This is a genomic window from Alteromonas sp. ABH4_453, assembly GCF_056160665.1.
In genome coordinates, this window is the sequence record NZ_JBSWXP010000003.1 from 1 (window position 1) to 230,686 (window position 230,686).

A 230,686-nucleotide genomic window follows, 5' to 3' on the forward strand; every position below is an offset into this window, starting at 1 on the left:
TTCAGTCCCCTTCGTCTAGAGGCCTAGGACACCGCCCTTTCACGGCGGTAACAGGGGTTCGAATCCCCTAGGGGACGCCATTTTATCGCGTCACAGTCGATTGAAACTGTGAAATAGGCTGGAGTTGATTAATCAACTTCTGACTGAAAGTTTCGGTAGGGTAAGGTCGCTCAGTTCGCTGACTCACTTTTCCTAACTGAAATCTCGAAAGCGGTGCTTTCGAAAGAAAATTTTCAGTCCCCTTCGTCTAGAGGCCTAGGACACCGCCCTTTCACGGCGGTAACAGGGGTTCGAATCCCCTAGGGGACGCCATATCGAAAAAACCAGCCATTCGGCTGGTTTTTTTGTTTCTGGCTTAAAACACTGTGGACAGACACTCTTCTATTCCTCTTAAAACCATCTACTTAGACATACACCGTTCATATTCATCGGAATTTGCAATTCTTATCAAAGACGCGTCAATGCCTTCCCGCTAGTACTTTTCAAAGGTTCAATGCGTAAAGAACTCATGTCACAACCGTTTAAGAAACTTTTGTGTGATAGATACGCGAGCTTGCTGAAACTGTTATGATCTAAAAAATACAAAAGAGGTGTTATATGCAGAATTATCCAATTGGAACTCCTGGTGAGCCGTGGGACGAAGAAGAAAAAGCCCAATGGAAAGCACAGCAGACTGTGAAAAGAAGTTATCAGGAAGAAGTACTTAATAAACTTTTCAATATTATCCCTGAAGGTTTTGAGTTAAAGCAGTATGGGGCACTTCCTTACGATACAGCGCGTTACCCACTATATGTTGTCATTCCTAAGAGTTTTGATGCTGAAAAGCCGTCTGCACTTGTTACAGGCGGTGTACACGGCTACGAAACCAGTGGTGTGCAAGGTGCGCTACAATTTATTGAAACAAAGCTGTCTGAATATGCTAACCACGTAAATATTGTTGTTGTGCCATGCGTAAGTCCCTGGGGCTACGAAACTATAAATCGATGGAATCCGCTGGCATTAGATCCAAATCGCTCGTTTTTCAGTGATTCTCCTGCACCAGAGTCCGCTCAGCTTATGCAATTAGTATCTGATTTAGCGTTATCTCTTACGCTTCATATTGATTTGCATGAAACGACAGACACGGACAATAGTGAGTTTAGGCCAGCACTGGCTGCACGGGATGGGGTGACCCATGATAACTGGAACATTCCAGATGGTTTCTATACGGTTGCTAACACTCCAAGTCCTCAAATAGAGTTTCAAAAAGCAGTTATCGAGGCTGTGAAAAAAGTAACGCATATCGCACCGGCCGATGAAAACGGAAAGATTATAGGTGCGGATGTGGTGAGCGAAGGTGTAATTTGCTATGACAAGAAGTCGTTGTATCTTTGTGGAGGTATGACAGATGCTAAGTACGTCACAACCACAGAAGTCTATCCCGATAGCGATAATGCGACACCCGAGAATTGCAATGATGCTCAGGTGGCCGCAATTTGCGCTGCACTCGATTATTTAAATTAGACGCTTGAACGTTTAGACGTCTAGATGTATATTTTAGCCTCTTTTTTAGGAGGCTCTTTGTGTTTACTTATTCTGCAGTTATTTACGACGGTAAAAAGCAAAATTTAGTGAGGTATGAATGTGGGACAGACACTGAGTTTTCCTCATATCTTGAATCGCGCTTTGGTTGTCATGTTTGTTTGTGGTCCAATAAAGAACTATCTGAGACTACAATGGCGACTATCGCAGCTTCGCGAGTACAGAGTAAAAAAGACGGTCTGGATAAAACAGAAGCTTTATGAACTTAATTTCCCCATGTGTAGCCTTGTGCAAATTAACCGAAGAAGACATTTGCATTGGGTGTAAACGTACGATTGAAGAAATCATTAACTGGCGGACATACACCGATAATCAAAAGAAGGCCGTATTCACTCGCCTTGAAAATTTAGAAAAGGAAGCCGCTACCCAGTCACAGCCTTGTAAATAGGCTAAGTACGGACTTCTATCATGAATTTTCTACGTATGGACAGACACACAAGCTTTTCTATTCGTATAAAATTAGAAGCCAGCATCACTCCCACATGAAGTAAAGTGTCTAGCGGACAGACACTTACTAAGTTTAAACAACTGCAATTCAACACCACCTTAAACTCACCTTAAATAGACAGTCACAGAAGTTGAAAAACTAAGCATCAAAGCCTGGCTGATATAAGTGCTTTTTGCTAAACTCCCGCGCCGATTTTATGTTCTATTAAACTGAGATTTTTGCAATGAAAGTAATGCTTGCCCCTATGGAGGGCGTTGTTGACCACTTAATGAGAGATATGCTTACTCGCGTGGGTGGTTTCGATCAGTGCGTTACTGAATTTGTAAGAGTTGTCGATCAAAAATTACCAAAGAAAACGTTTTATAGACTTTGTCCTGAGCTTCATAATGATGGCAAAACTCCGGCAGGTGTGCCTGTCCGAGTTCAATTATTAGGACAACATCCACAGTGGCTTGCAGAGAATGCACAAACAGCAATAGAGCTGGGCTCCCCTGGTGTTGACCTAAATTTTGGTTGCCCTGCCAAAACAGTTAATAAAAGTAAGGGCGGGGCGGTTTTGTTGAAAGAAACCCAAACCCTTTATGACATTGTGAAAGCTGTAAGGGATGCTGTTCCTGCAGAAATCCCAGTTTCTGCCAAAATCAGACTAGGTTTTGAAGACAAATCTTTAGCTATCGAGAATGCTATAGCTATCACTGAAGCGGGCGCTTCTGAGCTCGTTGTTCATGCGCGGACCAAAACGGAGGGGTATAAACCACCGGCGTATTGGGACTGGATAGCGAAGATAAAACAACATACCGATATTCCACTTGTCGCAAATGGTGAAATTTGGAACGCTGAAGACGCTCAGCGTTGTCAGAGCCAATCAGGGTGTACCAACCTGATGATTGGACGAGGTGCATTGGCAATGCCTAATTTGGCGCTGAGTATTAAAGAGGGTGTAGCACCTATGCCATGGTCTGAACTGGCCGCTTTGCTGATTCAGTACTCTGGCTACGAAATTTTTGGTGATAAAGGCAAATATTACCCCAACCGAATTAAGCAATGGTGCGGCTATCTGAAAAGACAATACCCTGAAGCTGAAGTTCTATTCAACGACATAAGGCGCCTAACAAAATCTCAGGACATTGTTGATGTGCTTGCACGCCAAGCAGACATTTAGCCAAGCATTTATGCAATAGTGTTAGAGGTTCACGAAAGATACTTTTGGGCATTCGTGACGTTTGGGCGACATGCTCTTTTGCAGCATCTGGCGAAATTCTCCATGTTTTCAGGGCAACCGACAGGCCCAGTAAAAAGTGTTTCAAAATTATTAGTTACTAGCTGCCAGTTCTCTTTTGTCATTCCAAGCTTACTTAACAAGCGGTTAGGAAGCTTTGGGACTTTGCAGGTATCGTTATTACTTTCCGCATTCATCGTATCAGTGATAAGCTGCAAATAATCGGTAAATGCGAAGGGCAACGGCACGGTGTTCTTGTGGTGACTATCGCTAAAAGGCATCAAAAACTTAGGCGTTTTATTCGAGCGTTTGGCATTCAAGCGATATTGGATACTAGTATGGTGAGAGTTGCTTAGCGTCGTCGCTATTTTTGCTCGAATGGGATTTAAATCGACGTAAGCCATTACACTGGCCAGTGCTTTCTCATCGAGTATAGCTTGTGACCTAAACCTTCTTTCCCAGAAATAGCCCCTACATTCATCTTCTTTGTTAGCTCTTCGAGCAATATATTCATTGAGCATACGCATAAACCAGCTGATGCTTTGAAGTCGCTCTCGATATATAACAGATAGTGATTTTAATTCTGCTAGCTCATCTAACGTTACGGAATCAAAATTTTCTAAATATCGCTGCACTACGGGCGGGCATTTATAAAACATCCTCCACCGAAGCAAGACCTCATCCATCGTCCAACCATCAGCTCTACCCTTCGCTATATGGAGTACAACATGAATATGGTTATGCATGACAGCGTAAGCGCATAAATCAATGGCAAATGCTTGCGATAGCTTGTGAAGCCTATCTTGAATCCACTTTCTTCTATGCTCATAGTTTATGCCAGTGCGGGCATCGCGACCACAAAGGTAAGATTGCCTTACGCAGCGAGAAATGCAGTGGTAATAAGGTGTAACATCAGTATTTATTTGCTTGTAACGAGGTAGAGGCATATCCGTATCCCATAGCTATTTATTAGCATTATGAGATTTACGGCGTCAATGTTAAGTGGTCTTTAGGACAGTTTTAGGGTCGGTTGCTTCAAATGAGAGCTCTTCAATTAAGTCTCATAATGAATATTAGTAGAAGTTGAATAACTAAGATTGAAAATCGTGGACAGACACTCGAGCCTCACAACGAATAAAAATCCATCGTTGCGTCAAATAGGCTAAAAGGAAAAAGGACAGACACTCTTATCTAGTAAGTGTCTGTCCTTTCTAATTCCATTATTTTGCACATACACGTCCACTTGCTAGGAAACTAGACAAAAATCTGAACGAGTGTCTGTCCCTAACAACTTTCTTTCAATAGAAAATTACACAAACACATCAACTCTAGAACCCACACGCCCATCGTTAGTGCTTGAGGTCTGCTGTGTGCTCTGAGGCTGAGTCTCGCGACTTTCTTGCACATTACGGGGCTCAACCTGTTGAGTAGGTCGCTGTGGCGATTCTAAGACAGTGGAAACAGGAGACGAATTAACAGAAGAAACGTCCATAAACAAACCTCGCATTTAAAAAATCACTTAATAAGATTAGCACAATTATTGAGCGCTAAGAATTAAACTTCTTAAGTGTCTGTCCATAAAATTAGCGATCAAAGGCTGTGCCTCAGCATTTGGATGAATACCATCGTTTTGCATTAAGTCCTTATTTAGCGCTATGTCTTCAAGAAAAAAGGGAATCTTTTGAACATCCTGAGCTTCCGCTACTTTATTGAAGTTTTGAGTAAACATTTGCGTGTAGCGTTTGCCGTAATTAGAAGGAATTTGCATTTCTTGTAGAAATACTACGGCATTACTATCCTTTGCAACACTTACCAGCAAATCTAAATTATCTCTAATTTTACCGATATTGTGGCCCTGAAGGCCGTCATTACCGCCCAGTTCAATCAATACATGGGTAGGGTTGTGTTGCTCTAATAAGCGGGGAAATCGCGCTAAACCACCGTCAGTGGTCTCTCCGCTTACCGCAGCATTTACAATATCAATCGGAATGTTGTCGTCTTGCCACATCTTTTGTAACAAACTGACCCATCCCTCATGTTGCTGTAATCCATAAGCCGCGGATAAACTGTCACCTAAGATAAGTAAAACCGCATTTTCGCTTGTGTCGCTCTGCTCGGCTTGATCTGATAGCGATTGAAAGGGTATTAAAAGAATAAGTAAAAAAGCAAACAAATAACGAAATTTAACAAACACGAATTGATGACCTCTTATGATAAAAGCTAATGCTGTAACCAAAGTAGTGGATACGAGTGAAGGTTCACTGCAGATCCTTCGTCCTATTTCTTTTGAAGTCAAGTCTGGTGAGTCCGTTGCCATTATTGGCGCGTCGGGCTCGGGTAAGTCAACCCTTTTGGGCTTGTTAGCTGGGCTTGACCAAGTTACAGAAGGGGAAATTTTCTTAGATGGTGAAGCACTTCACAGCATGAATGAAGAAGAGCGCGCAATTTTAAGAGGAAATAAAGTAGGCTTCATTTTCCAAAGCTTTATGTTAGTTCAAAGCTTAACAGCCTTGGAAAACGTGATGCTACCGGCAGAAATTGCAGGGCTTGATAACCCAAAGGCACTAGCTTTGGATATTCTAGAGCAAGTCGGATTGAAACTTCGCGCACATCACTTCCCTAATCAGTTGTCGGGGGGGGAGCAACAGCGCGTTGCCATAGCGCGAGCATTTATTACCTCTCCCAAAATACTTTTCGCCGATGAGCCTACCGGCAACCTAGACGCCAAAAATAGTGAAAAAATCGAAGCGCTGTTGTTCGAGATGAATAGAGAAAAAGGTACAACTCTCGTACTCGTAACTCATGATAACGAGCTTGCGGAACATTGTGACAGGCAACTCACTATGAATGCTGGCGAATTAGTTGAAACAACTGGCGCGAACACAATGAATAAGAAAGAGGCGGTTTAGATGTCTACGTCTTTTAATTTAGCTTGGCGGCTTTTCAAGCATGAGGCTAGACGTGGTGAATTGACCATCATATTGCTGGCCATTGTGCTATCTGTGGCTGCCGTATTGTCGCTGTCACTTTTCAGTGAGCGTTTACAGGGCGCACTAAAGTCTCGCTCTGCAGCATTCATTGCAGCAGATGCGCAACTTCGTTCAGATGACCTTATAAATGAAGATTGGATAGCTAGAGCCCAAGAAGAGGGCCTTTCGACGGCAAAGCAGGTGGCAACACGTTCAATGGTATTTAAAGGCGACGAGATGTCGCTTGTTGATTTACGAGCCGTGAATGACGCTTATCCACTGAAAGGGACAGTCAATATTACCGACCAGCCTTTTGGAGAAAAACGCAATACTGCAGAGTTACCTCAGTCTGGGGAAGCATGGGTACAGTCTCGGCTTTTTCAGAGCTTGGGGCTTTCTATTGGCGATAGTATCGAAATTGGTGATGGAACTTTTACCGTCACCCATGTGTTGGTAGATATTCCCGATGCTGGCTTTAGTGTGTTTAATACTGACCCTATTGCGCTAATTAACTTAAACGACTTGGAAAAAACTGCGATAACCGGGCCAGGGAGTCGCGCTCGTTATGTGGGCTTTTTTGCCGGTGATGCTAGTGACATAGAAAACTTCAATACCTGGTTATTGCCCCAATTAAATGACGACTTACACTCGTGGCGTACAGTCGAAGATGACGAGTCAGCGATAGGGCGTTCTGTCGCAAGTGCTGAGCGCTATTTTCTGTTAGCGAGTTTGTTAGCAATAGTATTAGCGGCCGTTTCCATTGCCGTTGCTGCTCAGCGTTATGCTCAACGTCACTTTGATCCCGTAGCAATAATGAAGACCTTGGGGGCAACAAGCAGTACCATTCGAAAAGTCTATTTGTTCCAAATTTTATTTATCACTGGGCTTGGTATTTTTATTGGGCTCGTTATAGGTTTTATCGGTCAGCAAGTGGTGGTTTCACTTGTAGCGGACAGAGTGGATGTATCTCTTGACGTGTGGCATTGGCGGCCACTTTTAATCGCCGTTGCTACAGGTGCAACGTGTGCATTGCTTTTTTCCTTATATCCGCTTTTACAGCTATTTTCAGTTCCTCCGCTTCGCGTATTAAGAAAGGACATTTCAGCGAATTTACGTTCCAGAAGCATTCAGTTCGTGGCTTCCGGTGGTGCGATATTTTTATTGATGTGGATGTACAGCCGCGATTTAAAAATTAGCGCTATTCTTTTTGTGTCTGGCGCTGCCCTGGTGCTCGGACTGCTTGGCGCTACGTACATCTTAATTGCTGTGGGACGCAAGTTGGGCAGTGGAAGAATGGGGGCGTGGCAGTTGGCATGGGCACGTATTAAGCGACGTGCAATGGACAACAGTGTGCAGCTTATTAGCTTCTCAGTCACGATAATGCTGCTTCTAGTAGTGCTTGTAATGCGAAATGACATGGTTTCGCAATGGCGTTCGCAACTACCCGAAGGTACACCAAACTACTTCTTAATAAATATCACACCGGACATACAGCCAGAGTTGGACAGACACTTCGCTGACAATGGCATAAGTATCGAAGAGTTTTATCCTGTTATCCGAGGGCGATTCGTTTCGGTAAATGGGGAAGGAGTAAACACTGAAGTCTCTAAAGAAGACGAGCCAAATCGTGAAGGTCGAAGAGGCCTAGGCAGAGAAGCGAACCTAACTTGGAGTAACGCGTTACAAAAAGAAAACGAGATTATTGAAGGGAATTGGCATGGAAATGTGGAAACACAATACAGCGAAGGATGGTTCCCCGTTTCTGTTGAAGAAGGTGTTGCTGAAAGATTAAATATTGAAATGGGCGATAGGCTTACTTTTAATGTGGGAAGCGAAATTGTTGAAACGAAAGTAACGAGTATTCGTACCGTTAACTGGCAGACAATGCAGCCTAATTTCTTTTTTGTTATTCATCCAGATGCGATGGCTGCGTTCAGCCCAACGTATATTACTAGTTTTTATCTGCCTACCGATAGGAAGGCAGAGCTAACGAACCTTTTAAAGCCGTTTGCTTCAATCACAATGTTTGATGTAGATGCTCGAATAAACCAGCTTCGAGAGATTGTGGACCAGGTTTCTGTCGCGGTTGAGTTTATTTTGGTACTGGTTTTAATGGCGGGAAGTCTAGTATTGATTGCTCAGGTACAGGCGAGTATGGATGAACGCAGACAGGAAATAGCAATACTTCGGACGCTCGGTGCAAAGGGGGCGTTGATAAGAAAAAGTGTGATTTTTGAGTTTGTTATCATTGGTGTAGTAGCAGGCTTTATGGCAGCAATGGCCAATGAGTTGAGCCTTTATTTACTTCAAACCTCTGTATTCCAAATGGAAGCAAGCTTACACCCAGAATACTGGGCAATAGCGCCAAGCGTTGGCGCTGTCGTTGTAGGCATATTAGGTGCGTTTGGATGCTGGCGTTTGCTTACACTTAATACCAGTCAGATGCTGAGGAATATGGTATAGGTATTGTTGCGTTAGTTTAAAATGCGCTTTAATACAAAACGGACAGACACTCGATTAAATGCCGTTTAGATTAAGGGCAGTGGACAGTCACTCAATTCAAATGAGTGTCTGTCCACTGTGCATTTCACAGCAAAGTTCACTAATTACAAAAGAATGGTTTTCGCGAAGAGTTTGAGAAGTGCTCAGCTTTGATAGTAAATAGAAGTTTTTGAGGCTTGTGACTAAGCAGCATGCCTCGCGATAATGTTGTGCAATAAATGTGGACACACACTTGCTTGGCAATTTAAGTGACTGTCCACAAGGCACATAACGAATTTCAGTAATTCAACTATGCGCGATATATTTCTCTTAGCGCCTTGTCGATAGAGGGGAATTCAAAACTGAAACCGGCGGTAGTAAGCTTTTGAGGAATGACTCTTTGCCCCTCAAGTATCATCGTCGACGATTCGCCCATGGCGACTTTCATAACAAAGCCCGGGACATTGAACAGGCAAGGTCGGTTAAGTGATTTTGCGAGCGCTTTAGAGAATTCCTTGTTCGTGACAGGCTCCGGTGCCGTTAAATTAAATGCACCAGAACATGCGCTATTTTCGAGCAAGAATGAAATAGCTCGCACCATATCTTGTAAGTGGATCCAGGCCAAATACTGACTACCACTCCCAAGTGTACCTCCAGCCCCCAATTTAAACGGTAGTGCCATTTTCCCTAACGCTCCGCCTTTTTCGGTGAGAACTACACCAGTTCGAAGCGTTACTACACGCGTCTTAGCTTGGGCTACACTTTGGGCGATGGCCTCCCATTTAGCACACAGTTCATAGGTGAACTCGTTATGAGGAGGAGTTTCTTCAGTTACAAGCTTGTCTCCTTGATTGCCGTAGTACCCAATCGCAGAGCCCGACAGGAAAACGGACGGAGGCGCATCACAACTATTTATTTTTGAGACTAGCTCAGAAGTGATGTCCCAGCGACTATCGCAAATTTTTTTCTTTTGAGTGTCTGTCCAGCGCTTATCGGCGATAGGCTCACCAGCTAAATTAATTACTGCGTCGAAATTCTCAAAATTTTCTATCGAAGAAACGTTCTCGACGATTTTGACGTTATCCCCCAATTTGCTCTTTGCCTTTGCAAAGCCGCGAGAAATCACCGTGAATTCATGTTCTCGAGAATATTGACGAATAAATTCGCTTCCTATCAGCCCTGTTCCACCGGTCAAAAGAATGTTCACAATTAGCTCCTCGAGGTATGACCTTATCCCGTCTTATTGCAAGATAGTGTCAGGGACACGGAATCAGAAAATCTAAGGGCGTGTGGCTTATCGACCTCAACCTCAGCGTAGCGCACCGAAGAATGTTCCGCTGCAATGCTTAACACATCGGCGGTAAGTTTTTCCAGAAGAGAAAAGCGGTTGTCTTCTACAAGCTTGATGATTGCCTTTGTAATCGTTTTGTAATTAAGCGCATCACTCATATCGTCGGTGTTTGTGGCTTTTTCAGCGTCGTAATCAATTTTCACGTTAACAACAACATCCTGCTTGTTTTTTATTTCATCTTCATTAATGCCAATGTATGTGCGTAGTCTTAGGTTTTTAATTTTAATAGTGGCAAGATTAAAGTTCATTGAAGTCTCTTGTTTGTAGTTGTTTATAAGTCGTTGTAAAGTGTTGTCGTTTCAGTCAGGAATGTAGCACACAATGTCAATGGAACTACGCTCGCCAACAGCAAAGATTCTTATCGTTTTAGCGTGTTTAGTGGTAGTGATGGCCGGAATTAAAGCCGCCAGCACAATCATGGTACCGTTTTTTCTCTCTATTTTTATAGCAATCGCGTGTAGTCCAATTATACGCTGGACCTCTAAATTCGGCGTGCCTAAATGGCTCTCTATAACTTTTGTTATACTGCTTATCGTTGTTTTTGGTTTTCTTTTGGCTGGCTTAGTTGGCCAGTCTATGACCGAGTTTCGAGAAAATCTGCCAGAATACAGAAGTAAGCTTGATACCGAGTTTGCCTGGGTTGTGTCCAAATTGGCTGAATTTAATATTCACATCAATAGAGAGTTAATTGCTTCGCACCTTGACCCCGCAACGGCTATGTCTGTAGCAACAAATTTCATCAGCGGGATGGGCGGCGTACTTTCAAATCTCTTCCTTATTCTTCTTACTGTCATTTTCATGCTTTTTGAAGCTGACAGTATCCCACGCCGGTTGCATATTGCCCTTGCAGATCCTGGAATGAAACTAAAGCATATCGACAGATTTATTCGTTCTGTGAACAGTTACTTAGCGATAAAAACTGTGGTCAGTTTAGGGACAGGTTTAATTATTGGCATTTGGTTGTATGTGATGGGAGTAGATCATTTCATGCTTTGGGCTGTGTTGGCGTTCATGCTCAACTTTATTCCTAACATTGGATCTATCATTGCAGCTGTGCCAGCTGTACTCATCGCATTTGTTCAGCTTGGTCCAGCCTCAGCAGGTTTCGCAGCACTTGGCTTTGTGCTTGTTAACACCATCATGGGAAATATGGTGGAACCGAGATTGATGGGTAAAGGCATGGGGCTCTCTACACTTGTGGTATTCCTTTCGCTAATATTTTGGGGGTGGCTGCTAGGCACCGTTGGAATGTTGCTATCAGTTCCGTTAACCATGGTGGTAAAAATAGCTCTAGAGTCTCGCGAGGAGAGCAAGTGGCTTGCGGTGCTGTTATCGAGTGAAGGTGAGAAGTCTGCGTCGTAACTTTGTGTAAGTAGAAAGTGGACAGACATTTGTTTGAAAGTCGATAGTGGACAGACACTCAATCGATTTAAAAAAATCTCTTATTGGTCTCTAGCTAATCAGTCAATTGAGAATGTGTCTGTCTGCCCCAAACTTTTGCGCAAGAATAAGTGTGTGTCCACTTTCCATACTCACCAAATTTTTGTAGGAACTCGAGTGTCTGTACACTTTCATACTTGAGCAACTGAAAGTTCAAGGATTTAACGGTCATGCACAAACTTCGTTGTACTTTTTAAAACACTATTCGTGATTGGGAAATTGAATAACGATACGAGCACCGCCAAGCGAACTGTCCTCGATGAGCATTCTACCTTCGTAGATTGAAACTAAATCGGCCGCCAACGCCATGCCTATTCCGTGACCCTCTGTATAGGTATCAAGTCGAGTTCCTCGCTCTAACAAAAGCACCTTTTTGTCGTCAGGAATACCAGGGCCGTCGTCTTCTACTTTAATTGTTAGCCAACCAGCACGCTTCGACGCTGATACGATAATTCTATTGGTTGCTGCTTTGCATGCATTGTCTAAAAGGTTGCCACAAAGCTCCATGAAGTCGGTCTCGTCCCCTTTAAACTGAGTGTCCTCATCCATTTCTAGCTCAATGGTAAGGGCTTTATCTCGGTAAACCTTGTCCATCGCATCGGCAAGCTTGTGCAAAATGGGTAATATATAGATAGCTTGTTGCCAGCCAGATTTTCCAGCACTCGCTCTTTTCAGCTGGCGTTTAATGATTCGGTCAATTTGCTGTAATGCTTCGTTTACCTCAGTAGGTAAATCGCTAGTGCCCGATGCTACTGCCAAAGGCGTTTTCAAACTATGTGCTAAGTCTCCTAAACTGTTTTTATATCTCGCCCTTTGGGCGGCCTCAGTTTGAAGCAAACCATTAATGGATTGTTTTAAGGAATCGAATTCAACTGGATAGCGTGATTCTAACTGGCGTTTATGTCCACTTGAGGCTTGTGAAATTTCGTCAATTAACTTCCTAACAGGAAGAAGTACTAGGCTAATCCCGATAATGATAAAAATTAGGAGTGCTATACAGAGCGTGAAAATCCACTGCCACGTCGTGTCTAAGAACGTATTCCGCTCTGCTTCAAAAAGTGCTTTATTGTTAAATATATAAAACCGAACAGGCTCGAAGTCTCTACTTGAAGCAAATTCTGCAGTGAAGGCATATACAAAAAACTGGGAATCTTCTTCAAACTTAGGTGTATGAGAATCCAAAAATAACTCGTTACCCACTGCAACGTCTAGCTCAGGTGGTGCAAAGGTATATTCAAGAGCTGAGGCTGACTGCCAAATTACTTCGTCTCGAAACACAATGACGCCAAGATAACCTGACCCCGGAAGGTTTAACTGCTCTTCGTATAAAATTTCAGGCATATAGGGCAGATCGCCATCTAACTCGAAAGCCGATAGCAGACCTAAGTTCATTAACCTAAGTTCACTCATCTTGGCTTGCGTGAGGCTATCAGTATACGCTTCGTCTAAAATGACAACAGTAAAAGGCGCAAATAACGCTAGAAGCACAATCGCTAAAAAGATACTCCGAAGACGAAGCGACAACTGCCTCATAAACTTCTATTTATCCTATAGCCTCTACCTCGAAGGGTTTCGATTGGCTTTAATTCACCTGTAGGATCTAGCTTTTTCCGGAGTCTACCTACGAAAACTTCTATGACATTACTATCTAAATCGAAATCTTGGTCATAAATGTGCTCAGTTAGCTCTGTTTTTGAGATAACCTTTTGCGGGTTAAGCATAAGGTACTCCATGACTTTGTATTCGTAAGCTGTTAAATCAAGAGCTTGACCGTTTAACGATAGTTCTTCACTAACGGTATCCAGCGAGATAGGGCCGAACTGAATGGTCGGGTTCGCTTGCCCTGAAGCTCGACGAATTAGTGCTTTTGTTCGAGCAAGTAACTCTTCGTTATGAAAAGGTTTGGTGAGGTAGTCATCGGCTCCGGCATCAAGGCCTTCCACTTTCTCTTGCCACCTATCTCTAGCAGTTAAAATGAGTATAGGGCAGGAAATATCAGCTTGACGGGCTTTTCGTATAACCTCAAATCCGTCTAGCTTTGGCATGCCGATGTCGACGATAGCTAAGTCATAGTTATATTCTTTAATGAGAAAAAGCGCGTGCTCACCATTATCGGCTAGGTCTACGCTATAGCCATTTTGCTGAAGAAGCGCATCAAGCTGGGTTAATAATCTGCTATCGTCTTCGGCTACAAGGATACGCATATTAGTCCTTATCTTTATTTGTTTTTACCTTGCCTGAGCGTTTGTCTACATCTACTGATACTACTCGCCCTGACTTTTTAAGTACTTTTACCCGATAGTTTTTTGAGGTCTGTTCAACTTTTAAGACGCGCCCATTTACAGCAACGCGAGCGCGCTCAGCAGCTTCGCTTTTTGATATATCGCCGCCAGAGCCTTGAAACGCCAAAGCTGGCGTAGTGTTAGACAAAGCTAACACTAAACAAACTACTGCAACACGAAGCGATAATTTCATACAACCTCACAATTATTATCCCACTCAGGCCAAACTACAGATAAGTATAACTTGGTTAACTGAACCCATTCTGAACTAGGTTTAGTCTACATTGCGGAGCAAAAGCTGTATATAAGCCTTAAGTAAATGGCATTTACGAAAGAGCAAATATTGTGGACAGACACTTGATTGCTAAGAGGCCGGAAGTCAAAATGAGAGTGTCTGTCCACAAGTCTAAGTCTCCACAACTCTATTTCTAAGCTTTAAAGTGACGCATTTATTTAAGTGCTCTGGTTAGTAAGTCATATTGAGTAATCTTTACTCTTATTTTGAAAAAGTGTCTGTCCACTTTGTTGATTTGTTATTAAGGGAGATCAATGTTTATTGTGCAAGCGAGTGACTGCCTACGGTTTCCGTTACATAGTTCATATAGGCCATGGGAATATATGAGTGTCTGTCCAAACCTGTACCTGCCTCGCGTTGGGTGAAAAAGCTGGTGTTTCTCAATAACTCTTTTGGCAGCTGAACGGGGGTATATTGACTTTTTTGGCATGCCACGTGCGAGGAATAAGCTTCAGATGAATCAATAAAAAGAAAATAAGGTGTTCAGTTCAACTGCTCAATTCAAGAGTAACGTCGGACAGACACTTATTTTCAACAAGGAGGAGCTATGTCTAGCGATATTAAGAAAACAATGTGGAAAGCACTGTCAGATAGTCCAAAAGTAATGGTAAGTCTGGTCGGTGAGGATATGCATGCTGAGCCAATGTATGCTCAACTTGATAAAGACGCTAATGGCGAGTTTTGGTTTTACACTAGTCGAGACAACCGCATTGCTAAAGGTGGAAAAGCCATGGTTCATTTTGCATCCAAAGGTCATGATGTATTTGCTTGTATACGAGGCAACCTCACTGTTGAATCACGTAAAGAGGTGATTGATAAATACTGGACTAATCCAGTAGAAGCGTGGTTCGAGAAAGGCAAAGATGATCCTTCTTTGTTAATGCTTCGCTTTGAACTAATAGATGCAGAAGTGTGGGATGCAGACCCTTCACTCAAAGGCATGTTTAAAATGCTTACTGGTAAAACGGTAAAGCCAGAAGAGATGGGTGAACACGAAAAGGTCGATCTTTAAACGCAGCATTATGGGCCAATTGTATGACTAAGCTTTGAGGGGAGGGACACTTACTCAGAGGAGCGAGTGTCTGTCCACAAGGAATTCTTTATTGCGATTATTGGCTGATAATTAAGTGACTGTCCATTATCAACTAAATGAAGCGTGGTGAACAATTACGAGTGTGTGTCCTCATTAGTCTAGCAAATGAGTGACTGTCCACATTAGTTTAATAAATAAGTGTTAGCTTCATTACTGTTAAAGCAACAAAAAAGCCCCTTAAAACCGGAGCTATTCGGTCTTAAGGGGCTTTTGTTATTTATAGCTGTTTACTATGTAGCGTTTAGCTAAAAATTAAGGCAAAACCTTTTTGTAGGGTTTAACTACAACACTTTCGTAAACACCTGCTTCGATGTACGGGTCGGCTTCTGCCCATGCTTGAGCAGCTTCTAGTGAATCAAACTCTGCTACTACTAGCGAACCAGTAAATCCGGCTGGGCCAGGATCTGGGCTATCTACAGCAGGGAAGGGGCCTGCCATAACTAAACGGCCCGCATCTTTTAATGCATTCAAACGTTCAAGGTGAGCAGGTCGCGCCGCTAGGCGTTTTTCTAAACTGTCCGCAACATCGGTTGCACAAATCATATATAGCATACGTTTATCCTTTTGCCGTGGCTGCTTTCATGCTTTCAACAAAGCTGCCGAGCTCGCTTAGCATTTTGTGACTGTCCGATAAATTAGCTGCGATAATATTCACCGTCGCCGAGCCTGAAATTGCGCCAGCGGCACCTGCGTCAATAGCAGATTTAACCTGTTCAGGTGTGGAAATGCCAAAACCTAACAATGCTGGTGCTGCTTTGTGTTTATTCAAGCGCTCAATAAGCTCTGAAGCAGGCACGTTTGCCGCAGTTTCTGCGCCAGTAACGCCCGCACGACCTAGCAGGTAGGTGTAGCCTTTTGAGTATTCCCCTATTTTTTCCATGGTTTCGTCAGTAGCATTGGGCGGTGCAATCAAAATCTGAGAAATGCCTGTTGCTTCTGCAGCTTTTTGGAAAGGTGCTGCTTCGCGAATAGGAACGTCAGCGACCAAAATTGAGTCAACGCCTGCCTCTTGCGCTTTATTGTAAAAATTTTCGATGCCTTGGGCCATTACTAAGTTGCTGTACAGAAGCAAGCCGATAGGCACGTCTGGATATTTTGCGCGAACACGTGAAATAACACCCAAGCAATCTGCTACCGTCACCTTGTTACTTAATGCGCGAATGGCAGAAGCTTGAATAGTCGGGCCATCAGCGATGGGGTCAGAGTAAGGTATACCTAACTCAAGTGCGTCAGCACCGCTTTCTACTAGCTGGCAAATAATGGCTTCAGATTGCGCTAAATCGGGGTCACCAACCATTACGAAAGGTACGAAAGCGCCTTGGTTCTTTTTATCAAGCTCGGCAAACATTTGTGCATATCTATCCATTATAAATCGTCCCCTAAAATGTTGATAACGTGCGCTAAATCTTTGTCGCCACGACCAGATAAGTTAACTACGATGATGGTTTCTTCTTCCGCTTCATCTGCCATATTAAGCGCGTGTGCAAGGGCATGTGACGACTCAAGGGCAGGAATAATGCCTTCTTTCCTGGCAAGCAATTGGAATGCATTCAGCGCTTCTTCGTCGGTAGCGGCAACGTATTCCGCTCGGCCAATGTCGTGAAGATAAGCATGCTGAGGGCCAACAGCAGGGTAGTCGAGACCAGCAGATACTGAGTAGCTTTCTTCAATCTGGCCTTCTTTGTCTTGCATAATGAAGGTGTAAGCGCCGTGAAGAATACCTTTTGTACCCGTCACGATAGTTGCGCCGTGCTCTTTGGTGTGCACACCTTTACCCGCAGGCTCAACGCCCACTAGGCGTACAGATGGCTCATCAATAAAGTCTGCAAACATACCGATAGCATTTGAGCCTCCGCCCACACATGCTACTACGGCGTCAGGTAAGCGACCTTCTTTTTCCATAATTTGTGCACGAGTTTCTTCACCAATCATACGGTGATATTCACGAACAATAGTCGGGAACGGGTGTGGGCCCGCGGCTGTGCCTAACAGATAGTGCGCTTTATCATAGTTCGCTGACCAGTCGCGCATTGCTTCGTTTACGGCATCTTTAAGCGTACCAGAACCGGCATTCACAGGAATAACCTCTGCGCCCATTAGCTTCATACGAAACACGTTTGGCGCTTGACGCTCAACGTCTTTCGCACCCATATAAATACGTGCTTTTAGCCCCAACAATGCACATGCTAACGCGGTTGCAACACCGTGTTGGCCTGCGCCAGTTTCGGCGATAACTTCTTTTTTACCCATGCGCTTAGTCAGCAGCGCTTGGCCCAACACCTGGTTAGTTTTGTGTGCACCACCGTGTAGTAAGTCTTCACGCTTAAGGTATAACTTTACCTTTGGGTTACTTACCAGATTGCGAGTTAACGTCATTGACGTTGGGCGACCGGCGTAGTCTTTTAACAGAGATAAAAACTCTTCGTTAAATGTCGGGTCGTCCTTGGCATCCAAAAATGCCTTTTCCAGTTGGTCTAGCGCTGGAATAAGTAATTCGGGCACGTACATGCCACCAAATTCACCAAATTTTGTATCTAACTGGTTCATTACGTTGTCCTGTATTTAAATTAGTAACGGCGGCAAATGGCAAAAAGCGCGTCGAGTTTTTCTTCGCTTTTCACGCCGGGTGCGGTTTCTACACCTGAATTAACATCAATAGCACCACTGCCGGTTGCAATAGCATCTGCAACGTTCTGGGCGTTAATACCGCCAGCAAGCACTAACTTATGCTTTGCTTCGATATCGTTTAATAACTGCCAGTTGAAGGCTTCGCCTGTACCGCCTTTTGCATCGCCTACTTGGCAATCCAGAAGAACGCGGCTTACAAGGCTATTTTTTAAGTGTCTGTCCACTGTTTCAGGTAGAGCCTCAGAAGAAGTTGCTTTAACACCTTCGACTTTCCAAATTTCACAACTTTCTGGAAGCTTGGCCGCAAGCGCTGAAATGTAAGCGTCATCTTCGCTACCGTGTAGCTGAACGGCAAACAAATTGAGTGAAGCAGCAAGAGAAGCAACGTCATCAATGTCGTGATTAACGAACACACCAACAAAAGCACCGTCAACGCCTTGCGTTATGGTCAAAGCCTGTGCTTCGCTCACACAGCGTGGCGATTTTTCGGCGAAGATAAGCCCGCCAAAGCCTGCGCCTTTATCAAACGCCATTTGTGCTTGTTCGGGGCTGGTAAGCCCGCACACTTTAACTGCGCCATTCACTAACGTTTTCACAGCGCGCGGTAGGTCAGCCTCGGCCATTAAAGCACTGCCCACCAAAAAGCCTTGGGATACAGGCGCTAAACGAAGCACATCTTGGTGTGTGTAAATGCCCGACTCTGAAATAACCACGTAGTCGTGCGTGGCTTTTTCAAGCATGGGCACAAGGCGTTCGGTGGTCGCTAAATCGGTAGAAAGGTCGCGTAAGTTGCGATTATTGATACCAATGATGTTGGCTTCAAGGGCAATAGCGCGCTCCATCTCTTCTTCATTGCTTACTTCGGTAAGAATGTCTAATGACAGAGCATTGGCAACGCTTGCCAACTCGCGATATTCGTCATCATTTAGCACACTAAGCATTAATAGCACTGCGTCGGCATTATAGTGACGGGCTAGATACACTTGATAGGTATCAACGAAGAAATCTTTGTTAAGCACAGGCTGAGCAACCCGCTCAGTAACATAAGCTAAGTACTCAAATTTACCTTGGAAGTACTTCTCGTCTGTCAGCACAGAAATACCGGCAGCATAAGGCGTGTAAGCCGCTAAGATCTCGTCTAAATCGAAATGCTCTCGAATAAGGCCTTTTGAAGGCGATGCTTTTTTGCATTCGAAGATAAAGCCTGCGTTTGGTTCACTAAGTGCGGCAAATAAACTCTTTTCGGAAGGAACTAGATTCGCCTTGAAGCTTTCTAGCGGCAGTGCTTCTTTGCGTGCGGCCACTTCTTCTCGTTTGTCTGCAACAATTTTCTCAAGCACATTAGCCATTCGTGCTTACCTCCTGAGTAATTTTGGCAACCTTCGTTAATAACTGCATGGGTAACTCTTCGGCCATAGCGTTCATCGCCATTTCAGCCCCTTCTTTGAAAGTTGATGCTTTGCCGGTTACTTTCAACAGTGCCCCGCAGTTCATGGCGATAGCGGCACGGTGCGCCTCTTTGCCTTCGCCGTTTAGCGCTGCTTCAACAAATTGTCTGTTTTCTTCAGGTTCACCGCCCTCAATCGCAGAAAGAGGATAATGAGGTAAACCGAAGTCTTTAGCGGTAACGGTAAGCTTGCGAATATCGCCATGCTCAAGGTCGTAAATCATTGATTCGCCGTGAAGCGCCAGTTCATCCAAGCCATCGCCATGCACTATCATTGCGCGGTGTTGGCCAAGCAGCATAAGGGTTTTTGCGTAAGGTTCAAGCAGTTCAGGAGAGTATACGCCGAAAACGCCATGAGTTGGACCCGCCGGGTTTGCCAGCGGCCCCAGTATATTAAATAAGGTTCTGGTCTTCATCGCAGCGCGCACGGGGGCTGCGTGGCGCATACCGGCGTGATAAACCGGTGCAAAAAGAAATGTGAAATTTGCTTCATCTAAGCACTTGCGGGATGTTTCTGGGCTTATTTCTAAATTAAGACCAAACTGGCGAAATAAATCAGCAGAGCCAGACTTACTCGATACACTGCGATTACCGTGTTTCGCCACCTTCACGCCACAAGATGCGGCAACTACACCGGCTGCACTGGAAATATTAATGGTGTTGTGGCCATCTCCGCCTGTACCAACGATATCTGCAAACTCATAAGACGGTGTGGGAAAGGGCAGTGCATTGGCAACCATGGCACTCGCCGCACCCGCAATTTCGCTGGGAGATTCTTTTTTCATTTTCAGCGCAGTCAGCACTGAAGCAATCATCACCTCGCTTTGCTCACCGTGCATGATGCTGTTAAACAAGCTGTATGCCTCGGTTTGCGACAGTGATTCTCGCAACATAATTTGTTCTAGTAGAGGGCCTGCGTTAAGCATGGTTCGCTCCCTGTAACGTTAAATAGTCAATACTTTGCTTTAACAGCAAACTGCCGTGGGCTGTTAAAATAGATTCTGGGTGAAATTGGAAACCCAACATGCGATCTTCGCTATTGTAAACTGCCATTACGGCCTCACTGCCGTCATCGTTTATTGTAGATGCGCAAACAGTAAGGTTTTCAGGCAATGAATGTGCCACTAAAGAGTGGTAGCGTGCTACATGTAAGGGCTGCTGTAAGCCTTTGAACATAGCGTCTTCAGAATGAGTAATAGCAGAAGACTTGCCGTGCATAACTTGGCTGGCGCGACCTACGGTGCCGCCGTAATGCTCAACAATAGCTTGATGGCCTAAACAAATACCAATTACGGGGAACACACCGTGTACTTTTTTAAGTAGCTCAGGCATACAGCCAGCTTCACTTGGTGCGCCTGGGCCTGGCGACAGCATAAGAAGCACTGGGCCTTTCGTTGCTTGCTCCTGCATTCTTTCAAACAAAGCATCTGCTGAAACCGTGTTGCGATAGACCTTAATGTCTAGGTTTAAGGTGCGCAGTTCGTCCACAAGGTTGTAGGTAAATGAGTCTACATTGTCGAGCAAAAATAGGGTGGTCACTTGCTGATTCATGCGTTGCCTCCTACATTTAATGCAACGTTGATACTTTCAGCTTCTTCTTGTAGCGCTGCTTTTACTGCACCAATTACCGCTTGTGCCTTAGCGCGGGTTTCATCAGCTTCAGCTTGTGGAACCGAGTCATATACTACACCTGCACCCGCTTGAATATAAGCCGTGCCGTTTTTCACAAACGCTGAGCGAATGACTATACAAGTGTCCATATCGCCTTGACCATTCAAGTAGCCAACCGCGCCGCCATAACTGCCGCGGCGTTTTTTCTCTACTTCGCGAATTAACGTCGCTGCGCTTACTTTTGGTGCGCCAACCAGGGTGCCCATGTTCATGCAGGCTTGATAAGCGTGCAGTGGATCTAAGTCGTCACGTAGCTGGCCAACTACGCGCGACACCAAGTGCATCACGTGAGAGTAACGGTCAACTTTTAGCAAGTCTTTCACATAGCGCGTACCTGGGCGACTCACCTTTGCAACATCGTTTCGAGCAAGGTCAACCAGCATAATATGCTCAGACTTTTCTTTGGTGTCTTCGCGAAGGTTAAGCTCAATACGGCTGTCTAAATCTCTGTCGATACTGCCATCAGGGCGCTTGCCACGTGGACGGGTACCGGCAATCGGGTAGATCTCTACCTGATTACTTTCTCTTTCGTATTTCAGCGCTGATTCAGGAGAGGCACCAAATATGCTGAAAGCGGCATCTTGCATGTAAAACATGTAAGGGCTTGGGTTTGATTCTTTAAGTTTAGCGTAAGCAAGTAGTGGCGACGGGCAGGGGAGAGAGAATGTGCGCGAGGGCACAACCTGAAAAATGTCGCCAGCTAAAATGTGCTGTTTTAAGTCCAACACATGGTTGCAAAACTGTTCATCCCTTAAATCAACACTCACTTCAACGCTTGGGTCAAAAGAAGAAAGTGACTGTCCGTTTTCGGTTTCGTTTGAATTTTCTGAGTCGGAAACGAGTGACTGTCCGCTTTGTGCTTCACTTTCTACATCAGCAATCTTTGCTGTATTTGCACCTACTAGCACTGGCTCAGCGGGCATATCGTGAAGCTGCTGATGAATTGCTTCTAAGCGCTGAGCAATGGCAAAGTATTGCTGGGCAACGTCTTGTCCACTAAAAACACTGCCAATTAAATGTGTCTCGCGGGTTTGGTGGTCAACGGTAATTAAGGTCTCTGCCAAGTAAAACACAAAGTCTGGGCAGTCATTTTCACCTTCTGCAACATCGGGTAATTTTTCAAAGCCTGCAAGCATGTCGTAGGCAAATACACCGCCTAAGAAAACCGCGTGGGGATGTTGGCGGATTGGCGTTATCTTATTGATAACAATGCGAAGCGCGTCCATTACGCTTGCGGCCTTCAAGCGGCTGTCTTCGTCAAGTTCACCGTCGGCTTCATCACACACCAACGTAATTGAAGTGTCTGTCCTTTCTTTGATGTGTAGGCCGTCAGGGGCGTGGTCAACAAACAAAGGTAACACTGAAGCGCCGTTGCCTGTCAGTGCTTTCACTTCAACGCGGTTGCCCCGGCATTTCATGCGCAGTGCTGCGTCAACCATTAACAAGCTTTGTAAATCGTCTTTAGAATCAATTTCTGCCGACTCTAAAAGCAGTGCGTTATTTTTATTGCCACAAAGGTGGGCAAACGCGGCAAGTGGATCATCGACATAGTGTCCCACCTGCTCAATTGTCTCTACCTTACCTGGGGAAATCCCCAGTTCCGCTAAACTCATTTTTGCTACTCTCCAACTGCAAAAAGACAAAAAAAAGGCCCGTATAAACGGGCCTTTATGTGTATTCATTCACGCACTACAGTGCACACCGCCCGTTAAGTTAGGGAGTGCCACCACCAAGCTGCAACTGTCATTGCTGTTGAAATATTGTATGAATGCATGAATTACTCGTTGTTTTTCCAAACTTCAATAGGATTTGAAGCGGTTAGTACGTATACTTTGTGTGTATAGAAGAAAACAAATTGCCGTTTGTGTCAACCTAAAATTTGCATAAGACATTGAAAATAGATCTACACAGTCATACAAAATTCTCCGATGGCCACCTAACGCCAGAAGAATTAATCCTTCGCGCGCACACCATGCAGGTGGATGCGCTTGCCGTTACCGACCACGATACCGTAGCCGGTTTGGAAGAAGCACATGCTACCCAATCGAAGCAAAAACGTGCATTAACTATTATTGATGGTGTTGAAATTTCCACCACTTGGCATAGTTTCGATATCCATATCGTTGGTTTAAATGTGGACAGACACTGCCCAACGTTTCTTGAGCGGTTACAAGGTCAAGCACAAACCCGTGAAGCTCGGGCTGAAAAAATTGCCAATAAGCTTGAAAAGTGCGGGTTTGAAGGTGTTTTAGAGCGTGCGAAAGCGCTAGCTGGCGTTGGCCAGGTAACACGAGCCCACTTTGCACGAGTATTGGTAAACAATTACGGTGTACCGAGTATGGACGCCGCGTTTAAAAAGTATTTAGGGAAAGGTAAACGCGCGGCAGTTAAAGCTGAGTGGCCAAGCATTGAAACAGCTATCGAGTGGATCCACGATGCAGGTGGTCAAGCCGTACTGGCTCATCCTGCTCATTATGACATGACAGCAAAATGGCTACGGCGTTTGGTGGCCTTGTTCGAACAAGCCGGTGGCGACGCCATTGAAACTGCATTTCCAGGTATCAATAAAACCAAACAAGAGCTTATTAATGAGCTTGCACAAACTCATCAGCTGTTAGCATCGGCGGGCTCTGATTTTCACTTTCCGTCTCGTTGGACTGAGCTGGGTAAGAACTTAGGCATTAGCAGTAAGCTCACACCCGTATGGCATAATTGGAAACAATTTGAAGGGCAGATGGCTGAGGGCTAGGAAAATCTAATTTGCAACGCTCTCGGTATAAATGGGCAAGTTAAGGCAGATGGTTCACGTACGGTTGATGAGCGCAATAGCTAATTAAAATGCCGAGAGTTGGTTGGTAAAAAGCCCAAAAGCTAATTTAACCAGCGAGTTTTACCAACGAGCTTAACCAGCAAGCTTAATAAGTGGACAGACACTTATCCCGTAGGCAAAGTAGTATCGTTCTGCGCGTTTAAGAAAAGGAAGTAATTATGAGTCAATTTTTCTATGTGCACCCCGACAACCCGCAAAAACGCCTAATTAGTCAGGCTTGTGAGTTAATTCGAGAGGGTGCAGTGGTGGTGTATCCGACAGACTCAGGCTACGCCATAGGTTGCCAAATGGAAGACAAAAAGGCGCTTGAGCAGTTGTGTCGTATTCGTCAAATCGATAAAGATCACAACTTTACCTTAATGTGTCGAGACATGTCTGAGCTATCAATTTACGCAAAGGTAGACAACACGGCGTTCAGACAAATTAAGAACAACACGCCAGGGCGTTACACATTCGTGTTGAAAGCGACCCGCGAAGTACCAAAGCGCTTGCAAAACCCTAAACGTAAAACCATAGGTATTCGCGTGCCCGATAACGCCATTGCACTTGCATTATTGGAAGAGCTGGGCGAGCCGTTGATGTCTACGTCTTTGATTTTGCCAGGCAACACCATGGCTGAATCAGACCCAGATGTCATTCGCGACAACTTAGAAAAGCAAGTAGGGCTTATTATTCACGGTGGTTACATTGGTGAGCAGCCCACTACCGTGGTTGATTTGTCGGAAGACACACCAGTAATTGTGCGACATGGCACGGGCGATCCGTCTCCCTTTGAGTAACTTTCGTTAGGCTGACTTTTTGAAAAGACTGTTTTAAATAGGTTATTTTAAATAGTTTCTTTTGCTTGTTGCAGGTGAAAGTTATAGCAGGAAACCGTAAGCTATGTTGCGAGGGCCTGTAGCGCTTCGATGTACAGCGAAGCACTACAGGCCCTCGCGTGAACGCGTAAATAATAATATCAATAATCGCCGCTTTGTTAGCGCGTAAAAACGGTTGTGGAACTGTGTCAGAGTTTGTTGAAGACAATAATAACGATAATGATGCCTCTGTTGAGAAGGGGCTTGCGACACCTGTTCAGCAGCCGTTGCCACTTGCGTTTATTAATGGTGAAGCGCTCATTGAAAAGCCTGAAGATCTTTTCATTCCCCCCGATGCGCTAGAGGTCATATTAGAAACCTTCGAAGGGCCGCTCGACTTACTGCTTTATCTGATTAGAAAACAAAAGTTTGATATCACTACACTGCCCATCGCTGATGTTACCAAGCAGTATATGGAATATGTGGATGCCATGATGTCGCTAAAATTAGAGTTGGCGGCAGAGTACTTGCTGATGGCAGCCATATTGGCAGAAATTAAGTCCAGGCTTCTATTGCCTAAACGCAGTGACGATTCCGACGAAGAAGAAGACCCTCGAGCAGAGCTTATTCGCCGATTAAAAGAATACGAGCTAGTAAAGCAAGCGGCAGAAGATTTAGATATTCAGCCTAGACTTGAACGGGATATTTTCATCACTCACGTTGAACTAAGTGAGAATGTGGCGCCAATTCGCATTGAGCCCGAAGTGTCTTTAGCTGAAATTGTATTGGCGTTCAGTGCGGCCATGAAACGCGCCGAAGCGTTTGAACACCATACCATTGCAAGGGAAGCACTGAGCACGCGAGAGCGTATGTCGCTCATCTTGTCGTTACTCACAACAACAGAATATACGCCACTTGAACGCCTATTTACGGTTGAAGAAGGTAAGGCTGGCGTAGTGGTTTGCTTCTTAGCAATATTAGAATTAGTAAAAGAACAGCTAATTTTATGCATTCAGGCAGGTCCTTATGCAAAAATTCATGTAAAATTAGGTGCCCATGAAGAAAATTAACACGGCTCAGCTTAAACAATTGGTAGAGGCAGCAATATTTGTTGCTGATAAACCTATTTCAAAGCAGCATTTAAAAGAAACGGTACTCAATGAGTTTACCGTCGCTGATAGAACCTTGAGTAAGGTGATTAACGAACTAAAGTTAGACTATCAGCCAAGAGGCATTCAACTGGTGGAAGTAGCAAGTGGCTATCGCTTTCAATCGTTAGATGCGTTAAGCCCGTGGTTAAGCAAATTGTGGCAGGAAAATGCGCCAAAGTATTCTAGAGCAATGCTCGAAACCTTGGCACTCATTGCCTATCGTCAACCTATAACCCGCGGAGAAATAGAGCAGGTCAGGGGCGTGGCGGTAAGCAGTAATATTATAAAGACACTCACAGAACGAGACTGGGTAAAGGTAGTAGGCCACAAAGAAGTGCCTGGGCGACCAGCGCTTTATGCAACTACCAAAGCCTTCTTAGACTATTTTTCGATGACGTCGTTGAGCGATTTGCCCAATGCTGATGCTTTCGAAAACATGGCTGAAAGCGTTGCGTCAGACTCGCCGCTTAAGGTGTTAAATGAGGCACCGTCCGAATAGACCGTGCGACCGTAAACAAGCAATTAAAGAGTGAAAACCCATGACTGAAAAGTTGCAAAAAGTACTGGCTAACCAAGGGCTAGGCTCGCGACGAGAAATGGAACGTTGGATTGAAGAAGGCCGAGTATCGGTCGATGGCACCAAAGCAACATTAGGAGATAGAGTCGATCACACCGCACAAATTCGTGTTGATGGTCATTTGCTATCTCGTCAAACAGAACAGCCAATTTGCCGTGTGTTGATGTACAACAAACCCGAAGGTGAATTGTGTAGCCGTCACGACCCTGAAGGTCGCGATACGGTATTTGACCGCCTTCCCGCCATTCGATTAGGGCGCTGGATCACTGTTGGTCGTCTAGACATGAACACCAGTGGCCTACTTTTATTCACCAACGATGGTGAATTGGCAAACCGCCTAATGCACCCAAAATGTGAAGTAGAACGCGAGTACGCAGTGCGTGTATTCGGTGAGGTAACGGGCAAAACGCTACATACCCTTCAAAAAGGTGTAGAGCTGGAAGACGGCGAAGCAAAGTTCCTGACAATTTCAGGAGCGCCTACGCCTCAGCATGCTGAAGATGAAAGCATGAACCGTTGGTACAATGTGACGTTGAAAGAAGGGCGTAACCGCGAAGTGCGTCGTCTTTGGGAGTCGCAAGGCGTGCAGGTTAGCCGCTTAATCCGCGTTAAGTACGGCCCAATTGAACTGCAAAAGCGTCTACCGCAAGGTGCGTGGGTAGAACTAGGATTAGAAGACGTGAACGCGCTTCGTAGTCATGTTCAGCTACCGGATGAAACACAAACGATGGTCAACGTGCGTCAAGGTAAACTTGATCACGCTCGCTTAAGTCGTATGCGCCGTTCGGTTAAAAAGCATAAGGTGCGTAAGCAGCAAGGCTTGAACAAACGAGCTGGACGTCCAGGCAAACGTAAATAGTATCTAACGATATCTAAGTGAATACTCAAGGCCGCGAGCAAACGCTTGCGGCTTTTTTTATACCAGTGTTAAACACAAGTTCAATAACAACCAGAGTTGTTTAATTAACCCTATTAATCATTAAGCGCGTTTCGATCTTCTTTTCAAACAGTGGCGTAGGAAATTACGAATCAGCTACGTCAAAGTAGTTAAAGGCACACGGAATAGGAGATTGTTATGAAAGACATGCCTCAACTAGGAATAGGAACGTTTCGTTTAAAAGGTGACGAGGCCCGTGAATCAGTAAGTAAGGCCCTAAAAGTAGGGTTTAGGCATATTGATACCGCACAAATCTATGATAACGAAGCTGAAGTTGGCGATGCTATAAAAACCAGCGGGCTAGATAGGAGCGAGCTATTTATTACCACCAAAGTGTGGCACGAATCCTTGGGCGACGATCACTTTATCCCAAGTGTTCACGAAAGCTTAGAAAAGCTGAAGCTAGAGTATGTAGATTTACTTCTTATTCATTGGCCGTATCCAGGAAATGATATTTCGCTAGAAAGTTACTTAGATAATCTTGCTAAGGCAAAAGAGCTAGGACTCACGCGTCATATAGGGGTATCTAATTTCACTATCGATTTGCTAAAAAAAGCTGAAGAAATTTTAGGTGAAGGCGAAATTTACACCAATCAAATTGAAATTCATCCTTTCATGCAAAACAAAAAAGTTGTGGAAGCTGGCAAGGAAAAAGGTATTAGAGCTACCGCGTATATGCCGTTTGCTGTTGGAAAAGTAATGAAAGACGAAACGCTGTTAAACATTGCTCAAAACCATAACGCTACGCCGGCGCAAGTGGTATTGGCGTGGATGGAGAAACGTCACATTTACGCGATTCCTTCATCAACCAGTGAAGTACACCTAGCGGAGAATTTAGCTTATGGTGGTGTTAAGCTTAGTGAAGAAGAGCTTGTTCTTATTGACGACCTTGATAATGGCGAACGTATTGTTAACCCCGATTTTGCGCCCAGCTGGGATTAAGGCTTAACAAAGCTAGTATTTTGTTAGGGTGTATATAATACGGTGAATAAGGCTAGCGTAAGTTAAGTTTACTAGCCTTGTCTTTTCACGCTGTATCCAACATTTGTTTATGGCCGCTTTATTGGTTACATCCGCGGCCTTTTAACACTTCTTATTTCAACAAATACAATCGATTCAGTGATTAGGGGAGATAGAGAGTTCGTTGAAAAAGGCCTTTTTCATAAAAGCTTTGTTCAAAAAAATGCCGTCTACATAAGCTTAATTTACAAAGCTATCATTTATACAAGCTTCCATTCATAAAGGCACCGGCTAAATCGTTAAACACTTTGAGCGACGGGTTCAATCTCTTTGATTACTTTGGCTGGGTTACCGCCTATGACTAGGTTATCCCCGAAAGATTTGGTTACCACCGTGCCAGAAGCCACAACCACATTATCACCCAATGTCACACCAGGATTTATCACCGCCATTCCACCAATCCAGCAGTTATTACCAAGTGTAATAGGCTTAGCGAACTCTATACCTGTTGCTCTTTGCGCGGGGTCTATGGGGTGGGTGGCTGTGTAAAGCCCTACTTGAGGCGCAATCATACAGTTGTCACCAATGGTTACCTTTGCCGCATCCAAAATGACACAATTGAAATTGGCATAAAAGTTTTCGCCAACGTGGATATTTTCGCCGTAATCGCATTTAAACGAAGACTCGATGTACAGCCTTTTACCTGTGCTGCCAAACAACTGTTTTAGCAATCGAGTACGCTTTTTGTGGTCACTTTGACAAGTTGCATTAAGCTCGTCTAATTGAATACGGCACTGCTTACGCAATGCCGTTAAGGTTTTGTCTGACGGGTAATATAAATCGCCAGCAAGCATTTTTTCATGTTCAGTCATGTATTTACGAAACATTAAGCTTTGTTGTTAAAGCGGCTACGTTACTTTGCACCGCCGTAGCTTACAACGACTTTTTGCTTTAACTCGTCACTTTCAATGTCTAGATTGACAGGGCGGTGCAATATAATGCTACCGTCTACAGTCACTGAAGCACTAATCGACAGGGTAGGTTTGTTGTCTGATTTCTTGCCCCAAGAGCTTTCACTTTCCTTATATACGATATTGCCTAAAACGTGAGAAGAGCCAGACAAAGTAATATCGCCGTTGAGTGTTTTGATGTGTTTTTCAATGGTTGTATCAACGGCTGTTATGTCTCCATTCACTGTTTCAACGCTACCGCCAATTGTACTTTGCGTAGGAAGCGTAACATTTCCATTCACGGTCTCTACACCCTTAAGCACATTGAGGTGTGAAGCTGCACTTACATCGCCATTTACAATGTCGATATTTCGGACAGACACATGGCTACCCATTTCAAGATTGCCGTTAACGATACTGACTTCATCCGCGCCACCATGATCGCTAATTTCCACATTGCCATTAACAGAAGAAATATCGCCAGCGTGCTTCCCTTCAGCTATGTCAATATTGCCTAGAATGGAACTGAAATCGCTGCCTTCTAATGCGCTAGCGTCGCCAACATGGATAACGCAGCCAGTAAGCAAAGAGGCTGAAAGCAACATAGCTGCACTAGCAATAATAGACTTTTTCATATTCTTGTATCCTTGATTGTTTCATAAATACTTAATAACACGCTTTAACGGTTTTGATATCAAACACAAATTTTGTTGTGCATTTATGAAATACATATCACGTATCATGCCACTCTTAAAAAGTATTTAAAATCAGAAGGTTAGTTTAATACGCTAAAGGAAGAGACTGGCTCAATGGTGTAATAACTAATTTTATAGTTTCATCTGCCACCGGATGGCGAATTTGACCATTCTGTACCACATGGCCCTAAGCTCAGAAGGGGACAGACACTCAATGTGAATACATCTTTTTGGTTACAAACTGCTTTTTTGAGTGTGTGTCCAAGAAGTACAGGTAGCTATTTGAGTGTGTGTCCAACGAGTACAGGCAAGGTTTTAGCCTTTGCGAGTGTCTGTCCTCGAATTGTATTTGGTTACAAGCTGCTTTTTTGAGTGTGTGTCCAACGAGTACAGGCGAGGTTTTAGCCTATGCGAGTGTCTGTCCTCGAATTTTAATAGTATGTTGGTATATATGGTTTTTACTTTTTAGTGAGGTTAGGTGGCGATGATAAAGATTTATCACAACCCAGAGTGCGGCACGTCTAGGAATGTACTGGCGGTGATCAAGGCCGCAGGGTATGAGGTGCAGGTTGTTGAGTATTTACGTGTTGGGTGGGAACGTGAACAACTAACTTATTTATTGAATGCAGCTAACCTTAACCCTCGACAAGCGCTTCGCACAACAAAGTCGCCTGCTGCTGAATTAGGGTTACTTGATGAAACAGTGAGTAACGAAATCATCTTTGAATTGATGCTGGAACATCCCGTTTTAGTGAATAGGCCTATTGTTTGCATTCCCAAAGGTGAACACGAAAAAGCAGTTTCTTTACCTCTTGGGATAGTTGAAGGTAATTCCTATTCTGATAACGCGAAAGAAACAGTGAAGTTATGCCGTCCAAGTGAAGCTGTACTGGATATTTTGCCTGTATGGCCACAAGGCCCTTTTGCTAAAGAAGACGGAACACCACTTATAGACCAAGATGGTAAACGAGTAATTTAAACGGAGTAGTTTATGCAGGACAAGTACACGCAATTGAATAAGGCTAAAAGGCTTGCATTGGCCTGTTTGATTTTTGCCGCAAGTGTATTTGTTTTAACAGTTTTACTTCCTAAGTTTTATCCAAACTTGCAAGGAGCATGGTGGTTGGGGCTTATTAAGATGGCTAGTGAGGCGGCGCTCATCGGTGGTCTAGCTGACTGGTTTGCAGTGACGGCATTATTTAAGCCAATTCCAGCGAAGTACCCCATTCCGCACACCAATATCGTGGCTAGTAACAAGTCTGTTATTGCTAATAACCTGTCATTGTTCGTTAAGGAAAAGTTCTTTCATCCTGAAGCAATAGAGAAGCTAATTCGGGACAGCGACCCTGCAAAGGGCGCGGGAAGGTGGTTGTCACAAGATAGAAACGCTACCCGTTTAAGTCGCTTTCTATGCGATGCTTTTGCAGGCGTTCTTCGCGTGCTCGATGACAAGCCTGTGAAAGCGTTTATCGCTAAAACCGCACAGAAGGGAATTAACCAACTTGATCTTAGACAATTGATGGCAACCTCGTTAAGCGCCGTTACGAAAGAGCGCCAGCATCAGGTAGTGCTTGATAGGGTGTTAGGGAAATTGGCCTCACTGCTTGCAGAGCCAGAAACCCAAATCTACATAGCAGATACGTTAGTAGTCTGGCTAAAAACCGAATACAGTCGTATTGAAAAGCTATTGCCGTCTAGTTGGCTAAGCGAGCAGGGGGCACTCATTGCTGTTAAAGCGGTTTCAAGTATTTTGGAAGATGTATACGAAGATGAGCATCACCCCATTCGCCATGCGTTCGATGAGCAAGTACACGAATTTCTTTACGAACTACAGCACAGTCCGTTAATGGAGAAAAAGGTAAACAGCTATCGGGAAAAGATCATCAATGATCCAGCGTTAAACGCGTACGTTCAGCAATCATGGGCAAAGTTTCATCAATGGCTTTTAAGGTCTCTTGAAGAGCAAAATGGTAAAGCAGAAACAAATGCGTCAGGTCTTCTAAAAGATTTGGGCACCACGTTGACGCAAGATAGTGAATTAGCAAAGGCTTTCAATAAGCATATCGGGGAAGCGGCTAAATACATGGCGCCTGAGTTGGCTGAATTTCTAACCCGTCACATACGCGACACCATCAATAGTTGGGATGAACGTGAAATGGCTGAGCAGGTAGAACTAAATATTGGTCGCGACCTTCAAAAAGTTCGCATAAACGGCACGATCGTAGGCGGGTTGATAGGTGCAATATTGTTTGGCATAGAGGCACTGCTTGGCCTCTAGCCATTCATTTAAGCAGCAGGTGTGGGTATGAATAGCTTAAGTGTCTCTGGTAATCAGCGCTAAAACGCAAACAATAAAGCAACCATTTAAACGCTTCGTATTGGCAACGTCTTAAAAAGTCTACTTCGCAGTTAGCGCAAATACCAAATTATCAGCGTCTACTTTGCCTTTCAAACCGCCTTCAAGCAACGAGCGCTCTAACCTTTGAATGTTGTAGTCCGCTGAATAAAGAGCGTCGACGGTTTTTTCGTTTACGCTAAAGGGAGGGCCGGCCATTTCATTCTGGTCATACTCGAAAGAAATGATTAGCTGGGGGGCGCATTGAGTAATGGCCGTTAAATGCGCAGCATATTGCTCGCGAAGCGGGCTAGGCAGCGCGACTAAAGCGGCTCTATCGTAAATGCCCGTAACGTCACCTAAGTCGCTTGATGTAAGTTTAAAGATATCACCTACGTAAATGGTTAAACCGTCTTTAGCGTAAATTTTACCGTTGGAAGTAGTGGTAACGGTAGGCTCTACACCTAGCTCTTCAAACAGCTGTATAATAGCCACTTCGCTCAGTTCAGCACCAACTACTTCACACCCCTTAGAGAGTAACCAACCAATATCACGGGTCTTTCCACATAGTGGCACAAAAATGCGCTTTAAAGATGTGCTAGGGCTATCCTCGCCAACCAGAAAAGACGCATACTTTACTAAAAGTGCATTCCCTTCAGGTTCGTGAAATCCAATCTCGTTCTTTTGCCATTTACTGTGCCAAAAACTATGTTCCATATAAACCTCGAGTAGGTAAGCGATATATCTTTAATAAACAGACGTTTTTATGAAGGGTATTAGAAACAAAAAAGGTAGCGAGAAACGCTACCTTTTAAACAAAATTAGTTATCAAGCGGTGTATTGAAGTCTTCAGATAACTCGAAGTCACCTTCAACCGTTGTCACTTTGTTGTCTACAAAGTTAATCACCATTTGCTTTTGAAAATCTTCACCACGCTTTTTCATACCGCGCTTCATATCGTAAACGTAGTACCAAGTGTCATCGTCGAATGAGTCTTGAACAACAGGGTTACCTAGTACATAAATAACTTGTTCTTTTGTCATTCCAACGCGCAGCTTTTCCACATCTCTTTGATCAAGGAAGTTTCCTTGAGGAACGTCGATTCGATAAATCCAGTTCGAGCAAGCGGTTGATGTTAGTGTGATACCAAGAATTACTAATAGGTGTTGCAACTTCATGCGTTAATTTGTCCAGTATTGCCTTTGTTAGTGTCAATGAACTTCGCTAAAGCGAATTTCGAGACTGTTTTATTGCAAGCGCGAAGGCATGCTACATTGACAACTATGACCAATCAACTGCATTTTAGTTCGATGCTGCGCTTTTAAGCAGTTCTTTTGCATTCGCTAGCGCCGATTTGGTTACTTTATCACCGGCTAACAGTCTTGCAAGCTCATCGATCCTGTCTTGCTTAGTCAGCGCCAACATCTGGGTTTCAGTACTTTCCCCGTCGGTAAGCTTGGTAACAAACAATTGATTATGTGCCTGTGCCGCTACTTGAGGTAGATGGGTAACACACATTACTTGCGATTGTTTACCTAATTTACGTAAAAGCCCGCCAACGATTGATGCTGTTGGGCCGCTAATGCCCGTATCGACTTCATCGAAAATCATAGTAGGGGTAGCGTGATGGCCGCTCGCGATAACCTGAATAGCCAGTCCTATACGAGAAAGTTCACCACCTGATACGACTTTTTCTAATTTGTCTGCATCTTGACCAGGGTTGGTAGACACTTTAAATTCTACGGTATCTAGACCTGTGCTCACCGGCTTCTTAAGTTCGTCGTATTGAATCTGAATATCCACTTTTGCGTGGGGCATATTCATTTGGCGAATTTGCACTTCAATATCTTCGCTTAGCTTACCAGCAGCACGTTGCCTGCTCTCAGAAAGCCCTTTGGTCGCGGTTAAATACGTTGCTCGTGCTTCTTCTACTTCGCCTTCAAGCGTACCTAACAGTGTTTCCTGTTCCGATAAAGCATTGAATTCGGCGGCTAGCTCTTGGTGATGCTGATAAAGTCCTTCTGGCATCACAGTATGTTTACGGGCAAGTTCCATCGCCTTCGCATAGCGCGCCTCAACTTGCTGTAAGCGAAGTGGGTCAATCTCTAAGTGATCGCAGTAGCTACGTAGTTCTCCTGCCGCTTCTTCTACTTGAATTGCTGCATCATTAAGCATTGTAATGATTGGCGTTAAACTAGCGTCGTGCGCCTCTAATTCGCCTAAACGTTCAATACTGCTTTGTATAACTGACAGTGCGTTGCCTTCATCGCTTTCATATAAGTTGTATACGCTGGTCTGTGCTTGCTCTAAAAGGCTTTGCCCGTTACTAAGGCGTTTGTGCTCTATTTCTAACTCCTCAAATTCACCCTCTTCAATGGCGAATTCATCAAGTTCTTGAACCTGATAAGTTAACAGCTGAATTCTGTCTTCGCGCTGCTGGGCTTGTTCTTGAAGCGCCTTTAACGTGCGTTGCTTATCACGCCAAAGAGAGTAGGTTTCTCTAACTTGCACTAATATGTCGTTGTGCTTAGCGTAACCATCAACTAATTCTCTTTGATGGTCTTCTTTCAGCAGCTGTAGGTGAGTATTTTGACCGTGAATGGCCAACAAAAACTGGCCTAAACCTTTTAACTGCTGAAGTGAGGCGGGAATACCGTTGATAAAAGCTTTTGAACGACCTTCTTTAGAAATAACTCTGCGAATAAAGCAGCTATTCTCATCTTCATCTGAGGTGAGCTCATGTTCATCGAGGAAGGCTTTAGCTAATACATTGCCGTTTAAAGAAAAGTGAGCAATGATTTCCGCTTTTGCACTACCTTTTCGCACCGCATTTGCGTCGGCACGCTCGCCTAAGCACAAGCTTAAAGCATCAATAGCAATTGATTTACCTGCACCGGTTTCACCGGTTATAGCAGTTAAGCCGTTTTCCAGTTGAACTGATAATTGTTTTACAACAGCAAAATTAGAAATAGAAAGATGCGCTAACATAACCACACTCGAATAAGTTGAACATGATGATATATACAGTAACTGATAATATATACAGTATTTTTGCTGTGTAAAGTTAAGTCGAGAAAAAATTACGCTAAAATGAAAGAGAATGCTAATAAAGATATTTAAATCAATATCATAAGAGATTCGACTTATGTGGGGTTATGAGTAACCTGCAGAAACGAAACTAATGAGAATGCATGCTTCAAAGAAATTTATACAGTACTAATCTACGTGAAATTTGATAGCTAAAAGCCTGTCTATAAGATGGTGAGTAGTCCAATACGTTGACTGCACTAAAGCTTTTAATAAACCAAGCAGCAAAAAGGAGAGCCTAAGCTCTCCTTTTGAATTCCAACTTTGATTGAATTATAAAGAGCCAAGTGACTATCTAAAATTCAACGATTAAAGCTTATTGCTGTAGCTCACCGCTGCCAGACTCAATGTGTGCGCGTACAAACCACTGAAACTGTTCTAAATCCGCAAGTTGGCCGGTAATCATGTCTTCCGATACTGGGTCAATCTCACCTAAAATTTCTAGTGCTTTTCTATGGTCACCGTTTACACCATCATACACTGCATCCAGCGCTTTAAGGTGGTCAAGTACTAAGCCTTTACCTAATTCATAATCTTTCCAGCTTCGACCTTCAACAATGGCTTTCGGTGTACCTTTAGGTACGCCACCTAACGTGGCAATTCGCTCTGCAATTGTGTCGGTCATGTCGCGTACCGCATCTACCTGCGGATCCAACATCTCATGCACACCGATAAAATTTGGTCCTACTACATTCCAATGAATGTGCTTCAACGTTAATTGTAAATCTAATAGTGCAACCAATCGCTGATCCAATACCTTGATTGTTTTGGCAGCAGCATCGTTATCCATTCCAGGGGCTGTAAATTTGATATTGGTGTTACTCATGATATCTCCTATTGAATGCAAATAAGTCAGCGGGATGCGAAACATCATTTAGGCCAAATAACAAAGACCTTGTGCTGACGACTTGTTGTAATAGGTGCAACAGGTATGCCGAAAACTTATATTTCTATAAGTCTTGGTTTTCGTTAAGGAAATTAGAGAAGATTAAAAAATCTTTATTTTTCAAGCCTGTAGCGATCAAGAAAATGCTACAGGCTTATGTAATAAATGCACATGGGATTAACTAAATGGAACTGGCGCTTTAGTAAAGCTTACTACCCCAACCTAACTTTTTACGAAGTACATTGAAGTAGCTGTAGCCTTTAGGGTGAACAAGATGAAGTTTGTCTACGCTTTTGTTTATTCGAATTTCATCGCCAGGTAGCACCGGCAGAACAATATGGCTATCGCAACTCACTTGTAGCGAGTCACTATTAACCTTTGATACTTTCATCGATACCTGACTGTCAGCATCAACAACGATTGGACGGCTACTTAGTGTGTGTGGAAACATGGGGACTAAAGTTAGCGCATCTAGCTTAGGCATAATAATTGGGCCGCCTGCTGATAAAGAATAAGCCGTTGAACCTGTTGGTGTGGCTACTATTAATCCGTCGCTGCGCTGACTGAATACAAATTGCTCATCGATGTAAATTTCAAATTCCATCATATGGGCAACTTTTCCGTGGTGAAGCACCACTTCGTTTACAGCAGAGTTGTTACTTTTAAGCTTTTCATGTCGATAAACTTCTACTTCAAGTAAGAAGCGCTCTTCAACCACGCACTCACCGTTAAAGATAAGGTCAAGTTGTTGAACAATATCATCGGGGTGGATATCAGTTAAAAAGCCGAGGTTTCCGCGGTTTACACCGACAACGTGAATGTCAAAGCGAGCAAGCACACGTGCTGCACCAAGCATGCTGCCGTCACCGCCTACCACAACGGCAAGGTCAGCCTCTTTGCCAATAGTGACAAGATTACAGCTTTTGAAGTTTTCGGTTTCAAGCTCTTCAGCAATACTTTCCTCAACCAATAATTTACAGCCTTTTGCCAATAAATATTCGGCAAGAATGTTCAGGCTGTCGTGGGTTGCAGCGTGCTGAGGTTTTCCAATTAAAGCAACGGTTTGATAGGGCATGGAATGCTAATGTCCTTTCATTTCCAATGGTTGGACATTAGCACAGGTTTTTTGCAAAAGAAAAGCGTAAAACGGCACACAGCGCAAGGTTTAGCGATCTTCTAACCGATTATAGTCGAGAAGACCGCCTTCAATAGTATAGTGCTCGCTAGACCATTGCATTAATTTATCACTAAACGCCCAAAAGTTAGGGTTGGTTCGGCGCATGCCAACATCGTCGAGCAGGGCTTTGTAATCGGCTTCGCTTTTAATGGATTTAAGCTTCTCAATCGAAGACGTTATCTCTGAGGCATTGATATACCAGAATGCGTCAGGGTAACTGCCCAACAAACCATGAACTAGCGTGATTGAATCTTTAGAAGGCTCCCGGTTTTCCTCTTCTTCAAATAGGCTATTTACATTGTAATGCGCGCTATTTCTAAGGGCAGTGAATACATCAATGTTGTCTGGTTTTTTGTCGTCTTGAATCACAATCATTGTAGTTTCAGGCATCAAGGTCGCTTGTTGAGCAGGAAGTGAATCTAAGCGCTCTAATGCTTCGAACTGTTCAGCTGATAGCAAACGTTTATTGTAGGTTGAGGCGTTCGGTTGAACCTTAGCCAAGTATTGCGATAACAATTGATAAAGTTCTTGTTGAGGATTATCTGTTTCGAACGCTATGCCAGAAGGTTGTTCGAAACTGTTGATATCACCTTCCAAATAATCGGTAAGTTCAGGGCTTGCGTTTTGATACCAATCGTCGAGAAGGTCATGGCGGGTAGTTGGAGGAAGTAGATTAAGGAAGTTCGATTCACCTTCCATGCGCAAGAAATCCATGTACAAACGGGTCAATAACTGATGGCCATAATTGCCGTAAACATCAAAGCCAGCCACAAGCAAATAGTGAATGCGCTCTAACAAGGCATAGTCAATCACCCATGCTGTTTTAGTGGGCTGGCCAATCATCCCTTTAACAACTGTGGCATTATCGAAATGACGAAATACGGTCAAGCTGGCATTCGTGTTGTTGCCGTCGCCATCCCAAATACTCGGAATGTTTAGGTGTTCACCGTCTTCGAACTCACTATTTAAAAAGGTGGTTCTTGCACGCATATATTCGCCTTGGCGCTTTGCGTATTTTACCCAATTTACCGCAAGGGCTGAGCTATCTTTTTCAGCGGGAAGGTGAAGGTTTTCTTTTTGAGAAGCGTAAAAAGCATTCACTTTTTTGGATGCTGCAATGTCTGGGTCGACAAAGAACACCCAGAATCGATCGTTAATGACGTTAAGCGCGACTTGTCCTCTGCACACGGGTCCTTTGATATAACCCATGATAGTGTTTTGCGCGCGCTCAAGCATAAATCGATAACGACTTTTTACTGGCAATAAGGTAAAGGCCGTTAATGGGTTGGCCGCCACCTGGGGTTTGTATGATGGCAATGTTTCTACAGAAAAATCTGCGTCGACAAACCACGATTGCCATTTATTCATCAGTGTTTTATTAATGGCGTAAGCTTGATGTGTTTTACTCACGATAGTTGAGTGCACTGGCTGCAGACGATAGTAAACGCGCTCGACCTCTGGATCGTCGAAGGGTCTGCGAGTAGCGATAATATCTAACGTTTGTCCGGGTGGTGTACGCGAGCGCACTAGATTAAAAAACTGAGGCGTTTTACCTTTTTCTGAAATATTTTCGAAATAGAGGTGAGACGTAAACAAGTGTTCGTAAATATAACGTGCGGAAAGCTGCATCTTGTTGCTATCGCCATTTAGCCATGCTTCTAAGTCAGATACTTTCTCATTCAGTTCTTGTGAGAGCTTTTTGGGCGAAGGTAACGGCGCACCATGGTTTAACCACTGAACAAGCGTAGTATGTTCAGAATCCGATAGCGCTGGCAGGGCGTATGGCATGCCTCCCAAGGGCTGGTCAGCTATATATTCGCCCATTTCATCTATCGTAGGGCATTGGTTTTGTCGGTTTAAGCTTATATCGAAACCATCACCTAAATGAGCGGTATTGGGTAAAGGGTGCTGTTTTTTTAGCAAAAGCATTTGCGCTAGCACCGAAGATTGGGTCGGCGAAGCGTTAGGTTTTTCTTTCGATTCGAGCACGTCGAAAAAGCCACGCTCTCGCCATGCGTCTACGTTGTGGGCGTCGAGAAACATTCTATTGGGTTGGGCAGCGGTGAGTCGTGTCCCTTCATAGATTTTTTCTTTGTTAGCACCTCTGGCTATACCTTCTGGAGATGACATCTTTAGTTGGCATGGCGCATCGTAACAGGCGTGGCAGACAACACAGCGTTGCGTTAGTACTGGGTTTACTTGTGTGTCAAAGAAATTGTCGGGCAAATTCTCCATGGCGGGCATGACGTTGTTTGATGAAAGTAAAGGAGCGTCAGGTTTCGGCCATTGCCATATCGCTATAGCGATAATTGCTATAAGCAACGAAATCATACCGAGTTTCTTCATAATCGTAGTCCACAGAAAAGTTCTAATCAGTTTACCACTGATTTCACGTACGGTGATGTTAATAATTAACCATTAACTCTTGGCAATGGAAACAACCACGCATTTGTATGTATTTGGAGGAAAGCTGGAGAGGTAGTGGGGTGGTAACATTATTTTTACATTGTCATTGCTTTAGGCGTTGCACTAGGTATGCTGATGAAAAGAATTCGCAGCGAGGGAAACATGTCTCATCAAATTATTCTGCCAAGAGTGATGCACATAGGGAAAGGGGCGAGTCAGCGGGTTGCTGAAACGCTAAAAGGACTCAACTGCCATAAACCTTTACTGGTTACCGATAAAGTTATGGTTGAGTTGGGATATAGTGCTGCCATAGTGCAAGTGCTGGAAGAAGCAGGAATAAGCGCCAATGTGTTTTCAGATACGGTGCCAGAGCCCACGGTGAGGTCTATTTATCGCGGTGTGGATGCGTTCAAAACCCACGCTTATGACAGCATCATTGCTTTAGGTGGTGGAAGCCCCATCGATAGCGCAAAAGCCATCGCTATTTTGGGTAAGTACGGCGGCGAAATGCGAGACTACAAATTCCCCCGGGTTGTAGATGAAGCGGGGCTGCCGATCATTGCTATTCCCACAACAGCGGGAACGGGCTCAGAAGCAACGCGATTTACCATTATCACCGATGAAGATACCACGGAAAAAATGTTGTGTGTTGGTTTAGGGTTTATGCCAACTGCAGCCTTGGTCGATTATTCATTAACGCAAAGTTTGCCTGCCCGCGTGACAGCCGATACAGGCATTGATGCGCTTACTCACGCTATTGAAGCGTTTGTTAGCCGCAAAGCCAATCTTTACAGTGATGCACAGGCGTTATCAGCCATGGCGTTAATTGCGCCTAATCTACGCACTGTATTTGCAGACCCAACAAATGAAACGGCGAGAGAATCAATGATGCTGGGCTCAACGCTCGCGGGCATTGCTTTTTCAAACGCCTCAGTGGCTCTTGTTCATGGAATGAGTCGACCCATTGGCGCTGCTTTTCATGTGCCTCACGGCTTGTCTAACGCCATGTTGTTGCCCGCGGTTACCGCCTTTTCTATTCCAAGTGCGTCAGTGCGTTATGCACAATGTGCTCGCGCTATGGGTGTTGCTACGCAAGGTGACTCAGATGAAGTAGCGAATCAAAAGCTTATCAATGAGTTAAAAGCACTTAATGCCGATTTACAGGTGCCTACGCCTGCCGACTTCGGTATTGATAAAGAGACATTTTTTACAGCGACGTCAACAATGGCAGAACAAGCTTTGGCGTCAGGTTCTCCCGGTAATAATCCACGCATCCCTACCATTGAAGAAATGGTTGCCATTTATGTATCTCTTTGGGAATAACGCTTTTGCGAAAACATTAAACGAAAAAAGACTGCTTATTGCAGTCTTTTTTATGTGAATAGAAATATTGTGTATAAAGCTAAGCGTTAAATAGTTTGCGGTTTATCGTGCCGTCCAGCCCCCATCAAGTATCATAGTTTGCCCTGTTATATTGCGAGCACTGGGCGACATTAAGAAGCTTGCGGTATCTGCAAGTTCTTCAACACTAACAAATTGCTTTTTAGGCATGGGTTCTAACATTATTTTTGTTATTACCTCTTCCTCGGTAAGGTTATTTTCTTTTGCCTGTGCTGCAATTTGTTTCTCCACCAATGGTGTTTTTACATAGGCGGGGCAAAGGGTATTGATAGTTACATCGCAGTCCCCCGTTTCAAGCGCGATAGTTTTTGCGAACCCTAACAGCCCATGCTTCGCCGCTACATAAGCAGACTTATAGGGCGAGGCTACCAACGAGTGAATAGATCCTACATTGATAATGCGCCCGTAATTTTGCTTACGCATGGCAGGTAAAAACGCTTGGGTTAAAAGAGCAGGGCCAACAAGCATGATATTTATGAGCTGCTGCCACTTATCTGCAGGGAAGTCCTCGATGCGTGAAACGTGCTGAATACCAGCATTGTTTATAAGCACATCAACGGTATGTTTCCCTAGTACCTCAGGTAGCGCTGCGACTTGTTCTGCATTGCATACGTCTACCGCTACTGCGCTGGCCGATCCGTCTAAATGCGCAAGCCTGGTTACAGCCTCTTTTGCTGCCTGTTCGTTTATGTCGGCGATGATCACATGGTGCCCTTGTTTCATCATTGACTCAGCAATGCCAAAGCCAATGCCGCTTGCTCCACCCGTGATAAATATTGTGCGCTTAGTCATTGTTACTTCCGTTGGATTTATTTAGTGAAGGTGCACTATTTAATGAAAACAGCAGCTGTTTTACTGCGTTTATTTGTGCGCCGTTCCTGTTGGCGTAATCGCCAGAGGCATAGCCCCACCAATCCCAACAGCCTTGTGGATTTAACGGCATGAATAACGACTTCTTAGTTTGCGGATAAAGCACAACAATATTGTTGTCATCAGCCCATTCATTAAGCCCTGTTTGGGTAGTGTAGGCATCGCCAACGGCATCGGCATACTGGTTACAGCCGTGGAAACTAAGATGGGCTCTGCATGGCTCGCCTTGTGCACAGCTTTCAGGCACATACACAAAGCCTTCACTTGCTAATGTTTTTGCATCGCCACCCGCTATTTTTTGCTGATCAATTGAATGAATTTGCCCTGACAGTGACTCGTCGGGTGTCGAAACATCTTCAACGAGATGAGAGAGCATGGCACCTGCTGCATCGTAATCACAGTTTCCAATGAAGGGGCTCTCTGATTTCATGCAGTTAACCCCATTGTTTTTGGTGGGAAAGAGGTGTGCCATGGGTTTGTCATTGATATAGGCAATATTTTGTGTGTCTGTCCACAATTTGTATTGCTCAAATAATAAATCGCTCACTGGTGCAATCACTCTGGTGTCTTGCGTACCGTGAAAAAGCCAGACTTTTGCGTCTTTCATATTGGAAAGCGACGCAATTTTTCCTTCAGTTTCATACTGTTTGGCTTTTTCATTCAGCGCTTCAAGGTTAATTTCTCCCTCTACCTTGTTCACGCACTGTGCCAGGGCAGTGGTTATATCACCTTGTGCACAGAAATACGGGCCACCAGCAATAACGCCAACGCCTTTTACCCAGTCGCTGTGTGCTAATTGAAATTGTGTTGCCATGTAACCGCCTGACGATAAGCCAGATACGGTAACGTTCTTTAAATCAATGGTGAGTGAAGGGAGCGCGTCTTGCGCAGATGACTCGTTACCGAATACCGGTACGCTAACGGCAAGTGCGCTTAATACAGACAGACAAAGCGCGTGGCGTAAAAAGGAGGTAGATTTTATCATTGCATTGCAGCCTTATCATTTTCTAAAAATTGGCGAATAGCCTGAGCTTGAGCGGATACATTGGTCACGCCTTCTAAGTGACCTAATTTGCCATTTAGCGTAACCAATGTGCTGTCGTTATTCATTGCAGTTAAACCTTGGTGTGCACTTTGCGATAAGTAGGGCATAAGTAGCAAATCAGTTTGGGCTGGAATAAACAGCGTTTTCGCCTTTATCGACGCCAGCCCTTGCTCAAGATTACCTTGATGCCCAGCAACGAAGAGCTGGCAAGCTCGAACCAAGTATAAAAGGTGGTTTGCGTCCATGGATTTTGCCCGGGTCTTTGCTCGCTCACGCAGCCAGTTCACAATACTGTGTGATTGACGTATGTCATTAAGCGGCGCCGACTCAACATTTTTATACCCTAACGTGTTGCCGGTTTGGTTAAAGAAGGAAGGGGTAAGGGCATTTTGTGTAATTAACATGAGCGAGGCAGCTAAGCCATTAAGGGGCGCTTGCTCTTTGGAATAAGCGCCGTTGTTCCAGTTTTTATCTAGAGTGATTGGCGTTGCCCAGTGTTCCAATGCCGCGGTAGTCCATGCATCGCTTTGACCTGCGCCGATAACTGAAATCATACGTTCAACCCAGTCTGGGTAAGCGCTCGCCCAATCGATAGCCTGCATAGAGCCCATAGAAGGCCCAATAACCGCATACAGTTTGCTAATACCTAAACTTTCAAGAAGTGCTTTTTGAACATTAACAAAGTCACGTATTGTCACGACGGGAAAGTCTAAGCCATAGGGTTTGCCTGTATCTGGATTTATTGACGCAGGACCGGTTGTAATAACGTGCGGGTCGTAAGCATTTAGATTGGCCAGCGTATCAACACTTATTACATAAAAGCGGTCTGTATCAATCGCTTTTCCAGGGCCGATTATACTATCCCAATACCCTGGCGCTGAATCGTTATCATCGTACTTTCCAGCTGCGTGGGAAGATCCAGAAAAATAGTGGGTAATCAGTATAACGTTACTCTTAGCATCATTTAGTGTTCCGTACGCCTCCCAGCCAACTTTTACGTTTTTAATTTGTTTACCACCAAAGGTTGTGAAATGAGGCATTTCAAAAACGCGTTTTTTTACCATCAGCGAAGCGCTTGGCAAGGAAGCAACGGGCTCAGAAGTAGGTGCTTTTGAAGAACTGAGCAATGGCGATGTATCGTCGGATTCGCCAGCAATGCCCTGGCAATGTACCGTCAACATTAGCGTGGCAAATAATCCTACCAATGAGCGCTGTTTTTTAACTAAAAACACCTCAACCAAATTTGCTAATGCTAACGGTTTCTGCACTCGTTGGGAGCCCGGCTGTTTCAATAGCTTATTGGTGCCTTTGCTCTTACTCCACACTAACGTGGAAGTAAGCGTCTTTTTCCAATTCATACTTTCTTGTCCTTTTCTCAGACCGCATTTTTAAATGGCAATGTTTTGCTTGAGTGACTTATATATCGTGCGGCCTTAGGCCATATCGTTGGCTTTGACTAATGCTACATAATGCTAAACAGGCCAATGGCCATGGTAAGGCCAATAACTGGCACCACAACAGTTAGCGCACCAACCGCCCAGTAGGCAGCCTGATGGGTTTCGTTACAAATGGCGCGTATGGTAGTAACCACATAGCCATTGTGAGGTAACGAATCTAATGCGCCTGATGATATAGACACAATTCTATGTAGCTGTTCTGGCTCTACGCCTTGGTCAAGGTAATGCGGAGCCACCAAGGGTAAGGCAATGGCTTGTCCGCCAGATGCACTTCCTGTTAACCCTGCAATCACGCTTACGGCAATGGCGGCACCAATAAGCTCGTTACCAGGAATTTGGGTCATAAGCGCTACAGTTGTTTGAAATGCTTCGGTGTTTTTTGCTATAGAGCCAAAACCTACAACAGCGGCGGTGTTACCTATGGCGATCAATGCGCCGGTGGTACCCGCATTTATGGCAACAGGTAAACTGTGAAAATGTTTGTAGTTAATAGCCAGCAAACACAGTACGCCGCCGCCTAACGCCAGAATAAGCGCAAGCTGAGCGAGTTCTTCATGGAATAGAAACGAAATGACTAACACCACAACTAACGGCACAATTCCGGTAAGCGGGTGGGGTAGCGCTCTGTCTCGTACTTCAGGGTCACTTGCTCTGGCTTCGAAGACCTCGCCATTATTAACGGCTTTTCTGATCATCTTAGCCAGCCACCAGTAACCGAAGCATGCCATGAATATGGCGACGACAAGGCTGACTTCCCATGCTGCAAAAGGTGAGGTGCCTAAATACTTTATAGGGATCCAGTTTTGGATTTCTGGCGAGCCTGCCGAGGTCATCGTAAATGTTACTGACCCAAATGCCATGGCTGCAGGTATGAAGCGACGGGGTAAATTGGCATCCTTAAACAAACTTACCGCCATAGGATAAACAGAAAACGCTACCACAAACACGCTTACACCACCGTAGGTCAAAATAGCGCAAGCTAGCACAACAGCTAATACGGCACGCTTGTAACCAATTTTGGTGATAATCCAGCGAGAAACAGCATCTGCTGCGCCTGTGTCTTCCATGAATTTACCGAATAACGCACCAAGTAAAAACATGAAAAACCAAGAGGCGATAAACCCAGAGAAACCACTCATATAGGTTTGAACGAAATTCACATCGCCAGTGAAGACACCGATATTATTGGTAATGGCAACTACAAGCGCACACAAAGGTGCAGCAATAAAGAGGTTCATTCCGCGTATTGTCAAAACAATAAGCAACAACAGACCGCCCACTAAGCCAATCATACTTAACATAGTTATTATTCCTTAAATAATCTGTGACCGCAGATGATCCGAAACAGTTAAGTCGATTAAAGATTTACTTACACTCAAAACCACAAAGTGTATACAAATCAGATAAAAAGCGTTCATAACAGATATAAAGTTTGACGTTACTTTTATTAAAATCCCATAGTACGATGGTACTACATACTATTTACAATTAATTAACTAAAGTGATTTTGACCGTAGGCAATACATCCGACAGTGACGTGAGCCTGCTGATCTTTGAAGTACAGCATTTGAGGTACAGCAAAGCTCAACAGGCCCTATAATTTAGAACAACAAGGACTCACTATGTCTCAATCAATACACACAAATGGCTTGGTTTTACCCTACCAATCACATTCAGCCCCTGCTAGCACAGTAGAGCGCGAAAGTGCTTCAGTTAAACACCCCATGCGCAGCCTTTGTGCCCTAGCGGTGGCTAGCGTTTTAAGCACAGCGCCAGTATTTGCTCAGGATAGTCAAGCTGATGCCGATGCCGAAGCGCAAAAAGGAAAATTAGAACGCATTGAGGTGACAGCGCGAAAAACTGTAGAGTCGTTACAGGAAACGCCGGTAGCTATCACGTCTATTGGTGCGGTTGAACTTGGCGAAAAAGGGATTAGCGTGCTGACTGAAGTGCAGCAGTTTTCGCCCAACACTACGCTACAAACCAGTCGCGGTACCAATTCCACCTTGACGGCATTTATTCGCGGATTGGGTCAGCAAGACCCGCTTTGGGGCTATGAACCAGGCGTGGGTATTTATGTTGACGATGTTTATATTGCTCGCCCACAAGGAGCCGTACTTGATTTGTTAGACGTACAGCGTATTGAGGTTTTACGTGGCCCGCAGGGGACGCTTTACGGAAAGAATACGATTGGTGGCGCGGTTAAATACGTTACGAAAGAAATGACCGGCGATACTCAGATGAACGTTGAAGCTACGGTAGGTAGTTACAGTCAGCGTGATATCAAAGTGACAGGTCAAATACCGTTGATTGAAGACACGGTGTATCTAGGCGTGGGTTATGCCAACTTAAACCGCGACGGCTTCGGCGAATATCTGGTAAGCGCGTTGCCCAATCAAGATAAAGAGAATTATAACAAAGATCTCTGGGCTGCCCGTGTAACGCTTGAAGTTCACCCGAGTGAAGGTTTGTTTTTCCGTATTGGATGGGATAAGACCGAAGACACATCAAATGCGAAAGGCGGCTACCGTTTAATCCCAAGTATGTTAACTGATGCGCCCGTGCCTGATTCGGTTTTCGATTCTTATACCAGCTTACCTACATGGAATAAAGTCGAGTTAGAAGGCTATAACTGGCTGGCACGATACCAAGTGAATGATGATTTAGAGCTTAAATATATTGGTTCGCATAGAGAGAGCTATTCACCTACCAACATTGATTTTGACAATACGCCCCTGCCTATTTTTGATGTGCCGGCAGAGTATGACGACAGTAATGATACTCACGAGATTCAAGCGAATTATATTGGGAACGCGTTTAGCTTAGTGTCAGGGCTCTATTTTTACGATGGTGAGAGTTGCGGTAATTTTGATGCCATTTTAGGTGTGTTAGGTCAATCGCTTGGTGCCTCAGGGTTGACGCGGGAAGTGACGGGTTGTAATAACTCAGAAAGCTGGGCTGCCTATGCGCAGATGAACTATGACGTAACCGATAAGCTATCGCTTTCGCTTGGTGCCCGATACACCGATGAAGAAAAGTCCGCGTTTGTAAACAATGGTCTGGTATTCGCCAATGTTTATCCTTATACCGACTGGATTGATGGGTACGTGCGTCCCGACGGACAATTAGTGCCTCAAGTACTTGGGACAGACACCGATGGCGATGAAGTGTTAGACGCGCCAGCGGTAGAGAGTTGGTCGCGCTTTACCCCGCGAGTGGGCGTGGAGTATCAAATGGACCGCGATACCATGTTCTTCGCGAGCTATTCACAAGGCTTCAAATCGGGCACGTTTAACCCTCGTGCTCAGACTAACGAGCCTGGTGTTGAACCAGAAGTCGTTGACAGCTTCGAAGTGGGTGTGAAGAGTGACTTAACCGACGCACTTCGTATGAATATCACATTGTTCTCTTACGACCACAAAGATCGTCAGTATATTGGTGTAGAAGGGGATTTGTCTGATCCAACAGCCCTCGACCAGCGACTGCGCAATGCTGCAGAAACGGCCGCAAAAGGCGCCGAGTGGGAGATGACGTGGGTAGCCACGGATAACCTTCAGTTTGACGTTGCTTATGGTTATATTGACTTTGAAATTAAGAAAAATAACGCAATCCCTCCGTTGATTGGTCTAGCAAGTACGCCAGAGAATACCTTTAATCTTAATGCCAACTACCTACTAGAAACGAGTTTTGGTGATATTACTTTCAACGCCAACTACTACTATCGCGATGATTATCTTATCTTTGAAACCAGCGATCTTATTCAACAAGATGCCTATGGTATGGTGAACTTAAGCGCGCGCTGGGAAAGTGTTGAAGGCGACTGGTATGCTGGACTACACGTCAAAAACCTGACCGATGAAGAGTATCTGGTTGGTGGTTATGACTTTGTCACGCAAGACGATGAAGGTAACTTTGGTCCGGGCCTTGGTGGCGATACTACACTTATTGGTTATTACGGTGACCCACGTACAGTTCACCTTACGGTAGGTTATCGATTCTAAACGGTATGTTCTGAAGATGACCAGCAATACGTTTCACGCCTAGGCCATTGCGCTTAGGCGTGCTCACTTTTGTTCGACCTCTTTCGATTGTGTTGGCCGGCGGATATGTCGAGCAGTGAAGGGCGTGGTACGGAGCCTTGCTCAATAACAGATGCGCCAATAGCAGATACGCCAATAAGATTAACCTTTTCTTACCGGCGTGGTAGCATGTTGATTAACAAGGTAGTTACAAGTTGATAGCATTATGTCTGTGAAAATCTTGATTGCTGACGATCATCCTCTGTTCAGGGCTGCGATGTGCCATGCATTGGCTAGCGTGAAGCATATCGAACTTGTAGAAGCCTCCACGTTTCCCGATACGCTCATTAGTCTGGAAGAAAATGACGACATCGATCTGCTTTTCTTAGATCTCACTATGCCAGGCAATGAAGGGTTAAATGGCCTTGCTGAGGTACATGCGCTCTATCCTGATGTACTTGTTGTTGTTATTACCGCACAAGAAGAGCCTGATGTTATGGCAAAATCGTTTGCGTTAGGCGCAAGCGGTTTTATACCCAAATCAGCTTCGGTCGATTGCATTATTGACGCGGTAAATACGGTGTTAGACGGTGAAACTTGGGTCCCGCCTACTGTTCACATAGCTTCGGCCACAATGCTAAATGCCACTGCATCGAATGCGAATGGCCACTCTGGCCAAGATGATTTCACGAACCGACTAAAGCAACTTACCCCTCACCAACTTAAAGTGTTACGAATGGTATCAGACGGCTTGCTCAACAAGCAGATTGCATACGAACTGGCCATTTCTGAGTCCACCGTTAAACAACATGTATCAGCAGTATTGAGAAAACTTGGCGTTATCAACAGGACTAAGGCTGGCATTGCGTTCAAAAATGCTATGCATTTAAGCTAATGTTAAAATCTAGAAACGGTGTGGCTACGCGCTACGGCAAGCTTTATATTGATTTACCCCAATAGCTTGATACATCTCACTGACTGCTCAATAAAAGCAAATGAATAAACACCTGAATATTTTATTTCAAAGCCAGTTTTTTAGCCCAGCAAGAAAAAGCTCAGCTTTCAGAATCAAAAGCACTTTTACAGTCTTAGTGTATACGGTTAAGCGACTGCTTAAGCAGTCGCTTCAGTGCCGCGGGCTTTAGCGGCTTAGGTAAGTAGGTAAATTGATGTGCCGATGCTTCTTCTCTTATTTCATTGCTTCTATTTGCAGTGTTCAAAACCTTCAAAGTAAAGCGCACTCCTGCGCCAGATAATGATAGCGCGACATCAAGACCGGTTTCTCCAGCGTTTAAATGATAATCTGCAATAAGCGCATCAAAGTGTTGCTTTGGAAGACTCCGCGCTTCTTTACTGCTAGTAATAAGCGTTGTTTTGGCTCCCCAATCCTTAAGAAGTGCGCACATGGCATTGGCCACTTGTGCATCATTTTCAACAAGAAGAAAGTGGGCGTTAGTTAAAAATAACTCGGAACCTTTTTTCAGTATATTTGAAGAGCGTTGCTGAACAAAGCGCGGGGTATCAAGGGGCGGGTGTTTGTTACTATTAGCAGAAACGTTACGAGCACTAGGTGTCAGCACGTAATCCAAAGATGAGCGCTTCTGGGATTGATGCATTCTAGGCACGGTAACGCTAAAACAACTGCCTTTATTTGGCGAAGATAAAAGCGCCACTTTATGTTCTAGTAATCTACATATCTTATCGACAATGGTAAGACCCAACCCAATCCCTTCACCTTTATTATTGCTATCGAGTTGGTGAAACTCACTGAAAATCTCTTTCTGATGATGATCAGCGATCCCTAAACCTGTATCGTAAACGCAAAGCTTTATTGCACGTTCTGTACATTCAAAGCCACAGCGCCTGACCCCAACTAAAATACAGCCTTTCGTCGTGTACCTTACAGCATTAGACAGCAAGTTTTGCATTATTCGACGCAGTAAGGTTTTATCTGAGTATACAAACACGTCGCTTTTAACATACCTAAGCGCAACACCTTTTTGACTAGCAATAACGCTAAACTCTTGGACTAACGAAGACAGCATGTCGTCGATAGGGAATATGGACTTTTGCGGTTTTAATACGCCAGCATCTAACTTGGTAATATCAAGCAGCATCGAAAGCAAACTTTGTGCATTATCCAATGAGTTAACGACGCCCTCTGATAGCACTGCCAACTCGCTGCCCTGTGTTTTTTTATTTAGCATACTGGCAAACAGTGTTGCGGCATTGAAGGGCTGCATGAGGTCGTGCCCGGCAGCTGCCAAAAATTTGGTTTTACTCTCATTAGCTTTATCAGCTTGGCGTTTTGCGTCTTCTAATTCGGCAGTGCGTAGCGCGACCCTTTCTTCTAAGTCTTCTTTTGCGCTTTCTAGTTCTTTTTGTATTGCCATGTACTCAGTAATATCGCTATAAGTGGTTACATAGCCGCCGCCAGGGAGCGGGGCACCATTTAGCTCTATAACTTTTCCGTCAGGCTGCTTGCGAATATGCTTGTGGCGGGTACCCTCACGCATATAGCTCACTCGCTTATCAATTGATGAGGGGCTAAATAAGCCTCGTTTGGCGTTGAAATTGAGTATTTCGGTAATAGACATGCCTGCTTTCAAAAAGCCTTTGGGGTAGGCGAAAAGTTCCACATAGCGCTCGTTCCATGCCAATAGCTGCAGTTTGTCATCAAGTACACTAATACCCTGTTCGATATTTTGTACCGATGACTGAAGTACTTCGTGGTTGAATTGAAATGATTGGGACGCTTCTTCTACCCAATCAACCAATTCGGGCAAGCTATCACTGCCGGTATCTGCAATGGCGCCCAATAAAATTCGCGCACTCGGTGCTCCTACTTGGGCGGCAAGCAGCTTATTCACTCTGTCAATAAGAGCCTGACTGGCATATCCGCTACTAGAGGCGCGGTTAACATCCACAGAAAGCTGCTGTACAAGTTGACTGTGAGTACCGGTATCAAGAACACGCTCGGTAAGCGCTATTAAATCACGAACTTTTACGAGTAGATGAGGAGCACCGTCATGTGGTGTCTCGATATTATTTTGTTTAGCGCCACGATTTGATGTGATCAGCGCTACTGCAATAAAGGTTATGCAGTTGGCCACTAATGAATAAGCAAAACCCAGACCTAAAGCTTGGTCAGTAGGTACTGGGTCAAAATAGTAGCTAGACATTAAACTGGGGTAGAGCAGAAATACAGCCCAACAAATAAAGCCTACCAGCAATGCGCAAATAGCTGCAGCTTTCGTACTCCATTGCCAGTAAATAGCAAACATAAGTGCAGGCATACATTGCCCCAATAAAGCAATGGCAATAACGCCGCTTTTCACCAAAGGCGCGGCTTGGCTAATATTTAAGTGATACCACAGTGCAATGCTAAGTACGATTAAAACGGTAAGCCGCCGGATTGAAAGAATGTTACTCGGCTCCATTGAGCGATTTGGTGATGTTTTCAGGCGCGCTTTTAGCCAGAGAGGCGTAACAACATTGTTTGAAATCATGATCCCAAGGGCTAAGGTAGCTACAATTACCATGCTGGTGGTAGCCGATAAGCCCCCAATAAAAGCAAAGCCGGAAAGAGCAATGTTATCGGTCGATAAGGGTAGGGCAAGTACGTAGGCATCTGAACTTGTTGTTGACGGAAGCAGTATTTTGCCGGCAAGGGCGATGGGGATAACGAACAGCGTCATACCCAGTAGATAGAGTGGAAACAACCACCTTGCAGTACGAAGTTCACTTTCACCGTTTTGCTCGACAAAATTCATATGAAACTGTCTTGGTAGTACGAACATGGAACAAACACCAAGAACTACGTGTGATGCATAAACCCAAGGAGCACTATCTGCGTAGATGACGTCCCTAGCACTGTAATTTGACGAGGCGTTAGAAATTAAATCTAAAACGCCATCGAACAAATAGAAGCAGACAAAAATGCCTACTGCCAAAAGTGCGACAAGCTTTATCACCGACTCGAAAGCAATGGTTAGAAGTAACCCAGGATGTTTATCCGTCAGGTTTAGCGTGCGCGTGCCAAAGGTTATGGCAAATATGGCCAGTAAACCTGCCACGTAAATACTTAACCAAGGTGTGCTTGACTGTGGCTCGGCGGTAAGCAAATTTATCGATTTTGTAATAGCGTCTAACTGCAAGGCTATATAGGGCACGACGCCAAAAAAGCATAGTAACGTGATAAGGGCGGCGATTAAATGAGAGTTTTGGTACTTAAGAGAGACGAGGTCAGCTAGCGAACTAATATTGTGCTGTTGGCATAATCGACTTATATGAAGCACCACAGGAAAGGCAAATGCCATGGTGAGCATAATGCCTAAATAGGTGGGGATAACTGCCCAGCCATATTGGGCAGCCTGCGACGTGGTGCCAAAAAAAGCCCAAGATGTGCAGTGTACGCCGAGTCCAAGGCTATAAAGTACAGGGTGCTGCCGATTATCGCGTAAATGCCTGTCGCCCCAAAATGCCAAGGCAAAAAGCGAAAGAAGGTAGAAACCGACGATAGCGCCAACCGTCCATATACTTAGCATAAGTAGTCCGTGTAGTAGATAGTTCGTGCAGTTGAAGGCACAAATTAGTGCTCTCGAAAACTTATTTTCTTCCTCTTTTTACGTTAACATAATTTTCACATGTGGCACATCTCCTATGATGGACATTTGGATTAGCAACAGTTTCAAAATTTGTATATCCTGCAGATATGTGTTATCAGTATTGTAATGCAAAAAGATTTGTCTTCATTGAGCGGTAGGACATAAGCCAAAAACGTTTTTGGCCAATGCGTTGAAACGATAAAAAGGAATTTCGATGAATAAACGCTCAGTACACATATACTTCTTTCGTATTACACTTCTAATCACCTTTATTTTGTCTGCATCGGCGGGAGCCATACCAAATCAACCCGAGTGCGTAGACGAAGATTGCTCTCTTGCTAAATTGAATACGCTTCGCGCGTTAGCATCCAGAGGTCATGAGCAAACCAGCTTCTCTCTTGGCCATATCTTTATGAACCCAGAATCTGGCGTTAAGACAGATTTAGAGAATGCTTTCTATTACTTCAGTAAATCTGCCAAACAAGGCTTTCTGCCGGCATATCGACAAACTGCCGGTATGTTAGCGCAAGGTATCGGGACAGAAAGGGATTTGGGAGAAGCTAAGCGGATGATGAAAAAGGCTGCCGATGAGGGCGTAAACAGAACGGCAGAAGAATACGCTGTATTGGTTTTTTCTGATAAAACATCCACGCAAAAAGAAAAAGAGACCGCAATCACATTCTTAGAAGCGGAAGTTAAAGAGGGAATGAGTTACCTTGCCAACTACTTACTAGCGATCCTTCACATCAATGGAGAGTTTGTAGAAAAGGATATGGTAAAAGCGAAAACGTTATTAGCATTCCCAGCGTCAGGTAAATACGCCAATTCTGTAGAGCTACTACAACAGTTAAATGGACAAGCCTTCGTTGAACAAATTAGTGATAATTCACAGCAAAGCTCTGGCCTTGATAGCGATATTGAAACCATCACGGTTACTGGGATTAGTACCAATATGGTTGATATTCATGCTTTGATGTTGGCAGAACTAAGACGAAACCACGGACAAACGGGAAGCCGGATAAAAGGCAACGGTTGCAAAGCTGGCGAACCTAGCTGCGTGATAATGGACAGTGGCTCTATCCGAAGCAAAACGTTTTGGTCAATAGGTACTAGGTAAGCCAGTTTAACTATTTAATGTAGTCAGCAGTGCCGTCAATCCAATCCTGACGTGCAGGCACGAAAAAATCGATATCTATTGCGTCTTCTGTAAAGTGAAATTCATGAGGTACGTTTGCTGGAAAGACCATGATATCACCCGCTTTCATCATGTATTTTTTTCCATCGGAAAATACCGTCGCTTTTCCTTGCAAAAGCCAGGTGACTTGTTCGTTAGGATGTTTGTGAAGCGGAACTTTAGCGCCTTTTTTGGCATCCCAGCGAACAAATGTAGATTCGTTACCGTGAAAATACTGACGGGTTAATTTGTCGGTCACACTTTCTTTAGGTTGCTCTGCTAAATTGAATAAAACTGCTTGAGATACCAAGTGGCTATTTACATCATTTATCACACCTTTGCCGGGCGCTGCCGATATTTGCTTATCCTCTGTTGTTAATGGTTTTTCGATTACTGCGGTGGCAGAAAGAGAGACTAGCAAGCTAAGAGGTAAAAGGGTTACAAGACCAAACGCTCTTTTCATTATTTCCTCACATAAATTCAGTTATTAGTAAAAGTGAGGGGCTGATTGCCCCCCCTCTGAGATGATTAGGTGTGATTAGGGATAAATAGGGAGAATAGGTTTTATTCTCTATCTATATTTATTGCTCAAAGCGGAAGCGATAAAGCACATAGGGTGGCTTGGCATTACCTAGCCCTTGGCTGAAAGCTGGGTGCTGATGCAGTTGGTCTTGAGTGACGTAAACATAACCGTTGCTTGTTGCAAGGCTATCGGGCCAAGACAGGCGCTTATCTTGAATAAGCGTTTGATACTTTCCTTTAGTTGTTAACCCAACCGCGTTATTTTCTAAATCGGTGGCTAACACACCACCTCCTGGCGCTAGTGCAATACCGTCACTCGGGTTTTTGGGGCCAAATACCTGGATAGATTCCTCTAGTTCATTGTCTGATAGTGACGTGTCGCCAATAACGGATGTTGATATTTGATAAATTTTGGTGCCAGTGAACGCGCCAAAGTAAAGCGTGTCAGAGGCTGGGTCTAACGCTATTGGATTTAAACCAAATTTAAGCGGGTTTGGCTTACCATCATCGGTTTTAGAGGCAAGTAGCGATGCTTCAATAACAAGTTCTCTATCTTCAGGCATAAGATAAGAAGCGCTTTCTAATACGCGCTTAGATTCGCCCGTCTCGGTGTCTACGACAATAATTGCCGGCTTTGTTGCACCAGCAAAGTTGCCAAATGTCATGTCTGCGATATAAATTTTGTTATGCTTTTCATCAATAACAAAGTCTTGAACAAACGAATTTGCTTTAAGTGCTTTGCTATCAAGTTCGATGGTTTTAACCAGAGCATTTTCATTGCTATCCCACGCAACGAGTTTGGCTGGTGAGGTTTCACTTCCCATATCAAGCATCCATACAATGCCTTGACTATCGCTGTGTATTCCAATAACGGCACTAAAGCCCACATCACCGGTTTGTGGGCCATCAGCCCAATCTAAATTAGGGAAGGGTTGTTTAGACCCATTAGCCATTACTTCAACAATCTTTAGCTTGGGATTATCAAGCGGATGCATGCTAATGAGTAATCGGCCAGACGGAGTAATAGTAATACCTGCGCCTCTGGCGTCTTCAAATGTGGTGACAGGCTCTAATGGGCCTACTTCAGTAGCAGCGAAGGCCACGCCGTTTAACATGCTTAGCCCAACAGTAGTAGCGATAACAAGTTGCTTTAATTTGATCATCTCTCTTCTCCAATTTTTGGTACGTGGTAAAAAAGTCGGTACAGCTCAATTGCGACTGGCAGGAGAAGTGTAGAGATATAATTTGCAAACAGTAACAGGCTTGTTTTTGAATCTTTGTCAAAAAATATTTGATAATGAAGGTGGGAAGCGAGAATTCAGGACGCTTCGTTTTAAACACATCACTTAGAGTCCGAAGTAGTTTTTATATTAAAACTAAAATTTTTCAGTATTTTTTAAAATCGTCCACAAAATTATTGTGGATACCCTTGATCACCTTAAAACTAGCCCCATAACTAAGCGCAACGAAGTTATTCCCAGTAATTTTAGTGTTATTGGGCATCGCCTAATTAAGAAAAACGTTTGGAGGTAGGCATGAGCGATAATCGCGACGTGCAGGCAGAACAAGAAAATACAGTAGATGAGACTGTAATTAATGCTGATGAAGCGCAGGTAGAAGCATCAGAAGCTGAAGGTGTAGAGCTAGACGAAAATGCGCAGCGCATTTACGAACTAGAAACCGCACTTTCTGAGGCGCAAGCAACCATTAAAGAGCAGCAGGATGGTGTACTTCGAGCGCGCGCAGATGCTGATAACGCACGTCGTCGCGCTGAAGGCGAAGTAGAAAAAGCTCGTAAATTTGCGCTTGAACGTTTTGCTGGCGAATTGCTTCCGGTTATCGACAATTTAGAGCGCGCTATCGAAATGACCGATGGTGACAATGAAGCTGTGAAGCCGCTTTTAGAAGGTGTGGAAATGACCCACAAAACTTTCTTAAGCACCATTGAGAAATTTGGATTAAGCCTTATTGATCCGCAGGGTGAAACCTTTAACCCTGATTTGCATCAAGCTATGTCGATGCAAGAAAGTGCAGACCACGAGCCAAATACAGTAATGGCTGTGATGCAGAAAGGTTATCAAATTAATGGTCGCTTGCTTCGTCCTGCCATGGTTATGGTATCGCGTGCACCAAGCGACGGTGTGGATACGCAGGCCTAAGACGCTTTTTGCGACGAACACACAAAAATGTCAGTTTTTTTACTGGCATCTATTGAAAAGACGGGGAATAACCCCACTAAAAGTACAGTATTAAGAAAATCATTCGGAGACACGAAATGGGTAGAATCATTGGTATCGACTTAGGTACAACGAATTCATGTGTCGCAGTTCTAGACGGCGACAAACCTCGCGTAATTGAAAACGCGGAAGGCGATCGTACAACACCTTCAATCATCGCATACACAAACGATGGTGAAACACTTGTAGGTCAATCAGCGAAGCGTCAGGCGGTAACTAACCCTGAAAACACGCTATTCGCTATCAAGCGTCTAATTGGTCGCCGTTTTCAAGATAAAGAAGTACAGCGCGACATCGACATCATGCCTTTCAAAATTGTAGGTGCTGATAACGGTGATGCGTGGGTAGAAGCAAAAGGCGAAAAAATGGCGCCTCCTCAGGTTTCTGCTGAAGTACTTAAGAAAATGAAGAAGACCGCTGAAGACTACCTTGGCGAAGAAGTAACTGGCGCAGTAATTACTGTTCCTGCTTACTTTAACGATTCTCAGCGTCAAGCAACTAAAGATGCGGGCCGCATCGCAGGTCTTGAAGTTAAGCGTATCATCAACGAGCCGACAGCTGCTGCTCTTGCCTACGGCATGGATAAGAAGCAAGGCGACAACGTTGTTGCAGTTTACGACTTAGGTGGTGGTACCTTCGATATCTCTATCATCGAAATCGATGAAGTAGACGGCGAGCACACGTTTGAAGTACTAGCGACTAACGGTGACACACACCTTGGTGGTGAAGACTTCGATAACCGTGTTATTAACTACCTAGTTGAAGAGTTTAAGAAAGATCAAGGCATCGACCTACGTAAAGACCCGCTTGCAATGCAGCGTCTTAAAGAAGCCGGTGAAAAAGCGAAAATCGAACTTTCTTCTTCACAACAGACTGAAGTTAACCTGCCTTACATCACGGCTGATGCAACAGGTCCTAAGCACTTAGCGATTAAGCTAACTCGTGCGAAACTTGAGTCTTTGGTTGAAGACCTAGTGAAAAACTCGCTTAATCCACTTAAGCAAGCACTAGCTGACTCGGATCTATCTGTAGGCGACATCAACGATATCATCCTTGTTGGTGGTCAAACGCGTATGCCGCTAGTACAGAAGTATGTAACTGAGTTCTTCGGTAAAGAGCCACGTAAAGACGTTAACCCTGATGAAGCAGTAGCGGTAGGTGCGGCAATTCAAGGTGGTGTACTTTCTGGTGACGTTAAAGACGTACTACTTCTAGACGTAACACCTTTGTCTCTAGGTATCGAGACAATGGGTGGTGTAATGACTGCGCTTATCGAGAAGAACACGACTATCCCTACTAAGAAGTCGCAAACGTTCTCTACAGCGGAAGACAACCAGTCTGCGGTAACAGTGCACGTACTACAAGGTGAGCGTAAGCAATCAAGCGGCAACAAGTCTCTTGGTCAGTTCAACCTTGAAGGCATTCGTCCAGCAGCGCGCGGTGTACCGCAAATTGAAGTAACTTTCGACCTAGATGCTGACGGTATCCTACACGTGTCTGCGAAAGATAAAGACACAGGTAAAGAGCAGAAGATCACTATAAAAGCTTCTTCAGGCCTAAGCGATGAAGAAGTGGAAAAAATGGTAGCAGACGCAGAAGCGAACAAAGAAGCGGATGCGAAGTTTGAAGAGCTAATTCAAGCGCGCAACCAAGCTGATGGCATGGTCCACGCTACACGTAAGCAGCTTGAAGAAGTTGGCGATGCACTAAGTGCAGAAGACAAAGCGCCAATTGAAGAAGCCCTTACTGCGCTAGAAACAGCGTCTAAAGGCGAAGACAAAGCGGAAATCGAAGCGAAAACGCAAGAACTTATTCAGGCGTCTAGCAAGCTGATGGAAGCGGCGCAAGCTCAACAAGCAGCAGCTGGTGGCGCAGAAGGCGCTGAGCAGCAAGCTTCTTCTGGTCAAGCAAACGATGACGTTGTTGACGCAGAATTTGAAGAAGTGAAAGAAGACGATAAAAAGTAAACTGTTGTGATTAGCCCGGCGCGCCGGGCTGTGTAAGCAGTTCAGGCGCAACAGGATATTCTTGTTGCGCCTTTGTTGTGTAAATAACTTGGTGCAAATAGCTTGGTTTAAATGACCTAGCGTTATTAAAAACCTAGTCAGGTTATTTTCACAACAGTCAGATGTAGATTCGACGAGCATTACATGCTTGTCGACAAAAAAGTAGGATATGTAAACGATATGTCGAAACGAGACTACTACGAAGTACTCGGGGTAGATAAAAGCGCGGGCGAACGTGAAATTAAAAAAGCGTACAAAAAGCTTGCGATGAAGTATCACCCTGACCGTACGCAAGGCGATAAAGCCCTGGAAGATAAATTTAAAGAAATCCAGGAAGCCTACGAAATTCTGTCAGATTCGCAGAAGCGTGCTGCATACGACCAATACGGCCACGCGGGTGTTGACCCTAACCGCGGTGGCGGCGGCTTCGGTGGTGGTGCCGACTTCGGCGATATTTTTGGCGATGTTTTTGGTGATATTTTTGGCGGCGGTGGTCGCGGTGGACGTCAGTCGCGTGCTCGTCAAGGTTCAGACCTTCGTTACAACCTAGAGCTTAGTTTAGAAGAAGCAGTTCGCGGTAAGAGCGTAGACATTCGCGTACCTACGCTGGTCGAATGTGACGTGTGCGACGGCTCAGGTGCGAAGAAAGGCTCTTCACCTACAACCTGTCCAACCTGTCATGGCAACGGGCAAGTTCAAATGCGCCAAGGTTTTTTTGCCGTACAGCAAACCTGTCCAACGTGTTCGGGCAAAGGCAAGATTATTGAAGATCCTTGTAACAGCTGTCATGGACATGGTCGTAAAGAAAAGACTAAGACCCTTAACGTTAAAATACCAGCAGGCGTTGACACAGGCGATCGTATTCGTCTTTCTGGCGAAGGCGAAGCGGGCGAGAATGGTGCACCAGCGGGTGACCTGTACGTACAAGTACACGTTCGTGAACACGACATCTTCCAACGCGACGGCAACAACTTGTATTGCGAAGTACCGCTAAGCTTTACTACTGCAGCCCTTGGTGGCGAACTTGAAGTTCCAACTTTGGACGGTAAGGTTAAGCTAAAAATTAGCGCCGAAACGCAGACTGGCCGCATGTTCCGTTTACGCGGCAAAGGCGTTAAGTCTGTTCGAAGTGGCGCCATGGGCGACTTGATGTGTAAGGTTGTGGTCGAAACACCAGTTAACTTGTCATCACGCCAAAAAGAGCTACTTCAGGAACTTGAAGAGTCCATGGGTAAAGCGTCAAGTAAGCATAGCCCGAAAGCGCAAGGCTTCTTCGATGGTGTGAAGAAATTCTTTGACGACTTAACTAACTAGTTTTTGTGCTCCTATCTAGTTTCGAAAGCCCTTATTTATGAGGGCTTTTTTGTACCTAAGAACCTCTTCTCCCGAACCTGCAGTTTGGGGGGGAATCTGTAAACGAGATAATATTGAGTGTCTGTCCGAATCTGTACTTTGTGAAAGTAGGGTAAGTGACTGTCCGAACCTGTACTTTGTAAAGGTAGAGTAAGTGGGTGTTCCTTTGCCATCTCTCTTTGTCATTCGAATATTTGTTAAAGACATGACTTCGCGCGGCTAATCCCTTGAAAGCGATTGTTCACCGTTAAGTTTCTTGCGCTAAAACCAACTATTCGTCACGATAGGCGTATAAGTAGAAGGTAAAATATCTGCAAACGAAAAAGTAGATAACCAGTAATTAAAAAGGGAACAGGCATGAAACTATTTAATAAAGCGATGATCGTAGCAGCAACCGTTGGAGCAGTGATTTCAGGCTCAGCGACAGCTGAAGTTATGGAAGCTTCATCTGAAAAACACGCTAAAGCAGCAACTCAATATCGCCAAGCAGTTTTTCAATTGGTGCGCAGTAATATGGGGCCGTTGGGTGGTATGGCGAAAGGTGCGCTACCTTTTGACGAAAGCGTAATGCAGACTAACGCTGTGCGCCTTGAGCAACTTGCCGATATGATGGGTGACTATCTCGCTGTCGACACGCGTAAGTTTGACGTAGAGACCGGTGCGAAGGATGAAATTTGGGAAAACTTCTCAGATGTAGAAAAGAAAGTGATGGCACTTAAAACGGCCGCACAAGGTCTACAGGCTGCAGTGGATGCAGGTGACGAGAGCGCGTATCGTGGTGCTATAGGTAAAATTGGTGCAAGCTGTAAGTCTTGCCACGATGACTACAAAAAAGACTAAATTTTAGGTGCTGTTGACGTCAGTGTTCTATCACTGCTCAACAGCACTTGTTCTCTCAGCATCTATTCTGTTAACACCTACTTTTTCAACCTCTCACCTTTCGATAAGCGTGCTGAGGCTTGATAATATTCTAATAATTGTTTCATAAATCTTCGACAAGTAGCAGACGTTAACTTTTTCACTCTTTATTTCGCCTCTTTGGCTTAATCTTTTCACCTCCCCATAGCTACAAAATGCTGGAAATTTGTACAATTTTTGTCTATATTTGCGAATGAAAAACCAACATATTAATAACTCATATTCACGATAAATATCTTACCTACAAATGTATTAAAACAGCATTTACTAATAAGGTAACGTGTCACTGTTGGAAAATAACGAAGCGCAAAAGCGCAAAAGCGCAAACAACACTCTACCCATCTGGTTAAATCAATGGGGGAGGTGCTTTTGTATGCGAGTATTATTGTTCTCGAGGACCTAGTTAGATGGATTTACGCAGTGAGCGCATGCTTTCCACAATGCGCACAACGCAGAATAGTATTTCTGCGTTATTGACTGAAAGTAGGGATAAAATAGAGTCACCTTGTATATTATTGGTTTCGATAAACCCAAATAGTGGCCGCGCCACCGTTATTGCAAGCGATAATGAGCACTCAGAAATCGAGTCACATCACATCGTTTTCCCGCCCCATACACTACTCATGTTGCCTTTAACGCTAATGAGCGCAACATTACCGGCAAGAGAATTCACCTTACCCCAATCACTTGAGCATTTTCGTGAACAATATGTCGTCGTGGCATCGGTGAGAGATATGCAAAATGTCGTGTTGGGGGTTGTGCTTACATTTGTGAGAAACAGCAAACTAATTGGGCATCAACATACCTACATAGATATTCTGCGCCAGAAGGTCGAATTAAACTACCTCTATGAACTTGCTAGGCATCCTTATTCAGATAAGTTGTCAGAGCAATTGTCACTCCTTGAAGAGGTAAGCGCTATTTCAAAAGTAGGGGCGTGGCAAATAGACAGGTTCACTGGCGCGTTTTCTTCAACTCAAATCATGAAAAGCCTGCTGGGACTGCTACATTCAAAAAGCGTTAACCTACAAGATGTGCTCGAAGTTATTTCATTTGAAGACAGAGATAACCTTAAACAACGAATTCTCAAAGCGATTAAGAAACAAAGGCACTTTGCAAAGCATCTCACTATTTCCGATAAACAAGGGCGAACTAAAAATATAAAGCTAACCGTATTTTTACAGGTTGAGCGTCAGACTAATTTGGGCTTAAAACTTACTCGCTTATATGGTGTCGTGCAGGATGAAACAGAAACTCAGAGACTGTCTGATTCACAACACAATTATACAGACTATCTAACAAGTATTTTAAATGGTGTTGATAGCGTGGTTCTCAGCATCGATAAGAACGGCACAATACTGTCGGCAAACGAACAGGTTGTTTCTGTATTGGGGTTCCAACCGGAAGAGTTATTAGGTCAAGATGTTAAGCTTCTAGCGACAAAGGTTCAAAATAGTGATGAGCCTTCCTACTTGTTAAATTTAGAAGAAGGCGTTGCACGTTGCTTTGCGGTTGAGACCATAAACGAGTGCATACGTCACAAAAACGGTAAGAGAATAGCGTGCGATGTAAGCTTAAAAGCATGCAATGTACATAATCAAGACTTGGTCATTATAAGCATTCGCAGCGTTTCAAACCTGCATTTTGAAGTAGAACGCTTTAGACAGTTAGCGTTAACAGACCCTTTGACGGGACTTTCTAACCTTTATCATTTAGAGCAATACCTTTTAGATAAAGCTGCATTAGCATCGTCTGAGAAGGCACTATCTGTGTTTATTCGGGTTAGCATTGTCAATGTTAAAGAGTATGAAGACGCGTTTGGAGAACCCACAGTTGACTACATCCTGCGTATATTAGCTAGTCGCTTTGTGCGTGCTTTTGACGTCAATAGGCAGCTTAACGTGAGAGTATTTAAATACGATCGCGGCAACTTTGTTCTTCACTTGGAAAATTATTTTGAGGACGACCATACGGCGAAAAATGCGGCTCAGCAATGTGCTTACTACCTCAGAGATAACGTGTTGGCCCCTATCACTTTACACAATAGTTCACTGGCCATTGAAACCAAGTCAGTTAGTTGTGCTATCCCACCAAAGTATTTTTCGTTCAAAAAAATAAAAGAGTTATTGTCTAGAAAGGCCTTCAATGAAGATCTTGTTTATTTAGACTCTGAGAGAGAGCACACCTATTTGCATATCGACGGTAGCGATATAGACCGCTATAACTATATAAAGCATTCCTTAAATAGAGCTATTGCCAACAATGAGTTATTCGTAGAGCTTCAGCCTCAATATTGTAGTAGTGGAAACTTAGTAAGCTCTGAAGTGTTGCTTAGATGGAACCATCCTCACCTTGGCGTTGTTACGCCAGCAGAGTTTATACCTATTGCTGAGCAGAACGATTTTATTGCCGACATTGGATTATGGGTTTGTAATGAAGCTTGTAAATTATTAAGCGAATGCTACGAGAAGAGTATAAACACTAAGCTATCAATTAATATAAGTGCGAAGCATTTAGCGCGGGCTGACTTTGTCAGCAAATTTGTAGCAATAGTGAATAGATGGCGGGTGCCTCATAAGTGTCTAAAACTTGAATTGACAGAAGGCGCTTTGATAAAAGGTGTCAACATAATACAGCGCCGAGTTAGAGATTTAGCTCAGCAAGGTTTTAGTTTATCTATTGATGATTTTGGTATAGGTGACTCAAATCTTAGATCTCTTCAAGCGCTTCCGATTAATGAGCTCAAAGTTGATAAAGTTTTTATTGAAGCAATAGAAGATTCGAAAGAGAAAAACGTGCTCGTTACAAATATTTGCAACATGGCAAGAGCGTTAAAACTCGATACTGTGGCAGAAGGTATAGAAACCACGGGACAATTAAACGAAGCAAAGGCGTGTGGATGTAGCGCTTTTCAGGGTTATTACTTAGATAAGCCGATGAGCATAGGTGATTGGCGCAATAAATTTGTCGACGCTCGGAACTAGTTGCCTGTAGGAAAAACATTAAATACGTTTAAATCAATACTTGTTTGGTAATTCACTCGAAACTTTACGCTATTTGAAAGTGTTTGTTTAAGTTTAAATTAATGTAAATCAAATTGTTATGCAGTATGCGCCATAAGTCTTATAAGCAGGCCTGATTAAACTGAAGTAGGGTATTTATAAACCCTACTCAGGACATGGTTATGACTTATAAAAAAGAATATATTGCTTCTACTCACCACCCCGACGAGTTTTGGTTAGAGCAAGCACGCAAGATAGCGTGGTTCACGCCTCCCAAAAAGGGATGTCAGAGAACGAATAATGGTTACTTTGAATGGTTTAAAGGTGGACAGCTTAATACCAGTTATCTGGCACTAGATCATCACGTCAACAATGGCCGTGGTGATAAAACCGCACTTATCTACGACTCACCTGTCACGCAAACTACCCAGCATTTTACTTACAAAGAACTACTTACTGATGTTGCAAAGTTTGCAGGAGGTTTGTCTCGCCTAGGTGTTAAAAAAGGCGATCGCGTAATTATTTATATGCCAATGATCCCTCAAGCAGCGATAGCAATGCTTGCTTGTGCTCGTCTAGGTGCTGTGCATTCTGTTGTCTTTGGCGGCTTTGCTGCAAATGAACTCGCTGTACGAATAGACGACGCGAAGCCAGTTGCTATCGTGACTGCATCATGCGGTATTGAAGGGAGTAAAGTACTACCTTATAAGCCGCTTGTTGTAGAAGCGATTGATTTAGCGAAACACAAACCGCTGGCGTGCGTGTTGTTTCAAAGGGAACAACTCACCGCTGAATTAAATGAAAATATGGATTACGATTGGAACGCCCTAGTTAATGCAAGCAAGCCAGCTTCTCCTGTTAGTGTTGACGCTACAGACCCTTTATATGTTCTTTACACATCGGGTACCACAGGCAAGCCCAAAGGTGTGGTTCGAGATAACGGAGGCCATGCCGTTGCGCTGCACTACTCAATGGAGGCCGTTTACGGGATAGACGAGGACGATGTCTTTTGGGCAGCCTCCGATGTGGGTTGGGTAGTGGGTCATTCATATATTGTCTATGCGCCCCTTATCAAAGGCGCTACAACCGTACTGTACGAAGGTAAACCGATTGGCACCCCTGATGCGGGCGCATTTTGGAGGATGATAGAATCGCACAAGGTAAATGTACTTTTCGCCGCACCAACAGCGTTCCGGGCAATTCGAAAAGCGGATCCGGACGCAGCGTTTCTATCTAAATATGACACGTCGAGTTTACGTACTTTATTTATGGCAGGTGAGCGACTTGACCCTCCAACTTATTACTGGGCTTACGAGAAAGTAGGTGTACCCGTTATTGATCACTGGTGGCAAACCGAAACTGGCTGGCCCATTTGCTCAAATCCTATGGGGCTTGAACCCATGGAGACAAAGCCTGGTTCATCCAGTGTGCCAACACCAGGCTTTAACGTTAAGGTATTAAAAGGACCCAATACACAGCAAGCAACAGGTGAAAAAGGCGCTATTGCTATCAAGCTACCCCTCCCCCCGGGGTGCTTAACAACGATTTGGCAGGATCATCAGCGGTTTGTCGATGGCTACTTGCGAGAGTTCGACGGGTACTACAGCACGGGAGATAACGGATACGTAGATGAAGCGGGTTATGTCTATATTATGGGCCGTACCGACGATGTCATAAATGTTGCAGGCCATCGCTTGTCTACGGGTGAGATGGAAGAGGTACTTGCAGCGCACCCGGCCATTGCTGAATGCAGTGTCATAGGCGTAAACGATGCACTGAAAGGGCAATTACCCGTTGGTCTTGTGCTACTCAAAGACGGCGTTAATCTTGATGAAAAATCGCTTGAACAAGATCTCGTTCAGCGTGTTCGCGACAAAATTGGGCCAGTAGCCTGTTTTAAAAGAGCGATTGTGGTTAATCGTTTGCCTAAAACCCGTTCAGGGAAAATACTTCGAAAACTATTGCGTCAAATTGCAGCCAATGAGTCTGTTGCTATTCCTTCGACGATTGACGATCCATCAAGCGTAAGAGAAATAGAGTCGATAATGCGAGAAAAAGGCTTAGTCAATGAGACAAGTGCAGTTTGATGTAAAAATCTAACGACAGTTATGAAAGGTAGTGACTCTATCCTTTACAAGACTAGGGGCGATTGCCCCTAGTCTTGTAAAGAGGTAAGCGTCAAACTACACCTCTCATTGAGCTGTGTTGAGCGAATTGGAAATAACGTACTTTTTTACTTAATAGTAATATTCATCTACCTGTGGAGTTGGCGGGTATACTTCAATAGCTGCGTAAACGACAGCTGCAGAGATAAGCGCAACAACCAGCGCGCGCAACAGCCGAGAGTCAGCAATGCCAGCAGTTGTTGACATTTTTTTGCCGTGCACCATGGCGGGAACCAATCTTTGCTTTTTATATACGCTGTAAAAAATAACTGCGCCTATGTGCAATGCGATAACATAAAGAAGCACGTCAAAAGCGAGATGATGAAGGCTGTTCATTAGCGCTAATGTATCTTCATTGGCTAACTGGCGATAGGGGCCGTCTAAGAAAATATCGTCAGTCATGAACAACCCTGATATGGCTTGTATGGCCATGAGCACAAGCATAACAATGACAAACCAGCCACCTAATGGATTGTGCCCAACAGCAGGATCAGAATGTTTGTTAAATAGTGTATTCACATAGTTCAAAACGGCTTTAGGGCCGGTTACGAAGCTACTGAATCTTGCGTGCTGTGTGCCAACCATTCCCCAAAGAAGACGAAAAACAATGAGAAACAAGGTGAAATACCCTATATAGAAGTGCCACTGGACTTTGTTTTCAAGCCATTCAACCGTGGCGTATTGAGCTAATAGGCTCGCGACAATAAGCCAATGGAATAGGCGAGTGGGGAGGTCCCATACTAGAGTTTTCTGCATAGTCAATCTATTCACAATTTGTGGGTTAATCACACTCTGTTTTACATCAAGATGAGTCAGAGGTTAATTAAAAGGCCCTATTCATAAGTTCTGAGCAATAGCGTCGCTTAATACACTTATGAAAACAAGTAAGCTTAGCTATATAAAACTTTGTTTTGTCTAAAAGCGAAAGGAATCCATACGATTAAATACCGCACTTACAAAATGGGGCTTAAATACGGCGCCATATCATGCAGACAATATGTGGCGGTGCTCATATACCTAAATTAAAGGTTTTAATCAGATTTATTCAACAAATGCATGAATATCAAAAAGGCATAAACCCTTCTCTTGGTTTCTAATTATGCATATTTAATATGAATCTCGCATTGCAATAGCGTCGGCATTTGGCAAAATGCCCGATAGTTGAAGGTTAATAAAAGTGTAAAGCTAAAAATGAAAGTAGGATTATTTGGCGCCAACGGGCGTATGGGACGGGTTTTAGTTGAAGCGCTGGATTTAAGTGAAGATGCACAACTTAGCGTAGCGACGGTACGCGATGATTCACCTTGGGTTGGACTAAATGTAGGCGAACTTGCGGGTATTGGCAAAAAAGACGTTGATTGTACTGCGCTATCAGATTTAAGTGGTAATGATGCAGATGTAATGATCGACTTCACCCTGCCTTCGGTTATTGAAAGTAATCTTATGTGGTGCGTTAAAAATAAAATGCCGGTCGTTATTGGAACTACTGGATTGAACGATACACAGTTAGCAGCGTTAGATGCAGCCGCAAAGCATATACCTATCGTATTTGCGGCTAATTACAGTGTGGGCGTAAATTTAATGCTTTCCCTAGTTCGACAAGCGGCTAGTGTGCTGGGTGAAACGGCTGACATCGAAATAACAGAAGCACATCACAGATTTAAACAAGACGCGCCTTCTGGTACAGCCATGGCCATTGGTGAAGCCATTGCCGACGAATTAGGCCGTGATTTAAAAAACTGCGCTGTATACGGAAGGGAAGGAAAAGAGCCAGAACGGGATCAAGGTACCATTGGGTTTGCAACAGTTCGCGCCGGGGACATTGTTGGTGAACATACCGCACTGTTTGCAGATATTGGTGAGCGTTTAGAGATCACGCATAAAGCGTCGAGTCGCCTTACATTCGCAAAAGGTGCTGTGCATGCGGCAAAGTGGTTGTATGGAAAAGAACCTGGTCTATACTCCATGGTTGATGTACTTGATTTAAAGCTGTAGGCGTTTTTGGATGTTAGCGTGCCATGGCTTAAAAGCATGCAAACTCCAAGGCGTTATTAAAGTGTTAAACTAAAGTTGCACTTTAAATGAGCAATAAGCCGTACTTTCGGTGGTTCTGCGCAAAAATGGTGGTATAAGCGTTATTTTAGTAAATTATTACAAATAAATTTGCCATTTTCGGTCAGTGATGTATACTCGCCGGAATTTGCCAGAATTTCGTATTCTGAAGCCAATAAAATGGCTGAAGAGTGCGGTTTTATTAGCTGCAAAGATCGTAAAACGGGATGTATTGTTTTCAATAACTCCCGTTTTTTGTGGGGTTTGTGCAGAAAACTGCACAAACACATAGTTATCCTTAATCTGGAGGTTGACTTGGCTAATTCTGCCCTTTTGGTGTTAGAGGATGGTTCTGTTTTTAAAGGTACGGCGATAGGCGCTACAGGCTCCGCCGTTGGGGAAGTTGTTTTTAATACTTCCATGACCGGCTATCAAGAAATTCTCACCGACCCATCCTACGCTGAACAACTCATCACCCTTACTTATCCACACATTGGCAACACCGGCACTAACGAAGAAGACGTCGAAGCAGATAAAATCTGGTCGAAAGGTCTAATAATCCGTGACCTACCTCTTGTTGCTAGTAACTTTCGTCAACAGCAAACTTTGTCTGAATACCTTAAAGCGAAAGGCGTTGTGGGTATTGCCGACATTGATACACGTCGCTTAACGCGTATCTTGCGAGACAAAGGTGCACAAAATGGCTGCATTATTTGCTCTGATGAATTAGACGAGTCTAGCGCACTAGCGCAAGCAAAAGCTTTCCCTGGCCTTAAAGGCATGGATTTGGCAAAAGTAGTAAGTATTACTGAGCCAAAAACATGGACAGAAGGCAGTTGGGAACTTGGTAAAGGTTATGTAACACCAAGCGAGTTCAAATATCACGTTGTTGCTTTTGACTACGGTGTTAAAAACAACATTCTTCGCATGCTAGCTGACCGCGGTTGTAAAGTAACCCTGGTACCCGCGCAAACCCCTGCTGAAGATGTGCTTGCCATGAATCCTGACGGTGTATTTTTGTCAAATGGCCCGGGCGACCCAGAGCCATGTGACTACGCAGTAACCGCAATCAAAACTATCGTCGAAACCGGTACGCCTGTATTTGGTATTTGTCTTGGTCACCAGCTACTTGCTATCGCAAGTGGTGCGAAGACAGTGAAGATGAAGTTTGGTCACCACGGTGCAAACCACCCGGTTAAAGACCTTAAGCGCAATGTAGTTATGATCACTAGCCAAAACCACGGTTTTGCTGTTGATGAGTCTAGCTTGCCAGATAACCTAGAAGTAACTCACATTTCGTTGTTCGACAAGTCGTTGCAAGGTATTCACCGCACCGACAAGCCTGCGTTCAGCTTCCAGGGCCATCCTGAAGCTAGCCCAGGTCCTCATGAAGCGGCGCCGTTATTCGACCACTTCATCGAACTTATTGAACAACACAAGCAGTAGGAATTAGCCAACTATGCCAAAACGTACCGACATAAAAAGTATTCTTATCATTGGTGCTGGCCCTATTGTTATTGGCCAGGCTTGTGAATTTGACTATTCAGGCGCGCAAGCGTGTAAAGCCCTTCGCGAAGAAGGCTACCGTGTTATTTTGGTTAACTCTAACCCAGCAACCATCATGACCGACCCAGAAATGGCAGATGCAACTTACATCGAGCCTATCCACTGGGAAGTGGTTCGCAAGATTATCGAAAAAGAACGTCCAGATGCCATCTTACCTACAATGGGTGGTCAAACTGCACTTAACTGTGCGCTGGAGCTAGATAAGCATGGCGTACTAGAAGAGTTCGGCTGTGAGCTTATCGGTGCTACGGCAGATGCTATCGATAAAGCAGAAAACCGCGAACGCTTTGATAAAGCGATGAAGAACATCGGTCTAGAATGCCCACGTGCGGAAATTGCGCACACCATGGATGAAGCGCACGATGTGTTAAGCCGTATCGGCTTCCCTTGTATTATTCGCCCGTCATTCACCATGGGGGGAACTGGCGGCGGTATCGCGTACAACATTGATGAATTTAACGAAATTTGTCATCGCGGCCTTGACCTTTCTCCTACCAACGAGCTTCTTATCGATGAGTCGCTGCTAGGTTGGAAAGAGTACGAAATGGAAGTAGTACGCGATAAAGCAGATAACTGCATTATTGTATGTACTATAGAAAACTTCGACCCAATGGGCGTGCATACCGGCGACTCAATCACAGTTGCTCCAGCACAAACCCTGACTGACAAAGAATTCCAGCTAATGCGTAATGCAGCAATGGCTGTACTGCGTGAGATTGGTGTTGAAACCGGAGGTTCAAACGTACAGTTCGGTGTAGACCCGAAAACAGGTCGTGTAGTAATCATCGAAATGAATCCTCGCGTATCGCGTTCATCAGCACTTGCGTCTAAAGCAACGGGCTTCCCGATTGCGAAAGTGGCTGCAAAGCTTGCGGTAGGTTACACGCTAGACGAATTAGCAAATGATATTACAGGTGGCTTAACGCCAGCCTCTTTCGAGCCGTCAATCGACTACGTAGTCACTAAGATCCCACGATTTAACTTTGAGAAGTTTGCCGGTGCCAACGATCGTCTAACTACCCAAATGAAGTCGGTGGGTGAGGTGATGGCTATTGGCCGTAACCAGCAGGAATCACTGCAAAAAGCCCTTCGTGGTCTTGAAGTAGGTGCGACAGGCCTGAACCCTATGGTTGACCTTGAAGACCCTGAATCACGCAATAAAGTGGTTTACGAACTTCGTCAACCTGGCGCAGAGCGAATTTGGTACATCGGTGATGCATTCCGTATGGGGATGACGGTTGAAGAAGTATTCAACCTTACTAATATCGACCGTTGGTACCTTGTTCAACTTGAAGATCTTATCCTACTAGAAGCTAAAGTGGCTGAGCTTGGCTTACCGGGTATTGATGCTGACTTTATGCGCGCTCTTAAGCGTAAAGGCTTCTCTGATGCGCGTCTTGCTGAACTGACCAAAGTGGCAGAAAGCGATATTCGTGAGACACGTCGCGGTTTTGGAGTTTCTCCTGTCTACAAACGTGTAGATACTTGTGCAGCCGAATTCTCTACCAGCACAGCTTACATGTACTCAACGTATGACGAAGAGTGCGAAGCAGCGCCAACTGACAAAGACAAGATTATGGTATTGGGCGGCGGTCCAAACCGCATTGGTCAAGGTATCGAGTTCGACTACTGCTGTGTGCACGCGGCGCTTTCAATGCGTGAAGATGGTTACGAGACCATTATGGTTAACTGTAACCCTGAAACGGTTTCAACGGACTACGACACGTCAGATCGTTTGTACTTCGAGCCAGTAACATTGGAAGATGTACTTGAAATCGTTGCTAAAGAGCAGCCGAAAGGCGTTATCGTGCAGTATGGTGGCCAAACGCCGCTTAAACTTGCGCGTGCACTAGAGGCAGCTGGTGTTCCGGTAATCGGTACCTCACCAGAAGCGATTGACCGTGCTGAAGACCGTGAGCGCTTCCAGCAAATGGTGAACAAGCTTAACCTTAAGCAGCCTGCAAATGCCACGGTAACGAATGTTGAGCAAGCGCTAACTATGGCTGAAGAGATTGGCTTCCCGCTGGTTGTTCGTCCAAGCTACGTTCTAGGCGGTCGTGCAATGGAAATCGTGTATGACATCAAAGACCTTAAGCGTTACCTAAACGAAGCGGTTAAAGTGTCTAACGATGCGCCAGTATTGCTGGACCGTTTCCTAGACGATGCTATTGAAGTTGATATCGACGCTATCTGCGATGGCAAAGACGTAGTCATTGGCGGCATCATGGAACACATCGAGCAAGCGGGTGTTCACTCTGGTGACTCTGCATGTTCATTGCCTCCACACTCGCTTTCAAAAGAGATTCAGGATGTCATGCGCGAGCAAGTTAAAGCCATGGCGCTTGAGCTTGGCGTAGTCGGTCTAATGAATACACAGTTCGCGATTAAAGACGGTGAAGTATACCTCATCGAGGTCAATCCTCGCGCTGCGCGTACCGTGCCGTTTGTATCTAAAGCAACGGGCGTACCTCTTGCAAAAGTTGCAGCGCGTGCCATGGCTGGTGTGAGCTTAGCCGAGCAGGGCGTAACAGAAGAAGTTATTCCTCCGTTCTACTCTGTGAAAGAAGTGGTGCTTCCTTTTGCTAAGTTCCAAGGTGTTGACCCACTACTAGGCCCAGAAATGCGATCTACGGGTGAAGTAATGGGCGTTGGTGATACCTTTGAAGAAGCGTATGCGAAGGCTAACTTAGGTGCGGGTGCGCCACTACCTAAGCAAGGTAAAGCGCTTATTTCAGTACGTGATACCGACAAGCCTCGTATGATTGCTCTGGCAAAAGCGTTGGTTGAAGCGGGTTTTAGCATTGAAGCTACCCGCGGTACGGCTACCGAACTTTACGATGCAGGCATCATGAGCACAGTGGTGAACAAGATGTCTGAGGGCCGCCCTAATATTGTTGATGCTATCAAGAACGGCGAATACGCATATTTGATTAACACAACAGAAGGTCGTCAAGCCATCACCGACTCAGTGTACATTCGTCGTGAAGCCTTGGTAAACAAGGTAACCTACACCACAACAATGAACGCTGCATTCGCAACTATCCGTGCTAAGTCTGCCGATGACCGCAATAAAGTGGCGTCAGTTCAAGAACTACACGCTAGACTTAAACACTAATGACATACGCTAGGATACGAGGTATCCTAGCAATATTACATTTGTGTGAACCAATAAAAAGTGCGCCTTCGCGGCGCACTTTTCTGTTTAAATTACTAGCTAAGTGAGACGGTATTCATGAGTCAGTATCCAATGACAGCGCGCGGCGCTCAAATGCTGCGTGACGAATTAAATGAGCTAAAAACAAAAACACGCCCACGTATTATCGAGTCTATTGCCGAAGCACGTGAGCACGGTGATTTGAAAGAAAACGCTGAATATCACGCTGCCCGTGAACAGCAAAGCTTCTGTGAAGGTCGCATTCAAGATATTGAAGGTAAGCTTTCAAACGCACAGATTATCGATGTTACTAAAATGGAAAATACCGGTAAGGTTATCTTCGGTACTACCGTGACCATTCTTAACGTTGATACCGATGAAGAAACCACTTATCGCATCGTTGGGGACGACGAAGCTGATATTAAAAATAACTTAATTTCAGTTAACTCTCCTATTGCTCGTGGCCTAATCGGTAAAGAGCTTGATGATATGGTAACGATTCAAACGCCGGCCGGCGCTGTTGAAGTTGAGATAATCGAAGTCGAATATATTTAATCGATGACAATATAAAAACGCCGAGCAAATTGCTCGGCGTTTTTGTTTGTGATTAAAAAGCCATTTTGCGGTTATTCCATTGTTTTCTATACTAAGATGAGCTGGCTAATTATTGGACAGTAATGGGGGTGTATCTTTCCTCACTTTTTCTATCGAGCAGTACGGTTTACATGGAGCTCTATCGGTGCGCTTATTTCAACGACTTTCGATACTACAACTGTCTGTGTTGGGGGCGGGAATTCTCTTATTAAGTGTTTTATACCTATCTTTCAAAGATATTAAACGGTCATTAGATGTTACCAATGCGGCCGCAACTGATATCGATATTATAACGCTTATTGCTGCTGTAGAATCAGTGGCCCATCATCATGCGGTAGAGCGCGGCTTGACTGCAGGTTACTTAGGTAACCCAACGTCACAAGGGCAAGAAAAAGTGTATACGCAGCGTCAACATGCAGATGACGCAGCCTCAAAGATGATATCGTTACTTCAAAATACTGATATGTACAGCGAACGAGTAGTTAAAATCGTTAATCCACTCATCAGTTACTTACGTGAAAAAGACGCCTTAAGGAGAGAAGTAGATAGTCAAAAAGGTGCTCGGGCCTTCGCATTCTACAGTTCACTTAACGCATCTGCGTTGAACGCTGCAACTTCATTAACAATATACGTCAATAACTTAGCCTCAAAAGAGCAGTTGTCTAATGCTATTCTTGTAGCCCAATTAAAAGAGCGGTTAGGGCAACTGCGAGGGAAAGTTAATGGTGCGATAGCGAAACGTGAAGCCAGTGACATTGTAATAAGTGAACTAACGGGTTATCAACAAGAGGCGCAATACCTTGCAGGAAAGCTAGAAAATAGTTTGCCTCATGAGAGCAATGTTGAGTTCACAAAAGCTATGACATCAAATAATGCAAAAATGATTGAGCGCACTTTACAAACGCTTAGTTCGCAGGCAATTGACTTTAACTCGCTTCCAACAAGCAGCGACTGGTTTAGCGCTGCAACGTCACAAATTAAAGACGTAAAAGCGATACTTGATAATATCTGGGAAAAAGTAAACGAGAATGCGGAACGAATGCACAGGAACGCCATGTTAAACCTAGTGCTAACGCTCATCATTATTTTTGTTGGTATTGTGGTCATTGCAATTATCTACCGTTCGCTGCTGTACATTCTCAATACTCAACTAACGCGCCTTACTCAAAATCTTGCGAAAATTGCCGAAAATGGGGATTTAACAATTGATGTAGAGATGCCGATGCAAAATGAGTTGGGAAGGGTTTCCGTAGCAATTAATACTACGATATTGGCATTAAAAGATGTAATCAAAGGGTTAGAGCAATCAATTGAAGCCAGCTCGCGTCTATCAGCGGAATTAGAAACATCCTGCACTGAAATGGTACACGATGCGGGTAAAACGCAACAACGCTCTCTTAATATCGCGTCAGCGCTAGAAGAAATATCGGTAACTAGTACCGATATTGCGAAGTCAGCCTTTGACACATTAGCTGCGAGCAAATCGTTAGATGAATTGGCAATAGAGGCTTTTAATATTAATGAATCAATTAGAGCGGCGATGAAGCTCTTAGAAGACGATATGACACACGTTGAGGTTAATGCTGCGGCTATGGAAAAGCAAGTGACTGACATAAGTAGCATACTCGAAACTATCAACACTCTCTCAGATCAGACGAACCTATTGGCTCTGAATGCTGCAATAGAAGCGGCCCGTGCTGGAGAACATGGTAGAGGATTTGCGGTTGTTGCCGATGAGGTTCGCAAACTAGCACAGAATAGTCGAGACGCATCAGCCCAAATAGCTACACTGCTCGCGTCGCTTCAACAAGCAAGTTTGGTGGTTGTCCAAGACATTAACAAAAGCGCTTCGGCAGTGAAGAAATCGGTTGAAATTACTGGAAGGGGGCGAGAGACAGCTGAGAAAGTAAAGGATGCCGCATCAAACGTTGAGCTTATGGCTAACAATATGTCTGCGGCGGCAGAGCAGCAGTCAGTCACAACACAAGAAGTAGCAAAAGATATTGTTGATGTTGAAGCTGCAGCAAAGCATGAAGTGGAGTTGTCTCAAGCGTTATCAAAATTATCTAGTTCAATGAAAGAGAATAATCTTTTACTTAGTCGAACAATTGCTAATTTCACAATTGACTGAGTACTGCTCATCGCCCACTATGTTTATTGAGTGACGTTATTAACATACTTGCGTTTATTAATAAGGATGACGATGGCAGATATTGAAACGCTTGATTCAAAAGTGGTTTATGAAAACAAATGGCTTCGCGTAAGAGAAGACAAAATTCGTCGCTGTAGTGGAAACGAAGGTATTTACGGCGTGGTTGAAAAGCCAGACTTTGCCATTATTTTGCCGATTGAAGGCGATACCGTGTATATGGTTGAGCAGTACCGCTATACCATCAAAGAACGACAGCTAGAACTTCCTCAGGGAGCATGGGAAAACAATCCCGGCGCAGACCCGGTTGAGCTTGCAAAAGGCGAGCTTAAAGAAGAGACCGGCTTAACCGCTGAGTCGATGGAGTATGTTGGGTTCCAATATCTTGCATACGGCTTTTGTAATCAGGGATACCATATTTATGTGGCAAAGGGCCTGACTCAAGGTACACAAAAGCTAGATGCTGAAGAAGAAGATCTACGCGTAGTCTCACTTTCTTTAAACACATTGAAAGAGAAAATTAAAACTGGCGAAATTAAGGACGCGAGTACCTGTAATGCTTTGGGTTTAGCCATGCTTAAGGGATTTATTTAAACGCACTGTTACAACTCTTAGGCTGTCTTTTTTTGCACAAGAGGTTAGTATTGGAAAACTTACTACGACGTTAATATAAAAGGGATAGTGATGACAATCGAGGGAAGTTTCTCCATTATCCAATGGGATGAAGACACACTCAGTGAAAAAGCTGAAGGAATAAAGTTGTCACACGCCAGCATTAAGCAGATGTACACCGGTGACATGAGCGGTGAGTCAAGTGTTGAGTTCTTGATGTCTTATCAATCGCAAATGTCCGCCAAATTTACGGGTTTTGAAACCTTTACCGGTGTGATCAAAGGCTTGCGTGGTACCGTTATTTTTCAGCACAACGGTAAGTTTGAAAGCGGTATTGCTAGCAGCGATTTCAAATCTATCAAAGGTTCTGCAACGGGAGAACTCGCGGGTAAAACCTTTCGAGGACACTTTCAGTCAGGAGAGTCGGGTAAAGCTAATTACACCCTTGAGGTAGATGATGTCTAAATAGTTAGTGATTAAGTAGCGAACGCTTAGCATGCAAGCGTTTTTAACTTCACTTTTGCGTTTAAAGGCAAAAAAACGGCGCCGTAAGGCGCCGCTAAAAGTTGGGAAACAAACCAAGAAACTATTTATTAACTCTCAATTAAACGAGAGCCAATTTCTATTTGGCGAGGCTTCTTGGCTTCAGGTATGACTCGCTCCATATCGATGTGTAATAGACCATTTTCCATATCTGCAGCCAACACTTTCACATGGTCGCCTAGCTGGAATTTACGCTCAAAGTTACGCTCTGAGATGCCTTTATGTAAGAACTTACGTTCGTTACCTTCTTTGTTTTCCGCTTCCGCTTTCTTGGTTCCAGTAATGGTTAATGTATTCTCTTCAACCTGAATTGATACATCGTCTTTGCTAAAACCAGCAATCGCCATGGTTACTCTGTACTTGTCATCACCGAGCAGTTCGATGTTATACGGCGGATAGGTGCTCTGTTTTTCTGCACGAGAGGCTGCATCAATAAGCGATGCTAGGTGATCAGAACCAATGAATGAACGGTAAAGTGGAGATAGATCGATAGTACGCATAGTCATATCCTCAAAATTAAGCAATATGTTTAAAATTTAAATGCCCCGACTCTGCGGCGGCGGTTTTGTCGACCTGACCTTTCAGCGCCGACAAATCATATATAGGAATGGCCTAAATACTTTTCAAGAAAGAAAGGTGAATTTTTTAAAAAATAATCGCAAATTTCATCTAAGTTATTGAAATTATAAAGTTATTTTTGATAAAAATTCTTCGAATATAGATGGGTTGCCGTAAATTAACGAAAGTTTGCTATAAAAAACTATAGAAAATAAGTGCATGCGACAATTTTTATAAAACATTTAGCAATTGTTTAACCAATCCGGTTGTTTAGAAATGCTACAATTCAATCACTTGAATTGTCTTAACACTTTTATTTGTAAATTAAAAAAATGAAGAAAGAAGTTATAGTTCTAAACTGCGGTAGTTCCTCAGTAAAGTTCGCAATAATTGATGCTGAAACTGGAGAGGCTGGCCTGTCTGGTATTGCTGAGGCTCTTGGTAATAGCGATGCAAGCTTATCTTACAAGTTAAACGGCAAAAAAGAAAAGCACGCATTGCCACCACAAGCAGGGCATACAGAAGCGTTAAATGCTATCTCTGAAATTATTGCACGCACAGGTGTACAGCCTATCGCCATTGGTCACCGTGTTGTACACGGTGGAGAAAAGTTTAAAGGTGCTGCCCTTGTAGATAATAGCGTACTTGAAGCAATCGAAGAGTATGCGAGCATGGCACCGCTTCATAATATGGCTAATCTAAAAGGCATTGTGACCGCTCAAGCTGCGTATCCAGATTTGCCACATGTTGTGGTATTCGATACTTCATTTTTTCAAACACTTCCGCAAAAAGCCTTTATTTATGCACTACCTATGTCGCTTTATCGCGAGCACGGTATTAGACGCTACGGTTTTCACGGAACCAGCCATAAGTTCATACTTGATAGCATGGCGAAAATTCTTGAAAAGCCAGTTTCAGACACCAGCATAATCAGTGCGCATTTAGGCAACGGCTGCAGCGTGTCAGCCATTGAAAAGGGGCAGGCGGTCGATACTAGCCTTGGTTTCATTCCTTTAGAAGGGCTAGTAATGGGTACGCGCTGTGGTGACTTAGATCCTAGCTTGCCCGGTACGCTACAGAAAAAACTTGGTAAAACCGCAGATGAAATTGGCGACTTGTTAAACAAGCAATCAGGTTTGCTAGGCATTTCAGAGCTTAGCAACGACTGCAGAACCCTCGAAGATGCTGCACTTGAAGGTCACGAAGGCGCACTGTTGGCAATTGAAATTTTCTGCTATCGCTTGGCTAAATACATAGCGGGCTACATGGTAGCTGTGCCAACGTTAGATGCAATTGTCTTTACGGGTGGTATCGGAGAAAACTCGTCGCTCATTCGAGAAACAACCATGGGCTATTTCGCACATTTTGGTATCAGCCTTGATGAGAAGAGAAATACCGACGCACGTTTTGGTCAAGGTGGAAAAATAACCACAGATTCAGCGTCAACCGCCGTTTATGTTGTACCAACTAATGAAGAATGGGTAATAGCGGCTGAAGCTGCAACCTTCGCGTAAATTCAATTAGCAATGCCAACGCGTAAGTGTTGGCAATAGCAGGAGTAACTATGTCTCGCAAAATTATGTTGATCCCCGTAGGTACCAGTGTGGGCCTCACTACGGTCAGCATGGGCCTTGTTCGTGCCATCGAGGAACAAGGTATAAAGCTCAATTTCTTTAAGCCCGTGGCTCAACCGCGCAAAGGTGACAACGGGGAAGAGCGATCTACAGCTATTATTGCGCATCATGCCAGCGTATCGCCAATCGAACCGTTCGGACTTGAATACGTAGAGCGAATGATCAGCAGTGATAATACTGATGAGCTTTTAGAAGAAATTATTGAGCGATTTGAAGAAAAGAGCGTTCAAGATGCAGTAACCGTTATAGAAGGGCTGGTGACAACCCGTCATCATCCCTATGCGGAGCGTTTGAATTTAGAAATTAGCCGTGCTCTAGATGCCGATATTGTTTTTGTGGCGGTGCCTGGCAACGAGTCGACAACAGATATTAATCACCGCCTTGAAATAGTTGTTGATACCTATGGCGGTCATAAAAGTCAAAAAGTGGTTGGTTGTATCTTCAACAAGGTTAACGCGCCTTTTGATGAACACGGTCGGCTTCGTGCCGATATCGGTGCAATAGAAGCGCCAGAGCACGATGAAGAGCGTACGCAGGCACTGCGTGATCTGCCTATTTTCAAAAGAGGGTTAAGTCTTCTTGGTACTATTGATTGGAGTGCTGACCTCGTTTCGCCACGTGCAACGGACGTTGCGAAGCACCTAAATGCCACCTTACTTAACGAGGGTGAACTAGCAGAGCGTCGACTAAGCAGCGTTACGTTTTGCGCCCGAGAAATTCACAATATGACACACACCCTCAAGCCAGGTGCGTTACTAGTGATGTCAGGCGACCGCGGTGATGTGTTTGTGTCGTGCTGTTTGGCTGCGTTAAACGGTACTAAGCTAGGCGCGCTCTTGCTTACCGGTGGCTACCAGCCCGATGAAAATATTATGGCATTATGTAGTCAAGCCATGGAAACGGGCCTACCAGTAATGTTGGTAAATTCAAATACATGGCAAACAGCGCAGGCACTTCACGCTTTTAACCAAGAAGTGCCGGTTGATGACAGCCAACGTATCGAAAAGGTGATGGTGCATACGGCAGAAAGCTTAGATGCAAGCTGGGTGAATTCACTAACCCAAAAAGTATCTCGCCAGAAAAAGCTTTCGCCATCAGCATTCCGTTTCTATCTTACCAACCGTGCAAGGCAGGTAAACAAACGCATTGTGCTACCTGAAGGTAACGAGCCAAGAACCGTTGTTGCGGCTTCTATCTGTGCTAAGCGTGGTTTAGCGCGCCCGGTACTTATTGGTGATGAAACAGAGATTCGCCGTGTAGCAGAGCAGCAAGGTGTAGTACTGAGCGACGGCGTAGAAATACTTTCTCCTAGTGAGATAAAAGATGACTATGTCGAAGGTTTAGTGGCACTGCGCGGTCATAAAGGCGTTACTGAAGTAGTTGCTAAAGAGTTACTAGAAGACAACGTGACTTTAGGCACAATGATGCTTCAGCAAGACGATGTGGATGGCCTAGTCTCTGGCGCGGTAAACACTACTGCGAACACTATTCGCCCAGCGCTTCAGTTAATTAAAACAGCTGAAAACACCTCTTTAGTATCGTCAGTATTTTTCATGCTGTTGCCTGATCAAGTTTTGGTTTACGGCGACTGTGCTATTAACCCTGACCCCAACGCACAGCAGCTAGCCGACATAGCAATTCAGTCTGCTGAATCGGCGCAGATGTTTGGTATTGAACCACGAGTAGCTATGATCAGCTACAGTACAGGCTCGTCAGGTGCTGGTAGCGATGTAGAGAAAGTGCGTGAGGCTACTAAAATTGCGCAAGAGCTACGCCCCGATTTACTTATCGACGGCCCGCTTCAATACGATGCTGCAGCCATTGAAAGTGTAGGTAAGAGCAAGGCACCAAACAGCCCGGTTGCCGGTAAAGCAAACGTGTTTGTTTTCCCAGACCTAAACACAGGTAACACCACTTATAAAGCGGTGCAGCGTAGCTTCGACTTGGTGTGTATTGGCCCAATGCTGCAGGGCATGAGAAAGCCAGTTAACGATTTAAGTCGCGGTGCGTTGGTTGATGACATTGTATTTACCATTGCCCTTACCGCTATTCAGGCGGCGGGCAATTAACGAAACTTCTGAATTTATTCCTTATCTTAAAAATGAGTGCGGCGCCAAATGTGAGGCGCCGTTTTTTTTGACAGCAATATAACCACTACAAATGCTTATTCAACCGTTGGTACGAGTTAGGCAAATTTATGTCGTATTCCAATATATGGAGCTTGAATTGATGTTTGTTGCGTTAACCACGTTGCAACGATTGCAAGTTCTTATTGAACAAAATAGCTAATTTGGCTATTTTTGTCTTATCAAATCTAAAGTGGGGAATCAGGTCTATGAAAGTCATTTCAGCAACTGAAGCTAAAAATTCATTCGGGGAGCTCCTGATGAGTGCGCAATCTGAGCCTGTCTCAATTACCAGAAACGGCAAAGAGCAAGGCGTATTATTGTCCAGTAGAGAATACGCAGCGCTAAAGCGTCAAGCGCTAGTATCGGCTGTCCAAGAAGGTAGGAAAAGCGGTAGCGCAGGGGCTTTAGACATCGAGGTGATAAAAAATGAGGCCAAGCAACGAGCTGATTATTGATGCAAATTACGATATCAAATCTTGCAAAAGAGGATTTAATCGATATCTGGCTTTATGGTCATAAAGTGTGGGGCGAGTCATTAGCCGATAGATACCTAGATGACCTATACGGTGCAATTTCTTCACTTTCCTCAAGTCCTTTCCGTTATCCAGAATATAAAAATAAAAATGTTGCTCCGTTTAGACTTATGCCGATAAAAAATCACTTGGTAGCTTATGAAGTGAGTGGTTCAAATATCTTCATTGTGCGCATATTACACGAAAGTATGGATACGGTTTCCAGATTGTCGGTGAGTCCTCAGTCATCAAAGTGACTAGAAATAAGTCATTGTTTAACCATATCGCACTTTATTAGCGGACACGTCTGTTCACTAAATAATAATTCTCCAACTCAGAGCAGCAAATGTTTTAGCTCATATGTTTTCAGTTTTCCGTAACCCCTTTATATCATGCTGTATCGCTCTAGTTTCGGTTTATATATGACCTCTTAAGTATTATCGCAGAAGCTAAAAGAAGTAACGTCAATAACCAAACACCTAACTCCTGTAAATGGTAATAGGGAGTAAAACCGCGAGTTGCAACAACTGGCGCTGAAATATTACCTGCTATGAATTGCGGCAGACGAGCTGTTACTTCACCTTTATGGTTGATAAAAGCAGTTATGCCATTGTTTGTAGCTCTAACAACAGGGCGCCCCAACTCAAGAGCTCGCATTTGCGCTATTTGCAAATGCTGAGCTGGGCCGTGGGAGTGCCCAAACCACGCGTCGTTACTTACGGTGATTATCATGTCCGTATCTTCATACACATTTGCCATTACTTGGTGAGGAAACGCAATTTCAAAACAGATAGCGGGCGCTAAGTGAATGCCATTAGCTTCAAGATTAGCCTGCTGATAGTCACCACGAGAAAATGACGACATTGGTAAGTCGAACAGGGGAGCGAGCGGGCGTAGCCAGTCTTCAAAAGGTACAAATTCACCTACGGGTAAGAGGTGATGTTTCGAAAAGCGGTTATTGTGGAAATATTGGTAATCAGGGTATGTAGCATCTGGCGTGCGTTTACCAAGCACGATAAGGTTATTCCACGCTTCGTCTGTTTCCCAATTATAATTTACAATACCAGTTATAAGTGCCGTGTCTTCTTGAAAGGCTCTTTCATTAACTTTAGCAAGGTAAGGCTGGGCCAATGGCTCAAGCTTGGGAACGGCCGCTTCTGGCCATATAATTAAGTCGTTATCCCATAAGCTTTCGGTTAGTTTCCAATAGGTGTCCATAGTAGGGCCATCTTGCTCTGGCACCCATCGCAAACTTTGCGCAATATTACCTTGAGCCATACCTACCGAGTAGGTCTTTTTTGGCTCAACCCAACTATGCTGTTTAAGCAGGTAACCACTGGTAAACAAACACAGCGCCACCAATGTGGCATTAGCGAAAGTTCGCTTATTATGTATTAAAGCAAATAGGGTAGCGCTAACAACGATCAGCGCGCTTATTCCCGTTTCGCCAATAATAGGTGCAAAGCCAGACAGCGGGCTTTCTAACTGGCTGTAGCCTAACGATAGCCATGGAAAACCACTTAACATCCAGCTTCTAAGCCATTCAGCTACAATCCAGAAAAAGGGAAGTGCCATAGGCCAAAGCTGTGGCGAAAAATAATTTGCAGTAAACTTCGTCGCAAGAGCTGGGTATAGCGCTAAATAACCGCATAGCAATGCCATGAGTGCGACAGAGGCAATTAGAGGAAGCCCACCAAAGTCGGCAATACTCACATGTACCCAGCTTATGCCCGCTCCAAACCATCCCGCACCAAATAACCATCCGGCTAGAAAAGGGCGATGCTTAAGCTTTATGACCTGACGAATAGCTAGGGCAAGGGCAGGAATAGTTAAAAGCCACATATTAAATGGGGCAAAAGCCAGCGTTAAACTAGCGCCGCTTAGCAGAAGAAGAAAGTGGGGGGTAAACCGTTTCAGCATAGAGGTCATCTGATGGTGATTGATAGGTTTTGTATTCACAGGGTAAGCGCTTAAAAATTCGCGCTACCCTATGCTGAAATAAACGTTATTGTGACGATGTCTCTATTCCAATGAAGGCACTGAAACCTTTAGTTGAATAAGTCTGCGTTTATCAGAGTTTGTCACTTTAAACTGAATGTCGCCAATGGTGATTTCGTCATTGGTTTCTGGCATATGACCAAATGCTTTCAGCACAATACCGCCAATTGTGTCGGCTTCCTCTTCGCTAAACTTGGTCTCAAAGAACTCATTAAAATCATCAACTGGGGTTAAGGCTTTAACCGAGTATGTCGACTTATTTAATGGGCGAATATCGTCGGTACCATCTTCTTCGGTATCGTACTCATCTTCAATTTCACCCACGATGATCTCAAGAATATCTTCAATAGTGACCAGGCCGGACACGCCGCCGTATTCGTCTACAACAATAGCCATGTGATAGCGCTGTTGGCGGAATTCCTTAAGCAGAACGTCCACGCGTTTGCTCTCTGGAACAATAACCGCAGGGCGTAGGATATCTTTTAAATTGAATTCTTTTTCTGCGTTAAAAGCAAATGCAAGAAGGTCTTTTGCAAGCAAAATACCTTCGATATGGTCTTTATCTTCACTAATAACGGGGAAACGGGAGTGAGCAGATTCAAGCATTAAAGGTAGAAATTCTTCTACTTTCTTCTCTACATCGATAGTGGTCATTTGAGCGCGAGGGATCATAATATCTCTCACTCGCATTTCATTTACCCCAATAACCCCTTCAATCATTTCTCGGGTTTGTGGGTCAATAATTTCGTTTTGTTCAGCATCAGTAATAACCGATACTAACTCTTCTTTACTTTTCGGCTCGCCAGAAATCGAATTTTTTAGTTTATCTAACCAACTCTTGCCTGAGGAGCCGTTGGTAGAGTGAGGATTATCGTCGCTCATAATGTCCGTTTAATTGTTAGGTCAACGCCAACGTTAAAATGGTTCGTGCTGGTCGTCAATGTTTTATTGTCATTAAGTGTTAAAATGCTTTTATAACAACAGTTTATGATTGTTTGTTAGTCACTAATTTCGTAGGGGTTGATAATGCCAAGACTTGCAAGAATATCAATCTCTTTACTTTCCATTTCCTCGGCGTCTGCATCGTCAATATGGTCATAACCCATTAAATGCAATAGCCCGTGAACCGTCATGTGGGCATAGTGATCGCTCACTTGTTTTCGTTGCTCTTCAGCTTCGCGGCTTATAACCGGGGCACAGATAACGAGGTCGCCTAATAAGTTGATTTCAATCCCGGGGGGCGCTTCGAAAGGAAAAGACAGCACATTGGTTGGCTTATCTTTCCCTCTGTACTCGTGGTTAAGGCTTTGACTTTCGGCATCGTCAGTAAAGCGGATAGTCACTTCTTGATCACTTAAGCCTTCATACTTGAGCACAGCATTAGCCCAACGCTCAAGCTCTGAAGGTGAGGGAATGGCCGACAAAATAGCTTCGTCACCTTCAAATGCTTGCTGTACATCAATAATGGCGGTCACGATGCGTTGTCGTCTTTCGTTTGTGTCGCGCTATCGTTTTGAGAAGCCTGTTCACGTTGAAGTCGCAACGCTTCTTCTTTACGTTCTTTGCGAAGGCGTTCTTGTTCAGCGTCGTGCACTTCATAGGCTCTGACAATACGCGCAACCACAGGGTGGCGAACCACGTCTTCAGCGTTAAAGAAGTTGAAAGAAATGTCATCCACTTCGCTCAACACTTCAATAGCGTGGCGTAGACCTGATTTTGCACCGCGAGGTAAGTCTACCTGCGTGATGTCACCCGTTATCACCGCTTTCGAATTAAAGCCAATACGGGTTAAGAACATTTTCATTTGTTCTACCGTCGTGTTTTGGCTCTCATCTAAAATGATAAAGGCGTCGTTCAGTGTTCTACCACGCATATAGGCAAGCGGCGCAACCTCTATCACGTTGCGCTCCATAAGCTTTTCTACTTTTTCAAAGCCCAACATTTCAAACAGGGCGTCGTAAAGCGGTCGCAAGTATGGATCAACTTTTTGTGAAAGGTCACCGGGCAAGAAACCGAGTTTTTCACCAGCTTCTACCGCTGGGCGGGTAAGCAAGATACGGCGAATTTCTTGTCGCTCTAGTGCATCGACAGCAGCAGCGACGGCGAGGTAGGTTTTACCCGTACCGGCAGGTCCAATACCAAAGGTAATATCGTGGTTTACAATGTTCGCCACATATTGCGCTTGGTTAGGGTTACGCGGCTTAATAACACCGCGCTTGGTTTTAATATTCACTTCTTTGCCATAGCCGCCAGTTGCGTCTTTTTCAATAACGCGGGCTTCTTGAATGGCGAGATGCACTTGTTCTGCTTCTAGCTCGGGAATACGGCCCTTAATAGGCTGTGTTTCTATGTAAAGAAGCTTAAGTAATTCGCTGGCACTTTTTATTTGCTGCGGTTCACCCAACACCTTGAATGCGTTATTTCGGTAGGTAATCTCTACGCCTAACCTGCGCTCAATTTGTTTAATGTTGTCATCAAAGGGGCCACATAAACTCGACAAACGTTTGCTATCTGCCGGTTCTAATTCAAATTCATTACTAACCAATGTACTCAAGCTACTTTTTTCCTCGCTATAAATGTATTTAGGCTGGGTTAAATTGACCCACGCCAAGCTCATTAGGCAAATCTGCCTGATGCTTTGCCAAGATAGATTGGGGCGAAACGGCAACACGCAAGCCCATTTCACTTTCTCTGCGCACAACTTCGCCACGTAGTGAGTTGGTAAATACGTCTGTGATGTTTACATCAACGAATTCGCCAATCATGTCTGGTGTACCTTCAAAGTTTACTACACGGTTGTTTTCAGTACGTCCAGAAAGCTCCATTGGGTTTTTCTTCGACGGGCCTTCAACCAAAATCCGTTGCTCAGTGCCAACCATGTGACGCGCAATACGAAGGGCTTGCTGAGTAATACGCTGCTGTAGTAGGTGAAGACGTTGCTTCTTAGTTTCTTCACTTACATCATCCACTGCATCGGCAGCAGGTGTACCTGGGCGAGCACTGTAAATAAAGCTGAAGCTAAGGTCGTAATCCACAGCCTGAATCAAATCCATGGTAGCTTCAAAATCGGCATCGGTCTCGCCAGGGAAGCCAATAATAAAGTCGCTCGACAAACTAATGTTCGGGCGAATCTTCTTCAGCTTGCGCATTTTCGATTTGTATTCGATTGCCGTATGGCCACGCTTCATCAGGTTCAAAATACGGTCAGAACCGCTTTGAACAGGCAAGTGCAGGTGGTCAACTAACTCAGGAATAGACGCGTATGCATCTATGATATCGTCAGTAAACTCAACCGGATGAGATGTGGTGTAACGAATACGGTCGATGCCATCGATAGCAGCCACTAACTCTAGTAACTCAGAGAAACGACAAATTGTGCCGTCGTAATTGTCACCGCGATACGCGTTAACGTTTTGACCTAGAAGGTTTACTTCACGTACGCCTTGACCTGCTAGCTGTGCAATTTCAAGCAGCACATCGTCAACAGGGCGGCTTACTTCTTCACCACGGGTGTAGGGTACTACGCAGAACGTACAGTATTTTGAACAGCCTTCCATAATAGAAACGAACGCCGTTGGTCCTTCAGCGCGAGGCTCAGGCAAGCGGTCGAATTTTTCAATTTCCGGGAAGCTTACATCAATCACTGACTTTGCGCCGCCCTGAAGCTGATTGATCATTTCAGGCAAGCGGTGCAGTGTTTGTGGACCGAATACTAAGTCTACGAACGGCGCCCGCTGACGAATGGTATCGCCTTCTTGAGAGGCTACACAGCCGCCTACACCGATAATAAGTTCAGGTTTATCTTGCTTAAGTGTTTTCCAACGTCCCAGCTGGTGGAACACCTTTTCCTGTGCTTTTTCACGAATAGAGCAGGTGTTAAGCAAGATAACATCGGCTTCTTCAGCACTTTCAGCAGCACTGTAGCCATGCGTTGAGTCTAGTAAGTCTGCCATTTTTTCCGAGTCGTACTCGTTCATTTGGCAGCCCCAGGTTTTGATATACAGCTTTTTAGTCATAACAACTATTCGATAACCTGTTAGTGTTCCTGTAAGTGAAAGCAGTTTCACCCTTGTTTAGCAAAGGTCGCTGCCAGAATGTTGTCTTACGTGCGGCGCTTAAATCGCTACGCAAAAAACAGTGATAGTGTCAGTTACAGGAAGATGTTCAAAATAGCCGCATATTTTACCTGTTATGTAAGCATATTCCCAGTATCTTGAGACGATTCGTGAAGAATTGATCTAGGGCAAGCCTGTTCTACGTTTTACTTCACAGCGCTTTATGTTTTAAGACATAATGCAAGTGCGTGTTTTAAGGAGAGTAAATGGTCGATTTTTGTATAAATGGCGGTGGTATGGTCGGCGCTGCGCTCGCGTTGGGACTTGCTAAGCAGCAGTTTAAGGTAGCAGTGATAGAGCCGTATCTACCGGCACCTTTTAACCCCGAGGATGGGCCAGACTTAAGGGTTTCAGCTATCAGCGAAGCATCGGTGACTCTACTAAAAGCCCTTGGCGCTTGGGAGCACATAGTTGCTATGCGCGTAAAACCATACACTGGTCTTAGCGTATGGGACGACCCAGCCCATCGAACAGACTTTACCGCGCAAAGTATCGACATGCCTCAATTGGGCTTTTTTGTGGAAAACCGTTTGTTGCAGCTTGGGTGTCACGCAGCATTAAAGCAGTTTGACAATGTTGAGCTAATCACGGGCGAAGCGGTGCAAGATATTCAATTAGCAAATACTGCTACCGTTATGCTTTCTAGCGGCAGAACGATAGATGCTAAGTGGCTTATTGGCGCAGATGGCGCAAACTCTCAGGTAAGAAAAGCGGCCGGTATTGGCACCACAGGTTGGCAGTACGCGCAACAGGCAATGGGCATCACTATCAAAATGGACAAACCCGTTGAGCCCATTACCTGGCAACAATTTACCTCAAGTGGCCCAAAAGCCTTTTTGCCTATGTTCGACAACTATGCCTCGCTCGTGTGGTACGACTCGCCCGACGAACTAAAACGGATTAAAAGTTTAAAAGCGAGCCAACTAGAAAGTGAAATTCTTGAAACCTTTCCTGATGAACTCATTAAAAATGACAACAGCTTTTCTGTTGTAGACAAAGCGGTTTTTCCGCTTACCCGTTCCCATGCTAATCACTATGTTAAAGGCTGTTGCGTGTTAATTGGCGATGCAGCGCACACCATTAATCCATTGGCTGGGCAGGGCGTTAATTTGGGTTTTAAAGACGTAGAGACGTTTCTTTCTGTGAGTTCAGAGTTTAAACCTAATGGGTACGACTGCCCATTATCGATAATCGGTGATGCATTTTCGCAAAGGCTTATCAGTAACTATGAAAGACCACGTAAACGAGATAACTTGGTAATGATGACGGCAATGGATGGGTTTTATACCTTGTTTAGTAATGATATTGCCCCCATAAAATGGGTAAGAAACCAGCTGCTTTCTGTGGCGCAGCGCATAGAGCCTGCAAAACAAGAAGTGCTCAAATATGCAATAGGGTTACGATAATGGAAGTATTAATTTTACTGGCAGTATTGTTCGGTGCATTGGCATTAATTATACCGCTAATTGAGCGCTCTAAGATGCGTATCAGTAATGAAGATGCGGCCAAATGGGCGAAGTGGATTTGGCCTTTGATGGGAATATTGCTTGTTGCGCAATTATTGCGTTTGTTCTTCTCCTAAAAGCTTTTGCTTAGGTTTGTAAAGTCACAAAATCTTGCCATTTACTTAAGCTAACTCGATTCCTCACTAAAAAGGTTCAAAGGAATGACCGTACAATTCTCGCAAGGGTTCTCTAATCAATGTCCGTTAGTGAGTTTAAAAGGCTACAGCCTTTACTATATTTGGCAAGGACATCCAACAGAAGAAGGCGAAAAACACTTTTATCAGTTGAAGAATAAACCTGATCCCGAAAAAATTGAGGTGATGTCTGCCTGTTGGGACGGCTATACAGGACATTACGAGCTAAGTGTTGAAGGAAGGCTTATTCTCTCTCAGTTTTATTATTTTCTTCCCGACGGTTTAGGGGAGTCGGATGCCTTACTTGAGGAGCTGCAAGGCGACTTTTACTTAGAGTTTAGAACCCACTTTGAAGGTGACCAGTTATACGTCCCCTTTGTTGATGGTAAAGTAATTGATGACCAAGAACACTGGGTTGACATAAAGCGAACTTATGCTAGTTCGAAAACTAGCAAGAATAACTTTTTCGCTTGGATAAAGAGCGTTATTCTGGGGCGTTTGTCTAATTAAGCCATATTCTATGCAACTGCTTCCAAAGCACTCATTGTCAAAATACGCTGTTTCAGCCCCTTTATCTGTCATTCACATTAATGCGTTTTTTGAGGCCATTGGCCTTTTAAATCGATCATTACCTTGTCGATCATCTGAATAGTTGCTTCGTTTTCATCCTGCATAAGTGCAAACGCTCGTAAACCCACGAACTGATTTTGGAGCCACTCTGCAGCCTGTTTCGTTGGCGTATGTTCGGGCAATTCAGCGTTTTCTATACAGGCTTCAACAATATTTCTAAAGCCAGATTTAAGCGTTTGCATACTTTCAAGCACCGCTTTTTTGGCAACATCACCAATGAGTTCTAATTCTGCAATAGACTTAACCAGTAAGCACTGGCGCATATAGCGTTGCTCATCCGGGCCAGTTAATGCTGTTTCAAAAAAGTGGTAAAGCGCATTTAGAGGCGATTCGGCCTTTGCTACTTGGCTTAATCTTGCTGCGCTATTCTGCGCATACTGTTCAATAACAAGCTTGAATAAACCTTCTTTACTTTGAAAGCGAGCGTAGATGCTGCCGGGGCGCATGTCTAACGCTTGTTGAATATCGCGCATACCCGCAGCATGAAAGCCTCGCTGCCAAAAAAGCATAGTGGCTTTTTCAATAATGTCATCGTGATCATATTTCATAGCTGCATACCTTATGCGTGAATATTTTGAACATGTGTTCAATTATCGCTTGAACGATCGTTCAAGTAAACATATTATTACTCTCACATTAAAGAGGTAAGGGTAATCAAAAGGGTTACTTTAGCTTCTAGTCACATCAATAGGAGAGTGATATGAGCGATTTTAAATTACATACTAAAGACACAGCGCCAGAAGCGGCAAAACCACTAATTGATAATTCGGTTAGCGCATTCGGCATGCTGCCTAACCTTCACGCAGTAATGGCTGAGGCGCCGACCTTGCTGGAAGGCTATCAAGTGCTACACAAGTTAGCGCAGGAAACATCGTTTAATGCAGAAGAGTTGACGGTTGTTTGGCAGGCAGTAAATGTAGAGCATGCCTGTCATTACTGCGTACCAGCGCATACCGGCATTGCGAAAAGCATGAAAGTCAGTGATGACTTAATTGAAGAGCTACGCAAAGATGAAACACTGTCTGACAGCAAATTGAATACGCTTAAAGAAACTGTGTTAGCTGTAACTCGCGGACGCGGCAATGTTGACAGTGCGCAGCTAGATGCATTCTACAGTGCTGGCTACCAACATCAGCAACTACTTGAAATTATTCTTATTCTGGCGCAAAAAGTGATGAGTAACTATACCAACCACTTGGCCGAGACTCCGGTAGATGAGCCATTTAAAAAATTCGAGTGGTCACCTAATTAAGAGTTTTTATCGGGGAAATAAAAGCTCAGCTTTTGTTTCCCTCATCTATTTACCGACAAACGGCTTTTTGTATAAATACAGGCATTGTAGAACCGCCAGTAGTCCCGCACTAAAAAATATATAAATTAGAATCGCAGACAGCATTACTTTTCCTCAACTTTATTTTTACTAGCTTTACTGCGCTAACTGAATGGTTTCCAATAGCCAACGTTTAGCGGCCGCTTTGTTGTTAAACACTTCAATTTTATCTCCAGCTCGTTGATAGATACTGCCGAAATGCTGCGTGGCGAAACTGGGCGAATTTGATTTTTCTACAAGCAATGCGGTACCGACTCTGCCATTCTCTATATCTTTTTTTACAAGCTGAATGAGGTGCGTTTCTGCGTCAGGTACGTGAATCGGCTCGCCATAAATGGTTACCATTACTCCCCAAGGTGCGCCTCTTAGCTCTTCTAGTATCGACTTAGCCTGGTCGGTTGAATGTTGAAGCGCTTCTACATTCCAAGGTCCGTGTCCTTCAAGAATAAGTATGCGCTCTTCCCGGTGAACATACACTTCGCCATGGGGTATGAAACGGGTCATTTTAACCAGCTGATTTATGAGGCGATTGGTAGCTGAGGCTCAAGCTCTTCAGCAGTATTGAGCGCAACAATTTCTTCATAACCTTTTTGCTGCAGCAGAATTTTTAAATCATTTCGTGATTCACATTTTGTGCGCTTGGCAAGCGCTATAGCTTCAATGAAACAAGATAGGTGGGTTGTTGATTGTGCCTGTGTCATATACTTCTCATTTTGTTGCGTTGACGGGACAACTTTGTCGAATATTGAAGTCACTCATGTGACGTTTATGTGACTTTTTTATGAAAAAAATCAATAAAAGTTCAATATTAACCTTGAAATGTATATACATTGAATATACGTTTGTAGTTCGATTTGGTGCTTCTTACTCATAAAAGCGGTCGAGATGTCTGAAAAAAGCAATAAAAAGAAGAAAAAGAATAGTCAGATGATTATTCGTATTAATGACGAAGAAAGAGCGCAGTTTATCGCGCTTTGCGATTCTTTGGATACGTCTGCGGCTCGCGAAGTAAGACGCTTCATTCGTGAATTCATTGAACAACACAATGAAGAATAAATGCTGTTAACCAGCGATACACTACAAAAGAAACTAAGGATATAAAAATGGCTAAGAAAAAAGAAATCAAAAAAGAGATGAAAGTAGCTAAGGCAAAAATAGCTAAGCAAGAAAGCAAACTAAAAAAGCTAAAGAAAAAGCTTAAAAAAGCATAACGCTATGTAATGCTTGAGAAGGTGGCTACGGCCACCTTTTTTCATTGCAAAAGCAGAAAAACTTTGTTCAATATTTTGTCCCTTAAATCCCACCTGTCATCGATATTTCTAAATTATTACAACTTTAGTATTGTGCGGTGGAATATTTTTGTGATTTACTCACCCCACAGCATATTTGCTTACCACTTCTAATAATTATAAGTCTAGTCAGACAATTCGGCGTTTAGCAGTACCCCAACAACAGAAAAAGAAAATGTATCTGTAGGTCTTTTTTTCTACTCGGTAGAGTAAGAAGCACAGTTTTCAATGCATTAAACACATAAAATTCAGGAACATCACAATGCAACAGGCAAAATTTAACGCTTCTGTTTTTAAGCTTTCCTTAATCACTTCTGCAATAGCAGGCATGCAATTTTCTACTTCATCACTAGCACAAGAACAAACTGCAGTTGATGAGCAAGATGTTGAGCAAATTCAAATTGTAGGTTCTCGCCGGGTTGGCCGAACTGTTAATGACTCTCCCGTTCCAATCGATATCATTGATGCGTCCTCGATAGAAGCAACGGGCCTAACTGAAACCAACATGATTTTAAATCAGTTACTGCCTAGCTTTAACTTTCCTCAACCGTCTATTACCGACGGCACAGACCACGTACGCCCAGCTCAGCTTCGAGGCTTGGCGCCAGATCACACGCTGGTTTTGGTAAACGGTAAGCGTCGTCATACTTCCGCGCTGCTTAACCTTAACGGTTCGGTTGGCCGTGGTTCTTCTGCGGTAGATTTGAATGCTATTCCTGCTAACGCTATCAAGCGAATTGAAGTCTTGCGCGACGGTGCTGCGGCACAATACGGTTCAGACGCTATCGCCGGTGTTATCAATATTGTATTAAAAGACGCCGCTGAAGGCGGCGAAGTATCGGCAACGTATGGTGCTAACGTTACAACGATGGACGGCGTACCAAACCTTGAAGGGGTAAGTATCGGTGCTGACGGTAATTTAGCATTTAATGAGGGCAGTGACCGAGAGGTAACCGACGGTCAAACCTTTACTCTTCGCGGTAACATGGGCTTTGAGTGGGGCGATGATGGTTTTGTTAATGTTTCAGCAGAGTATCGTGACCGCGGCCAAGCAAATCGTGCTGACTACGATCAGCGAGAAAACTATGCCCGCGATGCAGAGGGTAATCTAGACCCACGTGACCTCACCGTAAACCGCTACAACCATGTTTACGGCAACGGCGAGGTAGAAGACTACGCGCTGTTTATTAACGCAGGTAAAGCGCTAACTGACAGCGTTGAGTTTTATACTACTGCTGGCTATAGCACGCGAGACTCTCTTGGTAGTGGTTTTTACCGTCGTGCACAAGACTCACGCAATATCGTTGAGATTTATGAAGATGGCTTCTTACCTTCTATTCAAACCGATATTACCGATATGTCGCTTATCGCTGGAATTAAAGGCTATGGGGATGTCTGGAATTACGACCTATCGTTAACTCACGGTGGTAACGAGCTAGAATACGGTGTAGTTAACACACTTAATACGTCACTTGGCCCAACAAGCCAGACCGAATTCGACGCGGGTACCCTTGAATATGATACGACTATAATCAACGCTGACGCGTCTCGTCTTGTCGATACAGGGCTGTTTTACAGCGAAATGAACTTTGCGATGGGCGCAGAATACCGTCATGAAAGCTACGAAATAACTGCTGGTGAAGAAAACTCTTACATTCAAGGTACCTTTGGGCCAGGTGGAGCTGTGACAGACCCGGTTGATGGGCCATTTGGCGCCGCTGGCTCTCAGGTATTCCCTGGCTTTACCCCAGAGTCTGCAGGTGACAATAGCCGTCACAACTACAGCTTTTATGTTGATTTAGAAGCTGATGTGGTTGAGAACTGGAATGTAGCGGTGGCCGGTCGCTATGAAGATTATTCTGACTTTGGCAGCACGTTTAACTGGAAAATGTCGCACCGTGTAACGCTAAGCGATGCTTTTGCCCTTCGTGCGTCGGTATCAACAGGCTTTAGAGCACCGTCTCTTCAGCAGCAGTTCTTTACCTCTATTGCCACCGTATTTGTTGATGGCGAGCCAACTGAGACGGGCACTTTTGCTCCATCAAGTGAAGTTGCGCAAGCGCTCGGTAGTCCAGGGTTAGATGCGGAAGAGTCGACTAACTACAGTGCCGGTTTTACTTACTCGCCCACAGCTGACTTCAACTTAACGGTAGATTTTTACCGTATTGACATCGACGATCGTATAGTGCTGTCTAACAACCTTTCGGGTGACGCGATTGAGGCCTTGCTAGAGGGGACTGGAGCAAACCGTGCACGCTTTTTCCTAAACGCTATCAACTCGCGCACTGAAGGCGTGGACATTGTGTCTACTTACACCTTAAACACATCTGATTACGGTACGTTTAATTTTAATGCTGGCGCTAACTTTAATGACAACGAAGTGACAGACATTCTAGATGCTCCTGACGTGCTGCAAAACGCTGGGTTCGACCAAGATAACCTGTTCAGCGATGTGGAGCTTCGTCGTTTTGAAACAGCTTCACCCGACAGCAAACTGAACTTAGGTGTTACGTGGAATTACGACCGTTACACAACAACATTACGTACCACGCGTTACGGTGAAGTGGAGGACCCGTCGTCCATTGAAGCACGCAACGAAATTATTCCTTCAGAATGGATCACAGATCTTGACGTTCGCATTGCGCTAACAGAAGGGCTTACTGTTTCTGTAGGTGCTAACAATATCTTTGATGTATACCCAGAACCAACGCGAGATTTGGTGGATGATGTAACTACATTCTCTCGCTTATTCTCATATTCTGGCTTCTCGCCTTACGGTTTTACTGGCCGTTTTGTTTACGGAAAAGTCTCGTATAGATTTTAATTAGCATCGGTTCTCAAAAGCAGAAGGCCAGTTGATTAATACTCAACTGGCTTTTTTATAACTATTACTTATTCATTTTTCTCAAAAGTAACTGCACAGCGATGTTCATTTAAAAGGGCAAAGTCTTCTTTAGGAATGAAAGCGTCGTAGTCGCGTTGTAGCTTAACTTGCGCTTCCTTGCGAATTTTACTGCGGCGGATAGCCGTTACGAAGTTGCGCATTTCATGGTGGTTTGTGAGTTCTAATTCAGGCACAGAGACCGGTGTGCCGGTGTCATCTTTTGCCACCATTGTAAAAAAGCTATTGTTGGTGTGCTTAACTTCGTTTGTTTTAATGTTTTCCGTGGTGACTTTTATTCCCACAACTAGCGACGTGTTCCCTACATAATGTACAGTAGCATCAAGGTGAAGCAGGTCACCAACCTCCACGGGTTGTAAAAATTCAACGCCATCCACAGTTACCGTAACGCAATACGCACCTGCATGCTTGCTCGCGCAGGCATAGGCGACCTTATCCATTAAAGATAAGATAACGCCACCATGTACTTTTCCGCCAAAATTAGCGAATGACGGTACCATTAACTCAGTGAGTCTTGTTCTTGAAAAAGCGACACTACGTGCAGTCATAAACAACCTTTAATCTTAAGCCCTTGAAAAACGCCGTGAAAGCGTTCATATCAATAGTAGTTTTACCCTACCACACATTTTAAGGAATGGTTTTGTCACAAACGCATTTTTATCAACCAAAAGAAGGTCATGGTCTGGCTCACGACCCGTTTAACGCCATTATTGCGCCTCGACCAATTGGATGGATATCTACTCAGTCGAAAGCGGGCGTGCTAAACCTTGCCCCTTATAGCTTCTTTAACGCCTTGAACTATACGCCGCCTATTATTGGGTTCTCTGTTGTAGGCAGTAAAAAAGATTCTTTGATAAACGTGCAAGAGACAGGCGAGTTTTGTTGGAACTTGGTATCGGAAGATTTGGTTGATGCAATGAATACAACAAGCAAACCTTTAGCACCAGAAGAAAGCGAGTTCGACCATGCAGGGCTGCAAACTATCGACAGTGAAATTGTGCAGGTTCCTCGCGTAAAAGCGAGCAAGGTGAGCATGGAGTGTAGGCTAACCGATGTAGTACAGCTTAAGTCGGCCTCAGGCGATGAAGTGAATAGTTGGTTCATTATGGGCGAAGTGGTGGGCGTACACATTGATAAGTCGCTGATTGAAAACGGTGTTTATAGCACGCTAAAAAGTGCGCCAGTTTCACGTGGCGGAGGACGTGGTGATTACTACACTATATCCCAAGAGAATTTTTTCGAAATGCTAAGACCTGAGTAAAGGTCTTTAATAGAGTATCGGCAAAACTTAATCCTCATTGGTGACCTAGATGTTAAATATGAACTTTGATGAACGCTTGGCAATAAACACGCAGTTGCAAGAGTGGCAAGCATCACCATCGTCTACGGTATGGCGAAAGCCATTAGAGCGTGAAGCGAAAGAGTCGGGCCATACAACTAGCGTAGTGAAGTACGAGCCTGGCGCTAGCTTTAAGCAGCATAGTCATCCGTATGGTGAAGAAATTTTGGTGCTTGAAGGCGTGTTTTCCGACGAGCATGGAGACTACCCTGCAGGCACTTACCTGCGCAATCCACCGGGCAGTAAACACAGCCCGTTTAGTAAAGAAGGCTGTGTGATATTGGTTAAACTGAATCAATTCGATAAGCGCGACTTGGCTGAGGTTAGGGTGAATACAAATACCTCAGAATGGCTGCAAGGGCAGGGCGGCTTGCAAGTGATGCCGCTTCATAATTTCGAGCATGAGCACGTTGCCTTAGTTAAGTGGCCAGTGGGTGAGGTATTTAAGCCTCACAAACATTTTGGTGGCGAAGAGATTTTCGTGCTGTCGGGTACGTTCAAAGATGAGCATGATGATTACCCCAAAGGTACCTGGATTAGAAGCCCACATATGAGTCAGCATCATCCGTACGTTGATGAAGAGACAATAATTTGGGTTAAGACAGGGCATTTGCCAGTGGCGTTGTAAATACAATGATAAAATAGGACTTGAAAAGAGGGGGATTACTGTTTAACTTTTCGCGTTGATTATCAGCAGAAAATTCGAGCATTCTTACCGTTTAAAAACATGGATAGTTTTAGTTGTCGCGTTTTGGATAAAGTTAAGTAAGTTTACCTCTCTAAAGCATTGCCTCTTCTATTTTTTCCGATGTTCTTATAAAGCATGCTCATAATTACGAGTGTAATATGAACAGCATAGTTAACCTTATCAAACATAGTGCGGCTGCCGTCGTCACTTTATCGGTATTATCAGCATGCGGAGGGGGAGGCGGAGGTTCCTCATCCCCTTCACCTACCCCTGTAACACCTACTACACCTGCGCCTGCCCCAAGCGGACTTTTTAGCAAGTATGAGGGGCTTAAAAATGAAGCTGTCGTAGACAGCACATCTGCCTATGATATTGCTTATTATGTAACATCTGCGCTGGATACATCGGTAATGTTAGTGCATTCAGATGAATTCCCTTACGCGCGTTTCGACCGTGTGTTAACCAATCACGAACAACCTTCTGGATTAGACTGTGAGTCTGGGCAATTAATTGTTGGTGAGCTAAAGAATGATACCTCTGAGGTTGAATACATAAATTGTGCTTTGGGGCCCTATACTTTTGATGGAAAAGGTACGTTGTCTGTATCGTCCGTGTCTTCTAATGGCGAGTCGTTTGAAGGGACTCTTTCGTTTGATAGCCTAACCATCGACAATTCACGAATGGTTGCAAACTTCGAGGGTACGATTGAAGCATCTGTTGGTGAACAATACACAGAGTCAGCCATAGTAAAGGGACTGCTTACCTACGCGTCATCAGGTGTTACGGTGTTTATTGATGACGTAGACATAGACACCACGATTTCCGAAAATAACCCTGTGTTAGTGCCTGAAGGAAGAATCTACATTTCTCCTTATGGTTATGTTGATATTACAACTATGCGGCCAGGCTCATTCACCTCACCGTCTCTAGCCCTAGCTATCGCGGGTTCAAGCACACTTATAATCAAAGAAAAAGAAGAAGGGCTTGTCTCTGTTGGCCTTTTCAGCGATATCAATAATGCTGAAGAGCCTGTGCTAGTTATTCCTTTTTCTTTTATCGGTAATCAAAACTATTTAGATACTGAAAATACGGCGCCGCTTGTGAGTATGGCTTCTACGTCACTTGAAGCTGACCGCAACGAGTTTGTGTTATTAGATGCAAGCGAAAGTAGTGATGCTGATAACGACCTTCTTACTTTCCAGTGGAGCGTTCTATCGGCCCCTGAAGGTGCTAACGTTACATTTCAAAATAACGGCTTTAACAATACTCGCGTAAGCTTTACTCAGTCTGGCCAATATCAGCTTCAAGTTATCGCTTTTGATGGAAAGGTTGAATCAGACCCTGTAACGGTGTCGGTTTATGCTAAACAAAGCCAGCCACAAATAGAGCTTGCAAGTTTATCGTCTAATCTTCAGGTGGGAGAAGTATATTCAAATAATATTGAGATATTAAATCCAGAGGGTAACGGACCTTTTGAATTTAGGTTAGTTACCTCGCCTTTAGATATGCAAATAACCAATGACGGTAGCATTGAATGGAACGCCTTTGTGCCTAATTTTGGCTATCCGTTAGATGTTAATTTTGAAATAGAAGTGAGCAATCGCGATTATGCAACAAGGCTCAAACACACCCTTACAGTGGCTACTAACAGCACAGCTGACCCAGTAGTAGAAAATTTAACTTCAGACGCAGACTATTACGAGGTGTTGGGAAACATTGCTGCCACAAGTGACGGCTATGCGGTGGGGAGTTTGAAAGGGGTATTTAGTTTAAATGAAGATAGAAGTTCCTCATTTACTGAAAAAGCGGCTGCTGAACTAGAGCCTACCTTTATTTCTTTGTCGACCACATCTCTTGATACTTACGGTTGGGAAATATTTGACTCTACGTTAGTGAGAAAGGGTTTTAATAGTAATGCAGTGTCAGAATATGTAATTGGTGTAAATGGCGGTCCTCCAGAATTTAAGTTTGTTAACGTGGCTGGTGTTGACTATATCCTTGTAAAGATGAGCCGAGAGCTGTTCATTGTTGAACAAGACAGCATGCAGGAAGAGGCACAAATAACCTTATGGGGCCTTGAGGGGAGCGGACCAGTCCGCGGGCTGAGTAGTTATACTTGGCAAGGAAAACACTATATTGCAATTATTGTCGACGATCATCTCGTTATTTTACAAAAGACACCTGAAGGCTTTGAAGTCTTTAGAAAAGTTAAATACCCAACGGATGAAGAGTTGTATCTTGTGGAAGACGAGCCCGCTATTGTGAACACGACGTTTGATGATACTCCGTTTATATCTATCATGGTTAGGGAAAGAATTAACGTTAACAGTACCAACCCACAAGCGCTTCTTTTTAATCATATTTATAATGTTGTCGATGATAGCTTCGTTTCTGTTTACTCTGATTCAAGCATTGAGACCTCTAGAATTACATCAGCACTTCGCCTTGACTACTGTAGCGAGTTCTCCGATACAAAAGCCCACGGGGTGACATATGTCATTACCCCAGAGTTTAACTTAACGGATGATTTGCAATATGATTCTAGGCAAGCTAAATCAAAAGTATACGCACTAGATATGCGTTCAGGCGAACTTATATGGGAGTCTGACTTTTTAATGGCAGACTCAGAATTAGAAGCTAGTTTGAATAATAATATTTACTGTGACGAAGATAGCGAAGGAAATGTCAGGTTAACCTTTGCTACCGGCAAGGTACTTTATCAAACCCATTAAAATTGCTATATAGAAACAAGAAGGGGCATCAATGATGCCCCTTTTTTTTAACTTAAAATGTTGGGTTAATCCCAAATACCATTTTCTGACTTACCCTGTATTTCACAGTCGCCCGCTTTGTACTCCATGTTTGCGCCACTGTCTTTTTTCTTAAAGTAGTCTTTGCTGATAGACACAATAGTTGGCGTCATCCATACAATAGCGATAATGTTAATAACCGTCATCAAGCCTAGTGCCATATCGGCCATGGCCCATACCTGAGGTAGCGCTGCCTGTGCTCCCCAGTAAATCATGCCTAAATAACCAATAGTGTAGACTGCACGGCCTATTTTATTATCCAGTTTAAACATGTGAAGGTTACTTTCGCCATAGGCGTAGTTTGCCACTACAGACGTAAAAGCAAATAAGCTGATGGCGGCTGCCACAAAGTCGGTACCACCTTCGCCTAAGTGACTGCTCATGGCGTCTTGGGTTAGGCGTATGCCTTCCATTTGATCAGAGCTTGAACCGCCAGCAAGTAAAATGATAAACGCCGTCGATGTACACAGTATTAGTGTATCTAAGAAAACACCGAGCATCTGAATGTAGCCTTGAGATACCGGGTGATTAGGATTTGGAACAGCACTTGCCGCTGCGTGCGGTACAGAGCCGCTGCCCGCTTCGTTTGAATACAGTCCGCGCTGAATACCATTTTTAATGGCAGCGCCTAGTGCACCAGCCCCCGCTTCTTGTAAACCAAACGCCGACTTCACGATATCAAGCAGCATGGCTGGCAGTTCGGAAATATTAATGAAGGTAATGGCAAGCGCCACTAGCACGTAGCCAATCCCCATGAAGGGAACGACAAACTCGGCAAAGCGGGCGATGCTTTTAAGTCCACCCACAACAATTAACGCTGCTAAGGCAATAATGGCTAGGCCAACATATTCAGTAGGGAAGGAGTACGCATTGTTTAACGCATCGGTAATGGTATTAGCTTGAACGGCACTGAAAACGAAACCGTAGCCAAAGAACAAACACAGCGAGAAAGCAACGGCTAGCCAAGTTTTGTTCAAACCTTGCTTTATGTAGTACGCAGGTCCGCCACGGAACTCGCCGTTTTCGTCACGTACTTTATATAGCTGACCTAATACACTTTCAGCAAAGCCGGTGGCCATACCGAGAAGGGCAATCATCCACATCCAAAATATAGCGCCCGCACCGCCTAGCGATATAGCTACCGCAACGCCAGCTAAGTTACCGGTACCCACGCGGGCAGATAAACTGGTACATAAGGCTTGGAATGAACTTATGCCGTCTTTAGTCGAGGTGTTACTGCCTTTAAGCAGGCTAAACATATGGCCGAAGTGTCTAAGCTGTACACCGCCTAGTTTTACGGTAAACCAAATACCACATGCCAATAGCATGATAATAAGTACCTGGCCGTCTCCCCACAGAATATTGTTAACTAATGAAACGAATTCGTTTATCACGCACTTTCCTTCGTTATTGTTTTAATAGCTGCTCGGCGTGTAAAGATGAACTGAACATGACAGGTGCGTTGTCAGAACAAACGCTTCAGTTTAAGCAAACATATATTTGCTAAACCTTAGGATAAGCCGAGCTATATCGATAAAGAACCAATACTAGCACGACAGTTAAATGATTGGACAATGAAAACGTACTGAAACTATGACGTTTTATGCTCGCATATAGCAAATTTATTCATTTATGGGGGAGAAGAACACATTTGCTGAACAAAACGAGAGTACAAACAAAAAAGCCGCTCAAAAGAGCGGCTTTTTCAAAAATATGGCTGGGGTAACAGGACTCGAACCTATGAATGGCGGGATCAAAACCCGCTGCCTTACCAACTTGGCTATACCCCAATATTGGTGCGGAAGGAGAGACTTGAACTCTCACGCCGTGAAGCACTGGAACCTAAATCCAGCGTGTCTACCAATTCCACCACTTCCGCAATGTAGACTTCCAATTAAGGAATAAGTAAAAGTTGGTGGCTACGGCGAGATTCGAACTTGCGACCCCATCATTATGAGTGATGTGCTCTAACCAACTGAGCTACGTAGCCTAAACTTTTATCTTCAATAAAAAGCCGCTCGATGAGCGGCTTCTCAAGAATTTGGCTGGGGTAACAGGACTCGAACCTATGAATGGCGGGATCAAAACCCGCTGCCTTACCAACTTGGCTATACCCCAAATGGTGCGGAAGGAGAGACTTGAACTCTCACGCCGTGAAGCACTGGAACCTAAATCCAGCGTGTCTACCAATTCCACCACTTCCGCGTAGACGCTAGCTATAATAGTCATTCAAAAAAGAATGGCTGGGGTAACAGGACTCGAACCTATGAATGGCGGGATCAAAACCCGCTGCCTTACCAACTTGGCTATACCCCAGTCGTGGTGCGGAAGGAGAGACTTGAACTCTCACGCCGTGAAGCACTGGAACCTAAATCCAGCGTGTCTACCAATTCCACCACTTCCGCGCAGCTAGACTTTCCTAAAAGAGATAAGTGAGAATTGGTGGCTACGGCGAGATTCGAACTTGCGACCCCATCATTATGAGTGATGTGCTCTAACCAACTGAGCTACGTAGCCTTGCTATTCTCTTCCCTCTCAGGAAGTGGCGCGTATTATGCGTATATGACTGGCAACCGTCAACCCCTTTTTTACTAACTTTTTTTAAATGCTCATTAAGTGTGCGCATTAGGGCGAAATACGCACAAAAAGCCGTGAATTTGAACAACTTGCAAGGGTTAAAGTACGCATTTACCAAGCTTTGTCACTAGCTTTTGTTTGGTAATAACACACGTCAATAGCGCGCGGGCCGTAGGTATTGTCATGAAAAAACGGGTTATCTAGGTTTCTTCCCGTATTAGCCCGCTTTTTGTATTCTTCATGATGTGGCGTTTGTAAAAAGAAAGGCGTTGAGTTGCCATTATGTACAAAAGCCTGCTTTATTTTACTCTCTTGGGTTATGTTATCTAGTACACCGCCTGTGTCCTTGTTGCCTCTAGGCAATTTTTGAAGTAGCTCCATACCTTTCACAACGCGGCCAACTACCGACATATTTCTGTCTAAGTGTCGTGGTGCTTGGCCAATCACAATATAAAACTCCGTACTGGCCGTATCTTTCTCGCTATTGCGAGCAAAAGCCACCACACCTGGACAGTGAAGCCCCCACATTTCTTTGCGGCTTTTATCAATGCCCACGGGAAAGCCATCTAAAAAGCCGGTGTTTGGCGCAAAAATACCTTTGGTTTCTACTAGGTTTACGTTGCTGTTGAGCGGTTGGGTAAATTCAGCGTTGATTGGTTTAAGCAGTGTCGGCGGAAATTTTGAGGCATCGTGAGTATCGTTACTGCCTGCCTGTGCCACAAATCCGTCTACCACTCGATAAAAGGCCTGTTCGTTATAAAAGCCTTCGTCTATTAAACTTTTAAACCTGGCCACATGTTTTGGTGCAAGAGTAGGGTGAAGCGCAATGACCACATCACCATAGGCTGTCTTAAAGGTCACAGTATTACTCTGAGGCACTTGATACCAACTGGCGGTGTTACTCGCTATAGCTGGCGACCTTTCAATAGCATCGCTGCTGACTTGTACATTCACTGGGTTGGCTCGAGGTTCACTTGCAAAAGAAAAATTAGCAAGGCTTAACAAGCACAACGCTTTAATTGAGGTTCTTAATACTGAAAATCGTTTCGCGTGCTGTGATTTGTTGCAAGATAAAGTTAAAGGGTGTGAAGCGGTAAGCTGATTAAACGTCATTGCAAAGGCCGTTAGTTTTTTACTAGTTATATCAGCCCTATGTACGCTTCACAATTGTTTACCGCAAACAAAAAAGCCACCTTGCGGTGGCTTTAGTAAACAGTGCTAATTTCTGAATTAGAAATTATACGTTAAAGCGGAAGTGGATAACGTCGCCATCTTTAACAATATAGTCTTTACCTTCTAAACGCCATTTACCTGCATCTTTAGCACCTTGTTCGCCATTAAATTCGACAAAGTGATCGTAGCTCACTATTTCGGCGCGAATAAAGCCTTTTTCGAAGTCGGTGTGAATTTTACCTGCTGCTTGCGGTGCCGTTGAGCCTTCTGGGAAGGTCCACGCACGTACTTCTTTTACGCCTGCAGTAAAGTAAGTTTGAAGCGTAAGTAGGCTGTAACCCGCACGAATTACGCGGTTAAGACCTGGTTCTTCTAACCCCATGTCTTGCATAAACTCTTCACGCTCGTCGTCTTCAAGCTCTGCAATATCAGACTCGATAGCCGCGCATACTGCAACTACAGTAGCATTTTCGCCTGCTGCAATTTCTTTTACTTGGTCAAGGTACGGGTTGTTTTCAAAGCCGTCTTCATTCACGTTAGCAATGTACATGGTTGGCTTAAGAGTAAGCATGTTCATGTAGCTGATTGCGGCAAGCTCTTCTTTCGTTAGTTCAAGTGAACGAAGTAATAAGCCTTCATCTAGGTGCGGCTTAATCTTCTCAAGCACTTTCATTTCGTACTTAGCATCAGCGTCGCCGCCTTTAGCGCGTTTTGCTACACGGTGTAGTGCTTTTTCTGTGGTTTCTAAATCAGATAGCGCAAGCTCGGTATTAATAACGTCGATGTCATCTTTAGGGCTAACGCGACCTGCAACGTGAACAATGTTTTCATCGTCGAAGCAGCGAACCACGTGACCGATAGCGTCGGTTTCACGGATGTTAGCTAGGAATTTGTTTCCTAAACCTTCACCTTTAGAGGCACCTTCTACCAAGCCAGCAATGTCTACGAACTCCATGGTAGTAGGAATAACGCGTTGTGGATTTACAATTTCAGCCAACTTGTCCAAACGAAGATCTGGCACAGGTACTACGCCTGTGTTTGGCTCGATGGTACAGAAAGGGAAGTTTGCCGCTTCGATACCTGCTTTTGTTAATGCATTGAAAAGTGTTGATTTACCTACGTTTGGTAGGCCAACAATACCGCATTTAAAACCCATGGTATGGATCCTTAGTTTGGAAAAGTGAAAACTGGCTAGGTTTACCCTTTGTGAGAGTGCAACCTGTTCTGTGCTTGCTTAAGGTCTTCTTTCAGCAAAATTTCGGTACAGCGTACCGCTTCATCAACGGCGCTTTCAATAGCTGCCTTTTCATCTGCTGGTGGCTTACCAAGAACATGGCCGGTTACTCGGCTTTTATGACCTGGATGACCAATACCTATGCGCAAACGCAAAAAATTCTTGTTGTTACCCATTTTAGCCACAATGTCACGTACGCCGTTTTGACTAGAGCTGCCGCCAATTTTGTATTTTGCAATACCTGGGGGCAAATCTAATTCGTCAAACGCTACTAATATTTGTTCTGGTTCTATGCGATAAAAATTAGCCAGTGCTGCTACAGCTTGTCCACTTTTATTCATAAAGGTAGTGGGATAGAGCAAACGGACATCTTTGCCTGCAATAGTAATGCGAGCAGTTTTACCGAAGAATTTGGTTTCTGGTTTTAGCGGGGCGTTGTAGGTGTCGGCAAGTTGGTTTAGAAACCATTCACCGGCATTGTGTCGGGTATTTTCGTATTCGGGGCCTGGATTACCCAGACCCACGATAAGGCGTATATCAGCCAAGAGGATTATTCCTCAGAAGCTGCTTCTTCGCCGTCTTCTTCTGCTTCAGCCGCTTTAGGAGCAGGCTTAACAGTTACAACCGCTAGGTCGTGAGCTTCGTCGTTCTTCGCAAGTTCTACTGAAGCAACGCCAGCTGGAAGAGTTAGGTCAGAAAGGTGTAGCGTTTGACCCATTTCAACACCAGCCATGTCTACTTCGATGAACTCAGGAAGGTTCTTAGGTAGACAAGTAACTTCAATTTCAGTTACGTGGTGCTCAGCAATACCGCCAGCTTTAACAGCAGCAGAAGCTTCTTCGTTTACGAAGTGAAGTGGTACGTTAGTGTGAACGTCTTCGCCAGCGATAACACGTTGGAAGTCAATGTGCATGATCTTCGGCTTGTACGGGTGACGCTGCATATCTTTAACTAGAACTTCAACAACTTTACCGTCTAGGTTTAGTTCAAGAACGTGAGAGTAAAACGCTTCAAAGTCAGCAGAGTTGTTTACTTTGTTGTGATCTAGAGTGATAGAAACTGGTGCTTCTTCACCACCGTAGATGATACCAGGAAGCTTATCTTCGCGACGTAGGCGGCGGCTCGCACCTTTCCCTAGGTCTGTGCGAACAGAAGCGTCTAGTTTGAAATTTGCTTCAGACATTGTCTGTCTCCAAAAATATAAGTCTAATGATGTGGATTTTTGCGACCAAAACCCACGGTAATATGATGTAAATTACGTTTAAAAATAATTTTCTATGCGCAATAAAACACCAGCCCAAAATTCAAGGGCGGCGAATTCTAACACCACCTACCAAAACATACAATTATAAAGGCAGATAAAATATCTAGCTAAACAAATGTAAGCATTCGTGTTGTTTGCACTAAAAGCGCACAATATAAGCGAACCTTAATAAGCGGACCTTAGCGCGCTTATATTGTGTTTGTATTAAGCTGTTGTTGTGGAAGGCTAACTTGAGCGCCAAATTGTCATCTTTCCAAGGCTCGATAAGATCAGCCGGCTCTTGGTGCATGGCGCCATTTTTTACAGGCCTTTACTTCGTAAGCACCACTCTGTAATGGGCTTTACCTTCTCGTAATCGCGCAATTGCTTCATTTACGTTATCAAACTTGAACGTTTCGGTCACAGGTTCAATATTGTGGTGTGCAGCGAAATCTAGCATGGTCTTAATGGTTGCGGGGCTTCCCACTGGCGATCCTGACACACTTTTTTGACCACCAATTAAGTTAAACGCACCAATATCCAGAGGTTCAAGCGTGGCGCCTACAAAGTGAAGTCGGCCTTTCGGTGCCAATGTAGATAGGTACAAGTTCCAGTCTAGCTTTACATTTACGGTTGAAATAATTAAATCAAACCGACCGCGCGCTTTTTTAATTTCATCTTCATCACGACTGTTAATTGTATCTGACGCACCTAGCTCTAGCGCTTCCTTCTTTTTAGATTCGCTTGAAGTGAAAGCAACCACTTTACATCCCCATGCATTTAAAAACTGTAGGGCGAGATGTCCTAGGCCGCCAATGCCGACCACACCCACTTCACTGGTTGGATTAATACCAAACTGGACAAGCGGGTTGAAGACGGTAATACCGCCGCAAAACAGAGGACCGGCTTTTGTGCTGTCGATTGCATCGGGAAGGGGAATAACGGCACGTGCCTGGGCGCGCACTTTATCTGCAAACCCACCGTGGCGACCACCAATGGTCATGGTCGCATCGCCACACAGGTTATGATCGCCTTCTTCGCAGGTTCTACAACTATTACAGTAGCCTGAATGCCAGCCTAAACCGACACGCTGTCCTACTTTAAGTGACGTTACATGTTCGCCTATTTGGCTAATTGTGCCGACAACTTCGTGGCCCGGAACAAAAGGGTACTCTGTCATGCCCCATTCATTATCGAGCATGCTTAGGTCGCTGTGGCAGATACCACAGCTTTCAACGTCTATTTCAACATCATGTGAACCGAGCTTACCAGGGTCGTATTGAAACTTTTCCAGTTTTCCACCCGCTTCTTTAGCGGCATATGCATTTATCATTAATAACCGTCCTTTTAAGTGCTGCTACGCAACATTCCCGCGAAAGCAATAATTCTATAATTGCGAAATCGCTTGATTAACTATCTTTATCAGTAATTTACTACACGCATAGCTACATTCACGATCATGCTACATTCACGATCATTGTGTTTGTAAATTATCAATGACTTTACTGGTATCGAGTACTTTTACGCTTGATACTTGAAGCACCGTACCAAATTGCGTAAAGGTCATCATGTCAGGTTTAGGCGTACCTTTAACTTCTACAATAAGGCCATTCTTTTGATAGGTCTCGTCTAGGTCATGCAGCGTGTAGCGGTCGCCGTTTTCAGCAATAAAAGCGTAAAAACCGCCTTCTAGGTCTTTATATATAATGCTGCCTTTCATGGTCACTTCGCCTTTGGCATTATCTTCAACGGCTTCAGCCTGTGTAACAGGCTCTGCAACCAATTCTTTAGGCATAGATTCCGTTTTGGTTTCCATTTGCATTTCTTTATCTACCATTGTGACGTCCTTAGTCTCTTCTTCTGAAGAGCAAGCGATAAGTGTAAGTGCAGAAGTGAATATGAGTGCGAGTTTTGTTCGATTGTTTTTCATTCTTATGTTCCTCTATTAAACAAGAGCAGTGTTTTATGGTTAGCGCTCACTTGAGCCAAGTGTGCAGCAGTGCATAATTTTTGGCTTCTACCGATTAAAGCTTTGCTTAACAGTCTTCCATGGTGTTTAAGTAATTTCTACAAAAAACGCAGAAACCTATACATATTTTTTACATCATTAAACAAATACTTGCAGTCTGTCTATGGGAACAATGTATTTGCTTTTCAAAAACGAGAGGAATTTTTGGAGAAAAGTTTAGGCTTTATTTAGTCTATTAAAACCTACCAGCGAAAAGTTTATTAAGTGAACCTAAGCCGCCGTTTAATAGGTATCTGATAATGCTCGCCTTAGGATTTAGCATTGTTGATAGAGTCTCGCGTTTTCTTTACCACTAAGAGTGAAATAGATTTCATAATAGTTTCACACATTTGGCTATAAAGACGTTTCAAGTCAGTTGGCACAGACCCTGCTTCATAACTACTGACTTATGTAATAACAGCGAACGGGTTTTATTCATCTAACCCACAATCGATGTATTACACAGCGAGGGTAACCTCCATAACTTTATTTGGGGATTATCAAAAGCAACGTTTTTAAGGAGAGAAAATGAAGCACTTAACTAAAATTTTTGCAGTATCTAGCTTGGCATTAGCGGCAAGTGCATGCGATGTAAATAAGACCGATGATGGTGAAATGCCTGATGTCGACGTGGAATCTGGCGAACTACCTGAATATGAAGTAAAGAAAACCGATGACGGCAAAATGCCAGATGTTGACGTTGAGGGCGGAGAGTTGCCTGAGTATGACGTCGATACGGTAGATGTTGATGTGAGAACAGAGACTAAGGAAGTTGAAGTACCTGTTGTAGACGTAGACATGCCCGAAGACGAAGAAGACGAAATTGATAATTAATCAATACTTCGTATAAAAGAAGCGAGTGAAACAATGCTATTGAAATACATTGTCTCACTCGCTTTTTAGTGTGAGCTAGTACTCAAACATTGCTGAAATAGACTCTTCGTTGCTGATGCGACGAATAGTTTCAGCAAGCATCTCAGATAAAGTAAGCTGTTTTACTTTTCCAATTTGCTTCATCTCTGCACTTAATGGGATAGAGTCGGTAACGATGATTTCGTCGATAACAGACTCTTTAAGGTTGTTTGCAGCGTTACCTGAAAAGATTGCGTGAGTTGCGTAAGCATAAACACGACGAGCACCGTGTGCTTTAAGCGCTTCTGCTGCTTTTGCAAGCGTACCGCCTGTATCAATCATGTCATCAACGATGATGCAGTCTCTATCTTTAACGTCACCAATAATGTTCATTACCTGAGCCACATTCGCTTTAGGGCGACGTTTATCGATAATGGCAAGGTCAGTGTCGTTAAGTAGTTTCGCAGTAGCACGTGCACGAACAACACCGCCAATGTCAGGAGAAACGACAACAGGGTCGGCAAAGTCACGTCTTACCATGTCAGCAAGAAGGATAGGGGTACCGAATGCGTTATCCACCGGAACATCAAAGAAACCTTGAATCTGTTCGGCGTGTAGGTCGATAGTAAGTACGCGGTCAACACCAACGTTAGACAGGAAGTCAGCCACTACTTTCGCAGTAATTGGCACCCTAGCTGAACGAACACGACGGTCTTGGCGTGCATAACCAAAGTAAGGAATTACTGCTGTAATACGACCAGCTGATGCGCGACGTAGTGCGTCGATCATCACAATAAGTTCCATAAGGTTATCGTTAGTAGGTGCACACGTAGACTGGATAATAAAAACGTCCGAGCCACGGACGTTTTCATGAATTTCTACGCTGATTTCACCGTCACTGAAACGGCCAACTTTGGCATTTCCAAGTTTGGTGTAGAGGCGATCGGCAACTTTCTGGGCAAGTTCTGGTACGGCATTACCTGCAAAGAGCTTCATATCTGGCACAAGTGGTTCCTCAGTGCGTTGATAAAAGAGGTTTGGCTGGGGTAGCAGGACTCGAACCTACGAATGGCGGGATCAAAACCCGCTGCCTTACCAACTTGGCTATACCCCAATTTTTAAGTTCTTGTCCGATGTGGCGTACACGCTATCTTTGTTGTTCTAATTTGTCTAATAGTGGTGAGCGATTCACACCTTTTGCGACAAAACTCTGCCAAGCTTCAGGCATTTGAGCCCTAACTTGTTCGGCTAAAGTGTAGTCAGAAAAAGTGGCAAATACGCAAGCACCTGTGCCCGTCATTCGCGACGGTGCGTAGTGTACCAACCACTGTAATAATTTTGCAACTTCAGGATAGCGATTAGCGACTAATTGCTGACAATCATTCCAAGTTTTTTCAAATTTATAGTCTTTCCAACGTATCGCTGGTGTATTTCTGGGCAAATCGGGCGAGGTGAACACTTCGGCTGTGCTGACATGAACATTTGGGTTCGCTACAAGAAAATACTGTTCTTTTTGGGGAGCCGGCGTTATGTCTTCTCCAACGCCTCCTGCAAATGCCGTTAGACCTCGCACAAAAATAGGTACATCAGCGCCTAAAGCTAGCCCGAGTTCAGCCAGTTCATCTTCACTTAGCCCCGTGTTCCATAAATGATTAAGCGCAACTAGGGTTGTTGCTGCATTAGATGAGCCTCCACCAATGCCTCCACCCAAAGGAAGGCGCTTGTCTAGCGAAATAACGGCACCTTTATTACATTCTGTTTTTGTTGCCAACAGTCGTGCTGCTTTTACAATTAAATTGTCATCGTCTGGTACGCCATCCAGTGGTGTTTCCATGCGAATACTTGTATCGCCTGTGCTTATGTCAAAGGCGAGCGCATCGCCATAATCCAGCATTTGAAAAAGGCTTTGAAGCTGGTGATAGCCGTTGTCGTAGCGGCCAAGAATATGTAAGAAAAGATTTAGTTTGGCGGGAGAAGGCCACCAATCTTTTTGTTTAGAAACAGATGCGTTCACTACAGAGTCCACTGATAAATTTTAATTTTAAGCTGAGTTTGAGGCATTTCCGGCGTTTCGTTTTGAGTAAGCGTTATGCTGTGAGGCAACCATACAGATGTACCATCATCTAGCTCAACACTACCGTAGTTGCCATAAGCGACTTGCCAATTGCGGCAACCTTGGCAATAGCTCTCTAGGGTATTAACTAACCCTTTTTCAGTTAGGGTGAATTTGTCACCGTCCAGCGGTAAGCCTTTTACCCAAGACAACAGTGGTTTAACCGGAATTACCATTCCCGTAATCTGATAAATAAGTGGTTCCGGTAGGGCATCAACGTATGTTTCGCCATCCGCTTCTAATACTGACTGCCGCTGGGTAGCATTAAGGTTAACCAGACTTACCCCTAAAAAATTGGTTAATCGAAAATCAAAATCACCGGAATCGTTTTTCCAGACTAAATTAAGGCTGGCCGCTTCCTTTCCTTGGCGAAAGGCAATTTTTCCGCGCATTTGCCATTGATGTACTTCTGCGACTTTTTCGAGTTGCGCCGTGAGGTTTACCGCGTTTTTTGGGCCTTTGGGAGCAGTTGTACACGCACTCAATATAAAGCAAAAGGTCAACAGTAGGGAAATTAAGCGAATCATCAAAGCGCGTTACCTGTTTAAAAATAAAACACATTTAGTTGTTACATTATGGGAACACAGTTTCACCAACACTTTCAATCATTTTGGGTTTTTCGTACAATGCCGCTCCGACGTTGCCAGCACAGATTTTAATGACTTTACTCGCCCTCGGTATTAACCACAAAACAGCACCAGTAGCACTTCGTGAAAAAGTGGCCTTTACACCAGACTCGCTGGTGGAAGCGCTTACGAGTTTAAAAAAGCTGGAAGGCGTAGATGAGTCTGTGATTGTATCGACGTGTAACCGCACTGAACTTTACGTAAATACTCAAGACGATACGGGCCAAAAGCTTCTACAATGGTTAAGTGACTTCCATCATTTAGATGTAGAAGAGATTGCCAGTAACAGCTATGTGCTCGCGCAAGATGAAGCGGTAAAGCATATAATGCGCGTAGCCAGCGGGCTTGATTCACTGATTTTAGGTGAGCCTCAAATCTTGGGTCAGGTGAAGCAGGCGTTTGGTGATGCAAAACACTCAGGTATGGTGAGCAGCGAGTTTGATAAGCTGTTCCAACATACGTTTTCAGTGGCGAAGCGAGTTCGCAGTGAAACAGATATAGGTGCAAACGCGGTAAGCGTGGCTTATGCAGCCGTTCAGCTGGCAAAACATATATTTGCTGAACTACCAAAACGTTCAGTGTTACTAGTGGGAGCTGGCGAAACCATTGAGCTAGTTGCTCAACATTTGAAAGAGCAGGGCGTGAGCTGTTTGGCGGTGGCGAATAGAACCGTAGCCCGCGCAAAGGCTTTAGCCGAAACATTGGATGCCAGTGTATTCACTCTGTCGCAAGTGCCCGAGCACTTAAAAGACTTTGATATCGTGATAAGCTCTACCGCGAGTCAGCTACCTTTAATTGGTAAGGGCATGGTTGAGAAAGCCCTTAAGCAGCGTAAAAACATGCCAATGTTTTTGGTCGATTTGGCGGTGCCGCGTGATATAGAGTCAGAGGTTAACGAGTTAGGTGATGCCTATCTTTATACTGTCGATGATTTACAGCATATTGTTCAAAAGAATTTAGAAAACCGCGAGCAAGCAGCTAAAGAAGCTGAAAAGCTTATCGACAAGCAAGCTGGCGACTACATGATATGGAAACAGTCGCAGCAATCCATAGATTTAGTAAGACAGTATCGCCAAAAAGGCATGGCACAGCGTGACGATATTGTGGAAAAAGCCAAAGCGCAATTAGCGGAAGGTAAAAATGCCGAAACGGTATTAGAAGAAATGGCGTATAAGCTAACTAATACGTTGTTGCACTCAACGACCCTAGCGTTACGCGAGGCTGCCATGCACGATGACCCGGCGTTAAGCCGTTGGATGGGGCAAGCATTAGATTTATCTGACTTTTCGTCAGACAATAATAAATAAGGTAATAAGAAGCATATGAAAGAGTCGGTAGTTAGGAAACTCGAACACTTAGTCGAGCGTTTCGAAGAAGTTCAGGCGTTACTCGGTGACCCTGAAGTTATCGGCGATCAGGATAAGTTTCGCAACTTGTCAAAAGAGTTCAGCCAACTAGAAGATGTAGTCGCTGGGTTTAATGCCTATCAGCAAGCACAAGAAAACTTAAGTTCAGCACAAGAAATGCTGAACGAAGACGATGCTGAAATGCGTGAAATGGCACAAGAAGAAATGAAAGAAGCGAAGGCAGAAATTGAGCGCCTTGAAACTGAGCTCCAGGTTTTACTTCTGCCTAAAGATCCTAACGATGATAACAACTGCTTCTTAGAAATTCGCGCAGGAGCGGGCGGCGACGAAGCGGCGATATTCGCAGGTGATTTGTTCCGCATGTACAGCCGTTATGCCGAAAGTCGTGGCTGGCGTGTAGAGTTGGTTAACGCCAACGAAAGTGAACACGGTGGCTATAAAGAGGTGGTTGCTAACGTTAGTGGTGACGGCGTTTATGGTGTGCTCAAGTTCGAGTCGGGTGGTCACCGCGTACAGCGTGTACCAGAAACCGAATCACAAGGCCGTATCCATACCTCGGCATGTACCGTGGCGGTATTACCAGAAATTCCAGAGTCGCAGGCAATTGAAATTAATCCTGCAGAGCTTCGCATCGATACCTTCCGTGCATCGGGTGCGGGTGGTCAGCACGTTAACAAAACCGACTCGGCTATTCGTATTACTCACTTGCCAACAGGCTTGGTAGTGGAATGTCAGGACGAGCGTTCACAGCACAAAAACCGTGCGAAAGCGATGTCTGTACTTCAAGCGCGCTTAAATCAGATTGAGGAAGAAAAGCGTGCAGCTGAAGAGGCGTCTACCCGTAAGAGCCTAGTTGGTAGTGGCGACCGCTCTGAGCGAATTCGTACTTATAACTTCCCGCAGGGACGTGTAACCGACCACCGTATCAACCTGACTATTTATCGTTTAGACGAAGTTGTGGAAGGTGATCTTAAGCAGCTTATCGACCCAATTTTGCAAGAACATCAGGCTGACTTGTTAGCCTCGCTTTCTGACGAATAACGCTGTCTTGTCAAATAAACTGTTATAGAAAAACAATGCGCATAGACAACGCCTTAGCATGGGCTGCTGAGCAACTAGAGGGTGGGGAGTCACCCTCTGTTGATGCAAAGGTCATGTTGGCGAACATTCTAGGTAAGTCTCAAACCTATTTGTTCACATGGCCAGATAAAACCCTGGATGACACAGAGCAGACCCAGTTTGCAGCTGCAGTGGCAAAAAGAAGGCGGGGTGAGCCTGTTGCTTATATTATCGGCAAGCGCGATTTCTGGACCCTGTCACTATTTACCTCACCTGATACTTTAATACCGCGCCCCGATACAGAAGTGTTAGTTGAGCAGGTGCTTAACTGGGCCAGTGACCACCTATCTCACCCTTCATCAATTTGCGACTTAGGAACGGGCACTGGCGCTATAGCTTTGGCATTAGCTAGCGAATTACCTGAAGCGTCAGTTACTGGTGTGGACTTCCACCATGGAGCGGTAAAACTTGCAACTCGTAACGCACAAGCTAACGACTTAACCAATGCCCGCTTTGTGCAAAGTGATTGGTTTAGTGCGCTGGCAGGTCAAACCTTCGACATTATTGTTTCAAACCCACCTTATATAGAAGAATCCAGTCCATACCTTAATGAGGGCGATGTGCGTTTTGAACCTAAAACAGCATTAACCTCGGGCACTGACGGCCTAGACGACATAAAACACATCATTAATAGCGCGCCGCAATATCTCAATAAAGGAGCCTTACTTGCATTCGAACACGGCTTTGACCAAGGGGCTGCGGTTAACGCTTTGCTCGCTGATGCGGGATTTGTAGACGTCAAAACGATTAAAGACTACGGAGACAATGACCGTGTAACGCTAGGACAGTGGCAGTAGTTTTCAACCTCCAAAGAAGTTATCTTTCCTGTAGTTATCAAAATTTAATTGCAAACTTGCTAATATTTTGTTTTACATTAGTATCTGTTGAGTGGTTACAAGACCTAAAAAAGCGCTAGATTAAACAATCTCTTACACTACAGGATGTACCAGATGAATGATGACTTTCTTTTCGCAGAAGACGACGATGAAAATGAAGTAGATGATCTGGGTAGCTGGAAAGTACTCATTGTTGATGATGAACCCGAAGTACACGCTGTTACCAAGCTGGCGTTAAATGACTTTAGTTTAAATGGTAAAACCCTTGAGTTTGTTAGTGCCTATAGCGGCGAAGAAGCGAAGGCCATTTTTAAAACCCATGATGATATCGCCGTTGTGTTACTTGACGTTGTTATGGAAACCGACGACGCCGGTCTTAAAGTGGCCGACTATGTCCGTAACGAATTAGACAATCATTTCACACGTATTATCTTGCGTACCGGACAACCAGGCCAAGCCCCAGAAAAAGATGTCATCATTAATTACGACATCAATGACTACAAGTCGAAAACCGAACTGACCGCGCAAAAACTTTTTACTGTTATCATCGCTGCGCTTCGTTCATATCGAGATATTATCGTTATTGAAGAAAATAGACGCGGCCTCGAAAAAATCATAGACGCGTCTGTAGATTTATTTTCTTCACGTTCCCTCGAAAAATTCATGCAGGGCATTATTCAACAGCTTGCATCTATTTTGGGCTGTTCAAAGGACGCTGCTTATATTACTACTGCGGTAGCAACGACATCGCGCACTATTAATACCAACAACAACACGCTGGGTGACGACGAATTATATGTTTTTGCTGGTAATGGCGAATATGCCAGTAAAGAAGGTGTACCGTTAAAAGATGCTATTAGTGCACAAGAATATGCACTTTGTTCGCAAGCGATGCGCGAAAAGCAGATCGTTTATGCAGAAGATCACGTTGTGGCTTATTGTAATAGTAAAAGTCACAATGGTGCACTCTTGTATTTGTCTGGATTACCAAGGCGAATAGGGGACAATGATCGTCATCTGGTAAAGCGCTTTTCAGACAGCGTTCAGCTGGCTTTTGACAATGTTCTTAAAACCGTTGATGTTGAAGCGACGCAAAAGGAAATTATTGAGCGCTTAGGCCGCGCATTAGAGCATGAGTCAAATGCGTCAAATAACCTCACAAGAATGGTTGAAATGGCGCAACTGTTGGCGAAGAAAGTCGGGCTAGTCGAGCAAGATACTCACGCACTGCGTCTTGCCGTGCCACTCCATGATATTGGTACGTCTATAGTGCCAAAGTCTATTTTGCACAAAACGACACCGTTAACTGAAGAAGAAGTGTTCAAAATACGTCAGCACGCTGAATTTGGATATCAAATTTTGCGAGATTCAAGCCGGCCCACAATCCAGCTTGCAGCAATGTTAGCGAAGCAACACCACGAGCGCTGGGATGGAAAAGGGTATCCCGATGGGCTTAAAGGCCAAGAAATTGATATAAAAAGCCGTATCGCGACCTTGGTTGATGTATTTGATGCGCTACTAAACGAACGGCCCTACAAGCCAGCATGGACAGTTGACAAGGTTGAAACGGTACTAAAAGAGGAAAGTGGTAAGCACTTCGATCCGTATTTAGTCCAATGTTTGCTAAACGACCTTCCAGCCTTTTTAGCAATTCAAGCTCAATTCCCTGACGCAAAGTAATAACGCGTTGCCCAGTTATTTACGATGAGTTATGCGTTACAATAAGTGCCTAGGCGCAAGAAAAATTGAAAGAAAACAGGTGCTAAAAGGCACCTGTTTTTTTTGAATTCAAAGCAAGTATATTTAGGTTATTGAAATTCATTTTGCTAAAGCACAGCTAAAAAGGCGTTGAGTTGTGAAGCTTGCTAGTTAGCTCATGTGTTAAAGTAACGAGAAGCAGCCTTATTATCTAATAAGAATAGGAAAACACTATGTACATGATGGCAAAACACCTACATTTAACGGCGGTAGGCTTAAGCATTTTATTTTTTGTCTTTCGTTTTATATGGAGTCAATTCGACGCTACAGCACTCAGCAAAAAATGGGTTAAAATTCTCCCTCACATCATCGATACTGTGCTGTTAGCCAGTGCAATTTGGTTATGCTTCATTTTATCTCAATATCCTTTTGTTAATGCCTGGCTTACATTCAAAGTTATCGGTGTAGTGTTGTACATCGTGTTTGGATTATTTGCATTGAAAAAAGCCAAAACAACGTTAAGCAAATGGAGTTTTTTCGCAGCAGCACTCGTTGTGCTTATGGCGACGGCAATGGTTGCTGTAACCAAACAACCTCTTTTTTAAGATTTAATTGGAAATAAATAATGTCTGAATCTCAACAGATTATTAATGTAGGTAACGTCGAGGTTGCCAATCACTTGCCTTTCGTTCTGTTCGGTGGAATGAACGTACTTGAGTCTCGTGACCTTGCGATGCGTATTGCTGAACACTATGTTGAAGTAACGCAAAAGCTCAATATTCCGTACGTTTTTAAAGCCTCGTTTGATAAAGCGAACCGTTCATCGGTGACTTCTTACCGTGGGCCTGGCATGGAAGAAGGGCTGCGTATTTTTGAAGAAATTAAGTCGACCTTTAACGTTCCACTTATCACCGATGTGCACGAACCGCATCAAGCGGCGCCTGTGGCAGAAGTCGTTGATGTGATTCAGTTGCCTGCCTTTTTAGCGCGACAAACCGACCTTGTTGTTGCAATGGCTAAAACGGGTGCCGTAATTAACGTAAAGAAACCTCAGTTCTTAGCACCACATGAAATGCGTCATATTATCGGAAAGCTAGGTGAAGCGGGTAACGACAACGTCATTCTCTGCGAGCGCGGCAGTTGCTTTGGCTACAACAACCTAGTAGTAGATATGCTGGGTATGGACGCAATGAAAGAATATGCGCCGGTCATATTTGATGCGACTCACGCACTACAGATGCCCGGTGGTCGTGCTACCTCTGCTGATGGCCGACGAGCGCAAGCGGCTCAATTAGCAAGAAGCGGTATGGCGTTGGGCTTAGCGGGCTTGTTCATTGAGGCACACCCTAACCCTGATGAAGCTTTGTGTGACGGACCTTGTGCGCTGCCGCTAGCGAAATTAGAGCCATATTTGCAGCAAATGAAAGCGTTAGACGAGCTAGTGAAAGGTTTTGACGCGTTAGATACAAGTAATACCTAAGCTGATATTGATGGCGTATGCCGGTGCAAGCACCGGCATGCGTATCAGGTGTGTGAGTTGCTTATTCCGCTTCAGAAACGTTTACGCGCTCTTCACCTTTTGCCATTGCTAATAAGTTTTTATGTAGCTGAACTTGGATCTCTTCAGCTAAAATCGCTTTTGATTGCTTTTTAACAACAATGTGAGCATCGTTTTCTGGCAATACTTCAGCCATTTTTACGCTTGTCATTGCCGTGTTGATTAACGATTGTAGATTGATCTTTTCTGGTTGTGCGTTAGCATTTGCAGCAGCGCTTGCGAAAGCCATTACAGAAACGCTAGCTAAAAGTAATTTTTTCATTTTCACACCTAATAAAAATAATTAAAAAATTGTTGATGAATGTTAAAATGTTTAACATTTGGTCATCATAATATACTGAAATTAAATGCACTTTCTTAATTTCGGGTAAATTATAATCAGCGGGTGGTGAAAAATAAAACGAGTAAAAGTATGGGTTGTCATTAGAAAAACTAATGAATTTGTCATGCTTCGGTCACACTGGATTTAAAACTAACTATGCACCGACGTTTACCCCCTCTTAATGCCCTTAAATCGTTTGAAGCGGCAGCACGCCATTTGAGCTTTACAAAGGCTGCTGATGAACTTTTTGTGACCCAAGCAGCGGTGAGTCATCAAATAAAAGCGCTTGAAGATTTCTTATCCATGAAGTTATTTCTTCGTAGAAATAGAACTCTGCTTCTTACCGAAGAAGGGCAGGCGTATTTCTTGGAGTTAAAAGATATCTTCAAAAACTTACAAGACGCGACAGAAAGGCTACTTGCGAAGGGCAGTAAAGGTGCTATCACGGTAGCTATGCCACCGAGTTTCGCTAGCCAATGGCTGGTGCCCCGTATTCATAAATTTAGCTTGGCCCATCCAGACATTGATGTACGCATAAAAGCCGTAGATTTCGACGAAGGCTTTTTAGAGGACGATGTAGACGTTGCCATATATTACGGCAAAGGCCGCTGGGCAGGCCTACAGGCCGACCAGTTACATCGAGAGTTTCTAACACCGCTTTGCTCTCCAATGCTTTTTCAAGGCCCTAAACCGTTATCCAGCCTGTCTGACTTACGACACCATGTGTTGCTTCACGACTTAAGCCGTACTGCGTGGAAAAATTGGTTGAAGCACGTGGGTGTAATTGGCGTAAACGTTAACCAAGGCCCGGTGTTCAGTCACTCCATGCTAGTTTTACAGGCAGCGGCACTCGGTCAAGGCATTGCCTTGGGTAACACAGTACTTGCTAGGCCAGAAATTGAAGCGGGAAGGCTAGTTATGCCGTTTGAAGAACGGGTAGAGAGTCGCGATGCGTTTTATCTAGTATGTGAAGAGTCACAGGCTGAATTAGGAAAGATTGCAGCATTTAGAGACTGGATCTTAGCGCTGGTTGAAGCTGAGCAAGAGGATTTGTTGTAGTATGGCTAAATTAAAAGAAAGTAATACGCAAACCAATACACAAACGTGTGCAAATGACGTTGTTTTCGATATGGAAGTGCACGCTGCCAAATCACCCGTTGCATGCTTAATACTTGGGCACGGCGCTGGTGCCGGTAAAGAGCATGAATTCATGCAAGACATGGCAAACGAACTTGTTGCTCAAAACATATCTACGGTGCTCTTCAATTTCCCTTACATGCAAACCATAAAAGCTATCGGTAAGCGCAGGCCTCCCGATAAAGCGGATAAACTTATGTCACATTTTACGTCGGTGATTGAAACCTGCAGCAAAGATAATAAGGCTCTTCACAATTTGCCCGTGTTCATCGGCGGAAAGTCCATGGGTGGGCGTATGGCCACCATGGTGTATGAACGTATAAGCAACGTAAAAGGCGCGATAGCGCTGGGTTACCCGTTCCACCCACCGGGAAAGCCAGAAAAAACGCGTACCGAACATCTGCAAACGGCGTCAAAGCCTTTGCTTATTATTCAGGGTGAACGAGATACCTTTGGTACGAAAAGCGAAGTAGAAGATTACATAAAGCGCAGCGTATTTTCTTCCAACATTGAATGCGCCTACTTAGAAGACGGCGATCATAGTTTTAAGCCTCGAAAAGCAAGTGGTAAAACACAGCAAGAACATATTTTAAAAGCTGCCTCGCTTACGGCGTCTTTTATTGAAACCGTTTTAAATAACTAATGGTTAGTCAGAAATCAGAGCGAACGATTAATTTAATGAAAACTGAAAAACTTGGGTTAGCTACTGTTGCTAAACCTTATCTTATTGCAGGCGCTTTGCTAGCGGGCCTTTCTGTGGTGCTAGGTGCGTTTGGTGCTCACGGTTTAAAAAGCGTGTTAACAGCACAGCAGCTCAATACTTTTGAAATTGGTGTGCGTTATCAAATGTATCACGCATTAGCCTTACTGCTTTTGCCTGCGCTGTCAGGCGTTGTCTCATCAGCATGGGCTAATCGGGTAGCATTTTGTTTTGTTACCGGAACTGTGTTGTTTAGTGGAAGTTTATATGCGCTAGGAATGAGCGGTATAAAGTGGTTTGGACCTATAACGCCGTTAGGGGGCATGTTCTTTATTATCGGCTGGGTGTTGTTAGTGATTGGATTGGTAAAAGGCCATAATTTAACCAAGCATCACCAAGACGAACAGAACAAAAGTCACCATACGCCGGAGGCAGGTAATGTCTAACACTAGCATTTTAGGTTATTGCCGACCTGGTTATGAAAACGATACGGCCAACGAACTTACATCGCGTTACGGTGAAGCCCAATGTTATGGCTACCCAGTGTCAAAGAAGAACAGTGGCTTTGTACTTTATCACTTATATGATGCCGCGCAGCTAGAGCAAACCATTACCCAGTTTGCTGTTCACGACAGTATTTTTCCTCGTCAGCTGGTGGCTGTTTTCGCCACTCTTACTGAGATAGAAAAAGAAGATAGAGTGGGGCAAGTACTCGAAGCACTAGAAGAAGTAGAAAAGCCGTTCTCTATATTTGGTGCCATCGACGTGGAGTACCCTGATACCGAGGATGGGAAGACCCTCGCTAAGTTTTGCCGTAAATTTACCGTACCCCTTCGCCAAGCGTTAAGGAAGGCAGGATGGCTCACTGCAAAAGAAAATTTAGGTAAACCTAAGTTACATATTTTCTTTGAGTCATTTGAAATTTGTCATATTGGCTATACATTACCTAGCCACGCCAGTCGTGATCACTTGGGTATCTGCCGATTGAAATTTCCTAGTGATGCGCCTAGCCGGTCTACGCTTAAACTCGAAGATGCACTTGTAAACATGCTGAGCGACACTCAGCAAACGAAAGTACTTCGAACCGGTGGTCGTGCGGTTGACTTAGGCGCGTGCCCTGGTGGTTGGACCTATCAACTGGTGAAACGCGGCATGTATGTAGAAGCTATCGATAATGGACTTGTAGCCGATAGTTTAATGAGTACCGGGTTGGTTGAACATCACGCAGCAGACGGGTTTACTTATCGACCACAATTTGGTCGCGTCGATCTGCTTGTCTGTGATATGATAGAGCAACCCGATAGAGTAGCGAAATTGATGGGTGATTGGCTGGTTAAGCACTGGGCAACTCACGCCATTTTTAACTTAAAGCTACCTATGAAACAACGCTATGAAACTGTAGTCGAAGCCATGGCGTTGCTAAATAGCCGTTTAAATGCCTTAGATGATGCATTCGCGGTTAAGGTTAGGCATCTCTACCACGACAGAGATGAAGTTACAGTAACAATTGTTCGCACTTCAGCTGATGAGGTGTGATTTTGTTATTTTTCAAAAAAGTGTCATAACATATTAAGTTGTTGATACTTATAGAAAAGAATTGATGCTGGCGCGGATTTTGATAAGCGAATTTGAGGTTTATGCTAAAAAAGGTGTAAATCTGGTATAGAAATCCTTTATAATCCAGCCGTTTTTTTACTCTGAACCAATGAAAGTGAACTAATGTCAGACTTATCTTTATACAGAAACATTGGTATTTTCGCCCACGTAGACGCGGGTAAAACTACCACAACAGAACGTATCTTGAAGCTTACTGGTAAAATCCATAAAACTGGTGAGGTTCACGATGGTGAATCAACAACTGACTTCATGGAGCAGGAAGCTGAGCGTGGTATTACCATCCAGTCAGCGGCAACAACCTGTTTCTGGAAAGATCATCGCATGAACATCATCGATACTCCGGGACACGTTGACTTTACAGTTGAAGTATATCGTTCACTTAAAGTACTAGACGGCGGTATCGGTGTATTCTGTGGTTCTGGCGGTGTTGAGCCTCAGTCAGAAACTAACTGGCGTTATGCTAACGAATCTGGCGTTGCACGCTGTATTTTCGTTAACAAGCTAGACCGTATGGGTGCAGACTTCTACCGTGTTGTTGGCCAAGTTAAGAAAGTACTTGCTGCTAACCCACTAGTAATGACACTTCCAATCGGTATCGAAGACGAGTTTACAGGTGTTGTAAACCTTCTAGACATGAAAGCGTACATCTGGGATGACACAGGTCTTCCTGAAAACTACGAAGTAGTAGATATCCCAGAAGATATGGTTGAGAAAGCTAACGAATACCGTGAGCAACTAATCGAAACTGCTGTTGAGCAAGACGACGACCTAATGATGGCTTACATGGATGGCGAAGAGCCGTCTCTAGAAGACATCAAACGTTGTATCCGTAAAGGTACTCGTGACCTAGCGTTCTTCCCAACATACTGTGGTTCTGCATTCAAGAACAAAGGTATTCAGCTAGTTCTTGACGCGGTTATCGATTTCCTACCTTCTCCAACAGAAGTAGACCCACAGCCTCTTACAGACGAAGAGACTGGTGAACCTACTGGTGAAGTAGCAACAGTATCTGTTGACGAGCCTTTCCGTGCGCTTGCGTTCAAAATCATGGACGACCGCTTCGGTGCCCTTACGTTTATCCGTATCTACTCTGGTGTACTTAACAAGGGTGACACTATCCTTAACAGTGCTACTGGTAAGACTGAGCGTATCGGCCGTATGGTTGAGATGCACGCTGATGAGCGTACTGAGCTTACTTCAGCACAAGCAGGTGACATCCTAGCTGTTGTAGGTATGAAGAACGTTCAAACTGGTCACACGCTTTGTGATCCTAAGAACGCTTGTACATTAGAGCCAATGATCTTCCCTGAGCCAGTAATCTCGATTGCTGTTAAGCCAAAAGACAAAGGCGCTAACGAAAAGATGTCTATCGCTATCGGTAAACTAGTAGCAGAAGATCCATCTTTCCAAGTTGAAACTGACGAAGATTCAGGCGAAACCATCCTTAAAGGTATGGGTGAACTTCACCTTGACATCAAAGTAGACATCTTGAAGCGTACTTACGGCGTTGAGCTAGAAGTTGGTCAGCCGCAGGTTGCATACCGTGAAACTATCACGCTACCTGTTGAAGACAGCTACACGCACAAGAAGCAGTCTGGTGGTTCTGGTCAGTTCGGTAAGATTGATTACCGCATCAAGCCAGGCGAAACTAACTCTGGCTTCAAGTTCACATCTACTGTTGTGGGCGGTAACGTACCTAAAGAATTCTTCCCTGCAATCGAAAAAGGTTTCGCAGGTATGATGGAAGTAGGTCCTCTAGCTGGTTACCCAGTACTAGACGTTGAAGTTGAGCTATACGACGGTGGTTTCCACGCAGTTGACTCATCAGCAATCGCGTTCGAAATTGCAGCTAAAGGTGCATTCCGTCAGTCAATGCCAAAAGCAGGTCCTCAAATTCTTGAGCCTGTGATGAAAGTTGACGTATTCAGCCCAGAAGACAACGTTGGTGACGTAATCGGTGACCTTAACCGTCGTCGTGGTATGATTAAAGACCAAGAAGCTGGCGCTACTGGCGTTCGCATCAAGGCTGACGTACCTCTATCTGAGATGTTTGGTTACATTGGTCACCTACGTACTATTACATCTGGTCGTGGTCAGTTCTCTATGGAATTCAGCCACTACTCAGCATGTCCTCAGAACGTAGCTGACAAAGTAATTGAAGAAGCGAAAGCACGTAAAGACGCTAAGTAATTAGCCTTTGCCAACGTTAGCTAGCTTGTGTTAGCTAACGCTTCAAAAAATACATAAAAGCCGGTCATTCGACCGGCTTTTTTATGTCTAAAGCACAGTGCTTTAGTACATGGCTTTAGTACATCTTATACGGCAGAAACTTCCCTGACATAACTACGCTAACGCGGTCGCCTTTAGGATCGTTCTCACGCTGTAAATCCATAGAGAAATCGATAGCGCTCATAATACCGTCGCCAAACTCTTCATGAATAAGTTCTTTTAAGGTAGTGCCATACACATTTACCAGTTCATACCAGCGATAAATAAGTGGGTCGGTAGGCACTTCTGTAGGTAACGAGCCTTTATAAGGTACTATCTGAAGCCAAGCAATGGCTTCATCTGAAAGTTCAAGTAATTCGCCTACTGCTTCTGCTTGCTGTTTTGTCATGGCCATTTGACCTAAGCAGGCGGCAGTACTCCATTCTTTTGACTGGCCAACAACTTCGGCAATTTGACTCCACTTTATGCCTTTTAGAATTTTGGCTGATTGGATCATGTCGGTAACTTGTGTTCTTGATGTGATCATTAGTATTTCCTCAACGGGTTAATTAAACAAAATGAGCGTTACTAGATTGGTTAAAATAAGGCAGAGTATTAATACCTTATATACAAAAAGGGGATGGCGTTTTATTAAAGGCTCATAAGCCTGGTGCTGTGAAGGATTCGGGTAGCGAAGTGAATAAGTAAACTCAGATAGTGTTGAGAAGCGCTTGTCAGGGTTTACATGTAAAGCCCGTTTAAGGGCGCTATCAACCCAGGATGGTATTGGCCTTTTAGGATCTAACGCGGTTTCGTATTTTAATTTCTTCTGTTCGGCGTAAGTTCGGCAGTGGGCAAGCTTAGTACGATAGGGATATCGCCCACACAAAAGGTAATAGGTAAGCACGGCCAAGGAAAACAAATCCGAGCGCTCGGTGCCTATATTTCCTAAAAAATATTCCGGTGCCGCGAACAGTGCTGCGCCAGGAATAGTTGCGTCGCTGTACAGGCTAGGCGCATCGACTAAGGCTGCAGAACCCAAGTCTATAATAGTACAGTATCCCTGTTCGCTAATGATAATATTGTCGGGGCGTATATCTCTGTGAAGAATGCCCTGACGGTGCATTGCTTGTAAGCCTTTTCCAACCTGCTCGATGATATCCCTAATTTGCTCCAGTGACGGCGTAGGATTATCAACTGACCATTGCGCTAGCGTTTGCCCTTTTACATAGTCACTTATGCTGTAAAACGCCGTAGGCGCATGTGGCAGTCCTAAGTCTGCAAGCGTAATACTTTTAACAATATGCGCTGAGTTAATGCGTCTTAAAAACCAACTCTCGATAAGGAAAGCGTTAAGCATTTCTGATGTCTGAGTAAAATCGGTGGCAGGGGTTTTAACTACTATTGGACTATTTACATCAATTCCTGCTGAAGCTGGACACGAAGCGACGAAAACGTGGCTACGCGCAGAGCAGTAGAATTGTCGTTCTAGTGCGATGCCGTCAATCATATCGCCGGTCTTAAGTTCAGCTAGAGTAGGCTTTGCAGCGAATAATTCGGTGTCGCTCAATTGATCCTGTCGTTCACATTCATGACTTACACTTCTATGACTTATTTGAAACTTAGCAAGCATTAGGGTGAGGTTATCATCGCTTCCGTTATTGAACGCCTCGTGAGTCACCAAAGCGGCTTGGTTTTCTGGTAGCGTGTGGGTGTTATTTATTTTATTGAGTATGGCTGGCAGTTCAACGAACTCATACACGCCGTCAGAACTTATCGCAATAGTGCTCGATGTACTCAAGGTTAATGAAGTATGGTCAATGTCGATACTCGCTTTTACGCCTAATGCGTTGGAAAGGTAGGTTTGTGACGGGGCACTATCAGACACGTGACGATGAGGCTGAGTAAGCAAAACGGGCTTTTGGGCACCCTTAGAAACAAGCTGGACTTGGCAATCTCCCACATGAAATACGTCTAGGTGAGTACCCGTTAAAATAGCAACTGAAAGCGTACAAACGTACCCTTTCTCTGGGGTGTAGCAAAAAGGGCTTCTCTGCGTTCGGGTATAAAGCCGTGCATTCAGTTCTTTAATAATGGTTTCGGCACGTGTTTTAACGGGCCATTGTTCAGGCGCTATATTAAAAAGTTTAACAAACTCACTGGTAGCAAAATCACTAGCAACCTGACTTACCGTGCTACTGCTCACGCCATCAGCAATAACAAAGATATGACTTGGGTTTAGTTCGTTGGAAGCAATATGATAGGCATAAGCATCTTGGTTTATTTCTTTAACACCGCGGGTGGAAAAAGCACTGACACTTAATTTGCTAGTTAGTGGATAGGTTGGTGTATTAAGCGCAGCGTGCTGATTCATGTTTCGTAGCTTCTCACCTAATTATGTGACATCGACTTAAACATTCACTTTCATGCGAAGGGAAGGAAAGTGCCACCACAACGTACCTCTACGGTTTGCGTCGTGATGGCACTAAAATCAAAGCTCTGATTAAATGGGGAGCGTTTGAGATGCCGCTGCTTTATCAACAGGGATTGTACGCTTTGGCAATGTCTTCACGTGGGTGGTGTATAACGTAAGGCCAGTAAAGGCTAAACCGCCTACTAGGTTACCCAGCGCAGTTGGAATTTCATTCCAGATGAAATAATCCATAACTGAGAAATCACCGCCCATAATAAGACCAAATGGGAAAAGGAACATGTTAACCACTGAGTGTTCAAAGCCCATAAAGAAGAACAGCATGATAGGCATCCACATAGCCAGCACTTTTCCGCTTACATGAGTTGAGATCATTGCGCCCACTACGCCTAATGACACCATCCAGTTACACAGCATGCCGCGAATGAATATAGTGATCCAGCCTGCTACACCGTGTTCTGCATAGCCCAAAGTACGTGCTTCGCCGATGCTGGCGACTTTAGTTGCAATTGCACCACCGTCAACGTTATATCCCATGGTAAAGATAAACGACATCATAAACGCAACGGTTAGTGCACCGCCAAAGTTACCTAAGAAGACTAGCCCCCAGTTGCGTAAAATTTGTTTAGGTGTAACGCCAGGACGCTGGGCAAGCCACGCTAGCGGTGTAAGCACAAATACACCGGTCAATAGATCGAAGCCCATAAGATAGAGCATACAAAAACCCACTGGGAATAACACTGCGCCAAGCAAGAACACACCCGTTTGTACTGCGATGGTTATTGCAAAAACCGCAGCCAAAGCCAAGATGGCACCTGCCATATAAGCGCGGATTAGAGTATCTCGTGTAGACATATAAATCTTTGCTTCGCCTGCATCTACCATTTTGGTCGCAAACTCAGCGGGGAGAAGATAAGCCATGGTTTCACCTCACGTTGTCGTTATTAGTAATAATTGCCAGTGTTAGATCGGGAGTTAGCTATTTACGTGTGCTCTGATAGATCAAAAAAAGGCGTCCGCAGCGCTCTCGTTAGAAAGAACTGGGGACGCCTTTGTCCGAAACTCATGTATTGTTAATCGCTAACAGGTTACCTCTGATAGCCCGTACGTCTTTGTACACTAAAGTCGGTAGATACTGTGTTTTAACGCCTGTGCTCCGAACTTTAACTATCGTTCTGTACGAAGCCAAAACAGTGCCAACGGCTTATGAATATTGGGAATTTTTTGAAATGGCTTTATAAAACAGTGTGTTGAAGCGTTCTTTTTGGCTGAGAATAAAGCACACATAAAACAGACGTTTCAAAAACTTGCACTATAACGGTGGGGGAATGAATGTTTAAGGTGCAACTCAAAATACCCGTTTCATTGCTGGGCGTTTGTTTTTTAAATGTTGTTCATTGCAGCGCTTGCTTAAGGTTTTTGAGCTGGCTTTTCATTATACCCGCCTTACTGAGATTGAGCTGTTGACCATAGGTCTCGCGCTCAAATTGTCTACACAATTGTTCAAATGCCTTTGCCGCATGGGGATTTAATACTGCGCTTACTTCTTCAAAATAGGTGGATAAGGTTTTATTGTCTCTCTTTATTCCTGTTTTCGCTTCAACTTGCGCAATAGCTCTCAGCAAAATGCGATGAGAGGGAGAATGGCGCACTTTGTCTCTTTTAGGAAAAAAATAGATTGCCAATAAAAGCGCAATAAGCCCGATGGCAGATAAAAATACAATGCGCATCTTCTGCGGTGTAAGCGAACCTAATAGCTCTTCAAGCATGTTGGTTTGCGCCGCATTATCAAACCCCAGCACCCATTTGCTCCAAGAATAGTCGAGCTGTTGAAACCAGCCTCGCAGGGTAGCAAAGAAAGCCGAGTTACCAATTTCGCGCAAAATAGTGGTTTGACGTGATTCCCCTAGCTCTTCTAGTGCGCGTTCAAGACCAAAAGTTAGACGAGATGGCGCCACTATACTTGTAGGGTCGAAACGTACCCACACACCATCAACTAAGGCTTCTACCCATGCGTGGGCATCGTATTGTCTTACTTGAAGTACGTTATCATTCAGCTCACTCCCACCTTGATAGCCAGTTATCATTCTTGCAGGTACACCGGCTGCGCGTAGCACGTAAACCATGGCACCAGCATAATGCGCGCAAAACCCAGCCCGTTGTTCAAATAAAAAACTATCAATTGGATCTACAGGCATAGCGTTTGGGGACAACGTGTAGCGGAACCCACCTTTACTGAATTCACGCATTATCGCACTTATCATTGCTTGAACGTTGTCATGTCGCTTTGCTAGTGTTTGCCCCCAAGCCCTAGCCTTGGGGTTGCCATTTGTTGAAACTTGCAAATTAAGTTGCGCTTCAAAGTTTCCTATTCCGTTAATGATTGGTGCGTTTGGAAAGTAGCGTAAATAAAAGGCTTTTTTGCTCGATATTGGCGTGTCGGCACGCAAGGTGTAATCAAATAGCGTGCTGACAGTAATACTGTTCTTAAGGTTATTAGGCAATGACGGCTCTAGTGCAAACAGCCACCTTTGTTGAGTAGGCTCTACAATTAATTCATAGTCAGTCACAACAGTCGACTCTTTTTCTGCCAAGATGGGTAGAGGCGTTGATCTTCCCATGACAGCTAACTGTTGCTCGGCTTGTTTACGTTTGTCACTTATAGACCAGGTTTTTCCATCAAAATGCTCGAGTGTCATTGCACGCCAGTATCTAAACGGCGCAGCGGGAACCTCCTCTTCGCTATTGAAGGTCGCACTGAATGCGAGTTCTGATGAACTTGCAAGTGATGCTATATCCCCAGGCGTCACTGTATCGGAAAGCCCGGTCTCAGTGGATTTTGATGTGGGCATTTGCCAAAGGGGCGGAAGCTGAGGCAACAGCAGAAATAAAAGTAGTGCAATGGGAAAAGCTTGAACAATAAGTACGCTGACGAACTTAAAGCTTTTCGGTATTGAAACACCTGCGCCATGATAAATAGCCGTTGCGATAAGCAGTAGTGCTAATATTCCCGTATAGCCTATCCATGTAAATACGCTTAGTGATGAAATAAAGCCGCAGCCTATTAAGAATAAACAGGTACATATTAGTAGGTGAAAATCTCGCTTCTTTTCAACGAGCATAATTTTTAGGGCGCACGCAATTGTCAGCAAATTGATCATGCTATCAAGTAGGCCTACAGAGAACCCGAACCAAGACAAAGCAAATACGGCAAGTACAGCAAGCAAATTCACCGTACGTGAAGTAGGTAAACTATGCAGTGTGCTAAGGCCTGCAACTCTCACAACCACAGCACACCCGCTAAGCATCAATACCCATACCATTAAAGGTGAGGTAAGCGTAGAAAGTATTAGGGAGAAAGTTGTGCAAAGCAGAAGAACAGCCACAGACTGGGAATGGTTGAATACGTTTTTTAAAACTGCCAACTGCGAAAGCTGGCTAGAATTAGGGGTATTCATGTTAGAGGCCTTACCGTTTTCTTCCGTTTGGAAGCTAAAGAAATGGGGCTGTTTGTGGTTGAAGTGACCGACGAAGCATTGTTGTTTGCATTACTCGCCGGCGCTAAACAAGCAAGTGCGCTAAGGCATTCATGCACATGATTTGTTCCATAGTTAGGCGCAATATTAAGCCCTTTGTACTGTACACCGAACACGCGTTCCGCACTTGCCCAAGATAGAATGGCGTGAGTCAGTGCTGAAACAGCAGTTTCTAAATCCGTATTCGACGGCATCGAAAGTAAATAGCTGTCGCTTTGCAGTGACGTAAAAGATTTAGAAACCCAATTCCCATTTTTGGCCACATTCTTCCAGGATACACGGTTAAGTGGCTGTCCAACTTCGTAATCCTTCAATGAGTAAAAGTCTTCGTTACTGGTTGGGTCACTTAATTCACTACCACTTTCTGACTCATCTGTATTTGCAATCTTCTCGATAGTTATAGGACCTTCTTCAGGCTTAGCATACACAATAACTTGCTGGTCAAAATCAAGATGAGTCCAGCATTTATAAAGCCCAAGAGGAAAATCGCAGGCAATGGTCAATCGCCCCAAAGTAAACTGCCCACGTTTTGGTATTTGTAAAGGGACCCTGAGCTCTTGTCGTTGGTCTGTATTCGCACCTGAAGGTTTATTTAAGGCAAAACTAAATACTCGCTCTAAAAATGCTGATTTGTCGATATCACTTGTTGTTTGAGTGTTTGAATCTGCTGCGCGCACTACATTTAGCCATTTTACCGACAGTACGCCATTGCAGGCTCTCAACGGTGTGTTTTTATGGGCGATGATCTGAAGGTGAATTTCACCTTCTAGGTTGCAGTGGAACGATTTTGGAGGGATAGCTTTAAGTGCTAAACGCGCAAAGTTTTGGTGAGTGTAAAATAACGTTAGCAGCATAATGCTTAAGCACAAGTAACTAAGCAGTAACATTAAGTTGTTTTGATAGTTGGTCCCAAGTAAAAATAGGCACAGTGACAAAATAATAAACGACCAGCCAAACCCACTTGGCAGTATAAAAATGCTGTTCAAGCCTAGATGATGCTCTTGAGAAGCCGGAACACGCTTATCTAGCCACTTCAGTAGTCGATGTTTGAGGTAGTTTGATAAAGAAGTAGGCACTTTACGCACGTGTAATACTCCAGCGACCCTTCATAACTAAGCTGCTAATGGATCGATACTATTAAGTAATTTTTGGCTGAGTGTCACCCCATCACCTGTTTGGTTATGTTGCCCCCGAGCACCTTGGTGGGAAGATAAACTTAATCGGTGTGCGGTAATTGCTACAAATACTGCCTGCACATCTTCAGGCGTCACGTATTCTCTACCACATACATACGCCCATGCTTTGGCACCTTGAAGTAACGCTCTGCTGGCTCTCGGTGAAAGCGCGTTAGGATAGTCACCGCTCTCGCGGCTTTCTCTTACTAGTCGCAAAATATAATGCAGAATGGCATCGCTCGTATGAATAGCAGACACATCACTTTGCATTTGGTGTAAGTTTGCTTCATTTAGAATTTGGCTGAGAGGCGCTGAAGCGTCTTGCTGCATAAGCATAGCCTTTTCGGCTTCCCATGCAGGGTAGCCCAGTGATATGCGCATAAAGAAACGGTCTAGCTGCGACTCCGGTAGAGGGTAAGTGCCAGACTGATAGCTAGGGTTTTGCGTTGCGATAACAAAAAACGGCGTAGGCAGCGCATGAGTGACACCATCGATACTTACCTGACGTTCCTCCATGGCCTCTAGCAGCGCGCTCTGTGTTTTAGGACTTGCTCTATTTAATTCGTCAGCTAATACGACTTGGCTAAAAATCGGGCCGTGCCTAAACGTAAAGCGCTTTTTTTCGTCGCGCTCGTGAGTATGGAAAATATTAACGCCAAGCATGTCGGAGGGAAGCAAGTCTGACGTGAACTGAATGCGCGAATACTGAAGGCCAAAAACTTGTGAAAGCGCATGGGAAAGGGTGGTTTTACCCATGCCTGGTAAATCTTCAATCAATAAGTGACCGTTGGCCAGCAAACAGGTAATGGCAAGTTTCAGCTGGTGCTCTTTACCAATGATTTTTTTGCTTAGGGCTTGCTGAACTCGATGAATATCTTGGCGCATAGTTTTGTCACTTTTATTTAAAAATACTCTGTCACACTAATGACGATAGTTTTAATCATAGTAGCAACGATAGCGTATCGCTTTCTATTCTTATGCCTCTTAAAATTTATACCTTGGTATGTAACAGGTTAGTTCATTACTTAATATTCACGAATCCTTAAAACATCTGTTATTAAGTGCTGCGTAGTTTAACTGTGTTGTCTATAATGGTGCCTCTTAAAAAGGAAGTAGTTATGAAAAGCATTGAAATAGATGACGATTTATATGCCTTCATCGCCAGCCAGACTAAGCATATTGGCGAGAGTGCATCACAAATTTTAAGACGTTTACTTTTACCTGAAGACGGTGCTGTGTCTCAAGGTATTGAGCCTATTGCCAGCTCATCAACGCCTGCAAAAACAAGTGAACTAAAAAGTGCAGACGTTACCGAAGTTGCAAGCAAGCCTGTGACTTCGGTAAATACTGAAGCGGCATCAAAGACAGCGGCAAAGGCGCCCGTATCACGTACGGCAACTAAAACGACTAGCGCCTCTGTTAAAACCGCAACGAAGAAAACGCCGGCCAGAGCGCCTGCTAAAAGTGCAGCGAGTGCAACCAGTAACGCGAAAACAACGAAAAAAGCATCGGTAGACACGGACACACAACTAGCTAGTGAAGTCCACACCAAACGAGACATTCTGGATGCCGTGTCAAAAGATGCATTAAGCACCTTTACTAAACGGGTTGATCAATTCTTGTTTGTTTTAAGTGCAGCGCACAAGCTTAATGCAGAAAACTTTGCCAGTGTTGAAAGCATAAAAGGTAAGAACCGTACGTACTTTGCGACAAGCAAAGCAGCATTGCTTGAGAACGGCAGCAGTACCAACCCGAAAGCTATTCCAGACAGCCCGTTCTGGGTGGTAACAAACAACAACACTGCCAAGAAAACGAACATGCTGGAACAAGTTTTGCGTAACCTAGGTTATCAACCTGATGTAATTGAAACCGTCGTCGCGCGTTTCTCTTCAGAAGGTAAATAGCTAGCCAAGTAACAGTATAACGAAACTTCTAAATAAGGATTTTTTCATGGCATTACATCCGCAGGCTGGAGAGCATGCAGCAAAAGAGCAACTCATTAACGTACCCCAGTTAGTGAGCCAGTATTACAGCTACAAACCGGATATGAATGACCCGGGCCAAGCGGTTTCTTTTGGTACTTCTGGTCACCGAGGTACTGCGTCGAACGCCACCTTTACTGACACTCACATCAGTGCAATTTGCCAAGCTTTGGTAGAATACCGCAAGCAGGAAGGTATTGACGGCCCCTTATATGTTGGAAAAGATACCCACGCGTTATCTGAACCGGCCATGATCACTGCCATAGAAGTTTTATGTGCCAACGGCGTCGATGTTGTAGTGCAGCGCGCAGACAACGAAAGCATGGGCTATACGCCGACACCTGTTATTTCACGTACTATTATTCGCTACAATCGTGCAGGTAACACCGACAAGGCAGATGGTATCGTCATTACGCCTTCTCATAACCCTCCTTCAGACGGTGGATTTAAGTACAACCCGCCGCACGGTGGGCCTGCCGATAGTGATGTAACCAAACAAATTCAAGAACGCGCCAATGAATTAATTGCAGATGGCAATAAAAATGTTAAGCGCATTGATATTCGTCAAGCTACCGCGCGCAAATTGGTTCGTGAAGAAGACTTCATGGAACCTTACATTGAAGACCTTGCAAGCGTTATCGACATGGAAGCGATTGCAAAAGCTAACTTGAAGTTGGGTACTGATCCATTAGGTGGTGCAGGTATAGGCTATTGGTCGCGAATTGCAGATAAATATGGCTTGGACATTACCGTTGTTAACGACGGGGTTGACCCACAGTTTGGTTTTATGCGCCGCGACAAAGACGGTAAGCTTCGCATGGATTGTTCGTCTGCCTATGCGATGGCAGGGCTTATCGAGTTGAAAGATAACTTTGACTTAGCTTGGGGCAACGATCCTGACTTCGATCGTCACGGTATTGTATGCAAAAGTGCGGGCCTAATGAACCCAAACCATTATTTGGCCGTGGCTATTAACTATCTTTATACTCACCGTCCAGAATGGCCTAGCGATTTAAATATCGGTAAAACACTGGTGTCTAGCAGTATGATTGATCGCGTAGCCAACAGCTTAGGTAAACCTTTAGCTGAAATGCCGGTAGGCTTTAAATGGTTTGTTGATGGTTTATCAAACAGTACCATTGGTTTTGCGGGTGAAGAAAGTGCTGGTGGGATTTTCCTTGAACGCAATGGAAGCACGTGGGCGACAGACAAAGACGGCTTTATTCTTTGTTTGCTGGCAGCTGAAATCCTAGCCATCACAGGCAAAGATCCTGGCGAGCACTACAAAGCGCTAACGGAAAAATTTGCAGCGCCGGTTTACAGCCGTGTTGACGTAGCAGCAACCCTTGAACAAAAGCAAAAGCTTTCGGCGATGGATGCATCTGTAGTCACTAGCGATACGTTGGCGGGCGAGCCTATCACTGCCGTTCAAACCCATGCACCAGGTAATAACGCGGCAATAGGGGGCGTTAAAGTATCGACAGAAAATGGCTGGTTTGCAGCGCGTCCTTCTGGCACCGAACAAATTTATAAAATCTATGCGGAAAGCTTTAACGGTGAAAGCCACTTACAGGATCTAATTGCTGAAGCCGAAGCCTTAGTCGGAAAAATAATTAAATAAGTACAAAAATAAATCACTTTAAATTTCTTTTTGTAAGTTTATTGTTAAAAATCGCATGAATGCATACGAATTCATGCGAATTTTTGTTATTTTAACAAAATTATCACAACATAATCGTTTAAGCGCTGCTATATTGCTGTCATATTCTGAAGTTATTCTGTAATTAAATTACGTTTTCGGTGTGTAAACACCGCTTCTACTTAAGAGTGAGACGCAAAATGAACGCAAAAGCGACCAAGACGCAACCCTCTCCAGTGATTGATAAGGCTGCATTCAAAGCAGCGGTTATTAAACACTTACACTGCACGCTAGGCACCGACGAAAACAAAGCAAACAATCACGCTTGGTGGAAAGCAACGTGCGCTGCAATTCAAGAACAAGTACTTGAAGGGTTGCGCAAAACCCAGAAAAGTCATTACCTGAACGACACGCGCGCCGTTCATTATTTCTCTGCTGAATTCCTAATGGGCCGTTTGCTTTCAAACAACCTGCAAAACTTTGGCCTATTCGATGTAGCTAGTGGCGCGTTGAAAGAGCTAGGTGTTGAAATTTCAGACATTCTTGAAGAAGAGCCTGATATGGCGCTAGGTAATGGTGGCCTTGGCCGACTAGCGGCTTGCTTCATCGACTCACTGGCGACAATGGAATTACCTGCAATAGGTTATGGTATTCATTACGAGCACGGTTTATTCCGCCAAGAGATTAAAAGCGGTGCACAAATCGAGCGACCAGACAGCTGGCGTGACTACGGCAATCCATGGGAAATTTGCCGTCCAGAATCTATTCAAGAAGTATCGCTTTACGGCTATGTAGAGACTAAATACGGCGACAACGGACGAGTGCTGAAAGAATGGCACCCTGGCTCAATTGTAAAAGGTGTGCCGTGGGACATTCCGGTTGTAGGCTACGAAGGTAAAACCGTAAACGTATTGCGGTTGTGGCAGTCAGAAGCGTCTGACTACTTCAATTGGGACGTATTCAATGCTGGCGGTTATGTTGATGCACAGCGTGAAAATGTATCAGCTGAAACCATTTCAAAAGTACTTTATCCAAACGATGAGACCGAAGCGGGTAAAGAGCTTCGCCTTATTCAGCAGTACTTCTTCTGCTCGTGCTCGCTTAAAGACATTATCCGTCGTTACAAGCGTGCTCATGGTGACGATTGGAGCCGTTTCGCCGATCAGGTTGTTATTCAGCTAAACGACACACACCCAGCTATTTCGATACCAGAGCTAATGCGCATTCTTGTTGACCGCGCAGAGCTTGGCTGGGATGAAGCGTGGGGGATTTGTACAAAAGTATTTGCCTATACCAACCACACCTTGCTACCAGAGGCGCTTGAAAAGTGGCCTGCGCGCATGATAGAGAAGATCCTCCCTCGTCATTTAGAAATCATTTATGAAATTAACCACCGCTTTATGGCAGAGGTTGATAAGAAGTGGCCTGGCGACAATGCCATGAAAGCTAAGCTTTCAATCATTGAAGAAGGTAACGAGAAGATGGTTCGTATGGGCCACCTGTCGGTAATCGGTTCATTTGCCGTTAACGGTGTGGCAGAAATGCACTCTCGCCTTGTTAAGTCGTCTCTGTTCCCAGAGTTCGATGAACTATATCCAGGTAAGCTAACTAACGTAACCAACGGTATTACACCACGCCGCTGGTTGAAAGCGTGTAACCCAGCGCTGTCTAAGCTAATCGATAAAAAGATTGGTGAAGACTGGCCGCGCGACTTAGACAAACTGCAAGGGTTAGCTAAATTTGCGAGCAATAAAACGTTCCAGAAACAGTTCATGAAAGTGAAGCTTGAGAACAAAGAGTTGCTAGCAGAGGAAATTCGCAAGTCACTTGATATAGAAGTAGACGTTAACGCCATTTTCGATGTGCAGATTAAGCGTTTGCACGAGTACAAGCGTCAACACTTAGCGCTTCTGAATATTATGGCGTTATACCGTCGTATTCTAGAAAACCCTGATTACGATATGCACCCGCGTGTATTTGTGTTTGGTGCAAAAGCGGCACCGGGCTACAAGCTTGCGAAAGATATTATCTTCGCTATTAACAAGGTAGCGGATAAAATCAACAACGATCCGCGCGTAAATAACAAGATTAAAGTAGCATTCTTACCAAACTACCGTGTGTCACTCGCTGAAAAAATGATTCCAGCGGCAGACGTATCTGAGCAAATCAGTACGGCAGGTAAAGAGGCATCAGGAACCGGTAATATGAAGCTTGCGCTGAACGGTGCGGTAACTATTGGTACACTTGATGGTGCAAACGTTGAAATTGCTGAAGAAGTGGGCGATGACAACATCTTTATCTTCGGACTTACAGTAGAAGAAGTGAATGAGCTTAAAGCGAATGGCTATAACCCACATGACTACTACTATAAAGATCCAGAAATTAAAGCTGTGCTGGATTGGTTAGAAACGGATTACTTTACGCCAGGTAAACCAGGTGCATTAGTGTCAATTAAGCAAAGCTTACTTGATAACGGTGACCCGTACATGGTGCTTGCAGATTTCCGTGCTTATTCTGATGCACAAATTGCAGTTGATGCTGCATACCGCGACAAAGAGCGTTGGGCAGAAATGGCCATCATTAATACAGCGAAGATGGGTAAATTTACCTCAGATCGTTCAATTCGTGACTACGTAGAACGCGTTTGGAAACTTTCACCGTGTAAGATTGAAAGCTAATCGCAGAACCGTAAAGAAATAGCCCGGCAGTGGTACACTCGCCGGGTTTTTTATTACCCTCTAAATACTTCTTCATTGTGTCGTATTGGGTTCAAAATACGGCATAGTTTGTTCTTAACGTCACCAGAAATAAGTACTACAGCCATGCTTTTTGTCCAATATTAAGCTAATGTTGTACAAAAGTATAAGACGGTATACAAAATAATACGTTACTGTCGTTGCGCCTTTCGTAGCGCCATGGTTTTATATAACTAGTTGTTTTTAGTACCTAGAAGCGTAAAGCTCAAGGAAAACATCATGAGCCAACACACATCACTGGCAACCATTCCCAATCGCTATGCGTTTATCGATAGCATTTCGAAGCAAGCGTATCGCAGTGCTTCTATTTCATTGATGCTGGTCGATGTAGTGCGTTTTTCTGATGTGACAACCAGTCTGGGCATTCATGTAGGCGATCGCTTTTTACTTGAAATAGCCAACCGCATCCAACTCCTATTTGGAACTGCGGTATCGATTGGCCGTATCAGTGGTGATGTTTTTGGCATCGTTTTTCCTAACGAAAGTAATGAAGTCGTGATGCGACGGATGTTCGAACGTTTAGTAGAGCATTTCAAAACGCCTATGCATTACGATGGTACCGCTTTTATTGCAGACTTTAACGTAGGTGTGGTGTGCAGTATTAAAAATGACTTTGATATCACTTCTTTTGTTTCGCGCGCGGAAACGGCCTTAAAACAAGCGAAAGAAAATAAGTACGAAAATTACTTTGCCCTGACTAAGTCAGACAAAACTGATACGGGCAGAAGTTTAGCACTAAAAGCTGATTTAAAGCGTGCTTTAGCCCACAACGAGCTTGAACTCTATTACCAGCCCAAAGTCGACCTTAATACGCTCGAGATCGTTGGCGCTGAATGTTTATTGCGCTGGAATCATCCACTTGATGGCGTATTGTTTCCTGGCCCGTTAATTGAAGCGGCAGAGTCCTATAACATGATGAATGAACTAGGATACTGGACGTTGGAGCAAGCGTTTAGCGCGCTAGCTGAACTGGATGGGCTAAGAATGCCCATAGTATTATCAGTAAATATTTCACCTACCCAGTTATATGATAACCAGCTAGTACCTACACTTACTAAGCTAAGTAACGCCTACGCGCTGCCGCTTTCACTTTTAGAACTTGAGCTTACTGAAGATGTTGCGCTGTCTAATTCATTGATGGTGAAAAAGCAGTTAGATGAGCTACGTAGTTTAGGCGTTTCAATATCTGTAGATGACTTCGGTAAGGGGTATTCAAACCTAGCCTATATTCGCGACCTAGACCTTGACGCGCTTAAAATAGATAAGTCGTTTGTGATGGAGTTAGAAGCGCATCCAGTTAACAGAGCGATCATTGAGGCGGCTAAGGTTATTGGCCACGCAAAAGGTTGCTGTGTGGTCGCAGAAGGTATTGAAACCGTCGAACAGCTTCATATATTGCGAGAGGTGGGCGTTAGTCAAGGACAGGGCTACCTGTTTTCTCGCGCTATTCCTTTCCCCGATTTTGTTAGGCTTACTCAACAAGAGATCATTATTGGCAACTCGCCAAGGAGGGCTCAAGCTTAGCGACTTTAACCCCATGTTAGCGTTGTTATTCTCATCACGTTCGCCGTCGTTTTATCAGTTCTTTTGCGCTATCAAGTGAAATAGTAACTGTTCCCTTACTTTCATCATCTATTGACCTTAGGTATTGAGCCTGTTGTTTAATACTTACAGGCGAGCATAATTAAACACGCAGATTAGGTGATTTTGACCGCCTCTGTCGGTACACTTGGGCTATTCTAAATTAGATAAAGTTAACAAAACTTACACCTATGCAAGAACTAATCGAAAACGGCCAATTTTTAACAATTTCTCGCCGTAACCCTGCATCGTTTGAACGCACCCATCAATTTACGTTAGCCAATGGCACGCATGTAGATATTAGTGCACCTGGCATTATTAGTTTCACAGTACAGCCAACCTCTAAACCTAATAAACGTATCGTTTTGTCCTGTGGTGTTCACGGTAATGAAACTGCGCCTATCGAAATCTGTGATGAATTGGTTAAGGGGATCCTTACAGGGAACATAAGGCTTGCACATGATGTTTTATTCTTATTTGGCAACCTGCCAGCGATGGATATTGCAGAGCGTTTCGTTGAAGAGAACATGAACCGCTTGTTTAGTGGTGCACACTCAAAAGGCGAAGGTTTAGTGAACGCAGAGCGCGTTCGTGCTAAACAGCTCGAAGATGCCGTGGCATCTTTCTTCGAAGCCGGCGAAGGCACCCGATATCACTACGACTTACATACAGCGATTCGCGCCTCTAAAAATGAAAAGTTCGCGGTATACCCGTATCTTCATGACAGAATACACAGCAAAGGGCAGCTGGCATTTCTTGCCGCTTGTGGTGTGAAAACCATACTGCTGTCGGAAAGCTCGACAACCACCTTTAGCTATTTTTCGTCATATCAATACAGCGCCCACGCTTTTACGGTTGAACTTGGCAAAGTGCGTCCATTTGGGCAAAACGATATGCGTCGATTTGAGGATGCCAAACAAGCGATAAATCAGCTGATTACTGAAACCGACTTCGCGCCAACCGTTGATATGGATGACCTTGATATTTATCGCGTGAACCAAGTTATAAACCGAAACGAAGAACAGTTTACGCTTCATTTCGATGACGATACGCCCAACTTCACTGACTACCCTAAAGGCACGGTATTGGCTTCTGAACCGGGTAAAGAGTACATAGCAGAGCAGGACGGCGAAGCCATTGTTTTTCCAAATGCAAAAGTGGCCATTGGGCAACGCGCCTTGTTAACGGTTGTGCCTACTACGTTGGATAAGCTAGATGTTTAAACTTGATAGCCGTTTACACAATGATACATTTTTTGTCTGTGATCTTTCGCTGTGTCGTGTACTGTTAATGAACGATAGTCAGTTTCCGTGGCTTATTTTAGTGCCGATGAAAAATGATATAGCGGAAATTATCGACTTGTCAGAAGAAGACCAGATTACTTTACTCAAAGAGTCTGCATTGGCATCAAAAGCCATGCAGGCCTTGTTTTCACCACTTAAACTTAATGTGGCAGCACTAGGCAATGTGGTAAGGCAGCTTCATGTTCATCACGTCGCACGTTTTGAAAATGATTATGCGTGGCCAAAACCCGTGTGGGGCAATCAGCCAGCAGTGGCATATAACACAAACGATGCTCAGGCACTTGTTAAGTCCGTTAAGCAGTGGTTTGAAGGCAACAGCTAGAGGGCGCACGCCCTTAATAGCGACAAATAAACAGTTCAAATTAAAAGGAGTTACGCATGATTGTTTCAACTACCCCAACGCTTGAAGGGCATAAAATTGAAGCTTATTACGGTATTGTTGTGGGCGAGGCCGTAATGGGCGCAAACGTATTTAAAGATCTTTTCGCTTCTATTCGCGACATCGTGGGTGGTCGTTCAGGTTCGTATGAAGAAGAGTTGACCACCGCGCGGAAGCTCGCCTTTACTGAGCTAGAGCACGAAGCCAGAAGTATGGGGGCAAATGCTGTAGTTGGCATCGACTTAGACTATCAAGTCATTGGCGATAAAGGCAGTATGCTTATGGTGAGCATTAGCGGTACTGCGGTGAAAACAACCCCTTTATAAGATTATGAAGGGCGTATGCTTTGGTGAATTAACGTTTATCAATTAAGTGCCGATCAAAATAGCGATAAGTAAAAAGCGACACAATCCAATCAAAAAAAGGGCAGCCTAAGCGTTTCAAAAAGCTTTGCTGCCCTTTTCTATCTGTAAGACTAGGCTTTATTTGGCCGTATTTTCTATTGCCTGCTCTTCAACAGCATCAGCATCAATGGCAATTGTATCTACGATCACTGCGCATGCAGCATCACCCGTAATATTTAGCGCAGTGCGGATCATGTCGAAAATCCTGTCCAAGGCAAATAGAAGGGGTAAACCTTCAATGGGAATGCCGGCAGCAAGCAACACCGCAACGACCAAGAATGATGGCCCAGGAACGCCCGCTTGACCAACCGCGCCAAGGGTAGACGTTAGGATGATGGCAACATATGCACCCATTGATAAATCTATATTGAAAAGCTGCGCAAAAAACACCGCTACCAAGCCATAATAAATGGCATTTCCGCTCATGTTTATGGTGGCGCCTAACGGCAGTACAAAAGATGCCGTTGCGTTTCTTACACCTAGCTCATTCTCTACTGTATCCATAGTAACCGGCAGTGTCGCCATGGACGACGCGGTTGAAAGAGCAACCGCCTGAGGCTTTTTCATGGCGACGAGAAATGACTTAGCCGACGTTTTTGTAAATAGCTGTACCAAAAGCGGGTAAACCACAAAACCAAATACTAAAATTGCCGCAGTAAATACCAAGAAGAGTTTGAATACCACCATGAGCGCTGCAAAACCAAATGTTCCTACTGCCTCTGCCATTAAACCAAATACGCCAATAGGCGCGATTTTCATCACACAGTTGATCATCCAAACCATGGCATCAACGATAGTGTTCACGCCATTTAAAATAGGCTCGCGGCTCTTTTTAGGTTGTTTAGAAAGGGCGAGGCCAAAGAACAAGCAAAACACCAGAATTTGAAGAATGTTCGCGTTGGTTAACGAGGCAAATACGTTAGTGGGGATCATACCCGTAACGGTAGCCCAAAACGAAGGTAGCTCACCTTTAGAAGCGTAATCACCAGAGAACATACCTTCTACCGCTGAAACGTCGATACCCATTCCTGGCTTAAACACTTCACCCATAATGAGCGCCAGTGTTACGGCAAGTGCTGACGTTAACGCAAAATAAGCAAGGGTAGATAGCCCCACTTTTCCTGCATTAGTGCTGTTGCCAAGCCCCGCAGCGCCAGAGATAAGCGCCACTGCCACCAGTGGAATAACCAGCATTTTTATTAGGTTGATAAAAATGGCACCTAGTGGAGCGAACATCGCTGAGCTTTCACCCATAAAGGCGCCAACAGCGGTGCCAATAATCATGGCAATGACAACTTGTACGCCGATATTGCCCAGTAAGGATTGTTTTTTAGACACGTCTAGAACCTCTTAGAGTGTGTTTAAATGTGAAAAGTGATTTGTGAATGAATAATTGAGAGCCCTAATACTGAAGTGCCTGCGTCGGCATAAACAATGGGTAAAAGCTTCTCATTATAAAAGCCTCTAATTATAAAAGCTTTACTTAGGCTTCGATTAAAATGCCGCGACAGACTCTATCAGAATAGGGTTATTTCAGTGGGGGGTTGCTGTTTTTATCTTGGTCCTTAACGGATGTATTCGCGCTTTCATTGTCCTTGTTTGAATCGTCGTCACTATCATCATAAGGTTTAGAAGGTGTCGGAAATTTAAATCTAGCACTGTATTTAAGCAGCGTGATATTCCCAATCACAACGCCCAATACTAAAACAATAATGATGATGACCCAGGTAGTACTCATAAAAATTCCGTTGGCTACAGCCCTTTGTTCAATACATAGCGATTATACAAGCTAGGTAGCTGTGGCAAAATACATGTTTTGCCTTCTATATCGCTTTGTTCGATGGCTTTTGTAAAGCCATCTAAGTGCCTGGCATTTTCGAAAACACACGCTGTGTTTCGAAAGCTTAAATGCCATGGCTCTACTGCGACGCCACCCGTATTAACCGAAAAAGGACGATAAAAGCCAAACTGTTCCATATTGTTAGCCAGCCAACAGGACAGAGCGTGGCACGGTCCGCCAGAAAGGTATTCGCTTTCGACAAGATTAAACTTGCCCCCCCAGTTATGCACAGCAGCTCTGTCGTACACGTCGATGTCAGTGCCCCAATGGTGGCGACTGCCGCCGGGAAGTGCTGACCATGTCAAAATAGCGTGAAGCTTTTCGTTGTCACTTAGCGTCTCGAAAGGCAACTCATCACCGTTGGTATCAAGAAGCTGCGCTTGCCCCGTCCACTTGCGGTTAAAAATAGCAGTTTGCCTGTCGAAATCACGAAAGCTACTGACCAACTGTATGTCTATACCGTCTTTTTGCGCAGCATCTTGCATGGCAAGGAACGGCGATATCACGTCGCGATGCAGTCTATGGCCGTTGCCAGCATCAACTAGATAGTCGTTGTGCTGGCCTAACCACGCTTTTTCTGGCACTTGATTCATAACCATCAATAGCGGCTATTTAGCCAGCAAGCGTTCTAAGATACCGAAATACATATCAGCAAGCTGTTCAAGGTCAGACATTTTCACGCACTCGTCAATTTTGTGAATAGTGGCGTTAACCGGGCCTAGCTCTATAACTTGTGCGCCTGTTGGCGCGATAAAGCGACCATCAGATGTACCGCCAGCAGTAGAGAGTACTGTAGGTGTACCTTTAACTGCAGCAATCGCACCTTGGGTTGCTTCTAATAGCGCGCCTGTATCGGTCAAAAATGGTTGTCCATTAAAGGTCCAGTTTATTTCGTACTCAAAATCGTGGGCGTCTAAAATAGCGGTGACACGTTCAATAAGAAGTTGGTCGGTCACTTCTGTTGAAAAGCGGAAGTTGAAGCAAACGTGCAGTTCGCCCGGGATCACATTGCCCGCACCCGTACCCGCGTGAATGTTTGATATCTGGAAGCTGGTGGGTGGGAAAAAGTCGTTGCCGTTATCCCAATGAGATTTAGCTAGCTCGTCAAGGGCCGCCATTGCACTGTGAACAGGGTTTTTAGCTAAATGAGGGTAGGCGACATGGCCTTGGATACCTTTTACGATTAAATCACCCGTTAATGAACCTCTACGGCCATTCTTAACTATATCGCCTACTTCATCGGTTGAAGAGGGTTCGCCAACAATACACCAATCAATTTTTTCATTGCGGGCCTCAAGGGTATCAATAACGCGAGTGGTACCGTTTATAAACGGGCCTTCTTCGTCGCTTGTGATAAGGTAGGCAATACTTCCCTTGTGATCAGGGTATTTGTTCACAAACTCGCGGGTTGCTACTAGCATAGCGGCAAGGCTGCCCTTCATGTCAGCTGCGCCGCGCCCATGCAAATAGCCGTCAACTTCTGTCGCGGTAAATGGTGGTGTTTTCCATGCTGACTCTGGGCCACTAGGTACTACATCAGTGTGGCCTGCGAAACAAAATACCGGGCCTTCTTTACCTCGGCGAGACCAAAGGTTCGTCGTGTCCTCAAATACCATGGTTTCATTATTAAACCCTAATTCACCTAAAAACTCGCCCATGGCTTCTTGGCAACCCGCATCTTCTGGCGTTACAGAGCGACGGTTAATTAACTGCTTGGCAATTTCAATAACAGAGTCGTTTAACAAAATATTTCCTCATACTGCGGTGCTTTAAAACCAATATGAAACGCGTCGTTGTGAAGCAGAATAGGGCGTTTAACCATGGCTGGGTGAAGCTCTAGCAAGGCAAGGGCTTTGTCTTTATCTAGATTCGCTTTCTCTTGCTCTTCTAGCTGGCGAAAGGTTGTGCCGCGTTTGTTAAGCATTGCTTCCCAGCCAAGTTCAGACTCGGCGCGGACAAGGAAGTCGTTATCTATCCCGTCTTTGCGGTAATCGTGAAATGTGAAAGCGATATCGTTGTCTGCTAACCATTTTTTTGCTTTTTTAATGGTGTCACAGTTTGGGATCCCATAAAGGATTGTGCTCATGGTGATTTATTCCGTACTACTTTGTTGTTTGTAAACGAAAGACGCTGGTTAGAACAGTGCCATTATGTGGCGCTGTTTCGAAAAGCTAGAGAAAATAGAAAACTGCAATAGCCCGAAAACAGTGCGCCTGTACATTTTTGTTTTTCAATGTGCTACATCATACAAGCTGTTGATACGTTGATAAACTCACTTGCGATGATTTTTAATAGCAAATCGTTTAGGGCTGAAAGCCTGTCTTATGGTTAGGTCAACAGGCCCTAGAGGTAAAGTGTTAATAATGAATCTTCGCCCGCTTCGACAAACTTTTGATGCGTAGGCAACACGCCGATAAGCGCGTGTGCATTAAGCAACGTCATTGAACAAGTATTGCTAACACCGCGCTGCTTTAGCCATGCAGCATTTACGGTAAAGAGTACTTGTTTAGGCTTAATATCATCGCCTCGTTTTAGCGAACAGACGAATTGTGCGCCATGCAGATGACTAGTATCGCCACCATATTTAACTTTGCATTTAAGGCCCGCGCTAGACTGTATGTCGACAGCGTAATCTAGCGGGGAAACGCTTAATACTTTTCCAGCGAAAGGCGATACGACAGTATTTGACGTTGATCTTATTGCTGCACCAGGCCCCATAAGGCCACTTTTATAATAGGGATCGTCAATGTGTGAGAGTGAAACCACTTGCCCTGAAAACGGACTCAAAGTTACAAACTGCTTGGTAAAATTGTCTGGAGCGTATTGTAGTTGCTTGGCGTTCACGGTATCAGACGTCCTCACTTACCGAGTAGCCAGCTTTCTTAAGCGCACTAATAGCATCGTTAAGTTTGTTGTCTTTTACTAAAAAGAAGTCAGTGTCAAAGGTTGATACCACGAATATTGCTACTTTAGCTGATGCCAATACTTGGCCAATTTGAGCCATGATCCCTACCATGGACAAGTGCAAAGGCCCTAACAGTTCAAGAGCACGCCAACCATCATCACTATCTAGTGACGGTACGTCTACCGAATCAGGCACAACAATAGATAGTTCATCTTCTGTTTTACCTAAGAAAAAAAGAGGGCTATTAAGTACAGATGCGGGGATATTGGTTTCAGGATCCAAGCTGTGAATTGTAAATAAAGATTCTCTGACTAAAAGTGTTTGTTTGGGCATGAGAAACCGAAAAAAAGATAACTTCGAAGATATTCACATTAAACCACTAACTGTGATTAAGTGCTACGTGTTATCCACTTAATCTGTGGATAAGTTTGTTGAGTAGTTTGGGGCTTTGTTGTAACTTACTGTATTTAAACAGATAAATAAACTGTACAAACAATGTTCAGTGGATAACATTCTCTATTTTACAAGCATTTTCCACAGGCTATGTCTACAACTAAAATAAAAAATGTTTAGTGATTTTGCAATTTCTTAGCTTGACAATAGATGCCTTTTGCAGAAATTCATTATCAACGAATCACTTAATTGCGCAAGATCGTGCGTATGAAAATTTGGAGTTTTTGAGTCACAAGTAAATTACTAGTTAACAAAGCTTTATTAAGGTGGCAGAGTCGGTAATGCAACGGTTATTAAACGCCTTGACCTTTGTTGACGAAGATCAATAGCCCTTTAATACGACAAAAAATAAGGAAAGACTATGTCAGATTCTTCATGGTGCGATATTACGGTAGAAAATGCAGACGAACTTGTCAGCTTTTATGAAGTTGTGATGAAGTGGAAGAAAGAACCCATTGATATGGGCGGCTACAATGATTATGTCATGATGAAACCCGACGGCACACCAGTAGGCGGTATTTGTCATAAGAAGGGCGTTAATGCGCAGTACCCAGGCGGGTGGATTAACTATTTCACGGTGGAAAACCTCGAGTCAGCTTTAAAAGCGGCTATTGAAAAGGGTGGAAGGCAGGTGGGTGACATACGCCACCATGGCAAAGACAGCTTCTGTGTGATTATTGATCCCAGTGGTGCTGCGTGCGCGCTCTACGAAAAAGGCCTGAGTTAAGCAAAATCTTTTAGTAATAAAAAAGCAGCAAGTAATGATACTTGCTGCCTTCGAATTTTATTAGCTATCTGACTACTTGTTAAGCACGCCGCGGTTAACTTGGTCTCGTTCTATAGATTCAAACAGGGCTTTAAAGTTACCTTCTCCAAAACCTTCATCCTGCTTGCGCTGAATAAACTCAAAGAATACCGGGCCGAAAACGGTTTCAGAAAATATCTGAAGCAATAGACGAGGCTCGCCATTTTCTGTAGTGCCGTCTAATAGAATGCCACGTTTTTGTAACTCATCTACGTTTTCGCCGTGCCCAGGAAGACGCTCTTCAAGCATGTCGTAGTAGGTGTTTGGTGGAGGCGTCATAAACTTCATGCCTTTCGCTTTAAGCTTATCTAAACACGCTACTAAGTCGTCACAAGCGAAGGCGATATGCTGAATACCTTCACCGTTGTACTTCATTAAGAACTCTTCGATTTGGCCACCACCGCCAACCGCTTCTTCATTTAGCGGAATACGTATTTTACCGTCTGGCGCCGTCATGGCTTTCGATAGTAGGCCGGTATATTCACCTTTAATATCGAAGTAGCGGATTTCTCTGAAGTTGAATAGCTTTTCGTAGAATCCGGCCCAGAAATTCATACGTCCACGATATACGTTATGGGTAAGGTGATCGAGGGTATGGAAACCACAGCCTTCAGGATGGCGATCAACGCCTTCAATCCAGTTGAAGTCGATGTCGTAAATGGTGTTCTCGCCTTCATAACGGTCTATAAGGTAAAGCATTGCACCGCCAATACCTTTAATGGCAGGGAGCTTTAGCTCCATTGGACCGGTGTGGGTGTCCATAGGCTGTGCACCGCGGGCAAGCACTTCCTTGTAAGCATGCTGTGAATCTTTAACGCGAAACGCCATGCCGCATGCTGATGGACCGTGTTCTTCGGCGTAGTAGGCTGCGTGACAATTCTTTTCGTAGTTGCTCAATAGGTTGATGTCGCCCTGACGCCATAACTCAACGTCTTTTGATTTGTGGCGAGCAACAAGAGTAAAGCCCATAGCTTCAAAAATGGGTTCTAACATGCCTTTTTTCGGCGCAGTGAACTCTAAAAATTCAAACCCGTCTAAACCAATAGGGTTTTCAAATAAATCAGCCATAGCGGTACATCCTCAACGTAAATCACATTTTATAATTGTTACTTGATTGTAAGGGCGCAGTGAAAAAGCAAGCAATAGGTGTCGAGTTCAAGGATTTTGGGTATGGAAAGCAAAGCCGTAACGTTTTGTTTTCACCTGGAATGAGAAAGTGAGTTAGGGAAAATTAATATCCCCTAACCTATTGAAAGTAAACGCTATTAAGTAAATATGATGCCTGTCAGTAGTGTTCAAAAATCAGTACAAGTGCTCGTTTGTGTTTCAGTGCGTGTAGTACTACTAATCGCAGAGCGCTTATTTTTCACCATCATAGTACTTTTTAAGACCTTTCCAGCATGCCAGATAGTCTCGTTGACGAATATCGCTGTTTAAAGCGAACTCAGTTGGCGCAATGGCATAGCGAGACTCAAACATAAACGCCAGCGTATTTTCATAACGCTGCGGCGAAAGCTCAGCGTTTGATGCTTTTTCAAATACTTCAGCTTCTGGGCCATGGGGAGTCATACAGTTGTGAAGGCTCATTCCGCCCGGCACAAACCCGTGCTCTTTGGCGTCGTACATTCCCTCAATTAGCCCCATAAACTCGCTCATAATATTTCTGTGGTAATACGGCGGGCGAAAGGTATTTTCAGCAACCATCCACCTTGGAGGGAAGATAACGAAGTCAACATTCGCCGTACCTTCCAGCTCAGATGGCGAGGTGAGCACGGTAAATATCGATGGATCTGGGTGGTCAAAACTTACGGTGTTCATAACGTTGAAACGGGACAAATCATATTTATAAGGGGCAGAGTTACCTACCCAAGCCACCACATCAAAGGGAGAGTGATCGAGTTTTGCTTCGAACAAATTCCCACAGAACTTGTTTACTAAAGTGTGAGGTGTGTCGTTATCTTCAAACCAAGCCGTGGGGTAGCAGAAGTCACGTTGGTTCGCATAGCCGTTAGCGCCCACCGGGCCGCGCTCTGGCAGCACAAAAGGATGACCGTAGTTTTCGCATATATAACCGCGAATTGGCCCGTTAGTAGGATTAACCGCAAAACGAACACCACGAGGAATAACAGCTATTTCACCTACAGAAAGGTTGAGCCTGCCAAACTCGGTGGTGATCAGCATGTCACCCAACTGAGGAACAATCAGCATTTCTCCGTCTGATGAGTAAAAACTACGATTTTGCATATTGGCATTAGCACTGTAGCAGTGAATGCCCATACCTAATTGGGCTTTAGCGTCACCGTTAGTGGCAATGGTGACTAACGAGTCTACAAAATCAACGTCGTTTTCTGGTAAGGGTACAGGGTCCCATCTAAGTACATTCGGGGGGCAATGAACATCAGACTCAGGCGCTGTTCTTACGAGGCCATTATCAATTTTTTCAAAGTCGCCCATAGCAATAGAAGGACGTAAACGATAGGTCCAGCTGCGGCGGTTTTCTGCTCGTGGGGCAGTAAATGCAGTACTGCTAAACTGTTCAGCGTAAAGCTTATAATTTACTTTTTGTGGGCTGAACTGGCCTTTAGGAAGGGCACCAGGCAACGCTTCTGTCTCGTGCTCGTTATTGAACCCCGTTAAATACAACAAATTATCCATAAACCCTCCCATGGGCGACCATCGATGTGCTGTACACATGAATGCTAAATAAAGTAGTTACAAATGAAACTATTAGGTTTAGGCTAGAGATAAATGAAATGTAAATCAATGACCGCGGACGAGTAGAGGAGATAGAGCCAAACACATTTGGTACGCTAGCTTTACACCTTTTATGTGAGGGTCACTACAAGGTTAGACGTATTGCGTGTTTTTAATGCACGATATTAGCTGTGAAAGTTACGAGGGCTACGTTGAACCGGCTTGAACGTTCGCACAAGTGGTAGCGACATTGAGGGTATAAGTAACGCCTAAGGTAAATAAAAACAACCATGGCTTTTAAGGCGGTCACAGAAGTAAAAATAGCAAGAGTAATACAGTGATAAGGGCTTAAAACATGCAGCTAGAAAAGATGCTTGCCTACAAGGTAGCCATGCTTGCGAGCGATTTGAGTGAATCGCTTTCAAAGGAATATGCAGAATATAAACTTACTAAACCAGAGTGGCGAATTTTAGCCACTTTAGGCGGCCGAAACGAAAACTCGCCAGCATCAGTACTAACTGCCAAAGACATCGCTATTGCAACACGACTGGATAAAGTGCAGGTTTCACGAGCGTTAGAGCGATTGGTTAAGCGAGATGCTATTGTTAAGCGCGTGAGCAACCAAGACAAAAGGGCTACGTTAATTTCATTGTCAGTGGAAGGCGAGCGAATCTATAGGGCGCTGTTGCCTAAAATTGTGGGTTGGCAAAATAAGCGTTTGGAAAATATCACTGAAGATGAGTATCGAATATTTGTAAAAGTGATAGATGCACTAACGCCTTAAGATTCGGGTGAAGTCGTTGAAAAGTCTGGTCTGAACAGATGTGAGGTAATTGCGATAAAGGTTACTTTCGCGTCTTTAACTGTTAAATTCCTTCGAACTAATCAAATGGGGAAGTTATTGAATTTATTGCTCATGGCTTGTTATCCCCTAAATATTAAACAAGCGCTTTTATACTGAGTTTCGGTTTGGCGCACAGCGAGGACATTAAGTGGCCCCCCTAGACATTTACGCGGGCAAAAAAGCACGTGAATCTATAATGAAAAACGGGTTTACGCCCGAGTTATTCAGTTATTTTCTGGGCGCATCTGGCGGCCCAAAATGGTTTTCGCTAGCAGGCCTTGACCGCGTACTATTTCCTGAGTGGTTCGCCAACGTTGAGCATCAAATACATGTAATTGGTTCATCAGCGGGCGCGTTTCGTACCATTTGCGCTGTTCAAAATGATCCCCTAGCAGCCATAAATCGTCTAGCCTCTTCTTATTCAACAACGACCTATAGCAGTGATAAGCCTACGCCTAGAGAAATTACTGAGAAAGCCGAAGACTTGCTCAAAGAAATGGTAAACGAAGCAGGCAAGCAAGAGGTGCTGTCTAATTCCCGATTCAAAGCCCACCTTATAGTTGCTAAGTGTTTGGGTGCTACCCGCTTTGAGAGTAAATTCAGACAGCTTTCGGGCTTAGCTATGAGCGCAGCGGCTAATACTGTAAATCGCAAAAATTTGTCGCGCCTATACACACGTTATGTCTTTTCTACTCCGAATACTGATTTTGCAATCCTCGACCCCTACCAGCTTCCTACCAAGTACCATGAGCTGACGCAAGGTAATATACACGCAGCATTACTTGCATCGGGTTCTATTCCCATTGTGATTGAAGGCGTACCGGAAATTGAAGGTGCGCCAGTAGGTATGTATCGCGATGGCGGTATTATCGACTACCACTTTGACCTGTCGTTTGGACCAGATGACGGTTTAGTGCTGTATCCGCACTTTTACAATAAACCTATCCCAGGATGGTTCGATAAAGGCTTAAAGGGTAGGGTGCCTCACAGTTCAAGCTACGATAATGTGGTGATGTTAGTCCCTTCATCTTCTTTTGTAGCAAATCTACCTTATAGCAAAATTCCAGACAGGAAAGATTTTGAAGTGCTAGATGCTGACACGCGCATTAAATACTGGCAAACGGTATTACAAGAAACCGACAGGCTCGGTGAATACTTTATGCGTGCTGTAAATGACGGAACCTTAGTGGACGCTATTAAGCCACTACCCTTTAATATGATATGAAAAGGGATGGTTAATCGTTAGGTAAACGGCTAATTGCTGTCAAATTAGTCACTTGAACCTTCTTTTAATAAGTTTTTCTTGCAGGTGGCGTCTATGCTAAGTATTATACGCGCCGTTGTCCGGCATTCGCCCACCTCACAGGTGCAACACAGTTCTATATGCGTCTATAGCTCAGTTGGTTAGAGCGCTACCTTGACATGGTAGAGGTCCCCTGTTCGAATCAGGGTAGACGCACCATCTATTTTTCATCAAAAAGATTTCAACCTTTGTCGAATCCTATTTGTGCTATTGGCACGGTATGGTGTATTGGCAATTACAGTATTCATTTATTCGTCTGTGTTCAATATTACGTCTTATAAGATCATCTAATTACTGCTTTTAGACTACACTGAAGTAGTGCTGATAATTTTTTCAAACGCTGAGTACTTAAAAAGTAGTTAAGGGAGTACGATGAGCTTGCAGAGATATGAAGAGCCCTTGTTGTTTGGACAACATGGTGCTGCCGAGAGGCGGTTCCTTGAGCTTATTAGTGCCTTACCAAAAGTGTCTGTACAAGGGTACGACAAACAACGAAGGGTGATTTACTGGAATAAATCAAGCGAAGATATTTACGGCTACAGCGAGGAAGAAGCGCTGGGTAAGAAGCTTGAAGACCTTATTATTCCGAACTTTATGCGAAATGATGTTATCAAGCTTCATCAGCGATGGGTCGAATTCGATGAGCCTATTCCCTCCGATGAATTGGTGTTAAAGAAGAAGGGGGGGCAGCCCATTCACGTTTTTTCTTCTCACGTAATGTTAAAGCAAGGGACTGATTCGCCAGAGATGTATTGTGTCGATATTGACTTAACTGAACAGCACGAGATACGTCAAGAGTTGGAGCTAATGGCGTCAACTGACTTACTCACTAACTTGCCCAACAGGCGCGCGCTAGAGCTGTGTTTAACCTCTGTTATTGAAGATGAAAAGTCGTCTAACACAGGTTTTGCGTTGTTCTTTATCGACCTAGATATGTTTAAAGAGGTTAACGATACCTTAGGGCATTCTTGGGGTGATGAATTGCTAAAGTCAGTGGCCAAACGCTTGTCAGGCTGCATTGACAACGCTAATGGCGTACTAGCTCGGTTTGGCGGAGACGAGTTCGTTTACTTGGCTATCGACGTAACCTGCGAAATTAAGTGTGAGGAAATCGCGAAAACCCTGTCCGCGTGTTTTAAAGAGAGCTTCGCGCTAAGTACTGAAAACGTCCATATTACCTCTAGCATTGGCATCAGCCTGTACCCCCGTGATGGCGATGTTATCGACGACCTCCTTAAGCATGCCGATGCAGCTATGTACCAGGCGAAGGCTGAGGGCCGCAACAGATATCACTTTTTCACCAACGCTTTAAGTCAGCGGCTTCGCGAGCAGAGAAACATAGCCGTTAATTTAAGAAAATCGCTGCGCAATGATGAATTCGAACTTTTATTTCAACCCCAAGTCGATGTTAAAACCGGTGGGTTTACTTCATGTGAAGCACTGCTTAGATGGTGTCCTGTAGATAAAACCAAAGCTGTACCTCCTGATGTTTTTATACCTATCGCCGAGCGCAGTGAATTAATTGGAGATATAGGAAACTGGGTGCTTAGAAAAGCGTGTGAACAGGCGCACGCATGGAAGCAAAAAGGCATTAAAATTCGTATTGATATTAACGTTTCAGGCAAAGAGCTAGAAAAAAGCTCGTATTTTAAATGCCTTACTGCTTGTCGCGACGAATACAATTTGCAGCCTAAAGATATCGGTTTAGAGCTTACTGAAAACGTACTAATTAAATCAGACAGTAACATTTTAGAAGATCTTCGAGCACAGCGGGATTTAGGCGTAGAAATCTCAATTGACGATTTCGGGACTGGCTATTCTTCACTAAGTTATTTGAAGCATTTTCCGGTTACACATCTTAAAATTGACCGCTCTTTTCTAGAGGGCGCTCCGGAAAATGAGTACGACAGTGCATTAATGGCAGCCATTGTTAATGTAGGCCATAAGCTAAACTTGAAGATTGTTGTGGAAGGAGTGGAAACAGAAAGCCAATCTGACTATTGTAAATCCCTAAATGTAGAATTTGTACAAGGCTATCTGTATTCAAGGCCAATAAGCGCTGACGCCATAGAGAGCTTATATAAGGAGCAAAGTCGTTAGGTTTAAAAAGTCGTTTGCGGCGCTAAGTATTTTTCACACATCCGTGCCGTCTTCACACATTCGTTCACGGTAAACGCCTATCAAGTATCATCAAAAAGCGCTGTATTAATACACATTCCACAGTGATGGCTTTGCAAAATAGTAGCCCTGCTGATGATCAACCCCTAGCTTATTCAACGCCACCGATTCCGCCTCGTTTTCTACCATTTCGGATATTACCTTTATGTTCAAGCCTTTGGCTATGCTAACAAGGCTTGAAACAAATAGCTGGTTGTCTTTATTTGTGTGAATGCCTTGCGTTAGCCTGCCAGAGAGCTTTACAAACTGTGGCTGTATCGCCCGAAGGCCAGATAGTGAAGCAAAATTATCACCAAAACGCTCAATGGTAATGCCACACCCTATGTTGATTAACTGCCGGCATAGTGATTCTGTCACTTCTCTGTACTGAATCAATGCAGCATCCTCGACTTCGAAAAACAGTCTGTGGCTTAAGGCTTTGCGATTAGCGATTTCTTTTATCAACCAATTCCTGAATTCAGTATTAGCGATTGATGCTATGCTTAAATTCACAGCAACCTGTTGCGAGGTTACCTCTAACTTCTTAAGTACGATTGTGGTGACAAGCTTGTCTACCTGCGGAATTAAGTCTAGTCGCTCCGACGCTGGGATCAGCTGTGCCATCGGGATCACGTCATTCGTATCTTTATCCTTGAAGCGCCCTGACGCTTCGTAATAAGCGGGGACGTTTTGGTCTGTATTCATTACAGGCTGAATCATAATATCTGCGTATTGCTGAGACACAATGTAGTTCAGTCGCTCACGCCACTGAGTATTACTGTGCACTTTTGATATTTCTGATGCTAACTGCCAGCCGTTTTGGGTTTTCATGGCGGCAATAAGGGCGCTATCCACACTTTCCATGATTTGCGGCATTGACATAGTACCGACAAAACGCGTTATACCCATGTAGGTTGCTTTTGTTCCATCTCGAAGTGGAGAGACACTTGCACATTGTTTTGCAAGATTAGTAAGCATGAGTTCTCGGGCTGCGCCTTCCATAGCCTCGCTAATGAGTGCGAAATCACCGCCCGACAATCGAAATACAAAGCGGATATTGTGGTTGTTTTTGGTTTCTTCTACCAAAATGTTTGCCACCGCTTTAATGTAATTATCGCCCGGTACCATACCCAATTTTGTATTTATACTGCCTAGGTGAGCTAGTCTGACAATAATAAGCTCTTTTTCTTGCCCAGAAGCATTTTCATTTAATAGAGCACGCATATGGCGTTCGAAAGCGCCTCTATTCGCAAGCATTGTGAGCGAATCTTTGCTGGCTTCTTTTTTGAATAGTTCTGATTGTCGCTTAAGCTCGTCAAACTTAGAAGATAACGTGTTCGCGAGGGAGTTAGCAGCTTCGGCTAACGGCTTAAATTCTTCACTCGACGCCGTTAGTTCAGGCGATGTGAAGTTGTGGCTGCCCATTTCATTAAGCTTTTTAACGGTCTTATAAAGTGGTCGTTTTATCCGTCCGTTAACGAGTACCACGAAAAGTGAAAGAAGCACTGCAAGGGCGACAAAAGCAGCGGTATTTTTAATCAGTACAGCGATAAACTTATTGGCAATCGTACTTTCACTTGCCGTCAGTACAAGGTTATTCTCACTATTATATAAAGGTGCACGCTTCGTGTAACTGGGGCTTGGGTCAACAAGAGAATACCACGATGGCAAAGTGTCTTCGCTTAGGGCCTTTGCGCTCAACACTTCTTTTCCGTCAGCGTCAATCACCAATGCGGCAGATATATAGGGCTGTGCTACGGCACTCTCCGTCAATGTTTTAAGTGCTAGACGCTCATTTTGGGGAGAAAGAGAAACCTGTTGAGCAACGGCACTCCTGTAAATTAACGCACTTTTTTCAGCCTGCAGCGTTACCGCCTCAGACGCGTTAATTTGTAACTCACGTAATTCAGCAACAGACAATGCAGTAAATGCTAAAAACAAAAGGGTTACAATACCCAAATTAGTTTGGCTAGATAGCTTCATTACTAGCAGTTATCTCCTTTAACTGAGAAATTAATTTTCGCTAAAAACAGTCGTGTGGCATTGCCGTGTAAGAATTCACGAGCCGCTCAGTACAATATTTACTCAAAGTGCAAGACACTTACACTTAAAGCGTAAAGCGTAATTGTAGCTTACACAAGGGGTGAGTGCGAATCATACAATGTAATCACAAATGTACATTAAAACAAAATGTTAAGCGAGTAGTAATAATGCTTTTAGCTTGTCTATACGTTTTACTTGCTATCTAGCCACCACACTTTATTAGGGGCTTCACCAGCACGCTTTACAGGTACTATTTCGCCAAAAATAGGAATGCTGGTGGGAACACCCTTCGCATAGGCAAGATCTGTAATTTTCATCAAAGGTTCATTCCAGTTATGTAGCGCTAAATCAAAGGTACTGTTGTGCACGGGCATCATGACACTAGCTTGAATATCAATATGCGCTTGCAGACTCTGTTCAGGCAGCATGTGTATGTCTGACCACAGTTCGTTGTATGCGCCGGTTTCGATCATTGATAAGTCGAACGGACCGTACTTGTCGCCTATTGCTTTGAAGCCTTCAAAATAGCCCGAGTCACCGCTGTAAAAGATGTTGGTATTTGCAGATTTGATAACCCAACTTGCCCAAAGAGTTTCGTCTCTATCAAATAAACCTCGCCCGGAAAAATGCTGGGAGGGGGTCGCTATGATTTCAATATCTCTAACCCCTGTGTTTTGCCACCAATCCAACTCAACGATTTTGTTTGCATCTACGCCCCAGTCACGCAAATGATTGCCTACTCGCAACGGTGTAATAAACACGTCGACTTTGTTTTTTAGTACTTCAATGCTGCCCTTATCTAAATGGTCGTAATGATCGTGACTGATAATTACGGCATCTAAATTCGGTAAATCTTCAAGCGATATAGGGGATTGGTGGAAACGCTTGGGTCCCATCCATTGGACGGGAGAAGCACGCTCACTAAAGACCGGGTCGATCAATATATAACGCTCGGCAAGTTTCAATAGGGTAGTAGAGTGGCCCAGCTTTATCACGCTGTCTTCTGCAACTGCGTCAAGCATTTGTGGTGTAAGTACCGACACGGGTATGTCAAACGTTGGCGTTGCAGCATCTCTATTGTCACGAAAATACGCTTTGGTGACTTTCCACATGTCTCGCCACGTCGTTTTATATTCAATATGAGTATTAGTGAATTTTTCAGGTTGCGACGCGCTTGCAGCAAGGGTGTTTGAAGAACCACAAAAAGATGTCATAAATAAAACTCCAACAAGAAAGCGTGTGCGATTAAAAGCGGGCATGCTCTCACCTTAAATTAAAAGTATACTGCACAGTGTAGTTTACTCATGGTAAACGAATCTAGCTAAAAGTAAACTGTTGAGTGTATTTTTTGTTGCCTTGTCCGACGTTTGGGTTGTACTGACAGACTTAACTATGGAGCACAATTAAACTGTAATACGGGATGCTAATCTGGGATGAGTCGAGCGAATGCTTTTGCAGAACTAGGTGAATTAAAGCAACCTGTTAACACATAGCCAATGGTATTGAACTTATTGTCGAGCAGCCTTGCACTAACCCCTTTTTTACTTTGCTCTTCAATTATCCAACGACTGCGGCCACTAGAAGTATGAGTGGGGAGCACCATGTTTATAGGATGACAGCTGGTTTTCACAACAATGGGCATAATGGGGTAGGACAAATACTCGGGTTGCTTCCCGTTCATTTTCTCGTTGGCCAAGTTTGACGCCAGTAACTTAACTTGATTCAGTAATGGCGCGACGTAGGGCAGAACTACGCCAACTCGCACGGTATTATCATCAGCAATTACATGAGCGCCTGCATCGCCATGCTGTGTTGAGACTTGCGCACAGTCTCCCACGGCAAACACATCTGGCGCCGATGTTTCTAGGTTACTATTAGTTAAAATGCCACGCTGACAAGAAATGTCAGCGCGTAACGCCAACTCAATATTGGGCTTTACACCAATTGCTGACAGCACAAGGTCGCTTTTAAATCGCTTTCCGTTAGCAAGTAACACTTCTACGCCCTGCCCATCATTTTCAACACGCGATACTGTAGTGTCAAAATGAAATGCTGCACCTGCACCTGCCTCTGCTAATGCATGAGTGAGTGAAGTAGAAGCTTCTTTGGGCAGCAGCGCGTTGAGCGCACTGGGTTGAGGGTCGACAATACTCACATGAACATCCGCCCGCAGAAGGTTATCAGCAAATTCACAGCCAATTAAGCCAGCCCCCATGATTGTAATGTGGCGGGCATGCGCGGCGTCGGTAATGAACTGTCCATAATCAGTAAGGTTATTTACAACGCGAATTTTGTGACTTGCGTTACCCTCAATAGCTGGCGTCACTGCCGATGAACCTGTCGCTAGAACTAACTTGTCGTAAGGTTGCTCTCCACCGCCTTGAAGTAACACGCATTTAGCGTGCGTGTCGATATGTTCTACCAACGTATGAGTAAACAGTCTAACGCGATATTGGCGTGAAAAATCCGAGGCCGAACTTTGCGTAAGCGTAGCTACACTTTTTTGTTGCGCATAAGCATTAGATAGCTGAGGCTTGCTGTAAACCGCGCCATCATCTGAGCAGATAACAACAATGGGCGTATGTTTGTCGTGTTGACGGTACGATTTTACAAAGTTAACGCCCGCCATGCCCGAACCCACAACCACGATGGGTGCATCGCTTGCATCGTCGTGCTGAGTTCCTTGGCTGGCTAGCGGCTTTGGGCTTGCAGGGCCTTCACTGTGAAAGGGTTGGAGCGATGCTTTTTGCGTGTTCATATGCTCAACATTTCTCACTTCAGTCACTTGTTTCATTTGAAAATCGCGCTTACTAATGCCACAGTCAGGGCAACACCAATCGTCGGGAATGTCTTCCCATTTGGTACCTGGACGTAAGCCTTCTTCGGGGCAGCCTTGCTCCTCATCATATAGCCAACCACAAGCCTGACATTCCCATATTCTATATTGCGACATAGCTTCTACCTCACCAAGCCTTTTGTTTTATAGCCACTAAAGACAATTTTTTATGAAAAACAGTCGTTAAGCTGAAAGAAGTGCATCAAGCTCTTCATTAAACGCGTGTAAAGCCCACTCGTTCTTACCATATTGAATGTAGGGCAGGGCGCCGCTTTCTAACGATGATTGGATAGACTCACCCAAAGCCCAATCCTCGTTGAGCGTGGTATTGGTGATGTCGTGGTTTTTCTGCCAATGACGAAGCTGATTAATATCGTTAAGATCGGCGCTCTTGGGGATTAAAGTGGTAATAGTAATTTCGGTTTCTCCCGCGCTCAGCGGGCGAAAGTTAATAAATTCAACGTGTTCCTTTTGTATAAGCAGCGCCGTATTCGGCAGCAACATGAACAGCGTGTGGCTATAGTCGTGCAGCGATAAATCGTCTGTTGCCTGTGCTTCTTCAGACGACAAGTTCTTTGTGGGCATAACTACCCGGTAATGCATATCAACCTTGTCAATTACCGCAACATTGTTGTAAAAAAACGGCGCAATGGTCTCTTTGTGTGCAAATGCAAAGTGATAAGTCTCAAGTCCACCTTCAGAAAAGAGCTTCCAATTACCCTTCCATACCTTAGTAAAGCGCTTGAAATGCGTTAGTTCATCTGCTTTAAGCCACTCAAGGTGCGCATTCATACCTGCCAAGTGTCCCGTTAAATGGGCTTTGATATCTTCATTTTCAGCAGCGCTTGGGCATACCCATATAAAGCCATACATTTCGATGCTAGGCAGTGCAATTAAGCCATTGTCTGACTTATTGGTATTTGGAAAGCAGTGCTGGTGACCAGGAATGTTGTTAAGTGCGCCATCAGTGGTATACGACCATGCGTGGTAAGGGCATACAAACTGCTTACTGCACCCCGAGCCTTCAACTAATTTCGCACCTCGATGTCGACATGCGTTTCTAAATACGTGCACGAGGTTGTTCGAATCTCGGCTGACAATCAGCGAGCCCATAGTTGTCTTAACTTCCTTATAACTGTCGAGCTCACCTACTTCAGAGGCATGAGCCACAATGGTCGGTAGAGAATTGAACACCTTTTTTAGTTCATCTTTAAATCGAGATTGGCTAGTGTATCTGTTGGTGTCTGAACGCACCTCAACATCACCCAGTGAGGTGGTTTTGTTAGCGACGTTTTGTTTCGCATTTTTAATCAACAACTTTTCGATATCGGTGTTCATGATGTCACTCCTAAACGGGAAGCGTATGTTTTGATAAATCAAACGCGGTATACGTATTTTAATTTACTTACCAGTTGGTAGGTTTTTACAAAATACCTACCAACTGGTAAGCTGTCAATATGCTATTTACACTTTTTGCTTTGGAATGATGAAGTGAAATTAAAAACGAAAGATAAGTTATTGAGTACCGCCACAATTCTTTTTTCGAAAAATGGTTTTTATGGCACAAGTATTAACGATGTTGCCGCGGAGGTTAGCGTTAGCAAACAAGGCCTGCTGCATCATTTCCCTTCAAAAGAAAAACTTTACGCAGCGGTAATAGCACAGGCCGCTCATCATCTCGTCGATTTGATAGAGGAAATAAAAACTGAATCAGATAATGCGCCAAATCAACTCTTCGCACTATTTAAAAGAATGGTATGTGCTGATGAAGAACGATTGAGAGTAATTATATTGCTTATGCGTGAGCTGCTTGATAATCGCGAACGAGCTGAACAGGCACATAAGTGGTTTTTACGCCCGTTTCTCGATGATGTTGTAGGTATTGTAACGAGCGGGCAACAACACGGGTACTTTAAAGAGCAGTCACCGTTTGCTTTCGTGTATCACTTGTTGGGCGCAACGCAGTATTATGTGGTTTCCCGTCCCACGCTCGACAAGCTTTATACGCGTGAAGAGCGGGAGCTACACGAAAAGCAGCACATGGAGATGTTAAAGGGCATTATTTTTGATTAATAAGCGCACCTTGCATGGGATTGCGATAGGTGCTTCTCTTTCTTGAAGTGAATATTGACCCTTGATAGGGCCAATATTCAACCTGTTTCTACAAATGAAAGCTAATGGAAAGCCATTAAAACACTCTTTCTCTTCCGCTAACGGTTTGTTTGTCTCACAACGCCCAATTCCTAGTCCTACCAAAAAATTTTGCCACCTCTAAGCGAACAAAATTTTTTACAAATAATTTCATTATTGTTGACAACCTACCAGTTGGTAAGTTATTTCTATTTGGCCTACCGATTGGTAGGTTTTTAGTTCCCTCGTGCCTAACTAACTGCCTAAGGATGCGAAATAATGAATGATGTACTCCCTTTAAGTGCGCTGAGCCACAACTTTAAACATCTTGCTGTGAAACCGGCATTTTACCAACCTGATGGTGTAAGGCAGCGCGTATGGACTTGGAAAGAAGTAGAAAAAGCGGTGCGATCGTTAATAGGAGGTTTGCATGATTTAGGGCTGGGTAAAGGCGATACTGTGGCAATTTATGGCAAAAATAGCGCCGAATGGATCATAGCTGACTGGGCGATAATGCTGGCTGGTATGGTTTCGATCCCCATTTACCCAACTGCAAATGAAAAAACGCTGGCTTTTATTATTGAGCGCACAAAGTGCAAGGCTATATTCATTGGAAGGCTCGACGATAATCAAATAGGTATGCGGGTGTTTCCTTCTTCACTTGTGCAAATTGCGCTGCCTAATATTTCGATTGACGGCACAATTACATGGAAAGATTGGATGGCACAAAAGTCGTTTACCGGTGAGTTTTTTAAAGGGGCGGCTGATAGTGTTATCAGTATCATGTACACATCGGGCTCGACGGGCACGCCCAAAGGCGTGGAACTTACACAGCTTGCATATGCATCATCATGTGCTGATACTGCAAGATTGTTTAACGTAAATCAAAGCGATAGGCTCTTTTCCTATCTACCTCTTGCTCATATTGCCGAGCGTGTTGTTACCGAAGGAATGATGATTTATGCCCCAGGAGCAGTGACTTATTTCTCCGAGTCACTTGAAACCTTCATTGATGACCTGAAAGCGGCAAAACCAACTGTTTTTTTCTCAGTTCCTCGCCTATGGGCCAAGTTTCTTGCTTCAATTTATCACACTGTTCCCAAGGAAAAACTGTCAGCCCTGTTAAAGGAGCCTTCTACAAATCAAAGTATTAAACGAAAAATAAAATGTAGTTTAGGCTTCGAAGAAACAAGGGTTTGGGTATCGGCTGCCGCACCAATCGCGAAAGAAATAATTGAAGAGTTTGAAGCCCTTGATATCTATATTTCTGAAGCCTGGGGCATGACCGAGGTAACGGGGGCAGGGTGTATTAACTATCCGTTTAAATCTTCGATGATAGGTACAATAGGCAGGCCCTTTACTGATGCTCAGGTTCGTCTTTCACAAGATAATGAGATTCAGGTGAAGGGCCGCAATGTATTCAACCGTTATCATTTAAACCCAGAGACAACCGGTGAAAGTTTCACCGACGACGGCTGGTTTAAAACCAAAGATAGAGGCGAGTGGGACGAACAGGGCGCTCTTAAAATTGTAGGCCGATTAAAGGACGAATTTAAAACTACAACGGGAAAGTACATTATTCCTTCCCCTATCGAGGCGATAATGTGTAATCACGACATTATAGAATTAGCGTGTGTGATGGGGAGTAACAGGCCTCAACCTTTCGCGGCAGTTGTACTTAGCGATACTGCATCATTATTAGATAAAGACGCTATTAGACGAGAGCTTGAGCGGTTTCTTCAGAATACTAATGAAAGCCTAGAAAACCATCAAAAGCTAAGCCATATTCTTGTGGCTAGTGAGCCATGGACAGTTGAAAATAATATGCTTACGCCGACGATGAAAATTAGACGCTTTGAAATTGAGACGAGATTTAGAGAAGCTGCATTAGCACTCGATGACCAAGCAAAAATTTTGTGGTGTGAATAACTAATAGTAAAGCTGGCAAATTTTCAAATGGCTTGTTTAAACAGCAGAAACTTAGGCCAAAATGGCATCTGTTCAGTAACCTTTTGTAGGCATTAGCGCAAACATAAAAAAGCTGGCAACCTAAAAAAGGGGCCAGCTTTTTCCGTACAATTTGGTCGTAGGCTTTTTACTCTGCTTTAATACCGTGGAACGTACAGTGCAGCACAGGCAGTATAAGTAGTGTAAGCACGGTGGCAATGGTCAGACCAAATACAATAACAACTGCCATTGACGCGAAGAACGCGTCAGAAAACAGCGGGATCATACCCAATATGGTAGTGATGGCTGCCATTGAAACGGGACGTACACGAGATACTGATGCTTTAACTACAGCATTAAACGCATCCCTATTACCTTTTGCCTGTACGTTTATTTCTTCCATTAATACGATCCCGTTTTTAAGCACCATACCGATAAGGCTTAAGCTGCCCAGCAGCGCCATAAAAGTAAAAGGTGCACCAACCAGTACCAAGCCACCAATAATGCCGATGGTAGTAAGTGGTATTATGCCCCATATCGCTAACGCCTGACGCAATCGTCCGAATAGTAATACGGTGATAATGAACATACCCAATATGCCAATAGGCATGCTGGCGAAGAGGGCGCTTTGCGCATCGGTTGAGGTTTCGTATTCGCCGCCCCATTCAATGCGATAGCCATCAGGCAATTTAAGCTCTTCTACAAGAGGGCGAACTTTCGCTTGCACGCTCGCTGCCGTTTCTCCGGATAAAGGCATGGGCTCAGCATAAACCGCCAGCATACGCACCCGGTTGCGGCGTTTGATGATAGGGTTATCAAGCGATACATCCACATTGCTGATAACATCAGCCATACTTATGTATTTACCTTGCTCTTGGCTCCATACGTTGAGTGAGGCAAGATTATCAATGTCATAGCGCTGGTTTGGATCGTTACGCATGACAATAGGTATTAAATCGCTCCCTTCTCGGTAAAGGCCAACAGTTTCACCCTCGTTATTCAGAAGAAACGCAGTGTGCACAGCATCTCGGGTTACCCCAATGCGCCTTGCTTGTTCTTCCAAGAATACGGGCTCGACAAATGGCACTTTGTTGCTCCACGACAACCGCACGCTATCCATGGTTTTTTCTGCTTGAAATATGGCTTCTATGTCGCTGCTGATTTCTCGCAAAACTTCAGGCTCTGGCCCGTAAATTCTCGCTTCTATCGCCGCTTTCGCAGAAGGGCCTACTTGCAGTGCTTTTACCTTGTATTGCACATTAGGGAAGTCTTGCCGCACCAGCTCGATAATTTCTCGCATGCGAGCATCACGAGACTCGACCGTGTTAGTTTCAACAATAAGTTGGCCATAACTGGCGTATCGGTCTTCTGGCGCATAGGTTAGGGTAAGGCGCTGTGCACCACCGCCTGTAACGCTGGTCACGTTGGCGATATCTTCCATGCTTAACACGTTGCTTTCTAAGCGCCGTATAGTTTGCTCTGTCGTTAAGATGTCGCTTCCTTCGGGCAGCCACAAATCTACAAAGAAAAGCGGTGTGGATGAATCTGGGAAAAACGCATTTTTCACGAATTTACCCGATGCCATGCTGCCAACCAGCGCAACAAGTACCAGTACTATCGTAATGTACCTGTGATTGATAGCTGCAGTTAGCACACGTTTGTAAACCGTAAAAATAATGCCTTTGTATGGATCGTCGTCTTCATCACTATTGCCGCGTTCTTTTTCTGTTTTAAATAACAAGTCGAAAAAGAAGGGCGTAATGGTTAGCGCGGTGATCCAACTTAAGAAAAGCGAGAAGCACAGTACCCAGAAGAGAGATCCAACGAATTCCCCAGTGGCATCTGGCGAAAGGCCAATTGGCGCAAAGGCGGTAATAGCAATTACGGTAGCGCCAAGAAGGGGTAAACCGTTTTGCGTTACTACGTCTTTTGCTGCCTGAAGTTTGGTTTGCCCTTTTTTAACGCCAATTAGCATGCCTTCGGTTACTACGATGGCGTTGTCGACTAGCATACCAAGGGCAATGATTAGCGCACCTAGCGATATTTTTTGCAGTTCAATGCCTTTCACCGACATCAAAATAAAGGTGCCAAGAATGGTAAGCACAAGAATGAGCCCCATTAGCACTCCACTTCGCCAGCCCATAAACAGCAGAAGTACGAAAATAACAATGGCCACGGCTTCAGCTAGGTTAATCAAGAAGCCGGTAACAGAATCGTCGACCACGGTAGGTTGGTTGTAAACGGTGTTGAGGCTCATGCCAAGGGGCATACGCTGCTCTAGCTCGGCAATTTTTGTATTAAGTCGCTTACCTACATCAACCACATTTACCGCCGATGCGAAAGATACGCCAATAGAAAGAGCGGGAGTGCCAGAACTGTGATAAAGAATAGAAGGGGTATCGTTAAGCTTGCGCTCAATAGTCGCGATATCTGTTAAGCGAATCAGGCCGCTAGCCGGTGAGCCAATGACTACTTGGCCTAACGCCTCTAAGTTATCAAATTCACCAGTAGGCTGAATGGATAGGCGCTTGCCCTGAACTTTAATCGACCCTGCGTTGCCCACTACATTTTGCGCGGTTAAAAGGCCTGCAATGGATTCTGCAGACACATTAAGGGCTTTCATTTTATCGTGATCTAAAGACACAATAATTTGTTCGCTTACCGTGCCGGCGATAGATACTTTCTTAACACCCTCGACAAGCTGAATTTCTCGCTGCATTAAATCAGCAAAATCTTCCATTTGCTTAAGCGAATAGTCTTCACTTTTAAGGGTGAGCAGAAGCCCAAATACATCGCCGAAATCGTCATTTACAATAGAGGTGCTGGTACCGGGGGGCAGCGATGCCTGTGCGTCACCCACTTTACGCCGTAGGTTATCCCAGTATTGCTCTAGGTCTTTAGCCTGAACACTACTTTTAAGCTCCACCGTAATTTGTGATAACCCCAACATGTTAACTGAGCTTACGCGTTTTACGTTGGGTATACGCTGAATTGCTTTTTCAAGCTGGAGCGTAACTTCTTCTTCAACTTGTTCAGGTGTTGCGCCCGGGTATTGGGTTATAACTAGTGCATTTCTAATGGTGAATTCGGGAAATTCTAGCTGACCTAAGCCAAGAAAGGTAACGATGCCGCCCACTCCTAAAATGATGGCGACCATCCAGCTTATGACTTTTTGACGAAAGAAATACTCGACCATGATTTACAGGCCTCCTTCTTTCGTCCACTCAGTAACCGCTTGGCCTTCTTTTACTAGATGAGCACCTGCAGCAACAATTCTATCATCGTCGTTTAGCGGCCCTTCTACTAGCAGCCCGTTAGAAATCCCACGTGTTATCATTACTTCTACTGCTTCGACTGTGCCTTTTTTAGCATTGTCGTTGTCAGGTTTGAAACGCCACACAATCGCTTTTTCGGGCTCTGCGTTGTCTGTAACCACTGCACCAAAAGGGACTAACCAAAGTTTCGTGTCAGACTCAATAAGTTTCGACATATCAAGTAATACGGTCGCGCTCATACCTGAAAGTACATTAATGTCTTCAGGCTCAGGCAGCGTAATCGTAACCTCGTAGCTAAGCTCACCTTGTCGCGTAGTGCTTTCGTGATCCTTATACATGGCAGCATAGCGTTTTTCTGGCATACCGGAAAAAGTGACCCATGCCATTTCAGAGGTACGGTTTTCGCGTGCTCTAGAGCGGTCAATCATGCGCATTTTTTGCTCTGGCAACTGAAACGTTACGTCAATAGCGCCTGGCAAGTGAAGCTCGGCAATGGTTTGCTGAGGCACAATTACTTGATAGTTTTCAACGGGCACAGATGCAATGAGCCCCGCAAAAGGTGCACGAAGCTCTGTATAGCTTAGTTGGTCCTGTGCGTTGGTCAAACTGGCTTTAGCCGCTAAAAAGTTGGCTTTCGCTTCATCAAAAGTAGAGCGACTTACCGCGCCTTTTTCAACGGAAGCCTCCATACGTTCAAACATAGCAGAGGATACATCAAACTGAGACTGGGCGGTGGCGAGTTGTGCTTTTGCATCTCGGTCGTCAAGCCGTGCGATAAGCTGGTTCTCTTTCACTTCCTCGCCTGCTTTTACGTTAAGTTCTTGAAGCTTACCGCCTATACGAAAAGAAAGGTTTGAATATTCAGCCGCCTCTACTTGCCCTGGGAATTTAGCAATGGTCTCGTCTGAATGCTGAACTTCATAAAGCGTTACCGGTGTTGAAGATACAGTTTTAGGTGGAGTAGGGGCGTCTTCACACGCACTTAGGCCAGCAAGTGCGGTAAATGCAACCACAGCGCGCACGACTACACTGTTAAAGAGACTCTTTTTAGACAACATGGTAACTCTCCATTCAAATAAACCACTTTTCGTTCCCATTTTGGCAATGGGTTATCTTGTATTACGCGCCTATTAACCATCATTAAAGCGGATGGTATAGAAATCTAATATACGCTTACTTCAACGTACTTAAAGGTTATAGCGTTATTTGTCATTTTCGATCAGATTTTTCGTTCACAAATTCAAGTGCTAACCAGCGAGTTAACGTCAACATCTTCGACCCGTAGTGCGAATGTGCAACAGAGTTATCGCTAAGTTACGCGCTAATTACTTGTCTTCTTTATCTGGATTTTCATCGGGCGCAAGCTTTTCTGCGTACCCTTTAGGCGGCGGAGTCCAACCACGCATTTTCGAATGTTTGTCGTGTAAATCTGCTTTAAGCGCACCTTCGATTAGTGACTCCAGTTCAATAAAGAGCTTAAGGTAATTATTATCAACCCGTTCGCCACTGGCTTCATCCACCCACGCGTGATAAAGCACATCGTTTTGTTGCGTCTCAATATTTTTATAGGCCATCTTTTGTCGTTCAACCTGGAAGGGGTGAATATTGAGTGAGCGTAATGCTTCTGCGCCCATCTCTAGCGCACTGTGATAGGTTTCAGATACTACATAATCTGCGCCCAGCTGGCGCAAGCGGTATCCATGACCACGGTCAAAGGCACGTGCAAGCACTTTAGTGTTGGGGAATGAGTGCTTTGCGTACTTTACCATTTCTGCGGCTGTTTCTCTGTCGTCAATGGCGATAACCAACAAAGCGGCTTCGTGTGCCCCAGCGGTATGCAAAATGTCAGGTTTGGATGCATCACCGAAATAAGCTTTGGTGCCAATACTCCTAATTAGATCTATTTGCTCAGAACGAATATCGAGCACAACGGTATTTACATCGTTGGCTACTAAAAGACGGTTAATAATTTGCCCAAAGCGCCCAATTCCTGCAATAACCACGGTACCTTTCTCGTCAATTACATCTTCATTACGCTGTGATTTCGCATTCTTATAATGAGGAATAATGGCTTTGTCGAATAGGATGAAAAGCCCTGGCGTTAAGAACATGGAAATAGCCACAACAAGAGAAAGTACAGAAATAATGTCACTGGGCAGCACGTAGTTTTGCGAGGCAAAACTGAGTAACACAAAGCCAAATTCACCCGCCTGGGCAAGGCTTAGTGTGAACAACCATTTATTGGTACCTTTTATTTTAAAAATTAAGGCGATGATAAACAGTACAACGGCTTTCACCAGCATAACCGCGACAGTTAGCCCTGCTATCAACATCGGGCTCTCACTAAGTACTGAAAAGTTGATGCCAGCGCCTACCGTTATAAAAAACAGGCCCAGCAACAATCCTTTAAATGGTTCGATATTGGCTTCAAGTTCATGCCTGAATTCACTGTTAGCCAGAACGACGCCGGCTAAAAATGCACCAAGGGCAGGAGAGAGCCCAACTAGCCCCATCAACGCGGCAATGCCGATAATTAACATAAGCGCCGTGGCCGTAAATATTTCTCGTAAACCCGATGCGGCGACAAACTTAAATAAAGGGCGGCTTAAGTAGTGTCCGCCAATAGTGAGAAAGGCAATAGAGCTAATAATCACCAAGCCAGAAGCCCAAGGTGCAAGCCCTTCTACTAAATTGAAGCTATCGTGTGATTCTGCTGCGCCATGTTCACCTCCTGCGGCAACGAGTTCGGGAATGGCAAGTAAGGGAATAAGCGCAAGCATGGGAATAACAGCAATATCTTGAAACAGCAAAACAGAAAAGGCACTTTTGCCTCCTTCAGTTTTCTGCAGGCCTTTTTCTTGCAAAGTTTGTAAAACAATGGCGGTTGAAGAAAGGGCGAAAATAAGACCAATGGTAAGAGCAATGCTGAAAGGCTGTTCAAGCAACAGAGCGACACCAGTGATAAGCGCGGTAGTTAATGCTAATTGCAAACCGCCTAATCCCATAAGCTTTGACTTCATTGCCCATAGCGAGCGGGGCTCTAGTTCTAGCCCAACCAAAAACAGCATCATGACCACACCGAATTCAGCAAAATGCTGAATAGCGACGGTTTCATCGCCGACTAAGCCGAAAATTGGGCCTATGACAAGCCCGGCTATTAAATAGCCTAGAACAGAGCCTAAGCCAAGGCGCTTCGCAATGGGCACTGCAATTACTGCGGCGACCAGATAGATAAATGCATATAAGAAATAGCCCGTCACATTAATCTCCTTTCGCCTTACAAAGGTCGGCGAGGTTCTCGATGTGTTTTGCTTTTTCTAAATCGAGAGTGTTGGTGGTTAACTTTTTAAGCAGGGTTACCCACTTGCTTCTGTGTTCAACAATGCGATGCTCTTCTTGGGCGGTACGCGAGCCGAATATTGCAAACGGGGCAATGTAGGTCATATTTGTGATTTGGGCCATTTGCTCTAAAGGCTGAAGAAGTTGCCTGATGGTGTAGTGATTGAAACCGTCAGTTTGATATGCTTCCTCTTTGCCACCCGCACTTAACGCACAAAGAAACAGTTTATCTTTAAGTGCAGTACCTTCATGGCCGTAGGCGAACCCATATTCCAATACTAAATCTTGCCATTCTTTCAAAATGGAAGGTGTGGAATACCAGTAAAGCGGAAACAGGAAAACAATGACATCGTGGTCGACTAAACGCTGCTGCTCCCGTTCAATATCAATATTAAAATCTGGATATTCTGCATACAAATCAACGGCGGTCACGTGCTTATTTAGTTGAGCTTCATGAAAAAGCGGCACGTTCACTTCAGAGTGCGTTTGCGCAGGGTGAGCGAAAAGAACCAGTACTTTCTTACTTCGTTTTGTGTCTTCTATGGCGTCTAGTTTGGTCATACTTCTCTACTCAGCTTTACTGCCTGTGTCTCTAAGAATTTTTCTTGCCACTCTACTTTATAATGCAACATAAACGCTTAGAGCAAATCAGAATTAATATTTCTTCAAAGTTATAAGGTTACTAATGTTTGCTAGGTTGAAAAAAGTAACCTGATTACCATTATGAACTTGAAAACGGATTATTGCTATGACGGAACACTATTTTTTAACTTTGCTTAGAACCATATAACCATGAAAACATCACTAAAAACACGCGTACTTGCACTATCATTACTTTCTTTTTTTGCGCCGCTATCCACCCATGCTCTACCTCAAGGTACTGAGCTCAAAGCAGGCGCTGCCGTTTGGAATCTATTTGATGACGCAGACCGTTACGCACTGCACGTGGCGTACATACACAAACCGCTTGAGTCATTTTACGGATTACGTCCTACCGTACTTTTAGTGAGTGCAGACCAAGGTCAACATTATCTCGCAGCCGGTGTGGCAAAAGATATCTATGAGTACAACGACTTTTCCGTACGGGTTGCGTTTCACGCGGGCATTGTCGATGAGTCTGAAAACTTAGGTGACACGATAGAGTTTTATTCATCACTTGCTGGGCAATATAAGCTCACTGATTCATTTTCGATAGAAGCTGAAATCGGTCATATCTCTAACGGTGGGCTAGGGGATACAAACCCGGGGTCAGAGTCATTAGTTTTAAGCGCTCACTATCTTTTTTAATAATGTTTTATCTGCAACGTGTTCACAATGCGCTTCTTTTAAATAAAAACAACCCGCCAAAATGCGGGTTGTTTTTATTTTTGTTCTGCTTTGTGGTTTAACGTTTTAAGCGTTAAGTGCTTTTTTTACGTCGCTAGATAGCATGGGTAAGTGGCGCAGTCTAACGCTAACAGCATTGTAAACAGCATTACCTACTGCTGGTGCCACGCCAATAACCCCTGGCTCGCCCAACCCCACTGGAAATTCGTTACTTTCAATGTACTCAATGTCCATCTCAGGTACGTCATTCATTCTCAGAGGTTGGTACGTAGTTAAGTTTTTCTTCGCCACATAGCCGTCTTTAATTTCGTTGTGTTCAAATAACGCGAGGCTAGTTCCCCAAAGCAGCGCGCCTTCCATTTGCGCCATAGCGCCATCGGGGTGAACGATAATTCCCGCGTCAGCGACAACCCACAACTTTTTAAGCGTGATTTTTCCACTGTTTTTATCTACGTGGACATGTGCTGCGGTAGCAAGCCATGCGGGCATAGTACGTTCTTGTCCTGCAGTTACACTAAACCCAATACCTTCGCTCTCACCTAGTTCAACGTTAGCTGTCTTGTCCTTGAGCTTTTTAAGCGTGTGAGCAAGACGAGTGGCACCACCAACGCTTTCAGGCGCTTTGCCCGCTTGCTTACCTTTGCCGTCAAGCATAGACAACCTAAAGTCCACGGGGTTTTGGTTAGCTTTATGTGCCACTTCATCGATAAAGCTTTCTAATCCCCACACTATCCAACCTTGACCCACTGAGCGAAGCCAGCCCGGTGTGAAGGTATCCTGCGCCACTTTGTTGTTTATCACTCGGGCTTGGTGATGCTGCATGGTGTACCAATGGTCTGCCCCTGAAGCTGAAAACGGGTCGACTTTTCCTTTCCCATCTACTCCGTCAGGCATAAAGCTCGGTGCCATTGCCAGCGTTGGCCAGCCCGCAGCAAGTGCGTGCTCCATACCAGTGAAATTCCCAGAGTCGTCGAAATAGGCGTTGAACAACGACGTTGACGCCGAGCGAGGTTGGTCGAACATGGTATCGTCAGGGCGCATAAAGAGCATTTTAACCGGTTGTCCGGCCGCTTTCGCGGTAAGCACTGCTGGAATGATCCAGTCACCAAACAAACGGCGGCCAAAGCCTCCGCCAAGGTAATATTGGTGAAGAACAACCTCAGAATCAGGGACTTCTGCGGCCTTTGCTACTGCAGGCAGCGTAAGTCCTTGCCACTGGTTACCCGTATGGATATGCCATTTTTCATCTTTAAACTCAGCAACCGCGTTTACTGGTTCAAGTTGAAAATGACTAGCGGTTGATGTGGTATACATTGCTTCAATTGATTCAGCCGCCTGCTTTTCAGCATTTAAAATATTGCCTTCATCGACAAATAATGTGCCTTCACTTCGGTCGCGGCAGATTCGCTCGCCCTCTTTTTGAATGTCAGCTTCGTTAACGTTCACCGTCTTACCTGCGTTGTAGCTAACCTTCACTTTATCGATGGCTTTAATTGCGGTCGGGTAATCAGAAGCCAACACAGCAACCCATCCTTCAATAGTGCCTGAAGGGTCGGTGAGTACCTTATACCCTTTATAGCCGGGTAGTGATTTAGCTTGGCTATCATCGACCTTAGTCACTTTACTGCCGTATCGCGTTGGTGGAAGAATGGGGCGAGCGTAAAGCATGTTGTCTACTTCAACATCTATACCGTAAACCGCTGTACCGTTGGTTTTTGGTGGAATATCCAAAGCTTTATATTCGTTACCCAAACCAATGAGGTGTTTTTTGTTCCCGGGTTTAATTGGTAGACTTTCTAATTCGTCGGCCGTATAAACCTTATCAATATTGCCCTTAGCAACAATGTCGCCGTAGCTTACTTTTTTGGTGCCTGATACTACAAAACCCGCGTTAGCTTCACAGTCTGATACCGGCACGCCCAGTAACTTAGCACCGGCGTTAAGAAGTACTTGGCGTCCAGCTGCACCTGCTTGTGACATAGGTTTGTAGGTTTGGAAAACAGACCATGAACCACCTGTTACCATATACCCCCATTTTGGGTCGGTATCTACGTGTACTATTGACACTTTGTCCCACTCGCACTCCAGTTCATCAGCTAAAATACGCGCTAAAGCAGTACCAACATGCTGTCCCATTTCAGCCTTGGCGATATTCACTGTCACGTTACCTTTTGTATCCATTTCGAACCAGACGTTAGGTGAAAAGGTTTTGTTCGCAATGGCTTCTTTAGCTGACAGAATAGATGGAATTGCCGAAGCGCCAAACGCCATGAAAAGCGACGTTTTAACAGAACCGGCCATAAATGAGCGACGAGACAAATTGATTGTGTCTTTTTTCTCTTTAGATAGGTCTTTAATGCTCATGCGTTTTCACCTTCTGATGAAGCCTTAGGGTCGTAATGCTGAACCGTAGAAGTTGCGGCGCGTTTAATCGCTTTTTTTATTCTAGTGTAAGCCATACAACGACAATAATTGCCATTCATGTGGTTAACGATGTCTTGATCACTGGGGTTAGGGTTGCTGTCCAGTAATGTCGCCGCCTGCATAATTTGACCAGACTGGCAGTAACCACACTGTGGTACCTGCTCCTCCACCCAAGCCGATTGCAAAGGATGTTCACCGTTTAAACTTTCGATTGTATTGACCTTCTTTCCGTTAACAAGAGAGACAGGGTAAGAGCATGAACGAATAGCATTGCCATCGATATGAACGGTACATACGCCGCACATGGCTACGCCACATCCGAATTTTGTACCTTTTAAGCCAAATTCGTCGCGAATCACCCAAACAAGGGGCGTATCTGAGGCTGCATCCGTCTGCACTGTTTTTCCATTTAACGTAAATTCAATCATGGTAATTATCACCGTGAAGTTAGAGTCTAAATTGCTCTCGCCAAGGTAAAGACTTGGTTTGAACGGTCTGGTTTGCCTGGTCTTTTGTGAACCTTTAACTTATAAAGTAGACTAATTCACCACAGGTATACGACTGTAAGCCAAAATAGTTTATGTGGTATAGTTTAGTTACCTTGTTCAACTAAGCAATTAGTTTACTTTTGGTTACTAGGTGCTTTTTCAAAGGACATCAATGAAAACAGAGATAAAAACAGACACTAAGGGTAGAAAAACCGTTTTAAATACGTGTACGGAGCCTTGCGCGATTGAGCGCGGTATGCGCTTGATTGGTGGAAAATGGACAGGCTCTATTATTTACCATTTGAAAGATGAACCTGTAAGGTTTAATGACTTGTGCAGAATGCTTGGCGGTGCCAGCCGGAAGATGGTCGATCAGCGCCTTAAAGAGCTGGAAAACAATGGCATGGTGATCCGCAACGTTATCGACTCTCGTCCAATTGCGGTTGCTTATAGTCTCACTGAGTTTGGGCACTCAGCGCTAGATATTCTTGAACAGCTAAGAGTCTGGTCTGAAAAGCACACAAACGATTAGTTTCGTGTATAAAAAATGCAGAATAATGAAAACGGTGAGCGTTGCAGTTCACCGTTTTGAAACACAACCGCTTAGAGTTGCAGTTCTAAACTTTCACAATCGGTAACCTAAGCACTTTGTCGACAAGGGCCCCCGCTTTCTCCTGAAAGGCTTCAAAGTGCGCTGTCACCTCGTGGGCATCAAGCGCTTCTTGAGATTCCCATTTCTCAGTAATGACAAAAACACCGTCTTCGCATGAATGCAGATCATACATTACGGCGCCTTTTTCTGCGCGGCTAGCTTTGACCAAAGGCGCTAGGGCTTCTGACAGCGCGTTTTGATGATGAGGCTTAGAAAAGATAATGACTGAAAATTCGATCACATTGGACTCCTAATACTAAAGCGCTCAACATAAGTAAGTTAGAATTATTGTGTTAGCCTTAAGCGCCAATTTGCCCTTTTTATCAGATAAGAGGCACGCTGCCTTCTTTGATGTATTTAGCCGTGCTCATAATAGCGTTGATAAACATTCTCTAAGCCTTTTTCTTAGTTATATTCATTAGCTAATAAATTCAATCTATACTTACCTATACTAAAGTATAAATTGAGCTTGTTGTAGGTTAAGCACCATTTTTTTGAGGCAACGGAATGCAATTATCTAGCGGGGCAGTGCCCTATGTTTGAAAAAACCTTTCACTTTTGTCCAGTAGGGCTTGCTCACGTCAGTGTGGATGGCAGCTTCATTCGCGTTAATAAACGCCTGTGTGATTTTTTAGGGTACTCAAATGAAGAGCTTACAAAAGTCACGTTTCAAGAATTAACAGCGCCAGATTACTTGGATGAAGACCTTGACCACCTGGCGCGTCTGTTGAAAGGTGACATTGACGACTACTCAATAGAAAAGAGTTACCTAAGAAGTGATGGCGAGGAGATTTGGGCTAAGCTGACGGTTTCCCTCGTCAGAGACCAGCGGGGTTACCCAGACTACTTTATTTCTGTGGTCGAGGATATTGACGAGAAAAAGCGTATTCAATCTGAGCTTTTCCAGATCGACGCTTTGTTCAGTAAGATCGTAAGCGCATTTTCGGACAGAACTTTCATTTGGGTAGCGACGCCGGATTTAACTACGCTGAAATATGTCAATGATGGATATGAGAAGATTCTCGGTCGCAACGAATACGAACTCTACTGTAATCCGATGAGCTTTATCGACCATGTCCATGAAGATGATAAAGCACGGGTGTTAAAACAGTTTAGTCAGCGCCCATTGCAAAATTGGGATATCCAATATCGTATTTATGATGTGAAAGGTGAGGTGAAATACCTTCATGACCGAGGCAGTTTAATTTATGACGACAGAGAGATGCAGTCGCTTATTTTAGGTACCGCAGACGATATAACAAAAGAGAAAACTCAGCAGCAGGCTCTGATGAGCGCTGTTACTAAATTAGAGCATCTTTCAAAAACTGATTCGCTTACTGGGCTTGCCAACAGAAGAGAGATATTTAGTCAGTTAAGGGACGAGATTTCTCGCATGGAGCGAGGCCAAACAGCGTCTACCCTTGTGTATGTCGACCTAGATAAGTTTAAAGAAGTTAATGATAAATATGGGCATAAGATAGGCGATAAAGCGTTAGTTGAGTTCTCTAAGGTAATGGGCTCGCTTTTGCGAGATAGCGACCGGTTTGGCCGTATCGGTGGCGATGAGTTTGTCATTTTGCTCTACGGTACTAATGAGAGCGACACAGCTTTATTTTTTGACAGAATTAAAAACAGTAAATTCGAAATTGATATCGATGGTAAAGATGTCGTTCCTATCAGCTTTAGCGTTGGTTGGGTGCAGTGGAACGAGGGCATCAACACTGTTCAGGAATGGTTAGACCGAGCAGATGGGGTAATGTACGAAAAAAAGCAATGCGGGCAAGTTGTAACAGCGATAGATAGCGAACTAGATAAAGCGATGTAGCGAAACTGCTAATACTGAAGCTCCTGCTACATCGCTAAACGTATTTTACTGCTGTCGTTGGGCAAACCAAATAGCTATAACTTGCCTTTCTTCTTCAGTCATTTTTGTCTTGTTCAAAAATGGCATGTCTTTAGTCACAGAGGTTCTTCGAACCACTTGTGGCGCGAACCTCTCAATATCTTCCCATGAATCTAAGACTACGCCTAACGGTGCTACTTTGAAAATCTCGTCGGTGGGTGTGCGCGAGTGGCAGCTTACACAGTGAGTTGTGATTAAACTTGCCACACGTTCGTCACTAACTACTGACGATGTTTCGTTTGTTATCCCCCTTGAAGGCATGTTTAAATCAGATTGAGCCGCTGATTTTACGCTCATGGTTGAAGATGGTAGCGCGTCATTATGGGTCAACGGTTGAATTGAAGATGCTTGTGGCCAAGATACCCATAGTGCTATACCGAGCATGGCGACAGCACCAGAGACTAATATACTTGGTTTAGTAGTGCCCACATGACGTAAGTTAAAGAAATGACGTATCCAAGCGGCTGCGGCCATAATGGCAATAAGTACAAGCCAATTTTGCGGGTGCTGATAGGTCATGGGGTAGTGATTTGAAATCATGATAAACAGCAGGGGCAGCGTGAAGTAGTTATTGTGCACCGAGCGAAGTTTGGCACTTGCGCCCCACGCAGGGTCTATATCTTTCTTGTCAGCTACCGCAGCCACCATTTTGCGCTGATTAGGCATAATATTGAAAAACACGTTACCTGCCATGATAGTGCCAATAAGGGCTCCCACGTGAATATAGGCACCACGACCGCTAAACCACTGGGTAGACAGATAGCTAACAACACACACTAGAGCAACCAACCCAATACCAAAGGCAACAGGGTATTTGGCCAAAGGACTACGACATGCAAATTCGTATATGGCAAGCCCACCGAAGATTAACCCCAAACCTAATGATATTGCCGTAGCTGGCGACATGGCGTTGACCGAAGGGTCGATAAGGTAAGCGCTGGCGCCGAAATAATAAACAATGATCAAAAGGGCAAAGCCCGATAACCAAGTCGTATACGCTTCCCATTTAAACCAGTGTAATGTTTCAGGCATTTTTTCAGGACCATAGGCGTATTTGGCAACTTCATAGAAACCCCCGCCGTGAATAGCCCACAGATCACCTTTTATACCTTTGTCCTGTTTCCATTTAGGTGGCGTTCGTAAATTGTTGTCTAGCCATATGAAGTAAAACGACGCACCAATCCAAGCTACACCGGCCACAACGTGAAACCAACGTACAAATAAACTTATCCAATCTAGCCACGGCATTATTATTCTCCTTATTTAGGGCCGAGTGGCCCTATAGTAGCTTGTTACTCATTATCTTCTTTTGCATAGCGGCAGGTACCGCTTATCCACGTTTGCTCAATGGCACGGTCATCACCTAAAATGCTCAAGGCGAAAAACACATCGTCGAACTGTGCATCTTCTTTTATTCGCAAACGTGTTAATTCATCGAACCTTGGCTCTACAACGATAAAGTCTGCGGTAGAACCTGGGTTTAAGTTACCAATTTCATGGTCAAGCGCATGGGCCACTGCTGCGCCTTGAGTCATAAGATAAAATCCTTCCAACGGGCTAATGGGCTCGTTGCGCAACTGACTCACCTTGTATGCATCGCCATAGGTCTTAAACATGTTGAATGTGGTACCTGCGCCCACATCGGTAGCCATGGCAACATGTACTTTATTAGCACGCGCTGCGGTCATATCAAAAAGACCGCTCCCTAAAAACAAGTTAGACGTAGGGCAAAACGCAACCGTAGCGCCGCTATCACCAAGGCGCGCCCATTCGTTAGGCGTAAGGTGAATACCGTGGCCAAACACTGCTCGCTCTCGCACCAAGTTGTAGCTGTCGTAAACATCTAGATAGCCGTCAGCGTTAGGGAATAAGCTTTTCACCCAAGCGATTTCGTCTAAATTTTCAGACAAATGGGTTTGAATGAAAACGTCCGGATGCTGCTTGGCAAGTTCACCTAATGCAGCAAGCTGGGCTTCTGTGCTGGTTGGGGCGAAACGAGGCGTTAGCGCATAGCGGTTACGGCCCTTGTTGTGCCAAGTCTCAATCAACTCTGCACTATCAGCTTGTGCTGTGTCAGGACAGTCGTTCAGCGCACTCGGGCAATTTCTGTCCATGCACACTTTACCTGCCACAATGGCCATATCAATGTCACTGGCGGCGCTAAATAGTGCTTGGCTACTGCTTTTATGAACGGTAGTAAATACAAACCCTGTGGTTGTACCGTTTTTTAGCAGCTGGTTTAAAAACACTTTAGCTATGGTGTCGGCATGTTCGATATCGGCAAACTGCATTTCCGTGGGAAACGTGTAGTTTTCAAGCCAGCTCAAAAGCTGCTCACCGTAGTGGGCAATACTTTGGGTTTGCGGATAATGCAGATGGCTGTCTATTAAGCCTGGCAAAATCCACTTACCCGTTAAGTCAGTTACATTGGCGGCAGGGTAACGTTCAGCTAGGTCGCTAAACGGGCCAATGTCTTTTATTTCTTTGTTATCTACCAGCAAACCACCGTCTTTAAAAACGACAATATCATTATCAAATTGTGTGGTTTGTTTAGGAAAGTGCGCAATGCTTGCACGAAAAAGCTGCATGTTTGTTAGCTGCCCCTGTAGCTGCTGAAACCAAATGGAGAAATAAGAAGAGGTACATGATAGTGACCACCATTCTCTTTAAGTTCAAACGTAATATCAATGTATGGGTAGAAACTACTGCCATGAGTTTGCGTTAGGTATGACTTGCAATGAAAGCGCAAGGTATAAATCCCAGCATCAAAACCATTTTCGACGCCCCAATTTTTAAAGCGGCCATCACTGTCTGTTTCGCCAGAAAGAGTACTTCCGTTGGGTAGCGTGAGGGTAAGCGCAATACCTTGTGCTGGTTTACCCAAAGTGGTGTCAAGTACGTGGCTTGAAAGCGTATTCATACTGTGTTCCTTAAAAAATTTTCAATGCGTATTACTTCTGCATACAGCGTAAGCGTTTTGACTTTTCTATAACGCAGGGCTCTAATCTAGTGCTTTATTAATACGCAAAAGGGTTATCTTTATTTGCTCTGCAGCTGCATTTGAGACTTCTTGCTGCGTTGTATTTGGCAGTCTCGCTTGCAATGCTTCTAGCATGGTTTGCGCAGACAGCCCGGTGGCGCAGATAATAAAAATAAATCCGTGCTTGTCTAAATAAGCCTGATTGGCTTCTTTTAACTGGTGTAAGGTCGCTTCGGGCGCACTAGCCGTACCCGATTGTTCCCCCGCCGCGATAGCTTTTGTATTTGCAAACTTCTTGCGTAAAGAGTCTACGTCGCCAATCATGGGGTGTGCGGTAAAAGCTTCAAGGTAGTCGTTATTACTGCACTTAGCCCACGCGCTCCTTGCTTGATTAACAAGTGCATTTTTGTCGCTATACGGACGTGCTTCTACCATTTGGTAAATCCAGGTTTTTGCCGCGCAGCATTGCTCAAACCAAGAAGACGCTTCTTCAGTGCTTAGGGTATTTAGTTCATTAAGTGTCACTGATGGTGTCCTATTTTGTGTAAAGCGATGTAGCGGGTTGCTCGCTATTCTTATCACTGTCTTTCTTACTATCGTCTGCCGTTACTCTGTTTGCATGAAGGCGCTCGATAATTTGCGCCGATATTGAGACGGCAACCTCAATGGGATGCTTGCCAGGAATATCTCGATTGCCAATAGGCGTGAACAGCCTTGCCAGCGCATTGTCGTCGAACCCGCGCTGAGTCAGCTTGGTAATAAAACGCTTTGCTTTAGTATCTGAGCCTATTAACCCAACGAAAGGCAGAGAAGGCTGCTTTAGCGCCTGCTCCGTAATGCGATAGTCCAACTGATGATCGTGAGTGAGTATTATCAGCCAACTGTTTTCATCTAGGTGCCTTACCTCGCTCTCTGGCGCTTCTTCCACCACTTTTTGTACGTTGGCTGGAAGTGACGAAGGAAACAGGTCTTCGCGATTGTCTATCCACGAAATTCGCAAGGGTAACTGAGCCAAAATAGGCACCAGTGCTTTTGCAACATGACCTGCGCCAAAGATGGCGATATGCTGCTGATGAACGTTACACACGTCAAACAATACTTTTACCGCACCACCACAACACTGCCCTAAAGAACTGCTCAACGGGTAGCTATGAACTTCGGTATGCACTTCGCCTTTAGCAAGAAATTTACGGGCGCGGTCGATAGCATCAAACTCAAGATGTCCGCCACCAATGGTATCGATGCTTTGAGAAGCAGTAACCACCATTTTACTGCCTGGCTCACGCGGTGTAGAGCCCGCCGTTCCAACCACTGTAACCAGCACGTAGCCTTCATTGCGCGCTTGGCATTCGGCTATTCCTTCATGCCAATGCGTTGCGCGAAATGATGGGGTCGCGCGAAATGACTTTTCAGCCGAACGTGTCATACAGCACCGCCTCGACTATTTGACTGCTGCATAGTTGTCACTGCTTTTAACACGCGTTCTGGCGTGGCTGGTGTATCTAGCTGCGGATCAATCGTGTAGCCAGATAGGCTAGATATTGCATCTTTTAGGGCACACCACACTGAAATTGCTAGCATAAACGGTGGCTCACCAACGGCTTTCGAGTGGTAAATGCTGTCTTCAGCGTTTTCTTTACCAAACAGTTTCACGTTAAACTCTTGCGGCGTATCGCCAATGGCAGGGATCTTATAGGTCGCCATATTTTCACTTATCAGCTTACCTGATTCGTTCCATTTAAGGTCCTCTGTGGTAAGCCAGCCCATACCTTGAATAAACGCGCCTTCAATTTGACCAATATCAATGGCGGGGTTAAGGCTGTTGCCCACATCGTGAATAACGTTAACTTTATCTACGGTATATTCACCGGTCAGCGTATCCACCGACACTTCGCTCATCGACACGCCGTAAGCAAAGTAGAAAAACGGGCGGCCTTCGCCTGTGTCGCGGTTGTACTGCAACTTAGGGGTTTTATAGAAACCGCTTGAAGACAGCGATACGCGTGCAAAATAGGCTTGTTGAACCAGTTCAGCAAAGGCAATGCTGTTATCGTCTAGAACAACATGTTGGTTGATAAACTGCACATCACCAGCGCGGCCCTCTAGACTTAAGCTTTTGGCGTAGCATTCAGCCAAGCGAGTTTTTAATGTAATACACGCGTTTTGTACGGCTTTTCCGTTCATGTCAGTACCACTTGATGCCGCTGTTGGCGAAGTGTTCGGTACTTTATCCGTGCGGGTCGCAGTGACCTCAATCATATCTAGGTCTAGGCCAAACTCATTGGCTGCAATTTGACCTATTTTGGTATGTAGCCCTTGGCCCATTTCGGTACCGCCATGGTTCACCTGAATACTGCCATCGGTATAAATGTGGACTAGAGCGCCAGCTTGATTTAAGTGCTTTGCGGTAAATGAAATACCAAATTTAACGGGCGTTAGTGCCAGACCTTTCTTAATTACCGGGCTTTCGCGATTAAACGCTGCAATAGCTTCACGGCGCTGCCAATACTGCGCACTTTCTTCTAACTCGGCAATCATATCGGGTAAAAGGTTGTGCTCTACCTTCATGCCATATGGAGTAAAACTGCCGGTGGTCGGGCCGTATAAGTTACGCTTTCTTACCGATAGCGGGTCGCTGCCGATAGCTCGTGCGATTTTGTCAATCATGGCTTCCGCCATGATCATACCTTGAGGGCCGCCAAATCCTCGATAAGCGGTGTGCGATACCATATTGGTTTGCAGTCTGTGACCGACAATATCGCTATCGCCTAGGAAGTAGCCGTTATCAGCGTGGAACATGGCCCTATCTACAATAGCGTCTGACAAGTCAGGGGAGTGCCCACAAATGCCATTAATGGTCATGCGAGTGGCTTCAATCTTGCCTGTTTCGTCGAATGCTACATCAAATTCATTTTCAAAAGGGTGGCGTTTACCCGTAACATGCATATCGGTGAAGCGCGGCAAACGAAGCTTAACTGCACACTGGTTGCGCGAGGCCAGTAAAGCCGCGATACAGGCCCATTGTGCTGCTTGGGTTTCTTTACCGCCAAAGCCGCCACCCATACGCCTCATGTCTACCATTACTCGGTGTAATTTAACATCTAGCACTTCTGCAACTAGCTTTTGCACTTCACTGGGATGCTGACTAGAGGTATAGATTTTCATGCGATCTTCTTCATCGGGGATCGCAAGGCTAACTTGACCTTCTAAGTACATGTGCTCCTGGCCGCCAATGTTTAGCGAACCATGTGCATTGAACTTAGCTTTTTCAAGTGTGCTGTCAACGCGGTCAGCATGTTGGCCAAATCTATGTAAAGGGCGAACAAATGCTTGCTGCTGGTGGGCAGCTTCAGCGTTAAGTATAGGTGTAGCTTCGTCTACTTCTATGTTTCCCTTTAGCGCAGCTTGTCGGGCAAGGTTTACTGAAGTGGCAAGTACTGCAAAAACAGGCTGACCAAAGAACTTGATTTCGCCGTTAGCAAGTAGCGGGTCGCCTTCAAACACAGGGCCAATATCTTTATGGCCGGGTACGTCATCAATGGTAACGACATCCACAACGCCATCGCTTTGGCGAACAGCGTCAAGATTAATCGATTCAATCGTGCCTTTTGCACATTGGCTTACACCTACTGCTGCGTAAAGTGTACCTTTAGGTTCAGTGACATCGTCAACGTAATTAGCGCTGCCTTGTACTTGGCGTGTTGCGCTCTCATGCTTTTTAGATACGTGAACAACACCTTGTTTCTCGTTCTTTTCTAAAGGATTAGGAGCATCAATTAACTTACGCATGCTGCACCACCCGTGTTTCAATTTGGTTTACTGTTTGGTTTTCTAACCAGAAGCGATGCCAAAGGTTGGCTAAAACGGCTTTGCGGTATTCAGCGGTAGCGCGCACGTCATCAATAGGTGCAAACGCATCAAATAAGATTTGCTTGCCTAAGGTTAAGCATTCTTTGCTCGCGAACTGTTTACCTTTCAGAGCATTTTCCAATGCTTCACAAGTAGACGGTACGGCAGCAACGCCGCCAAAGCCACTGGTGATTGCCTCAACCTTGCCATCTTCTAAGGTAACGTTGAACACTGCACATACCGCGGATATGTCATCTTCAAAACGTTTTGATATTTTATAGGCAGCAAGTGCTTGTTTAGGCTGTTTAAGCGGTATTTCTATTGCACTTATCCATTCATCGTTAGCTAGCGTAGTTTCCCGGTAACCCGTGAAGAAAGTGCTAAGAGGGATCGTGCGAACACGCTCTCCATTATCCAAATGTAATATAGCGTTCAGTGCAAGTAGTAAGGGAGGCATATCACCAATAGGAGATGCGTTGGCAACATTCCCACCAATCGTTGCTTGGTTGCGAATTGGCAAAGACGCAAAGCGCGTTACCAGTTCGGCTACTTGTGGAAATGCGTCTAGTAAAAGCGGTGCTGCATCATTGAGCGGAACGGCTGCACCAATAATAAGAGAATGCTCGTTTTTGGTGCATTGTTTTAGTGCATCGATATGCGTGACGCTGATAAGCGTTTGCACATCTTTTAACTGTTGAGTGAACTGCAAACTTAAATCGGTACTTCCCGCAACCAGTTGCGCGTCAGGATGTGCCTCAATAAGTGCTTTCAACTCTTCTCGCGATGTAGGCGTGTTTATATTGCCTGTACCCGATGGCTTCTCCCCAGATAGCGATAATAACGTGGCAAGGGTAGTATCTTGGCGCGCCGTGAACTGATCATCAGGCGTTTGTTCGCACACCGCCAGTGTTGCATCAATTATAGGTCGATAGCCAGTACAGCGGCACAGGTTACCGGATAAAGCATGGAGCACATCGTCGCGATTAGGTTTTGTATTACTGTGATACAAGGCAAACATCGACATGATAAACCCTGGTGTGCAGAAGCCACACTGCGAGCCGTGATAATCAACCAAGGCCTGCTGTACAGGGTGTAAATGTTTACCATCGCTTAAATGTTCTACGAACAATAGCTGTTTGCCGTGTACAGCGCTCATAAGCGTGATGCAGCTATTTACTGTACGGTAGTTAAGTTTCGTCGCGTTATCAGGTGATGCTGGCTCTACAAGCACTACGGTGCACGCGCCACAGTCGCCTGCTGCACAGCCTTCTTTAGTACCTGTTTTCTTGCGATGTTCGCGTATAAATTGCAGAAGGGTGAGGTCGGCTCGCGCTTCGTTTAATTCAACAACATCGTTATTTATTAGAAAGCGAATCATACTCACACCTTCTTGTTATATTCATTCTTGTATTCATTAATATAGCTGTATTTTTATCATAAAAGTAGACCATTTGGTCAATTTATTGCTTATAAAAAATGGCCGAGTTATAAAAGGCCATGATTTTGTGCAAATTTAGTCGGAAAAGTGGAAGAGCGATTTTCCAAACGTTTTTGCTAAGCAACACATTCGTTATAAGAATAACAAGGCAAGATTCGTGCTAGGTTTTGAAGTAATTTCAGAATTAGTGTTTTCGAATAACCCATTTCACCGGCAAGAAGCACAGACGGTGAGTAACTCTGAGATTTTAGAGCATAGCAACATGTTGGCAATAAATGCTAACCTATCGAAAAGGCATGCAGCATTTATCCTGCCTGTACGCTTGCAAAGTAGATTGCAAAGGAATTTAGATAATAATGATGAAGGTAAAGAGCGCTGACGCTGGCGTTGGCGCTATGAACAGAAGAAAAATACTCCAAGCCGCTGAAAAGTGTTTTGCCCAGTTTGGCTTCAAAGGCACAGCAGTTCAAAAAATTGCTGATGAAGCAGGACTACCTAAAACCAATGTTTTGTATTATTTCAAAACGAAACAGGAGCTTTACGTAGCGGTATTGGAAGAAACCCTTTCATTGTGGAACTCCCGATTTGACAAAGCAACGGTGGAGGATGACCCCGCCGAAGTACTTGCCAATTACATTGCAGAGAAAATGGAAGTATCCCGAACGCATCCCATGGCCTCAAAAATTTTTGCTATGGAAATCATCAATGGTGCACAAAACTTAAGCGGCTACTTTGATGAAGAGCATGCGCTTTGGATGAAAGGGCGTCTTGAGGTTATCGAAGCGTGGATAAAAGCAGGTAAACTTCCCCCGGTTGAGGGTGAGTACTTGCTTTACACTATATGGGCAAGCACCCAGCATTACGCTGATTTTTCAGCACAAATTACCCGACTGCGCGGAAAGAAAATGGCAAAATCAGATTTTGAAGATGCCACAAAACAAGTGGTTAAGCTTGTGCTAGGCGGCTGTGGGCTGGCTGTGCCTAAAAGTTTCGAGGTTTAGTATGAGTGAATTTGTGTATCCTCGCGATCTCATTGGGTACGGTGAACATGTACCGCACGCGAATTGGCCAAATAAAGCAAAAATAGCTGTTCAGTTTGTCTTGAACTACGAAGAAGGCGGCGAAAACTGCGTGCTTCATGGCGACGAGGCGTCGGAAATATTCTTATCGGAAATTATAGGTGCACAAGCCTATAAAGACCGTCACCTTAGCATGGAGTCGATTTACGAATACGGCAGTCGTGCAGGTTTTTGGCGTTTACATCGACTACTTAATAAGTACGACATACCTGTAACTGTATTTGGCGTTACCATGGCAATGCAGCGCCATCCTGACGCTGTAAAAGCAATGATGGAGTCAGGTTGGGAAATCGCCAGTCACGCCATGCGCTGGGTGCATTACCAAGATATGAGCGAGGAAGATGAGCGCAAGCAAATAGATGAAGCCATTATTCTTCACGAGCAGTTAACGGGTAGTAAACCTGTAGGATGGTACACAGGAAGAACCAGTCCCAACACATTGAAGTTAATCGCGGAGCGCGACGATATTTTATATTGCGCTGACTCTTATGCCGACGATTTGCCATATTACGACTGTCACTACAGCAAGCCGCTATTGATGGTGCCGTACACGTTGGATACCAATGATATGCGCTTTGCCACGCCTCAAGGCTTTAACAGCGGAGAACAGTTTTTCACCTACTTAAAAGATGCGTTTGACGTGTTGTATGAAGAAGGAGAAGAAGCACCAAAAATGCTTTCTATTGGTCTTCACAATCGCATTATAGGAAGACCTGCTCGACTCGCAGCACTCAAACGTTTTATAGAGTACGTAAAGTCACATGACAAAGTGTGGTTGGCGACCAGAGAGCAGATTGCTCGTCACTGGTTAGCCACTCATTCTAAAGATGGTAGTGACAAGGCGCGTTCATAGCGTTTACATTACGCCTACCATACTTTAAGTACAGTAAAGTGAAGAGACGAAAGTGAAACAACGGGTGCACTGCCGCCTTCACTTAATAAAGGACAAAACTATGAAATCAAAATTAGCCATTATTGCTTTAAGTGCACTAGCACTGACCGCATGCTCAAAGCTGACTAAAGAAAACTATGATAAGTTAGAAATGGGAATGACTCAGGACGAAGTTGAAGCAATCATAGGTTCAGCTGATAACTGTGGCAAAACTATGGGCGCCATGGCGTGCACGTGGGGTAAAGAAGACAGCAAGCACGTAAAAATTGTGTTTATGGGTGATAAAGCGGTTACTTTCACTTATGACGGTTTAAAATAATCGTTTAGTTCGTTTATATAGCTGATTAAAAAAGAAAGGTGGCCTTAAAAGCCACCTTTTTTGTATCTAAACCAAGGTTTTGTGTGCAATAGTGCCCACATTGTACCTACGCACCGATAAATTATTTTAAATCTAGCAAGTATCTTAGTAAGAAAACAATAGCCAATGCATAAGTCAGCGGGGTTACTTCCTTAAATTTTCCTGTACCTACCTTAATGCCCACGTAGGTTATAAAACCAAGGGCAATACCTTCGCTTATGCTAAAGGTTAGGGGCATAGCGATGAGCGCAACAGAGGCTGTGGCCAAGGCGCCTAAGTCGTCGAAATCAACCTGACGAATCGACTCCATCATTAAAATACCTACCATTAATAATGCCGGAGTAGTAGCCATTAGCGGAATAACTTTCATCAATGGCGTAAGGAAAAGCGACAACAGGAAACAGACAGAAACCACAACGGCGGTAAGCCCTGTTCGTCCTCCCGCTGATACGCCCGTAGCTGATTCCACATAGCTAGTTACTGGTGAAGTACCTACGAAGGCACCAGCAATGCTTGCTGATGCATCAGCGGTCATGGCCGGGCCAATTTTCGGTAGCTTGCCTTTTGAGTCTAGCAAGTTAGCTTTGCGAGAAACGCCTATTAAGGTACCTATGGTATCGAACATGTTCACAAACATAAGTGCGAAAATAAGATCCCAGGTTTCCGCAAGATGGTCGATAGGGTACCAAAAGTCCATGGCCAAAAACGTGTTCGATATTGACTCTGGCATGCCCACAACAGCAGAAGGTGTGGTAGTTAACGTGCCGTTTTCGGTGGGGATAAACGCACCAATCAAAGTGAGTGTCACAATAGAGATTAATATAGCGCCGGTAACGCGTTTAACCATAAGAACGATAGTAAAAATAATACCAACGAGGGCAAGCATCACTGCAGGCTCTGAAAGGTCGCCAAGCTGTACAAAGGTCGCAGGGTTATCAACAATTAGCCCAGCATTTTTAAGGCCAATAAACGCGATGAATAAGCCAATACCACATTGTACGCCTATTTTAAGAGACGGCGGTATAGACTCGGCGATTTTGGTTCGAACACCAGTAAGTGAAAGAATTAAAAAGAGAATTCCGTTCCAAAAAACAATACCAAGTGCTGCTTCCCAAGGAATTTCACGGCCAAGACAAATAGTGAAAGCAAAAAACGCGTTTAAGCCCATTCCTGGTGCAAGTGCGATAGGGTAGTTGGTCATTAGCGCCATCATGAGCGTGCCAATACAGGCAGCGATTGCTGTCACTGTAATTAACCCTTCAACGGGCATCCCGCTTAACCCCAGAATACCTGGGTTAACCACGAGGATATAAGACATAGCCGCGAACGTAGTAAGGCCTGCTATGATCTCAGTTCTTACTGTGGTTCCGTGTTCTTGCAGCTTAAATAGCCGTTCAATTACGCTGTTGGACATCAAGAGTTCTCTGTTTGTGTTTCATTTAGTATTTTGTGCGTTTGAAAGCAAAAAACTGACCAGTTAGTCAACTTGTTGGTGTGTTTTGTGCTAACTTACTTTTCAGTACAATGATTAAAAAGCAATCATTGTGTGACTCAAGGTCACTAGCCAGGCGGCACAAAGCCAGCCAAACGGTTAATAATCAACATAGATGATGTTAAAAAAACCGCAAACAAAACCTAAATGAGCAATAGAACTCGTTTACAGATAGCATTAAAGATAAACTATTACGCACCAAATAAATGCTATTGCATTGTTATGGTGCAAAATAAGTGAGGAGCCATGTCGCTGTCATCAATAATTAAAAACATACCAAAGGCCGAACTGCATCTGCATATAGAAGGTAGCTTAACGCCTGAACTCATGTGGCGCCTAGCTGAAAAGCATAGTGTATCACTTCCTTATGCAAGCGTGGAAGAGATTAAAGCTGCATATAATTTCAAAGACTTGCAAAGCTTTCTCGACCTCTATTACGCAGGAGCAGGGATATTAAGAGATGAAGAAGACTTCTTTACGCTAATGTGGGAATACTTAACCCGGTGCTATGAAGAAAATATTGTTCATACCGAGATTATGTTCGATCCTCAAACGCATACCGAGCGGGGTATAGGTTTTGATGTGTTTATGCCTGGCTTTTTACGCGCTATACAAAAAGCAGAAAGTGAATTTGGCGTGAGTAGCTACCTGATAATGTCTTTCCTAAGACATTTGCCAGAAAGTGAAGCTTTCGAAACACTGGAGGCGGCAAGACCTTATTATCAGCACATTACAGCGGTAGGACTTGATAGTTCAGAGTTGGGGCATCCGCCTGCTAAGTTTGAGCGCGTATTCAAAAAGTCGAAGTCGCTAGGTTTTAAAATTGTTGCTCATGCGGGAGAGGAAGGCCCAGCCTCCTACATTTGGGAAGCGATTGAACTGCTTGACGTGGACCGCATTGACCATGGTGTCCGCTGCCAAGAAGACCAAGCACTTATGGCGTATTTAAAGGAAAAGCAAATACCGCTTACCGTATGCCCATTAAGTAATTTGAAACTATGCGTGATAGACGATATGAAAGAGCATAATATCGTGCAACTGCTTGATGCTGGGTTATTGGTTACGGTTAATTCTGACGATCCCACTTACTTTGGCGGTTTTTTGAATGAAAATTTTGAAGCGCTTCATACTTCGCTAAACATAGATGAAGGTATTATTCGCACGCTAGCCGCAAACAGTTTTAAAGCAAGCTTCTTACCAGAGGAAAGGAAAAAGGCTTTAATCGAGCAAGTCGAAATGACTATTTAGCGATTAAAGGTGATAGCATACCCGGGCACAGGCAAGAGCGCCGAAGTGACTTAATATTAAGATTGCATTTCCGCAATGGTGCGTTTTATTAAGCAGTCTAGCTCTTGCATGTCCAGCGCTATTTCTGTCAAATCGTCACGCTTGGCCTTGTTCTCTATATACGATGCTTTCTCGCGAATAGCGTCTGCGCCCACGTCTCCTGAAACTCCTTTCATAGCGTGACTTGCAAAACGAACGCTTTCTATATCTTGCTCAGTAACTGCATTTTGTAACGCCTGTTGCTTCTCTGCAATTTGAGCTAAAAACATTTCGACAATACGGTTGAGTAAACCTTCGTTACCACCTAGCCGGCTTAGAGCAGCTTCCTTATTCCAAAGCTGCTCTTCAAAAGCGCTATGTTGAGTATTTAACGTATCCATTTTTATTACCAAGCAATCGAGATGATATCGGAATGTGCATTAATTGTGCGTGACCAAAAGCATTACTGTCAAATGGTTACCTTTAAAATTATTCCGGAATTAGGAAAATTAGACTAAAGGCTAATGTTTTTTAAAGTATGTCAGACGATACTACTTATTGTTTTTATTAAGTTATGTGGTATTTCTCATGGAAGCCGAGACACAAAAGGTAGTCATCATTGACGATGAACCAACAACACTCTTGCTACTAGAAAGTGCAGTAGAATCTTTAGCAGATGTTGTCACGGTTTCGCAAAGCGTTAACGCATTCTCGATAGTTAAAGCGCAACAACCTGTTTTAGTCATATTGGACATCAGCATGCCCGTGCTCTCAGGATTTGAAGTGTGCAAGCAGCTCAAAGCATGTCCAAGTACTAGTTCAATCCCTGTAATATTCGTTACTTCTCACAGTGATTCAGACAACGAACACAGCGCGCTGTCGCTTGGAGCAATAGATTTTATTTCAAAGCCTATCGATGTAGAAATGTGCCGAATGAGGGTGAGAAATCACCTCACGCTTCAATCTCAAAAAGCCTTACTGAAGAAAGTTAACCAAGAACTTGAAGCGGAAAAAAAGCAACTTGCTATTACATTGAGATCCATAGCTGACGGTGTAATTTCTATTAACGCTGCGGGAGATATAACATTCATAAACCCCGTGGCACAAAGGCTAACCGGTTATAGTGTGCAAGATGCCTTAGGTAGGCCTATTGATGAAATAATGAATTTGCGTGATGCTTCAAGTCATGAACCGCTATTAAACCCGGCACTTTACGCACTTGAAGTAAAGCGCCCTGTGGCTATGTCGTATAATGCAACGCTCGTTAGCCGACATAAACAGGTTTTTAGGGTTGAAGATAGTGCGTCGCCGATTATAGACGATGAGGGAAACATTATCGGTGCTGTGATGGTCTTCCAAGATGTTTCTGAAGCCGTTGAGATGGCGGTAAAAATGACTCACCTTACCAATCATGATCAACTCACAGGTTTGCCCAATCGTGTACTGCTTCACGACCGTGTTGTACAAGCGATAGCACGAAGCTTTACCAGTAAGCAAACCATTGCCTTACTGTTAATTGATATTGATAATTTCAAATACCTCAACGATAGCTTGGGGCATCAGGTTGGCGATCATGTTATATCGACAATTGCAAAACGACTTTCTGATACCCTCGGCCAGAATGCTACCTTAGCCCGCGTCGGCGGAGACGAGTTTGCTTGTTTGTTGTCTGATCTCGGTTCTGGATTCAGCGCAGATAGTATTGCCATGGCGTGCTTGCAGGCAGCTAGAGTGCCTATTGAAATAGATAACAAGTCCCATCAACTGAGTTTAAGCATAGGAATAAGTTTGTATCCACAGGATGCCGTCAACGCTGAAGAGATGATGCGCCACGCAGATTCAGCAATGTATCGCTCTAAATCAAAAGGGAAGGATACGTTTAGCTTTTTCTCAAAAGACTTGCAGCACGCCATGCACCACAGGGTCGAAATGGAGATTAAGCTTAGGCAAGCCATTGAAAATAACAGTTTAGCTATTTATCTTCAGCCGAAGTACGATTTCAACAACAAAGAGGTTGCCGGAGTTGAAAGTTTGGTCAGAATGGTCGAAGAAAACGGCAACGTTATTGGGCCTGACGAATTTATTCCTCTTGCAGAGGAAACAGGATTAATTCATCAGCTCGGAAGACAAGTGCTTCAAAAAAGCTGTGAGTTCATTGCGCGCTGTAACAACGAAGGGACACACTTAAAAATAGCGGTTAATGTTGCGGCAAAGCAGCTTGCAAACCCTGGTTTTGCAGATGAGGTTGCAGAAATAATTCGTTCAACGGGGATTGAAGCTTCGTCATTAGAACTAGAGGTGACAGAGTCTGCGTTGATGAACGATTTTGAACAAACCCGCGATATCCTCATCGCATTAACATCACTGGGTGTTACCATAGCGCTTGATGACTTTGGCACTGGCTATTCAAGTTTATCCTATCTACGTCAATTTTCACTTCATGTACTAAAAATAGACCGCTCATTTGTTATTGACATGGATAAAGAACAGCAAGCACACGATATTGTTACCGCAATTGTGCACCTGGCCTTAAGTTTGGAATTGACCATAGTTGCCGAAGGGATCGAGACTCAGTCACATTTCAATAGCTTGAAAGCGCTTGGTTGCCACTTAGGACAAGGGTATTTGATGTGTCGCCCCGTAGCAATGAACGACTTTTTCATTCAGTTCATAAGTAACGAAGAGGTCGTATAACGTAAAGTTGCGGCTTGCTTTAGTTCTTTTCAGTCTTTCGGCTTAGGTGTTATTTATAATACCTAAAGCTCGTTGAAAGTTAACCTTTTCAATATACATCCATCCTTAAGGTGTTAGACTATTAGATAGTAAAAAAATATAAAAAAATCTTTATGTTACAATGCAAAACAGTTGTGCGGCGTACTTGTATTAGAAAACAATGAATAGAAAAGAAATTAAACCCTACTCACAATGTAATGTGCTTATTGTTGATGATGAACCAATGAGCCGGTTGCTGCTACAGTCGATACTAGAAAGTGAATTTCAGTGCACTATCGTAGACTCTGGAAGCAAAGCCATTTCGCATTGTGGCGATGCGCTGCCCGATCTGGTTTTACTTGATATGAACATGCCCGATATCGGCGGTTTAGAAGTGTGTGCAACGTTGAAGTCGGCGTCAGAAACCAAAGACATACCCGTAATTTTTGTAACCTCAACCATGGATATCAAAAGTGAAAACGCATGTTGGGAGGTGGGGGCATCAGACTTTGTTATGAAGCCGGTAAATGCTTCAACGCTTATTCATCGTGTAAAGACACACCTTCAGAACAAGCTTCGTACTGAATATCTTGAAATGATGACGTTTCATGATCAACTTACCAGCCTTTACAATCGCATGTACCTCACTAAAGAGATCCCGTTATTGATAAAGCAGGTGGCGAGAGATAAAGGCAGTGTTGGTGCAATAATGATCGATATCGATTATTTTAAACTTTTTAACGATACATATGGCCATGTTGAAGGCGATATATGCTTGCAAAAGGTAGCGGAAATACTATCCGATAACGTTAAACGCCCTAAAGACGCTATAATACGCTTTGGCGGTGAAGAGTTTCTAATTATTTTACCTTACATCGATTATCAAGGTACAAAGCTAGTGGCAAATCAGCTTGTAGACGCAGTAGGCGAGGCAAACATACCTCATGGAAAAGGCATTAAAAATCGCGTGTCTATTAGTGCGGGGTTTTCAGTTTGGAAGGCTGCGGAAGTAGTAAAAAATGACATTGCAGCATTAATTGAAGATGCAGATGTATCCTTATTTGAGGCAAAGGAGTCAGGTAGAAATCAAGCCAAAGGGTAGTTTGTGCAATACAGAAAATATCCGTTCTTTACTCTCTTAAACTATCCTATTGTTTAATTTCGAAACCGTTAATACCGCGCTATCATCAATAGGGTTTACGTATTATTTTCGATATTTTTGAAAGCGCGGGTTAGTACTCTTCTTTTACGAGTTTGAGACTTAGGTAGAGAACAATGGTTTATTTCGACGAGCAATCGAGTTTGAATGTTAAGCTGGAAGAGCAGTTAAAGGTATCGCTTTCTCAGTTAGTGCAACGTGGTTGTGACTCTTTAGGCATTTTCCAAGGCTTACTATTGCATCTTGACCAGGACACGGTCAACGTTCTTGTAAAAGCATCATCAGCTTATCCACCCAATTTTAAATCAATCCCTTCTTACGCAAATTGTTCACCAGTAGACAATTGTTTTCCAATAAGTAGTGCTAAGTGTTCGACTGCATTTAAACAGTGGTTTAGCACCTATTTCAACGCGGAAAAATACATAAGAGGCAAAGTTCACAACCTCGACGGTGGGCAGGTCTGCCTAGTGTTCATCAATGCATGCCCAGACCAGCCAAGTAACTTGGACAAAGTGGCGTTGCTCGATGAATGGTTGTCCGTTACTTTGGAAAAGTTTCATATTGAAAAAGCTGAATCAACTCAAAACACACTTTATGAAAAACTACAAAGTGTTGCGAATATTGGTACGTGGGAAGTCGACCTTACTACCAATGAGCTAACATGGTCATCTCAAACTCGCATAATCCATGAAGTAGACGATAGCTACATGCCCTCGTTAGAAACGGCAATTAACTTCTACAAAGAAGGGTTTGATAGAGATGAAATAAGCCGCATTGTTTCTCATACCACCGAGACGGGGGAGCCTTGGAGCTCAACCCTCGAGCTTACAACCGCAAAAGGAAATTCGGTATGGATAGAAACCCACGGTATGGCAGAGATGAAGCATGGTAAATGCATTCGCTTGTTTGGTACCTGTCAAAACGTTAATAAATCGGTTCAACTTAGGTTAGAGTTGGACGCGCGACGTAAAGAAGCAGAAGCTGCGTCTAAAGAGCGTGGAATGTTGCTTTCACGTATAAGCCACGAGTTAAAAACACCGCTGAACGGCATCACAGGAATGCTTCAGGCCATAAAATTTGAAACAAAAGATAACGTTCGAATTAGAAAAGCTGACATTGCATTACACAGTGCGGATCGCTTGTTATCACTTATCAACGATGTACTGGATTACACGTCGATTATAAACGGTGAATTTACGTTAAAGCACAGTGATTTCTGTGTTCGCTCTTTATGCGAAGACATTGTCGATGTGTTCAAAACAAAATGTGCAGAAAAGGGCGTACGTTTCTATGCTGTGCTGTCTTTTGATGAAAAGACCTATGTGCATAGTGACGCGGCAAGGATAAGTCAGGTAATAACCAACTTATTGTCGAATGCCGTAAAGTTCACTGCAAAAGGCTACATTTCAGTACAGGTTACGCTTAAACATCAAGGCGACGTTCCTATTCTGCTGGCTTCAGTCGAAGACACCGGGGTAGGCATGAGCAACGACATTCTGTCGCGGGTGTTCCGACCGTTCCAAAACGATACCGACAGTGCTTGTGAAGAGCTCAATGGAAACGGATTAGGTCTTTCCATAGTGAGCCAACTCGTTGAAAAAATGGGTGGTGAACTTGAGGTGCGCTCGACGGTAGGCAAAGGAACCTGCTTTGACATTGTCATTCCAGTTGAAATGGCAACACTAAACGAGACGTCTAATGGTGAGATAACGCTTTCTTCTGAACTTTTAAGTGTGCCGTTAAATATTTTGGTTGTTGATGACAATGACATAAACCGCCTGGTTTTAGGGTCTATGCTAGAAAAGTTCAATTACATACCTGATGAAGCTGAAAACGGCGACGTAGCGGTACAAATGGCAAGGGCCAAGAAATACGATATTATTCTCATGGACTGTGCTATGCCGGTGCTTGATGGCGTAAGCGCAACGAAAATTATACTGCAAGAAGAGTTAATGCCTAAGCATGGGCGCATTATCGCGGTTACTGCTAACACCACAGCTGAAGATAAATCCAGTTGCAGCGAAGCGGGCATGCAAGACTTTCTGGCAAAACCCGTTGTACAAAATGATGTTACTTCACAGCTTAAGTTAGCGCTAGATGCAAAATCTGTAGTGGCTTAGTGGCTTAGAAGCTTAGTGGCTTAGAAGCTATTTAATGTTTTGAAGTGCTTTTAAAAGCCCCTAATAATCAGGTGACTAAACACCCGTGTTAACGCTGGCAGTACTAATAATAAGCAAGATTTGGCGGTTTGATTAATAACACCTTAATTAATTTCAACTCATTTAACTTCAACTAAGATATTGTACTTAAATCAATCGTTCTGACTGTTAGTCAGAAACGGGAATAGTGTGTTTTGCAGATTCCCAGTTCTCAACAATAGCATTAACAACACCAGAGCCAACTTTGTACGCAGCTTCAATTGCTGCGCCCATTGCAGCGTAGCCTTCACCAGAGCTTTCAAGTTTCAAGTTTTGCGCAGCACTTAACGAAGGCGGTTGCATGGTAAAATTACTTGCCGTTCTTAAAATCATCAAACGATCTTTATCTACTAAGCCAGCATTATCCAAATACGTTAAGCTTTGAAGTGTAGCTGAGTCTTCCATGCCTGATGTGACGAAGTTACCTTTGCCTTGCGTCCAGTAAGCTACCCATTCGTTAGCCCAGGTATTAAGTTTTTCCCCGTGCCAGAAAGTAGACGCAGATAAATGTGCTCCCATAGACACACTAGGAAGTGCTTTTGCATTGGGTGAGAGAGTATATTTTGCTCTTAGCATATCCATTGCTTCATTGTTTAAAAGCTTGGTGTCTTTTGTAAGAGAATAGGCCCATTTTGCCAATGGTAGGTTAAGCATGTAAACCTCACCATTTGGGCTGTTATTTACATCAACTAACTCGGCGTTTTCATAAGGTTCATGAGTAAAAAGAGGAAAGTAACCTGTTGGCCACTGTGAAGGAATTTCTCTTGCATCAATGTGATGTGCAAGGTCACCATCTACAACGTAATCAGTCCAAATAGCACTTCCGATAGTATTATCGGCAGGGTCGACACCTGCGATGCCTGCTACTAGCCAATAGGCTTTCGACAAATCGAAGCGAGGGTCAAGGCCCAGCGCCATTATTGCTGCTGAAGCACGCGCAATGCCCATACCCGTAACTACGCCAATTACGCCCGTCTCTGGGTTTGCGTAAATATCATGAAAGCCATGGGGTAGCGGGTATTTTGTTGTAAGCTTTTGACGTGCCTTCCATAACTGAAATTCGCCTGGTGCGTCGCCTTCATCATCGCCAATTTCAAACATACTCACTACTACCACTTTCACTTCCATCGGCGTTTCTTCGCCATTAGCGTAAGCATGGATAGATAAAACACTTATTACTAAGCCTATGAAAACAGCCAACACAGTTGGTTTACGAAAAGCTGAATTGCGACTTTTTTTAGTAATACTTAATAGCGGCTGCTGCGAAAAGTGGCGAATGAAATGGGGAAGAGGCATAAAATACTCCTAAAAAAAGAGCCCAGGTTAAAAAACTGAGCTCTTTAATGAATGTGATGCAGTGAATTAGATTGTCGAACTTCTACCTTGTGTAGAAGTTCGGCAACATCACAACTAAGCGTAATTAGAATGAATAAGTAAATTTAGCATTCCAGTGACGCGGTAGTTCAGGTAGAACGATTTGGCTTCCGAACAAATCAGGGAAGTTAGAGCGGAAGTAATCTTCATCAGTTAAGTTCTTAACTGTCAGATTAATGCTCCAATCTTCTGCCTGATATGAAAGTCCAGCATTAACCAAGGTGTAAGAAGGTAATGTAACCGCGCCAGAGAAGCCTGATGCTACCTCATCTGCATTTACAACACTTACGCTAGCCGCATAGCCATTTAGGAAATCATACGTAGCGGTTAAACCATACGTATTTTCAGGTATGCCCGCTTTAGTTGCCCCTGCATTACTATATGCAGTGTTACCATTTGGTGTGCCGCCAAAGAAAATAGACGGGTCGTCAATGTTCGCGAAATCGTCAGCACCGAAGAAGCCAAACTGGAAACCGTCGCCATCAAGCACGGTTAAGTTAGTTACCTCAATGTTGGTGTAAACAGCAGTAAGTACTAATTGTTCGTTTACCACCCAGCGAAGTTCAAATTCAGTACCTTCATTTAATGTAGTGTTATTCGTAACGGTAGACTGGGCATTAATATCGGTACGCTCTTGCTCGTAGATTGATAAAGCTACGTATAGGCTATCGTCCAAAAATGACCCTTTAACACCGTACTCAAAAAGCTCAGAGGTATCAAAGTATCCGCCTGGAATGTTTTCAACGTCAATGTTCGCGCCTTGACCTGCCACAATAGTTGCTTGCTCAGCAACGGTAATATAGGGGATTAAACCGAAATCTGTTTTGTATGAAACGCTCGCATTCCACGAAATACCATCTTCTTTATCTTCAACGGTCACGTCTTCATCGCCACCAAATAGCGTAATGCCTCCTGGTGTTGTGCTTTCAACGTCAACAGAGTCGTAGCGCAAACCAAGCACAATGTTCAAACCGTTTTCCCACGTTAGGTCGGTCATTGCTGCTATACCTAAGTTAAGGTAATTACCTACATCGTAGTTCGAGTAGCCGAAGCCTGCGCGGGTGGCTAGCAAACGTCTATCTAGCGCTGTAGATGGGCCTGTTAAGTCACGGCGGTCAAAGTATTCGTTTATAAAGTCGTCACCGCTTTCGAAATCTGTGTAACGAATTGAAGGAGAGAACTGGAACTGAGCAAATAAGCTATCGTTTTCGTATTCGGTAGCAAATACTACTTTGTCTTCAATCACATAAGCATCGTGAAACTGAGAGAAACCATAGGCATTTTCGTTAAGGTTTTCATAACTTTCGTAGAAGAACTGATTCTTTACTTCCCAGTCGTCTGCGAAATAAATCATATCGAAATAAAGTGTAGTTACTTCATTCTCTAGAACGTCATCAGCAGCAATTAAGGTTTGGTCGCGACCGAGTTGGGCTGTACCTACATCTACCAGCGCCATAGCGTCGCCAAAACTCGAACCGTCTTCCGTTAAAGGATCAACGCCTACAAACAAGTTACCTGCGAAGTATTCAAAGTGACTGATGCTTCCATCGCCATCAGCGTCTAGTGGTTTTGCGTTACCAGTGATGTAGGTGCCATTGTCAATTAAGTCTTGTGTAACACGGTTCCAGCCAGCGTTTTGGTTACCATCGTACTTGTGATACATACCACCAAATTCGATACTCAGGTTATCGGTCAAGTCCATATCAAATGCGGCTTGAACTACGGTTTGGTCAGTTTCACTGTTGCGATAGTAAGAGTCAGAGTTCTCTTGCTCAGCATAAATATAATAGCCAAGATCTTTACCGGCTAGTTTGCCCGGCCCACCGACTTCTGCGGTAAGGACATTCTTATCCCACGAGCCTGTTGTATAAGAAAATTGACCTGTAGGGTTATCTAAATATTGACCTCTACCTACTTTCGCTGATTTAGGATTGAAGTTAAGGTATCCGCCTATTTTAGAAGGGCCATAAATAGGAGAGGCGGGCCCACGAACAATATCTACACTGCTAGAGGCGCCAATTGGCGTTGGGTAGTTGCCAGGGTTATCTAAACGGCGAACCCCTCTAAAGTAAACTTCACCCGGCGTACCACGTACGTCAAGTGAACCAGCAACACCAAAGAAAGACTGGGTAAACGTACCCGGTGCAAATGCTACTAGCTCATCAATGTCAGAAACGTTAAAACGCTCCATTTGTTCTTGAGATATAGTTGATGCAGAACGTGGCGTTTCAAGAATAGACTTGCCAAAGCCAAACACAGACTCTACGTCTTGGCCTGGAAGACTGCCAAGCGAACCCGTTACTTGGATCTTCTCAACGTCTTTTTCTTGTACCTCTGTATCTTCCTGAGCAAAAGCTTGTGACGAAAGCGCAACCGCAGTGGTCATCGCAAACGCTTTTGCAAGAGGAGATAATTTGAATGTAGTGTTTTTCATGGTTTCCTCATTATTTTTAGTTGCCCTTTTTTAGGGCTTTTTTAACGAATTATTTTTATGATTCTTGTCGTTAGCAAGATAGTTAGCAGGATGGATGCCAACCACTTGTCCAGTTGGTCAACTTTTGACCTGTCTTTAAGTTGCTGAATTATAGGGGTAAAAAAATATAATGTTGTTCTTATATTGTTATTTTTATGTGAAATTTCGCAGTGTCGTCAGTATTTGCACCTTCAAAGTGATTTTTAGCGACTTTTTGCACCAAAAAGAGTAGGTGTGCTGTCAGCGTGCCTTTCAAAGCCTAAGGTTGTGTTAAGAGGTTTAGGCAGTGATACAGCTTCTCTGTTTTTGTCATTATCGCTACGCATGTTTGGAGAATGTCTTACATTGTCAGCGTCGTTATTTTTACGGCTAGTGATTGCGTCAGTAGTAGAAGAGGTAAGGACGTTGTCTTTAGGGCTTAGCAGTGACTTAGTATCAGAACTCTGTGCCTTACTCGACGGTTTTTTACCCGGCAGTGTTAGTTCTAAAATTACGGCAGTAAGGCCAGCTGATGTGACGGGGGAAAGAAGAATATTTTCTAGCCACGTTGGCAATTCAGCAAGTGCCTCTGGAACCATCATTACGCCTATTGCCATTCCAAGCGCGCAAGCAGTTACAAGGCTGCTGCGCCTATCAAGTGCGTAGCTGGCAAGAAGCTTTAAGCCGCCCACTGCTACCATAGCAAACATAACGAGTGTCGCTCCGCCTAATACCGGCTTAGGAATAGCCTGCAGCACGCCGCCAACAATAGGAAAACAGCCGATAAGAACAAATAGCGCTGCAACAAAAAAGCCCACTTTACGGCTAGCAATACCGGTTAACTGAATAACGCCATTGTTTTGGCCAAATGTGGTATTTGGAAACGTGTTGAACATGCCGGCAAGTAAAGAGTTGACGCCGTCACCCAAAATACCGCCCTTCACCCTCGCAAAATAAACTGGGCCGCTTACAGGTTGCTTGCAGAAAAGGCTGTTTGCCGTTAAATCTCCCGCCGTTTCTATTGCGCTAAACAAGTAAATAAGCGCGATAGGTAAAAACAAGTCAATGTCAAAGGCTATGCCAAAAACAAATGGGGTAGGGATTGCCACTAGTGAAAGCGAAGCAAGCCCAGAAAAATCAAGGCCTTTGGTAACGCCAACGTAGGTTGCACCTATTGCCATGCCAATGAAAATAGCGCTTAAGCGAAGCCAATGATTGCTAGACGCGTTTAAGAAAACGATAATAAGCAGTACGCCAAAGCCAACCGCTAGGTTCTCAGTGCTGGCAAAGTCAGCGGCATGAAAACCACCGGCAAGGTCGGTCATACCTACGTTTATCAAGCTAAGGCCTATGGCTGTGATCACAATGCCCGTAGTTAAAGGGGTAATAATGCGCTTGAGTTTATTTACGAATAGGCTGAACACCACCTCAACTAGCGCCCCAGCCATGGTGAGTCCAAACAGTAGGGCTAAAATATCCTCTGGCGTTCCGCCATTCGCTTTAACTTGGTTTCCAGCCAAAATCAACGCGCTAATAAATGCAAAGCTAGTACCTTGAATGGCTACCAAGCCACTGCCTACTGGTCCAATACGTTTTGTTTGAATTGCTGTGCCAAGGCCGCTAACAAACAGTGCCATGCTAATAAGATAAGGGGTGTATTCAGCAAGCCCCAGCGTTGACGTAACAATAAGAGTAGGGGTAATAACGCCAACAAAACTCGCCAATAAGTGTTGGAACGCCGCGGTAAGAGAGGGAAGAAAGGCTGGGCTATCATGTAAGTCGTAAAGTAATTCGCTGTGATTTGAAGACATGAGCAATTTTTCTTGATGACAGTTGCTCATTGGTTGCAATATGTTGACCAATTAGTCTGCTTTGTTGTGGGTTTTTAAGGCATTGTTTTTGTTATGTTTTTTAAAATTATCGAATGAAAGTAGAAGCGATGAGAACTCATTGAGCCCCAATTTGGTGCCTAAACAAAAAAATGCGCTAAATTAGCGCATTTTGTAAAGTTGCGTTGAGGAGAATTTAAAAGGTAACCCCTTCATCTAGCGTCACAAAAATTGAATGACGTACTTCATTGTACATGGCACGTGAGCAGTGGCCTTCACCTTCGGTATCTTCCAGTAACAGCACGTCGCCCGCCCCAAATACATGGCGCTCGCCGTTAGACACGGTAAATTCCGCGCGTCCTTTTAAAATGAAAAGTAACTGTCGCGCGGGGGCTGGGTGCCATTTAAAATCATAATCTGCGGGGGTTTCGCGAAAGATAATTTTATCTGCACCAAATTTTTCTGACAGCATCCCAATTGGGCCACCATCTTTCAGCGGTATTTTAACTTCGCCAAAGTGGCTTTTGCCCGCCTCATCGTTATAAATCCTTGTTATTTTCATTGTTAACCCTTAATTAAAACTTTACTGATAAGAACATTACGCGTGCTTAAGCGTGCTGATCGTTCTATAAAGCACCGACAAACTGGCTGCCACGTCATCATCGGTTATAGACTCAGCAGGGTGATGGCTAATACCACCCTTACAGCGCGTGAACAGCATGGCTACAGGGCAAATATCTGCAATAGCCATGGCATCATGCCCTGCACCAGATGCAAGGATTCGAGGAGCAACACCGCTTTCTTCAACGCCACGAACTAGCGCTTCTTTCAACTGGCTATCGCAATGTACTGCCGGCGCACTGTGGGTTTGCTCACGAGTGAGGGCTACTTGTCTAGATTGCGCAATGTCGTCAAATTTTTGCAATATTTCTGCCAATACTAAATCGCGTAAATCGTCATCTTCGCTTCGAATATCCAAGGAAAATCGTGTGCGCCCAGAAATCACGTTTACGCCGTTAGGTGCGTTTTCAATTTTCCCAACCGTGGCTACAACACCCGGACGTTGTAAGCTAATACTCTCTACAGCAAGTAGCATCTCAGCACTAGCGCACAGGGCGTCGCGGCGCATAGACATGGGCACAGTGCCGGCGTGGCCCGCCATACCTTCTACCGTAAAGTTAAAGCGTTTCGCGCCTGCGATGGCACTTACAACCCCTACAGGCAGGTTTTCTTGCTCTAAAACAGGGCCTTGTTCAATATGAAGCTCTATGTAGCCTAAAATGTCAGTGCGAGAAATAGTTGCACTGTTTACTGCATCGAAATTAAGCCCAAAGTTCGTCATGGCTTGCTCGAGGCTCACGCCATCTTCGTCTTTTAAGTGGCGCCATTGCTCTTGCCACTTGCCGGTTAACGCACGGCTTCCTAAAAGCGTAGTGCCGAAACGCGTGCCTTCCTCGTCACAAAAACCGACGATGTCGATGTGAAAGGGGAACTTAGTTTGTGTACCATCGAACATGGCCACTAAAGAAATAGCTGCGACCACGCCAAGCATTCCGTCGTACTTTCCGCCATTAGGTACCGTATCGAGGTGGCTGCCTAAAATTAGTCGCGGCGCGTTGGGCACGCTCGATGTGTAGCGACCCCAGATATTACCAACGGCGTCTTGCCACGTAGTCATACCTGCTTCAATCATCCAGCCAGACGTCAGTTGATTGGCAAGTTTGTGTTGCTCAGTCAAATACCGCCTGTCTAGACAAGAAGCGTCCTGGCTTAAGGTACCTAATGTTTCGCACCTTGCCATAACTTGCGTTGCCAATTCAGCAAATGCTGAGAACTCACTCATTCGCAGCTCCTGCCGCTTTGGCGTAAACGCTAAGCGCAGCATCTACCCCTTTACCCACAGGTAGCGCATGGCCTTGCATGCGAAGTACGGTTTCAAGCGATTGAAGTGTGTGAAGTACAGCATCTTCTCTGGCGTTGTAGCCCATCGTGCCAATGCGCCAAATTTTGCCTTTTAGCGGACCAAAGCTAGTGCCGATTTCGATATTAAAGCGCAGCAGTAGGGTTTCGCGAACTTCTTCGCCGTGCACACCGTCAGGAATATGAACACCTACCACGTTGTACATTTTGTGTTTCAGGTCACCGAATGGTTCTAGCCCCATAGCCTGAACACCCGCTAGCATGGCGTCGCCAGCCACTTTATGACGTGCGATAACGTTTTGCTGGCCTTCTTCTAAATGTAGGCGCGCGCATTCACGCGCACAATAAAGCATGCTGGCCGCTTCTGTGTGGTGGTTTAACCGCTCTTCGCCCCAATAATCCATGATCATCGGTAAGTCGAAATAGTTTGAGCGAATTTTAGGGCCGCGTGCGGCTTCGTGATGTGCATCGCGAATACCGGCTTCAACGTGATGGCGAGTTCGCACGGTTTTAACAAACTTGTCGCTAAGGGTAATAGGCGCACTGCCCGAAGGACCACCTAAACACTTTTGCAGGCCAACTGATACTGCATCTAACTTCCATGCGTCTACGTCTAGTGGGTTACCGCCTATTGACGCTGTAGCGTCGCAGTAAAATAAAACATCATGGGCTTCACAAATAGCACCAATATGCTCAAGCGGTTGAAGCATGGTGGTAGACGTATCGCCTTGCACAATGGCAAGTAGCTTAGGTTTTACTTCTTTTACAGCGGCTTCAATTTGTTCAGGCGTAAAGACTTCGCCCCAAGGTACTTCTATAGTGTGTACTTCAGCATCGGCACGCTCTGCAATTTCAGCAAGCAAGTGACCAAAGCGCCCAAATATAGGTACAAGTACCTTATCGCCCGGTTCTATAGCTGATACCAAAACGGCTTCAATGCCAGCGCGCGATGTGCCATCAACCAGAAAAGTTTGCTGGTTATTGGTATTAAAAACATCACGGTAAAGCTGCATTACCTCATTCATATAGCCAGTCATCACCGGGTCGTACTGGCCCACTAACTGGGTAGACATGGCACTTAGTACGCGTGGGTAGCAGTTAATTGGGCCAGGGCCCATTAGTAAGCGAGGTGGCGGAGAAAGCGGTGCGAAAGTACTTGTAGTCACTTCTTTATACATTTGGGCACTCCTAGATAAGCACTTGCGCCAACATGCGCAAGCCAGTGATGATAAGAACAACAGCGAAGATTTTCTTAAGTAAACCTGCGTCTAGCTTGTTGGCAATGGTCGCGCCGACTGGTGCAAACAGCACGGTAAGCGGAACAATGCAGGCAAAACCTAATAAATTGACGTAGCCGTAAGTTGCAAAGGGGGCGTCAGCAGGTGTGGTGCCTACGAATAACAATGTAAGTGCCGCAGGTAGCGAAATAATTAACCCTACCGCTGCAGCAGTTCCCACAGCTCTGTGCGCTGGGTAATTACAAAAAGTGAGTGTAGGCACGGTTAGCGTACCGCCACCAATACCCACCATAGAGCTAAACAAACCAATACATGTTGCCATTACTGACTGACCTGCACGGCCTGGTAACCCTTTAAATAGCGCATCTTTTTTGCCAATAAGCATGTTAATGGCTGATAAGGTTGCAATAATGCCAAACAGCAGGGTAAGGAATGTTGGGTTCACCACGATTACCGCATAGCTTCCCGCAAGTACCCCAATTAAAATGAATACTGCCCAGGCTTTTAGCAGCGCAAAGTCAACGTTGCCTTTACTGTGGTGAGCGCGAATAGAGCTAACTGACGTAGGGACAATGGTTGCCAATGATGTGGCCGTGGCAATAACCATGGCGCTTTCAGGCGACACGCCAAGGGCTTGAAATAAGAAAAACAGTACCGGCACAATTACAATGCCGCCACCTACGCCAAGCATACCTGCTAGTATGCCGGCAAATACGCCCGTTGCTGCGAGCGACAATATAACCGTTAGGTTATCCATTAAGAACTGCATGTGGTTTCTTTCTCTTTAACAATTATTGTTTATTTGATTTTGTGAGCGTGTAACTAAAATCCGTCTTTGCAGACCTATTCCAGCAAACGCACCCTAGTTGATGCGTTTACAAAGTTATCTCTAGCGGTAAAAAGCTAGCGATGGCCTAAATAGGCTTTACCATCACTTCTAGGATCGCTTGCGCCGCTTACGGTGCCTTCTGTGTCCCGAATAATCGCCCCAGCGTGACCCATAAGTTCGTTGCAAGGGTCTACCGTCACCATATCGTGGCCCCTTGCCAGTAAGCTCTCACCCACATATTCAACTAGATCTCGCTCTGCTTTTAAATTGTGACTTTGATCACCCCAGGTTCGACCAAGCAACCAGCGGCCAAGAGAAATCGCTTTGTCGATAGGCTGTCCGTGGTAAATATGTCGGGCGAAAAGTGCAGCCTGAGTCTGGGGCTGACCTTCACCGCCCATGGTTCCGTAGCTCATGCGGCGACCATCAATAAGTTCTGCAAACGCTGGGTTTAATGTGTGGAATGGTTTCAACCCCGGCGCTAAATATTGATTACTGTTCGGGTCTAGCGAAAACGAGGTGCCTCGGTTGTTCCAAACGATACCCGTTTGCGGGCTTACTATTCCCGAACCGAACTCCCAATAAAGTGATTGAATGTAGCTCACCATGCGCCCTTCCGAGTCGCAGCAGCCCATCCAAATAGTATCGCCATGCTTGGCTTCGTGCGGCCACGGCAATGCTTTATCCAGTGAAATGTTTTTCGCCATTTCATCAAGCGCGTCGTCACTTAACAGGCTCTGTAAATTAACCGGAGTTCGCGACGGGTCGGTTACATTTGCATTGCGGGCAATGAAAGCTTGTTTCGTACACTCAATAAGTAAGTGCACCATGTCGGCGTCGGTATTGCCTAAATGCTGAACTCTGTCATAAAGCGCTAAAATAATAAGCGACGCGACACCTTGGGTGGGGGCCGGTAGGTTATAAAGCTTGCCCTTGCTGGTAGAAACTGACAATGGCTCTACAATTGTTGCTTTATAATTGTTGAAATCTTCAAGGCGAATAGGGGAGCCTGCTGCTTCTAAATCTTCAGACAGTTTTGTTGCTAACTCACCGTGGTAAAAGTCATCAAGCCCTTTTTCTGCCAAGTGTTTTAAGGTTTCTGAAAGCTTTGTAAGTTTCAATATTTTACCCTTTTTAAGGGCCTTGCCTTTAATCAAAAACTGGGCGAAATTCTCATCCAAGCTTAATTCATCAAAGGTTTTATTGCTGGCATCCACTAAGCTTTGAGTAACTTCAATTCCCCAATTTGCTTGGCTTATCGCCGTATCGAACAATGTGCTTAAGGGCAAACCACTTTGCCATTCATGGCTTATTTCAAGGGCAGCTTGCCATCCAGCAACGGCGCCGGCCATAGTTAACGCAGACTTACCGCCTCGGCTAGGGATGGCATCGCATCCTTCGTAAAAAGATGGCGTTGCACCTTTTGATGCTACGCCAGATGCGTCAATACCAATAGGTTTTTTGCCCGGCTCACTAATTAGCCAAAACCCATCACCGCCCATACCGTTCATGTGCGGGTATTCAACCGCAATAGAGGCAGCAGCCGCCACCATAGCTTCAATCGCAGTACCGCCTTTTTCTAGTATGTTTAAACCCACTTGCGATGCAGCAAAGTGAGGGGCAGTAAACGCGATGTTTGGTTTTTCACTCATATTTATTTCCTTCTAAAACTCAGCAACCACGCCGTCAGCTTGAGCCCTAGTTAGTCAAGAGCTAGGCAAATTGACGCGCATTTAGGTCTTACTTCCGCTTTCTACTTTCAACTTGAGTGCGATAGGGCGCTTTATGCCTTATTTAAGTGCGATTTAACTGTGACTTAAATAAGACCAGCACACTGTGCACGTTTAGCGAGAGGTTAGCTTTTTTGCCAACGCGAGAAGTGCAAGATCGTTGCCTTTTTTGCCCACAAGCGATAATCCGCACGGGGCGTTGTGTAGGGTAAACAACGGCAAATGAAGCTGAGGTAAACCTGCAAGCCCAGCTATAGCAGTGAGTGCAAGCAAAGCGTTTCTATCATTTGCCAGAGTCGTTTCGTCGGCATCGCAACGAGGTGCAACACCGGGTGTTGTGGGAATAACCAATACATCTATTTTTTCAAATAGCGCATTTAAATGATTTATTACCACGGTTTGTTGCGCTTTAGCGTGTTGTATATCTTGGGTTGTTATAGTTTTACACCAATTCAAGCGCAACATAATGTCGTCAGCGATATCGGGTTGAGTATCTTCAATCCATTCGCCATGTTGCTGCCAAATTTCATCGCCTTGTAAGGTACGAAATGTAGCGGCGGTTTCTAACGTCTTTAAATTTAGTTGTGCTTCTGACAACTCTATGCAGTTGCTGTGTTCAGCAAGCGTCGCAAGCCAGGTTTTGCATAGCGAATTGTGAGCTGTTTGTTCGAACAAGTGTGCTGCTATACCAAATTTTGGTGCTTCTGATATTGTGCTTTGCGTAACGCTATCAACGCAAACGCTTGCAACCTTAGTTAACGTATCTAGGTCACGGGTCATCCAACCTACGGTATCAAACGAAGGCGCAAGAGCTACCATATTGTCACACGTGACTGCCCCATGGGTGGTGCGAAGTCCCCATAACCCTTGGTAGCTAGACGGTACCCGTATAGACCCGCCCGTATCGGTGCCAAGGCCAATATCGGCAAGGTGGGCACTAACGGCCACAGCAGAGCCCGACGAAGAACCACCCGGAATATGGGCCGGTGCCACGGGGTTTACCAGAGCGCCGTAATGCTTATTTTGCCCATGTAAGCTATAAGCCAGTTCATCAGTAATGGTTTTACCTTTAAACGAGGCACCTGCTTTAAGTATATTCGCCACACAACTATTGGTATTTTCGGGTATTGAGTGGGTTGCCAACCAGTCTGGGTTGCCCGCAGCAGTAGGTAAACCTCGAATATGAAACAAATCTTTTACCGCAAGCCCTAATCCGCTAAGCGGCTTTGCGGCATAACGCGCGACCGTTAAACCTTTGGTCACCCCTTGGCTTGCCGCACTATTTGACGAAGACGCCTTGCCTTCACTATTACTAGTGCCACCAAAGGTTACTTCAATATTTTCAATTGCCTGTGTGAACCTTGCATCACAGGGCTTAAGTACAAAAGGAGAGCTCACAGCGCGTTACTTTTAAGTTATCGTTTCTTCATTTGTCTTTACTCAATGAAACAACTGTTTCATTGAAAAGTCAAGAGAAACGATTGTTACTTTGCAATGATAAAAAATAACCGTGCTATTACATCAAGCAATATTTAAAGGGGCAACTTGCCAAGTTTGCTAGATGGCGAACCCAAGAGTGTAAGCTTGAACGAAAAGAGCGGCAGCAGTTAGCTTTAAGCCTGAATGGTAAAAACAGGTTAAGCTAAATAGTGAAGACAAGGCAGTTTAGAAACCTTGAGGTGTCTTCTTTAGGAAAGCAACTTCTTCAGAGGTAGACTTGCGCCCAAGAATTGTGTTTCGGTGTGGATAACGTCCAAATCTTTCAATAACCTGTTGATGACGTTTTTCAAACGTAAATTCCCGTTCTAATCCTTCTTGTGAGAACAGTTCCATTGCTACATCGTGAATAGCTAGAGATTCACTATGCATAAATGGCATGTAAAGAAAGGCAAGTTGTTGCGGTGTTAGTACTTTGTCGGCTTCTACGCTTACCGCTTCTTGAGCAAGCACTAGCGCGATACTGTCAGCACTGAATGCGTCAGGATGGTTGCGATAGATGTTTCGCGAAAATTGATCGAGAACGATGATTTCGGCTAGTCTACCTGATGCAGTTGCACGCCAAGGCCAGAGTTCTCCGCGCGTCGCAGCTTTGTGCAACGAATAAAATCGCGATGTAATTGTCTTATCTAGTGCAGCATCTTCCGTAAACCATTGTTCAGGCGATAATTCGCCAAACCAAAAGTCTACTACACCGTTAGCTTCTTCCATGACCACTTGCGTTTTTTCCATATATACTCCAACAACACGCTCAAAGCAGTAAAATTAAAGTCATCTAGACTTATACCTGACTTTGAGTAAAAAAGTTCCGTTTTCGCTTGCAAAATAGCAATAGTCTGCTATTTGCTATTGCATAGTATTGCTTAAAAAGTGTGCTATGTGAAGGGCTAACGTTTAGGGCTTTCTAGTTCATCCATCTGAATGTAGATATCAGTAATGGCGTCAACACGGTCGGCAGCCTTGCTACCTAATACTTCATAGGTCAGATTACACAGTGATGCTACTAGACTCATTGGCGCAGCATAGCTATCAAAAGGCGAGTCGCTGCCGATGTGGGTTACAACTAAGTGGTCTACATCGTTACGATAACCTTGGCCTGTAGGGTCGGTAATAAGTACGGTTTTACAGTGCTTAATACTATTTAAAACAAACTTGAATTGGCGGGTTCTACGGCGAAAGCCAAAAAGTACCACCAGGTCATTTTCGGTTAAGTCGATAATATCTTCGCTGAGCGTTTGACCTGGTTGGGGGAGGACGCGTACCGATGCCCTAATCTGTTTAAGCTGCTGCCTAAAATGGAGGGCTATGGGATAAGCGTTGCGAAACCCAATCAAAGTAACTTGACCCGCCGAGGCAAGCAATTTAGCTATATCACTTAGTGCTTCAGACGATGTGCCTTCGAACGTGTTGGCCAGGTTTTTACTATCACTTTCGTGTTGTAAAACGCCGCTTGACGGACTTACTACAGGTACGCCTTGCTCACGTAACTGCACAAGCGCTTCTTTGGCTTGTTGGTGCGAATCGAAGCCAAGTTGACGAAAGAACCGACTTACTGTTGCTTTCGACGTCCCTGTTTTTTCAGCAATGAGTGATGTGGATTGACTTAACACGGCAATGGGGTTTTGCTGAATATAATGCGCGATGGATTTGCCCGAAGGAGATAACGAGGCATAGTGTTTTTCGATTTGTTGTAAAACGTCGCTAGGGCTACTTTTAGTCATTGGTATCGCCTTATACATCTTGCGCAATTATTTCACGACTTTTGTGCGATATACAAACACAACGTGAAATCCTCCGTCTCCCTCCTTCAAATACAGATAAAGTGAAAGGTAAAACGATGTTGCATTAAGCGTATCTATTTCTTAAATTTTCGCAAAGTAAGCACTTTTTAGTGCCTTCGAAAATAAAAAGTTTAAATCTTATAATAGGTTACGCAAATAGCGTGTTTTATAGGCCTAAAGTATCACCTAATTAATAATTCAAACCCTGCAAACTGGCACTACACTTTCATACATACTAACCGTAAAAATTCATAAAAGTGTCATCGGTTGGTAATTATGTTGTTGGCCTTACTTGGATCTCGAAAGCGTAAATCTTTTTTTGCGGACCATTTTGCAGATCATAAAGCAGGGGCGACGTAACTAAGAGAAAGAGGTGAATTGTGGCAAAGCTTTGGTCTGAATTGATCTTGCTATTTGTAGCAGTTCCTTTTGCTGTTCTCTACTGGATTAAGCATTCTGCAGATTATCTCATGCCCATCTTAGGGGTAATGGGGCTTTGCTGTTTAGCTGTCTTGTTAGCAGATAAACAATTTAAACGTGTTAAATTGTGGCATTGGGAAGACTATCGAATACATCTTAAAAGTACGCTTAGGTTATTTCTGCCATGGGCAAGTTTACTAGCGCTGGTGGTTTACTTTTTAAAGCCTGAATTATTTCTGCATTGGCCTATGAACCAGCCGTGGATGTGGGTGGCTACCCTGCTTATTTATCCCATTGTTTCGGTTATTCCCCAAGAAATTATCTTTCGTACCTATTTCTTTCACCGCTATAAACAAATCTTGCCCTCAAAATACACGAGGTGGGCATTAAGTACTTTTTTATTCGGTCTCGCACATTTAGTGTACGGTAACTGGGTAGCGGTAGTGGTCTCTTGGATTGGCGGCGCCATATTTGGTTACCGATATATGCAAACAAAATCAACGCCCGTTGTGGTGGTCGAACATGCCCTGTGGGGAAGCTTCTTGTTTACCATTGGGTTGGGATCTTATTTGGTTATTGCATCGTAAATATTTGTATTAAAAATTTATTCACATGAACGCCAAGGAGTAAGGTTATGTTCAGTGTTCAGCAAATCGTAGTGCTTCATATGCTAGATAAGTGCATGGGGCTTCTCTTTCAGCATATTGAAACGCCCCTAAGTGAACGCTTTGTGCAATCTTTACTGCAGCAAAACGAAAATGGCGCAGCAATAAGCAGTTTATCAAGCGCACAGTCGCTACTTTCTCAGCTTTGGGAGAGCTTTGTTTATCGTTTACCTGGTTTGGCGCTAGGCATAGTTATCATGGTGGCGTTTATACTTTTAGCGCCACATATTGCAAACGTACTCGTCAAGCCGCTTACCAAAACTACCACTTCACCGTTATTACGTTCAGTAATTCAAAGAAGCGTTAGCCTAATTTTAATGCTGCTTGGTATTTATCTTTTTTTGTTTTTAGCTGGGCTGACCGGGTTTGCGATTGCGGTGGTAAGTGGCACAGGGGTAGTAGGGCTTATCCTTGGCTTTGCCTTTCGCGATATTGCAGAGAATTTTATATCAAGTTTACTACTTACTATTCAACGTCCATTCAGAATAGGTGACATCGTTCAAATTAACGACTTTACGGGCATTATTCAAAAAGTCACGGCGCGTGCCACTACCTTAGTTGATTTCGATGGTAATCATATTCAAATACCCAATGCCACCATATACAAAGGAGTAATTAAAAATTTAACGGCTAACCCGCTTATGCGCGGGCAGTTTGTTATTGGTGTGGGCTACGATGCAGACATACAAGAGGCTCAGCGAATAGCGCTAGAAATTACAGTGGGACAAGAAAATGTATTAAACGACCCTGAACCGCAAATTTTAATAGATGAATTAGGCTCCTCTACGTATAACGTTAAAGTGTATTTTTGGGTGGATGTAGAGAGAACCAGTGTGTTGAAAATGGCGTCTGTGTTAATGCGTAACATCACACAAGCGTTTTTAGACGCCAACATTAGTATGCCTGACGATGCGCGTGAGCGCATATTCCCAGAAGGCATACAACTTAGTGTTGAGAAAACTGAAAGCACAGGTTCACAGAGCGCCGAAGCAAGCCCAGTAAATCAACCAGAAGGCCAAGAAAGCCTATCTACGGAGGGAGCTGGTAGCAAGTCTGGTATCAGGGATTTGGCCGATGAAAACAGGGGGGGTGGTGCAACTAATGAAAATTGTCGGGCTAAAGGTAATCAAAGTGCGAACCCGTTAGGTCATGACGCAGCGGGTGATTATGGGGTTGAATCTGAAGGTACTACAGAGCAAGACAAAAAGCGTAAACAGCGAGCGCCAACGCAAGATGACACGTCTTCTGAAGCGCATGAAATAAGAGAACAGGCCCGTAGGTCAAGGGATCCAGAGGCGGGTGAGAATATTTTATAGTGCAAAGTGCTGCTGTGGTTTTAACGCTGCTGGAAACAATTAAGTCGTTGAGCTAAATATGCTTCAGCAGGCTTAAAGTATCAAAGTAGTGCTGCTTAAGCCTGCGATAACCCATCCAGTACACGCAGCAGCGTTAGACAGGTGGTACAGGCGAAAGGTTACATCTGCCAAGAAAATCTTGCCAGAGGTTTACATGGGCTTTCATGGCACGACTGTATTTATCAAAACCGTCTTGCGACTGTTGCCTGATATAGCGTTTGAATTCTTCATGTAGCGACGGCTGTTCAAGCCAGTCTTCCCACAATGGTGCTAGCTTGTAATGGTACTGGTTTACCAGGCTACCTACAGGCTGTATTTCTTCAATAAAAAACAAGTAAAACACATTGCGCAGTATTTCGGCTTTGTCGCTGGCACGGCCCTGTGGGCAGCTTACTGCATCAAGCTCAGTAACAAGCATATTCGTAAGTAGAGAAAGGTTTTGCGTTAAGGTTTGTTGTGTGTGCCAAAGGGTAGCGGGTAATCGTGCTGAGCGTATAATTTGTAGCTGCTGCTCTAGCTCGCTACTGTCTATTGGGTTTTGGTTTTCTAAATGTAAACTGTCAAGGTAATACAGCGCGTTCACGCTGGATAAAGCATCTTTATTGTGTTCGACCGACATTAGACGTTCAGGAGTATTCAGTGCTAAACGCAGTTCTTGGCTTCCTTGAATTAAGTTTGCCCATGTTTTGCTGTAATCTTGTGTTTTTTGTTCACGCCATGATGCGATGGTTGCTGCCAGCGCTGCGTTATTCTTATTCGTCTCGTTTTCTTTCGTGAGCGCTGCTTCACAGCTTTTAAGTACAGTCAGCAGCTTACTTTCATATACCAACCTTTGTGAAGGCAGCTGGCTTTTGCCTAACGACGTATTGCGCTCGGCCACAACAGTACCCAACTCACAATCTTGCAGCGCATAAAACTCGCGCAGGTTTATGCTCAGGCCTTCAATCGTTTGCTTCAGCGTGGCTGAGTCGGCAAGTTTGGGAAGCGGTGTGGTGATTTTATTGTTAAATGTATCTGGTAGAGGAGTATCAAGCACACGAGAAAGACGCTGCGCATAATCTTCAATACTGTGTTTCACGGTACTGCCACCAAAGCAGCCTAGCAGCGTAAATAAGCTAGCGCTGATAATTCCAACGCGGCACAAGTTTGTTGCTTCAGAGCCAAAGGCACTTTTTAGCTGCAATGTTCGCTGTTTAAGGTGGGGAGGCCACAATCGTTTAAGTCGCAAAGCAGGTTGCCAGCCAGCGTTGGGCTTTATTGTTTTTTGTTGAATAACTTTCACGCGGATGCACCGGTATAAAGGCCGCGCCCGCCATCAACATAAATGATTTGCCCAGTGATGTATGAAGCCGATGTTAAAAATGACAGGGTATTAGCGATATCGTTAGGTGTGCCGAGTTCGCCAAGAGGAATACTTGATAAAAGTTTGTCTTTCTCCTCGTCACCCATTTCACGTTCAGGCCACAATATCGCCCCTGGCGCAATACCATTAACGCGAACATGGGGCGCTAAGTCTATCGCTAAAGATTGAGTGAGCGAGGCAAGGCCCGACTTAGCAATTAAATAAACGCTATGCTTGGGAAGTGGGCGGTCAATGTGCATATCGACCATATTAATAATGCAGCCTTTACTTTCTTTTAATGCTTGAGCTAGCGCTTGAGATAAAAACAACGGGCCTTTTACGTTGCTGCCAACTAGCGAGGTCCAATCGTCTTGGGAAATTTCGCCAACAGGCGTTGGATAAAAGCTAGACGCATTGTTCACTAAAACATTAACTTGACCCCAAACACGTAATGCTTGCTGGCCTAGCGCATTTACCTCGTCGGCGTTACACAGGTTGGCTTGTAGGCAGGCGGCAGAATCTGCACGCCGACTATTAAGCTTGTCGGCCAGTGCAAAGGCATCGTCTTTAGAGTGCCCATAATGAATGATAATGCGATAGCCTTCGCTATGAAGCTTGCACGCCATGGCGGCGCCTATGCGTTTAGCTGCCCCAGTAATCAGTGCAACAGGAAGCGCTACAGGGCCTGAGTCTGTCATAATAAAAGCTACTCTCTATTTTAAATCTGTTTATGGCTAATTACAGCCTGCGATGATTTGCATAACGCACCTTGAATAACCAAATGCAAACGCTTTTGCAGCAGTTCGCTGTTAAAGCGGTTGGTATACAAACAACAAGGGTTAGGTTGCATGCCGCTTCCATTACTGCACTAATGGCTGTAAATTTCGTCAACTATTTGCTTGGCTTGCGCAATGTAATGCGCGCCGAATAATAACCCGTGATTTAAAATATGGTAAAGCTGGTAAATTGGTTTTCTTAATTTGTAATTTTTTTCAATTAGCGTGTGTTGGTTATAGCCTTCAAAGAAGGTTTGCGGAAAGCCACCAAACAGTTCTGCCATGGCAAGGTCGGTTTCGGCGTCACCAACATAGACGGCAGGGTCGAATAACACCGGCCCTTTTTTGTTAAAGCCCGCATTGCCAGCCCATAGATCGCCGTGCAGAAGTGAAGGGTGGGGCTGATGCAGACTCAAAAGATGCTTCACTTTAACAACAATACTTTCTACATCACCATTTTCTTTTGACCATAGCCCATTTGAAGCCAAGCGTTCAAGCATACTGCCGATGCGCTTTTCAGCAAAGAAGTCAGCCCACGATGCCATGCGCCCGTTGGTTTGCACGCTTGCACCTATGTAATTGTCATGGGGCCAACCATAGCTTGTGTAGGCGTTAACCGCATGAAGCGCAGCAAGCTGCTGTCCTAAAGTGAAATAGTCATTTACCACAGGCTCAATAAATCGAATGTGAGACAGTACCAAATATTCCATGTTCGGTGTTTCGTTAGCAGTAATGCCGTGACAGATGACCCGCGGTGTTGCTATGGTTTTGGTGTTAGCTATGGCGTTAATACCCTCGGCTTCATGAGATAATTGCTGGGTGTCGTCATACCTACGGGTTTTAACGAAATAGCGATGAGTGGAATCTTTTATTATGTAGCTGTCGTGTGTATCTCCGCCACTGACGCGATCGGCTTTCTGGCAGCTAAAAAATTGCTGGGTTTCATCTGAAATATGCTCGCTGATAAAATGCCACATATTGCACGCTCTGCTTGGTTTAATACTCTTGCCCAATGCATTTATTAAGCGAGAATGTACTAGTATTGTACTGCAGTAAAAGATGCTTGCTAAACGCACAGCAAAATTCAGTAACCTTGCCACTACAGCCAGCGGTCTCGCGTTAAACTAAAGTATGGGTTAAAAATAGTGAAATGCATAAATTCCTCTTCCAAAATTTTGCTTATCGGAAAACAAACCTGCACTAATTAGCCAATTCGGGCTTTTCAATATTGAAGTTGACCATACTCTGGTTATAATCCACCACTTGCTTTATGCAAGAAAGTTAGCGGTTGTGTTATATGTACTCATTATTGAGGTACAAACGCCGTTTATCTAAAACAAGCTTCTAAAAAATAAAGCAAGTTTCGAGTGCTTGGGCCTTTTGACCCTCGATAGCACGCTTAAATTTTTCAAAAATATGCATGTGGCGCAGAGTAGGCGTCACCACTGTAAAGGAATTAAAATGCCTGTAATTACCCTTCCTGATGGAAGCCAACGCGCTTTCGATAACGCTGTTTCTGTATTAGACGTTGCAAACGATATTGGCCCTGGTTTAGCCAAAGCAACCATTGCAGGAAAAGTAAACGGTGAGTTAGTTGACGCCGTTGATATGATTGACGCGGACGCACAACTTCAAATTATTACTGCAAAAGACGATGAAGGTTTAGAAATTCTTCGTCACAGTTGCGCGCACTTGTTAGGTCACGCTATCAAACAACTTTGGCCTAACACCAAAATGGCTATCGGCCCAGTTATCGACAACGGTTTCTATTACGACGTTGATATGGAAGAAAGCCTAACCCAGGAAGATTTAGCCAAACTAGAAAAGCGTATGCTTGAACTGGCTAAAACCAATTACAACGTGGTTAAAAACAAAGTGAGCTGGCAAGAAGCACGCGATGCATTTGAAGCACGCGGCGAAAGCTACAAAATGGAAATTCTTGATGAGAACATCAGCAAGGATGACCGCCCAGCACTTTATCACCACGAAGAATACACAGATATGTGTCGTGGTCCTCACGTGCCAAACATGAAGTTCTGTCATCACTTCAAATTAATGAAAGTGGCAGGCGCTTACTGGCGTGGCGACAGCGACAACAAAATGCTTCAGCGTATTTACGGCACTGCATGGGCTGACAAAAAGCAGCTGAAGTCTTACCTACAACGCCTAGAAGAAGCGGAAAAGCGCGACCACCGTAAAATTGGTAAAGCACTTAACTTATTCCATTGGCAAGAAGAAGCGCCAGGTATGGTATTCTGGCACAACGATGGTTGGTCGATTTACACCGAACTAGAAAGCTTTGTGCGTAAAAAGCTGCGTGAATATGACTACGATGAAGTAAAAGGCCCATTAATGATGGACCGCTCGCTTTGGGAAAAATCGGGTCACTGGGACAAATACGCTGAAAACATGTTCACCACTGAATCTGAAAAGCGTGAATATGCCGTTAAGCCGATGAACTGCCCAGGCCACGTACAAATTTTCAACCAAGGTTTGAAATCGTACCGTGATCTACCGCTTCGTATGGCTGAGTTTGGCTGCTGTCACCGTAACGAACCATCAGGTGCACTACACGGTCTAATGCGTGTTCGTGGCTTTACCCAAGACGATGCTCACATTTTCTGTACTGAAGAACAGATCCTAGATGAGGTGAGTGGCTGTATTAAGATGGTGTATGAGACATACGCAGCGTTTGGTTTCGAAAATATCAAAGTTAAGCTGTCTACCCGCCCTGAAAAGCGTGTAGGTGCTGACGAGATTTGGGACAAATCAGAAGCTGCGCTTGCAGATGCACTTAAAGCTAACGATATCGAATTCGATTATCAGCCAGGCGAAGGTGCGTTTTACGGGCCAAAAATTGAATTTACCCTGCACGATTGTTTAGACCGTGCATGGCAGTGCGGAACCGTACAGCTAGATTTCTCAATGCCAGGACGTTTAGGTTCTACTTATGTTGCTGAAGATGGCGAGCGTAAAGTACCGGTAATGATTCACCGCGCTATTTTGGGTTCATTAGAGCGCTTCATTGGTATTTTAACCGAAGAATTTGCAGGTTTCTTCCCACTTTGGTTAGCACCTCAGCAGGTTGTTGTGATGAACATTACTGACAAACAAGCTGATTACGCATCAAATTGTGTAAAAAAACTGCAAGATTTAGGGTTTAGAGCAAAGTCTGACTTGCGAAATGAGAAGATCGGCTTTAAAATCCGCGAGCACACATTAAAGCGTATTCCATATATGCTAGTAGTGGGCGATAAAGAAATGGAAGCGGGCGAAGTAGCAGTGCGCTCTCGTCGCGGCGACGACCTAGGCAAAATGCGCCTGGAAGACTTTATTGCCATGGCTCAACAAGAAGTTGTAGAAAAGACAATTAAATAGTTGAGCAATTTGTGTATAATGCACAAGTAAGGTGTCTGCTTTTGGTTTTACTTTAGGTCAATCGACCATCCCAGAAGCAGACAAAAGAATTAAATGTTTGGAGGAATAGCACATTAAAGGCGCTAACAACAAGGCTCAGGGCGACAAAGCCCGCATTAACGATGAGATTAAAGCCAGAGAAGTAAGATTAATTGGCAAAGACGGTGAACAGGTTGGTGTGGTTTCGCTAGCAGATGCTACGCGTGCCGCTGAAGAAGCGAGCCTAGATCTAGTAGAAATCAGTCCGAATGCCGAGCCGCCAGTCTGTAAAGTTATGGACTATGGCAAATTCCTCTTCGAAAAAAGTAAAGCTCAAAAAGAGCAGAAGAAAAAACAGAAGCAAATTCAGGTCAAGGAGATTAAATTTCGCCCTGGCACTGATGAAGGCGATTACCAGGTAAAACTGCGCAACCTGCGTCGCTTTCTTGAAGGTGGTGATAAAGCCAAAGTTACGATCCGCTTCCGCGGTCGTGAAATGGCGCACCAAGACATCGGTATCGATCTACTAAATCGCGTTAAAGGTGATTTGGAAGATATCGCTACCTGCGAGTCTTTCCCACGCCGTGTGGAAGGCCGTCAGATGATCATGGTGCTAGCCCCAAATAAGAAGTAGTAACGGTCTAAAGTTTTAAGGAATCTGCACCCTTAAACACCTTGCTGCTAAACATTAGCCGGTATGAAGTGACTGCAACACGAAAAATACCGATATTAAACAATGCGGAGTTTTAGCAATGCCTAAAATGAAAACTGTAAGCGGTGCCGCCAAACGTTTCAAGAAAACGGGTTCTGGCCGCTTTAAAAGCAAACAGTCTCACTTACGTCACATTCTGACTAAGAAGAGCTCTAAGCGTAAACGTCACCTTCGTGGCAAAAAACTGGTTCATGACTCTGATACCAAATTGGTTCAGCGCATGTTGCCTTACGTATAAGACTTAGGAGACTGATTAATGGCTAGAGTAAAACGCGGCACTATAGCACGTGCTCGTCACAAAAAAGTCCTCAAGCAGGCAAAAGGTTATTACGGCGCACGTTCACGTGTATATCGCGTAGCGGTACAAGCTGTAACTAAAGCTGGTCAATATGCTTACCGTGACCGTCGTCAGCGCAAGCGTCAATTCCGTCAACTATGGATTGCACGTATTAACGCTGCTGCTCGTCAAAATGGTATGTCATACAGCCGTTTCATTAACGGTTTGAAGAAAGCGTCTGTTGAAATCGATCGTAAGATCCTTGCCGACATCGCAGTACATGACAAAGCAGCTTTCAGCGCACTAGTCGAAGCGGCTAAAGGCGCATTAGCTTAATTATTAACTAATTAAGTTTAAGTTCTTTCGGAAAAAGGCGAGCAGGATGCTCGCCTTTTTTCGTTTTTGGGGTTTAGATAACTTACTCTCTTTATAGCGAATTTACCTTGTAGCCGATCTTATATTCCTTCAATTGGCGAATATGAACAACTTACTGAAAGCGTTGCTGCAAATATTTAATAATTTCTGAAGACTCGTACAACCATATATCCTTTTCAGGGGTTTGTATGCGCAAGCAGGGAGCTTGTACTTTTCCACCGCCTTCTGCTAATTCCTCACGATACGGCGACCCATTCGATACGCTGCGTTTACGAATAGGCAAGTTCATTTTGTATATAGCGCGGCGTGTTTTAATACAAAAAGGGCAAGCAAAAAATTGATAAAGTGTTAATTCTTGTGCGGCGTTTTCGACTTGCTGTTGCTCTTGTGGCAACCGTTTAAGCTTCGTGCCACGAGTTATTAAATCAAGTATGGCGATAGCACCACCAAGTGCGTTACGAATTAGGGAAATGAATAAGCGCAATTTTGTGTCTTTTTAAGTCAAGAAATAGAGCGACGCAGTATAGCAAAATTTCTATATAGGATTCTATGTGAAGGAAAATGTGAATAAGCTCCACGTGTAGAATCATAGCAAAAAAGTAAATCGCAACGACCCATACCGATAAGTTAACAAGTAAAATTAACGATAGTGGGTTTTCCGAAAATTGAAGCCTTACCCGTCAAAAGGTTTTCCTATCTCGGGTGGACGACCTGCTGCTGTAGCTTCAATTGCATTAAAGACAGGTGGGTAACTAGCTACGTGTCGTCATAAATAGTGACATTGCGCTGCCTCAAACCTCAATTGAGTGAGTTTACGGTGCGGTGCATTATTACTTACGGGCATAAAAAAAGCGGCTGATAGCCGCTTTTTTAAAGCTTTAATTAAAGTTATCAATAGGCGTTCTTATTAATAAAGCCATTGAATACGGTCATAAACACAATTTTTATATCAAACCAAATAGACCAGCGGTGTATGTAATCTAAGTCGTATTCTACGCGCTGTACCATTTTGTTAGTTGTTTCAGTTTCACCGCGTAGACCATTCACTTGTGCCCAGCCTGTGATTCCAGGTTTAACCTTATGGCGCAACATATAGCCTGTAATTATCTTACGGTATTCCTCGTTGTGCGCCACAGCGTGAGGACGAGGACCAACAATCGACATACGGCCTTGCAAAACATTAATAAACTGCGGAAGTTCATCTAAAGAGGTTCTTCTTAAGAAACCACCAATTTTAGTTAAACGCACGTCGTTTTTGGTGGCTTGTTTTACAACTGCACCGTTATCTTGCGTTGTCATAGACCGGAATTTGTAAACCGTAATTTGTTTACCATCTAATCCGTAACGCTTTTGTTTGAAAATTACGGGTCCTTTGGACGTAAGCTTAACCGCGGCCGCAATTGCTAACATAGGAACCGATATAAGCATTAGAATTAAGGTACTTAAAACAATATCCTCAAAGCGCTTCAATACGTCACTTGCACCCTGGAATGGGGTGTCGTAAACGCTCAGCGCTTGCACATTACCTACCGTTTGCCAGCGCGCATTTAGCAAGTTGTACATAAAGAAGTTTGGAATAACATAAACGTTCGCCGTAGTATCACTACACTGCTCTAAAATGCTGCGAATTCGGTTTTCTGCACTCATCGGAAGGGCGATATAGATGTAATCCACTTCATTACGCTTTGCCATTTCAATCGCAGCTTCTATATTTCCAAGCACTGCGCCTTGCATTTCGTGTGGCAGTCTTTCAGGTTCTCTATCATCATAAAGTCCGTTGAACTTTATACCCAAATGCTCGTTTTGTTGTATCTGAAGTGCGACATTTGCACCAAGTTGTGTAGCACCAATGATAATAGAGCGACGTGAGTTCAAACCACTTTTACGAATGCGAAACAGAAATTTACGCATTACAAAACGCCACATTATCAGCACAACAAATGACGATGCGAACCATAATAAAATTGCAGGTGGTGGGGTCTTGATTTCTTGAACAAAGAAATATCCCATCGTCATGGTGCCTAAAATACTTAATGCCCATGTGATGGCTGCTGCTCTTAACATCTCTTGGGTTCCATGCCCACGCCAAGACCTATAAAGCTCTACGCCTTCTGCTGAAATTTGAAAGCAAATTACATTAATAAATAAAAGGATAAGACTTGTAGTGTCTATCTGGTTTCCGTAATACGCAGCAGATGAGTAATAAAGAATGGTGACAAGGAAAAGGTCAATCAGCCTGTAAATCGTAGAAAAACCGCTTTGGTTTCTAACAGCTAAACCACCATTGGTATTAGGTTCTACCGGATGTGCTTTAATCGCTTTATTAGATTCTACTCTATTGTCCATTTAGGTAATCTCTAGGTGAAAAGTGAAGGCCGTTGTGGATGTGTTGGTTATCTTACTAACCTGATCCAAATATTACGTAAACAGTAAAAACAGCGAATACAATTGTCTAAAATTAAGCAAGAGTTATGCCTGAAAGAGTAGTCGTGTTTCACGCTCTTTCATCTATGCGCTTTGACGCTCTCATCTTAGTTTTCTAGATCCGCGATTTGCTATTGTAACAATATCGAACCGTTATTGTAATTTTATTACAGCAAACGATTTTATTTCGTACTAATTTGGTGCAGAAAGAGTAGAATGACGTCCATGTACTTTTCATTAGTTATATAAATACGCTAGCATACGAGGCAAAATAGCACGTCGACATATAGCTGAAACAATACCTAAGTACTTTAGCAAATACTTTTGTTTTGGTAGATGGGTCTGCTAGCAGCTGCTGGCTGAGCGAATGTAAGTTTGGCTACGTCCTGTACATTTAGGTAAAGGGTTTTAAAAACGGCACGTCTATTGCTGCTATCCCAATATGATTTAGGAATTCTGGTAAAAAACACCAAAAATTGTAAAAGATGCAGATTTTTCTCTTATTTGAGTCATGTTCTTTCGCAATAGGTGAACCGGAACAAAACTACTGTTAGTTGATTGTCATTCAAGATAGGTCATCGAAGGAAGGAAAAAAACATGTTTAAAAGGACCAAAGGCATCATAGCAATGTCGGTTATTTGCGCCACTCCGACACTATATGCCCAAGAGGCCGGTCGAATCCAAGCAGGGCAATTCGATTTAATACCATCATTTACTTCGTCGATGGCTTATGTCGATAACGTCGCAAATGCTAGAGATAATCAAAGTAAAATCTACAGCTGGCGAACAACACTTTCACCAGAGCTTATTGCTTCTACAGAGGTTGACGGAAACCCCGTACAAGTAGGGTATAGGTTAGAGCGAGGCGTTTACTTTTCTAGTAGTAATGACGATTACACCGATCATTTTGTAGAAGCATCGGGAGACTTTGAATTAAATAGCCGTCATCGCATCAGCGCACTTGCGCAATATGAAGACGGTCATGAAGACCGAGGCACTGGTTTTTCGATTGGTTCTGGCCTAGAAATAACAGCGCCAGATACATATAAGAGCAGCAATTTATATGGTGAATACAATTATGGTGCTGCTACAACAGACGGCATGATAACGCTAAAGGCACGTCGTCAAACTCTTGATTACGATAGAAGCGAAGATGCCTACATTATTCGTGACCGCGCTAAGAATATGATTGGCGCTGAGTTTGGTTACCAGATTGGTTCTGCAACAAGCATGGTTGTTGATGTAACGAAGACTTTCGTAAAATATGACGAACAACTTGATTTAATTACTCGTGATAATGATGAAACCCGTATTCTTGTAGGTGTCGTTTGGGAAAGTACTGCTGCAACTACCGGCTTTGCGAAAGTAGGCTACAAAGAAAAAGACTTTGATAACGAAGCCCGCGGCACTTTCTATGGTACAGACTGGGAAGTGGGTATCGATTGGCAGCCTGTTAGCTATTCAACTGTAAGAATTTCTACCAGTGCCGATACGTTTGAAACCAACGGAGAAGGTGACTTCATTCGCGGTCAAAATTATAGTGTGCGATGGAACCATGACTGGTTAGAACGAGTTAGCACATCTTTTAGTGTTACGCAGCAAAATGACGAATATGTATTCAATGAAGTAGATGTCATTAACAGAGACGACGAATTAATGAACTACTCAGCAGCACTAAATTACCAAGCACGTAGATGGTTAAAATTCAGCACATTTTATCAGTACACAGATAGAGATAGTAACAGAGATACTATCGGTTATGACAAAAGTGAAATTGGTGTAACAGTAGAGGTAACGCTGTGAAGCAAAAAGCAGTTAGCTTATTTTCATTAATATTCTTACTTTTTGGATCGTTACAAGTAATGGCCCAAGAGGGCAACTTAAGTATGAGCCAATACCAATTGGGTTCTGGTGATAGAATTCAAATAAGCGTTTTTGGTCAGGATGACCTTTCTATGGAAGTTCGTCTGCCAGATGTAGGTACTATCAACTACCCATTTTTAGGCGAAATAAAGCTTGTAGGTTTAACTGCAGCGCAAGTAGAGCAGCTAATTTACGATGGCCTATTAGGGGATTACCTTGTTAATCCTTCAGTATCTGTTGCCATTGTCGAATATCGTCCGTTCTTTATTGATGGTGAAGTTAAGCGCCCTGGTGGTTATGCATATCAACCTGGGCTTTCAGTTAATAAAGCCGCTGCGTTAGCAGGTGGGTATACCGAGCGCGCAGCGCGCGACAAAATTACCATCATACGCGAAAAAGACGGTAGAACTAACGAGTTCACAGTAACGGTTAGTGACATGATCCAGCCTGGTGACATTATCACCATTAATCAGCGTTTCTTCTAAATTACACGTAGCGTTCAGGAATAAAAATGGCAGTAAATAGCAGGGAAGAGTTAAACGCCGGTGTGTTTGAACATGAAACCATCGACATTGCTCACTATCTAGGAATTATAAAGCGTTACTCATTTCGTATTATCTCGCTGGCAATTGCGTTCACAATACTTGTGGCGCTGTTGGTAATGCGTATGACGCCAATGTTTACCTCTACCACCACTATTTTAGTAGAAGCAGACAAAGCAAATGTTGTTTCAATTGAAGAAGTCTATGGCTTAGATACTAAGCGCAAAGACTATATGCAAACTCAGTTTGAAATATTACAGTCGCGTCAAATTGCAGAGCGTACAGTAGAAAGCTTGTCATTATGGAATAATGAAGAGTTTATGCCAGCAAAAGAAAAGCCAGGGCTGGTAGATGAGCTTAAAGCCAGTCTTCTGGAGGCGCTGCCATTTTTGCCGCAGAAAGACCCAAAAGAGCTGACTGAAGAGCAAATTTTAGCGGCTAAAAAACGTAAAGCTACGTCTCTACTAATGAAAGCATTGTCCGTAGAGATGGTAGATAATACGCAAGTAATGCGTATTACCGTTACTACAGAATCTCCACAGCTTTCGGCTGAACTAGCTAACGCAGTTACAGACGTGTACATCGAGAACTACCTTCAAGCTAAGTTAGATATGACTGCAAAAGCAACGTCTTTTCTTACAGAAAGCTTAGAAGGATTGAAGCAAAAGCTAGATGTGGCTGAACGTAATTTAGCGAAGTTCTACGAAGAAAACCAAGTGGTAAATATTGATGGTGTAGTAGGGTTAGCGTCTGAAGAACTAGAGCAACTAAGTAAGCAGTTATTAGACGCACAGACTGCGCTTAAATTAAACGCGGTTATTTACAAACAAACACGTAATGATGTTTCATTAGATGACATTGCTCGCCTACCGGAGGTGCTGAATCACCCTACTATAAGAGACGTTCGCCGCGATGAAGCTAAGGCGATGACGCGCGTAAGCGAGCTTAGTAATGTGTACGGCCCTAAACACCCGCGTATGATTGCGGCAAACGCAGAGCTTTCATCAATAAGGGAAACCCTAAGCGGCCAAATACGTGACCTTATTAGAAGTATTACTACGCAATATGAAGTATCTGAAGACCGAGTAGCGCAGCTAGAGCGGGAAGTATCTCGTGCAAAAGCCGAATTCCGCGACTTGTCTGGATTGGACAATCAACGCAAAGCCCTTCAGCGTGAAGTGGATATAAACCAGCAGCTATATAATTCATTTTTCACACGATTAAAAGAAACAGACGAGCTAGGTGGGTTTGAATCTGCCAACGCTAGAGTATTGGATGAAGCGCTTCCAAATTACGTGCCTTCAAAACCAAACAAAAAGTTGTTGATTGGCGCAGCGTTCGTGTTTAGTGTCGGCTTTGGCGTGTTCTTAGCTATTGCTATGGAAACGCTTAACAGTGGTATACGTTCAGTGGAAGATGTAGAGCGCAAGCTTGGCCAACGTATGTTGGGGCTTATTCCATGGTTACCACATAAGAAAAAGACCGACTTGCCTGTTCGCTCATTCTTCGATGGTAAAAAGCATCAGTTTGCCGAGTCTGTTCGTACATTGCGTACTAGCTTATCTTTATTGAATTTAGACAAAGAGCAACAGGCAATAATGGTAACCTCGAGTGTACCAAAAGAAGGTAAAACAACGGTTTCTATTAACTTGGCTTTCGCACTTGGTCAGCTTGATAAAACTATTCTTATCGATGCAGACTTACGTCGTCCTAGTGTAGGTAAGCAATTTAACATTCCAAATTACCAGCCAGGTGTAGCGAATCTTATACTCAAATCTCATACATTCGACGAGTGTTTAGTAAGGGATGAAGAGTCTAATATTGATATTCTATCTGCTGGTACTATTCCTTCTAACCCGCAAGAGCTACTTTCAGATAAAGGTTTCAACGAGCTAATTCAACAGCTGAAAACACAGTATAAATATGTAGTAATTGATACTGCACCTACTCAAGCGGTAAGCGATTCTATGGTTATTGCTAATTCTTGTGACTCGGTCATTTACGTTGTACGTGCTGATAGTACCAGTGAAAAGCTAATCAATAATGGGTTGTCTCGCTTCTTACAAGTAGGTCATCGCCTTGATGGTGTAGTACTAAATCAAGTAGACTTACGCAAATCAGGAGCAGCACAAAGGTACGCTGGGTTTTATGATCAATATGGGTATACCAGTCATAAAAACAGCTAACAGCATTTATTGATAGACTTACATAGCCACATACTGCCTGGCATCGACGATGGTGCCAGGTCTTTAGACATCGCCTTAGAAATGGCGCAGCAAGCCGTAAATGGCGGGGTTCGCCATATGGTTTGTACACCACATATTCATAAAGGCTACTTCGACAATACATTACAGTCTATCGAACAAACTTTCTTAGAGTTTCAAAAAGAAGTAAATCGCGCGTCTATTCCTCTTTCTCTTTCTTTTGCCGCAGAAGTGCGCGTGAACGAGCTAATTCCTATTTGGTTCAAGCAACGGGAACTACCTTTTTTAGGCAAATATAATGGTAAGAACATTCTATTGCTTGAAATGCCACATAGCCACATACCGCAAGGTTTAGAAGTGCTTATAAAATGGCTTTTGAAAAATAACGTTCAGCCACTTATTGCACACCCAGAGCGCAACCGTGAGCTATTAGCAGAGCAGCACAAGTTTAACTGGTTGCAACGTCAAGGCTGTATGTTCCAAGTTACCGCAGGTGCGTTAACAGGCCGCTTTGGCGACAAGGTAGAAGATTTCGCCTTATCTATGATGCAAAACAAAGCATTTCATGTTGTAGCGTCAGATACCCATGATGTTGTGCGCCGACCTAACGATATGAGTGCCGCTTTCGACCTAGTGACAAAGTTTAGTGATGAATTTGCACAAGAGGTTTTTGTAACACGGCCTGGTGCGATAGTGTCGTTTGGCCAACAAAACGAAGTGATTAATGACTAGCCGTTTACTCAATACCTTCACAGATAACAGCTTAATACTGAAGTGGATAATGGTGTTGCTTGCAGGTTTTTGTTTTTTGTGGAGCTTCCAGCTTTTTATAGCGGGTAATGCATACTACAGCGTTAAAAATGATATTGAGGGGTGGCAACTAAGCCCTGACAAAGCTTCAATAAACAGAATTGACAGGGGCCTAGGTAAAATTGGCAGCGCTATCGATTATTTCCCAGATAACGCTCTGTATTATCAAATCCAGGGGCAGTTATTTGAGTGGAAAGCCGTTGTTGAAAAGAGAAGTAAAGAATCGGGCAGTGTGGAATTAGGCTTAAAAAACCATAGTGATAACTTAAATAATGCGGCACAAAGTTATGAAAAAAGCCTGTTATTGCGGCCTAGCTGGAGCGGCAGCTGGATTGGCTTAGCTTCTGTAAAGCTACAGCAGGGTGAGTTAGATAATGAGTTTTATCATTACGTAAAAAATGCCAAGCAAGCCGGTCCACAAGATGCCATAGTGCACAAGTTTATCGTGGAGTTCGGTTTAGAAATGTTTAGTGGAAGGTCTATCCACTACGTAAAAATTAAAGAGCAATTGAAACAGCATTTGAATTTAGGCATTCAGAACCCGCTAAGCAGAGACTTTGTTTTAAATACAATACAAAAGCATAATGCGAGTGAAACCGTTTGCAGATGGTTGCGCGACGCCAGTTACTCGGTTCGAAAGCGCATTCCTAACTGCATAACTTATGATTAGCTAGCCTTTTCCATTCAGCCAATCCCATAAGCCTAAAGAAAACCCTTCAAAAAGGTTTATACCCAGCCAGCTTTTTAAAATATACAACAGCACTAAGCCTAGCACTAAAGATACGCATAAGAATAAAGCAATAACCGCTGCCATCACCAGTTTGCCGATGCGACTTTCGGTACGCGATAGGTCGCGCTTATCTCGACCTGCCAGTAAAACAAAATAATATCGGCTTCGCAGTAAACCTATAGTGCCTCTTAGATCTACCTTGTGGCTGCCCCACCGCCGTCCAGCAAGGGCTGTATTTAAATGAAACAACTGGTCGTCGGTAAAGGAATCTGCAACATTTTTGGGCATACGCTCTAGCATGTGCTGAACGTTAGGCTCTTCTTTTATTGGTCGCTTTATCTTCAATACCACACAGGTCCCCTTGTGTCATAAAACTAATTGTGGCTATCTATCTCGCCGCCCCATAGGGATATCGCGACTTAACGCACCTAGTGCTAACAGTACAATAAATATAGCGGTATTTGCCGGTGCTTGCAGAGGAAAGTCTACCGTACTGTGTAAAGCCATTCCTATCACCGCCATAACAGTTGCAAAGGCTGTTCCCCTTGGCAGTGGGTGTCTTCGGTGTCGCATAGCGCTTAAGGCGCTTTTCGCGCACAGCAATACAAGCATGGCTATAATGGCTGCACCTACAATGCCAAACTCAATAGCAAATTGAAGGTATTCATTATGAGCATGATCGTAAAAGTGCTGAATCGATTCGCTTTGAACCTGAGGGTATACCGTATAAAAGGTGCCACCACCTGTACCTATAACTCCATATTGAGAGATAAGGGGCAGGGCATCAGTGATAACTTCATCGCGGCTTTCTTGGGTTAAATTTGTTTGCTCTATACGTTGCTGAACCTGCTTAAGCCCAAATAGACTACTTACAATAAGAATATCGATGACCAGCATACTAATAAACAGCACGACATAGCTTTTTTGGCGCGGCTTAAAGTAAATTAAGCCTAGTGTGGCGGTAATAGTCATAGCTATGAAAAAGGCGCTGTTACCCATTCTAGAGCGAGACATAACTAACGCAATAACCATAATAATAATGCCAATACGAAACAGCACTTTATTGCTTAA

Annotated in this window: 197 protein-coding genes and 12 tRNA genes (1 of these 209 cut by a window edge); 95 read left to right on the forward strand and 114 right to left on the reverse strand. The window is 44.2% G+C overall.

Translation table 11 applies throughout. The annotated features are described in order from the left end of the window. The first annotated feature begins 4 nt into the window (after positions 1-4). From ACXAGV_RS06360 to dusC, 5 genes are all read left to right on the forward strand, one after another. Positions 5-80, forward strand: a tRNA-Glu gene (locus ACXAGV_RS06360). Positions 81-236: 156 nt separating this feature from the next. Further along, positions 237-312, forward strand: a tRNA-Glu gene (locus ACXAGV_RS06365). Positions 313-597: 285 nt separating this feature from the next. Beyond that, positions 598-1,503: a M14 family metallopeptidase gene (locus ACXAGV_RS06370; RefSeq protein WP_474872532.1), complete on the forward strand. Its 906-nt coding sequence runs from the start codon at positions 598-600 to the stop codon at positions 1,501-1,503. Positions 1,504-1,780: 277 nt separating this feature from the next. Next, entirely contained in the window at positions 1,781-1,969 is a 189-nt protein-coding gene (locus ACXAGV_RS06375; RefSeq protein ID WP_474872533.1) for a DUF1289 domain-containing protein, read from the forward strand. A 283-nt stretch (positions 1,970-2,252) separates the two neighbouring features. After that, positions 2,253-3,191 carry a tRNA dihydrouridine(16) synthase DusC gene (dusC, locus tag ACXAGV_RS06380; protein WP_474872534.1) on the forward strand — a complete coding sequence of 313 codons (939 nt, stop codon included), beginning with the start codon at positions 2,253-2,255 and terminating at the stop codon, positions 3,189-3,191. 29 nt (positions 3,192-3,220) lie between these two features. Here dusC and ACXAGV_RS06385 read toward each other — a convergent pair whose 3' ends face one another. From ACXAGV_RS06385 to ACXAGV_RS06395, 3 genes are all read right to left on the reverse strand, one after another. Next, complete coding sequence (locus tag ACXAGV_RS06385) at positions 3,221-4,195, reverse strand: transposase (protein WP_474872535.1); 975 nt, start codon at positions 4,193-4,195, stop codon at positions 3,221-3,223. Between the two features lie 362 nt (positions 4,196-4,557). Next, positions 4,558-4,740 carry a hypothetical protein gene (locus ACXAGV_RS06390; protein ID WP_202940837.1) on the reverse strand — a complete coding sequence of 61 codons (183 nt, stop codon included), beginning with the start codon at positions 4,738-4,740 and terminating at the stop codon, positions 4,558-4,560. 45 nt (positions 4,741-4,785) lie between these two features. Beyond that, positions 4,786-5,442, reverse strand: coding sequence for an arylesterase (locus ACXAGV_RS06395; protein ID WP_474872536.1), 657 nt, complete (start codon positions 5,440-5,442; stop codon positions 4,786-4,788). A gap of 16 nt (positions 5,443-5,458) precedes the next feature. On the opposite strand from ACXAGV_RS06395, the gene ACXAGV_RS06400 reads away from it, so the two are divergent. Both ACXAGV_RS06400 and ACXAGV_RS06405 read left to right on the forward strand, forming a co-directional pair. Next, positions 5,459-6,157, forward strand: coding sequence for an ABC transporter ATP-binding protein (locus ACXAGV_RS06400; RefSeq protein ID WP_474872537.1), 699 nt, complete (start codon positions 5,459-5,461; stop codon positions 6,155-6,157). Next, a complete protein-coding gene (locus ACXAGV_RS06405) occupies positions 6,158-8,680 on the forward strand; it encodes an ABC transporter permease (RefSeq protein ID WP_474872538.1) in 2,523 nt (840 codons plus the stop codon). 328 nt (positions 8,681-9,008) lie between these two features. Here ACXAGV_RS06405 and ACXAGV_RS06410 read toward each other — a convergent pair whose 3' ends face one another. Both ACXAGV_RS06410 and folX read right to left on the reverse strand, forming a co-directional pair. Next, the gene (locus ACXAGV_RS06410) at positions 9,009-9,905 is read right to left on the reverse strand and encodes a TIGR01777 family oxidoreductase (protein WP_474872539.1); all 897 of its coding nucleotides are present in this window, start codon (positions 9,903-9,905) and stop codon (positions 9,009-9,011) included. 23 nt (positions 9,906-9,928) lie between these two features. Beyond that, positions 9,929-10,297, reverse strand: coding sequence for a dihydroneopterin triphosphate 2'-epimerase (gene folX, locus ACXAGV_RS06415; RefSeq protein ID WP_012517852.1), 369 nt, complete (start codon positions 10,295-10,297; stop codon positions 9,929-9,931). A gap of 73 nt (positions 10,298-10,370) precedes the next feature. Here folX and ACXAGV_RS06420 point away from each other — a divergent pair, with 73 nt between their 5' ends. Beyond that, on the forward strand, positions 10,371-11,411 hold the full coding sequence (locus ACXAGV_RS06420; RefSeq protein WP_014948934.1) for an AI-2E family transporter: 1,041 nt from the start codon (positions 10,371-10,373) through the stop codon (positions 11,409-11,411). 279 nt (positions 11,412-11,690) lie between these two features. On the opposite strand, the gene ACXAGV_RS06425 is transcribed toward ACXAGV_RS06420, so the two are convergent. The 3 genes from ACXAGV_RS06425 to ACXAGV_RS06435 are packed head-to-tail and all read right to left on the reverse strand — an operon-like array spanning position 11,691 to position 13,964. Next, positions 11,691-13,022: an ATP-binding protein gene (locus ACXAGV_RS06425; RefSeq protein WP_474872540.1), complete on the reverse strand. Its 1,332-nt coding sequence runs from the start codon at positions 13,020-13,022 to the stop codon at positions 11,691-11,693. Then, positions 13,019-13,693 (reverse strand): response regulator transcription factor, encoded by a 675-nt coding sequence (locus ACXAGV_RS06430; protein ID WP_474872541.1) that lies wholly within the window; start codon positions 13,691-13,693, stop codon positions 13,019-13,021. Before ACXAGV_RS06430 ends, ACXAGV_RS06425 begins: the two co-directional genes overlap by 4 nt. 1 nt (position 13,694) lies before the next feature. Then, complete coding sequence (locus ACXAGV_RS06435; protein ID WP_474872542.1) at positions 13,695-13,964, reverse strand: PepSY domain-containing protein; 270 nt, start codon at positions 13,962-13,964, stop codon at positions 13,695-13,697. Positions 13,965-14,613: 649 nt separating this feature from the next. On the opposite strand from ACXAGV_RS06435, the gene ACXAGV_RS06440 reads away from it, so the two are divergent. Then, positions 14,614-15,078, forward strand: a complete 465-nt coding sequence (locus tag ACXAGV_RS06440) for a pyridoxamine 5'-phosphate oxidase family protein (protein WP_474872543.1) — start codon at positions 14,614-14,616, stop codon at positions 15,076-15,078. A 333-nt stretch (positions 15,079-15,411) separates the two neighbouring features. Here ACXAGV_RS06440 and ACXAGV_RS06445 read toward each other — a convergent pair whose 3' ends face one another. Genes ACXAGV_RS06445 through ACXAGV_RS06475 form a run of 7 tightly spaced genes read right to left on the reverse strand, consistent with a single transcriptional unit; the run spans position 15,412 to position 22,518 of the window. Further along, a complete protein-coding gene (locus ACXAGV_RS06445; protein ID WP_025254698.1) occupies positions 15,412-15,711 on the reverse strand; it encodes a YciI family protein in 300 nt (99 codons plus the stop codon). A 4-nt stretch (positions 15,712-15,715) separates the two neighbouring features. Further along, the gene (trpA, locus tag ACXAGV_RS06450) at positions 15,716-16,525 is read right to left on the reverse strand and encodes a tryptophan synthase subunit alpha (protein ID WP_474872544.1); all 810 of its coding nucleotides are present in this window, start codon (positions 16,523-16,525) and stop codon (positions 15,716-15,718) included. Beyond that, the gene (trpB, locus tag ACXAGV_RS06455; protein WP_014976090.1) at positions 16,525-17,706 is read right to left on the reverse strand and encodes a tryptophan synthase subunit beta; all 1,182 of its coding nucleotides are present in this window, start codon (positions 17,704-17,706) and stop codon (positions 16,525-16,527) included. The genes trpA and trpB overlap by 1 nt, the downstream gene beginning before the upstream one ends. Positions 17,707-17,726: 20 nt before the next feature. Continuing rightward, positions 17,727-19,136 carry a bifunctional indole-3-glycerol-phosphate synthase TrpC/phosphoribosylanthranilate isomerase TrpF gene (gene trpCF, locus ACXAGV_RS06460; RefSeq protein ID WP_474872545.1) on the reverse strand — a complete coding sequence of 470 codons (1,410 nt, stop codon included), beginning with the start codon at positions 19,134-19,136 and terminating at the stop codon, positions 17,727-17,729. After that, on the reverse strand, positions 19,129-20,160 hold the full coding sequence (trpD, locus tag ACXAGV_RS06465; RefSeq protein WP_474872546.1) for an anthranilate phosphoribosyltransferase: 1,032 nt from the start codon (positions 20,158-20,160) through the stop codon (positions 19,129-19,131). The genes trpCF and trpD overlap by 8 nt, the downstream gene beginning before the upstream one ends. Beyond that, positions 20,153-20,785, reverse strand: a complete 633-nt coding sequence (locus ACXAGV_RS06470; RefSeq protein WP_338853353.1) for an aminodeoxychorismate/anthranilate synthase component II — start codon at positions 20,783-20,785, stop codon at positions 20,153-20,155. The genes trpD and ACXAGV_RS06470 overlap by 8 nt, the downstream gene beginning before the upstream one ends. Next, complete coding sequence (locus tag ACXAGV_RS06475) at positions 20,782-22,518, reverse strand: anthranilate synthase component 1 (RefSeq protein WP_474872547.1); 1,737 nt, start codon at positions 22,516-22,518, stop codon at positions 20,782-20,784. The genes ACXAGV_RS06470 and ACXAGV_RS06475 overlap by 4 nt, the downstream gene beginning before the upstream one ends. A 278-nt stretch (positions 22,519-22,796) precedes the next feature. Between ACXAGV_RS06475 and ACXAGV_RS06480 the strand changes: the two genes are divergently transcribed. The 6 genes from ACXAGV_RS06480 to dkgB all read left to right on the forward strand — a co-directional run bounded on the left by ACXAGV_RS06480 (position 22,797) and on the right by dkgB (position 28,139). Further along, positions 22,797-23,654, forward strand: a complete 858-nt coding sequence (locus ACXAGV_RS06480) for a PHP domain-containing protein (protein ID WP_474872548.1) — start codon at positions 22,797-22,799, stop codon at positions 23,652-23,654. Positions 23,655-23,893: 239 nt separating this feature from the next. Next, positions 23,894-24,514, forward strand: coding sequence for an L-threonylcarbamoyladenylate synthase (locus ACXAGV_RS06485; protein ID WP_014948946.1), 621 nt, complete (start codon positions 23,894-23,896; stop codon positions 24,512-24,514). Between the two features lie 224 nt (positions 24,515-24,738). Continuing rightward, positions 24,739-25,602, forward strand: a complete 864-nt coding sequence (locus ACXAGV_RS06490) for a segregation and condensation protein A (protein ID WP_474872549.1) — start codon at positions 24,739-24,741, stop codon at positions 25,600-25,602. Beyond that, positions 25,589-26,182, forward strand: coding sequence for an SMC-Scp complex subunit ScpB (scpB, locus tag ACXAGV_RS06495; RefSeq protein ID WP_474872550.1), 594 nt, complete (start codon positions 25,589-25,591; stop codon positions 26,180-26,182). Before ACXAGV_RS06490 ends, scpB begins: the two co-directional genes overlap by 14 nt. 40 nt (positions 26,183-26,222) lie before the next feature. Further along, a complete protein-coding gene (gene rluB / locus ACXAGV_RS06500) occupies positions 26,223-27,119 on the forward strand; it encodes a 23S rRNA pseudouridine(2605) synthase RluB (RefSeq protein ID WP_136781075.1) in 897 nt (298 codons plus the stop codon). 216 nt (positions 27,120-27,335) lie between these two features. After that, positions 27,336-28,139 carry a 2,5-didehydrogluconate reductase DkgB gene (gene dkgB, locus ACXAGV_RS06505; RefSeq protein WP_474872551.1) on the forward strand — a complete coding sequence of 268 codons (804 nt, stop codon included), beginning with the start codon at positions 27,336-27,338 and terminating at the stop codon, positions 28,137-28,139. Positions 28,140-28,456: 317 nt separating this feature from the next. Here the strand turns inward: dkgB and ACXAGV_RS06510 are convergent, their stop codons facing one another. Both ACXAGV_RS06510 and ACXAGV_RS06515 read right to left on the reverse strand, forming a co-directional pair. Continuing rightward, positions 28,457-29,029 carry a sugar O-acetyltransferase gene (locus ACXAGV_RS06510; protein WP_474872552.1) on the reverse strand — a complete coding sequence of 191 codons (573 nt, stop codon included), beginning with the start codon at positions 29,027-29,029 and terminating at the stop codon, positions 28,457-28,459. A gap of 41 nt (positions 29,030-29,070) precedes the next feature. Further along, positions 29,071-29,742, reverse strand: a complete 672-nt coding sequence (locus ACXAGV_RS06515; RefSeq protein ID WP_474872553.1) for a DUF4097 family beta strand repeat-containing protein — start codon at positions 29,740-29,742, stop codon at positions 29,071-29,073. Positions 29,743-30,286: 544 nt separating this feature from the next. On the opposite strand from ACXAGV_RS06515, the gene ACXAGV_RS06520 reads away from it, so the two are divergent. Next, complete coding sequence (locus ACXAGV_RS06520; protein WP_474872554.1) at positions 30,287-30,781, forward strand: arsenate reductase family protein; 495 nt, start codon at positions 30,287-30,289, stop codon at positions 30,779-30,781. Positions 30,782-30,793: 12 nt separating this feature from the next. Then, positions 30,794-32,080 (forward strand): DUF445 domain-containing protein, encoded by a 1,287-nt coding sequence (locus ACXAGV_RS06525; protein WP_474872555.1) that lies wholly within the window; start codon positions 30,794-30,796, stop codon positions 32,078-32,080. 120 nt (positions 32,081-32,200) lie between these two features. On the opposite strand, the gene tmpT is transcribed toward ACXAGV_RS06525, so the two are convergent. The 6 genes from tmpT to ACXAGV_RS06555 form a co-directional block, all read right to left on the reverse strand. Further along, positions 32,201-32,854: a thiopurine S-methyltransferase gene (gene tmpT, locus ACXAGV_RS06530; protein ID WP_474872556.1), complete on the reverse strand. Its 654-nt coding sequence runs from the start codon at positions 32,852-32,854 to the stop codon at positions 32,201-32,203. Positions 32,855-32,958: 104 nt separating this feature from the next. Beyond that, on the reverse strand, positions 32,959-33,315 hold the full coding sequence (locus ACXAGV_RS06535; protein ID WP_012517879.1) for an outer membrane protein assembly factor BamE: 357 nt from the start codon (positions 33,313-33,315) through the stop codon (positions 32,959-32,961). A gap of 124 nt (positions 33,316-33,439) precedes the next feature. Then, positions 33,440-35,125 carry a DNA repair protein RecN gene (gene recN, locus ACXAGV_RS06540; protein ID WP_474872557.1) on the reverse strand — a complete coding sequence of 562 codons (1,686 nt, stop codon included), beginning with the start codon at positions 35,123-35,125 and terminating at the stop codon, positions 33,440-33,442. A 415-nt stretch (positions 35,126-35,540) separates the two neighbouring features. Next, the gene (gene dps / locus ACXAGV_RS06545) at positions 35,541-36,050 is read right to left on the reverse strand and encodes a DNA starvation/stationary phase protection protein Dps (protein ID WP_474872558.1); all 510 of its coding nucleotides are present in this window, start codon (positions 36,048-36,050) and stop codon (positions 35,541-35,543) included. Positions 36,051-36,309: 259 nt separating this feature from the next. Continuing rightward, positions 36,310-37,185 carry an NAD(+) kinase gene (nadK, locus tag ACXAGV_RS06550; RefSeq protein ID WP_014948959.1) on the reverse strand — a complete coding sequence of 292 codons (876 nt, stop codon included), beginning with the start codon at positions 37,183-37,185 and terminating at the stop codon, positions 36,310-36,312. A 90-nt stretch (positions 37,186-37,275) separates the two neighbouring features. Further along, positions 37,276-39,618 carry a fatty acid cis/trans isomerase gene (locus ACXAGV_RS06555; protein ID WP_474872912.1) on the reverse strand — a complete coding sequence of 781 codons (2,343 nt, stop codon included), beginning with the start codon at positions 39,616-39,618 and terminating at the stop codon, positions 37,276-37,278. 210 nt (positions 39,619-39,828) lie between these two features. Here ACXAGV_RS06555 and ACXAGV_RS06560 point away from each other — a divergent pair, with 210 nt between their 5' ends. Next, entirely contained in the window at positions 39,829-41,016 is a 1,188-nt protein-coding gene (locus ACXAGV_RS06560) for an iron-containing alcohol dehydrogenase (protein ID WP_474872559.1), read from the forward strand. A 102-nt stretch (positions 41,017-41,118) separates the two neighbouring features. Here ACXAGV_RS06560 and ACXAGV_RS06565 read toward each other — a convergent pair whose 3' ends face one another. The 4 genes from ACXAGV_RS06565 to ACXAGV_RS06580 all read right to left on the reverse strand — a co-directional run bounded on the left by ACXAGV_RS06565 (position 41,119) and on the right by ACXAGV_RS06580 (position 45,767). Then, positions 41,119-41,886 carry a 3-hydroxybutyrate dehydrogenase gene (locus tag ACXAGV_RS06565; RefSeq protein WP_474872560.1) on the reverse strand — a complete coding sequence of 256 codons (768 nt, stop codon included), beginning with the start codon at positions 41,884-41,886 and terminating at the stop codon, positions 41,119-41,121. Beyond that, positions 41,879-42,949 carry an extracellular catalytic domain type 2 short-chain-length polyhydroxyalkanoate depolymerase gene (locus ACXAGV_RS06570; protein WP_474872561.1) on the reverse strand — a complete coding sequence of 357 codons (1,071 nt, stop codon included), beginning with the start codon at positions 42,947-42,949 and terminating at the stop codon, positions 41,879-41,881. Before ACXAGV_RS06570 ends, ACXAGV_RS06565 begins: the two co-directional genes overlap by 8 nt. Next, on the reverse strand, positions 42,946-44,367 hold the full coding sequence (locus tag ACXAGV_RS06575; protein WP_474872562.1) for an E22 family MetX-like putative esterase: 1,422 nt from the start codon (positions 44,365-44,367) through the stop codon (positions 42,946-42,948). The genes ACXAGV_RS06570 and ACXAGV_RS06575 overlap by 4 nt, the downstream gene beginning before the upstream one ends. Positions 44,368-44,471: 104 nt before the next feature. Then, complete coding sequence (locus tag ACXAGV_RS06580) at positions 44,472-45,767, reverse strand: GntP family permease (RefSeq protein ID WP_474872563.1); 1,296 nt, start codon at positions 45,765-45,767, stop codon at positions 44,472-44,474. A gap of 321 nt (positions 45,768-46,088) precedes the next feature. Here ACXAGV_RS06580 and ACXAGV_RS06585 point away from each other — a divergent pair, with 321 nt between their 5' ends. Both ACXAGV_RS06585 and ACXAGV_RS06590 read left to right on the forward strand, forming a co-directional pair. Beyond that, a complete protein-coding gene (locus ACXAGV_RS06585; RefSeq protein ID WP_474872564.1) occupies positions 46,089-48,467 on the forward strand; it encodes a TonB-dependent receptor in 2,379 nt (792 codons plus the stop codon). 244 nt (positions 48,468-48,711) lie between these two features. After that, positions 48,712-49,380: a response regulator gene (locus tag ACXAGV_RS06590; protein ID WP_474872565.1), complete on the forward strand. Its 669-nt coding sequence runs from the start codon at positions 48,712-48,714 to the stop codon at positions 49,378-49,380. A gap of 193 nt (positions 49,381-49,573) precedes the next feature. Here ACXAGV_RS06590 and ACXAGV_RS06595 read toward each other — a convergent pair whose 3' ends face one another. Then, positions 49,574-53,032: a PAS domain-containing hybrid sensor histidine kinase/response regulator gene (locus ACXAGV_RS06595; protein ID WP_474872566.1), complete on the reverse strand. Its 3,459-nt coding sequence runs from the start codon at positions 53,030-53,032 to the stop codon at positions 49,574-49,576. 274 nt (positions 53,033-53,306) lie between these two features. On the opposite strand from ACXAGV_RS06595, the gene ACXAGV_RS06600 reads away from it, so the two are divergent. After that, a complete protein-coding gene (locus tag ACXAGV_RS06600) occupies positions 53,307-54,209 on the forward strand; it encodes a tetratricopeptide repeat protein (protein ID WP_474872567.1) in 903 nt (300 codons plus the stop codon). A 10-nt stretch (positions 54,210-54,219) separates the two neighbouring features. On the opposite strand, the gene ACXAGV_RS06605 is transcribed toward ACXAGV_RS06600, so the two are convergent. Next, positions 54,220-54,729 (reverse strand): cupin domain-containing protein, encoded by a 510-nt coding sequence (locus tag ACXAGV_RS06605; RefSeq protein ID WP_474872568.1) that lies wholly within the window; start codon positions 54,727-54,729, stop codon positions 54,220-54,222. A 118-nt stretch (positions 54,730-54,847) separates the two neighbouring features. Then, a complete protein-coding gene (locus ACXAGV_RS06610) occupies positions 54,848-55,951 on the reverse strand; it encodes an L-dopachrome tautomerase-related protein (RefSeq protein WP_474872569.1) in 1,104 nt (367 codons plus the stop codon). A gap of 372 nt (positions 55,952-56,323) precedes the next feature. On the opposite strand from ACXAGV_RS06610, the gene grpE reads away from it, so the two are divergent. The 6 genes from grpE (at position 56,324) to ACXAGV_RS06640 (ending at position 66,391) form a co-directional block, all read left to right on the forward strand. Then, positions 56,324-56,947, forward strand: coding sequence for a nucleotide exchange factor GrpE (grpE, locus tag ACXAGV_RS06615; RefSeq protein ID WP_474807685.1), 624 nt, complete (start codon positions 56,324-56,326; stop codon positions 56,945-56,947). Between the two features lie 116 nt (positions 56,948-57,063). After that, the gene (gene dnaK / locus ACXAGV_RS06620) at positions 57,064-58,992 is read left to right on the forward strand and encodes a molecular chaperone DnaK (protein WP_474830831.1); all 1,929 of its coding nucleotides are present in this window, start codon (positions 57,064-57,066) and stop codon (positions 58,990-58,992) included. Positions 58,993-59,211: 219 nt separating this feature from the next. Beyond that, complete coding sequence (gene dnaJ / locus ACXAGV_RS06625; RefSeq protein ID WP_474872913.1) at positions 59,212-60,345, forward strand: molecular chaperone DnaJ; 1,134 nt, start codon at positions 59,212-59,214, stop codon at positions 60,343-60,345. A gap of 396 nt (positions 60,346-60,741) precedes the next feature. After that, positions 60,742-61,224 carry a c-type cytochrome gene (locus ACXAGV_RS06630; protein WP_474872570.1) on the forward strand — a complete coding sequence of 161 codons (483 nt, stop codon included), beginning with the start codon at positions 60,742-60,744 and terminating at the stop codon, positions 61,222-61,224. A gap of 485 nt (positions 61,225-61,709) precedes the next feature. After that, entirely contained in the window at positions 61,710-64,286 is a 2,577-nt protein-coding gene (locus ACXAGV_RS06635) for an EAL domain-containing protein (protein ID WP_474872571.1), read from the forward strand. A gap of 200 nt (positions 64,287-64,486) precedes the next feature. Further along, positions 64,487-66,391, forward strand: a complete 1,905-nt coding sequence (locus tag ACXAGV_RS06640; protein ID WP_474872572.1) for a propionyl-CoA synthetase — start codon at positions 64,487-64,489, stop codon at positions 66,389-66,391. Positions 66,392-66,541: 150 nt separating this feature from the next. On the opposite strand, the gene ACXAGV_RS06645 is transcribed toward ACXAGV_RS06640, so the two are convergent. Beyond that, a complete protein-coding gene (locus tag ACXAGV_RS06645; RefSeq protein WP_474872573.1) occupies positions 66,542-67,225 on the reverse strand; it encodes a cytochrome b/b6 domain-containing protein in 684 nt (227 codons plus the stop codon). A 435-nt stretch (positions 67,226-67,660) separates the two neighbouring features. Between ACXAGV_RS06645 and dapB the strand changes: the two genes are divergently transcribed. The 7 genes from dapB to ACXAGV_RS06680 all read left to right on the forward strand — a co-directional run bounded on the left by dapB (position 67,661) and on the right by ACXAGV_RS06680 (position 77,061). Continuing rightward, positions 67,661-68,464, forward strand: a complete 804-nt coding sequence (gene dapB, locus ACXAGV_RS06650) for a 4-hydroxy-tetrahydrodipicolinate reductase (protein WP_474872574.1) — start codon at positions 67,661-67,663, stop codon at positions 68,462-68,464. Positions 68,465-68,836: 372 nt separating this feature from the next. Beyond that, positions 68,837-69,967: a glutamine-hydrolyzing carbamoyl-phosphate synthase small subunit gene (gene carA, locus ACXAGV_RS06655; protein ID WP_014948979.1), complete on the forward strand. Its 1,131-nt coding sequence runs from the start codon at positions 68,837-68,839 to the stop codon at positions 69,965-69,967. A gap of 13 nt (positions 69,968-69,980) precedes the next feature. Continuing rightward, on the forward strand, positions 69,981-73,202 hold the full coding sequence (gene carB / locus ACXAGV_RS06660) for a carbamoyl-phosphate synthase large subunit (protein WP_474872575.1): 3,222 nt from the start codon (positions 69,981-69,983) through the stop codon (positions 73,200-73,202). A 117-nt stretch (positions 73,203-73,319) separates the two neighbouring features. Then, positions 73,320-73,796 carry a transcription elongation factor GreA gene (gene greA / locus ACXAGV_RS06665; protein ID WP_014948981.1) on the forward strand — a complete coding sequence of 159 codons (477 nt, stop codon included), beginning with the start codon at positions 73,320-73,322 and terminating at the stop codon, positions 73,794-73,796. A gap of 184 nt (positions 73,797-73,980) precedes the next feature. Then, a complete protein-coding gene (locus tag ACXAGV_RS06670) occupies positions 73,981-75,966 on the forward strand; it encodes a methyl-accepting chemotaxis protein (RefSeq protein WP_474872576.1) in 1,986 nt (661 codons plus the stop codon). 72 nt (positions 75,967-76,038) lie between these two features. After that, positions 76,039-76,578 carry an NUDIX domain-containing protein gene (locus ACXAGV_RS06675; protein ID WP_474872577.1) on the forward strand — a complete coding sequence of 180 codons (540 nt, stop codon included), beginning with the start codon at positions 76,039-76,041 and terminating at the stop codon, positions 76,576-76,578. A 90-nt stretch (positions 76,579-76,668) separates the two neighbouring features. Then, entirely contained in the window at positions 76,669-77,061 is a 393-nt protein-coding gene (locus ACXAGV_RS06680; RefSeq protein ID WP_474872578.1) for a DUF3224 domain-containing protein, read from the forward strand. A 128-nt stretch (positions 77,062-77,189) separates the two neighbouring features. Here ACXAGV_RS06680 and ACXAGV_RS06685 read toward each other — a convergent pair whose 3' ends face one another. Next, positions 77,190-77,639, reverse strand: coding sequence for an Hsp20 family protein (locus tag ACXAGV_RS06685; protein WP_474872579.1), 450 nt, complete (start codon positions 77,637-77,639; stop codon positions 77,190-77,192). Positions 77,640-78,029: 390 nt separating this feature from the next. On the opposite strand from ACXAGV_RS06685, the gene ACXAGV_RS06690 reads away from it, so the two are divergent. The 4 genes from ACXAGV_RS06690 to ACXAGV_RS06705 all read left to right on the forward strand — a co-directional run bounded on the left by ACXAGV_RS06690 (position 78,030) and on the right by ACXAGV_RS06705 (position 82,229). Then, on the forward strand, positions 78,030-79,211 hold the full coding sequence (locus ACXAGV_RS06690) for an acetate kinase (RefSeq protein ID WP_474872580.1): 1,182 nt from the start codon (positions 78,030-78,032) through the stop codon (positions 79,209-79,211). Positions 79,212-79,261: 50 nt separating this feature from the next. Further along, complete coding sequence (gene pta, locus ACXAGV_RS06695) at positions 79,262-81,400, forward strand: phosphate acetyltransferase (RefSeq protein WP_474872581.1); 2,139 nt, start codon at positions 79,262-79,264, stop codon at positions 81,398-81,400. 266 nt (positions 81,401-81,666) lie between these two features. Further along, positions 81,667-81,915: a type II toxin-antitoxin system Phd/YefM family antitoxin gene (locus ACXAGV_RS06700; RefSeq protein WP_334050127.1), complete on the forward strand. Its 249-nt coding sequence runs from the start codon at positions 81,667-81,669 to the stop codon at positions 81,913-81,915. Next, on the forward strand, positions 81,915-82,229 hold the full coding sequence (locus tag ACXAGV_RS06705) for a type II toxin-antitoxin system RelE/ParE family toxin (protein WP_474872582.1): 315 nt from the start codon (positions 81,915-81,917) through the stop codon (positions 82,227-82,229). Before ACXAGV_RS06700 ends, ACXAGV_RS06705 begins: the two co-directional genes overlap by 1 nt. Before the next feature lie 148 nt (positions 82,230-82,377). Here ACXAGV_RS06705 and lnt read toward each other — a convergent pair whose 3' ends face one another. The 5 genes from lnt to miaB all read right to left on the reverse strand — a co-directional run bounded on the left by lnt (position 82,378) and on the right by miaB (position 87,986). Further along, the gene (lnt, locus tag ACXAGV_RS06710; protein WP_474872914.1) at positions 82,378-83,892 is read right to left on the reverse strand and encodes an apolipoprotein N-acyltransferase; all 1,515 of its coding nucleotides are present in this window, start codon (positions 83,890-83,892) and stop codon (positions 82,378-82,380) included. A gap of 102 nt (positions 83,893-83,994) precedes the next feature. Further along, positions 83,995-84,852 carry a CNNM family magnesium/cobalt transport protein CorC gene (gene corC, locus ACXAGV_RS06715; protein WP_474872583.1) on the reverse strand — a complete coding sequence of 286 codons (858 nt, stop codon included), beginning with the start codon at positions 84,850-84,852 and terminating at the stop codon, positions 83,995-83,997. Between the two features lie 116 nt (positions 84,853-84,968). Next, complete coding sequence (gene ybeY / locus ACXAGV_RS06720) at positions 84,969-85,445, reverse strand: rRNA maturation RNase YbeY (RefSeq protein WP_474872584.1); 477 nt, start codon at positions 85,443-85,445, stop codon at positions 84,969-84,971. Next, positions 85,442-86,524 carry a PhoH family protein gene (locus tag ACXAGV_RS06725; RefSeq protein ID WP_474835248.1) on the reverse strand — a complete coding sequence of 361 codons (1,083 nt, stop codon included), beginning with the start codon at positions 86,522-86,524 and terminating at the stop codon, positions 85,442-85,444. Before ACXAGV_RS06725 ends, ybeY begins: the two co-directional genes overlap by 4 nt. A 28-nt stretch (positions 86,525-86,552) precedes the next feature. Further along, complete coding sequence (gene miaB, locus ACXAGV_RS06730) at positions 86,553-87,986, reverse strand: tRNA (N6-isopentenyl adenosine(37)-C2)-methylthiotransferase MiaB (RefSeq protein ID WP_474872585.1); 1,434 nt, start codon at positions 87,984-87,986, stop codon at positions 86,553-86,555. Between the two features lie 305 nt (positions 87,987-88,291). Between miaB and ACXAGV_RS06735 the strand changes: the two genes are divergently transcribed. The 3 genes from ACXAGV_RS06735 (at position 88,292) to ACXAGV_RS06745 (ending at position 90,234) form a co-directional block, all read left to right on the forward strand. Beyond that, on the forward strand, positions 88,292-89,491 hold the full coding sequence (locus tag ACXAGV_RS06735; RefSeq protein WP_474872586.1) for an FAD-dependent monooxygenase: 1,200 nt from the start codon (positions 88,292-88,294) through the stop codon (positions 89,489-89,491). Then, positions 89,491-89,667, forward strand: coding sequence for a hypothetical protein (locus ACXAGV_RS06740; protein ID WP_474872587.1), 177 nt, complete (start codon positions 89,491-89,493; stop codon positions 89,665-89,667). Before ACXAGV_RS06735 ends, ACXAGV_RS06740 begins: the two co-directional genes overlap by 1 nt. 84 nt (positions 89,668-89,751) lie before the next feature. Beyond that, positions 89,752-90,234, forward strand: coding sequence for a hypothetical protein (locus ACXAGV_RS06745; protein WP_474872588.1), 483 nt, complete (start codon positions 89,752-89,754; stop codon positions 90,232-90,234). A 77-nt stretch (positions 90,235-90,311) separates the two neighbouring features. Here ACXAGV_RS06745 and ACXAGV_RS06750 read toward each other — a convergent pair whose 3' ends face one another. Continuing rightward, positions 90,312-90,902, reverse strand: coding sequence for a TetR/AcrR family transcriptional regulator (locus ACXAGV_RS06750; RefSeq protein WP_474872589.1), 591 nt, complete (start codon positions 90,900-90,902; stop codon positions 90,312-90,314). A 152-nt stretch (positions 90,903-91,054) separates the two neighbouring features. Between ACXAGV_RS06750 and ACXAGV_RS06755 the strand changes: the two genes are divergently transcribed. Continuing rightward, entirely contained in the window at positions 91,055-91,606 is a 552-nt protein-coding gene (locus ACXAGV_RS06755) for a carboxymuconolactone decarboxylase family protein (RefSeq protein WP_474872590.1), read from the forward strand. Positions 91,607-91,780: 174 nt separating this feature from the next. On the opposite strand, the gene ACXAGV_RS06760 is transcribed toward ACXAGV_RS06755, so the two are convergent. Further along, positions 91,781-92,188 carry a hypothetical protein gene (locus ACXAGV_RS06760; RefSeq protein ID WP_474872591.1) on the reverse strand — a complete coding sequence of 136 codons (408 nt, stop codon included), beginning with the start codon at positions 92,186-92,188 and terminating at the stop codon, positions 91,781-91,783. Between the two features lie 14 nt (positions 92,189-92,202). Then, positions 92,203-92,385, reverse strand: a complete 183-nt coding sequence (locus ACXAGV_RS06765; protein WP_474872592.1) for a hypothetical protein — start codon at positions 92,383-92,385, stop codon at positions 92,203-92,205. A gap of 184 nt (positions 92,386-92,569) precedes the next feature. On the opposite strand from ACXAGV_RS06765, the gene ACXAGV_RS06770 reads away from it, so the two are divergent. Together ACXAGV_RS06770 and ACXAGV_RS06775 are read left to right on the forward strand one after the other, a co-directional pair. Then, positions 92,570-92,740 carry a hypothetical protein gene (locus tag ACXAGV_RS06770; protein ID WP_474872593.1) on the forward strand — a complete coding sequence of 57 codons (171 nt, stop codon included), beginning with the start codon at positions 92,570-92,572 and terminating at the stop codon, positions 92,738-92,740. Between the two features lie 495 nt (positions 92,741-93,235). Continuing rightward, the gene (locus tag ACXAGV_RS06775; protein ID WP_474872594.1) at positions 93,236-95,797 is read left to right on the forward strand and encodes a TonB-dependent receptor plug domain-containing protein; all 2,562 of its coding nucleotides are present in this window, start codon (positions 93,236-93,238) and stop codon (positions 95,795-95,797) included. 68 nt (positions 95,798-95,865) lie between these two features. Here ACXAGV_RS06775 and ACXAGV_RS06780 read toward each other — a convergent pair whose 3' ends face one another. Further along, entirely contained in the window at positions 95,866-96,423 is a 558-nt protein-coding gene (locus ACXAGV_RS06780; RefSeq protein ID WP_474872595.1) for an acyl-CoA thioesterase, read from the reverse strand. A gap of 92 nt (positions 96,424-96,515) precedes the next feature. Here ACXAGV_RS06780 and ACXAGV_RS06785 point away from each other — a divergent pair, with 92 nt between their 5' ends. From ACXAGV_RS06785 to ACXAGV_RS06795, 3 genes are all read left to right on the forward strand, one after another. Beyond that, complete coding sequence (locus tag ACXAGV_RS06785; protein ID WP_474872596.1) at positions 96,516-97,136, forward strand: flavin reductase family protein; 621 nt, start codon at positions 96,516-96,518, stop codon at positions 97,134-97,136. 49 nt (positions 97,137-97,185) lie between these two features. Continuing rightward, on the forward strand, positions 97,186-97,842 hold the full coding sequence (locus ACXAGV_RS06790; protein ID WP_474872597.1) for a cupin domain-containing protein: 657 nt from the start codon (positions 97,186-97,188) through the stop codon (positions 97,840-97,842). Positions 97,843-98,060: 218 nt separating this feature from the next. Beyond that, positions 98,061-100,634 carry a PKD domain-containing protein gene (locus tag ACXAGV_RS06795; RefSeq protein WP_474872598.1) on the forward strand — a complete coding sequence of 858 codons (2,574 nt, stop codon included), beginning with the start codon at positions 98,061-98,063 and terminating at the stop codon, positions 100,632-100,634. A gap of 65 nt (positions 100,635-100,699) precedes the next feature. Here ACXAGV_RS06795 and ACXAGV_RS06800 read toward each other — a convergent pair whose 3' ends face one another. The 15 genes from ACXAGV_RS06800 to ACXAGV_RS06870 all read right to left on the reverse strand — a co-directional run bounded on the left by ACXAGV_RS06800 (position 100,700) and on the right by ACXAGV_RS06870 (position 108,869). Continuing rightward, positions 100,700-102,106, reverse strand: a complete 1,407-nt coding sequence (locus ACXAGV_RS06800) for an alanine/glycine:cation symporter family protein (RefSeq protein ID WP_474872599.1) — start codon at positions 102,104-102,106, stop codon at positions 100,700-100,702. Between the two features lie 320 nt (positions 102,107-102,426). Continuing rightward, a tRNA-Gln gene (locus tag ACXAGV_RS06805) sits at positions 102,427-102,502 on the reverse strand. A gap of 4 nt (positions 102,503-102,506) precedes the next feature. Beyond that, positions 102,507-102,591: transfer RNA gene (locus ACXAGV_RS06810), tRNA-Leu, on the reverse strand. A gap of 34 nt (positions 102,592-102,625) precedes the next feature. Continuing rightward, positions 102,626-102,702, reverse strand: a tRNA-Met gene (locus tag ACXAGV_RS06815). Between the two features lie 52 nt (positions 102,703-102,754). After that, positions 102,755-102,830 (reverse strand) — tRNA-Gln (locus tag ACXAGV_RS06820). Positions 102,831-102,832: 2 nt separating this feature from the next. Then, a tRNA-Leu gene (locus tag ACXAGV_RS06825) sits at positions 102,833-102,917 on the reverse strand. A gap of 35 nt (positions 102,918-102,952) precedes the next feature. Continuing rightward, positions 102,953-103,028 (reverse strand) — tRNA-Gln (locus ACXAGV_RS06830). A gap of 4 nt (positions 103,029-103,032) precedes the next feature. Continuing rightward, positions 103,033-103,117 (reverse strand) — tRNA-Leu (locus ACXAGV_RS06835). Positions 103,118-103,152: 35 nt separating this feature from the next. Further along, positions 103,153-103,229 (reverse strand) — tRNA-Met (locus ACXAGV_RS06840). Positions 103,230-103,400: 171 nt separating this feature from the next. Beyond that, positions 103,401-104,402: a peptidylprolyl isomerase gene (locus tag ACXAGV_RS06845; RefSeq protein WP_474872600.1), complete on the reverse strand. Its 1,002-nt coding sequence runs from the start codon at positions 104,400-104,402 to the stop codon at positions 103,401-103,403. Between the two features lie 124 nt (positions 104,403-104,526). After that, on the reverse strand, positions 104,527-105,618 hold the full coding sequence (ychF, locus tag ACXAGV_RS06850; RefSeq protein WP_474872601.1) for a redox-regulated ATPase YchF: 1,092 nt from the start codon (positions 105,616-105,618) through the stop codon (positions 104,527-104,529). Positions 105,619-105,659: 41 nt separating this feature from the next. Beyond that, positions 105,660-106,241 (reverse strand): aminoacyl-tRNA hydrolase, encoded by a 582-nt coding sequence (pth, locus tag ACXAGV_RS06855; RefSeq protein ID WP_474872602.1) that lies wholly within the window; start codon positions 106,239-106,241, stop codon positions 105,660-105,662. A 5-nt stretch (positions 106,242-106,246) separates the two neighbouring features. Further along, a complete protein-coding gene (locus tag ACXAGV_RS06860; protein WP_474872603.1) occupies positions 106,247-106,879 on the reverse strand; it encodes a 50S ribosomal protein L25/general stress protein Ctc in 633 nt (210 codons plus the stop codon). A gap of 391 nt (positions 106,880-107,270) precedes the next feature. Beyond that, positions 107,271-108,272 carry an NADPH-dependent aldehyde reductase Ahr gene (ahr, locus tag ACXAGV_RS06865; RefSeq protein WP_474872604.1) on the reverse strand — a complete coding sequence of 334 codons (1,002 nt, stop codon included), beginning with the start codon at positions 108,270-108,272 and terminating at the stop codon, positions 107,271-107,273. Positions 108,273-108,413: 141 nt separating this feature from the next. Continuing rightward, positions 108,414-108,869: a ribose-phosphate pyrophosphokinase gene (locus ACXAGV_RS06870; RefSeq protein WP_474872605.1), complete on the reverse strand. Its 456-nt coding sequence runs from the start codon at positions 108,867-108,869 to the stop codon at positions 108,414-108,416. Positions 108,870-109,475: 606 nt separating this feature from the next. Here ACXAGV_RS06870 and ACXAGV_RS06875 point away from each other — a divergent pair. Then, entirely contained in the window at positions 109,476-109,781 is a 306-nt protein-coding gene (locus ACXAGV_RS06875) for a hypothetical protein (RefSeq protein WP_474872606.1), read from the forward strand. A 75-nt stretch (positions 109,782-109,856) separates the two neighbouring features. Here ACXAGV_RS06875 and ACXAGV_RS06880 read toward each other — a convergent pair whose 3' ends face one another. From ACXAGV_RS06880 to lolB, 4 genes are all read right to left on the reverse strand, one after another. Then, complete coding sequence (locus ACXAGV_RS06880; RefSeq protein ID WP_014949014.1) at positions 109,857-110,804, reverse strand: ribose-phosphate pyrophosphokinase; 948 nt, start codon at positions 110,802-110,804, stop codon at positions 109,857-109,859. Positions 110,805-110,837: 33 nt separating this feature from the next. Further along, positions 110,838-110,913: transfer RNA gene (locus tag ACXAGV_RS06885), tRNA-Gln, on the reverse strand. 33 nt (positions 110,914-110,946) lie between these two features. Continuing rightward, entirely contained in the window at positions 110,947-111,813 is an 867-nt protein-coding gene (ispE, locus tag ACXAGV_RS06890) for a 4-(cytidine 5'-diphospho)-2-C-methyl-D-erythritol kinase (RefSeq protein ID WP_474872607.1), read from the reverse strand. Then, positions 111,813-112,439 (reverse strand): lipoprotein insertase outer membrane protein LolB, encoded by a 627-nt coding sequence (lolB, locus tag ACXAGV_RS06895; protein ID WP_474872915.1) that lies wholly within the window; start codon positions 112,437-112,439, stop codon positions 111,813-111,815. The genes ispE and lolB overlap by 1 nt, the downstream gene beginning before the upstream one ends. Positions 112,440-112,570: 131 nt before the next feature. Here lolB and hemA point away from each other — a divergent pair, with 131 nt between their 5' ends. From hemA to kdsA, 6 genes are all read left to right on the forward strand, one after another. Continuing rightward, on the forward strand, positions 112,571-113,845 hold the full coding sequence (gene hemA / locus ACXAGV_RS06900) for a glutamyl-tRNA reductase (protein ID WP_474872608.1): 1,275 nt from the start codon (positions 112,571-112,573) through the stop codon (positions 113,843-113,845). 15 nt (positions 113,846-113,860) lie between these two features. After that, the gene (gene prfA / locus ACXAGV_RS06905; RefSeq protein ID WP_474872609.1) at positions 113,861-114,946 is read left to right on the forward strand and encodes a peptide chain release factor 1; all 1,086 of its coding nucleotides are present in this window, start codon (positions 113,861-113,863) and stop codon (positions 114,944-114,946) included. A gap of 35 nt (positions 114,947-114,981) precedes the next feature. After that, positions 114,982-115,821: a peptide chain release factor N(5)-glutamine methyltransferase gene (gene prmC, locus ACXAGV_RS06910; protein WP_474872610.1), complete on the forward strand. Its 840-nt coding sequence runs from the start codon at positions 114,982-114,984 to the stop codon at positions 115,819-115,821. A 153-nt stretch (positions 115,822-115,974) separates the two neighbouring features. Further along, positions 115,975-117,540 (forward strand): DUF3369 domain-containing protein, encoded by a 1,566-nt coding sequence (locus tag ACXAGV_RS06915; RefSeq protein WP_474872611.1) that lies wholly within the window; start codon positions 115,975-115,977, stop codon positions 117,538-117,540. Between the two features lie 257 nt (positions 117,541-117,797). Continuing rightward, positions 117,798-118,163, forward strand: a complete 366-nt coding sequence (locus tag ACXAGV_RS06920; RefSeq protein WP_474872612.1) for a SirB2 family protein — start codon at positions 117,798-117,800, stop codon at positions 118,161-118,163. A gap of 20 nt (positions 118,164-118,183) precedes the next feature. After that, a complete protein-coding gene (kdsA, locus tag ACXAGV_RS06925; protein WP_474872613.1) occupies positions 118,184-119,038 on the forward strand; it encodes a 3-deoxy-8-phosphooctulonate synthase in 855 nt (284 codons plus the stop codon). 61 nt (positions 119,039-119,099) lie between these two features. Here kdsA and ACXAGV_RS06930 read toward each other — a convergent pair whose 3' ends face one another. After that, on the reverse strand, positions 119,100-119,378 hold the full coding sequence (locus ACXAGV_RS06930; protein ID WP_136781123.1) for a hypothetical protein: 279 nt from the start codon (positions 119,376-119,378) through the stop codon (positions 119,100-119,102). Positions 119,379-119,594: 216 nt separating this feature from the next. Between ACXAGV_RS06930 and ACXAGV_RS06935 the strand changes: the two genes are divergently transcribed. From ACXAGV_RS06935 to fusA, 5 genes are all read left to right on the forward strand, one after another. Beyond that, positions 119,595-120,497, forward strand: a complete 903-nt coding sequence (locus tag ACXAGV_RS06935; protein WP_474830978.1) for a transcriptional regulator GcvA — start codon at positions 119,595-119,597, stop codon at positions 120,495-120,497. Between the two features lie 70 nt (positions 120,498-120,567). After that, on the forward strand, positions 120,568-121,218 hold the full coding sequence (locus ACXAGV_RS06940; RefSeq protein ID WP_474872916.1) for an alpha/beta family hydrolase: 651 nt from the start codon (positions 120,568-120,570) through the stop codon (positions 121,216-121,218). Between the two features lie 35 nt (positions 121,219-121,253). After that, complete coding sequence (locus ACXAGV_RS06945; RefSeq protein WP_474872614.1) at positions 121,254-121,721, forward strand: DUF423 domain-containing protein; 468 nt, start codon at positions 121,254-121,256, stop codon at positions 121,719-121,721. Continuing rightward, on the forward strand, positions 121,714-122,811 hold the full coding sequence (gene rlmM / locus ACXAGV_RS06950; RefSeq protein WP_474872615.1) for a 23S rRNA (cytidine(2498)-2'-O)-methyltransferase RlmM: 1,098 nt from the start codon (positions 121,714-121,716) through the stop codon (positions 122,809-122,811). Before ACXAGV_RS06945 ends, rlmM begins: the two co-directional genes overlap by 8 nt. Positions 122,812-122,994: 183 nt before the next feature. After that, entirely contained in the window at positions 122,995-125,082 is a 2,088-nt protein-coding gene (gene fusA / locus ACXAGV_RS06955; RefSeq protein WP_474872616.1) for an elongation factor G, read from the forward strand. 115 nt (positions 125,083-125,197) lie between these two features. On the opposite strand, the gene cynS is transcribed toward fusA, so the two are convergent. The 6 genes from cynS to ACXAGV_RS06985 all read right to left on the reverse strand — a co-directional run bounded on the left by cynS (position 125,198) and on the right by ACXAGV_RS06985 (position 133,127). Next, a complete protein-coding gene (gene cynS / locus ACXAGV_RS06960; RefSeq protein WP_071814393.1) occupies positions 125,198-125,647 on the reverse strand; it encodes a cyanase in 450 nt (149 codons plus the stop codon). A gap of 18 nt (positions 125,648-125,665) precedes the next feature. Continuing rightward, entirely contained in the window at positions 125,666-127,474 is a 1,809-nt protein-coding gene (locus tag ACXAGV_RS06965) for a bifunctional protein-serine/threonine kinase/phosphatase (RefSeq protein WP_474872617.1), read from the reverse strand. 129 nt (positions 127,475-127,603) lie between these two features. After that, positions 127,604-128,452: a formate/nitrite transporter family protein gene (locus ACXAGV_RS06970; protein ID WP_474872618.1), complete on the reverse strand. Its 849-nt coding sequence runs from the start codon at positions 128,450-128,452 to the stop codon at positions 127,604-127,606. A gap of 473 nt (positions 128,453-128,925) precedes the next feature. Beyond that, entirely contained in the window at positions 128,926-130,989 is a 2,064-nt protein-coding gene (locus ACXAGV_RS06975; protein ID WP_474872619.1) for a transglutaminase TgpA family protein, read from the reverse strand. Next, entirely contained in the window at positions 130,986-132,152 is a 1,167-nt protein-coding gene (locus ACXAGV_RS06980; RefSeq protein ID WP_474872620.1) for a DUF58 domain-containing protein, read from the reverse strand. Before ACXAGV_RS06980 ends, ACXAGV_RS06975 begins: the two co-directional genes overlap by 4 nt. Positions 132,153-132,179: 27 nt before the next feature. Further along, the gene (locus ACXAGV_RS06985; protein ID WP_474872621.1) at positions 132,180-133,127 is read right to left on the reverse strand and encodes an AAA family ATPase; all 948 of its coding nucleotides are present in this window, start codon (positions 133,125-133,127) and stop codon (positions 132,180-132,182) included. Between the two features lie 233 nt (positions 133,128-133,360). Between ACXAGV_RS06985 and ACXAGV_RS06990 the strand changes: the two genes are divergently transcribed. The 7 genes from ACXAGV_RS06990 to ACXAGV_RS07020 all read left to right on the forward strand — a co-directional run bounded on the left by ACXAGV_RS06990 (position 133,361) and on the right by ACXAGV_RS07020 (position 142,209). Next, complete coding sequence (locus ACXAGV_RS06990; protein ID WP_474872622.1) at positions 133,361-134,146, forward strand: SeqA protein; 786 nt, start codon at positions 133,361-133,363, stop codon at positions 134,144-134,146. A gap of 46 nt (positions 134,147-134,192) precedes the next feature. Next, a complete protein-coding gene (pgm, locus tag ACXAGV_RS06995; protein ID WP_474872623.1) occupies positions 134,193-135,845 on the forward strand; it encodes a phosphoglucomutase (alpha-D-glucose-1,6-bisphosphate-dependent) in 1,653 nt (550 codons plus the stop codon). Positions 135,846-136,063: 218 nt separating this feature from the next. Further along, a complete protein-coding gene (locus tag ACXAGV_RS07000; RefSeq protein WP_014949036.1) occupies positions 136,064-138,541 on the forward strand; it encodes a glycogen/starch/alpha-glucan phosphorylase in 2,478 nt (825 codons plus the stop codon). Between the two features lie 297 nt (positions 138,542-138,838). Next, complete coding sequence (locus ACXAGV_RS07005; protein WP_474872624.1) at positions 138,839-140,143, forward strand: putative bifunctional diguanylate cyclase/phosphodiesterase; 1,305 nt, start codon at positions 138,839-138,841, stop codon at positions 140,141-140,143. A gap of 248 nt (positions 140,144-140,391) precedes the next feature. Then, positions 140,392-141,423, forward strand: coding sequence for a succinylglutamate desuccinylase (gene astE / locus ACXAGV_RS07010; RefSeq protein ID WP_474872625.1), 1,032 nt, complete (start codon positions 140,392-140,394; stop codon positions 141,421-141,423). Continuing rightward, positions 141,416-141,826 (forward strand): HIT domain-containing protein, encoded by a 411-nt coding sequence (locus ACXAGV_RS07015; protein ID WP_474872626.1) that lies wholly within the window; start codon positions 141,416-141,418, stop codon positions 141,824-141,826. Before astE ends, ACXAGV_RS07015 begins: the two co-directional genes overlap by 8 nt. A 56-nt stretch (positions 141,827-141,882) precedes the next feature. Next, entirely contained in the window at positions 141,883-142,209 is a 327-nt protein-coding gene (locus tag ACXAGV_RS07020) for a heavy metal-binding domain-containing protein (protein ID WP_014949040.1), read from the forward strand. A gap of 156 nt (positions 142,210-142,365) precedes the next feature. On the opposite strand, the gene ACXAGV_RS07025 is transcribed toward ACXAGV_RS07020, so the two are convergent. The 7 genes from ACXAGV_RS07025 to ACXAGV_RS07055 all read right to left on the reverse strand — a co-directional run bounded on the left by ACXAGV_RS07025 (position 142,366) and on the right by ACXAGV_RS07055 (position 147,365). Next, positions 142,366-143,625: a dicarboxylate/amino acid:cation symporter gene (locus ACXAGV_RS07025; RefSeq protein ID WP_474872627.1), complete on the reverse strand. Its 1,260-nt coding sequence runs from the start codon at positions 143,623-143,625 to the stop codon at positions 142,366-142,368. Positions 143,626-143,815: 190 nt separating this feature from the next. Then, entirely contained in the window at positions 143,816-144,025 is a 210-nt protein-coding gene (locus ACXAGV_RS07030; RefSeq protein ID WP_474872628.1) for a DUF2897 family protein, read from the reverse strand. A 14-nt stretch (positions 144,026-144,039) separates the two neighbouring features. Beyond that, on the reverse strand, positions 144,040-144,726 hold the full coding sequence (locus tag ACXAGV_RS07035; RefSeq protein WP_474872629.1) for a M15 family metallopeptidase: 687 nt from the start codon (positions 144,724-144,726) through the stop codon (positions 144,040-144,042). A 9-nt stretch (positions 144,727-144,735) separates the two neighbouring features. Then, a complete protein-coding gene (dapE, locus tag ACXAGV_RS07040) occupies positions 144,736-145,872 on the reverse strand; it encodes a succinyl-diaminopimelate desuccinylase (RefSeq protein WP_474872630.1) in 1,137 nt (378 codons plus the stop codon). Next, positions 145,866-146,213: an ArsC family reductase gene (locus ACXAGV_RS07045; RefSeq protein WP_474872631.1), complete on the reverse strand. Its 348-nt coding sequence runs from the start codon at positions 146,211-146,213 to the stop codon at positions 145,866-145,868. The genes dapE and ACXAGV_RS07045 overlap by 7 nt, the downstream gene beginning before the upstream one ends. A 257-nt stretch (positions 146,214-146,470) precedes the next feature. After that, positions 146,471-146,971, reverse strand: a complete 501-nt coding sequence (locus ACXAGV_RS07050; RefSeq protein ID WP_474872632.1) for a PTS sugar transporter subunit IIA — start codon at positions 146,969-146,971, stop codon at positions 146,471-146,473. A 4-nt stretch (positions 146,972-146,975) separates the two neighbouring features. Further along, a complete protein-coding gene (locus ACXAGV_RS07055; protein ID WP_474872633.1) occupies positions 146,976-147,365 on the reverse strand; it encodes an ACT domain-containing protein in 390 nt (129 codons plus the stop codon). Positions 147,366-147,846: 481 nt separating this feature from the next. Between ACXAGV_RS07055 and ACXAGV_RS07060 the strand changes: the two genes are divergently transcribed. Further along, positions 147,847-148,212: a VOC family protein gene (locus tag ACXAGV_RS07060; RefSeq protein WP_474872634.1), complete on the forward strand. Its 366-nt coding sequence runs from the start codon at positions 147,847-147,849 to the stop codon at positions 148,210-148,212. A gap of 72 nt (positions 148,213-148,284) precedes the next feature. Here ACXAGV_RS07060 and hppD read toward each other — a convergent pair whose 3' ends face one another. Both hppD and hmgA read right to left on the reverse strand, forming a co-directional pair. Next, on the reverse strand, positions 148,285-149,358 hold the full coding sequence (gene hppD / locus ACXAGV_RS07065; RefSeq protein ID WP_474872635.1) for a 4-hydroxyphenylpyruvate dioxygenase: 1,074 nt from the start codon (positions 149,356-149,358) through the stop codon (positions 148,285-148,287). A gap of 291 nt (positions 149,359-149,649) precedes the next feature. After that, on the reverse strand, positions 149,650-150,945 hold the full coding sequence (gene hmgA, locus ACXAGV_RS07070) for a homogentisate 1,2-dioxygenase (RefSeq protein WP_474872636.1): 1,296 nt from the start codon (positions 150,943-150,945) through the stop codon (positions 149,650-149,652). Positions 150,946-151,339: 394 nt separating this feature from the next. Here hmgA and ACXAGV_RS07075 point away from each other — a divergent pair, with 394 nt between their 5' ends. From ACXAGV_RS07075 to ACXAGV_RS07090, 4 genes are all read left to right on the forward strand, one after another. Next, entirely contained in the window at positions 151,340-151,768 is a 429-nt protein-coding gene (locus ACXAGV_RS07075; protein ID WP_474872637.1) for a MarR family winged helix-turn-helix transcriptional regulator, read from the forward strand. Between the two features lie 208 nt (positions 151,769-151,976). Further along, positions 151,977-153,053: a patatin-like phospholipase family protein gene (locus ACXAGV_RS07080; RefSeq protein WP_474872638.1), complete on the forward strand. Its 1,077-nt coding sequence runs from the start codon at positions 151,977-151,979 to the stop codon at positions 153,051-153,053. Positions 153,054-153,213: 160 nt separating this feature from the next. Continuing rightward, positions 153,214-153,290: transfer RNA gene (locus tag ACXAGV_RS07085), tRNA-Val, on the forward strand. A 213-nt stretch (positions 153,291-153,503) separates the two neighbouring features. Continuing rightward, positions 153,504-155,231, forward strand: coding sequence for a sensor domain-containing protein (locus ACXAGV_RS07090; protein WP_474872639.1), 1,728 nt, complete (start codon positions 153,504-153,506; stop codon positions 155,229-155,231). A 105-nt stretch (positions 155,232-155,336) separates the two neighbouring features. On the opposite strand, the gene ACXAGV_RS07095 is transcribed toward ACXAGV_RS07090, so the two are convergent. The 4 genes from ACXAGV_RS07095 to ACXAGV_RS07110 all read right to left on the reverse strand — a co-directional run bounded on the left by ACXAGV_RS07095 (position 155,337) and on the right by ACXAGV_RS07110 (position 161,505). Further along, a complete protein-coding gene (locus ACXAGV_RS07095) occupies positions 155,337-157,271 on the reverse strand; it encodes an EAL domain-containing protein (RefSeq protein WP_474872640.1) in 1,935 nt (644 codons plus the stop codon). Between the two features lie 251 nt (positions 157,272-157,522). Then, positions 157,523-158,545 (reverse strand): MBL fold metallo-hydrolase, encoded by a 1,023-nt coding sequence (locus ACXAGV_RS07100; RefSeq protein WP_474872641.1) that lies wholly within the window; start codon positions 158,543-158,545, stop codon positions 157,523-157,525. 209 nt (positions 158,546-158,754) lie between these two features. Beyond that, positions 158,755-160,284 carry an FAD-dependent oxidoreductase gene (locus ACXAGV_RS07105; RefSeq protein ID WP_474872642.1) on the reverse strand — a complete coding sequence of 510 codons (1,530 nt, stop codon included), beginning with the start codon at positions 160,282-160,284 and terminating at the stop codon, positions 158,755-158,757. 66 nt (positions 160,285-160,350) lie between these two features. Continuing rightward, positions 160,351-161,505, reverse strand: a complete 1,155-nt coding sequence (locus tag ACXAGV_RS07110) for an aromatic ring-hydroxylating oxygenase subunit alpha (protein ID WP_474872643.1) — start codon at positions 161,503-161,505, stop codon at positions 160,351-160,353. A gap of 153 nt (positions 161,506-161,658) precedes the next feature. On the opposite strand from ACXAGV_RS07110, the gene ACXAGV_RS07115 reads away from it, so the two are divergent. Next, positions 161,659-162,240 (forward strand): TetR/AcrR family transcriptional regulator, encoded by a 582-nt coding sequence (locus ACXAGV_RS07115; RefSeq protein ID WP_474808687.1) that lies wholly within the window; start codon positions 161,659-161,661, stop codon positions 162,238-162,240. A 336-nt stretch (positions 162,241-162,576) separates the two neighbouring features. Next, positions 162,577-164,226, forward strand: coding sequence for an AMP-binding protein (locus ACXAGV_RS07120; RefSeq protein WP_474872644.1), 1,650 nt, complete (start codon positions 162,577-162,579; stop codon positions 164,224-164,226). Between the two features lie 166 nt (positions 164,227-164,392). Here the strand turns inward: ACXAGV_RS07120 and ACXAGV_RS07125 are convergent, their stop codons facing one another. The 4 genes from ACXAGV_RS07125 to ACXAGV_RS07140 all read right to left on the reverse strand — a co-directional run bounded on the left by ACXAGV_RS07125 (position 164,393) and on the right by ACXAGV_RS07140 (position 171,419). Further along, positions 164,393-167,440 (reverse strand): efflux RND transporter permease subunit, encoded by a 3,048-nt coding sequence (locus tag ACXAGV_RS07125; RefSeq protein ID WP_474872645.1) that lies wholly within the window; start codon positions 167,438-167,440, stop codon positions 164,393-164,395. 3 nt (positions 167,441-167,443) lie between these two features. Beyond that, complete coding sequence (locus ACXAGV_RS07130) at positions 167,444-168,577, reverse strand: efflux RND transporter periplasmic adaptor subunit (protein ID WP_474872646.1); 1,134 nt, start codon at positions 168,575-168,577, stop codon at positions 167,444-167,446. Positions 168,578-168,844: 267 nt separating this feature from the next. Then, positions 168,845-170,779, reverse strand: coding sequence for a monovalent cation:proton antiporter-2 (CPA2) family protein (locus tag ACXAGV_RS07135; RefSeq protein WP_474872647.1), 1,935 nt, complete (start codon positions 170,777-170,779; stop codon positions 168,845-168,847). 1 nt (position 170,780) lies between these two features. Further along, positions 170,781-171,419: an NAD(P)H-dependent oxidoreductase gene (locus ACXAGV_RS07140; RefSeq protein WP_474872648.1), complete on the reverse strand. Its 639-nt coding sequence runs from the start codon at positions 171,417-171,419 to the stop codon at positions 170,781-170,783. Positions 171,420-171,650: 231 nt separating this feature from the next. Between ACXAGV_RS07140 and ACXAGV_RS07145 the strand changes: the two genes are divergently transcribed. Continuing rightward, a complete protein-coding gene (locus ACXAGV_RS07145) occupies positions 171,651-172,145 on the forward strand; it encodes an acyloxyacyl hydrolase (protein ID WP_474872649.1) in 495 nt (164 codons plus the stop codon). A 105-nt stretch (positions 172,146-172,250) separates the two neighbouring features. Here the strand turns inward: ACXAGV_RS07145 and ACXAGV_RS07150 are convergent, their stop codons facing one another. Then, a complete protein-coding gene (locus ACXAGV_RS07150; RefSeq protein ID WP_474872650.1) occupies positions 172,251-174,548 on the reverse strand; it encodes a xanthine dehydrogenase family protein molybdopterin-binding subunit in 2,298 nt (765 codons plus the stop codon). Next, positions 174,545-175,036 carry a (2Fe-2S)-binding protein gene (locus ACXAGV_RS07155; RefSeq protein ID WP_269916298.1) on the reverse strand — a complete coding sequence of 164 codons (492 nt, stop codon included), beginning with the start codon at positions 175,034-175,036 and terminating at the stop codon, positions 174,545-174,547. The genes ACXAGV_RS07150 and ACXAGV_RS07155 overlap by 4 nt, the downstream gene beginning before the upstream one ends. A 232-nt stretch (positions 175,037-175,268) precedes the next feature. Here ACXAGV_RS07155 and ACXAGV_RS07160 point away from each other — a divergent pair, with 232 nt between their 5' ends. After that, on the forward strand, positions 175,269-175,628 hold the full coding sequence (locus tag ACXAGV_RS07160) for a winged helix-turn-helix transcriptional regulator (RefSeq protein ID WP_474872651.1): 360 nt from the start codon (positions 175,269-175,271) through the stop codon (positions 175,626-175,628). Between the two features lie 85 nt (positions 175,629-175,713). Here the strand turns inward: ACXAGV_RS07160 and ACXAGV_RS07165 are convergent, their stop codons facing one another. Continuing rightward, positions 175,714-175,989 carry a putative quinol monooxygenase gene (locus ACXAGV_RS07165; RefSeq protein WP_474835380.1) on the reverse strand — a complete coding sequence of 92 codons (276 nt, stop codon included), beginning with the start codon at positions 175,987-175,989 and terminating at the stop codon, positions 175,714-175,716. Between the two features lie 294 nt (positions 175,990-176,283). Here ACXAGV_RS07165 and ACXAGV_RS07170 point away from each other — a divergent pair, with 294 nt between their 5' ends. Next, positions 176,284-177,573, forward strand: coding sequence for a diguanylate cyclase (locus ACXAGV_RS07170; RefSeq protein WP_474872652.1), 1,290 nt, complete (start codon positions 176,284-176,286; stop codon positions 177,571-177,573). Positions 177,574-177,618: 45 nt separating this feature from the next. On the opposite strand, the gene ACXAGV_RS07175 is transcribed toward ACXAGV_RS07170, so the two are convergent. From ACXAGV_RS07175 to xdhA, 7 genes are all read right to left on the reverse strand, one after another. Further along, positions 177,619-178,899: a urate hydroxylase PuuD gene (locus tag ACXAGV_RS07175; RefSeq protein WP_474872653.1), complete on the reverse strand. Its 1,281-nt coding sequence runs from the start codon at positions 178,897-178,899 to the stop codon at positions 177,619-177,621. 44 nt (positions 178,900-178,943) lie between these two features. Next, the gene (guaD, locus tag ACXAGV_RS07180) at positions 178,944-180,239 is read right to left on the reverse strand and encodes a guanine deaminase (RefSeq protein WP_474872654.1); all 1,296 of its coding nucleotides are present in this window, start codon (positions 180,237-180,239) and stop codon (positions 178,944-178,946) included. A gap of 5 nt (positions 180,240-180,244) precedes the next feature. After that, entirely contained in the window at positions 180,245-180,571 is a 327-nt protein-coding gene (gene uraH / locus ACXAGV_RS07185) for a hydroxyisourate hydrolase (RefSeq protein ID WP_474872655.1), read from the reverse strand. 81 nt (positions 180,572-180,652) lie between these two features. After that, entirely contained in the window at positions 180,653-181,156 is a 504-nt protein-coding gene (gene uraD, locus ACXAGV_RS07190) for a 2-oxo-4-hydroxy-4-carboxy-5-ureidoimidazoline decarboxylase (protein ID WP_474872656.1), read from the reverse strand. A gap of 10 nt (positions 181,157-181,166) precedes the next feature. Further along, positions 181,167-182,057, reverse strand: coding sequence for a xanthine dehydrogenase accessory protein XdhC (gene xdhC, locus ACXAGV_RS07195; protein WP_474872657.1), 891 nt, complete (start codon positions 182,055-182,057; stop codon positions 181,167-181,169). Beyond that, on the reverse strand, positions 182,054-184,420 hold the full coding sequence (xdhB, locus tag ACXAGV_RS07200; RefSeq protein WP_474872658.1) for a xanthine dehydrogenase molybdopterin binding subunit: 2,367 nt from the start codon (positions 184,418-184,420) through the stop codon (positions 182,054-182,056). The genes xdhC and xdhB overlap by 4 nt, the downstream gene beginning before the upstream one ends. Next, on the reverse strand, positions 184,413-185,858 hold the full coding sequence (xdhA, locus tag ACXAGV_RS07205; RefSeq protein ID WP_474872659.1) for a xanthine dehydrogenase small subunit: 1,446 nt from the start codon (positions 185,856-185,858) through the stop codon (positions 184,413-184,415). The genes xdhB and xdhA overlap by 8 nt, the downstream gene beginning before the upstream one ends. A 217-nt stretch (positions 185,859-186,075) precedes the next feature. On the opposite strand from xdhA, the gene ACXAGV_RS07210 reads away from it, so the two are divergent. From ACXAGV_RS07210 to ACXAGV_RS07225, 4 genes are all read left to right on the forward strand, one after another. Beyond that, entirely contained in the window at positions 186,076-186,297 is a 222-nt protein-coding gene (locus tag ACXAGV_RS07210; RefSeq protein ID WP_474872660.1) for a hypothetical protein, read from the forward strand. Further along, positions 186,275-186,919, forward strand: a complete 645-nt coding sequence (locus ACXAGV_RS07215; protein ID WP_474872661.1) for a TetR family transcriptional regulator C-terminal domain-containing protein — start codon at positions 186,275-186,277, stop codon at positions 186,917-186,919. The genes ACXAGV_RS07210 and ACXAGV_RS07215 overlap by 23 nt, the downstream gene beginning before the upstream one ends. Position 186,920: 1 nt before the next feature. Continuing rightward, complete coding sequence (gene puuE / locus ACXAGV_RS07220; RefSeq protein WP_474872662.1) at positions 186,921-187,850, forward strand: allantoinase PuuE; 930 nt, start codon at positions 186,921-186,923, stop codon at positions 187,848-187,850. 100 nt (positions 187,851-187,950) lie between these two features. Then, complete coding sequence (locus ACXAGV_RS07225; RefSeq protein WP_474872663.1) at positions 187,951-188,208, forward strand: DUF3862 domain-containing protein; 258 nt, start codon at positions 187,951-187,953, stop codon at positions 188,206-188,208. A 121-nt stretch (positions 188,209-188,329) separates the two neighbouring features. Here the strand turns inward: ACXAGV_RS07225 and ACXAGV_RS07230 are convergent, their stop codons facing one another. Further along, positions 188,330-189,661, reverse strand: a complete 1,332-nt coding sequence (locus tag ACXAGV_RS07230) for an NCS2 family permease (protein ID WP_474872664.1) — start codon at positions 189,659-189,661, stop codon at positions 188,330-188,332. 324 nt (positions 189,662-189,985) lie between these two features. Here ACXAGV_RS07230 and ACXAGV_RS07235 point away from each other — a divergent pair, with 324 nt between their 5' ends. Beyond that, complete coding sequence (locus ACXAGV_RS07235; protein ID WP_474872665.1) at positions 189,986-190,987, forward strand: adenosine deaminase; 1,002 nt, start codon at positions 189,986-189,988, stop codon at positions 190,985-190,987. A gap of 56 nt (positions 190,988-191,043) precedes the next feature. Here ACXAGV_RS07235 and ACXAGV_RS07240 read toward each other — a convergent pair whose 3' ends face one another. After that, positions 191,044-191,406, reverse strand: coding sequence for an Hpt domain-containing protein (locus tag ACXAGV_RS07240; RefSeq protein ID WP_474872666.1), 363 nt, complete (start codon positions 191,404-191,406; stop codon positions 191,044-191,046). Between the two features lie 187 nt (positions 191,407-191,593). Between ACXAGV_RS07240 and ACXAGV_RS07245 the strand changes: the two genes are divergently transcribed. The 3 genes from ACXAGV_RS07245 to ACXAGV_RS07255 all read left to right on the forward strand — a co-directional run bounded on the left by ACXAGV_RS07245 (position 191,594) and on the right by ACXAGV_RS07255 (position 196,996). After that, positions 191,594-193,699, forward strand: coding sequence for a two-component system response regulator (locus ACXAGV_RS07245; RefSeq protein ID WP_474872667.1), 2,106 nt, complete (start codon positions 191,594-191,596; stop codon positions 193,697-193,699). 199 nt (positions 193,700-193,898) lie between these two features. Further along, on the forward strand, positions 193,899-194,819 hold the full coding sequence (locus ACXAGV_RS07250) for a diguanylate cyclase (protein ID WP_474872668.1): 921 nt from the start codon (positions 193,899-193,901) through the stop codon (positions 194,817-194,819). Positions 194,820-194,992: 173 nt separating this feature from the next. Next, positions 194,993-196,996 carry an ATP-binding protein gene (locus ACXAGV_RS07255; protein ID WP_474872669.1) on the forward strand — a complete coding sequence of 668 codons (2,004 nt, stop codon included), beginning with the start codon at positions 194,993-194,995 and terminating at the stop codon, positions 196,994-196,996. Positions 196,997-197,203: 207 nt separating this feature from the next. Here ACXAGV_RS07255 and ACXAGV_RS07260 read toward each other — a convergent pair whose 3' ends face one another. From ACXAGV_RS07260 to ACXAGV_RS07310, 11 genes are all read right to left on the reverse strand, one after another. Further along, positions 197,204-198,370 (reverse strand): purine nucleoside permease, encoded by a 1,167-nt coding sequence (locus ACXAGV_RS07260; protein ID WP_474872670.1) that lies wholly within the window; start codon positions 198,368-198,370, stop codon positions 197,204-197,206. A 124-nt stretch (positions 198,371-198,494) separates the two neighbouring features. Next, complete coding sequence (locus tag ACXAGV_RS07265; protein ID WP_474872671.1) at positions 198,495-200,882, reverse strand: TonB-dependent siderophore receptor; 2,388 nt, start codon at positions 200,880-200,882, stop codon at positions 198,495-198,497. Positions 200,883-201,124: 242 nt separating this feature from the next. Next, entirely contained in the window at positions 201,125-202,711 is a 1,587-nt protein-coding gene (locus ACXAGV_RS07270; RefSeq protein WP_474872672.1) for a uracil-xanthine permease family protein, read from the reverse strand. A gap of 214 nt (positions 202,712-202,925) precedes the next feature. Next, positions 202,926-203,291: an AraC family ligand binding domain-containing protein gene (locus ACXAGV_RS07275; protein WP_474872673.1), complete on the reverse strand. Its 366-nt coding sequence runs from the start codon at positions 203,289-203,291 to the stop codon at positions 202,926-202,928. Positions 203,292-203,327: 36 nt separating this feature from the next. Next, on the reverse strand, positions 203,328-204,572 hold the full coding sequence (locus ACXAGV_RS07280; protein ID WP_474872674.1) for an allantoate amidohydrolase: 1,245 nt from the start codon (positions 204,570-204,572) through the stop codon (positions 203,328-203,330). Then, positions 204,565-205,827 carry a pyridoxal-phosphate-dependent aminotransferase family protein gene (locus ACXAGV_RS07285; protein WP_474872675.1) on the reverse strand — a complete coding sequence of 421 codons (1,263 nt, stop codon included), beginning with the start codon at positions 205,825-205,827 and terminating at the stop codon, positions 204,565-204,567. Before ACXAGV_RS07285 ends, ACXAGV_RS07280 begins: the two co-directional genes overlap by 8 nt. A 10-nt stretch (positions 205,828-205,837) precedes the next feature. Beyond that, a complete protein-coding gene (locus ACXAGV_RS07290; RefSeq protein WP_474872676.1) occupies positions 205,838-206,656 on the reverse strand; it encodes a sulfite exporter TauE/SafE family protein in 819 nt (272 codons plus the stop codon). A gap of 134 nt (positions 206,657-206,790) precedes the next feature. Next, positions 206,791-208,368 (reverse strand): gamma-glutamyltransferase family protein, encoded by a 1,578-nt coding sequence (locus tag ACXAGV_RS07295; RefSeq protein WP_474872677.1) that lies wholly within the window; start codon positions 208,366-208,368, stop codon positions 206,791-206,793. A gap of 192 nt (positions 208,369-208,560) precedes the next feature. Continuing rightward, positions 208,561-209,709, reverse strand: coding sequence for an amidase (locus tag ACXAGV_RS07300; RefSeq protein WP_474872917.1), 1,149 nt, complete (start codon positions 209,707-209,709; stop codon positions 208,561-208,563). 402 nt (positions 209,710-210,111) lie between these two features. Next, complete coding sequence (locus ACXAGV_RS07305; RefSeq protein WP_474872678.1) at positions 210,112-210,675, reverse strand: DUF924 family protein; 564 nt, start codon at positions 210,673-210,675, stop codon at positions 210,112-210,114. A gap of 155 nt (positions 210,676-210,830) precedes the next feature. Beyond that, positions 210,831-211,664, reverse strand: a complete 834-nt coding sequence (locus ACXAGV_RS07310; protein ID WP_474872679.1) for a MurR/RpiR family transcriptional regulator — start codon at positions 211,662-211,664, stop codon at positions 210,831-210,833. Between the two features lie 440 nt (positions 211,665-212,104). Here ACXAGV_RS07310 and ACXAGV_RS07315 point away from each other — a divergent pair, with 440 nt between their 5' ends. Both ACXAGV_RS07315 and ACXAGV_RS07320 read left to right on the forward strand, forming a co-directional pair. Beyond that, positions 212,105-212,731, forward strand: a complete 627-nt coding sequence (locus ACXAGV_RS07315; RefSeq protein ID WP_474872680.1) for a CPBP family intramembrane glutamic endopeptidase — start codon at positions 212,105-212,107, stop codon at positions 212,729-212,731. 47 nt (positions 212,732-212,778) lie between these two features. Then, entirely contained in the window at positions 212,779-214,125 is a 1,347-nt protein-coding gene (locus ACXAGV_RS07320; RefSeq protein ID WP_474872681.1) for a mechanosensitive ion channel family protein, read from the forward strand. Between the two features lie 133 nt (positions 214,126-214,258). Here the strand turns inward: ACXAGV_RS07320 and ACXAGV_RS07325 are convergent, their stop codons facing one another. The 3 genes from ACXAGV_RS07325 to ACXAGV_RS07335 all read right to left on the reverse strand — a co-directional run bounded on the left by ACXAGV_RS07325 (position 214,259) and on the right by ACXAGV_RS07335 (position 217,259). After that, positions 214,259-215,308 (reverse strand): DUF3080 family protein, encoded by a 1,050-nt coding sequence (locus tag ACXAGV_RS07325; RefSeq protein ID WP_474872918.1) that lies wholly within the window; start codon positions 215,306-215,308, stop codon positions 214,259-214,261. A 134-nt stretch (positions 215,309-215,442) separates the two neighbouring features. Continuing rightward, positions 215,443-216,204, reverse strand: coding sequence for a pteridine reductase (locus ACXAGV_RS07330; protein WP_474872682.1), 762 nt, complete (start codon positions 216,202-216,204; stop codon positions 215,443-215,445). A 170-nt stretch (positions 216,205-216,374) separates the two neighbouring features. Further along, complete coding sequence (locus tag ACXAGV_RS07335) at positions 216,375-217,259, reverse strand: fructosamine kinase family protein (RefSeq protein ID WP_474872683.1); 885 nt, start codon at positions 217,257-217,259, stop codon at positions 216,375-216,377. Between the two features lie 484 nt (positions 217,260-217,743). On the opposite strand from ACXAGV_RS07335, the gene thrS reads away from it, so the two are divergent. The 4 genes from thrS (at position 217,744) to rplT (ending at position 221,003) form a co-directional block, all read left to right on the forward strand. Then, complete coding sequence (gene thrS, locus ACXAGV_RS07340; protein ID WP_474872684.1) at positions 217,744-219,660, forward strand: threonine--tRNA ligase; 1,917 nt, start codon at positions 217,744-217,746, stop codon at positions 219,658-219,660. Positions 219,661-219,772: 112 nt separating this feature from the next. After that, positions 219,773-220,312 carry a translation initiation factor IF-3 gene (gene infC / locus ACXAGV_RS07345; RefSeq protein WP_179985174.1) on the forward strand — a complete coding sequence of 180 codons (540 nt, stop codon included), beginning with the start codon at positions 219,773-219,775 and terminating at the stop codon, positions 220,310-220,312. Positions 220,313-220,430: 118 nt separating this feature from the next. Further along, a complete protein-coding gene (rpmI, locus tag ACXAGV_RS07350) occupies positions 220,431-220,628 on the forward strand; it encodes a 50S ribosomal protein L35 (RefSeq protein ID WP_012518091.1) in 198 nt (65 codons plus the stop codon). Positions 220,629-220,646: 18 nt separating this feature from the next. After that, positions 220,647-221,003 carry a 50S ribosomal protein L20 gene (gene rplT / locus ACXAGV_RS07355; RefSeq protein ID WP_012518092.1) on the forward strand — a complete coding sequence of 119 codons (357 nt, stop codon included), beginning with the start codon at positions 220,647-220,649 and terminating at the stop codon, positions 221,001-221,003. Between the two features lie 151 nt (positions 221,004-221,154). Here rplT and ACXAGV_RS07360 read toward each other — a convergent pair whose 3' ends face one another. Both ACXAGV_RS07360 and ACXAGV_RS07365 read right to left on the reverse strand, forming a co-directional pair. Continuing rightward, positions 221,155-221,526 carry a glutathione S-transferase N-terminal domain-containing protein gene (locus tag ACXAGV_RS07360; RefSeq protein WP_474872685.1) on the reverse strand — a complete coding sequence of 124 codons (372 nt, stop codon included), beginning with the start codon at positions 221,524-221,526 and terminating at the stop codon, positions 221,155-221,157. Between the two features lie 407 nt (positions 221,527-221,933). Beyond that, complete coding sequence (locus ACXAGV_RS07365) at positions 221,934-223,388, reverse strand: undecaprenyl-phosphate glucose phosphotransferase (protein WP_474872686.1); 1,455 nt, start codon at positions 223,386-223,388, stop codon at positions 221,934-221,936. Positions 223,389-224,063: 675 nt separating this feature from the next. Between ACXAGV_RS07365 and ACXAGV_RS07370 the strand changes: the two genes are divergently transcribed. The 5 genes from ACXAGV_RS07370 to ACXAGV_RS07390 are packed head-to-tail and all read left to right on the forward strand — an operon-like array spanning position 224,064 to position 229,555. Continuing rightward, positions 224,064-225,269: an outer membrane beta-barrel protein gene (locus ACXAGV_RS07370; protein WP_474872687.1), complete on the forward strand. Its 1,206-nt coding sequence runs from the start codon at positions 224,064-224,066 to the stop codon at positions 225,267-225,269. 59 nt (positions 225,270-225,328) lie between these two features. Further along, the gene (locus ACXAGV_RS07375) at positions 225,329-225,814 is read left to right on the forward strand and encodes a polysaccharide biosynthesis/export family protein (protein ID WP_239219860.1); all 486 of its coding nucleotides are present in this window, start codon (positions 225,329-225,331) and stop codon (positions 225,812-225,814) included. Positions 225,815-225,840: 26 nt separating this feature from the next. Continuing rightward, the gene (locus tag ACXAGV_RS07380; protein WP_474872688.1) at positions 225,841-228,057 is read left to right on the forward strand and encodes a GumC family protein; all 2,217 of its coding nucleotides are present in this window, start codon (positions 225,841-225,843) and stop codon (positions 228,055-228,057) included. 9 nt (positions 228,058-228,066) lie between these two features. Further along, on the forward strand, positions 228,067-228,807 hold the full coding sequence (locus ACXAGV_RS07385; RefSeq protein WP_474872689.1) for a tyrosine-protein phosphatase: 741 nt from the start codon (positions 228,067-228,069) through the stop codon (positions 228,805-228,807). Beyond that, positions 228,800-229,555, forward strand: coding sequence for a VpsP family polysaccharide biosynthesis protein (locus ACXAGV_RS07390; RefSeq protein ID WP_474872690.1), 756 nt, complete (start codon positions 228,800-228,802; stop codon positions 229,553-229,555). Before ACXAGV_RS07385 ends, ACXAGV_RS07390 begins: the two co-directional genes overlap by 8 nt. Here ACXAGV_RS07390 and ACXAGV_RS07395 read toward each other — a convergent pair whose 3' ends face one another. Continuing rightward, positions 229,556-229,966: a 3-phosphoshikimate 1-carboxyvinyltransferase gene (locus tag ACXAGV_RS07395; protein ID WP_474872691.1), complete on the reverse strand. Its 411-nt coding sequence runs from the start codon at positions 229,964-229,966 to the stop codon at positions 229,556-229,558. Positions 229,967-229,999: 33 nt separating this feature from the next. Next, positions 230,000-230,686 carry the final stretch of an O-antigen ligase family protein gene (locus tag ACXAGV_RS07400; RefSeq protein ID WP_474872919.1) on the reverse strand. Its footprint extends 720 nt past the window's final position, so 687 of the gene's 1,407 nt are visible here — the last part of the coding sequence; its start codon lies off the right edge, out of view — the gene reads right to left on this strand; it ends in the stop codon at positions 230,000-230,002.

What these genes read in the sequence shown, in the direction of transcription:
- ACXAGV_RS06370 (WP_474872532.1), top strand. Translation starts at nt 598, where the DNA reads ATGCAGAATTATCCAATTGGAACTCCTGGTGAGCCGTGGGACGAAGAA.
- ACXAGV_RS06375 (WP_474872533.1), top strand. Translation starts at nt 1,781, where the DNA reads ATGAACTTAATTTCCCCATGTGTAGCCTTGTGCAAATTAACCGAAGAA.
- dusC (WP_474872534.1), top strand. Translation starts at nt 2,253, where the DNA reads ATGAAAGTAATGCTTGCCCCTATGGAGGGCGTTGTTGACCACTTAATG.
- ACXAGV_RS06385 (WP_474872535.1), bottom strand. Translation starts at nt 4,195, where the DNA reads ATGCCTCTACCTCGTTACAAGCAAATAAATACTGATGTTACACCTTAT.
- ACXAGV_RS06390 (WP_202940837.1), bottom strand. Translation starts at nt 4,740, where the DNA reads ATGGACGTTTCTTCTGTTAATTCGTCTCCTGTTTCCACTGTCTTAGAA.
- ACXAGV_RS06400 (WP_474872537.1), top strand. Translation starts at nt 5,459, where the DNA reads ATGATAAAAGCTAATGCTGTAACCAAAGTAGTGGATACGAGTGAAGGT.
- ACXAGV_RS06405 (WP_474872538.1), top strand. Translation starts at nt 6,158, where the DNA reads ATGTCTACGTCTTTTAATTTAGCTTGGCGGCTTTTCAAGCATGAGGCT.
- folX (WP_012517852.1), bottom strand. Translation starts at nt 10,297, where the DNA reads ATGAACTTTAATCTTGCCACTATTAAAATTAAAAACCTAAGACTACGC.
- ACXAGV_RS06420 (WP_014948934.1), top strand. Translation starts at nt 10,371, where the DNA reads ATGTCAATGGAACTACGCTCGCCAACAGCAAAGATTCTTATCGTTTTA.
- ACXAGV_RS06425 (WP_474872540.1), bottom strand. Translation starts at nt 13,022, where the DNA reads ATGAGGCAGTTGTCGCTTCGTCTTCGGAGTATCTTTTTAGCGATTGTG.
- ACXAGV_RS06430 (WP_474872541.1), bottom strand. Translation starts at nt 13,693, where the DNA reads ATGCGTATCCTTGTAGCCGAAGACGATAGCAGATTATTAACCCAGCTT.
- ACXAGV_RS06435 (WP_474872542.1), bottom strand. Translation starts at nt 13,964, where the DNA reads ATGAAATTATCGCTTCGTGTTGCAGTAGTTTGTTTAGTGTTAGCTTTG.
- ACXAGV_RS06440 (WP_474872543.1), top strand. Translation starts at nt 14,614, where the DNA reads ATGTCTAGCGATATTAAGAAAACAATGTGGAAAGCACTGTCAGATAGT.
- ACXAGV_RS06445 (WP_025254698.1), bottom strand. Translation starts at nt 15,711, where the DNA reads ATGCTATATATGATTTGTGCAACCGATGTTGCGGACAGTTTAGAAAAA.
- trpA (WP_474872544.1), bottom strand. Translation starts at nt 16,525, where the DNA reads ATGGATAGATATGCACAAATGTTTGCCGAGCTTGATAAAAAGAACCAA.
- trpB (WP_014976090.1), bottom strand. Translation starts at nt 17,706, where the DNA reads ATGAACCAGTTAGATACAAAATTTGGTGAATTTGGTGGCATGTACGTG.
- trpCF (WP_474872545.1), bottom strand. Translation starts at nt 19,136, where the DNA reads ATGGCTAATGTGCTTGAGAAAATTGTTGCAGACAAACGAGAAGAAGTG.
- trpD (WP_474872546.1), bottom strand. Translation starts at nt 20,160, where the DNA reads ATGCTTAACGCAGGCCCTCTACTAGAACAAATTATGTTGCGAGAATCA.
- ACXAGV_RS06470 (WP_338853353.1), bottom strand. Translation starts at nt 20,785, where the DNA reads ATGAATCAGCAAGTGACCACCCTATTTTTGCTCGACAATGTAGACTCA.
- ACXAGV_RS06475 (WP_474872547.1), bottom strand. Translation starts at nt 22,518, where the DNA reads ATGAGTTTAGCGGAACTGGGGATTTCCCCAGGTAAGGTAGAGACAATT.
- ACXAGV_RS06485 (WP_014948946.1), top strand. Translation starts at nt 23,894, where the DNA reads ATGAGTCAATTTTTCTATGTGCACCCCGACAACCCGCAAAAACGCCTA.
- scpB (WP_474872550.1), top strand. Translation starts at nt 25,589, where the DNA reads ATGAAGAAAATTAACACGGCTCAGCTTAAACAATTGGTAGAGGCAGCA.
- rluB (WP_136781075.1), top strand. Translation starts at nt 26,223, where the DNA reads ATGACTGAAAAGTTGCAAAAAGTACTGGCTAACCAAGGGCTAGGCTCG.
- dkgB (WP_474872551.1), top strand. Translation starts at nt 27,336, where the DNA reads ATGAAAGACATGCCTCAACTAGGAATAGGAACGTTTCGTTTAAAAGGT.
- ACXAGV_RS06510 (WP_474872552.1), bottom strand. Translation starts at nt 29,029, where the DNA reads ATGACTGAACATGAAAAAATGCTTGCTGGCGATTTATATTACCCGTCA.
- ACXAGV_RS06515 (WP_474872553.1), bottom strand. Translation starts at nt 29,742, where the DNA reads ATGAAAAAGTCTATTATTGCTAGTGCAGCTATGTTGCTTTCAGCCTCT.
- ACXAGV_RS06520 (WP_474872554.1), top strand. Translation starts at nt 30,287, where the DNA reads ATGATAAAGATTTATCACAACCCAGAGTGCGGCACGTCTAGGAATGTA.
- ACXAGV_RS06525 (WP_474872555.1), top strand. Translation starts at nt 30,794, where the DNA reads ATGCAGGACAAGTACACGCAATTGAATAAGGCTAAAAGGCTTGCATTG.
- tmpT (WP_474872556.1), bottom strand. Translation starts at nt 32,854, where the DNA reads ATGGAACATAGTTTTTGGCACAGTAAATGGCAAAAGAACGAGATTGGA.
- ACXAGV_RS06535 (WP_012517879.1), bottom strand. Translation starts at nt 33,315, where the DNA reads ATGAAGTTGCAACACCTATTAGTAATTCTTGGTATCACACTAACATCA.
- recN (WP_474872557.1), bottom strand. Translation starts at nt 35,125, where the DNA reads ATGTTAGCGCATCTTTCTATTTCTAATTTTGCTGTTGTAAAACAATTA.
- dps (WP_474872558.1), bottom strand. Translation starts at nt 36,050, where the DNA reads ATGAGTAACACCAATATCAAATTTACAGCCCCTGGAATGGATAACGAT.
- nadK (WP_014948959.1), bottom strand. Translation starts at nt 37,185, where the DNA reads ATGCCCTATCAAACCGTTGCTTTAATTGGAAAACCTCAGCACGCTGCA.
- ACXAGV_RS06555 (WP_474872912.1), bottom strand. Translation starts at nt 39,618, where the DNA reads ATGATTTCGTTGCTTATAGCAATTATCGCTATAGCGATATGGCAATGG.
- ACXAGV_RS06560 (WP_474872559.1), top strand. Translation starts at nt 39,829, where the DNA reads ATGAAAAGAATTCGCAGCGAGGGAAACATGTCTCATCAAATTATTCTG.
- ACXAGV_RS06565 (WP_474872560.1), bottom strand. Translation starts at nt 41,886, where the DNA reads ATGACTAAGCGCACAATATTTATCACGGGTGGAGCAAGCGGCATTGGC.
- ACXAGV_RS06570 (WP_474872561.1), bottom strand. Translation starts at nt 42,949, where the DNA reads ATGATAAAATCTACCTCCTTTTTACGCCACGCGCTTTGTCTGTCTGTA.
- ACXAGV_RS06575 (WP_474872562.1), bottom strand. Translation starts at nt 44,367, where the DNA reads ATGAATTGGAAAAAGACGCTTACTTCCACGTTAGTGTGGAGTAAGAGC.
- ACXAGV_RS06580 (WP_474872563.1), bottom strand. Translation starts at nt 45,767, where the DNA reads ATGTTAAGTATGATTGGCTTAGTGGGCGGTCTGTTGTTGCTTATTGTT.
- ACXAGV_RS06585 (WP_474872564.1), top strand. Translation starts at nt 46,089, where the DNA reads ATGTCTCAATCAATACACACAAATGGCTTGGTTTTACCCTACCAATCA.
- ACXAGV_RS06590 (WP_474872565.1), top strand. Translation starts at nt 48,712, where the DNA reads ATGTCTGTGAAAATCTTGATTGCTGACGATCATCCTCTGTTCAGGGCT.
- ACXAGV_RS06595 (WP_474872566.1), bottom strand. Translation starts at nt 53,032, where the DNA reads ATGCTAAGTATATGGACGGTTGGCGCTATCGTCGGTTTCTACCTTCTT.
- ACXAGV_RS06600 (WP_474872567.1), top strand. Translation starts at nt 53,307, where the DNA reads ATGAATAAACGCTCAGTACACATATACTTCTTTCGTATTACACTTCTA.
- ACXAGV_RS06605 (WP_474872568.1), bottom strand. Translation starts at nt 54,729, where the DNA reads ATGAAAAGAGCGTTTGGTCTTGTAACCCTTTTACCTCTTAGCTTGCTA.
- ACXAGV_RS06610 (WP_474872569.1), bottom strand. Translation starts at nt 55,951, where the DNA reads ATGATCAAATTAAAGCAACTTGTTATCGCTACTACTGTTGGGCTAAGC.
- grpE (WP_474807685.1), top strand. Translation starts at nt 56,324, where the DNA reads ATGAGCGATAATCGCGACGTGCAGGCAGAACAAGAAAATACAGTAGAT.
- dnaK (WP_474830831.1), top strand. Translation starts at nt 57,064, where the DNA reads ATGGGTAGAATCATTGGTATCGACTTAGGTACAACGAATTCATGTGTC.
- dnaJ (WP_474872913.1), top strand. Translation starts at nt 59,212, where the DNA reads ATGTCGAAACGAGACTACTACGAAGTACTCGGGGTAGATAAAAGCGCG.
- ACXAGV_RS06630 (WP_474872570.1), top strand. Translation starts at nt 60,742, where the DNA reads ATGAAACTATTTAATAAAGCGATGATCGTAGCAGCAACCGTTGGAGCA.
- ACXAGV_RS06635 (WP_474872571.1), top strand. Translation starts at nt 61,710, where the DNA reads ATGGATTTACGCAGTGAGCGCATGCTTTCCACAATGCGCACAACGCAG.
- ACXAGV_RS06640 (WP_474872572.1), top strand. Translation starts at nt 64,487, where the DNA reads ATGACTTATAAAAAAGAATATATTGCTTCTACTCACCACCCCGACGAG.
- ACXAGV_RS06645 (WP_474872573.1), bottom strand. Translation starts at nt 67,225, where the DNA reads ATGCAGAAAACTCTAGTATGGGACCTCCCCACTCGCCTATTCCATTGG.
- dapB (WP_474872574.1), top strand. Translation starts at nt 67,661, where the DNA reads ATGAAAGTAGGATTATTTGGCGCCAACGGGCGTATGGGACGGGTTTTA.
- carB (WP_474872575.1), top strand. Translation starts at nt 69,981, where the DNA reads ATGCCAAAACGTACCGACATAAAAAGTATTCTTATCATTGGTGCTGGC.
- greA (WP_014948981.1), top strand. Translation starts at nt 73,320, where the DNA reads ATGAGTCAGTATCCAATGACAGCGCGCGGCGCTCAAATGCTGCGTGAC.
- ACXAGV_RS06675 (WP_474872577.1), top strand. Translation starts at nt 76,039, where the DNA reads ATGGCAGATATTGAAACGCTTGATTCAAAAGTGGTTTATGAAAACAAA.
- ACXAGV_RS06680 (WP_474872578.1), top strand. Translation starts at nt 76,669, where the DNA reads ATGACAATCGAGGGAAGTTTCTCCATTATCCAATGGGATGAAGACACA.
- ACXAGV_RS06685 (WP_474872579.1), bottom strand. Translation starts at nt 77,639, where the DNA reads ATGCGTACTATCGATCTATCTCCACTTTACCGTTCATTCATTGGTTCT.
- ACXAGV_RS06690 (WP_474872580.1), top strand. Translation starts at nt 78,030, where the DNA reads ATGAAGAAAGAAGTTATAGTTCTAAACTGCGGTAGTTCCTCAGTAAAG.
- pta (WP_474872581.1), top strand. Translation starts at nt 79,262, where the DNA reads ATGTCTCGCAAAATTATGTTGATCCCCGTAGGTACCAGTGTGGGCCTC.
- ACXAGV_RS06700 (WP_334050127.1), top strand. Translation starts at nt 81,667, where the DNA reads ATGAAAGTCATTTCAGCAACTGAAGCTAAAAATTCATTCGGGGAGCTC.
- ACXAGV_RS06705 (WP_474872582.1), top strand. Translation starts at nt 81,915, where the DNA reads ATGCAAATTACGATATCAAATCTTGCAAAAGAGGATTTAATCGATATC.
- lnt (WP_474872914.1), bottom strand. Translation starts at nt 83,892, where the DNA reads ATGCTGAAACGGTTTACCCCCCACTTTCTTCTTCTGCTAAGCGGCGCT.
- corC (WP_474872583.1), bottom strand. Translation starts at nt 84,852, where the DNA reads ATGAGCGACGATAATCCTCACTCTACCAACGGCTCCTCAGGCAAGAGT.
- miaB (WP_474872585.1), bottom strand. Translation starts at nt 87,986, where the DNA reads ATGACTAAAAAGCTGTATATCAAAACCTGGGGCTGCCAAATGAACGAG.
- ACXAGV_RS06735 (WP_474872586.1), top strand. Translation starts at nt 88,292, where the DNA reads ATGGTCGATTTTTGTATAAATGGCGGTGGTATGGTCGGCGCTGCGCTC.
- ACXAGV_RS06740 (WP_474872587.1), top strand. Translation starts at nt 89,491, where the DNA reads ATGGAAGTATTAATTTTACTGGCAGTATTGTTCGGTGCATTGGCATTA.
- ACXAGV_RS06745 (WP_474872588.1), top strand. Translation starts at nt 89,752, where the DNA reads ATGACCGTACAATTCTCGCAAGGGTTCTCTAATCAATGTCCGTTAGTG.
- ACXAGV_RS06750 (WP_474872589.1), bottom strand. Translation starts at nt 90,902, where the DNA reads ATGAAATATGATCACGATGACATTATTGAAAAAGCCACTATGCTTTTT.
- ACXAGV_RS06755 (WP_474872590.1), top strand. Translation starts at nt 91,055, where the DNA reads ATGAGCGATTTTAAATTACATACTAAAGACACAGCGCCAGAAGCGGCA.
- ACXAGV_RS06760 (WP_474872591.1), bottom strand. Translation starts at nt 92,188, where the DNA reads ATGACCCGTTTCATACCCCATGGCGAAGTGTATGTTCACCGGGAAGAG.
- ACXAGV_RS06765 (WP_474872592.1), bottom strand. Translation starts at nt 92,385, where the DNA reads ATGACACAGGCACAATCAACAACCCACCTATCTTGTTTCATTGAAGCT.
- ACXAGV_RS06770 (WP_474872593.1), top strand. Translation starts at nt 92,570, where the DNA reads ATGTCTGAAAAAAGCAATAAAAAGAAGAAAAAGAATAGTCAGATGATT.
- ACXAGV_RS06775 (WP_474872594.1), top strand. Translation starts at nt 93,236, where the DNA reads ATGCAACAGGCAAAATTTAACGCTTCTGTTTTTAAGCTTTCCTTAATC.
- ACXAGV_RS06780 (WP_474872595.1), bottom strand. Translation starts at nt 96,423, where the DNA reads ATGACTGCACGTAGTGTCGCTTTTTCAAGAACAAGACTCACTGAGTTA.
- ACXAGV_RS06790 (WP_474872597.1), top strand. Translation starts at nt 97,186, where the DNA reads ATGTTAAATATGAACTTTGATGAACGCTTGGCAATAAACACGCAGTTG.
- ACXAGV_RS06795 (WP_474872598.1), top strand. Translation starts at nt 98,061, where the DNA reads ATGAACAGCATAGTTAACCTTATCAAACATAGTGCGGCTGCCGTCGTC.
- ACXAGV_RS06845 (WP_474872600.1), bottom strand. Translation starts at nt 104,402, where the DNA reads ATGACGTTTAATCAGCTTACCGCTTCACACCCTTTAACTTTATCTTGC.
- ychF (WP_474872601.1), bottom strand. Translation starts at nt 105,618, where the DNA reads ATGGGTTTTAAATGCGGTATTGTTGGCCTACCAAACGTAGGTAAATCA.
- ACXAGV_RS06860 (WP_474872603.1), bottom strand. Translation starts at nt 106,879, where the DNA reads ATGTCTGAAGCAAATTTCAAACTAGACGCTTCTGTTCGCACAGACCTA.
- ahr (WP_474872604.1), bottom strand. Translation starts at nt 108,272, where the DNA reads ATGATAAATGCATATGCCGCTAAAGAAGCGGGTGGAAAACTGGAAAAG.
- ACXAGV_RS06870 (WP_474872605.1), bottom strand. Translation starts at nt 108,869, where the DNA reads ATGAAAAACAATCGAACAAAACTCGCACTCATATTCACTTCTGCACTT.
- ACXAGV_RS06875 (WP_474872606.1), top strand. Translation starts at nt 109,476, where the DNA reads ATGAAGCACTTAACTAAAATTTTTGCAGTATCTAGCTTGGCATTAGCG.
- lolB (WP_474872915.1), bottom strand. Translation starts at nt 112,439, where the DNA reads ATGATTCGCTTAATTTCCCTACTGTTGACCTTTTGCTTTATATTGAGT.
- hemA (WP_474872608.1), top strand. Translation starts at nt 112,571, where the DNA reads ATGACTTTACTCGCCCTCGGTATTAACCACAAAACAGCACCAGTAGCA.
- prfA (WP_474872609.1), top strand. Translation starts at nt 113,861, where the DNA reads ATGAAAGAGTCGGTAGTTAGGAAACTCGAACACTTAGTCGAGCGTTTC.
- prmC (WP_474872610.1), top strand. Translation starts at nt 114,982, where the DNA reads ATGCGCATAGACAACGCCTTAGCATGGGCTGCTGAGCAACTAGAGGGT.
- ACXAGV_RS06915 (WP_474872611.1), top strand. Translation starts at nt 115,975, where the DNA reads ATGAATGATGACTTTCTTTTCGCAGAAGACGACGATGAAAATGAAGTA.
- ACXAGV_RS06920 (WP_474872612.1), top strand. Translation starts at nt 117,798, where the DNA reads ATGATGGCAAAACACCTACATTTAACGGCGGTAGGCTTAAGCATTTTA.
- kdsA (WP_474872613.1), top strand. Translation starts at nt 118,184, where the DNA reads ATGTCTGAATCTCAACAGATTATTAATGTAGGTAACGTCGAGGTTGCC.
- ACXAGV_RS06930 (WP_136781123.1), bottom strand. Translation starts at nt 119,378, where the DNA reads ATGAAAAAATTACTTTTAGCTAGCGTTTCTGTAATGGCTTTCGCAAGC.
- ACXAGV_RS06935 (WP_474830978.1), top strand. Translation starts at nt 119,595, where the DNA reads ATGCACCGACGTTTACCCCCTCTTAATGCCCTTAAATCGTTTGAAGCG.
- ACXAGV_RS06940 (WP_474872916.1), top strand. Translation starts at nt 120,568, where the DNA reads ATGGAAGTGCACGCTGCCAAATCACCCGTTGCATGCTTAATACTTGGG.
- ACXAGV_RS06945 (WP_474872614.1), top strand. Translation starts at nt 121,254, where the DNA reads ATGAAAACTGAAAAACTTGGGTTAGCTACTGTTGCTAAACCTTATCTT.
- rlmM (WP_474872615.1), top strand. Translation starts at nt 121,714, where the DNA reads ATGTCTAACACTAGCATTTTAGGTTATTGCCGACCTGGTTATGAAAAC.
- fusA (WP_474872616.1), top strand. Translation starts at nt 122,995, where the DNA reads ATGTCAGACTTATCTTTATACAGAAACATTGGTATTTTCGCCCACGTA.
- cynS (WP_071814393.1), bottom strand. Translation starts at nt 125,647, where the DNA reads ATGATCACATCAAGAACACAAGTTACCGACATGATCCAATCAGCCAAA.
- ACXAGV_RS06965 (WP_474872617.1), bottom strand. Translation starts at nt 127,474, where the DNA reads ATGAATCAGCACGCTGCGCTTAATACACCAACCTATCCACTAACTAGC.
- ACXAGV_RS06970 (WP_474872618.1), bottom strand. Translation starts at nt 128,452, where the DNA reads ATGGCTTATCTTCTCCCCGCTGAGTTTGCGACCAAAATGGTAGATGCA.
- ACXAGV_RS06975 (WP_474872619.1), bottom strand. Translation starts at nt 130,989, where the DNA reads ATGAATACCCCTAATTCTAGCCAGCTTTCGCAGTTGGCAGTTTTAAAA.
- ACXAGV_RS06985 (WP_474872621.1), bottom strand. Translation starts at nt 133,127, where the DNA reads ATGCGCCAAGATATTCATCGAGTTCAGCAAGCCCTAAGCAAAAAAATC.
- ACXAGV_RS06990 (WP_474872622.1), top strand. Translation starts at nt 133,361, where the DNA reads ATGAAAAGCATTGAAATAGATGACGATTTATATGCCTTCATCGCCAGC.
- pgm (WP_474872623.1), top strand. Translation starts at nt 134,193, where the DNA reads ATGGCATTACATCCGCAGGCTGGAGAGCATGCAGCAAAAGAGCAACTC.
- ACXAGV_RS07000 (WP_014949036.1), top strand. Translation starts at nt 136,064, where the DNA reads ATGAACGCAAAAGCGACCAAGACGCAACCCTCTCCAGTGATTGATAAG.
- ACXAGV_RS07005 (WP_474872624.1), top strand. Translation starts at nt 138,839, where the DNA reads ATGAGCCAACACACATCACTGGCAACCATTCCCAATCGCTATGCGTTT.
- astE (WP_474872625.1), top strand. Translation starts at nt 140,392, where the DNA reads ATGCAAGAACTAATCGAAAACGGCCAATTTTTAACAATTTCTCGCCGT.
- ACXAGV_RS07015 (WP_474872626.1), top strand. Translation starts at nt 141,416, where the DNA reads ATGTTTAAACTTGATAGCCGTTTACACAATGATACATTTTTTGTCTGT.
- ACXAGV_RS07020 (WP_014949040.1), top strand. Translation starts at nt 141,883, where the DNA reads ATGATTGTTTCAACTACCCCAACGCTTGAAGGGCATAAAATTGAAGCT.
- ACXAGV_RS07030 (WP_474872628.1), bottom strand. Translation starts at nt 144,025, where the DNA reads ATGAGTACTACCTGGGTCATCATCATTATTGTTTTAGTATTGGGCGTT.
- ACXAGV_RS07035 (WP_474872629.1), bottom strand. Translation starts at nt 144,726, where the DNA reads ATGGTTATGAATCAAGTGCCAGAAAAAGCGTGGTTAGGCCAGCACAAC.
- ACXAGV_RS07045 (WP_474872631.1), bottom strand. Translation starts at nt 146,213, where the DNA reads ATGAGCACAATCCTTTATGGGATCCCAAACTGTGACACCATTAAAAAA.
- ACXAGV_RS07055 (WP_474872633.1), bottom strand. Translation starts at nt 147,365, where the DNA reads ATGCCCAAACAAACACTTTTAGTCAGAGAATCTTTATTTACAATTCAC.
- ACXAGV_RS07060 (WP_474872634.1), top strand. Translation starts at nt 147,847, where the DNA reads ATGTCAGATTCTTCATGGTGCGATATTACGGTAGAAAATGCAGACGAA.
- hppD (WP_474872635.1), bottom strand. Translation starts at nt 149,358, where the DNA reads ATGGCTGATTTATTTGAAAACCCTATTGGTTTAGACGGGTTTGAATTT.
- hmgA (WP_474872636.1), bottom strand. Translation starts at nt 150,945, where the DNA reads ATGGATAATTTGTTGTATTTAACGGGGTTCAATAACGAGCACGAGACA.
- ACXAGV_RS07075 (WP_474872637.1), top strand. Translation starts at nt 151,340, where the DNA reads ATGCAGCTAGAAAAGATGCTTGCCTACAAGGTAGCCATGCTTGCGAGC.
- ACXAGV_RS07090 (WP_474872639.1), top strand. Translation starts at nt 153,504, where the DNA reads ATGAGCTTGCAGAGATATGAAGAGCCCTTGTTGTTTGGACAACATGGT.
- ACXAGV_RS07095 (WP_474872640.1), bottom strand. Translation starts at nt 157,271, where the DNA reads ATGAAGCTATCTAGCCAAACTAATTTGGGTATTGTAACCCTTTTGTTT.
- ACXAGV_RS07100 (WP_474872641.1), bottom strand. Translation starts at nt 158,545, where the DNA reads ATGACATCTTTTTGTGGTTCTTCAAACACCCTTGCTGCAAGCGCGTCG.
- ACXAGV_RS07105 (WP_474872642.1), bottom strand. Translation starts at nt 160,284, where the DNA reads ATGTCGCAATATAGAATATGGGAATGTCAGGCTTGTGGTTGGCTATAT.
- ACXAGV_RS07110 (WP_474872643.1), bottom strand. Translation starts at nt 161,505, where the DNA reads ATGAACACCGATATCGAAAAGTTGTTGATTAAAAATGCGAAACAAAAC.
- ACXAGV_RS07120 (WP_474872644.1), top strand. Translation starts at nt 162,577, where the DNA reads ATGAATGATGTACTCCCTTTAAGTGCGCTGAGCCACAACTTTAAACAT.
- ACXAGV_RS07125 (WP_474872645.1), bottom strand. Translation starts at nt 167,440, where the DNA reads ATGGTCGAGTATTTCTTTCGTCAAAAAGTCATAAGCTGGATGGTCGCC.
- ACXAGV_RS07130 (WP_474872646.1), bottom strand. Translation starts at nt 168,577, where the DNA reads ATGTTGTCTAAAAAGAGTCTCTTTAACAGTGTAGTCGTGCGCGCTGTG.
- ACXAGV_RS07140 (WP_474872648.1), bottom strand. Translation starts at nt 171,419, where the DNA reads ATGACCAAACTAGACGCCATAGAAGACACAAAACGAAGTAAGAAAGTA.
- ACXAGV_RS07145 (WP_474872649.1), top strand. Translation starts at nt 171,651, where the DNA reads ATGAAAACATCACTAAAAACACGCGTACTTGCACTATCATTACTTTCT.
- ACXAGV_RS07150 (WP_474872650.1), bottom strand. Translation starts at nt 174,548, where the DNA reads ATGAGCATTAAAGACCTATCTAAAGAGAAAAAAGACACAATCAATTTG.
- ACXAGV_RS07155 (WP_269916298.1), bottom strand. Translation starts at nt 175,036, where the DNA reads ATGATTGAATTTACGTTAAATGGAAAAACAGTGCAGACGGATGCAGCC.
- ACXAGV_RS07160 (WP_474872651.1), top strand. Translation starts at nt 175,269, where the DNA reads ATGAAAACAGAGATAAAAACAGACACTAAGGGTAGAAAAACCGTTTTA.
- ACXAGV_RS07170 (WP_474872652.1), top strand. Translation starts at nt 176,284, where the DNA reads ATGTTTGAAAAAACCTTTCACTTTTGTCCAGTAGGGCTTGCTCACGTC.
- ACXAGV_RS07175 (WP_474872653.1), bottom strand. Translation starts at nt 178,899, where the DNA reads ATGCCGTGGCTAGATTGGATAAGTTTATTTGTACGTTGGTTTCACGTT.
- guaD (WP_474872654.1), bottom strand. Translation starts at nt 180,239, where the DNA reads ATGCAGCTTTTTCGTGCAAGCATTGCGCACTTTCCTAAACAAACCACA.
- uraH (WP_474872655.1), bottom strand. Translation starts at nt 180,571, where the DNA reads ATGAATACGCTTTCAAGCCACGTACTTGACACCACTTTGGGTAAACCA.
- xdhC (WP_474872657.1), bottom strand. Translation starts at nt 182,057, where the DNA reads ATGACACGTTCGGCTGAAAAGTCATTTCGCGCGACCCCATCATTTCGC.
- xdhB (WP_474872658.1), bottom strand. Translation starts at nt 184,420, where the DNA reads ATGCGTAAGTTAATTGATGCTCCTAATCCTTTAGAAAAGAACGAGAAA.
- xdhA (WP_474872659.1), bottom strand. Translation starts at nt 185,858, where the DNA reads ATGATTCGCTTTCTAATAAATAACGATGTTGTTGAATTAAACGAAGCG.
- ACXAGV_RS07215 (WP_474872661.1), top strand. Translation starts at nt 186,275, where the DNA reads ATGATGAAGGTAAAGAGCGCTGACGCTGGCGTTGGCGCTATGAACAGA.
- puuE (WP_474872662.1), top strand. Translation starts at nt 186,921, where the DNA reads ATGAGTGAATTTGTGTATCCTCGCGATCTCATTGGGTACGGTGAACAT.
- ACXAGV_RS07225 (WP_474872663.1), top strand. Translation starts at nt 187,951, where the DNA reads ATGAAATCAAAATTAGCCATTATTGCTTTAAGTGCACTAGCACTGACC.
- ACXAGV_RS07230 (WP_474872664.1), bottom strand. Translation starts at nt 189,661, where the DNA reads ATGTCCAACAGCGTAATTGAACGGCTATTTAAGCTGCAAGAACACGGA.
- ACXAGV_RS07235 (WP_474872665.1), top strand. Translation starts at nt 189,986, where the DNA reads ATGTCGCTGTCATCAATAATTAAAAACATACCAAAGGCCGAACTGCAT.
- ACXAGV_RS07240 (WP_474872666.1), bottom strand. Translation starts at nt 191,406, where the DNA reads ATGGATACGTTAAATACTCAACATAGCGCTTTTGAAGAGCAGCTTTGG.
- ACXAGV_RS07245 (WP_474872667.1), top strand. Translation starts at nt 191,594, where the DNA reads ATGGAAGCCGAGACACAAAAGGTAGTCATCATTGACGATGAACCAACA.
- ACXAGV_RS07250 (WP_474872668.1), top strand. Translation starts at nt 193,899, where the DNA reads ATGAATAGAAAAGAAATTAAACCCTACTCACAATGTAATGTGCTTATT.
- ACXAGV_RS07255 (WP_474872669.1), top strand. Translation starts at nt 194,993, where the DNA reads ATGGTTTATTTCGACGAGCAATCGAGTTTGAATGTTAAGCTGGAAGAG.
- ACXAGV_RS07260 (WP_474872670.1), bottom strand. Translation starts at nt 198,370, where the DNA reads ATGCCTCTTCCCCATTTCATTCGCCACTTTTCGCAGCAGCCGCTATTA.
- ACXAGV_RS07265 (WP_474872671.1), bottom strand. Translation starts at nt 200,882, where the DNA reads ATGAAAAACACTACATTCAAATTATCTCCTCTTGCAAAAGCGTTTGCG.
- ACXAGV_RS07270 (WP_474872672.1), bottom strand. Translation starts at nt 202,711, where the DNA reads ATGTCTTCAAATCACAGCGAATTACTTTACGACTTACATGATAGCCCA.
- ACXAGV_RS07275 (WP_474872673.1), bottom strand. Translation starts at nt 203,291, where the DNA reads ATGAAAATAACAAGGATTTATAACGATGAGGCGGGCAAAAGCCACTTT.
- ACXAGV_RS07280 (WP_474872674.1), bottom strand. Translation starts at nt 204,572, where the DNA reads ATGAGTGAGTTCTCAGCATTTGCTGAATTGGCAACGCAAGTTATGGCA.
- ACXAGV_RS07285 (WP_474872675.1), bottom strand. Translation starts at nt 205,827, where the DNA reads ATGTATAAAGAAGTGACTACAAGTACTTTCGCACCGCTTTCTCCGCCA.
- ACXAGV_RS07290 (WP_474872676.1), bottom strand. Translation starts at nt 206,656, where the DNA reads ATGCAGTTCTTAATGGATAACCTAACGGTTATATTGTCGCTCGCAGCA.
- ACXAGV_RS07295 (WP_474872677.1), bottom strand. Translation starts at nt 208,368, where the DNA reads ATGAGTGAAAAACCAAACATCGCGTTTACTGCCCCTCACTTTGCTGCA.
- ACXAGV_RS07305 (WP_474872678.1), bottom strand. Translation starts at nt 210,675, where the DNA reads ATGGAAAAAACGCAAGTGGTCATGGAAGAAGCTAACGGTGTAGTAGAC.
- ACXAGV_RS07310 (WP_474872679.1), bottom strand. Translation starts at nt 211,664, where the DNA reads ATGACTAAAAGTAGCCCTAGCGACGTTTTACAACAAATCGAAAAACAC.
- ACXAGV_RS07320 (WP_474872681.1), top strand. Translation starts at nt 212,779, where the DNA reads ATGTTCAGTGTTCAGCAAATCGTAGTGCTTCATATGCTAGATAAGTGC.
- ACXAGV_RS07330 (WP_474872682.1), bottom strand. Translation starts at nt 216,204, where the DNA reads ATGACAGACTCAGGCCCTGTAGCGCTTCCTGTTGCACTGATTACTGGG.
- ACXAGV_RS07335 (WP_474872683.1), bottom strand. Translation starts at nt 217,259, where the DNA reads ATGTGGCATTTTATCAGCGAGCATATTTCAGATGAAACCCAGCAATTT.
- thrS (WP_474872684.1), top strand. Translation starts at nt 217,744, where the DNA reads ATGCCTGTAATTACCCTTCCTGATGGAAGCCAACGCGCTTTCGATAAC.
- rpmI (WP_012518091.1), top strand. Translation starts at nt 220,431, where the DNA reads ATGCCTAAAATGAAAACTGTAAGCGGTGCCGCCAAACGTTTCAAGAAA.
- rplT (WP_012518092.1), top strand. Translation starts at nt 220,647, where the DNA reads ATGGCTAGAGTAAAACGCGGCACTATAGCACGTGCTCGTCACAAAAAA.
- ACXAGV_RS07365 (WP_474872686.1), bottom strand. Translation starts at nt 223,388, where the DNA reads ATGGACAATAGAGTAGAATCTAATAAAGCGATTAAAGCACATCCGGTA.
- ACXAGV_RS07370 (WP_474872687.1), top strand. Translation starts at nt 224,064, where the DNA reads ATGTTTAAAAGGACCAAAGGCATCATAGCAATGTCGGTTATTTGCGCC.
- ACXAGV_RS07375 (WP_239219860.1), top strand. Translation starts at nt 225,329, where the DNA reads ATGGCCCAAGAGGGCAACTTAAGTATGAGCCAATACCAATTGGGTTCT.
- ACXAGV_RS07380 (WP_474872688.1), top strand. Translation starts at nt 225,841, where the DNA reads ATGGCAGTAAATAGCAGGGAAGAGTTAAACGCCGGTGTGTTTGAACAT.
- ACXAGV_RS07390 (WP_474872690.1), top strand. Translation starts at nt 228,800, where the DNA reads ATGACTAGCCGTTTACTCAATACCTTCACAGATAACAGCTTAATACTG.